This is a genomic window from Frondihabitans sp. 4ASC-45 (assembly GCF_049472575.1).
GTDB lineage: Bacteria > Actinomycetota > Actinomycetes > Actinomycetales > Microbacteriaceae > Frondihabitans.
The window spans coordinates 286,052-516,737 of sequence record NZ_JBCEBN010000002.1 but is presented as its reverse complement, the minus strand read 5'-3'; the positions used below and the strand labels follow the sequence as shown (position 1 = coordinate 516,737).

The window sequence follows — 230,686 nt, the reverse complement described above, 5'->3', positions numbered from 1 at the left end:
GCCCGAAAGGGCCCCTGCTGGTGCTGGCCGAGGTGACGTACACCGTCACCGATCCACCCATCCGGGCCATCCGACGGGTCTTGCCTCCGATCCGACTCGGAGCCGTCGCGCTCGACTTCGGCTGGAGCATCGTGATGCTCGCCGTTGTGATCCTGATGAGTGTCGCGTCCGGCCTGAGCCGCGCAGCGCTGTAATCCGTCCTCTCCTCGGCCCAGCACGACAGCGCGACACGGCGTGACCCTCACCCTGCAGGTCAACCACACGGTTGACGTTGTAGGCTTTTGGCGCACGGTGTCTTCACGGCGCGCGTCGTTGTCTGTTAGGCAACACGCGCAGAATCGGGGGAGGGCATCATCCCAGACCATGTTCCAGAAGATTCACGAGGTGACGGCAATGGCTTTGACGCCTGAAGACGTAGTCAACAAGCGGTTCCAGCCGACGAAGTTCCGTGAGGGCTACGACCAAGACGAGGTAGACGACTTCCTCGACGAGGTCGTCGTCGAACTCCGCCGACTCGGCCAGGAGAACGACGAGCTCCGCCAGCGCCTCGCCTCGAGCGACTCGCAGGTCGAAGAGCTCCAGTCGAAGTCCGCCGCGGCCCCCGTCGCAGCGGCGCCGGCAGAGCCCGCTCCCGAGCCGGAGCCGGAGCCCACCCCCGAGCCGGTCGCCGCCGCTCCCGAGCCCGAGCCGGCCCCCGCGCCCGCCGCGGTGTCGGCAGCGCCCGCCTACGCGGCGCCGACCGACGACGAGACCACGAGCACCAACAACCTCCTCCAGCTCGCTCGTCGTCTGCACGAAGAGCACGTCCGTGAGGGCATCGAGAAGCGCGACTCTCTCATCGCCGAGGGCCACGCAACGGCCGCGCGCATCGTTTCCGAGGCAGAGGCCGCACAGAAGGCCCAGGTCGAGCAGTTCGAGAACGAGCACCGCGCCCGCGTCGCTCAGCTCGACAACGAGCAGAAGGCCAAGGCCGATCAGTTCGACGTCGAGTTCCGTGCCCGCCAGGAGAAGATCGAAAACGAGCAGCGCGCCCAGGTCGAGCGTCTCGACAACGAGCGCATCGGCCTCGAGCACCGCATCGACGAACTCCGCAACTTCGAGCGCGACTACCGCCAGAAGCTGAAGAGCTACATCGAGGGTCAGCTCCGCGAGCTCGACGGCGACAACAACCCCGAGCCCGTCGCGGCGCAGTCGTCTGCACCCGCCAGCTTCCAGGGTTTTGGCTCCAACTAACACGACAGCCACGAAGGCCAGTGCCCGCATCTTGCTGGCACTGGCCTTTGTCGCTGTCATCGTCTACGTGCTCGACCAGGGCACCAAGTTCCTCGTCGTGTCGAACCTGACGCTCGGCCAAGACGTCGACGTTCTGGGCCCGGTCCTCCGCTTCCACTTCGTCAAGAACCCCGGCGCAGCTTTCTCCTTGGCCACCGGCTCCACCTGGATCTTCTCGATCGCCGCGGCCGCCGTCGTGGTCGCGATCGTGGTCTTCTCGCACCGCATCCGCTCGTTGCGCTGGGCACTGATGCTCGGCATGCTTCTCGGCGGAACTCTCGGCAACCTCACCGACCGCCTGTTCCGCGAGCCGGGCTTCGGAGTCGGCCACGTCGTCGACTTCATCTACCTCCCGTGGATCCTGCCCGCCATCTTCAACATCGCCGACACCTTCATCGTGACGAGCATGGGGCTCCTGATTCTGCTGACGCTTCTGGGTGTCGGGCTCGACGGAAAGCGGGCGCCCCGCAAGGGCGAAGAGCCGAACACCATCGACAACGACGGCAGTGACGCCAAGGATCCAGCGGCCGTCTCCTCGACCACCGACCCGTCGGCCACCCCGTCAGCTGCCACCGGACGGGATGCCTCGTGAGTGAAACCCGTTCGCTGCCCGTGCCCGACGGCCTCGCCGGCGAGCGCGTCGATGCGGCCCTTGCGAAGCTGCTCGGCTTCAGCCGCACGTTCGCGGCGGAGGTCGCGTCGTCCGGGGGAGTCACGGTCGATCAGCGCGAGGTCGGCAAGTCCGATCGGCTGGAGGCCGGATCCTGGTTGGAAGTGACCTGGACTCCCAAGGAGGGCCCGACGGTTCAGGCCGTCGAGGTGCCCGGTATGGGAATCGTCTACGACGACGACGATTTCGTCGTCGTCGACAAGCCGGTCGGCGTCGCCGCCCACCCTGCCATGGGCTGGACCGGCCCGACGGTGCTCGGCGGGCTTGCCGCGGCAGGTTTCCGGATCTCGACGAGCGGTGCTGCGGAGCGCGCGGGTATCGTGCATCGGCTCGACGTCGGCACCTCCGGGCTCATGGTCGTCGCCAAATCGGAGCACGCCTACACCGTTCTCAAACAGGCGTTCCGCGAGCGCACCGTCGAGAAGATCTACAACGCGGTCGTCCAGGGTCACCCCGACCCGCTGAAGGGCACGATCGACGCACCTCTCGGCCGGCACCCCTCATCATCGTGGAAGTTTGCGGTCGTTGTCGACGGCAAGCCGTCGGTGACGCACTACGAGACCGTCGAGGCGTTCCCGGCCGCGTCGCTTCTCGAGGTCCACCTCGAGACGGGCCGAACCCACCAGATCCGCGTGCACATGGCGGCGCAGCGGCACCCCTGCGTCGGCGACGCGCTGTACGGCGCTGATCCGACCCTGACGACCAAACTGGGCCTCACCAGGCAGTGGTTGCATGCGGTCCAGCTCGGCTTCGCCCATCCGGCGACGGGCGAGTGGGTGTCGTTCACCTCGGAGTATCCGGCCGACCTTCAACGTGCACTTGAGGTGCTTCGCAACGCCTGACGCCGACACGCCGATCGATGTCGGCGGCCGCGGTTAGGCTTGTTCAACCGCAGCAACCATCAGGAGAAGACTTGCCGTCGAGCGCCGATTCCTTCGTGCATCTGCACGTCCACAGCGAATACTCCATGCTCGACGGCGCAGCTCGTGTCGGGCCTTTGATCGAAGAGGCCGTGAAGCAGGGCATGCCTGCGGTGGCCGTCACCGACCACGGCAACATGTTCGGCGCATTCGACTTCTACAAGACCGCCACGGCGGCCGGTATCAAACCGATCATCGGCACCGAGGCCTACATCACGCCGGGCACGGCGCGCGGCGACAAAACGCGCGTCAAGTGGGGCGACGGCGGGCGAGACGACGTCTCGGGCGCCGGGTCGTACACCCACATGACGCTGCTCTCCGAGTCGACCGAGGGCATGCACAACCTCTTCCGCCTGTCGTCGAGGGCGTCTCTCGAGGGTTACTACTTCAAGCCCCGTATGGATCGCGAGATTCTGTCCGAGCACGCGAAGGGCCTCATCGCGACGACCGGCTGCCCGAGCGGCGAGGTGCAGACTCGCCTTCGCCTCGGCCAGTACGACGAGGCGATCAAGGCGGCCGCCGATTTCCGCGACATCTTCGGCAAAGAGAATTACTTCGCCGAGATCATGGATCACGGTCTGGGTATCGAGCGTCGCATCATGGACGACCTGCTCAAGCTCGCCAAGCAGCTCGACATCCCCCTGGTGGCGACGAACGACCTCCACTACACGCACGCCCACGACTCCACGAGCCACGCGGCCCTGCTCTGCGTGCAGTCCGGCTCGACGCTGACCGACCCGAACCGGTTCAAGTTCGACGCCGACGAGTTCTACCTCAAGACGGCCGCCCAGATGCGGCACCTGTTCCGCGACCACCCCGAGGCCTGCGACAACACGCTGCTCATTGCCGAGCGCTGCGAGGTCAAGTTCGACACCGAGGCGAACTACATGCCGCGGTTCCCGGTGCCCGAGGGTGAGACCGAAGAGACCTGGTTCAAGAAAGAGGTCGAGAAGGGCCTCGAATACCGGTACCCCGACGGCATCTCGCAGGCGGTGCGGGAGCGCGCCGACTACGAGGTCGGCGTCATCGCCCAGATGGGCTTCCCCGGGTACTTCCTCGTCGTCGCCGACTTCATCAACTGGTCGAAAGACAACGGCATCCGAGTCGGGCCGGGCCGCGGCTCGGGGGCCGGTTCGATGGCCGCCTATGCCATGCGCATCACCGACCTCGACCCGATCCGCCACGGCCTCATCTTCGAGCGGTTCCTCAACCCCGACCGCGTCTCGATGCCCGACTTCGACGTCGACTTCGACGACCGCCGGCGCACCGAGGTCATCAACTACGTCACCGACAAATACGGTTCCGAGCGGGTCGCTCAGATCGTGACCTACGGCACGATCAAGGCGAAGCAGGCGCTGAAAGACTCGTCTCGAGTGCTGGGCTTTCCGTTCGGCATGGGCGAGAAGCTCACCAAAGCGATGCCGCCCGCGATCATGGGCAAAGACATCCCGCTCACCGGCATCTTCGACCGCGACCACGGTCGTTACAAAGAGGCGGGTGACATCCGCGCGGTCGTCGAGGGCGACCCGGAGGCCAAGACGGTTTTCGACACCGCCCTCGGCCTCGAGGGCCTGAAGCGCCAGTGGGGTGTGCACGCCGCCGGCGTGATCATGTCGAGCGACCCGCTCATCGACATCATCCCGATCATGAAGCGCGAGCAAGACGGCCAGATCGTCACGCAGTTCGACTACCCGGCGGCCGAATCACTCGGTCTGATCAAGATGGACTTCCTGGGGCTCCGCAACCTCACGATCATCAACGACGCCCTCGACAACATTAAGTCGAACCGCGACATCGACCTCGTGCTCGAAGACCTCGAACTCGACGACCAGGGCGCCTACGAGCTGCTCTCTTCCGGCGACACGCTCGGCGTCTTCCAGCTCGACGGCGGCCCCATGCGTGGTCTTCTGCGGCTGATGAAGCCCGACAACTTCGAAGACATCTCGGCTGTCATCGCCCTGTATCGGCCAGGCCCCATGGGCGCCAACTCGCACACCAACTACGCGCTCCGCAAGAACGGCCTGCAAGAGATCACGGCCATCCATCCCGAGCTCGAAGAGCCCCTGCGGGAGGTACTCGGTGGCACCTACGGCCTGATCATCTATCAGGAGCAGGTCATGAGCGTGGCCCAGAAGCTCGCCGGCTTCTCGCTCGGTCAAGCCGACATCCTCCGTCGCGCGATGGGCAAGAAGAAGAAGTCCGAGCTCGACAAGCAGTTCGCCGGCTTCCAGCAGGGCATGATCGACAACGGCTACTCGGCCGACGCCGTCCAGAAGATCTGGGACATCCTGCTCCCGTTCTCCGACTACGCCTTCAACAAGGCGCACTCGGCGGCCTACGGTGTCGTCTCGTACTGGACCGCCTATTTGAAGGCGCACTATCCGGCCGAGTACATGGCGGCGCTGCTCACGAGCGTCGGCGACTCGCGCGACAAACTCGGTCTCTATCTCAACGAGTGCCGACGCATGGGCATCAAGGTGCTCCCGCCCGACGTCAACGAGTCAATCGGCTTCTTCGCCGCTGTCGGCGAAGACATCCGGTTCGGCATGGGCGCGATCCGCAACGTCGGCTTCAACGTCGTCGACCACATCATCGCTGCCCGCGAGAGCAAAGAGCCGTTCACCTCCTTCCACGACTTCCTGCGCAAGGTGCCGATCCCGGTGGCCAACAAGCGCACGGTCGAGTCGCTGGTCAAGGCCGGGGCATTCGACACGATGGGCGATACCCGCCGGGCTCTGGTCGAGATCCACGAGGGCGCCGTCGAGGCGGCGGTCAGCGAGAAGCGGGCCGAGGCGAATGGCCAGGTCGGTTTCGACTTCGACTCCCTGTGGGACGAACCCGCTCAGGTGCAGCAGGTGCCGCCCCGCCCCGAGTGGCCGAAGCGCGACAAACTCGCTTTCGAGCGCGACATGCTCGGTCTCTACGTCTCCGACCACCCTCTGGCCGGTCTCGAACTCCAGTTGGCCAAGCACGCGTCCACGACGATCACGACCATCTCAGCCGCTGACGACTCCATCGACGGCGAACAGGTCACGGTCGCCGGTCTCGTCACGAGCGTCCAGCACCGGGTCGCCCGCAACTCCGGCAACCCCTACGGAATCATCACCATCGAAGACTTCGGCGGTGAGATCAGCGTCATGTTCCTGGGCAAGACCTACCAGGAGTTCGGTCCGACTCTCGTCGGCGACTCCGTCATCGTGCTCAAGGGCCGGGTCAGCGTCCGCGACGACGGCAAGAACCTCCACGCCGTCAGCATGTTCCTGCCTGATCTCGGCGTCGCGGCCAGCAATGGGCCGCTCGTGCTGAGCATGCCCGAGTTCCGTGCCACGACCGACGTCGTCACCGAGCTGGGCGCCGTTCTCGGTCGTCACTCGGGTGCCACCGAAGTGCGACTGCGCCTCCTCAAGGGCGACAACGCCCGCACATTCGAGATCCCGCTGCCGGTCGACATCACGGCCGACCTCTACGGCGAGCTCAAGAGCCTGCTCGGGCCGAGCTGCCTGCTCTGACCTGCCTGCTCTGACCTTCCGGCTCGGGGCCCATCGCGGCGTCGAGATCGCAGTCGTGGTCGGGTGACCCCGACCAGGAATGCGATCTCGGCGTCGGTCCGAGCGACGAGCCGCAGGATCCTTCGGATCAGCCCTCGAGCTCGGCTCGATGCGCGTCGAGAGACTCCCGCTTGAAGTGCCCGGCGAGGGCTCGGGTCGCGCGGCTGTCGGGGTCGCGGGTCAGCTGGCGGAAGACGGCCCAGAGAACGAGAAGGAGGCTGGCGCTGACCAGGAGCGTATTGAGCGCTCCCTGCCACCAGGGGAGTCCGGTGCGAAGAGGCTGTCCGAGAACATCGAAGAGGATGTTGCTGCCGATGAGCAGCACTGCGAACAGCAGATTGCGCCAGAGGGTTCCCGCACCCCGTGCGAATTCGGTGTCGACGGTCTCGCGATCCGCAAGCGTCAGAGTATCGCCGACCCGGTACTCGTCGATGCCCGCGACGATCAACCTTCCTCGGAGTGCGAGGGCGGGATCGCGGGCCTCGCGCTTGGCAACGAGCTTGGCGGAGGCGAACTCGGCGTCGTCATAGAACTTCACGTCCGGGTCGTCGTCGTCATCGTCGCGGACGACGAACCAGCGGCCGACCAGGTCGGCGGGCTCCGTGATGATGCGCTGCACCGGGCCATCGTCCCATAGCCGGCCTCGCGTTCGCGGTCGTCACACCAGGTCGTTCCGCGAGATGGCCTGATAGCCGGGCATTCCGGCCCGATTGCGGATATCAAGCCACCTCGCGGGCCTCTCCCGGCCCGCGCCGATAGGCTTGACCGGCCATGATGACGACCACCGACCTCCGCGGTCAGACCCTCAGCCCGAGCCAGTTGCTGGCCCTCGTCCCGCGTGCGGTCGGCGACGTGAACGACGCGACCGAGGCCGCTGCAGCCCTCATCGCCGACGTCCGTCAGCACGGCGTCTCAGCCCTGCTCGACCAGGCCGAGCGATTCGATCGGGTCCGGCCTCCGGCGCTTCGCGTGCCCCAGGCCGACATCGACAAGGCTGTCGCCTCACTCGACCCGCTCGTCCGCGAAGCTCTGGTCGAGTCGATCGCTCGGGTGACGGCGTCCAGCGCGGCACAGGTGCCGGCCGAGCAGACGACTCACCCCGCTCCGGGTGCCACGATCGTGCAGCGCTGGCAGCCGATGGCCCGGGCGGGCGTGTACGTGCCGGGCGGCAAGGCCGTCTACCCGTCGAGCGTCATCATGAATGTCGTTCCCGCCCAGGTGGCGGGCGTTCGCTCCATCGCGCTCGCTTCCCCGCCGCAGGCCGAATTCGAAGGATCCGTGCACCCCACGATCCTCGGAGCCGCAGGCCTGCTCGGCATCACCGAGGTCTACGCCATGGGCGGTGCCGGTGCGATCGGCGCTTTGGCGTACGGGGTCGACGACGCAGATCTGCTTCCGGTGCAGGTCATCACCGGGCCCGGCAACAACTTCGTCGCGGCGGCCAAGCGCCTCGTGCGAGGAGTCGTCGGGATCGACTCGGAGGCAGGAGCCACCGAGATCCTCGTCATCGCCGATGCCTCCGCCGACGCGACCCTCGTGGCCGTCGACCTCATCAGCCAGGCCGAGCACGACGAACAGGCATCCGCCGTGCTCGTCACCGACTCGGCCCACCTCGGAGAGCGCGTCGTGGCCGAGGTCGCGCGTCTGGCGCCGCTCACCGCGAGTGCCGAGAGAGTCCGTACCGCGTTGACGGGCCCGCAATCGGCGGTCGTCGTGGTCGACGATCTCACCGTCGCGGCGGCGTTCAGCAACGCCTACGGCCCCGAACACCTCGAGATCCAGACCGCCGACGACGATGCGGTGCTGGCGCTGATCGATGACGCCGGGGCGATCTTCGTCGGCTCGCAGACCCCGGTCAGCCTCGGCGACTATCTCGCCGGGTCGAACCACGTGCTTCCGACCGGCGGGCAGGCGCGCTTCTCGTCCGGGCTCGGGGCATACACGTTCCTCCGGCCGCAGCAGATCGTGCGCTACGAGGCGGAGCCCCTGGCTGCCGTGGCCGAGCGTCTGGTGGCACTTTCGAAGGCAGAGCGGCTGCCGGCGCACGGCGAGGCCGTGTCGGCTCGGCTGCAGCGGCCCTAGCGTCGGGCAGGCGTACCGTGGCGCGACATTTTCGGTCGTTATCGGCCCGTTTCAGCCCTGCTGGCCCGATTCGGTAGGCGGAAGGCCCGGCGCAGTGACTCGCGTCGCACCCATAAGCTCCGGCGCGGCGCGCGTCGCAGTGCGGGGTGGCCGAGCTTGTCGAGGTCCGGCTCCGCGACACGCGTCGCACCCATAAGCTTGAGCATCATGTTCTGCCCCTTCTGCCGTCACCCCGATTCCCGAGTCGTCGACTCCCGCACGAGCGACGACGGCACGTCGATCCGCCGTCGGAGGCAGTGCCCGAACTGCGGTCGTCGCTTCACCACGACCGAGACCGCGAGCCTCTCCGTGATCAAGCGCAACGGAGTGCTCGAGCCGTTCAGCCGCGAGAAGATCATCTCGGGTGTGCGTAAGGCGTGCCAGGGGCGACCCGTGACAGACGGCGACCTTGCTCAGCTGGCTCAGAAGGTCGAAGAGGCGGTCCGCGCGAGTGGTGCCTCGCAGATCGACGCGAACGAGGTCGGCCTGGCCATTCTTCCGCCGTTGCGAGAGCTCGACGAGGTCGCCTACCTGCGTTTCGCCAGCGTGTATCAGGCCTTCGATTCGCTCGACGACTTCGAGGCGTCCATCCGCACCCTTCGCGAAGATCACGCCACCGCGACCACGGCATCGGGCGACGAATGAGCGAGCACGACCGCAAGGGCCTCTACAACCTGATCTTCCGTACGGTCTTTGTGCGAATGGATCCTGAGAACGCCCACCACTTCGCATTCCGCTTCATCAAACTCCTTCCCGTGAGCCCCGTTGTGGCGTCTCTCGTGCGGCGTTCGACCGGGCCCCACCGGTCACTGCGCGTCGAGACGCTGGGGCTCACCTTCTCCTCGCCGTTCGGTGTTGCTGCCGGTTTCGATAAAGACGCCAAGGGCATCGCCGGTCTCGGAGTCCTGGGGTTCGGTCACGTCGAGGTCGGCACCATCACGGCCAAGCCGCAGCCGGGCAACGACCGTCCGCGCCTGTTCCGGCTCGTCGACGACCGGGCGGTCATCAACCGCATGGGCTTTAACAACGGCGGCGCGGTCAAGGCCGCCGGCGAGGTGGGGCGTGCCCGACACCTGCGCAATCGCCCGGTGATCGGTGTCAACATTGGCAAGAGCCGCGTGGTCGAGGTCGATGACGCCGTCGACGACTATCTCGTATCGACGCGCCTCCTCGCACCCCTGGCCGACTACCTGGCCGTCAACGTGTCGTCGCCCAACACCCCCGGGCTCCGCGGCCTGCAAGAGCTCGACAAGCTGTCGCCCCTCCTCACCGCGGTCCGCGATGCGGCGGGCACCACGCCCGTGCTGGTCAAGATCGCTCCCGACCTCGAAGACGGCGCCGTGCGCCGCGTCTCCGAGTTGGTCGTCGAACTGGGCTTGGCCGGAATCATCGCCACGAACACGACGCTGTCCCGCGAGGGGCTGTCGAGTGACCCCTCGGTGATCGCGAAGGCGGGGGCCGGCGGCCTGTCGGGAGCACCTCTCGCGGCCCGCTCCCTCGCCGTGCTGCGAGTTATTCGCGCCAGCGTGCCGAGCGAGCTCTGCGTGATCAGCGTCGGAGGGGTCGAGACGGCCGCCGACGTCCAAGAGCGAATCGACGCCGGAGCGACCCTGGTGCAGGGCTACACGGCATTCCTTTATCGGGGGCCGCTGTGGGCGAGGCAGATCAACCGCGGGCTGCGCGAACTGCGGCGGAACCGCAGCAAGTAGGGCGCGTCGCGCTTACAGGGCCACAAACGAAGGATCCGAGGGCACGTGCCCCCGGATCCTTCGTTTATGGCCCTGTGAAAGCCCGCGCGGCCCTACGCCGTCGGGAACTCGCCCCGCTTGACCTGCGGCTTCGGCAGGCGCATCGGCTTCATCTGCAGCGCGCGCATCGCGGCGTACCAGCGGAGGCCGGCCTCGACATTGTCGGCACCGCCGTGCGCGGCGGCCAGCTTGGAGCGGATGCGCTGCCCGACGAGGAGGCAGTCGATGATCGCGAAGACGAAGAAACCCCAGAGGGCGATCAGCGTGAACGCCGACGCGGCGGGGATCAGGCTGAGGAGGATCACGATCACCATGATCGGGATCATGGCCTCGCCGACGCTCCAGCGAGCGTCGATGTAGTCGCGGACGTACTTGCGCTGTTCGCCCTTGTCGCGGGCGGGCAGGAACTTCTCTTCGCCGTTCGCGAGCCCGATGCGAGCCCGGTTGCGCTGTTCGGCGACGCGTCCGCGCTGCTCTTTGCGGGCCTCTTTGCCCACGGGGACGAGAGGTCGACGGTTGGCGGCCTCGCGCTCTTTGCGGCTGGGAGTCGGTCGACCCTTGCCGACCGGAGAGTCGACCGCGGTGGTGAACTCGGATGTCGTCTTCGACGCCGAGTTGTCGGGGGAGATGATGGGTGCCTTGGCCACGAGTGATCCTTGCAAGTTCGTCGGAGTACCTAAGATTACCTGTCATGACCGAGACCTCCTACCCCATCGAGCCGACCGACGCCGAACTCGCAGGGAAGCTGCGAGAGAGCGTCCACGCGGCTCTTCCGTCTTCCATCGCCGATCTGTCGTCGCTCGTGAAGATCCCGAGCGTCTCGTGGGACAGCTTCGATCCCGAGAACGTCGTGGCGAGTTCGCAGGCCGTCGCCGCGCTCGTCGAGTCGACAGGACTGTTCGACAGCGTGAAGACGAGCCGTGCGCCGATCGAGGGCGACGTGCTCGGTCACCCTGCGGTCCTCGCGACGCGAGCCGCCCGAAACGGCCGGCCCACCGTGCTCCTGTACGCCCACCACGATGTCCAGCCTGAAGGGCGGGCTGAGCTGTGGGAGACCCCGCCGTTCGAACCCACGGTCCGCGGCGATCGGCTGTACGGGCGGGGCGCCTCCGACGACAAGGCGGGCGTGATGACGCACGTGGCAGCCCTCCGAGCCGTCCACGAGGTACTCGGTGACGACCTCAACGTCGGCGTCGTCGTCTTCATCGAGGGCGAAGAGGAGTTCGGCTCCCGCTCGTTCACGAACTTCCTCGCGCAGCACCGCGACGAACTTGCGGCCGACCTGATCATCGTCGCCGACGCCGACAACCCCTCGACGACCGTCCCCGGGCTCACCGTCGGTCTCCGCGGCAACGTCACCTTCAAGCTGACCGTCTCGACGCTGTCGCACGCTTCGCACTCCGGCATGAACGGGGGAGCGGTTCCCGACGGCATGCTCGCCATGATCAAGCTCCTGGCCACGCTGCACGACGACGAAGGATCCGTCGCAGTCGCCGGCCTTACCTCTCGTGAGGGCGACTACCCCGACTATCCCGAATCCCAGCTCCGCGAAGAGACCGGCCTTCTCGAGGGCGTCTCGCCGATCGGCACCGGCCACATCCTCAGCCGTCTCTGGTCGAAGCCCTCGATCACGGTCACCGGCATCGATGCGCCCAGCGTGCTCAACGCCTCCAACACCCTCAGCCCCGAGGTGTCGGTCAAGATCAGCGCCCGGGTCGCCCCCGGGCAGACGGCGGCTGCGGCGTTCGACGCTCTCGAAGCGCACCTGCGCGCGCACGCTCCCTTTGGTGCGCACGTCGAGATCGACGACGTCGACCGCGGCAACGCGTTCCTCGTCGACACGTCCGGCTGGGGAGTGGCCGAGGGCTTGCAGGCTCTCGAGGAGGGCTGGGGTGCGGCACCGCTCCAGGTCGGAGCCGGCGGATCGATTCCGTTCATCGCCGATCTCGCCGAGGTATTCCCCGAAGCGCAGATCCTGGTCACCGGTGTGGAAGACCCCGACACCCGCGCTCACAGCCCGAACGAATCTCAGCACCTGGGCGTGTTCCACCGGTCGATTCTCAGCGAGGCTCTCCTGCTCGCAAGGCTCGACGGTCGAACCATCGAGGATTAGAATCAACTCAGTCGTGCACTCGTGCACATTCCGCTCTCGAAGGAGGCACTCATGACCGACACACTCACCACACCCGTCGACACCAAGGCCCACGGCATCGGCCTCACCGATGCTGCCGCGACCAAGGTCAAGAACCTCCTCACGCAAGAGGGTCGCGACGATCTTCGTCTGCGCGTCGCCGTCCAGCCCGGTGGTTGCTCGGGGCTCATCTACCAGCTCTACTTCGACGAACGTCTGCTTGAAAACGACGCCACGGTCGACTTCGAAGGCGTCGAGGTCGTCGTCGACAAGATGAGCGTGCCCTACCTCGATGGCGCTTCCATCGACTTCGAAGACACCATCGAGAAGCAGGGCTTCACGATCGACAACCCCAACGCACAGGGTTCCTGCGCGTGTGGCGATTCCTTCCACTAGGGGTTACCAGGCGGCCAAGTCGCCCGCGTGAAGTCTTCGCGCACTTCGCTCACAGTGAACGAAAGGGAACCATTCAGACGAATGGTTCCCTTTCGTTTTTTCGTCTCCACATCGAGCGAACCGCGGGAGCGAGCGGCGGAAGCACCCCCAGCCTGCGAGTAGGCTAAACATGTTCCGTTTCTTACTGTGAGCCCTCGGGCCCGGTGGCGAAATGGAGCGCGCCCCACAGTTGAGTCATCCGAGAGGTAACAGTGCGCTCAAAACGTCGTCTCCGACTCGCAGCCATTCCCGTGGCTGCAGTCTCGATCCTTGCCCTGTCGGGCTGCACCGAGCAGCAGATGATGGGATGGCTCCCGACGGAGCGCGGCACGACTAACCACGTCAACGCCACCATCGGTCTCTGGGTCACCTCCTGGATCGTCCTCCTCGGCGTGGGTCTCATCACCTGGGCGCTGATCATCTGGGCAGTCGTCGTGTACCGCCGCCGGAAGGCCGACACAGGCCTCCCCGTCCAGCTGCGCTACAACATGCCGATCGAGATCTTCTACACGATCGTCCCGCTGTTCCTCGTGCTCGGCTTCTTCTTCTTCACGGCCCGTGACCAGGCCGACATCGAGAAGCCGACGGCCAACCCCGACCAGACCATCACGGTCTACGGCAAGCGTTGGGCATGGGACTTCAACTACATGGACACCGCCAACAAGGCGAACAGTGTCTACTACCAGGGCATCCAGGCGCAGGAGCTCGGCGACGGCAACGTCGACGAGTCCAAGTTGCCCACACTGCATCTCCCCGTCGGCGAGACGATCAAGATCGAACTCAAGTCTCGCGACGTCATCCACTCGTTCTGGGTCGTCGACTTTCTCTACAAGAAAGACATGATCCCGGGCAAGACGAACTACGAGTACTTCACCCCTCTCAAAGAGGGCACCTTCACGGGTAAGTGCGCGGAGCTGTGCGGTGAGTACCACTCGCTCATGCTCTTCAACGTGAAGGTCGAGTCGAAGGCCGACTACCAGGCTTATCTCGACACGCTCCGTACCGAGGGCAACGTGGGTGACCTGGGCGACCAGTACAACACCAACACCAACGAACCCGACAACAAGGCCCCGGTCGCCGCAGGCACCGACAGCACCTCGAGCAAGTAAGGCCATTCGATGAGCTCAGCCACTGCAACCCGTCCTGCGACCGGCGGTCAATCGTCACAGCAGAACTTCAACACGACGCGCGTCGGCCGTAAGGGCAACGTCGTCGTCCGGTGGATCACCTCCACCGACCACAAGGTCCTCGGGTACATGTACCTGATCACCTCGTTCGTCTACTTCCTCATCGGGGGAGTGATGGCGCTCGTCATCCGAGCGCAGCTCTTCGCGCCCGGTGTCGACATCCTTCAGACCAAAGAGCAGTACAACCAGCTCTTCACCATGCACGGCACGATCATGTTGCTGCTGTTCGCCACTCCGCTCTTCTCCGGCTTTGCGAACGCGATCATGCCGCTGCAGATCGGTGCACCCGACGTCGCGTTCCCGCGTCTGAACGGCTTCGCGTTCTGGCTGTACTTCTTCGGTGCCATCGTGGTCATCGCCGGGTTCCTCACCCCGGCGGGTGCGGCGTCCTTCGGCTGGTTCGCCTATGCGCCGCTGTCCGACACGACCTTCACTCCCGGGCTCGGCGGAAACCTCTGGGTCTTCGGCCTCGCCCTAACCGGGTTCTCGACGATTCTCGGTGGCGTTAACTTCATCACGACGATCATCACCATGCGCGCCCCGGGCATGACGATGTTCCGCATGCCGATCTTCGTGTGGAACACCCTCGTCACGTCGATCCTCGTGATCATGGCCTTCCCGGTTCTTGCAGCGGCCCTCTTCGGTCTCGGTTTCGACCGAGTCTTCGATGCCAACGTCTTCAACCCCGCCAACGGCGGTGCCATCCTCTGGCAGCACCTCTTCTGGTTCTTCGGCCACCCCGAGGTCTACATCATCGCGCTGCCGTTCTTCGGCATCGTCTCCGAGATCTTCCCCGTCTTCAGCCGCAAGCCGATCTTCGGGTACAAGACCCTCATCTACGCCACCATCGCGATCGCTGCTCTGTCGGTGACCGTGTGGGCGCACCACATGTACGTCACGGGTTCCGTGCTCCTGCCGTTCTTCTCGCTGATGACGATGCTCATCGCGGTACCGACCGGCGTGAAGATCTTCAACTGGGTCGGCACCATGTGGCGCGGCTCGATCACGTTCGAGACCCCCATGCTCTGGGCGATCGGGTTCCTGATCACCTTCACGTTCGGTGGTCTGACCGGTGTGATCTTGGCATCGCCTCCTCTCGACTTCCACGTGTCCGACTCCTACTTCGTGGTGGCGCACTTCCACTACGTGGTGTTCGGTACGGTCGTCTTCGCCATGTTCGCCGGATTCTACTTCTGGTGGCCGAAGTGGACGGGCAAGATGCTCAACGAGCGTCTCGGCAAGATCCACTTCTGGCTCCTGTTCGTCGGGTTCCACACCACGTTCCTGATCCAGCACTGGCTCGGCGTGATGGGTATGCCGCGTCGGTACGCGACCTATCAGCCCGAAGACGGCTTCGAGTGGATGAACCAGCTCTCGACGGTGGGTGCCATGCTCCTCGGCGTCTCGATGCTGCCGTTCATCTACAACGTCTACATCACCGCTCGGGTTGCTCCGAAGGTGGCCGTGAACGACCCCTGGGGTTACTCGCGATCGCTCGAGTGGGCCACGTCGTGCCCGCCGCCTCGTCACAACTTCACGTCGATCCCGCGCATCCGTTCGGAGTCTCCGGCATTCGATCTGAACCACCCCGAAGCGGGTCTCCCCGTCGGTGTGGGGCCGTTGAAAGACGCCCCTGACGCCCCCACGTACGACGCTTCCGACGAGAAAGTAAAGTAGTCCGGCAATGAGAGCCCAATCGAACATCTTCTGGATCCTCGCGGTCTTCTTCTTCGTGGCCGACGCCGGCTACACCGTCTGGAGTCTCCTGTCGACTGAATTCCAGAAGGTGGAGTGGACGGGAACCCTCGGTATCGGCCTGGCCGGCATCATGTCGGTGTTCCTCGGCTACTACATGAACCGGTCGCACTTCGCCCAGTCGGGTGAACTGCCCGAAGACCGCCTCGACGCAAACATCGACGATGGCGACCCCGAAATCGGGTTCTTCAACCCGTTCAGCTGGTGGCCCATCTTCCTGGCCGCCGGTTGCACGATCGTCTTCCTGTCGCTCGCCGTCGGAATCTGGTTGATCTTCTTCGGTGTCGCCCTTACGGCGATTGCTCTCGTCGGCTGGGTCTACGAGAACTACCGCGGCGTTTACAAGCACTAAGTACCACTACCGCGTCTCGCGGCGAGCGGGGCACCACCTTCGGGTGGTGCCCCGCTTTCGTGTACGCCCGGGCTGCTGAGCGCCTCGGAGCCGCTCTCAACCGGCCGAGCCGCCCAGAGGACGTGGACGGCGGTAGAGGGTGACTGCGACGGCTGTGGAGGCTCCTGCGCCACGGCTGCCGAAGCTCCGCGCCGGTGGGCGCCCGCGAGGCAACCGGCCGACGTGGGCCAGTCCGAACGCTTGGTGAGCCGGGCTGCGATCACGGAGTGAGGTAGAGGCAGCGAGTGGGCAGGAGAGACCGTAGGATCCGGCAGGCGTACTCGGCTCGGCTGCGACGGGCCTGGCGACCTCTGCCGGATCCTGCGGTCCCCTGGGGCCGTTCTGCGCTGGCGAGCGAACGCCGAGCATCTCGCCCGCGCCCGCCGAGTCTCCGTTGACGAGGTGTTCGCTGCAGCGGCCTAGGGAGCTCGAGTTCGGGTCCGCTTCCGGCTCAGCGGAGCCCGTCATTGCTGAAGCGGCCCCGTCATCGCCTGCGTGATCACGAGGGGCTCGCGCTTACCGACTTTGACGAGACACATGGGGCTCGCGGTACGTCACGAACCGTTTCACGCACGACTAACTGTTCTCTCGGTTAGCGATGCGTGATTCGGTTAGCAAGGCTTGATTGACCCGGGCCGCAGCTAGACCACGGGATGCGGTGTGGGTGCAATCTGTCCGCTGGCGGCGCCCGCCGCATTCGACGGCCCTCTAGGGCACCCAACGCGGGTCGCCCCGAGCTGGCGGCCTCAGCAGGACCTCACGTTGGCCCCCTGAAACCGACGATGGCGTCGGACCTCATTCGCGCCGGCCCGACGGCACGGCGGCGGGGCTCATAGTCGCGTTTCGCACGTTTAGTCGCGAAAAGGCGCGACTAGACCCGCGAAACGCGACTAGGAGTGCGACCGCCCACGGGCCCTGGATGAGGAGCAGCGCGTCCTGCAGCCGAAACGAACCTGCTCGACCGAACGACCATCGCCCCACAACACGACGAAACCCGCCCGCACCGGAGGGTGCGAGCGGGTTTCGGGGGAGCGGAGCTGCTAGTGCTTGCCGCCGGGGCCACCATCGATCTCGGCGTGCGAGTCGTGGTGAGCGGCCTCGATCTCAGCCTTGGTAACGGGCGAGATGCGATCTTCGAAGAAGAAGCCCGACACCGATGCTCGGATGCGCTCGACAGGAGTCACGACACCACGCGCATTCGGTCGAACCATGAGCGGCTCGTACTCGTTGTAGCTGACGAGGTTCCAGCGCTCGTAGTCGGTCAGTGGCTCGTGGACCTCGATGTATTCGCCGCCGGGGAGGCGGACGATTCGACCCGACTCGTGACCGTGAAGAACGATCTCGCGATCCTTCTTCTGCAGGGCGAGGCAGACCCGCTTCGTGATCCAGAAGGCGATGAACGGACCGATCACCGTCAAGAACTGCATGACGTGGATGACCTGGTTCAACGACAGCTTGAAGTGAGTCGCCATGAGGTCGGACGAGGCTGCGGCCCAGAGCGCTGCGTACAGCGTCATGAGAGCGGCACCGATAGCCGTACGGGTCGGGGCGTTGCGCGGGCGGTCGAGGATGTGGTGCTCCCGCTTGTCGCCGGTGACCCAACCCTCGATGAAGGGATAGAAGGCAACGGTGGCGAGCAGACCCATCAGCACGACGATCGGCACGAGGATGTTGAACGAGACGGTGTATCCGCCCCAGACGACTTCCCAGTGCGGCGGTGCAAGACGGAGAGCACCGTCGGCGAATCCGATGTACCAGTCAGGCTGGGTACCCGCGGAGACGGGCGAGGGGTCGTACGGGCCATAGTTCCAGATCGGGTTGATCGTGAACAGGGATGCGATCAGCACGATGACGCCGAAGACGATGAAGAAGAAACCACCGGCCTTCGCAGCGAAGACGGGCATGACCGGAACGCCGACGACGTTGTTGTTCGTCTTGCCCGGCCCAGCGAACTGCGTGTGCTTGTTGATGATGAGCAGAAGCAGGTGAGCGCCGAGCATGGCGATCAGAAGAGCCGGCAGCAACATGATGTGCAGCGAGTAGAGACGGCTGACGACCGCGGTGCCGGGGAACTCTCCGCCGAAGAGGAGGTAGCTGATCCAGACGCCGATGACGGGGATGCCCTTGACCATTCCGTCGATGATCCGCAGACCGTTACCGGACAGCAGGTCGTCGGGGAGCGAGTAGCCGGTGAAGCCCTCGGCGAGAGCCAGGATGAACAGCACGAAGCCGATGAACCAGTTGATCTCGCGGGGCTTGCGGAACGCACCGGTGAAGTAGATGCGCAGCATGTGCAGGCCGATGGCGGCGATGAAGAGCAACGCCGCCCAGTGGTGGATCTGACGGAACAGGAGACCACCGCGGATGTCGAACGAGATGTTCAGCGCCGACTGCATCGCCGCCGACATGTCGATTCCCTTGAGCGGCACGTACGAGCCGTTGTAGGTGACCTCGGCCATGGACGGCTGGAAGAAGAAGGTCAGGAACGTACCCGAGAGCAAGATGACGACGAAGCTGTAGAGCGCGACCTCGCCGAGCATGAACGACCAGTGGTCGGGGAAGATCTTGCGACCGACCTCTTTGACGAGTCCGGAGATGCTGGTGCGCTCGTCGACGTAGTTGGCGGCGGCACCCATGAACTTCATGCCCTTGGCCGGTCGAACCGGAGCGTTGCCCTGTTCGGCGTAGCTGGTGGGCTGGGATTCGGTGGTTGTGGTGGTGGTGATCATGCGCGGTCACGCTCCCAGAAACTCGGGCCTACGGGCTCGTGGAAATCGCTCTGAGCCACGAGGTAGCCTTCGGCGTCGACCGTGATGGGCAGCTGGGGGAGCGGCCGAGAGGCCGGGCCGAAGATGACCTTGCAGTTGTCGGTGACGTCGAACGTCGACTGGTGGCAGGGGCAGAGCAGGTGGTGGGTCTGCTGTTCGTACAGCGCGACCGGGCATCCGACGTGAGTGCAGATCTTGGAGTAGGCAACGATTCCGTTGTACTGCCAGTTTTCACGGCCCTCGGGCTCATTGAGGTCGTCGGGGTTGAGCCGCATGACGAGGACGGCGGCTTTGGCTTTCTCTTCGAGCAGATCTTCGGATTCGAGCAGGCTTTCCGGGATCACGTGGAATGCCGAACCGAGGGTCACATCGGCAGCCTTGATGCGCGTGCCGGAAGGGTCAAGGGTGAGGTGCATGCCCTTTTTCCAGAGTGTATGCCGCAGGACGACATTGGGGTCGACCTTCGGGCCGAGGTCGCGGAAAATGACCACGCCAGGAAGGATGAAGGCGAAGAGCGCACCGAAGAGGCTGTTGCGGATCAGGCTGCGTCGGCCGAAACCGGACTCTTTGTTGCCGAGTTCGAACACTTCGGCGGCTTTGGCGCGAGTTGCGTCGGAGCCACGGGTGCCGTGGCGCATCTCGGTGATTTCGCGCGCCGGCATGATGGTCTTCGACCAGTGCACGGCACCGATGCCGATGGCCAGGAGGCCGAGTGCGATACCGAGACCGAGGAACAGGTTGTTCAGCCGGATCGAGCCGGTGTCGCCCGGGGTGATCGGGAACGCGATATAGGCGGCCACCGCGAGGCAGCTGAACACGATCGAGGCGAAGAACAGAGTGGAGACCTGGCGGGCCGCCTTCTTCTCTTCGACCGGGTCGATGTCGGTGACGCGGAGGTGGTGCGCGGGCTCACCCGGGTTCTCGAAGGGATCCGTCGGGATGACCGCCGTGCCGGCGGAGACCTTCAGCGGCTCGCTCTTCTCGACAGCCGAGCCCGCCTGGGGGGTCTCGTCGTCGTGATCTGCCATGGTGCTGCCTTTCGGTGAGCTCTTCACTCTATAAATCGTTGACTCTGGGCCTAGGGAGCCCGGGGATGATGCTGCTAGTTCGAGCGGGCCGTCAGCCACACGGTGATGGCCACGATGGCGCCGAGACCGAAGATCCAGATGAACAGACCCTCAGAGACCGGACCGAGGTTGCCCAACTCGAAGCCACCGGGAGAAGGGTTCTTCTCGAGGTACTTCAGGTAGGTGATGATGTCGGCCTTCTCCTGCGGAGTGATGTTCAGGTCGTTGAACACCGGCATGTTCTGCGGGCCCGTGAGCATTGCCTCGTAGATGTGCTTCGAGGTGACGCCCTTGAGTGCCGGTGCGAACTTGCCCTGCGTGAGCGCTCCACCGGCGCCGGCCACGTTGTGGCACATGGCGCAGTTGATGCGGAAGAGCTCGGCACCCTTGGCGGTGTCGCCGTTGGCCTGGAGGTACTTCGTCTCAGGCTCGGACGGACCCGTGCCGAGCGAAGCAACATAAGCGGCCATCGCCTGAATGTCTTCGTTGGTGAACTGCACGGGCTTCTTCAGCGCCTGCGGGCCATTCGCCGCCGCGGGCATGCGACCTGTTCCGACCTGGAAGTCGACCGACGCCTCGCCGACGCCGACGAGGCTCGGGCCGGCCTCGGTGCCGGAACCATTGACGTTGTGGCAGGTGGCGCAGTTCGCAGCGAAGAGCTTCTTACCCTCGTTGACCGTGGCCTGCGAGTTGCTGGAGGTGCCGGTCTCGGCGGTGGCGGTCGACGTGAACAGCGCGTAAGCGCCACCCGTGGTGAGGAGGCCCACGACGATGAGCGAGACGGTCGCGAGGGGAGACCGGCGACCCGTTCGCTTCGACTTGGCGCCGACCGATTTGCGGGCGCCCTTTGTCGCTGACGAAGCGAGCTTTGCTGAGGGAGAGATCTTCATGGGGAGCAGGGGATCCAATGCCTATTTGAGGATGTAGATGACCAGGAACAGGCCGATCCACACGACGTCGACGAAGTGCCAGTAGTACGAGATCACGATGGCGCTCGTGGCCTCTCGGTGACCGAAGTTCTTCACCGCGTAGGCGCGACCGATGATGAAGAGGAAGCAGAGCAGACCGCCGGTGACGTGTGCGGCGTGGAAGCCGGTCGTCAGGTAGAAGGCGGAGCCGTAGGCGCTCGACTGCAGCGTCACGTGCTCGGAAATGAGGTTCGTGTATTCGTACATCTGGAGAGACACGAAGACGGCGCCCATGGCATACGACAGGAAGAACCACTCGACGAGGCCCCACTTGGAGACCTGGAAGAGCTTGCCGGTCCGCTTGCCCTGGAGGCGCTCGGCCGCGAAGACACCGAACTGGCAGGTGACGCTCGACAGCACCAGGGTGATGGTGTTGAAGGCGGCGAACGGGACGTCCAGCTTCTCGGTCTGGGAAGCCCAGAGCTCGGGAGAGGTGCTCCGCAAGGTGAAGTAGATCGCGAAGAGACCGGCGAAGAACATCACCTCGCTTCCGAGCCAGACGATGGTGCCTACGGCAGCGGTGCTGGGCCGGTTGACAACCGGTCCGCCTGAAGGTCTCGAGAGAGAGGTACTTGTCACAGGTTCATTATGGCCGATAAACCGCCGAGAATTTCGCCTCGACAGACTGCCAGTCTCGATGACGAGATATCTGAAAGAAGCCGCTCAGTAAGCTGAGAGCCATGTCGAACGCACTCTCGTGGCCCCGTCTTCTCGATTCCCTCCTGGAGGGGAACGACCTCTCGATCGCCGATGCCACCTGGGCGATGGAGCGCGTGATGGTGGGCGAGGCGACCGACTCGCAGCTCGCCGCGTTCCTCATCGCCCTCCGTGCCAAGGGCGAGACCGTGGACGAGATCGTGGGCTTCCGTGACGCGATTCTGGCGCACGCATTGCCCCTGGCCGTCGACACCATGGGTGTCGACATCGTGGGTACCGGCGGAGATCGCTTCGGCACGGTGAACGTCTCCACCATGGCCTCGATCGTCGTGGCGTCGGCCGGAGTGCCGGTGATCAAGCACGGCAACCGGGCCGCGAGCTCCTCATCGGGGTCGTCCGACGTCTTGAGCGCTCTCGGAATCGATCTCGATCGCGACCCCGCGCGTGTCGCCGCGGTATTGGGCGAGGTCGGCATCACCTTCGCCTACGCCGCGGCGTTCCACCCGGGCTTCAAGCACGCGGCCGCCACTCGTCGCGAGATCGGCGTGCCGACCGTGTTCAACTTTCTCGGTCCGCTGACGAACCCGGCGCGGCCCGAGGCCAGTGCGGTCGGTGTGGCCAATGCCTCCAAGGTCAACCTCGTGGTCGGTGTGTTCCAGACCCGCGGCGCCACGGCCCTGGTGTTCCGCGGCGACGACGGTCTCGACGAGCTCACCACCACCGGCCACAGCCACATCTGGGAGATCTCGGGCGGCTCGGTGACCGAGCACGACCTCGACCCGCTCGAGCTCGGAATCCCGCGCTCCCGGATCGACGACCTCCTCGGCGGAGACCCCGAGCACAACGCCGAGGTGGCCCGTCGAACGCTGGCGGGGGAGCGGGGCGCGGTTCGCGACATCGTGCTTTTGAACGCGGCGGCCGGTCTGGTCTCGTTCCGACTGGCCCAGGATCCAGCCCAGCGCGATCGACCCATCGCCGAACGCTTCCGCGAGCAGCTCGTGGTCGCCGCCGACGCCGTCGACAGTGGGCGTGCGACCGCGAAGCTCGCGGAGTGGGTGGCCGCCACGCGGGCGTGACCGCAAGCAGAAAGCCCCGCCAGGTGGATCCTGACGGGGCTTTCTCTGTGTCTCTCGGGTCAGCGCTAGTTCACGTCTTCGTCGACCCAGTCGAAGGTCTTCGTGACCGCCTTCTTCCAGAGCCGGATCTGACGGTCGCGTTCGGCCTCGTCCATCGACGGGGTCCAGCGGGCGTCTTCCTGCCAGTTGGCGCGGAGGTCGTCGAGGTTAGCCCAGAAGCCGACGGCGAGGCCAGCGGCGTAGGCGGCTCCGAGCGCGGTGGTCTCGGCGACCACCGGGCGGACGACGGGAACGCCGAGGATGTCGGCCTGGAACTGCATGAGAACGCTGTTCGCGGTCATGCCGCCGTCGACCTTGAGTTCGGTCAGGTCGACTCCCGAGTCGGCGTTGACCGCGTCGAGAACCTCGCGGGTCTGGTACGCGGTCGCTTCGAGTGCCGCGCGGGCGATGTGACCCTTGTTCACGTACCGCGTCAGGCCGACGAGGGCTCCGCGAGCATCGGAGCGCCAATACGGCGCGAAGAGCCCGGAGAAGGCTGGTACGAAGTAGGCCCCACCGTTATCGTCGACGGTTGCGGCCAGCGTCTCGATCTCGGGAGCCGACGAGATCAGCCCCAGGTTGTCGCGCAGCCACTGCACGAGCGACCCGGTCACGGCGATCGACCCCTCCAGGGCGTAGTGGGTCGGGCCGTCTCCGAGCTTGTATCCGATGGTCGTGAGCAGGCCGTTCTCGCTCTTGACCTTCTCCTCACCGGTGTTGAAGATCAGGAAGTTGCCGGTGCCGTAGGTGTTCTTCGACTCACCCTTGTCGAACGCGGCCTGGCCGAACGTGGCGGCCTGCTGGTCGCCGAGAATGCCCGCGATAGGCACCTCGCGGAGGAGCGAGGACGAGGAGGCATAGCCGTAGATCTCGGACGACGACTTGACCTCGGGGAGCATGGAGGCCGGTACGCCGAAGACGTCGAGGATATCTTGGCGCCACTCGAGGGTCTCGAGGTCGAGGAACAGGGTGCGGGAGGCGTTCGTCACGTCGGTCACGTGTACGCCGCCGTCGACTCCGCCGGTGAGGTTCCAGAGCACCCAGGTATCGGTCGTGCCGAAGAGGAGATCGCCCGCCTCCGCCTTCTCGCGGGCACCTTCGACGTTCTCAAGGATCCAGACGATCTTCGTTCCGGCGAAGTAGGTGCTGAGGGGGAGACCGACGATGTCTTTGAAACGCTCTACCCCACCGTCTTTCGCAAAGCGATCCACGATCTCTTGCGTGCGGGTGTCTTGCCAGACGATCGCGTTGTACACGGGCTCGCCGGTGTTCTTATCCCAGACAACAGCGGTCTCGCGCTGGTTGGTGATGCCGACGGCCTTGATGTTGTGCCGCGTTATGTTGGCACGGCTGAGTGCCTGGCCGATCACCTCGCGGGTGTTCTCCCAGATCTCTTTGGGGTTGTGCTCGACCCAGCCGGCGCGGGGGAAGATCTGTTCGTGCTCGAGTTGACCCGTCGACACGATCGAGCCCGAGTGATCGAAGACGATCGCGCGGCTCGAGGTGGTGCCCTGGTCAATTGCGAGGATGTAGTCGTCGCTCACTAGTGGTGCTCCTTCGTCGTTGATGGATGCTGCAGAGAAAGCTGATGGAGAGGGGTCGAGGCGAAAAGAACGGGTGACCTCACTCTCGCGAAATCACCCGTCCTTAGTCTGTGAGGCCTGTGTCAGGCCATGGGGAGGAAGGCCATCGACGCGAAGGCGGCGAGAGCACCACCGACGAGCGGGCCGACGACGGGAACCCAGGCGTAGCTCCAGTCGCTGCCACCCTTGCCCTTGATGGGAAGGAAGGCGTGGGCGATGCGCGGGCCGAGGTCACGCGCGGGGTTGATCGCATAGCCGGTCGGGCCACCGAGGGAGGCGCCGATACCAACCACGAGCAGTGCGACGGGGAGAGCGCCGAGTTCGGACGGCGACTTGCCGTTGCCGATGCCGATGATGACGAAGACGAGCACGAAGGTCGCGATGACCTCGGTCACGAAGTTCCAGCCGTAGCTGCGGATCGCCGGGCCGGTCGAGAACACACCGAGCTTGGCAGCCGGTTCGGGCTCCTCATCGAAGTGGTTCTTGTACGCCAGGTAGACCAGAACGGCACCGATGATCGCTCCGACCATCTGCGCGAGCACATAGATCAAGAACTGCGGGAAATCGATGTTCTTGAGGATCAGCTGCGCGATGCTGACGGCCGGGTTGAGGTGGGCCCCCGACTTGTACGACACCAGGATTCCGGCGAAGACCGCGAGGCCCCAGCCGAAGTTGACCATGAGCGTTCCGCCGTTGAAGCCCTTGCTCTTGACGAGAGCGACGTTCGCGACGACGCCACCACCCAGGAGCAGGAGCATTGCGGTTCCCACCGTTTCGGAGAGAAAAATTGTTCCCAGATCCACTTCGACCGTCCTTATGTCGTCTAGGCAGAAACTCCCCTGCTGGGTGCTCTGCGGTGAGCGTGTGTCAACACAGTAGCGCTGTGCCGAGGCATTCGGATACAAACACCCTCGGACTTTGTTTCGTGTCTGGCTGTGTCCGTTAGAAGAAGGCTACGGTGGGGCAACACCCCCTGTCGTGGCGCACGTCACGGCGTGTCGCCCGCAGCCTGGAGGCCTTCAATGAAGAAGCTCATCAACGATCCGAAGAACGTCGTCGACGAATCCGTCGAGGGATTCGGGCTGGCACACGCCGACCTGGTGACGGTCTCGCCGGATCCTTTGTTCGTCGTCCGTGCGGGGGGCGCGACGCAGGGGCACGTCGGCATCGTCTCCGGTGGAGGCTCCGGCCATGAACCGCTTCACGCGGGCTTCGTCGGCCACGGAATGCTCACCGCCGCCGTGCCCGGTCCGGTATTCACCTCGCCCACGCCCGATCCCATCGTGGCCGCCACGATCGCCTCAGACGGCGGCGCGGGCGTGCTCCACATCGTGAAGAACTACACGGGCGACGTCTTGAACTTCGAGACCGCCGCCGATCTCGCCGACGCCGAGGGAATCCGCGTCGTCTCGGTGATCGTCGACGACGACGTCGCCGTCAAAGACAGCCTGTTCACCGCTGGGCGGCGCGGCGTCGCCGGCACCGTCGTCGTGGAGAAATGCGCCGGAGCCGCGGCGGAACGGGGCGACGACCTCGATGCCGTAGCTGCCGTGGCAACGAAGGTGAACTCGGTGACCCGCACGATGGGTGTGGCCCTGGCAGCGGGCATCGTGCCGCACGCGGGGGAGCCGAGCTTCACCCTGAGCGACGACGAGATCGAGATCGGCATCGGGATCCACGGCGAGCCTGGCCGCGAGCGGATCGCGTTGGAGCCCGCCGACGCGATCGTCGATCGGATGCTCGGGCCGATCCTCGACGACCTGCCCTTCGAATCGGGTGACCGAGTGCTGCTCTTCGTCAACGGCATGGGCGGTACTCCGCTGCTCGAGCACTACATCGTCTATCGCCACGCCGCCTCCGTGCTCGCCGAGAGAGGCATCGAGGTCACGCGTAGCCTCGTAGGCAACTACGTGACGAGCCTCGAGATGCAGGGCATCTCCATCACCGTCACGAAACTCGACGACGAGTTGACCGAGCTGTGGGACGCCCCTGTCGAGACCGCCGCCCTCCGGTGGGGTCGCTGAGCAGTCGGATCCTTCGGTCTGTCAGTCGAACGCAACACGAAAGGACGCCATTACATGAGCCTCGGTATCTCCTGGGTCACTGCCTGGATCGACGACACCGTCGAGGTCGTCTCTCACAACCGGACCCGCTTGAGCGAACTCGACCGCGAGATCGGCGATGGCGATCACGGCGAGAACCTCGATCGGGGTTTCTCCGCGGTCAAGATCAAGTTCGACACCCTCCCCGACGACGCGACCCCTGGGGCGGCGCTCAAGCTCGTGGCCACCACGCTGATCTCGACCGTCGGCGGCGCTTCGGGCCCCCTGCTCGGCACGGCGTTCCTCAAGGGAGCGCAGGCACTCGGAGACGCGCCCGAGATCGATGCCGACGGTGTCGTCGCCCTGCTCACCGCGGCCCGCGACGGCGTCGTGTTGCGCGGCAAAGCAGAGCCGGGTGACAAGACAATGATCGATGCGTGGACCCCTGCCGTCGACGCCGCGGGGGAGGCCGCCGCAGCAGGTGCATCACCCGCCGGCGTTCTGCGCGCCGCTGCGGCAGCCGCGTCAGCCGGAGCCGAATCCACCGAGCCGCTCGTTGCTCGCAAGGGTCGCGCGAGCTACCTCGGCGAACGCGCTATCGGTCACCGAGACCCCGGGGCGGAATCCTCCGCTCTCATCATCACGGCTGCTGCCGACGCGGCCGCCGCCACGGAAGGCTAATTCATGGCATCACCGGTTGGAATCCTGATCGTCTCGCACAGCGCGAAAATCGCCGAGGGGGCGCTCGAGCTCGCTAAGCAGATGGCTCCGAGCGTCACCGTGGTCGCCGCCGGCGGCACCGCCGAGGGCGCCTTGGGCACGAGCTTCGAGAAGATCTCGTCCGGAATCACCGCGGCCCAGCAGGGGAGCGGCGTCGTGATCCTGTGCGACCTCGGTTCGGCGATCCTCACGGCCGAAACGGCTCTCGACTTCCTGGACGACGCCGAGCGAGCCCTCGTGGTCATCGCCGACGCGCCGATCGTCGAGGGGGCTGTCGCGGCAGCCGTCGCATCGGAGACGGGCGGATCCCTGCACGACGTCACGGCCGCGGCCCGGACTGCCACGGGCATCGCCGATCCTCACGCCGACGAGCGGAGCCTCAGCCGCGCCGAAGTGCAGGGCGCAGTCGAGCGGTCTGCGACCCTCGTCAACCCTTCGGGGCTGCACGCGCGACCGGCCGCCGAATTCGTCAAGCACGCCGGCGCCTTCGAATCGACCATTCAGATCAACGGTGTCGACGCGAAGAGCCTGCTTCGCATCATGGGTCTCGGGCTGCCCAAGGGCTCGACAGTGTCGATCGTGGCAACCGGACCGGATGCCGCTGAGGCGGTGGACGCGCTGATCGAGCTCGTCGAGGGTGGTTTCGGCGAGCTCTGACGAGCGACCCTCGGGGATGCTCCGTCCGACCCGAGCGAGACAAGCTGACCTCTTCTCAGGTCGTATATTTTAAAGTAGAATTTAAAATATGCGACCCGTCTTGCGAACCCGTCTGCCTCTGACCACGATTGCCCTGATCTTCGGCATCGTGGTCGCAAGTCTCTCCTTGATCTCGTCGGACGTGCCCGACGCGTGGGAAGACGAGGCGGCAACTCTCTCGGCCGCGACCCGAAGCTGGCCCGAGCTCATCCACCTGTTGGGCAACATCGATGCCGTCCACGGCCTGTACTACGCCCTGATGAAGGTCTGGTTCGGGGTCGTCGGCACGTCGGTCTTCACGATGCGCCTCCCGAGCGCCGTGGCGGTGGGTGTGGGGTGTGCCCTCACGATGCTTCTGGCTTCCCGTCTGGGGAGCAAACAGGTCGCCGTCCTCACGGGCGTCGTCTACGCGTGTCTGCCCAGGGTTGCCTGGGCTGCAGTCGAGGGACGGCCCTACGCCATGGTGATGGTCGCCGCCGTGGGGCTGACCCTTCTCTTCGTTCGTGCCCTCGAGCAGGACCACAAGTCACCGAGCCGCGTCGCTTGGTTGTGGTACGGACTCGCAATCGTCATCGCGGTTCTGCTCAATATCTACCTGGCGATGATCGTGGTGATGCACAGCGTCATTCTCGCGGTGGCCTGCCGGAGTGGCCGTTCGAGACTTCTTCCCTGGCTGATTACGGCGGGCTCTGCTGCGGTCCTCCTCGTTCCCTTCGCGCTCCTGGTCGTGGGGGAGGCGGCGCAGGTGCACTGGATTCCCGAGCTCTCGGTGCACACGATCCGACACATCGTCCTTGACACCTGGTTCCGTGCCGTCTGGCCGATTCGAGGTCTCGCAGTAGTGACGCTGATCGCGGTGCCCGTCGGGTGGGTACTTCTCCTCATCGGAGTCGGGTCGGCCTTCAAATCGGGCGACAGGCCGACCTCCGGGTCTGAGACCGACGACTCGGGCACCGTTCGCGTTTACCCGGGAAGGGCGCTCGTTCTTCTCGCCTTCGGGCCGATGGTGCTTCTGCTCACCGCGACGGCCCTCGGAAAACCACTTTTCGCGCCCTACTACCTCACTTTGAGCGCTCCCTTCGTCGCCATCCTCATGGCCATCGGTGTTGCGGGTCTCGCCCGACGACGCCGTGTGGTGGCTGTGGCCCTGGTCGTCGCTGTGGCCATTCCCTCGCTCATCGCTATCCGCCTGCCCCACTCGCACCACGAGATCTACTGGTCCGATGCGGCGGAGCTCGTGCACGAACAACGCGAGTCCTCGACCGGGCCGGACGCAATCGTCTTCGCCACGGTGGCCCAGCTCCCCTCAGCGACAGCCAATCTCGTGGAGATCGCCTACCCGGATGCCTTCGAGGGAATGCGCGATCTGGCCGTGACCGGAAGCCGTCGTGCCGAAGGGCGCCTTTTCGATCGCAATGGAGATCTCGCGACCCTCATTCCGCGTCGCCTCGCGTCGATCGACAACGTCTGGATCGTCGGCGCTTCAGGGGTCGACCCGAGAGCCGACGAAGCCAGGCGGGTGCTCGAGGCGAACGGGTTCGCCGTGGCCAACAGCACCGATCTCGGGCCGGTGCGCGTGCTCGAGCTGCACCGCTCGCACTAGAGGGCGGTGACGTACAACCAGCGGCCGCTCTGCTTGGAGAAGGTGGACCGTTCGTGCAGGGTGTGCGCTCCCTCGTCGTCTCGATAGTGCGCCCGGAATTCGACGATTCCCGTGGTGTCGAGCATGCCGCCGCGTTCGGTGGCGATGATGTCGAGTCGGTACCAGCGCACGCCCTCATCGAGGTCGAGCGAATCGGGCCGAAGCGCAGGATCCCACGTGGCGAGCAAGTAGACCGCGTCGCCGACCGCAAAGGCCGAGTACCGAGACCGCATCAGGCGTTCTGCCGTCGGTGCTACTGCCAGGCCCCGGTGCAGTGGCCCGCAGCAGGCGCCGTACGTCTCGCCACTCAGGCACGGGCAGCGGGCGGCATCGGCGAGCGTCGTCGAGGGGGAGTCGGACGCGGGGGAGGAGGTCACGGTGGCGCGGATCCTTTGCTCGGTCGGGAGCGTAGCGTTGAGCTACACCCAGAAGGAGAATGCCATGCGTGCCTTAGTCCTCGTCGTCGCGGCCGTTGCGACCACCCTGTTTGTCGTCAACTCGCGAAACAACGGTGCCCTGGCGCCGAAATCGACCAAACGAAAGAAGGCGATCGGGCGTGCGGCAAAGCAGAAGCCCGGGCAGGTCGTCGTGCCGAAGACCCCGAAGGTCAAGCGCGGGGTCTGATCCCGCTAGGGTTTTGGGTATGTCCAAAGTCTTGAGCTCTCTTCCCGTCGGCGAACGCGTCGGCATCGCGTTCTCCGGTGGTCTCGACACATCGTGCGCCGTCGCCTGGATGCGAGAGAAGGGTGCCGTTCCCTGCACGTACACGGCCGACATCGGACAGTATGACGAGCCCGACATCGACTCCGTCGCGGTGCGGGCGAAAGAGTACGGTGCCGAGGTCGCACGGCTTGTCGACGCCAAGAGCGCATTGGTCGAAGAGGGCCTCGTCGCTCTTCAGTGCGGTGCGTTCCACATTCGCTCCGGCGGCAAGACGTACTTCAACACCACGCCGCTCGGCCGCGCCGTGACCGGCACGATGCTAGTGCGTGCGATGAAAGACGACGAGGTCGACATCTGGGGCGATGGCTCGACCTACAAAGGCAACGACATCGAACGGTTCTACCGTTACGGCCTCATGGCGAACCCGCGCCTGCGCATCTATAAGCCGTGGCTTGACGCCGACTTCGTGAACGAGCTCGGTGGCCGCACCGAGATGAGCGAATGGCTCGTGGCGCGAGGCTTCCCCTATCGCGACTCCACCGAGAAGGCCTACTCGACCGACGCCAACATCTGGGGTGCGACTCACGAGGCGAAGAGCCTCGAAGAGCTCAGCGCCGGCATCGACCTGGTCGAGCCGATCATGGGTGTCGCCGCCTGGCGCGACGACGTCGAGGTCTCCACCGAGGTCGTCTCGGTCCGCTTCGAGGCGGGGCGCCCGGTCGCCATCAACGGTGTCGAGTTCTCCGACCCCGTCGCACTCGTCTACGAGGCCAATGCCATCGGTGGTCGTCACGGCCTCGGGGCCTCCGACCAGATCGAAAACCGCATCATCGAGGCGAAGAGCCGCGGCATCTACGAGGCGCCCGGAATGGCCCTGCTCCACCTCGCCTACGAGCGCCTGCTCAACGCGATCCATAACGAAGACACGGTCGCCGCCTACCACAATGAGGGTCGCCGTCTTGGCCGACTCATGTACGAGGGGCGCTGGCTCGACCCGCAGTCGCTCATGCTCCGCGAGTCCCTGCAGCGGTGGGTCGCCTCCGCCGTCACCGGCGAGGTCACCGTCCGCCTTCGCCGCGGTGACGACTACACGATCCTCGACACGACGGGGCCGCAGCTCAGCTACCACCCCGAGAAGCTGTCGATGGAGCGCGTCGGTGACTCAGCGTTCGGCCCCGACGACCGCATCGGTCAGCTGACCATGCGGAACCTCGACATCGCCGACTCACGGTCTCGACTCGAGCAGTACGCGGCAGCGGGGCTCATCGGGGGAGCGACAGCCGAGTTGGTCGGAGAGCTCGAGGCGGGCGAGGCCGACCAGATTCTCGGTGGCGCCGGCGTGTCCGACTCCGCCACCGACGCACTCGGGCGGGCGACCGACGCCGCCTCCGAGTCGGCTGCGTTCGACTCCGGCACCGACTGACCCTGTCTCACGGCGTTACTCGAGACTCCACGAATGGCCCGTGTCTGCTGAAGACACGGGCCATTCGTGGAGTCTCACCGTGTCTGGTGGGGGAGCAGGATCCAGGGCGCCCTCGATCGACTCCGGCGTCGTCGTCAGTGCAGGGCTAGCTCGCGTCGCCAGGCGTCTGAGACCTCCGCGGTCGCCGTGGCAGCCCGCAGACGAAGCGCGTCGCGACATTCGGTCGCGGCCTGCTCGACGGCTCTCACCCAGGCCGACGTGTCGGCGGGGGAGCCGACGAGCAGGGGGGAGTCGGGGCCGTAGAGCTGAGCCAGGGCATCGCACCGGGGCCCGACGAACGGTGTGCCCAGTTCGAAGCATCGAATCGCGATGCCGCTCTGGTAGAAGCGTCGATAGGGAATGAGGACGGCTGCCGACGTCGCGAGCAGGTGATCGAGGCGGTCTTCGTCCACGAACTCGTCGCTGACCGCCCAGCCGTCGATGCGGGGCCAGCCGCGGCCGTGGATCTCCAGCGAATAGCGCGGCGCTAGTTCGACGGCGAGGTCAGCGAGGAGCTGGATGTCTCGATCCGGCTTAAACTGGCCGAGAACTCGAATGACGGGGCGCTCTGTCGGCACGTTGCTTTCGGTGGACTCGCAGGAGTGGGTGGTCGCCTGAAGGGGGTGAGCCACGATCGGGCTGTCGACGCCGAACGTGGTCTCGGTGATCGCCTCCTGTGCCGTCGTCGAGTGGACGATGACGGTGCGCCTGCGTGACAGGGCGCACCCGATACGCCGAGCGGGTGCCGAATAGCCCACGGCACGCACAAGGGGGACCGGGTCGTGCATGACGAGCCGAGTCGTGCGGCGGCGACCGAGGATGAGGCGGGCGAGAACGAGATCCCAATAGCCGAGCACGGGCCACGCGAGGATGACCGCCCCCGTGGGCTTGGCACGACTGACACGGAACAAAGCTGAGACATAGCGTCGAACCCAGGTAAATCGAGATTCGTCGGCCAGGGATGGCTCGACAAGATCGACCGCAGTCACGTCATGGCCCGAGTCGGTCAGATTCAATTTCAGCGTGCGGGCGTAGTGCCCGAGCGCCCCGGCCAGCGGGTTGATGATCGTCACGTGCGGAGTCGGGCTCATCGGGTCGGCCTCTCGTCGGCTGGTCAGAAGTGGGGTGCTTCTTATTCAGTACACCACATATCAACTTCGGAGAACAGGGTCAAATTGACGTACTTGACATAATGTGCATTATCGGCGAACGGAGCGACACAAGAAGAGGGGTCTCGGAGCGTGCCCGCGGCTACCGGGACCACAGCACCGCCGCACGCTAGCGTTACTCCTGTGTGGACCACCCTCGAACGTCGGCCGATGGTCTTCGACGCCATCATCGCCATCGTGGCGTTTGCCTTCTTCGGTGTGCTCGACGTCAGCCGCACCGGGTGGACGACTCTTCCCATCGACGCAGTGTTCGCCGTCGCTTTAGTCTTTCGTCGCCGTTCTCCAGGCGCGGCGCTCGGTATCGCCTGGGCCGGCGCCATCGCGCAACTGTTCGTCTTGCCGACGTTCATCAACGGCAACGTGCTCATCGCCGTGGTCATCTACGGCACCAGCGTCGCCGACAGCCGTCTCGTGAGTCGCTTAGGGCTCATCTCCAGCGTTGTCGGTGGAATCCTGGCAAGCGTCAAGCTCGTGTTGATCACAGGGCTGTTCCTGCCGGCGCATCAGCAGGATGGCGAGGCCGCCCTGTCGAAGGTCCTCTATTTCGTGGGTGTGGCGGGCGTCATCGCGGCGACCCTCTCGCTGTTCTGGCTGCTGGGAATGATCACTAGGATCCGCCGCGCCCTAATGAGCGAACGCGTCGACCGGCTCGAGAGCTCGCAAGAACTCCTCCGTGCCGAGCTGCGAGTGGCGCAAGAGACCGAACGCACGCGGATCTCGCGTGAGATGCACGACGTCATCGGTCACTCCCTCGCGGTCATCATCGCGCAGTCCGACGGTGCTCGATACGCCGTAGCGAAAAACCCTCAAGTGGCGATCGAAGCTTTAGGCGTGATCAATAGTTCGGCACGCTCAGCCCTCGATGACGTCAGTGAGCTGCTGAGCGTCCTCACCGGGTCGGACGCACACGAGGGCTCGCTCGGTGTCGCCGACCTCGAGGGGCTTGCGAAAAACACCCGGGCGGCCGGCCTCGTGGTCGACATCCACGAGACGGGAGACCGGGCCCAGTTAGCGATCAGCCCTGATCTCGCGCTGTACCGCGTCGTCCAGGAAGCCCTCACCAACGCTCTCAAGCACGGCGGGCCCGGCACGACTGTCAAGGTCGATCTCGACTGGTCGGACGACGCGGTCTCGGTCCGCACCGAGACAACCGAAGGCGCCGGTCCCGGTCTCCTCGGAGACGACCTGCAACCCAGCACCGGCGGTTACGGCATTCCCGGCATGATGGAGCGGGTCAGGCTCGTCGGCGGCACGGTCGACGCCCGCCCTCGAGACGACGGCACACCCGGCTTCCGAGTCGCCGCGCGAATCCCCCACTCCCCCGGAGGCACCGAGTGAACCCCATCCGAATCGGCCTGGCCGACGACCAACCGCTCTTCCGGGCGGGCATCCGCATGATCCTCGACTCGCAAGACGATTTGGACGTCGTTTGGGAGGCCTCCGACGGCGCCGAAGCCGTGCGACTCGCCGTCGAGCAACCCGTCGATCTGGTGCTGATGGATCTCGAGATGCCGGTGACCGACGGGGTCGAGGCGACCACCAGGATCCTCGACTCCTCCGAGACAGGAGACGTCGCGACCCGCACCAGGGTCGTCGTTCTCACCACGTTCGAGTTGAACGACAAGACGTTCCACGCCATTCAGGCCGGGGCGAGCGGCTTCCTGCTGAAGAACGCCGACCCGGAGTTCTTGCTCGCGTCGTTGCGGACGATCCACTCGGGATCAGCGGTCGTAGCGCCCTCGGTGATGAGTGGGCTCGTCGAGCGGTTCGCCCGAAAGACGCCCCGGGTCGAGACCGAGGCGCTCGAGCCGCTGACGACAAGGGAGCGTGACATCTTCGCGGCGCTGGCCTCCGGGCTCAGCAATAACGAGATCGCCGAGAAGCTGCATCTGAGTGACGCGACGGTGAAGTCGCACGTGAGTCGGATCCTTGCCAAGCTGGCGCTTCGCGACCGCGTGCAGCTCGTGATCTACGCGTACGAGAACGGGCTCGTCTGAGCCTGGTCGAACGCGACGATCAGACGGGCTCGGTGGCTTTCACGGGGATAGCGGGCTCGTCGGCGCGAGCCTCTTCGGCCTCGATGATGTCGTCGAGGGTCGGCTCGGGCGACATCTTCTTGTAGACGATGCGCGACTGGTAGAGGTAGCGCAGCGAGAAGCCGACGGCGATGAGCGCGGCCTGCACGAACACGCTGTGGAGCGATGTGTTCTCGACGATCACCCAGAGCACGAAGGTGCGGACGATCGACTCGGTGCCGTTGAAGGCGAAGGTGTGCCACCAGCGCTTCCACACCCCGCGGGCGCCGTTCTTCAAATCGTTGAAGATGAAGCGTTCCTGCAGCAGGAAGTTGCCGATGATGGTGACGAAGGCGGCGATGCAGGCGGCGGCGAGGTAGCCGACGCCGAACGTCTGCAAGCCGGCCAGGATCGCGAGGTTTGCCACGGCGCCGAGCGCCCCGATGGCCGCGAAGCCCGAGATGCGCCCGAATTTGAGGTCGAAGAGCTGCCGGCCGAGCGCGATGCCCTGCTTCATGTCGGCCTTCGACGTGCCGGCGAGGCGCGCCTCGAACACGAGAGGCACTTCGGCGACCTGCAGCGGCTGGCGGGCGAGGATCTCGAGGAGGATCTTGAAGCCGCGAGCGTGCAGCCCGTCGAGCTGGATGGCCCCGGTGCGGATGCCGAAGAAACCGCTCATCGGGTCGGTGGTGCCGTGCAGGCGGGTCGGGAACAGCGCCTTGGTGACCTTGATCGAGGCCTGCGACACAAGGCGTCGCACTCCCCCGGACAGCCCGTCGCTCGAGCCGCCGTCGACGTGACGGGAGGCTACGACGACATCGGCGCCCGAGGCGTCGCCCTTGGCGATGATCGAAGGGAGCGTCTCGGGGCGGTGCTGCAGGTCGCCGTCCATCACGATCGACCAGCGGCTGGTCGTCGACCGGAGGCCCTCGATGACTGCACCGGAGAGGCCGCCGACGGGAGTGTCGCGGTGGATGAGTCGCACAGGGAGATCGTGCTGGGCCGCGACCTCGCGGATCACGTCGGGCGTGTTGTCTCGGGAGTCGTCGACGAAGAGCACCTCGGCGTCGATACCGACGACCGCAGCCTCGACACGGCGCACGAGCTCAGCCACATTGGGCGCCTCGTTGAACGTGGGGACGATGACTGTGAGCTCCATAGCTTCAAGCGTACGGATCGGCCTTCGCGGGGGCACCGGCCGATCGGCCGCTTTTCGGCCTCATCACAAAGTATGAGGCTCAGGCCAAAAGCCGCTCGATCAGCTCTGGCAGGTCTTTGGGCTCGAACTTCTGGTCGGACGTGCGGAGCTCGTCGCGGCTCCACCAGCGCGACTCGACGATGTCGACGCGCTCCTCGTCTGTCCAGTCGTCGTCGACGATCTCGAAGTGCGGCAAGCGCACGACATAGAACTCGGCGTGACCGTGGGTGTGGTCGGCGGCGTCCCACTCCACTTCGAAGTCGGACGTGTAGACGACCTCGCCCGGATCGTCGATCACCTGCCCGGTTTCTTCGTGCAGCTCGCGGATGGCGGCGTCGCGGTGCGACTCCCCCGGGTCGACGCCGCCGCCCGGCGTGATCCAGCGCGAGACGCCGGAGGTGTCGGGCGATTTGGTGTCCATCAGGAGAATACGGTCGTCTTCGTCGACCACGATCAGTCGCGAGGTGAGCCGCAGGATCCTTCTGGTCCCGTTCTCGGCGTCGGGCTCGGTATCAGACATGGTCGCGCGGCCGCTCGGCTCAGACGGCCTGGAAGTCGGCGGTATCGCCGACCAGCCGCGTGTGATCGGCGGGGATGCCCTCGACGGCCGCCAGAGCGACCTCGGCGGCGAACTCGGCGACGTTGTAAAGCTTGCCGGCGGCCTCGCGTCGAGCCGAGATGGCACCGGGGTTGGTGCGCTCAAGGAGCGTCGCCGTGATGGTGCCCTCGATCATGTCGCCGGAGACGACCACGAAGTCGATGCCCTTCTCGGTGAGGCTGGGGATGAGATCGCGCAGAGCGTCTTCGCCGGCCCGCTTGGAGAGCGCTACGGGGAGGTACTCGGGCATCGTCTCGGTCGTCTTGATGAAGTGCGCCTGGTGGCTCGTGACGAACACCACGCGAGAACCGGCGGCCATGAGCGGCAGGGCCCGCGTCAGCACGTCGACCTGCGCATCGCGGTTCAGCAGGAGGGCGTAGTTCTCGGCCATGCCCGACTCCATGCCGCCGGAGGCGTTGAGCACCAGGATGTCGAGGCCGCCGAACTCCGTCTCGACCTGATCGATCATGGCCTGGACCGACTCGCCGTCTGTCAGGTCGGCGCCGATGGAGATTGCCTCGCCGCCTGTCTCTTCAATCTTCGAGACCAGCTGCAGGGCACGCTTCTCTTTGTTGCGGAAGTTGATGACGACCCGGGCGCCCGCGGCGGCGAGGTACTGGGCCGTGTCCGCTCCGACGCCGCGCGACGAACCGGTGACGAGGGCGCGCTTGCCCGAGAGGGAACCGGCCGCGAGGGGGGCGGAAGCGAGGTCGAGTGGCACGGGGAGACTCCTGTCGGTGCTGGCATTGAGGCAGTCCCCAGGCTACCAAGTGCCTCTGACGGGGAGGACCATCCGACTGCTAGCGTGGAAGCGCAAACAAAAATGCAGAACACCACCGAAGGAGATGGGTAGCTCAGATGGACAACCTGGTCGACTTCTTACAGCAGTATTCGTGGGTCGTCTGGCTGGCGCTCATCCTGATCTTCATCATCATCGAGGTGACGACGGTCGAGTTCACCTTCCTCATGCTCGCGATCGGCAGCGTCGGCGGTCTCCTCACCGGTTTCTTCGGCGGGCCCTTCTGGCTGCAGGTGATCGTCGCGGCGGTGGTGTCCGTCCTCCTCCTCTTCTCGGTCAAGCCACCCCTTCTCCGAGCCCTGAAACGCGGGGGCGACCCGACGCCGAGCAACGTCGAGGCTCTTCTGGGCCTCGGCGGCTCCGTGGTCGTTCCCATTCCCGGCGGTGAGGTGCACCCGGGTCTCGGTCAGGTCAAGCTGGCCAACGGCGAGACATGGACCGCCCGGCTTCTTGCACCCGCCGGGGTCAGTCTCCTCGACACGGGGTCAGCCGTCGTCGTCACGGCCATCGAGGGGTCGACAGCAGTGGTCGTCCCGTCCGATATCAAGTCTCTCTAGCCACCCCTACGCGAAAGGCATCACCAATGACCGACGGAGCAGCAATCGGCGGAGTCGTCCTCGCCATCTTCCTTATCATCGTCGTCATCTTCGTTCTGGTGATCCTGTTCCGGTCGGTGCGGATCATCCCTCAGGCGACGGCAGGTGTCGTCGAGCGACTAGGCAAGTACCACAAGACCCTGACACCGGGTCTGAACATCCTGGTTCCGTTCATCGACCGTGTGCGTCCCCTCCTCGACATGCGCGAGCAGGTCGTCTCCTTCCCGCCTCAGCCTGTCATCACCGAAGACAACCTCGTTGTCTCGATCGACACGGTCGTCTACTTCCAGGTGACCGACGCGCGAGCGGCGACCTACGAGATCGCCAACTACCTGGGCGCGGTCGAACAGCTGACCACCACGACCCTTCGTAACGTCGTCGGTGGGCTGAACCTCGAAGAGGCGCTGACGAGTCGTGACAACATCAACGGCCAACTGCGCATCGTGCTCGACGAGGCGACGGGCAAATGGGGAATCCGCGTCGGGCGAGTCGAGCTCAAGGCGATCGAGCCGCCCCTGTCGATCCAAGACTCCATGGAGCAGCAGATGCGCGCCGAGCGCGACCGCCGTGCGCAGATCCTCCGCGCCGAGGGCACGAAGCAGGCGGCGATCCTCCAGGCGGAGGGTTCCCGGCAGGCCTCGATCCTCGAGGCCGAAGGCGCGGCGAAGTCGCAGGTCCTCCGGGCTCAGGGTGAGGCCGAGGCCATCCAGACAGTCTTCAAGGCCATCCACGACGGCGACCCCGACCCCAAGCTGCTCGCTTACCAGTACCTCCAGACTCTGCCGAAGATCGCCGACGGCGCCGCGAGCAAGGTCTGGATGATCCCGTCCGAATTCACCGAGGCGCTCAAGGGTGTCGGTGCCGGATTCATGGGAGCCAAAGAGGCCATGTCGGGAGAGACTCCTTCGACGAAGAGCGCCCCGGCCACGGGCTTCCCCACCGCGACGACGGCACCCTCCGCCGAGTGACGGCGAGCTGGTTCACACCGGCCCCGCCGCGGGTGATCGCGCACCGGGGGCTGGCAACGGAGGCGCCGGAGAACACTCTTCCGGCATTCCTCGCTGCCCTGGCCCTCGGTGTAACACACCTCGAGACCGATGTGCATGCGACGAGCGACGGCGTCGCGGTTCTCAGCCACGATGCCGACCTGGGCCGGATCGGTGGGCCGGCCACCGGGATCCTCGGGTTGACCTCCCGCGAAGTCGCGAGGCTGCGTTTGCCCGACGGCACGGAGGTTCCGAGCCTGGACGACGCCCTCTCCGCTTTTCCCGATGCGCGTTTCAATATCGACATCAAGGTCGACGAGGCCGTCGAGCCGACGGTTGCGGCGATCAAGCGGCACCGTGCCGCCCCTCGCGTGCTCGTCACATCGTTCGACGATGCCCGTCGCAAGGCGGCCGTGGCAGCCCTGCCCGGTGTAGCGACTTCGCCCTCGACGAGAGGCGTCGTGCGCGCAGCAGTGGCGGCGCGAACCCCGCTCCCCTGGTTCCGCAGACGTGCACTTCAAGGCATCGACGCCCTGCAGATCCCCGAAAAGCACCGCGGGGTCCAGGTCCTCTCGGCAGCCCTCCTCGAAGCCGCTCACTCTGCCGGCGTCGAGGTTCACGTCTGGACCGTGAACGATCCGGTCGACATGGCCCGACTGCTCGACCGGGGAGTCGACGGCCTCATCACCGATCGATCCGATCTGGCACTCGCTCTGCTCCGAACTAGGAGTAGCAAGTAGCGGCGAGGCCTGGGAGGGCACTGTGAAATCTCACCTCGCGAAACAAACCTTCATCTTAAGTGGTTATAACGGGAGATTGCAACGCGAGAGGAGACCACGCAATGGCAGATCGCAGTTTGCGCGGAATGAGGCTTGGTAGCCAGAGCCTCCAAAGCGAAGAGGGCGTGGAATTTTCACCCCGCAAAAAGGCCGTCTACCAGACGACCGACGGAGCCACGTTCGATGTCGTCTTCGCCGCAGAGGCGGAGATTCCCGACTCCTGGCAGTCGCCGAAGAGCGGCCAAGAAGGACTTCTGCTCTCGGCCGACGGCAAGCCCGTCGACATCGACCGCGGTGACGTGAAAGTGCCCCGAACCCACTGGGACATGCTGCTCGAGCGTCGCACGCGACCCGAGCTCGAAGAGTTGCTGCAAGAGCGACTCGACTACCTGCGGGCCCGCAAGGGGCAGCAGAAGATCGGCGCGTAGCCTCACCGCGCCTCACACGTCCATCTACCTCGACCGGCCTCTCGGCCTCGGGGTGGGTGGACTTTTTTACGCCTACTAGGCGGCGCGACCGAGACGACGAGACCGGCGGGCCAGACGATCAGACTGTTTCGCCTGACGCGCAGCATCGCCATACCCGGATCCCCTCAGGAGAACACGAGATAGCACGAGGGCCGCAGCCGCGAAGAACATCGCGAGCTGCTCGAGAGCGGCCCCGCCCCACACCGCGGGAGTAGTGCCCGTGCCAAGGGGGACCTTGGTGACCATCGCACCGGGCTGGAATGCCGGAATGCTGTCGATGGTCTTGCCGTCGGCGGAGATGACGGCGCTCGATCCGACGGTCGAAATGTTCACGAGCGGCCTGGACGTCTCGATGGCCCGCAGGCGGGCGATCGCGAGCTGCTGGGTGTTCTCGTCGGTCTGGCCGAAGTCGGCGTTGTTCGTCTGAGCGAGGATGACCTGCGCTCCCCCGTCGACCATCTCGCGAGTGAGGGCGTCGTCGACGATGTCGAAGCAGATCGAGATGCCGGCCTTGATCGATCCGACGTCGAGCACGTTCGCATTCGTGCCCGGGGTCAGGTCACGCGTGAGCAAGCCGACGAGCGAAGGGGCGAGGGCGTTGAAGAAGGGGCGATCGGGCACGTACTCCCCGAACGGAACGAGATGCCTCTTGTCGTATTGCGCCTGGACCGTGCCGTCGTCCCAGACGATCGACGAGTTGTAGTCTTTCGACCCGCGCTCCGTGATGACGCCGGAGACGATCGGAGCCCCGTACGCCTTCGACAGCACATCGAAGATGTAGGCACCGAAACGATCCCGAGTGGGATCGCGGTCGGATGCGCCCTCGGGCCACACGAGCATGTCGATGTCGTCGGACGGCAGAACGCCCTTGTACGTCGCGTCGACCTGCGCGTTGCTCAGGTCGCCGTATGTGCGCTGCTGGAAGAAGCCGGCTTTGCTGTTGCCCTGAACAGCCGCGATAGTCGAGGATCCGGCAGACGCGCTCGGCCAGGCGGGAACGGCGAGGACAGCCACAATCGCCGTCGCCGCTACGAGGGCGCGAGTCGTGAGGTGAATCGGCTGCTCGACGAGCAGCTGCATGACCGCGGCCACGAGCGCGACCATGACGAAGCTCAGCCCGGAGATGCCCAACCAGGCGGTCAGCGAGGCGAACGGGCTCTGTGACTGGCTCTCAGCGACGCGTCCCCACGAGAAGCCCCCGTAGGGGTAGTGCCCCGCAACGAATTCGCGACCGACCCAAAGGCCGGCGACAACGACCGGCAGGAGAAGCGTGCGGCCCAGCGTGCCCTGCCAGACGCGAGGAACCCACCGGTACGCCAGGGTGATCGGAATGGCGCCGAGGGCGAAGATCAGCGCCTCAAGCCCCGCTAGGGCGATCCACGGCACCGGGCCCAGGTAGGTGGCCACCCAGTCGATGAGCACAAAGAAGAAGGTCATGCCCGACGCCAGGCCCACCAGGAGGGATCCGCCGACGCTTCTCCCCTTCAGCGCCAGAAGGATCAGGCCGATGCCGACAAAGGTCAGGGGCCAGATGCCGCGGTCGGGAAACCCGAACTCCATCACTGCCCCGCCCCCGACACCCGTGACAAGGGCGATCCACAGGGGAAGACGGAAGTCAGAGGTGCGCGGGTCGCCCGAAGGGCTCGGCACGCCGGAGAAACGGGGCACGCGTGAATTGTAGGGTGCCGACACTGTGGAGTGACTCTGTCGAATCACACCGCGGTGTAGGCGACGATGCCGCGCCGGACGGCGTCGAGCGCCTTCCGCGCCACCGGACCGACCGGCGGATCGGCGACGACCGACAACTGGTCGAGCAGGTCGATCGTCTGCTTGGTCCAGCGCACGAAGTCGCCGGCCGCGAGCTCGGCGTCGTCGAGGACCGTGTCGAGCGACGCTCCTCGGGCCCAGTGGTACATGGCCAGCGCGATACCCGGCGACGGCTGCAGGGTTCCCGGGAGCCGATGCGCCTGCTCGAGGTCGTTGAGCTCAGCCCAGATCGTCCGGGTTCGATCGAGTGCTGTGCGGAACTCTCCGGGCGGCAGGTAGCGGTCGCCGAGCATCCCCTCGTCGCGGCGGGGCTCATAGACGAGCGTCGCCGCCATGGCCGCCAACTGCGGTGCGTCGAGCGAGTTCCAGGATCCTCGTCGGAGGCACTCGGCCACGAGAAGGTCTCGGTCACCGTAGATGCGCCGCAGGGTTTTGCCGGGGGCGGCGACGTCGACCTCGGCCACGCGGGAGAGCCGCGACGAATCGGCGATTCTGTCGGCCGACCCTGCACTCGGCTCCGCACCGCGAGGAACCAGGTAGCCGAGGTCGACCAGCACGTCGGTGACCCGGTCGAAGACCTTCGCGACCGCACCCGTTCGGCTGCGGATCTGTGCCGACAACTGATCGGTCTGCTTCTTCAGCTTGTACCAGCGCTCGGCCCAGCGCGCATGCTGCTCGCGCTCCGGGCAGTTGTGGCAGACATGCTGCCGTAGCTGACGACGGAGGGCGGTGATCTTCTCCTGGCGGGAGTCGCGCTCCTTTCGACTCTGCACCTCAGAGCGGGATGCGCCCTGCTTCTCGAGTTCGGCGATGTCTTGACGCAGGGTCATGTACTCGCCGAAGTCGCCGAGATGGCACTCCATCGACTTGGCGTACCCGTCGAGCGACTGCTGCTGCGACCGGACCTTGCGTGCCAGATCGACCACGGCCCGGTCGGCCTGGAACTGGGCGAACGACGTCTCGAGGACTTCTCGCGTGCGGGATCGGCCGAACCGCTCGATCAGGTTGACCGCCATGTTGTAGGTCGGCCGAAAGCTGGAATTGAGCGGGTACGTGCGGCGCGAGGCGAGCGCTGCGACCGCCTGCGGGTCGAAACCCTGCGCCCACTGGATGACGGAGTGACCCTCGATGTCGATGCCACGGCGACCCGCGCGGCCGGTGAGCTGGGTGTACTCCCCCGGCGTGATCGGGACGCGCGACTCGCCGTTGTATTTCTCGAGCTTCTCGAGCACGACGCTTCGAGCAGGCATGTTGATGCCCAGCGCCAGGGTCTCGGTGGCGAAGACAACCTTGACGAGCTTCTTCTGGAAGAGCTCCTCGACGACCTCTTTGAAGGCGGGGAGCAGGCCCGCATGGTGTGCGGCGACACCGCGCTCGAGACCCTCCACCCACTCGTAGTAGCCGAGGACGGCGAGGTCTTCGTCGCGAAGGGTGCGGCAGTGCTCGTCAACGATCTCGCGGATCTCATCGCGATCCGCGGCGGTCGTGAGCCGGATGCCGGAGCGGAGCACCTGCCGGACAGCCTGATCGCAGCCGACGCGGCTGAAGACGAAGAAGATGGCCGGCAGCAGGTTCTTTCCGTCGAGCAGCTCGACGATCTTCCAGCGGTCCATCCGGCCGAAGTTCTGGGGCCCGGACGACTGGGGGCGCGAGTCTCGCTTGGGCTTGTAGCCGTGGGAGCCGGATCCTGGTCGGCCGTTTCTCGAGCCCGGCCTCGAACTGAGCGATGCCGCCCGCACCAGCTCGGGGTTGACCCGATTGGTCGCGGCCTTGCCGGTCGAGTCGAACAGGTCGAGGTATTTGGAGCCCACCAGGACGTGCTGCTGAAGAGGAACGGGGCGCTCCTCGGAGACGATCACGTCGGTGTCGCCGCGGACCGTCTGGAGCCAGTCGCCGAACTCCTCGGCATTCGAGACGGTCGCGCTGAGCGAAACCATGCGGACGTCGAGCGGGAGGTGGATGATGACCTCCTCCCAGACGGCACCCCGGAACCGATCGCCGAGGAAGTGGACCTCGTCGAGCACGACCCAGCGCAGGTCGGTCAGCAGGTCGGAGCCGGCGTAGAGCATGTTGCGGAGCACCTCGGTCGTCATGACGACGATCCGCGCGCGGGAATTGACGTTGGTGTCGCCGGTGAGCAGCCCCACCTCGGACGCGCCGTATTCGGCGACGAGCTCCTGGTATTTCTGGTTGCTCAGCGCCTTCATCGGAGCCGTGTAGAAGACCTTGTCACGGGGGTGCTGCATCGCGAGGTGAATGGCGAACTCGGCGACGAGCGTCTTGCCGGCCCCCGTCGGAGCCGCGACGAGCACGCTGCGACCGGCCTCGACGACCTCGCAGGCAGCGATTTGGAACCCGTCGAGCGCGAAGCCCAGACGCTCGCGGAAACCCTGGAGCTGCGGGGTGCGAGTTCGGGCCCGGGAGGCCGCGAATCGCTCGGACGGAGACAGTTCGCTGCTGGTCACGTGGTCGATTCTGTCACGCGCGGCCTGCGAGCCCGTGCACGGGAGACCGCTGCCGAGAGAGGCCTGTGCCGGGAACTGCTAGGCCCCGGCGAGCTCGGCGTCGAGGGCCGCCACCCGTTTGGCGAGACGACGATCGTGGAGGGTGGTGACGAGGCAGGCGATCAGGTAGAGCCCGACCATGGGGATGGCGAGCAGGATCATCGAGATGACGTCGGCGGAGGGGGTGACGATGGCGGTGAAAAGGGTGATGAGGATGATCGCCACGCGCCAGCTCTTGCGGATCGACGCCGCTGTCAGCACACCGATGAAGTTCAGCAGAACGAGGAAGACGGGAAGCACGAAGGCGACGCCGATGGCGAGCACCAGCTTGAGCACGAAGTCGTAGTACGTCTTGGCGTCGATGATGCTGGAGTCTTCGGAGGCGATAAATGAGGTCATGACCTGCACAATGTGCGGGAGTACAAAGAACCCGGCGCAACATCCGGCGAGAAAAAGTGGGATCGCGGCGCCGAGGAAGCCGATCGCGTAGAGCTTCTCTTTGCGGACCAGAGCCGGCACGATGAACGCCCAGATCTGGTAAAGCCACACCGGGCTCGAAATGATGACGCCGACGGTGATCGTGATGGTGAGTTTGAGGTCGAACGCGCCGGTGACATTGGCGAAGTTCAGTGACGCGAGACGACGACCGTTGCCCGAGATCTGCTCGACGGGTGAGCGGAGCACGTCGAGCACGTACGGCGAGAGGAACCAGCCGGCCACCGAGCACACGGCAATGGCCACCGCGGCGAAGAAGAGACGTTTGCGCAGCTCGAGGAAGTGCTGCCCGAGCGACATGCGCCCCTCTGACGGGCTCCGCTTCGCACCGCGAGAACGAGCCGTGCCACCGCCCTGAGCACCGCCCGGCGCCGAGGTCGTGGCCACCGACTAGAGCTTCGGTTTGTCGGTGTTGAGCGGAGCCGCGTTGCCGGACGGTGCCGGCGTGGTGACGGTGGTGGTGGTGCTGCCGTCGGGGTTCACCGTGGTGTGTTGCACGGGTGCAGCCGGAGTCGGCGCCACCGTTGTGGCTGCGGCGTTGGTCGGCGCCGTGGTGGCGGCGTCGGACGAACCGTCGTGGTTCGGCCCGATCTCGGTCTTGAAGATCTTCATCGACTGAGCGACGCTCTTCGCGAGGGCGGGGAGCTTCGGCGCTCCGAAGAGGAGGAGCAGGATCACCAGAATGATCAGAAGGTGGGGTAGGCCAAGAGCACCTGAGAACATCAGTCGCCTCCTAAGAAGTGTGCGGAAAGGCGATTCTAACGCGGACGCCCCGGAAAAGCGTCAGGGCTGGTCGTACCTGTGAGTGGCTCGGGCGGCCCAGTCGGCCACAGCCGCCCGTGCCGCGGCCGGTGCGACGACGACGGGCCCTCCGGGGAGCCCGGCGACAAGGCGAGCCAAGGATCCGAAATGGTTGACCCGCAGCGCAAGTCGCGTGCGCCCCTCGGGCCCGTCCTCGATCGTCTCGGGGGCGTAATCGTCGAGCAGCGTCGAGGCCGCGGCGTCGATCTCGATCTCGACCACGATGTCGTCGGGCGAGCCTTCGAAAAGCGTGTCGGGAAGCGACACGTCGGCGGCGCGGAACGAGATGGGCTGGTCGCTGACAGCGGCATCGCTCACCCGGTCGAGGCGGAAAGTGCGGACGGCTTCGCGTAGGTGGTCGTAGCCCCGGAGGTACCAGTCGGCGTCGAGGGATTCGACTCGGAGCGGATCGACGCGTCGCCGCTCGATCTGCCCGCGGACTCCGGAGTAGTCGAATTCGAGCTGGACACCCTCGTCGACCGCGCGGCGGACGAGGGCGAGGAGTTGGTTCGTTTCGGAATTCTCGACGGCGACCTGGCTGGGGGCCCCGGAGGCTCCGCGCGCCAACTTCGACATCAGGGTGGCGATGGCCTGCCTGTCGGCGTTCTCGGGCAGGGACGAGAGATATTGCAGACCGGCGATGAGGGCGGCGGCCTCTCGCGCCGAGAAGCGAGGCGAGTCGTCGATAGCGACGAGGTTCGTGAGGACGATCACGTCGTTCTGCTCGAAGTCGTCCCAGGCGATGTCGAAGAGGTCGCCGTGCTGGTACTGGGTTGTCTCGCCCGGTATACCCGAGACGGCAATGAGCTCGACCGCGCGCCGGATCTGCGTGACGGGAACTCCGAAGTGGGTAGCAGCCTCGGCGACGCTGACGCTTCCGCGATCCATCAGGTAGGGAACGAGGGAGAGCAGGAAAGCGAGTTTGTCTTGCGCCTGGAGGGCGGGTGCGCGCTCAGCCACGGGATGCCTTTCGTGAATCGGCGTGCTGAGTCGCGAGTGCGCTGAGACGCTTGACGACGAGCTCGAGCACCCCCTCTGGTTCGACGACGCGCACCTCGGGCCCGAACGAGGCCAGCTCGTCGGCGAGCAGGAAGCGATCCGACCAGTGGATGGTCAGGGTGCCGTCGTCACCTCGGGTCGTGCCGCGGCGCTTCAGCAGTCGGGTCTCTGCATCCGAGGCAGGTTCGACCTCGACGACGGCCGTCTGCGCCGACCACAGGTCTTCGAGGTCGGCGAGCGAGCGCTCGGCTGTCGCCTCCGGCGGGACCGTGACGTTCTCGTTCGTCACCGTGACTTCGCCGGTGATCCGGGAGAGGAGGAACGTTCGCCAGCCGCCCGTCTCGGTCTCGATCGCCGAGCACATCCAGCGCCCCTGGAACTGGACGAGGGCATAGGGAACCACTCGCCGGGCCCGAGGAGCACTCTCGCCGGGCTTGAGGTAGTCGAACAGAACCACGGCCGACCGATCGAGGGCGGTGCGCAGCGGCTCGAACGCGGAGTCGCGCGAGCGAATTCTGGGGGCGTAGTCGAGTTCGGGGACCGGGGCCGCCCCACCGAGGCTGCGGAGCTTGAGGAGGGCACGACGGGACTCCCCCGAGAGCGTCCCCTCGCGCCAGACCATGGCGGCGAGGGTCAGCAGGGCCGTCTCTTCGGACGAGAAGGCGATGTCGGTGGGGAGCTCGTAGTCACCGCGGAGAATTCGGTAGCGGAGGTTCTGGTTGTTGCCGCTCGAACCGAGTTCTTCGATGGTCTCGAGGGGAACGCCGAGCTCGCGGATGTCGTCTTTGTCTCGCTCGAACTGTCGCTCGAGGGCGAGGTTGTCACCCCGGCTCCATCGTTGCCGGTAGCCCTGGACGGTCGAGAGGATCTCGGTCTTGGTCAGACCCGTGTCGGTGGCGAGCAACGCCAGAACGAGACTGAACAGCCGCTCTTCAACCGGGACGCGTGGGGCGCGCCCAACGGGTCCGGCACTGGAGGAAGGAGTGGCTTTCTTCGGCACGAAAGGGATCTTAGGTCAGCCGAGGCGGATCGTCAGAGCGATCCCAGAAGGTCGAATACGTAGACGAGGGTCGAGGTGGAGCCGCTCTCGGCCGTCGGCGGGATGACAATCATGACCTGCGAGCCGACCCGCTGGCCGATCAGGGCTTTTCTCACGGTGCTGGGGATTTTGTCGGACGAGAGGTCGATCGTCGTCGCGGCGTCGCCGTTGACCCAGGTGGAGCCCTGAACGGTCGGCTCGGCCGCCCAGTCGACCGCGGTGAACTGCGCGACGGCGGTGGACTTCGCGGTGAGCTTCGCCCCGTTGCCCTTACGGACCAGCTGTACCTTCTCGGTCTTGGGAGCGGCGACGTCGGGGATGCTGATGCCGGGTGCGCCGTTGGCGGCGGTCACGACGGCCGGCATGTTGTTGACGCCGAACTGGAGGGCGCCGTCGGCCTTGGGAAGGAAGGCACGGACGACGTCGATGACGGCGATGTAGGCCGGGCCCGACTTGTCGTCTTTCTTCGCCGTGGTCGAGCTGAGATCGCTGACCTTGACGGCGACGGCGAGACGCGACCCGACCTGGGCGCACTCGAGAGCGTCGACGAGGGGGCCACCGGCGGTGGCACCGACGGTGACGGGGGCTGCGGCGGCGGCGTAGGGCTGGACCGCCTTGCCGGTCTCCCCCGAGTACACGGCGAACTTGATCAGCGCGGGAGTGCCGTCGGTGAGGGTCTGGCCGTCGCCCTGCACGAGTGTGGAGACCTGGGTGTGCCGCGTGTTGATCGGCGTGGGGATCGTGACTTTGGTCGGCGCTTCGCCGAAAGACCCGCTCGCCGAGACTACGGACGAGGCGTCGCCCGAGGCGGGGGTCGTGCAGCCGGCCGAACCCGGGGCGGAGCTCGTGGAGCAAGCGGTCAGCGTCGCCAGAAGCCCGGCAACAACGATCAGCGCGGGGATCTTGCGCACGAATCCTCATTTCTTTACTGCACTTGAGAGAGCCGGCCCCTGAGGGCACGGCCCGTTCAGCCTATCGGGTGTTCGTGGGGGTCGAAGCCGCTGGTCACAGGCCCTCGAGGGGCTGCGGCCGCGGCTCCGACCGCTCAGTCGCGACGGGTCACGACACCTTGCCGAGTAGGTCGACGACGAACACGAGCGTCGAGTTGGCGGGAATGGAATCGCCCTGCGCGGTGGCTCCGTAGCCGTCGGCCGGAGGCACGACCAGCAGCACCTGGCTGCCGATCTTCTTGCCGGCGAGACCCTTGACCCAGCCGTCGATGAGCTGACCCGAGGTCAGGCTCCCGACGAAGGGCTGACCCTTGGCCCACGACGAATCGAATACCTTGCCGTTCTTGTAGAGCACGCCGGTGTACTGCATCATCACCGAGTCGCCCTCCTTGACGGTGGCGCCCGATCCCTCGATGAGCGTGGTCGAGACGAGCTTGCTGGGAGCCTTCGTCTTCGGAACGGTGATCGTGGGGGCCCCGTCTTTGGCGAGGGTGACGGTGGGCTCGCCGGACACGGCCTTCTGCTTCTCGCCGGTCGCCCTCGAGGGGAACGCCTTCAGGATGTCGGCGACGAATACGACGCTGTCTTTCGCGCCGATCTTGTAGTCGCTGATGCCCTGACCGTTCGTGGAGTCTTCGGGGCTGCCGGCGATCGCGACGCGGTCGCCGACGTGCGAGCACACGAAGCCCTCGCTGAGTGCGGCGAGGCTGGTGCCCGAGGCCGGCTTACCCGCGACCAGGTACGTACCGCCCTGCGTCGACGTGTAGGTCGAGGTGGCCTGCTTGCCCGTCGATCCGTTGTAGAGCGAGACCTGGAAGATGACCGGCTGGCCGCTCTTCACGAGGGCCCCGTCGCCCTTGACCAGCGTCGTCTTCTCGGTGGTCTTCGTCGATAGACCCTTGTCGAAGGTGACCTTGGGGGCCTTGCCCACGTCGCCGGTCGCCTTGATCGACTCGGAGACGCTGCCCGACGACGTGCCGCCCGAGCAGCTGGCGCTCGGCTCGGCGGAGGAGCAACCGGCGAGCGACAGGGAGACGAGAGCCCCCACGGCGGCAGCGGCGGCGAGTGTCTTGGTGATCTTCATCTGCACGGTCAGTCCTGTTCGGTTGTGGTGGACGGAGTCGGGAGGTCGGTGCCGGGCGCGGGAGCCTCGGATCCTTCGCTTGCGGGCCGGATCGCGTCGGCGCCAGCGACGGCCTTGGCCGCGGCGTCCTGAGCCTGCCTCGCAGTCTTGCGAAGCTTCTTCGCGGTGGCCGAACGCTCGCCGAGAGCGCCGGGAGTCCAGAGCTCAACGTCTTCTTCGGAGTAGTCGGACTTCGACGCGCGACGCTTCAGCTGCGGGAGGACGGCCCCCGGGGCGAGACGACGGGCCGTCAACAGGAAGCCGGTGTGCGCGATCATGCGGTGGTCGGGCCGAACGGCCAGGCCCTCGACGTGCCAGGACCGCACGAGCGTCTCGGAGGAGTCGGGTTCGGTGAAGCCGCCGAAGTGACGGAACGCCTCGGCCGTCCGGGAGAGCTGGGTGACGGTGGCCACGTAGCAGACCACCAGACCGCCGGGCTTGAGGGCCGTCGCGACCGCCTCGACGTTCTCCCACGGGGCGAGCATGTCGAGCACGACGCGGTCGGCTGTTCCGGCCTCGACCACGCGGGGCAGTTCTTCTAGCAGATCGCCGACCGTGACCGACCAGTTGCTGGGCGTGGCGCCGACGAAGCTCGTGACGTTGCCCCGCGCGACGTCGGCGAACTCTTCGCGGCGCTCGAACGACGCGAGGCGACCCTCGGGGCCGATGGCGCGCAGCAGGGAGAGCGACAGGGCACCCGAGCCCACCCCCGCCTCGACGACGGTGGCTCCGGGGAAGATGTCGGCGAACGTGACGATCATCGCCGCGTCTTTCGGGTAGACGATCGCGGCGCCCCGGGGCATCGACATGACGAAGTCGGCGAGGAGCGGCCGAAGCGCGAGGTATTCGTCGCCCGTCGTGCTGATGAGCACCGAGCCGTCGGGCAGGTCGACGACGTCGTCGTGGCGGATGATGCCGCGGTGCGTGTGGAATTCGCCGCCGGGGGTCAGCGTGATGGTGTGCATGCGGCCTTTGGGCCCGGTCAGCTGCACCTTGTCGCCCCAGAGGAACGGCCCGCTCTGCCGACGGAACTGGGCGTCCGCCTGCGGAATGTCGGTCTGGTGGTCGGTCATGAGTCGCCTTCCGGGAGTGCGTCGAGCCCGCGGGCAGAGTGAAGGATCCGCGAGAGCTCGCTCAGCGAGACGTCACTCAGCGAGTGCCGGTGCGTGAACCCGCCGTCCTGCGGCAACGGCGCATGATGCTCGACTCCGATCGTCGCAGCGCCCGAGGCCATGGCCGCAGCCAGGCCGGTGGGGCTGTCTTCGATCGCGACGCAGTGCCGCGGGTCGACGCCGAGCTTCGCGGCCGCGGTGAGGTACGCCTCGGGGTGCGGCTTGCCGTGCTCGACCTCGTCACCGGCGACGACGAGGTCGAAGGCGGGGAAATCGATGATCTCGACGATCTCGACGGCCATCCGCCGGAACGACATGGTCACGAGAGCCGTCGGGATGCCGGCGTCGCGCAGCTCGCGGAGGAGCTCGCGCGCACCCGGACGCCACGGCACGTGGACGCGGACCCGCTCGAGCACGTCGTCCGTCATCCGGTCGATGATCTCTTGGGCCGTGAGGTCGACACCGTGATCTTGGAGCACCTTGGCCGAGTGCCAGAGGCTCGAGCCGATCAGCGAGTCGCCGTCTTCCTGGCTCCAGACACCGTCGTGCTCGGCCACGAGAGCGACCTGTGACTCCTGCCAGTACGGCTCGGTGTCGACGAGCGTGCCGTCCATGTCCCACAGGACGGCGGCCGGGATGATCTCGGCGCGGAGGCGCTCGGCAGTCGAATCGGTCACGACAGGCGAGTCTAGAGCAGGGCGGTGACGCCGACGGGAGGTCCGGGACCGGGCCGCTGCTGCTAGCGGCTATCGTGGAGAGCTGACGCGGAGGGCCGAACGAGGGTCTCCGCAGTAAAGGAGTCCGGTGTCGCCATCGTCACGATTCGCTGAGGGTCGACTGCTCGTCGTCGCCTTCGAAGGCTGGAACGACGCCGGCGAAGCCGCCAGCAACGTCGCCAGGTCGCTCGTCGACACCCTCGAGATGACGACGCTCGCAGAGCTCGACGGTGAGGCGTACATCGACTACCAGTTCAATCGTCCGCAGGCCTCGCATGACGACGACGGCAGCGCCAGCCTCATCTGGCCGCGAATCCAGCTGCACGGCACGCCCCAGGTCGCCTCCCCCGTGATCGACATCTCCGGCGTCCTCGACACCGCCGACGGTCCTGCCGACGGAGGTCTCTTCGTGCTGCTCGGCGCCGAGCCCTCGCGCAGCTGGCGCAGCTTCGCCGCCGAGATCGTCGACCTGGTCGATGTGCACGACATCACGGGTGTGGTCTTTCTCGGCGCGATGCTCGCCGATGTGCCCCACACCCGGCCGATCTCGATCTTCGTCGGCAGCGAGAACGCCGACGTCCGTCAAGAGTTCGACGTCGAGCGCTCCACCTACGAGGGGCCCGTCGGCATCCTCTCCGTACTCGGGCACGCCCTCGAGGCAGCGTCGATCCCGACCCTGTCCATCTGGGCGTCCGTGCCGCACTACGTGCACAACGCCCCCTCCCCCAAGGCCTCCCTCGCGATCCTCGACAAGGTCGCCGAGATCACCGGTGTGGTCATCCCCCGAGACGAGCTCGTCGACGAGGCATCGGCCTGGGAGTCAGGCATCGACGCGCTGGCGGCCGACGACGAAGACATGGCCGGCTACATCGAGCAGCTCGAACAGGCTCGCGACACGGTCGACTCCCCCGAGGCCAGCGGCGAGGCGATCGCGCAGGAGTTCGAGCAGTACCTCCGAAAGCGCGATGGCAAAAGCGGCGACGAGCCCTGGCGACCGCCCGCGGTGTAATTCCGCGGATTGCTGACGCCGTAGCTCGCGACCCGTTGCGCGGGCAGGCCGGACCTACGAGTCGAGCTGGTCGGCCCGGTGGGTGCCGGCCGCGAAGACGAACTGCTCCACCTCATGCCGCGAGCGGAGGCGTATCACCTGCAGGTGCGGGTGCGACCGCGCGAGCCGGGCACCGAGATCGCGGTATTTGCGGCGGGTGCGAACGGACCAGCGGATGATGTGCTCCGGGTCGGTGAGGATCGCGCTGAGGGGGCCCTCGATGTTGCCGTTCCAGAGCGGCTGCCGCCGGATCCTGCGCGTCAGAGTGCGACGAACCACCCGGGCGAAGACCAGCCGATAGGGCAGGTCGAGCCACACCAGCGTGTCGGCGCGCTCGGCCAGCAGCGCGCGGGCGGATTCGTACTGCCACTCGGTGATCCACCGGTCGCCGCTGGTGAACGCCTCGACGTCGGCGACGAATTCCTCGCGCGGTGTCCAGTTCGGGCCATGGAAGAGGCCGTCGAGTTCGACGTAGTCGAGGCCGAGGATCCGGGCGAGGCGCCTCGCGAGAGTCGATTTGCCGGCCCCCGACACGCCTGCCACCAGCACTCGGCGTGGGCTCGTGGGGAGAGCGTCGAGGGGCCTGAGCGTCATGCCGAGAACCAGCTGTCAGGCCGAGACGCGGATGCCGAGAAGAGCATCGACAGCCTCCACGTCGATCGATGACGGCGCCTCACCCGACGCCACCGCGCGTTCGACCGCCGCGATGGCGCCGGGCGTGTCGAGGTCATCGGAGAGGTGGCGGCGCAGTTCGGTGAGAAGCTGTGTGACCTCGGTGCCATCGACGGCTCGCGCGGCCCACCGCTGCCACTCGGCGAGGCGCGCGACGGCCGTGAGGAGCGAGTCGTCGAACCACTCCCAGTCACTCCGGTAGTGGTGGTCGAGCAGCGCGAGCCGGATGGCACGGGCGTCGACTCCCGAGGCCACGAGTTGGGAGACCTTCACGAGGTTGCCGAGCGACTTCGACATCTTCTCGCCCTGATACGCGACCATGCCCGAGTGGGCGTAGTGCGAGGCGAACGTCTCACCGGTCAGTGCCGTGCCGTGGGCCGCGCTCATCTCGTGGTGCGGAAAAATGAGGTCGGAGCCGCCGCCGTTCACCGACACCGGCAGAGCCAGGTGGTCGAGGGCGATCACCGAGCACTCGATGTGCCAGCCGGGGCGTCCGTCGCCGACGGCGCTCGGCCACGAGGGCTCGCCGTCGCGGGCGGAACGCCACAGCAGCGGGTCGAGGATTGCGTGCTTGCCGGGTCGCTCGGGGTCTCCCCCGCGCTCGGAGAAGAACCGCAGCATGTCGCCCGCGCCGAGACGGCTTTCGAGACCGAGATGCCACGCCGTCTCGGATCCTGCCCTGTCGACGTCGAAGTAGACGTCGTCACCCGCGGTCGAGTCGGGTGTGTCGACCCGGTAGGCGAAGCCGTCGGCGAGGAGCTTCGCGACGGCCTCGCCGATCGGCTCGATGACGTCGGTGACTGCCACGAAGTGGTCGGGCGGGCTCACACGGAGGTGCTCCATGTCGGAGCGGAACAGGTCGGTCTGCGAGGCGGCGAGCTCACGCCAGTCGACGCCGGTGGCCGTCGCGCGTTCGAGCAGCGGGTCGTCGACGTCGGTCGTGTTCTGCGCGTAGACGACCTCGACGCCCGCATCGCGCCAGACCCGCCCGAGCGTGTCGAAAGCGAGGTACGTGTTGGCATGACCGAGGTGGGTGGCGTCGTACGGGGTGATCCCGCAGACGTAGAGGCGACCACCGTCGGTGACGTGCCGCCCACCGGTGGCGGTGTCGAAGAGGTCGGGCGCGGATCCTTCGCCCGGAAGAACCGGGATGACCGGGGCGTTCCAGGAGCGCATCAGCCGATGACCCCGACGCCGAGGAGGATGAACAGGACGATGCCGAGCAGGATCCGATAGATCACGAAGGGCAGGAAGCTCCGCTTCGAGATGTAGTTCATGAAGAAGGCAATGACGACGAAGCCGACCACGAACGAGACCACGGTCGCCGCGATGGTGGCGGGCCAGGTGAACTCGTTGGTGGCCCCGCCCGAGAGGGCCTGGTAGACCTCGAAGAGCCCGGAGCCGAAGACGGCGGGGATCGCGAGGAGGAACGAGAAGCGGGCGGCCGCCGGACGGGTGTAGCCGAGTGCGAGACCAGCCGATGTCGTGGCGCCCGAGCGCGAGACACCCGGCACCAGCGCGAGCACCTGCGCGATGCCGATCGCGATGCCGTGGCCCCACTTCATGTCTTCGAAGCGCGCGAGCTTCTTGCCGAAGATGTCGGCGGCGGCCAAGACCAGGCCGAAGACGATGAGCACGGTCGCGAGCAACCAGAGCGACCGGAACTCGTTCGCGATGAACTTCTGGGTGAGCACGCCCACGATGACGATGGGGAACGTGCCGATGATCACCAGCCAGCCCATCCGGACATCCTGGTCGCGCTTGTCGACCCGACCGAAGAGCGACCCGAACCACTTCGAGACGATGCGAGAGACGTCTTTCCAGAAGTAGATCAGCACCGCCAGCTCGGTGCCGAGCTGGATGATCGCGGTGAAAGCCGCGCCGGGATCGAACTCCTCGGCGCCGTGCGGGAAGAACAGTGCGACGAGGCGGATGTGACCGCTCGACGAAATGGGGAGGAACTCCGTGAGGCCCTGGACGAGGCCGAGAAGGAGTGCCTGAAGAAGGTGTTCCACGTGAGGAAGGAGCCTCTCAGTAGCTGGCGAGAAGGTCGCGGAGCACGCGACTGCCAAAGGTTAGCGCCTCGAGCGGTACCCGCTCGTCGACGCCGTGGAACATGGCCGGGAAGTCCATCTCTTCGGGCAGGCGGAGCGGCGCGAAGCCGTAGCCCTTGATGCCGAGAAGGCTGAGGGCCTTGTTGTCGGTGCCGCCGCTGAGCAGGTAGGGCAAGACGGGAGCTCCCGGATCGTGCCGCTCGAGCGTGGCCTTGATCGACTCGACGAGCGGGCCGGAGAACGGCGTCTCGAGGCCGATGTCGGTGTGCATGGTCACGATCTCGATGTCGTCGCCGATGAGTGCGCGCACCTGGGCCAGGACGTCTTCCTCTTCGCCGGGCATGCAGCGGATGTCGACGAGCGCCTCGGCCGTGTCGGGCACGACGTTGTGCTTGTAGCCCGCCGTCAGCATGGTCGGGTTCGTCGTGACTCGAAGGCTGCCCTTGATGAAGCCCGATGCCGTGCCCGTCTTCAGCACCAGCTCGTCGGGGCTCACCCGCTCGGGATCGACACCGAGGATCCGAGACACCTCGCGCAGCAGCCCGGACGTCGTCTCGGTCAGTGCGACGGGCCACTCCTGACGCCCCAGGATCGCCACGGCCTCGGCGAGTCGGGTGACCGCATTGTTCGCGATCATCTGCGACCCGTGGCCCGCGGTGCCCCGAGCGATGAGCTTGATCCAGATCAGCGCCTTCTCGCCGGTCTGCAGCAGGTACGAGCGCTTGCCATCGATGTACGTCGAATAGCCGCCGACCTCGCTGATCGCCTCGCCCATGCCGTCGAAGAGCTCGGGGTGGCTCTTGACCAGGAAGTGCGACCCGAGCACTCCCCCGGCCTCCTCGTCAGCAAGGAATCCCAGCACGAGGTCGCGCGCCGGACGCTCGCCGGCACGCAGCAGGTCGCCGACAGCCGTCAGCATCATGGCGTCCATGTTCTTCATGTCGACCGCGCCGCGGCCCCAGAGCATGCCGTCTTTGACGACGCCGCCGAACGGATCGACCGTCCAGTTCGCAGGATCCGCGGGAACGACATCGAGGTGACCGTGCACGACGAGCCCCGGCTTTGCCCGGTCGCGGCCCTCGACCCGCGCGATCACGCTGTGACGGCCGGGCTCGGATTCGAACGTCTCCGGCTTCAGGCCGAGGGCTTCGAGCTTCGCCGACACGTATTCGGCGGCATCGGCCTCGCCATTGGACTTGCCTCCTCCGTAGTTGGAGGTGTCGAAACGGATGAGGTCGCGCGCGATCTCAGCCGTCTCGTCGAGCTGGGTGGTGTCGACGTGTTCGGTCATGCCGCAACGCTACCCGGAGGCGCGTGTCAAAACCGCCGCCCAGATCGTGCTAATGTCTTCGAGGCGGTTACGCCGCAACACACCGGTCCGGGTGGCGGAAATGGCAGACGCGCTAGCTTGAGGTGCTAGTGCCCTTACGGGCGTGGGGGTTCAAGTCCCCCTTCGGACACCGAACAAGACGAAAAGACCTTGCCCTTACAGGGCAGGGTCTTTTTTCGTTCGGGCGTAGGGTCGGGCCATGGATTATGTGCGTCTCGGCAACAGTGGCCTCGAAGTCTCCGCGATCACCCTCGGAATGATGAGCTACGGCGATCCGGCCCGTGGCGGGCACTCCTGGAGTCTCCCCGAAGAGCAGAGCCGCCCCTTCATCAAGCAGGCACTCGAGGCGGGCATCACCACCTTCGACACCGCCAACGTCTACAGCGACGGCTCGAGCGAAGAGATCACCGGACGAGCGCTCGCCGACTTCGCCACGCGCGAGGAGGTCGTGATCGCGACCAAGGTGCATGGTCGGATGCGTCCCGGCCCCGGAGGGCAGGGCTTGTCGCGCGGATCGATCATGACCGAGGTCGACGCGTCGCTGAAGCGCCTCGGGACTGACTACATCGACCTCTACCAGATCCACCGCTACGACCCGAACACGCCCGTCGAAGAGACGATGGAGGCACTGCACGACGTCGTGAAGGCCGGTAAGGCCCGCTACATCGGCGCGTCGAGCATGTGGGCGTGGCAGTTCGCCACCATGCAGCACGCGGCCGACCTCGGCGGCTGGACGCGATTCGTCTCGATGCAGGATCAGTACAACCTGATCCAGCGCGAGGAGGAGCGAGAGATGCTGCCCTACTGCCTGGACCAGGGGGTCGGCGTGCTGCCGTGGAGCCCTCTCGCCCGAGGCAGACTCACCCGCGACTTCGACGACACCACGACGCGCAGCGAGACGGACGCCTTCGGCAAGACTCTCTATCGCCAGCAGGAGGAGGCGGACCGCCGGGTCGCCGACGCCGTGAAGACGATCGCCGACGCCCGTGCTGTCTCCCGCGCGCAGGTGGCACTCGCCTGGGTCCGGCAGCAGGAGGCGGTGACGTCGCCGATCGTGGGGGCCACGAAGCCTCAGCACCTCGACGACGCGATCGCGTCCGTCGAGCTCCACCTCGACGACGACGAGCTCGTCGCGCTTCAGGGGCCCTACGTCCCTCGTGCGCCCGAGGGTTTCTGACCTCTCGCCCCCGGAGGGTGCATACTCGACCCACCAGGGCGGTGACGGAGCCGCCCGGCACGACGAACGGAGCCGCCCGTGAGCGACGACAAGCACGACCACAACGAGGCCCAGGCCGCGCAGACCGGGGCTAAGCAGACCGACGCCGGAACAGATGCTCCCCTCAATGGCGGCGAGCACGTGACGGCAGGCTCGTACACGGGAACCCAGGAGGACGGCGTCGAGTACGACGGCGCTTTCACCGACAGCGAGATCCCCGAGGAAGCCACCACGCCGGGTGAGACCGAGGCCGACCGTGCAGGTGTCGAAGGCAGCTACACCGAAAGCGACGGCGTCGAATAGCAACCACTGGTGACTCAGGAGTAGCGTCGTCGTCATGACAACACGAATCGTTATTCTGGGTGGTGGTTCGGCGGGTCTTCAGACCGCTCTGGCTCTTCAAAAGAAGCGACCTCCCCAGAGCGCGAGCATCACGGTGATCGACCCGAGCCCCTACATGACCTATCAACCGTTCCTGCCCGAAGTGGCGGGTGGGCACATTGATCCCAAAGATGTGACGGTTCCGCTGCGTAAAACGCTCAAGCGCTCGAAATTCATCCAGGGGGCGATGTCGGGTATCGACACTGACTCCAAGAAGGTGACGGTCGACCTCGTCGACGGCCGCACGAGCGAGGTCGCCTACGACCACCTGGTCGTCGCCATCGGTGCGGTCACGCGGACGTTCCCGACGCCCGGGCTGGCTGAGAACGCCGTCGGTTTCAAGAGCGTCGAGGAAGCGTCGTACGTGCGGGCCCGGATCCTCGGAAACATCGAGAAGGCGGCCGCGACCACTGACCCGGCCGAACGGGCCAAGCTCCTGACAGTCGTCTTCGTCGGTGGCGGCTACACCGGCGTCGAGGCGATGGGCGAATTGCTCGACACCGCGAATTCCGCGGTCGACCAGTACCCGGTTCTCTCCCGGCACGAGGTGCGCTTCGTGCTCGTCGAGGCCCTTGACCGTGTCGCTCCCGAGGTCGGCCCCGAGCTGTCCAAGTGGACCCTCGGTGCGCTCCGCGCCCGTGGCATCGACATCCGACTCAAGACCACGATGCCGTCGTGCGAGAACGGCGACTGCGTGCTGAGCGACGGCGAGACGGTCCCCGCCGGCACGATTGTGTGGACGGCAGGCGTCAAGCCGAACCCGGCGCTCGACAGCACCGACCTGCCCCGCGGGCCCAAGGGCCACGTCAACGCCAACGCCAAGCTCGAGGTCGTCACCGACGAGGGCAAGCGCATCGATGGTGTCTGGGCACTCGGCGACAACGCCCAGGTACCCGACCTGACTGCCGCGAAGCAGCCGGCCTACTACCCGCCGAACGCTCAGAACGCCGTCCGTCAGGCGGTGACGGTCGCCGAGAACATCCTCGCGTCGATGGCCGGAGAGCCTCTCGCCGAATACCGCCACGAGTCGGTCGGAACCGTTGCGAGCTACGGCATCGGAAAGGGTGCGGCTCTCATTCAGGGCGTGCACCTCAAGAACCTGTTCGCGTGGCTGGCCCACCGCGGGTACCACCTGCTCGCCATGCCGACCTTCACGCGCAAGTGGCGCATCCTGACCGGATGGGTCACCAACCTCGTCGGTGGTCGCGACGAGACCACCCTGGAGAACATGAACGACCCGCGAGCGAACTTCGTCGCTCTCGCGGGTGGGGTGAAGAAGTAGCGTTTCATCTCGCCGAATATCGGGCCCCCGTCGCATTCGTGCGGCGGGGGCCCTTTCGTGTCCGAGGGGTGGCGCACGAGCGACCAGTGCGCTTCGAGCAGGTGAACGGGCTGTGAGCGCCGGAAGCCGAGACTTCACCCCCTCTCGCCCGTTTGGGTGAGAACGGGGTACAGCACGTGCGGTCATTCGGGAGGACGCGCACAACCCGCGTCGAAGAGATAATCGACGCCCGTCGTCTAATTCACTCCTGTCGAACGGTACGAGGTGCCCGCATCCGCGTGCTGGTGGGCATCAGGTGTGCCTCATGCCGAACCAAACTGTTTCGTGCCTTGGCGTTACGGCAACGCCCCCCGGAGGGGGGTCCGGTCCCCCGAAGGCATCACCCGTTGGCGAGGCGGCATCACCCGTTGGCGCGTACCTCATGCGGGGGGCATGCGGTCCCCCGAAATGGGGGCATGTGGAGCGAGCGGTCGATGGCCTACCGTCGGGATATACCCGCTGAGGCCATCGGCTGACAACTGGAACCCATCCGCTTGTCATTTCCGTCCACGGTCCGCGCAGCTCCACCCGCATGAAACCCGAATAGCACCACACCCGATCACCGCTTCACCCGAACCCTTCCCGATCGTCGACGCGCACCGAACCTCGAGATCTCCCGTACCCGACGGGAGCTCGACGGATCGAAATCGCCGTCGTCACTCCGGTACTCCGACAGGAACCCGATCTTTTGTCGAAATACCGGATTCATGCTGTGGCCCGTACCCGAAATACGAGTCAGAGCTATTGCACCGCCTACCCGAACCCTGGATCCATGCTTACCCAGCCTCTTCTGCGTACGTTTTCGCGTACCCGCTTCCGTCCCGAATCGGAAGCGGCATCATGACCGGCATCAGCCGCGACGTCGGTGAACAACGCCGCCTTCCGTGGACCCCACCGGTCCGAAACCCGAGCGCAGGATGGACGGAATCCAGAGATCGAGTAGGCGGTGCCACAACCGGCATCGGCTGGGCGCTGCGCTACCGCCGTCGACTCCTCGCCAGCGACGCGCTCGTGATCCTCGCCAGCGTCGTCACCGCCGCCGTCGTCGAGACCATCCGAGACGGGGTCGACCAGACCTTTGCCGGCCTCGCTGCTGCCGACGCGAAACCCCTCGTCGAGTTCATCGGCTACCCCGTCGGCATCGGCCTCCTCTGGGCCCTCTGCCTGGCGTTCCAGCGCACCCGCGACCTCTCGGTCGTCGGAACCGGGGCAGCCGAGTACAAGCGCGTGCTCAACGCCACGATCCTCACCTTCGTGCTCATCGCCCTCGTCATCTCGATCACCGGCCATGAGTCGATGCGCGCGTACTTCTTCGTCGCCCTCCCCGGAGGCTCGGTCGGCCTCATCGCCTCGCGGTTCCTCCTGCGCAAGTGGCTGATCCGCCAGCGCCAGCTCGGCAACTACCTCTCTCGAGCCATCGTCGTCGGCGGCCGTAGCGACGTCCGCTACGTGATCGATCGAATTGACGAGAAGCCGGGTGCCCTCTACGACGTCGTCGGAGCCGTCGTCGAAGACGAGGACGGCAGCGCCGTAGCCGCCGGGTCGCGGGTCGTTCCGATCGTCGCATCGCTCGACGACGTCTCGCGCGCTGTCTGGAAGATGAACGTCGAGAGCGTCATCGTCGCCGGCGACCCGCGTGCCGGCACCGACTACATCCGTGACCTCGGGTGGAGCCTCGAAGGCCGCGCCACCGAACTGGTGATCGCCTCCCGCCTGGCCAACATCGCCGGGCCCCGCATCCACTTCCGTCCCGTCGAGGGGCTCCCGCTGATGCACGTCGAGCTGCCCCAGTTCGACGGCCCGAAGCACGTCATGAAGCGCGCCACCGACGTCGTTCTCGCCGGATTCGCGTCGCTTCTCCTGCTCCCCCTCATGCTGGTGATCGCCCTCGTGATCAAGAGCGAAGGATCCGGCCCGGTGCTCTTCCGGCAGGAGCGAGTGGGGCGCGACGGACGCCGCTTCACCATGCTCAAGTTCCGCACGATGGTCGTCGACGCCGAAGCTCGTCTCGCGGCTCTCGCCGAGCAATCGGAGGGGAACGGCGTGCTCTTCAAGATGCGAGACGACCCCCGCGTCACGAGGGTGGGCCGGATCCTTCGGAAGTACTCCCTCGACGAGATCCCGCAGCTCTTCAACATCATCGGCGGCAGCATGAGCATCGTCGGGCCGCGGCCCCCGCTTCCCCGCGAGGTCGACGGCTACACCGACCACGTGCACCGCCGTCTCTACATCAAGCCCGGCCTCACCGGCATGTGGCAGGTGAACGGACGCAGCGACCTCAGCTGGGAGGAGAGCGTTCGGCTCGATCTGTACTACGTCGAGAACTGGTCGATGACCGTCGACTTCGTGCTGATGTGGCGCACCGTGAAAGTGATTCTGCGGCCGAACGGGGCGTACTGATGACTCCCGACGAAACCGTGAACGAGACGGCCTCCGCCCTGCCCGGCGATGCGGGCGCGGCACGCCGCAGCGGGCGTCGCGGGCGGGTCCTCGTCGTGCACTCGTCTGACGAGCTGTACGGATCGGACCGCATCGTGCTCGAAGTGGTCGCGGAACTCGTGGCCGCCGACGAGCTCGACGTCACCGTGTGGCTACCGAGCGACGTCGCGCCGGGCCCCCTCGGCCCGATGCTCCGCGAGCTCGGAGCCCGGGTCGAGCGGCACCCGCTGCCCATCCTGCGGCGGATGAAGCTGAGCCCCGGCGGATTCCTCCGCCTCGGGCGCGACGCGGTGCGCACTCTGGCGAGGCTCCGTGGCCGTCACTTCGATCTCGTCTACTGCGCTACCAGCGCATGTTTGCCCGTCGCACCCCTCGCACGCCTCACGGGCGTCCGTCGAGTGGTCGGGCATCTCCAAGAACCATGGAGTGCGAAGGACCGGGTAGGTCTTCGTCCCCTGGCGAGTGCGTGCACGGCCCTCGTGGCTGTGTCGCACTCGGTCCTCGGCGCGTCGGGTCTCGCCGAGGACCCGCGGGCGGTGGTGGTTCACAACGGTGTTCCCCATCGCTCGCGTGAGCTTCCGACGGCTCCCCCGGAGCACCGTCGACCGCACTACGTCATCGCGAGCCGCTGGAACCCGCACAAGGGCCACGGCACGCTCCTGCGAGCGTGGGATGCCGCTGGCTGCCCCGGCGAGCTGGTGATTCTCGGTGCTGTCCCCGCGGTGGGGCTCGGCATCGACGTCGCGGCCCTGGTCAAGAAGCACGTCTCCCGACCCGAGACGGTTCTCGTTGTGGGCGAGGTCGACGACGCGACCCCGTATCTGCAGGCGGCCGACGCCGTCGTGCTTCCGACCGACACCCTCGAGGGGTTCGGGCTCGTGACCGTGGAAGCCTTCAGCGAAGGGCGCCCCGTGATCGCCAGCCGTTCCGGAGGTCCCGAGGAGGTCATCGACGACGGCGTCACCGGTTGGCTGTTCGACCGCGAGGACGTCGACGGCCTGGCATCGCTCTTCCGCGACCTCGACGTCGCCACCCTCGGCGCAGCCGGCCGCCGAGCCGAGGCGGCCTACCACCGCGACTTCACGCCCGCCCGCATGCGTTCCCGCATCGCAGCGGTCGTCGACGGCGAGCTGGGCCGCCCCACCCGCATCACCACCGAATTGGCGGAGGCCTCATGACCACGACCGCTGTCCGCGAGACGTACGCCGACTCCCTCGCCCGCCTCGCCGGGGCCCAGAAGGGGTCGAGCGGCGCCCCCGCCTACTCGCGCTTCATCAACCGCCGTCTCGGTCGCTACCTCGCGGCCGCGGCCTATCAGTTGGGCATGACGCCGAACCAGGTGACCGCCGTGAGCGCCCTGTTCACGTTCGCCGGTATCGCGGTGATCGCCTTCGTCCCCACCTCGATCGTCGTGGGCATCGTCGTGATGCTGCTTCTCGTGATCGGTTACGCACTCGACTCCGCCGACGGGCAGCTGGCCCGCCTTCGCGGTGGTGGCAGCCCGGCCGGTGAATGGCTCGACCACGTGATCGACGCCACCAAGATCGGCGTTCTCCACCTGGCCGTCTTCGGAAACTGGCTGCGCGAGCCCGAGGGGCGCCACGCGGTGCTCGGCGTGCCGCTCGTCTACGCCGCCATCGCGGCGGTCGCGTTCTTCGCGATCGTCCTGACCGACCAGCTGCGCCGCGCCGAGCACATCCGCACCGGGATCCCGACGCGCGGTAGTCGCTCGACGAGCACGCTCTACTCTCTGGCCGTCGTGCCGACCGACTATGGCCTCATGTGCCTGTCGTTCGTCCTCCTGGCGTGGCCTCTCGGATTCACCGTCGTGTACATCGCCTTCTTCGCCGCGAACACCCTGTACCTCGCGCTCGCCCTGCCCAAGTGGTTCCGCGAGCTCAGGGGCCTCGGCGAGCTTCCCGACCGGTCGGTCGCCCCATGACGCGCCGCGTCGCCCTTGCCGACGCCGTCGCTCAGCTCGGCCGACGGTGGATCCTCGTCGCCGCGTCGGCGTTGCTCGCTCTCGTCGCGGGCGTGGCCCTCGTTGAGGCGCTCGACGGACGCGACGACCGGGGACTGACGCCCATCGGCGCCCTCGTCATCCTCTTCGCGTTCCTCCTCGCCGGTGGAGCGCTCGGCCTCGCGGCAGGCATCGTCCTGACGCGACTTGAACCCCGTGTCACGACGGCCGACGATGTTCGTCGTGTCACGGGCCTTCCCGTTGTGGCGCAACTCCCGCGGGGTGCTGTCGACGCTGATGACCTCGCGATCCGTCCGACGTCGAGTCGCATGCGATCGGCGCTTCGCGAAGCCGTCATGAACGTCCGGTCGCTCGCTGGCGGCGAGTTGCCGTCGCGACTCGTGCTGGCCCGCGCCGACGATGTCGGCGAAGTCTCTGGGGTGGACGGCGGCTACGCCCGTGCCCTGCTGGAGAGCGGATTCCGCCCAGCCCTGGTTCAGGCCGACATCGAGTCACAGCTTCTCGCTCGACCCTCCACCGTCCGCGACACGGCCCTCGATGCGGCCGCCTACCCCGACGCCGCGGGCTACCAGCGCGTACCGGTGCCGGATCTCGTCGCCTCGGCCCGCCCCGAGCGCCTCCTCGGCCAGGTCGAGAGCCTCTTCGGATCTCTCGGCGAGCGATACGACGCGGTCGTCACGCTCGTCGCCAGCAATTCGCACCCGCTGCCGCTCCGAGCGGTTGCACCGCTCGCGGACGCCGTCGTGATCGTCGTCCGGTCGAACCGGACCACCGTCGAGGATCTCCTGGCGATGCACGGCGAACTCGTTGGGATGGGGGTCGAACCCCTCGCTGTGTTCATGACGAGCGTCGCGGGCCGCCACCGGATCGCCGTCCGGCGCGACTGGGCGGCGACGGACATCCGCGAGGCACGTGCGGGCAGGGGTCCGGTACTGCAGGCGGGCTCCGCGGATCCTGATCTCGATCTGGTCAGCGCTCCCCCGCGTTCGCGACTCTCGATTGCCGACCTTGCACGTCTCGCCGAAGAGCGAGACGCATTCTCCGCTGTTTCTGACCCCTCGCGCGTCAAGCGCGACTCCCTTCGAAAGGACCGCTCGTGACCCTGAAACGACGCGTCGGCTACGCGGCCGGTGCCTACGACCTGTTCCACATCGGCCACCTCAATCTGCTTCGTCATGCGAAGACCCAGTGCGACTACCTGATCGCCGGTGTCGTCGCCGACGAGATGCTCGAACTCACCAAAGGCATCTCGCCCATGGTGCCGCTCGCCGAGCGCCTCGAGATCGTGAGCCACATCGACTTCGTCGACCTCGCCCACGCCGAGGTCGTCCCCGACAAGATGGACGTCTGGCGCGAGCTGCAGTTCGATGTCTTCTTCAAGGGCGACGACTGGCGCGGCACCGAGAAGGGGCTGAAGCTCGAGCGCGAGTTCGCCGAGGTCGGAGTCGAGGTCGTGTACTTCCCGTACACGATGTCGACGTCGTCGACCATTCTTCGTCGGGCCGTGTCGGCACTGGACGAGGGCTCGATCGCGCGATAGCGGTTTCGGTTTCTCTTGGGCTTGGGCTTGGGCTTGGGCTTGGGCTTGGGCTTGGGCTTGGTCTTCTCAGCTCGGTCTGGGCCGAGGATCCGACGGGGCTGTGGATAACGCCGGCGAGCGTCGGGGCATCTGCACGATGCTCTTCGCATGACAACGACCACTTCAACCGACGCCCCGTTCGCCACCTGCCCCTGCCCGCCCTCGACCGAAGTGCTCGACTCGCATCGCGAGCTCCGCACTCGGGCCGACCTCGATGAGCGCATCCGGCAACTCATCCCCTGCGCGACGCAGCGTCAGCTCTGGCTCCTGCTCCTCGACGGCGACGACGTCCAGATGCCGGTCATGGTGCCGATCGGCGATCTCCCCCTGTGGGGCGGGCCCGACGCCACGGGCGGTGCGGACGGTGAGGGTCTCGTCGAGCTCCTCCGCTCGATCCGCGACGAGTTTCACGCGGTGTCGTACGTCTTCGTACTCGAACGGCCTGGCGCAGCCGTGCTCGACCGCGACGATGTCTCGTGGCTCGAACACCTGCTCACCTGCGGCGATCGCACCGGCTTCACAGTGCGGGCCGCCTACGTCTGCCACGAATCCGGCCACGCGGGCTTCGAGGCGGCCGACATCGACACGCTCGTTCCCGGCGCCGAGCTTCCGCGTTACGAGACACGCTGCGTGACCTGCCCGGTGCTGGCGACGGCCGAGGAGGCGAGGGCCGAGATCGCGCGGGAGGAGAAGAGTCGCGGCGAGCCGGTGCCGGGCGGTGTGCCGGTGGGTGCGTCGGCTAGTGCGTCGATGGGTGCGTCGGCTCGTGCGTCGGCGTGAGCCGTGGAGTCCGACACGTTGGGTGCGGGTGAGGTGTTCTCACACGGCTAAGTCGTTTCGCCTCTTGCATTGAGGGGCTGAGCGGCTGCCGCTACGAGTCGGAACCGTCGAGGTGGCGCCACCACGCCGTCTCGGCGTGGGCAGCCGAGGTGTAGACGCCGAGGTTTTCTTGCTCGCTTTCGGTGAGCGACCAACTCGTCAGCCGGTAGCCGGAGGCGAACCTCTCGACGAGGGCTTCGGGTGGCGCATCGTCGTGGGCGCGGACGAGCCAGCTTCCGGGGCCGCTTTCGTCGAGCACGCGTTGATTTTAGCTGGTGGCGGGTGGCGGCCTGGGCGGTGGGTGGTGGGTCATGGCCGTTGTTGGCTACTCGTCGCCTCAGTGCCGGCTGCTGGCTGCTCGTGGCCTCAGTGCCGGCTGCTTGTTTCATCGCTAACCGAATCACGCATCACGAACCGATCTTCCGGTAAGCGATGCAGATTTCGGTTAGTGGTGCGTACCGCGAGGCGGGCTGCGGCTGGCAAGCGCCGCCGACGCTGCTACCTGGCGCAACTAGTCGCAAATCGCAGGTTTAGTCGCGATATAGCGCGACTAAACCCGCGAAACGCGACTAGAAGGCCGCCAGCCGCCAGCCGCAAGCCGCGATCCGCGGGCCGCGAGCCACCGCAGCGGCGCGCTATTTGCGGTTGCCGATGCGGCCGCGAAGCACGTCGATCCGCTTCTGGATCTGCTCGGTGCTGGCCTGGGCCACCGATGGGCCACCCGACACGCGGCGGAGTTCGGCGTGGATGACACCGTGCGGCTCGTTGGAGTGGCGCGACCAGATCGACACAAGGCGGCTGAGCTCTTGACGCTGCTCTTTGATGGTCATGTAGAGGGGGCGCGACGGCTCCTCGACCACAGTGGGCAGGCCGGTCTTGGGCTGACGCTTCGAGCGACCGGCCTGAGTCGCCTGGCGCTGCCGGAGGAGCTCGCGCACCTGGTCGGGCTCGAGTAGCCCGGGAATGCCGAGGAAGTCGAGCTCTTCGAGACTGCCCACCTCGCTGGCCGTGCCGAACTCACCGCCGTCGTAGAGGACCCGGTCGAAGTTGGCCTGCGCGTCGAGAGCTTCGAAAGGCTGCTGCTCGAGGAGGCTCGACGCCTTTTCTTCGCGGTTGGCCTCGGCGACCATCGCGTCTTCCTCGGAAGTGAAGATGCCGTCATCGGCGTTGGTCGGCCGGTCGAGAGCGTGGTCGCGTTCGAGTTCGAGCTGCCCAGCTAACGCCATCAACCCGGGCACGCTCGGGAGGAAGATCGACGCCGTTTCGCCGCGACGACGAGCTCGGACGAAACGCCCGACGGCCTGGGCGAAGAAGAGGGGTGTGGAAGCGGACGTGGCGTAGACGCCGACCGCGAGGCGTGGCACGTCGACGCCCTCGGACACCATGCGGACGGCGACCATCCAACGCGAGTCGGAGGAGGAGAAGGCGCCGATGCGGTCGCTCGACGCTTTCTCGTCGGAGAGGACGACGGTGGGCCGCTCACCCGTGATCTTGGTGAGGATGGATGCATAGGCGCGGGCGGCGGTGGTGTCGGTCGCGATGACGAGCCCACCCGCGTCGGCGACACCGCGGCGCACCTCGGTGAGACGCTTGTCGGCGGCCGAGAGAACAGACGCGATCCAGTCACCCTGCGGTGAAAGTGCGGTGCGCCACGCTTGGGCAGTGATGTCTTTGGTGACGTGCTCGCCGAGGGTTGCGCTCATCTCGTCGCCCATGCGGGTGCGCCAACGCATGGCTCCGGCATAGGCCATGAAGAGCACGGGCCGGACGACGCCGTCAGCGAGAGCACGGCCGTAACCGTACGAGTAGTCGGACTGAGAGGTGCGGATGCCGTGCTCGTCGGGGGCGTACTGCACGAACGGGATCGGCGCGGTGTCGGAGCGGAACGGGGTTCCGGTCAGCGAGAGTCGGCGGGTCGCCTTGCCGAAGGCCTCACGGATTCCGTCTCCCCAGGTAAGGGCGTCGCCGCCGTGATGCACCTCGTCGAGAATCACGAGAGTGCGGCCTGCCTCGGTGATCCTTTTCAGCACCTCGGGCTTCATGCCCACCTGCGCATAGGTGATGGCGACCCCGTGGTAGTGCCGACCGAAGGTGACATCGGCGTTCTTGAACATCGGATCGAGGCGGAGGTTGACGCGATCCGCCGCATCGGCCCACTGGCGTTTAAGGTGCTCGGTGGGGGCGACGACGACGATGCGATCGACGTCGCCGCGCGAGAGAAGCTCGGTGGCGAGGCGCAGAGCGAATGTCGTCTTACCGGCCCCGGGGGTCGCGGCGGCGAGGAAGTCTCTGGGCTCAGCGGCGAAGTACTTCTCGAGGGCCTCGGCCTGCCAGGCTCGGAGTTTGCCCGCGGTGCCCCACGCAGCTCGCTCGGGGAAGGCCGGCGACAGGTGTTCCGCAGCCGCCCGCCCGATTTCAGTGGGCTCCGGCCCGGAAGAGATAGAGCCACTGGGCTCCGGCCCGGAAGGGGTAGAGCCAGTGGGCTCCGGCCCGGAATGGGCAGAGCCGGTGGGCTCGGTCCCAGAAAGCGTAGAGCCAGTGGGCTCGGGCCCGGCAAGCGCGGAGCCGGTCGGCGCAGCGGGCTGCGGGCCGGATGCGCCGGGTTCGTCGAAGGTCGAGCCGCGGGGCTCGTCGGGGTCTGGTGCGGTGGCGATACTCACTTCTCTCCGATTTTAGTCGTCACCGGGAGCCGCCTACGACGCATCGGTAGCCGAGGCCCCTCGCTGGGCGGCGCCGTTCGTGTCGCGGTCACCGCGCGAGATGCGCTTGGTCGAGCCCCCGAGCAGGCTCGCGCTTGTGACGCTGCCGGGCCCGAAGCGAGCTCGGAGCGCGTCCATCGTGGTCTCGGCCTCGCGCCAGTCGGCATCGTCGTCCCAGAGGCCGACGGCGCCGCCGGACGACCCCTCGAAGGCGAGCTGCTCCATGCGCACCCCCACGAGCCGGAGCGGCGTGGGATGCCGCGAGAACGAGCCGGCATGCCCGCTCGTCTCGTACACTCCCCGGACCTCCTCGTAAATACGCCGCCCCAGGTCGGTCGGCTCGGCGAGCGTCTTAGAGCGGGTGATCGTCTCGAAGTCGCCGAAGCGCAGCTTGAGCACGACGGTTCGACCCGTCGCTCCGGCCGCTCGCAGCCGTCGGCCGACCTGGTCGCTCAACCGGAGGAGTTCGCTGCGAATGCGGTCGGCGTCGCCGACGTTCGACTCGAACGTGACCTCGTGGCCGACGCTCTTCTCTTCGCTCTCGGTCGTCACGTGCCGAGGATCGCGGCCCCAGGCGAGTTCGTGGATCTTCTGACCGCCGGCCGCTCCGATGGCTCTCACCAGCATGTCGAGAGGAGCCGCCGCGACGTCGCCGATCGTGGCCAGCCCGTAGCCCCGGAGCACTTCTTCGGTGCGCCCGCCGACGCCCCACAGCGCGCTGATCGGCCGCGGATGCAGAAACGCCAGGGTCTCGCGATGCGGCACCAGCAGCAGCCCGTCGGGCTTGGCGACGCTCGAGGCGAGTTTGGCGACGAATTTGGTCGAGGCGATGCCGATGCTGCAGTGCAGACCCGTCTCGGCGTGCACCCGCTGGCGGAGTCGAGTCGCGATCTCGTACGGCGTGCCGAGCAGGCGCAGCGAACCGCGCACGTCGAGGAACGCCTCGTCTATTCCGAGTCGCACGACCAGGGGCGTGACGTCGTCGAACATCGACATGACCTGCTGCGAGTAGTGCTTGTAGCGCTCGAAATGCGGCTCCAGAACGATCGCCTGGGGGCACTTGCGGAGTGCGATCGCCATTGGCATGGCCGAGTTGACACCGTATTTACGGGCCTCGTACGTCGCGGCCGTGACGACTGAACGCTGGGATCGATGGCCGACGACGACCGGCAGGCCGCGAAGCTCCGGCCGCTCGAGAAGCTCGACCGACGCGAAGAAGGCGTCCATATCGACGTGGAAGATCGTCGCGGTCGCATCGTCAGTGGGCTCTGCCGTGACCTGACGCCCGCTGCCGTCTTGCTTGCTCATCGATCACCTCCGGGGGCAATCCTCACACGGGCCACCGACATCCGATCGTCGAACGGGGCCGCCTCGGATCCTGCGCCCGAATTTGAAGGAGAAACGCCTGTACGCCGACGACGACATGCCGATCGGGAGCCCCGGCACTCCGGTTTCTCCTTCAAATTCGGCAAGGGGACGACAGGCACGAGCTCAGCCGACGGGCCCCAACCAGCGCACCGCCACCGTCTCGTGCGCCGAGTCGCTCGACGACGGGTGGAATCGCCCTGCCAGCACGTCGCGGTAGAGCCGCCCGAGTTCCGAAGTCGACCGGAACGAGGATCCGCCGGCCACCGTCACGGCGCGGTCGACCACCCGGGTCGCCGTCTCGGTCGCCCGGACTTTCAGCCCGACGAGCTTCGGGAACCAGTCGGCGCCGTGGTCCACGAGCCCGTCGAGGTCGGCGGCGATCCGATCGATCTGGGGCTCGAGTCCGTCGAGGTCGATGGCGGCGTCGGCGATCCGCCACCGCACGACGGGGTCGCTCGACGTCGGCAGCCCGGTGCGGCGCGAGTCGCGGGCGAGGGCGGAGCCCACCGCGAGGTCGAGAGCGCGCCGAGCGATCCCCCGATAGACGGCGGCGATCAGGGTCTCGAACGCCGCGAAGATGCCGAAGACGAACGGATCGGCGGAGGGGCCGACCGGAAGGATCCGCACCACCCGCGATGCGGCCACTGGGGCCTCGACCAGCCGCGTCGTGTGGCTCTGCGTCGCCCTCATGCCGACGGTGTCCCAGTCGTCGAGCGATTCGTGGCCGCCGTCGGCGCGGCGGAGGAAGCCGTGGACGATCGAGGGCGCCGCCGGATCCTCGTCGTTTCGACCGAAGACGCCGAGCCTCGTCCAGACCGGGGAGAGCGAGGTGAAGATCTTGGTGCCGGTGAACGTGTATCCGCCGTCGCCGGTCGGGGTGGCCGTCGTCACCGAGTCGAAGAGCACGAGGTCGTTGCCGGGCTCGCTGACTCCGAACGCGAAGATCTCTCCGGCGGCCGCGTCGTCGAGCACGAGTCGCAGGGAGTCGTCGCCGCGGGCCGCGAGCAGTGCCGCGGTGACGGTCCAGACGAGGTGCATGTTGACCGCCAGTGCGGTCGCGGGCGCCGCGGTGGCGAGTCGGCTCTGGAGGGCGGCGATCGCTTCCACGCCGAGCCCGAGGCCGCCGAGTTCGCGCGGGACGGCCGCCTTGAGGTACCCCAGCGCGGCGAGCTCGTCGAAGTCGTCGTGCGGAAACGCGTTGGCTTCGTCGTAGCCGGCCGCTCGCGCGCGGAATCGCTCGAGCAGGTCGTCGTCGAGAAGGGCAGAAGGATCCGCGATGGTCGCCATACGACAACGCTACGGTGGTTGCATGACACAAGCCCACCCGTGGTCCCGCTACGTCGCGATCGGCGACTCCTTCACCGAGGGAATCGGCGACCCGGATCCGGGGTCGACCGGCGGGCATCGAGGCTGGGCCGACCGCGTCGCAGAGGTGCTCGGGTCGACGGTCGACGACTTCGCGTACGCCAACCTCGCCATCCGCGGGCGGCTGCTGCAGCAGATCATCGACGAGCAGGCCCAGGCCGCTCTCGACCTCCGGCCCGACCTCATCACGGTCTCGGCCGGCGGCAACGACATCATCCGCCCCGGCACCGACCCCGATGAGGTCGCCTCCCGACTCGAGGGTCTCGTCGCGACGCTGTCATCTCAGGGGGCGACGGTCGTGCTCTTCAACGGGCCCGACATCGGGGCTACTCCCGTGCTCGGGCGCATTCGCGGCAAGGTCGCGATCTACAACGAGAACGTGCAGGCCATCGCTCTCCGGCACGACGCCGTCGTCGCGAACATGTGGGCTCTCCGCGAGCTCGCCGACAGCCGCATGTGGGCTCCCGATCGGTTGCACTTCTCTCCTCTCGGGCACCACCGGATCGCCCGGATGGTCCTGGCGTCGTTGGCTGTCGAGAACGATCTGCAGGAGTACGTGCTGCCGGATCCTGATCGTCGCCTGTGGCGCGTGGCGCGCCGCGAAGACATGGGCTGGGCGCGCGAGTACCTGGTGCCGTGGGTGCTGCGCCGGGTGCGCCACCAGTCGTCGGGCGACGGGCTCGGGCCGAAGCGGCCGGAGGCTGTCGCGGTGCTGTACCGCGAGAGCACGAACCGGGAGCAGTAGGCGCGAGCAGCCGCCACCGGCTGCGACCAGCGACCAGCGACCAGCGACCAGCCTTGCGACCTGACGAGTTTCGGCCGACCTCGTGCGCCGCGGCGCTGTGACATCGGCCGATCCGCGCGAGGTCACCGCCCGGCCGCAGCCGCGACGCCTGCAGCGCGGCTAGAAGACCAGCGACGGGTTCGTCAGCCGCCACCACGCGTCGGGCGCCGGAATCGGGTGGTCGAGCTCGAGCGGCACGGTCGTCGTCGTCTCGCCGATGGTGACCTCGAGGATTCCGGCCCGGTCTCCGGTCGACGCCTCCGTGACGGGGTCGAGCGACGGGACGGCTCTCACCGTTGCCTTGCCGTAGACGAGCTTCGACACCGTCTTCGAGGCCACGGCGTGCGCATTCGCGCCCCACTCGGTCGCGTAGGTGCCGAACGCGGTGCCCTCGGTGACGGCCGTCACGGTCTGGAACCCCGACTTCACGCTCGCCAGGAGCTTCTGGATGTCGGCGTCGAGTGAGTCGTGGTCGACTCCACCGAGCATCACGCCAATGACGGTGACCTCTTTGCCCTCGATGGTCTCGCGCGAGGCGAAGAGCAGGCAGGCGCCGGCCTCGTCGAGGGTGCCGGTCTTGATTCCGACGACCGAGTCGATGCCGAGCAGCTTGTTGGAGTTCTCGACCGTGCCGACCGTCGGTATCTCGACCGACTTCGTCGACACGATCTTCGCCACGTCGGGGTTGGCGAGAGCGAGCTTTCCGATCTTGACGAGATCGGTCGCCGTCGACTGGTTCGCGGCGCTCAGGCCGGTCGGCTCGACGAGTCGGGTGTGGTCGAGGCCGTTCTTCTCCAGCCAGGCAGAGACGGCGTCGACGAAGGCGTCGTTGGAGCCGTAGGCCCAGTAGGCGAGGGCGCTCGCGTAGTTGTTGGCCGACTTGATCAGGGCGACCTGCAGAGTCTGACGTTCGGTCAGCGTCAGACCCGTCGGCATGTCGGCCACCTCGCCGTTCTGGGTCAGGTAGCGCGCATACAGCGCGTGGTCGGAGGCCGTAAACGTGATCTTGGGGCCCTGAGAGCCGTCGAGGGGCTTCTTGTCGAGCACCACGAGTGCGGTGACGATCTTCGAGATGGAGGCGATCGAGCGCGGCTTGGCGTCGCCCGAGGTCTTCAGGCTGTCGGTGAATCCGACGGCCTCGACGGCGGTCGCGCCGTACGACGGGAACGACAGCGACAGCGATTTCTCGGCCGGTGCGGTGAATTTCGTGACGGTCGCCGAGGCCGGAGCAATCGGGGCGAGCAGCGTGGCCGGAACGTAGACGCCGACGGCCACGACGACCGCCAGGGCGAGAATCGTCAGGATCCGGCGCCTCACGTAGTGCGGACGACGCGCCGACCCGCGGCCCCGCGCTCCCCGGCTCACGCCTGCGCCCCGGGCCGCGCCGCGCCTGGGCGCAGTGCCCACAACACGACCGCCGAGGCCGCGGCGACGTTAAGGCTGTCAACGCCGTGGAGCATGGGGATCGTGACGACCGTGGTCGCGGCCTCGAGCGCCCGGTGCGACAGTCCGTCGCCCTCGGTGCCGAACAGCATCGCGATCTTCTCGGGAGCCCGAGCGGCGTACTCGTCGAGGGTGACCGCGTCGTCGCTGAGCGCCAGGGCGGCGATGTCGAAGCCGGCCTTGCGCAGCACGTCCGCCCCCTCCGGCCAGTCGGGCAACCTGGTCCACGGCACCTGCAGCACCGTGCCCATCGAGACGCGGACGCTGCGGCGGTACAGCGGGTCGGCCGAACGGGGTGTGACGAGGACGGCGTCGGCCCCGAGCCCCGCCACCGCGCGGAAGATGGCCCCGACATTCGTGTGGTCGACGATGTCTTCGAGCACGACGACGCGCCGGGCGCCCTGGAGTACCGACTCGACGCTGGGGAGCTCGGGGCGGTGCATTGCGGCGAGCGCCCCGCGGTGCAGGTGGAAGCCGGTCAGTCGTTCGAGCACGTCGGACTCACCGACGAAGATCGGCCCGTCGTAGTCGGCCACGAGCGGCTCGATGTCGCCTAGCCACTTCTCGCTCAGGAGGACCGACCGGGGCACGTGGCCGGCGGCGAGAGCGCGCGCGATGACCTTCGACGACTCGGCGATGTACAGGCCGCCCTCGGGCTCGGTCTTGCGGCGCAGGGCCACGTCGGTGAGGCGGGAGTAGTCGGCGAGCTCGGCGGAGTCGAGGTCGGTGATGCGGGTGACGCGCAAGGAGGGCTCCCGGAAACAAAACGGCAAGAGAACGCGTTTAGGCTAACGTCACCCGCCTTTGAGGAGCCCCACCTATGGCGCAAGCCGCCACGCCCGACAGCTCGACCGACGGAGCAGCCACGCTCGATGAGGCCGTGCGCGTCCTCCGGGGGCGTCGCCTCGCAGTGCTCACGGGCGCGGGGGTGTCGACCGATTCGGGGATCCCGGATTACCGCGGCGAGGGTGCGCCGGTGCGTCGCCCGATGACCTTCCAGCAGTTCAAGGGCGATACCGATTTCCAGAAGCGCTACTGGGCCGGCAGCCACCTCGGTTACCGCCACTTCGCCGCCTCCCGCCCGAACGACGGCCACCGCGCGCTCGCCGCACTGGAGCAGGCCGGTGTCACCAACGGTGTCGTCACGCAGAACGTCGACGGCCTGCACCTGCGGGCGGGATCCTCGCGTGTCGTCGATCTGCACGGCACCGTCGACCGGGTCGTCTGCCTCACCTGCGGTCAGGCGTTCGCGCGCGAGACGGTCGCGCAGCGCATGGCCGAGGCGAATCCCTGGCTCGAGCGTCCCGACGAGATCCGCCTGAACCCCGACGGCGATGTCGACGTCGACGACATCGACGCCTTCGTGTTGCCGGTCTGCACCGTGTGCTCGGGTGTGCTGAAGCCCGACGTGGTTTTTTTCGGCGAGTTCGTGCCGGTCGAGAGGTTCGCCGAGGCCCGGGCGATGGTGCAGTCGGCTGACGCTCTCGTCATCGCGGGGTCGAGCCTCGTGGTCAACTCCGGCATTCGGCTGCTCGAGACGGCCCTCCGCAAGAAGGCCCCGGTCGTCATCGTCAACCGGGGCGTCACGAAGGGCGACGCGCGCGCCGCGGTTAAGCTGAGTGCCGGCGCGTCAGAGACGCTGGCAGCCCTGGCCGAGCGGCTCATCGACGCGTAGTCCCGTCGAGGGGTGGTTGCACGGCCCCGCCGACACGAAGGACTCCCCCATGACACGGCTCTACCTCGTCCGCCACGGTGAGACCGACTGGAACAGGGCGAGAAGGATCCAGGGCTCGACCGACATCCCCCTGAACGACACGGGCCGGGCCCAAGCCCTCGACACCGCCCGCCTACTCTCCCGCCGCTCGTTCGACCGCGTCGTCGCGAGCCCGCTCTCCCGTGCGCTCGAGACGGGTTCGATCATTGCGAGCCACCTCGGGCTCGCCGAGCCCGAGATCGACCCCGGAATGATCGAACGGAACTACGGCGAGGCCGAAGGGTTCACGTTCGAAGACATCGCGCTGAATTTTCCCGATGATGCGCCGGTGCCCGGTCGGGAGCGTCGCAGTGTGCTTCGCACCCGGGTCGAGGCCGCCCTGCTGGGGATCGCCGAGCGTCACCCCGGAGAGACCGTCGTGGTTGCGACGCACGGCGCCGTGATCCGCGCCATCGTCAACCACATCTCACCCGAGACGTCGGCCGATCGTTCGGTGCCGATCCGCAACGGGTCGATCCACTCGTTCGACGTGATCGACGGCGCCTTGTCACTGATCGCGTTCGACGATCCGATCGAGGTCGAGTCGGAGGCCGCGGGCCGCTACTCGTTTGAGTACCAGAACGCGCTCGAGGGTCGCGCCGACGCGTAGCGGGGGCCGCGATCCGACGCGGATCAGCCAGAGCGACGTGGCGCGCCGCGTCGGTTCGGCCGATCCGCGTCAGCTCGCTGCCGGGCTAGCGTCGACCGACCCGCTCCAGCACCTCGAGCAGCGTCGTCGCCGACGACTCCCAGCTGAACAGGGCGGCCTGCGCGACCGACGCTTCGGAGCGACGCGCCCACTCCCCCGGCTCGGCCAGCTTCAGCACGGCGTCCGCGATCGACGCCGGCGAGTCGGGGTCGAAGTAGAGCGCCGCCTCCCCGCCGACCTCACGGAAGATCGGGATGTCGCTGATGACGGCGGGAGTTCCGAGTGCCATGCCCTCAATGACCGGAATGCCGAAGCCCTCGGCCTTCGAGGCTGTGACGACCGCCGTGGCGCCCAGCAGCACGTCGCGGTACTCCTCGTCGCTCGCCCCGTCGTGGAACACCAGCGATGTGGGTGGGGCGAGGCGTTCGAGTTCTTCGCGCTCGCGGTCGGAGACCCGGCTCATGAGGTGCAGGCGGTACCCGTCGAGGCGGAGCAGGGCTCGGGCGAGCGACCGGACGTTCTTGTAAGGCATGAAGCTGCCCATGTAGACCAGGTTGCGGGCGGTGGGCTGGATCCTCGGTTCCGCCGTCTGCGGGTCGGCCGCGTTGTACACCACCGTCACCGGCTTCGACGTGAGCTGGTGTGCCGCGATCTCGGCCGCGGTGGTCTCGCTGACGGTCGCAATCTCGTCGGCCCGGTTCAGTAAGAGTCGCTGCGGCCACCAGGCGAGGTGGTAGAGCCGCCAGAGCAAACGGATCGGCAGCGCGAACTCGGGCGGGGGTGTGCGGTTGGTGTAGTAGATGAGGTCGTGCAGGGTCAGCACGAGCCGGTATCGACGTCCGAACGAGCCCATCGTCTGCATGGGCGACCATACGACTTCGGGCTTCACCCGGTTGACCTGGCGGGCCACCAGGGGTTCTCTCGGGCTCGTGGGGGCGCTGACGAGCTGGTGGGGCGCCTCGGGCAGCTTGTCGAGCTGACGGACGTCGTTGACCAGCAGCGTCACGTCGTGCCCTGCGGCACGCGCCAGCGGAACGAGAGCCGATGCCACCCCGGCGGTGAATCGGCTGATGCCGTCGTGTCGACCCACCCGCACGTAGCGGCAGTCGACGACGAGGTGGAGCGCAGCGGTGGAGGTGCGGGTCATCGGAGGAAGTCCTGGATCGCGACCGCCGCCTCGCGGGGCTTCTCGTAGTGGATCAGGTGCCCGACCCCGCGGATCACGTCGAGCTGGGCATCGGCGAACAGGGTCTGCAGCTCGTACTGCGCGGGCAGCGCCGTGATGTCGTCGCGATCGGCGGCCACCAGCAGAACCGGCACACGGATGTCGCGCGCGTACGTAGACACGTCACTCGACACCGACGCCCGGAACGCCTCAAGCACCACCTGCCTCGAGGCGAATCGCGAGAAGTAGACGTCGTGCTGGTCGTGCACCCAGGCCCGCAACGCGCTCTGCTTGGTCTTGACCATGGCGAGACTGGCGATCCGGGTGACGAGACGGGAGCCGAGGATCCGATACCCCGCCCGCTCGGGCAGCCGCGCGCCCGCCCAGTAGTAGAAGACGGCGAGCCTCGTCAGCACGCCGCGGGGCCCCGAGAGCGCGGGCGCGGCGATCGGGTTGACCAGGATCAGCTTCGCGACGTCGAGCCCCGAGGCACACGCGGCGCTCGACACGATCGACCCGAAGGAGTGACCGAGCAGGACCGTCTCGGGGCCGAGGTCGAGAGCCCGGAGGAAACCGCGGAGCCATTCGGCGTAGGTAGCGACACTGTGCTCGCGACCCGTCAGCGCCTGGGACTCGCCGAAGCCCGGCAGATCGGGCGAGATCACCCGGACGCGCTCGCCGGGAGCATCGGGCCCCGCGAGGAAGGCGACTACGGGTTCGAGGCCGTGATGGTCGCCACGGAAGCCGTGGACCGCCACGATCGTGGTCGGTGCGGCGGCATCGCCATACACCCAGTAGTGCGCGGCTCGACCCCCGACCTCGACGAGGCCTCGCTCGGTGGGAATGGCTCCGAGCCGGTCGGCATAGGGCGAGGGGACTCTCGGTTCAGGCACGCGTTCAGTCTAGGCAGGCGAGTTTCGGCGAGTGGGCGAGTTTGGGCGGGTGGGCGACCGCCCGCCCTAGAGTAGAAGGACCGCTGCAAACGCGTTCGCGTGCCGATACCCGGTCAGCCCAACCCGCACAGTCGCAAGGAGAACGGTGAGCTTTACTGCCCCCATCCAAACGCCCGGACTCACCCTCGATCCGCAGTGGTATCGACGAAGCGTCTTCTACGAGGTGATGGTCCGCTCGTTCGTCGACAGCAACGGTGACGGCGCGGGCGACATCGCCGGTCTATCGTCGCGGCTCGACTACCTCCAGTGGCTCGGCATCGACGCGCTCTGGATGCCGCCCTTCTTCCAATCGCCCCTCCGCGACGGTGGCTACGACATCTCCGACTACAAGGCGATCCTGCCCGAGTTCGGCACGCTCGACGAGTTCCGCGACCTGGTCACCAAGGCGCACGAGCGCAACATGCGAATCGTGATCGACATGGTGATCAACCACACCTCCGACGCGCACGACTGGTTCCAGCAGTCGCGAGAAGACCCCGACGGTCCCTACGGCGACTTCTACACCTGGAGCGACACCGACGAGAAGTACGAGAACATCCGCATCATCTTCGTCGACACCGAAGAGAGCAACTGGACGTTCGACCCCGTCCGCCGTCAGTTCTTCTTCCACCGCTTCTTCTCGCACCAGCCCGACCTCAACTACGAGAACCCGAAGGTGCACGAGGCGATCTACGACGTCATCCGGCACTGGCTCGACCTCGGAGTCGACGGGATCCGACTGGATGCGATCCCCTACCTGTATCAGTCCGAAGAGGGCAACGGCGAGGGCGAGCCAGCCACGCACGAGTTCGTCAAGAAGCTCCGCGCCATGATCGACGAGGAGTACCCCGGTCGCATCATGATCGCCGAGGCCAACCAGTGGCCCCGCGAGGTCGCCGCCTTCTTCGGCACCGAAGACGAGCCCGAATGCCACATGGCCTTCGACTTCCCGGTCATGCCGCGCATCTTCTACTCGCTGCGCTCGCAGGATGCCGGCGAGCTGACCCGGATCCTCTCCGAGACGACCGACGTGCCCGAGAGCGCCGGCTGGGGGGTGTTCCTTCGCAACCACGACGAGCTCACCCTCGAGATGGTCAGCGAGGAGTACCGCCAGGCCATGTACGGCTGGTACGCCTACGACCCGAGAATGCGTTCGAACATCGGGATCCGGCGGCGCCTCGCTCCGCTGCTCGACAACTCGCGCGCCGAGCTCGAGCTCGCCCACGCCCTCCTCTTCGCCCTCAAGGGCTCGCCGTTCCTCTACTACGGCGACGAGATCGGCATGGGCGACAACATCTGGCTCAACGACCGCGATGCCTCGCGCACACCGATGCAGTGGACGCCCGACCGCAACGCCGGGTTCTCGACCGCCGACCCGGGAAAGCTCTACCTGCCGACGATCCAGTCGCTCGTGTATAACTACACGCTCGTGAACGTCGAGAGCCAGCTCGCGCAGTCGCGGTCTCTCCTGCACTGGATCCGCAACGTGATCCACGTGCGGAAGGCGCACCCGACCTTCGGGCTCGGCACCCTGGACGTGCTTCCGACCAACCACGAGTCGACCCTCGCCTTCGTACGCTCGTACGCCGGATCGGGAACGCAGTTCGGCGACTCGGCGGAAGACATCCTCTGCGTGTTCTCGTTCGCGCACAACCCGACCTCGGTCACGGTTTCGGCGCCGCAGTTCGCAGGCCGGACGTTGTTCGACCTGTTCGGCGGGGGGCAGTTCCCGTCGTTCGACGAGAAGGGCGAAGTGACACTCACTCTCGGCACCCAGGCGTTCTTCTGGCTGCACGTCGGTGGGCCGGATACCGCGACCACGGATGACCAGGCGGCGGTGTCTGCCCAGGGCTGACGGTGGCTGGCTCTAGGCTTCTCGCGTGAGTGATGCAGCGATCGACGGTTCCGGTTCGAGCGACGAAGCCGGTGCCGCCGTCGGTGCGGTCGCCGGAGACGTGGAGATCGGGCCGGTCCCCGTCCGCTGGTGGGACGGCCTCGGGGTGTTCGACCTCGAGACCACGGGTATCGATGTCGAGACGGCGCGCATCGTCACGGCGCACGTCGGCGTGATCGACTCGACCGGGGCGTCGATCGCCGCTGGCGAATGGCTCGCCGACCCCGGCGTCGAGATCCCGTCGCAGGCTTCCGCCGTGCACGGCATCACGACCGAGCGCGCGCAGGCCGAGGGGCGGCCCGCAGTCGAGGTCGTCGCCGAGATCATCGCGGCTATTCGCGCCGTCTTCCTGCGAGGCATCCCCCTCGTCATCTACAACGCGCCCTACGACCTCACCGTGCTCGACCGTGAGGCTCGTCGCCACGGTCTCGAGCCACTGGCCGACGCCCTGGTCGATGGGTGCGTCGTCGATCCGCTCGTGATCGACAAGGCCGTCGACAAGTACCGCAAGGGCAAGCGGACGCTCGAGGCGGCCGCCCAGTTTTACGAGGTCTCGCTGACCGACGCCCACGACGCCGGTGCCGACGCGGTCGCTGCCGGCCGCGTCGCACAGGCCATGGCCCGCAAACACCAGGCCACGCTCGACGTGCCGGCACCCGACCTCCATACCCTGCAGGTGGGCTGGTGTCGCGACCAGGCGGCCAGTTTCCAAGAGTTCAAGCGGCGCACCGACCCCACCTTCACGGCGTCCGGTTCCTGGCCGTCCCGCTAGACGGCTCGCGTCTCTCAGACGCGGTTCAGTAATATCGATGTAGGAGCGAAATACGTTCCGACAGCAGCGCGATCCCTTGGGGGCCACAAGCCTTGTTCCTGAAGACCTTCGGTTGGTCGCTCGTGATCACCGTCCTCGCCCTAGCCATCGCATTCCTCTACGGCGGGCCATCGGCCCTCGCCCTGGCGGCGATTCTCGGTGTTCTCGAGATCAGTCTCAGTTTCGACAACGCGGTCGTCAACGCTCGCATCCTCGAGCGCATGAGCCCGTTCTGGCAGCGCATCTTCTTGACTGTCGGCATCCTCATCGCCGTCCTCGGCATGCGGATCCTGTTCCCCCTCGTCATCGTGTCCGTCACCTCGGGCCTCAACCCGGTCGAGGCCGTGAAGCTGGCGCTCGAAAAGGGGTCGATCGAGACACCCGGCACGTACGCGTACATCCTCCACGACGCCCACCCGCAGATCGCCGCGTTCGGTGGCATCTTCCTGCTGATGATCTTTCTCGACTTCATGTTCGAGAAGCGTGAGATCCGTTGGATCGGCTTCCTCGAGAAGCCGCTGGCCAAAATCGGTCAGATCAACGCCGCCTCCGTGATCGTCGGGCTCGCTGGTCTGGTCGCCGCGTCGTTGGCCGCAGGCGACAAGCAGACGATCGTGCTCATCGCCGGTATCGCCGGAATGATCCTCTACTTCCTGGTCAACGGGCTCGGCGATCTCTTCGACGTCGGTGACGACGAGGTCGAAGAAGAGAACGGTGAGAGCGAACTCGACGCCGATTCCATCGACAAGCGGGCCGCCAAGGTCGGCGGAGGCAATCGCGAACTCGGCAAGGTCGTCGGCAAGGCCGCGTTCCTCCTGTTCCTCTACCTCGAGGTGATCGACGCGTCGTTCTCCTTCGACGGTGTCATCGGGGCGTTCGCCATCACGTCCGATCCGATCATCATCGCCCTGGGTCTCGGCCTCATCGGCGCCATCTTCGTCCGGTCGCTTACGGTGTTCCTCGTCCGTCAGGGCACACTCGACGAATTCGTCTACCTCGACCACGGCGCCCACTGGGCGATCGGTGCCCTCTCGGTGATCCTGCTCGTCACGATCACCACCGAGGTCAGCGAAGTGGTCACCGGCCTCATCGGAGTCCTCTTCATCCTCGCCGCGTTCATCACTTCGGTGATGCGCAACAGACGCCTCGCCGAGGCGGCCGACCATTCGGTCGAGTCCGTCTCCGTCTAGTCGAACATCCGGTCGGCCGACCGCCGACTCCCCCGCACCACCAATCGAAGGAGATCACGTCATGGGTTTGAGCCTCTCCAAGGGTCAGTCGTTGTCACTCACGAAGTCCGACGGCGGTGCACTCAGCAAAGTCCGCATGGGCCTCGGCTGGGACAGCGCGGCACCCGTCAAGCGTGGAATCTTCGGCCGTGGCAAGGCCGCCGAAGTCGACCTCGACGCGTCGGCCATCTACTTCGACCAGGCCGGGCAGCCGCTCGACAAGATCTGGTTCAAGCAGCTCAAGAGCACCGACGGCTCCGCTCAGCACACCGGCGACAACCTCACGGGTGCCGGCGACGGAGACGACGAGACGATCCTCGTCGACCTCACGAAGGTGTCGCCCGCCGTCGCCCAGATCGTCTTCGTCATCTCCAGCTACAGCGGCCAGACGTTCGATCTCGTGCAGAACGCGTTCTGCCGCCTGGTCGACGACTCGACGGCCGGCTCACCGGAGGTCGTCCGGTTCGAGCTCACCGACGCGGGAACACACACGGCGATGGTGATGGCGAAGGTGTCTCGCGAGGGCGCGGGCTGGAAGTTCACGGCCGTCGGCAATCGTGCCGCCGGGCGCTCCGTCCTCGACCTCATCGCCCCGGCCGCCCAGGCGCTCTAGCGCGGGCATCCGCGTCACACCAGTCGAACCCCTTCCGCCGAAAGGATCACCATGGCCAGCCTGTCGCTCTCCAAGGGCAACAACCTCTCTCTGACGAAAGCGGATCCGGGGCTCAAGCGCGCCATGATCGGCCTCGGGTGGGACCCCCGGACGACCAGCGGGGCGGAGTTTGACCTCGACGCATCGGCCCTCCTCATCGGAGCCAACGGCAAGGTGCGGTCGAATGACGACTTCATCTTCTACAACCAGCTGCAGACTCCCAATGGGTCGGTGATCCACCAGGGTGACAACCGCACGGGCCTCGGCGACGGAGACGACGAGCAGATCCTCATCGACCTGTCGCTCGTCGAGGCCGACGTCCAGCGAATCGTCATCACGGTCACCATCGATCAGGGAGACGTGCGCGGGCAGAACTTCGGCCAGGTGCGCGACGCCTTCTGCCGGGTCGTGAACGAAGACAGCCAGCAAGAGATCGTCCGGTACGACCTCAGCGAAGACGCCGCCGCTGAGACCGCGATGATCTTCGCCGAGATCTACCGGAACGGCGCTGAGTGGAAATTCAGGGCCGTGGGCCAGGGTTATGTGACGGGCCTGCGCGGAATCGCGACCGATTTCGGCATAGTCCTCGACTAGCTCTGGCAAGCACCACCAGCCAGGCAAGCCCCGCTAGCTGGGCCAGCTCCACTAGCCAGCACAGCCCCACGACCCAGCACAGCGCAACTAGCCACTCAGGCCGACGAGCGATCCGACGCTCGTCGAGACACAGACCATCAGCACCTCGAAGGAGCACTCGAAATGGCCGGACTCACGCTCGAAAAGGGCAACAACCTCTCGCTCACCAAGACGAGCCCCGGGCTCACCGTCGCCACCGTCGGCCTCGGCTGGGATCCCCGCACTACCTCGGGCGAAGAATTCGATCTCGACGCCTCTGCCCTGCTCGTCGGCGCCGACGGCAAGGTCCGCTCGTCCGCCGACTTCATCTTCTACAACCAGAAGAAGTCGGCCAACAGCTCGGTCGAGCACCTCGGCGACAACCGCACGGGTGAGGGCGACGGCGACGACGAGCAGATCATGATCGACCTCAAGAACGTGGAGCCCGACGTGACGCGCGTCGTCATCGCGGTCTCGATCGACAAGGCCGACGAGCGTCGCCAGAACTTCGGTCAGGTGCGAGCCGCGTACTGCCGCGTGGTCGACCAAGACAACACCGAGATCGTTCGCTTCGATCTGAGCGAAGATGCAGCGCCCGAGACCGCGATGGTTTTCGCCGAGGTTTACCGCAACGGTTCGGAGTGGAAGTTCAAGGCCGTCGGCCAGGGCTACACGACCGGCCTCGCCGGCATCGCAGCCGACTTCGGCGTCAACCTGGGCTAATACGCCCGCCCATTCCCGATCCCTTCCATTCGACGAGGATTCCCCCGTGGCCACTCCCCTCACTCCCCCTGAAGACACCGGCGGCGAAGCCGGTCTGGTGCTGCGCGCTCCCGACGCACCCGAGATCGTCACAGCAGACGACGCGCCGGGCATGGTTCCCGTGCCGGCTGAGCGTCAGACCGAGATTCAGCGGCAGGCGCGAGAGTTCGTCGCCGAGGTGGCTTCCATGGATCCTCGGTCCCCGCAGTTCACCGAGAAGGTGGCGGGCATCTCCGCGATCGCCAGCACCGAGATGACGACCTCGGGGTCGTTCTCGTCGCGCATGCTGGAACGCTCCTCGACCTCCGTGGCGGGGTCGAAGCGGAGCGGGTCGAGCTCGCAGGTGAAGGTCGCCGCAACACTCGGTGATCTCCGGTCGACAGTCGAAGACCTCACGCCGAATCAGGCTGACCTGGGCGTGGGTCGCAAGATCCTCGGCTTCATCCCCGGTGGCAACAAGCTGGCGAAGTACTTCCAGAAGTACGAGTCGGCTCAGACCCAGCTCGACGCGATCATCAAGTCGCTCATGTCGGGTCAAGACGAGCTCCTCAAAGACAACGCGTCGCTCGCGGGCGAGAAGGTTCAGCTGTGGGAGACGATGCAGCAGCTGAGCGAGTACGCCGTATTCGCCAAGGCCCTCGACGCGGCCACCGTTGAGAAGATCGACGCGATGCGCTCGTCGGGCAAGATCGACGAGGCCTCGAAGCTCGAATCCGACGTGCTGTTCACCGTGCGCCAGAGGCACCAAGACATCCTGACGCAGCTCGCCGTCTCGGTGCAGGGCTATCTCGCGATGGACCTCATTCGCAAGAACAACGTCGAGCTCATCAAGGGCGTCGACCGGGCACGCACCACGACCATCGCGGCCCTGCGCACGGCCGTCGTCGTCGCTCAGGCGCTGGCCAACCAGAAGATGGTGCTCGATCAGATCGACGCCATCAACACGACGACCAACAACATGATCCTGCAGACGAGCGAGATGCTGCGCGATCAGACGACCCGGATTCACGAGCAGGCGTCGAGCTCGGGCGTGAGCGTCGAGACGCTGCAGAAGGCATTCGACAACGTCTTCGCGACGATGGACTCGATCGACACTTTCCGCGCCCAGGCGGCCACGAACATGGCCGGAACAGTCGCAGCCCTCGAGACGGGTATCCAGCGTGCTCGGCCCTATCTCGAGCGCAGCCGTCAGAGCGAGGGCACGGAGCCCGGCGCCATCGGCACCGGTCGCTCCTGAAGCCCGGCCCGGCGCCGAGAGTCCGCTCAGCGTCGGGGGCTTGGCGCAGAAGAGAGAACAGCACGAGAAATGACGGCAGAGAGGTGAGGCGCTGATGCGGCGATTCGTCGAGGCGATCTTCGGCCGGCCAGCCGTGCCGGTCGACGACTCCCGACCCGCCGAGGCCGTCGAGACCGAGGCGCAGCGCACCGCCCGGGCACTGGCTGACTTCCAGGCTCTGGTACGCCGGTCGGGCCGAGACCTGCCGACCCTGGTCTCGTCGCAGCTCGGCCAGATCGCCGATCTGCTCGGAGTGGTCGTCGATGCGGCGGCCTCCGAAGACGCGTCGACGGAGCAGCGATACCTGCTCGACGCGATGGTCGGTGACTATCTGCCGACGCCGGTGCACACCTACCTCGCGCTTCCCAGCGACGATCGTCGGGAGTCGAGCAGGGCCACCGGGATCCTCGTCGACCAGCTGACTCTGCTCGAAGAGACCATCCGCGATCTGCTCAACCAGATCCGCACCGGAGCGATCGCCGAGCTGTCCACGCACGGCCGGTTTCTCGCCGCCAAGTTCGACGGACCCGAGCTCACGCTCGCGCCCTCCTCCGAGAACGCCTGATGGCGAGCATCGTCGCCGGCGGCAATGCCGCGCTCACCGCCGAAAACCCCGGCCTCGACGAGGTCGTGGTCGGCCTCGGCTGGGACGTCATCCCCAGCCGCGGCCCACAGTCCGAACTGACGGCCATGGCGCTGCTCCTCGGCGCCGACGGCAAAGCTCTCTCGAACGAGCACCTCGTCTACTTCAACCAGATCGAATCGGCCGACGCCTCTGTGGCGTTCCTCAGCGACGACGACGACGACGAGATCGACGTCGACCTCGCGCACGTGCCGCCGGCCGTCGACACGATCATGTTCATCGTGTACGTCGACCCCGACGTGCGTGGCCCCGGCAGCTTCGCCTCCGTACGGTCGGCGCACATCCGGGTCGCTCGACGCGACGGGTCCGAGCTGGTTCGCTTCGACCTCTCGACCATCGACGACAAGGCCATCAACGCGCTGCTGTTCGGCGAGCTGTACCGCCACCGCGACGAGTGGAAATTCCGGGCGCTGGGCCAGGGGTACCGTACCGGCCTCACCGGGGTCGCCAAAGACTTCGACGTCTCGATCTGACCGTGACCTCGCCCGTTCGTCACGACCTCCCGTTTCTGAAGCGCAGGATCCGGCCCGCCGTCACTCCCCCGACCCCGCCCGCGCCCCCTGCCGCTCGCCCCGCCTCTCCCGCGATGTCGCACCCCGTGGTCCGTTCGGCCCCGTCCCGCACGGCCCCTGTAACCCGCGTCGCTCCGCCCGCGGCCCCGCCGAGGCCCCCGCTCCGCACTCCGAGCCGCTCCACCCGCTCCCGCCTCTTTCCCGCTCCCGCCGTGTCGGGTCGCGCTGAACTCGACGCGGAGAGCCCGGTCGCCCGTCTCGACCTGCTGCGGTCGTCGATCGGCACGCTCCTCGTGGAGGGGGCGACGGAGGTCGTCTGGGAGTCGACCGCCCTCGTCTCGGGCACGGCCGCGGTCTCGGGTGAGACAACCGGCACCGTCGTCATGACCGCCGGCAATCGCCCTCTCGTGGGCTTCCACGGCGATCTGGCCGCGGTGACTCTCCGGCACGTCCGCGAGTTGCGTCGCGCGCTGTTCGTCGGTGGTTCGGGCCGCAGCATGGGCATCCGGCTGGTCGACGGTTCGGTCGTGACGGCGTCGAGCGACGGCGCCGGGCCGACGGTGGTGCTGCTCCTCGTCATCGACGGCGTCATCGAACTCCGGGTCGCGAGCGCCTCGAGGGGAAATTCGTCGTCTGCCGTTCACGCGGAGTTCGGCTTCGAGGTCGCGGAGCGGTTCGACTTTCTCAGCCGAGATACCTGAGAATCAAGGATGCGCCACTTCTCGTTCCTGAGCGACGACTACCGATCTCGGCTCTTCCACCGGCAGCCCGTCGAATTGACGACCGCATCGCCCGCCCGTCTGCTCAGCACGGCGCTCGGTGCGACGCTGTACACCCCGGGTGATCGACCAGACCTCGCAGGGTCGGTGATCCGGCAGACGGCGCGCGGCGCGATCAGCATGGTGCTCTGCCTCGAAGACAGCATCGCCGACGATGTCGTGCCGGTGGCCGAAGACAACGTGGTGCAGGCCCTGCGCGACCTCGAAGGTCGCAACGGCCTCCCGCTTCTCTTCGTGCGGGTGCGGACCGCCGCGCAGATCACGATGCTGGCCGAGCGCGCGGGTGACGCTATCGGAAGCCTCGCCGGCTTCGTCGTGCCCAAATTCCACAACGACGACGGCTACGGGCAGGCCTTCCTCGATGCCCTGCACGAGGTTCAGTCCGCTCGGCCGGCCCGAGCCGGGTCGCTTCGGATCATGCCGATCCTCGAGTCGCCGGCCATGATCCATGCGGAGTCGCGCACGCGCGTGCTCTCGGACATCGCGAGCCTGCTGCAGGCGAACCGCGACGACGTGTTGGCCGTTCGCATCGGCACGACCGACCTCTCGAGCGTGTTCGGCCTGCGGCGCTCGCGCGACCTCACCATCTACGACGTCAACGTCGTGGCCTCCGTGATCGGTGACATCGTCAACATCCTCGGCCGCGGCAGCGACGGATTCACCATCACGGGCCCGGTCTGGGAGCATTACGCCGACACGGAGCGCCTCCTGCGCCCGCAGCTTCGCCTCACGCCGTTCGCCGAGGCCCACGAAGAGAACCTCCGCCGCCAGCTGCTGGTCAAGAACTACGACGGCCTGCTCCGTGAGATCACGCTCGACCACGCCAACGGCCTGCTCGGCAAGACCGTCATCCACCCCTCGCACGTTCCGCTCGTGCACGCGCTCTCGGTGATCAGCCACGAGGAGTATCTCGACGCCGTCGCGATCACTGCCCCCGGGTCGGCCGGAGTAGCCGCCTCCCCCTACAGAAACAAGATGAACGAGATGAAACCGCACCAGATGTGGGCCGAGAAGACTCTGCTGCGCGCCGATGCCTTCGGCGTGGCCTCCCCGGAGGCGACGTTCGTCGACTTCCTCGAAGCGAGCATGCTGTGATCCGCACCTGGACGGGCTCCTACGTCAGAGACGAGTTAGGGCTCGATATCGACCAGGATCCGGCGAACAGCGTCGTTCCCGTCGATGCCCTGGTCGGTGTCGCGCTCCGTCGAAATCCCCGCCGCGCTCACCTGCTGGTCTCCACCGTTCTCGCCAAGCACGTGCCGACTCCCCCGCTTCTCGTCGAGAGCGCGGGCGCTCTCCTCGGCACCCTCGTCGCCGAGCAGCTCGGGCAGCCTGCCGAGCCGGGCCTCGTCGCCGATGCATCACGGCAGCTCGCAGAGGCCTTAGCGACGCCGAGGCCGGCTCGCGACGAGCTGCTTGCACTCCGCCGTCTGCTCCGGGGCGCCGAGGTGGTCGTGCCCGACGCGGTCGCGCTCGGCTACGCCGAGACGGCGACCGGTCTCGGGCGCCTGGTAGCCGATCAGGTCGGGAGCTATTACATCCACTCCACCCGGAGATCGTCCCCCGGCGACCGCCCGGTGGGCGGTTTCGACGAAGCGCACTCGCATGCCACCCGCCATCAGATCGTGCCGACCGACGAGGGCTGGCTTCGGCCCGGGAGCACCCTCGTGCTCGTCGACGACGAACTCAGTACGGGGTCGACGATCATCAACACGATCCGCGAAATCCACGCCCTGGCCGCTCCCCGGCGCGTCGTCGTCGCCGCTCTGGTCGACCTCCGCTCCGAGACCGATCGTGCGCGATTCACCGAGCTCGAGCACGAACTCGACACCGTAATCGACGTCGTGTCGCTCGGGAGCGGCGCCGTCCGGATTCCCGACGGGTTTGCTGCAGCCGCGGCGGAGCGGGTGGCCGAGACTGTCGAGACCGCCCCGGTGCCCGCCGGTGAGCGGGGGTTGGCGCGGATCCTCGAGGCTCCTGTCGTCGGGGTGCTGGCTCCCGACCGCTCGGGCGCCTCTTACCGGGATCGCTCTGACGGAGCCGTCGCTCGGGTGGTGGCCGATGCGGTGGAGGCGAGCTCGCGAGAGTCGACCCCAGCGTCGACCCTGGTGCTCGGGACCGAGGAGTTCATGGCGTTCCCGCTCGAGGTCGCAGCCCTGCTCGACACTCGTCGAACCGGAGTGCTGTTCTCGTCGACGACCCGCTCGCCGATCGCGGCGATCGACCGTGACGACTACGCGATCCGCTCGGTGCACTCGTTCCCCTCGCATGACGAGACGATCGACGGCCCCGGCCCACGGTTCGCCTACAACCTGACGCCCGGCGGTCGACGCTTCGAGCAGATCGTGCTCGTGCCGGAGCCCGGTGTCACGCTCCACGACCTCGCCGCCGTGCTCGACGTGCTCGCCACCGCCTGCGACGAGGTCGTCGTCGTGACCGTCAGCGCACCCGTCGACGAGGAGGGCGCGAGACCCCTCCGCGGCCCCTCGTTCGGGTCGTACCGTGCCGACGAGGTCGGCTGGTTGCTGCAAGACCTCGGCGGTATCGCTCTCGAGGCGCCCTCGGCCGACCGCGAGGCGGCCATCCAGTCAGGGCGAGCACACTACGCCGAGTCGCTCCCGCAGGAGTACGTCCCCTCGCCCGAATACCGCGCGCTCTACGCCGACGCTCTGGAGCGGTCGGCCCGCCGCGTGGCTCTCGCTGTCGGAGTGGCGGCCGAGATGGTGCTCGACGGCCGCGAGCGGCCACCGGTGCTGGTCTCGTTGGCTCGCGCGGGGACGCCGATCGGCATCCTCATGAAGCGCTGGATCGAACGGTCGAGATCGATCGGTGTCGATCATTACACGATGAGCATCGTCCGTGGTGTCGGTATCGACACGACAGCGCTCGACTGGCTGGCAGACCACCACGACCCCGCCGACGTCGTCTTCGTCGACGGCTGGACCGGCAAAGGCGCGATCGCGCGCGAGCTGACCGCAGCTCTCGACGACTATGCGGCGGCGGGCGGCCCGCGCTTCTCCGACGACCTCGTCGTGCTCGCCGACCCCGGCCACTGTGTACCTGTCTTCGGCACCCGCGACGACTTCCTCATTCCCTCCGCGTGCCTCAATTCGACGGTCTCGGGGCTCGTGTCACGGACCGTGTTCAGCGAGCGGCTCATCGGCCCGGGCGAGTTCCACGGTGCGAAGTTCTACTCCGAGCTTGCGGCCGACGACGTCTCGGGCGAGTTTCTCGACACGGTGTCGGAGCACTTCGCCGCGGTCCACGCCGAGGCCGCTGCCGCAGCGATCGATCTCCTGGCCACCGACCGGACCCCCACCTGGGAGGGCTGGGCCACGGTCGAGCGCCTCCAGCAGGAGTACGGCCTCGACGATGTCAACCTGGTGAAGCCGGGTGTCGGCGAGACCACTCGCGTGCTGCTGCGGCGGGTGCCGTGGAAGATCCTGGTGAGGCCCGACGCCCTCGACGAGGTCGCGCACGTGCTGCTTCTGGCTGAGCAACGGGGTGTCGAAGTCGTTCACGTCGAGGGGCTCCCCTATAGCTGCGTCGGTCTCATCCGTCCGCTGGCCAGCGACTCGCTCGACCCCGCCCAGGGTGCGCTGTGAGTGGTGATCTCGTCGCGTCCGACCTCGACCGCACTCTCATCTACTCGGCACGAGCACTGCACCTCGACGAGACGAGTGCGGGAGTCGGCAGTTCGGCGTCCGACGGCAGCGCGTCCGACCGCAGCGCGCTCGACCTCGATGCTCCCTTGCTCACCGTCAGCGAGATCTACCAGGGCGAGCCCCTCTCCTTCATGACGCGGGCGGCAGAAGAGCAGCTCGCCGCCCTCGCCGCCGAGGTCGTCTTCGTACCTGTCACCACCCGCACCGTGGCTCAGTTTCGACGCGTTCGCCTGCCGACCGTCCGATTCGAGTACGCGGTGACGACAAACGGCGGGGTTCTCCTCCATCACGGTGAGCCCGACGGCGACTGGGCCGACACCGTGAAGCGGCGCCTCGAGGGGCGGTGTGCTCCGCTCGGCGAGGTCGAAGCGCTGCTGCCCGATCCTCACGACGATGGCTGGATCCTTCGGTTCTCTCGTGCGGAAGACCACTTCGTGTACGCCATCGTGCAGCGCGACCAGCTGATCGAGGGCACCGCTGCAGCCGAGAGTCTTGCGACCCTCACGACAGAGGTCGAACGACGGGGCTGGACGGTCTCGCTTCAGGGGCGGAAGCTGTATCTGGTGCCGGCACCGCTGACCAAGAGCGCCGCCATCGCCGAGGTCGCGTCGCGGGTGGGGGCGAGCCGAGTTCTCGCGGCCGGAGACTCGCTACTCGATCTCGACCTGCTCGACTTCGCCGATGTCGCCTATCGGCCCGCGCACGGCGAGCTGCACGATCTCGGGGTTGCTCGGCCGCACCTCGGCGTGACCGAGGCGAGGGGTGTTCGTGCGGGAGAGGAGATCGTCTCCCGCCTCCGCGCCGACGTCGCAGCGGGAGTGCCCTCGGTCGCCCGGTGACACCGCGGCTTCACCGCGTCGCGCGGCCGGCTCTGTTCGGCGTCGTGGCGTTTCTCGTCTCGTTCGCGTTTTCGTGGGTGCCGTCGCCCTGGGGCGACGAGGCGGCGACCGTGCTGTCGGCGGATCGGCCCTGGCTCTCTCTCGCGCGAATGCTGCCGACGGTGGATGCCGTCCACGGTGTCTACTACGCCCTCATGCACGTCTGGATCGATGCGTTCGGGCAGTCGATGATCGCCCTCCGGCTGCCGAGCGCGGTGGCGGTCGGGTTCGCGGCGGCGGGGGTCGTCGTTCTCGGCGATCGGCTCGGTAGCCGTCGAATAGGAACCATCGCCGGCGCGGTGTTCCTCGTGCTGCCCCGAGTCACCTTCATGGGCGGCGAGGCCCGCTCGTATGCCTTGAGCGCCGCCGCGGCGGTCTGGCTCGTGGTGCTGATCGTCCACCTGCTCCGCAGACCGGGGCTTCGGCCACGTGTTTGGTTCGCGTATTCGCTTGCCCTTGCCACCAGCATCGGCATCTTCCTCTATCTGGGACTGCTTCTTCCGGCGCTGGCAGTCGCGGTGGTCGTGCCGTGGCTGTGGCGGGGGCGGCAGAGGGGGCGAAGCGCGGTGGTCGAGCCGGCACGCTGGATCCGCTTCACGCTCCTCGGGATCCTGCTCGCCGGCCCCGTCATCGGCTTCGCCATCGGGCAACGCAACCAGATCAGCTTCCTCGGCGACGAGCAGGCGGTCACCCTGCACACGCTCGTCGTGACGCAGTGGTTCGGCAGTTCTCCGGTAGCGGTCTTCGGCTGGTCGGCGATCGCCGTGGCCCTCGTCGTCGGGGTCGTGGAGAGTCGGCGACATGCTCGTGCGCACGACGCCGCACCGTCTTTGCTCGCGCTTTCCACGGCTACGGTGTTCGTGCCGATGCTGATTCTCACGGTCGTCAACGCGCTCGTCGCGCCGATCTATACGACGCGTTACCTCTCGTTCGCGACGCCGTTCGTGGCGCTGCTGATGGCTCTGGGCATCTCGACGATCACCCGCCAATTCGCGGTTCACACGGTCGTCGTCGTCGGGCTCGCGGTGCTGGTGCTTCCCGTGTACGTCGCACAGCGACAACCGTTCGCTCAAGACGGTGGCAGCGACTGGGCCGAGGTCGCCCGGGCAGTGGGCGAGCGGGTTCGCCCCGGCGACGCGATCGTGTTCGACGACGACGTCGGCAACTCCCGCAAGCCCCGTGCGGTGAAGTACCTCTACCGGAGCGATTTCGCCGGGCTCGTCGACGTCGCCCTGAAGACGCCGTACGCCCAGACCTCGGGAATGCGTGATGTGACGCGATCGATCGAAGCGTCGGCCGCAGCGCTCCGGGCTACTGACGGCCGGGTCTGGTTCGTCGACTACCGGGGGCTCTCGGGCGACCGCCCGAACCAGCTCGCCGAGTTGGAACGCCTCGGGTACCGCGTCACGCTGACCGTGGGGCTGCATCGCGACACCCTGTACCGGCTCGACCGCCGAGCGTGAGGACGAGCATTGGGCGATCCCCGCAGACGCAGAAACGCCCCGTGACTGCCGAAGCAGAAACGGGGCGCTGTGCGAAGCGTGAGGCGCTCGGGCCTACTTGCTGCCGAAGTTCTTGAAGCGCTGGTTGAACTTCTCGACGCGGCCGGCGCTGTCCATGATGCGCTGCTTGCCCGTGTAGAACGGGTGCGAGGCCGACGAGATCTCGACGTCGATGACGGGGTACTCGACGCCGTCGAGCTCGATGGTCTTGCTGCTGGTGACGGTCGAGCGCGTGAGGAAGGTCTCACCCGAGGCGAGGTCGCGGAACACGATCGGGTTGTAAGACGGGTGGGTGTCGTTCTTCATGGGGTTCCTCAAAGGCTAGGGGTGAACTGGTTTTTGCCAGCTCGTGGGAGTGCAGGCACAGTGAGGCCCGCAAACAGCCTCTAACGATACCAGACGAAGAGCGGCGAGCCGAGCTGCGGCTAATGCGCGGGGTCCGCTGACCGCCGGGGGTTCCCGACGCAGTTCGGCCGAAGTGACGCGGCTCGCCAGGTCGCTCTGGCCGATTCCCGTCACTTTTTGGCGAGAACGCCTAGACGGCGCGAGCGGTGTAGCGCCCAGCGTCTTCGACGACGGTGAGCTCGAGGCCGAACGTGTCGCCCAGCGTGGACGCGGTGAGCACCTCGGCGAGCGGACCCATCGCCCGCACTTCGCCCCCGGCCAGCAGCAGCGCGTGCGTGAAGCCGCGCGGAATTTCTTCGACGTGGTGGGTGACCATGACGATGGCGGGCGACCCCTCGCTCGAGGCGTAGCCGCCGAGCATGCGGAGGAGCTCTTCGCGGGCACCGAGGTCGAGCGAGGCGGCGGGCTCGTCGAGCAGGAGGAGCTCGGGGTCGGTCATCACGGCACGGGCGATCTGCACTCGCTTCTGCTCGCCGTCGCTGAGGTCGCCGAACGACCGGTCGGCGAGGTGACCGAGCTTCCACTCGTCGAGCACACGGTGGGCCCGACGCACGTCGACGCCCTCGTACTCTTCGTTCCAGCGGCCGGTCACGGAGTACGCCGCGGTGAGAACGACGTCGAGGACCTTCTCTTTCGGCGGGATCCTTCGCGCGATCGTGGTCGACGCGAAGCCGATGCGGGGTCGGAGGTCGAAGAGGTCGACGCTGCCGAGGTCTTCACCGAGGATCTCGGCCTCACCGGACGACGGATGCGTCTGCGCGGCCGCCACCTGGAGGATCGTGGTCTTGCCGGCACCGTTAGGCCCGAGCACGACCCAGCGCTCGTCGGAATCGACGGTCCACGACACTGAATCGACCACCGGCGAGCCATCTCGAACAACGGACACATCGGTGAGCTGCAAAACGGTGGCCATGACAGAACTCTATTCCACGGGGGTGCTCGAAGCCGTCACTATTCCACAGGTAATGGATCGATCGGCGTCAGAGCAGCGAACGGTAGATCTCGAGGGTTCGATCGGCGATGCCGCCCCACGAGAAGTCGGCCTCGGCGCGGAGACGACCGGCTCGGCCCATCAGAGCCGCCAGCCCAGGATCCGACACGGCATGGGTCAGGGTCGCGGCCAGATCGTTCACGAAGCGCTCCGGGTCGAGCGGGGTTCCGGTGCCGTCGGTCGCCTGGTCGATGGGCACGAGCCAGCCGGTGAGCTGGTTGGCGACGACCTCGGGGATTCCGCCGGTGGCCGTACCCACGACGGGGAGACCGCAGGCCATGGCCTCGAGGTTGACGATGCCGAGGGGCTCGTAGATCGACGGGCAGACGAAGACCGTCGCGGCCGACAGGACGGCACACAGCTCGTCGCGCGGCAGGATGCGCTCGATCCACACGACGCCGGAGCGCTCCGCCTGGAGCTCCTCGACAAGGCCGGTCACCTCCTGCATGATCTCGGGGGTGTCGGGCGCTCCGGCGCAGAGGATGAGCTGCACGTCGTCCGGGAGCAGCTTGGCCGCGCGCAGCAGGTACGGCAGGCCCTTCTGGCGCGTGATGCGACCGACGAAGACCACGGCGGGGCGGTCGGGGTCTATGCCGAGCGAGCGGACCAGCTCGGGCTCGTCGAGGCGCCGCCATGACGTGAGGTCGATGCCGTTGTAGACGACGTCGACCTTTGTCTCGTCGATCGACGGGTACGAGCGGAGGATGTCGCGCTTCATGCCCTCGCTGACCGCGATGACCTTGTCGGCGGTTTCGTAGGCCTGCTTTTCGATCCAGCTCGAGACGCGGTAGCCGCCGCCGAGCTGCTCGGCCTTCCATGGGCGAAGCGGCTCGAGGGAGTGCGCGGTGAGAACGTGGGGAACCCCGTGCAGCATCTGGGCGAGCTGCCCAGCCGCGTTGGCGTACCAGGTGTGCGAGTGCACCACGTCGGCACCCGCGACATCCTGGGCGATCGCGATATCGACGCCGAGGGTCTTGAGCGCGCCGTTGGCGTCGGCCAGCTCGGCAAGATCGGGGTAGCCGGTCGTGCCACTCTCGGTGACCGCCGCGCCGAAGGCTCGAACCTCGACGTCGATGGAAGAACGGAGGGCCTTGACCAGCTCCGTCACGTGGACGCCCGCTCCCCCGTAGACGTTGGGTGGGTATTCCTTGGTAATCACATCGACTCGCACGGCCCTTACCGTAGTCGTCCGGGGGCGAAACGTGCCATTCTGGGCCCATGGCATCAAAGAAGATCTTCGGCATCGTGTTGGCAGGCGGAGAAGGCAAGCGGCTCATGCCGTTGACCGCTGACCGGGCGAAGCCCGCCGTGCCCTTCGGCGGAAACTACCGTCTCGTCGACTTCGCCCTGTCGAACCTGATCAACTCCGGGTTGCGGCAGATCGTCGTCCTGACCCAGTACAAGTCGCACAGCCTCGACCGGCACGTGTCGCAGACCTGGAGCATCGAGGGCCTCCTCGGCGCCTACGTCGCGTCCGTGCCTGCCCAGCAGCGCCTCGGCAAGCGGTGGTTCGCCGGGAGCGCCGATGCGATCCTGCAGAGCCTCAACCTGCTCCGCGATGAGAAGCCCGACATCGTCGTCGTGGTGGGTGCCGACCACGTCTACCGCATGGACTTCGAGCAGATGGTCGAGGCGCACATCGCCTCGGGCAAGAGTGCGACCGTCGCGGCGATCCGTCAGCCCATCTCGCTGGCCGACCAGTTCGGCGTCATCCAGACGAACGCCGACGACGCGACGCTGATCGACGCCTTCCTCGAGAAGCCGAAAGACCCGGTGGGTCTCGCCGACTCGCCCGACGAGGTGCTCGCCTCGATGGGCAACTACGTCTTCAACGCCGACGCGCTGATCGACGCGGTGCTCCGAGACGGAGAGAACCCCGAGTCCGACCACGACATGGGTGGCGACATCATCCCCGATTTCGTGTCGCGCGGCGACGCGGCGGTCTACGACCTCAATCGCAACGAGGTACCAGGCGCGACCGAGCGCGACCGCTACTACTGGCGTGACGTCGGCACCATCGACTCGTTCTACGACGCCCACCGCGACCTCATCGCCGCGCTGCCGGTCTTCAACCTCTACAACACCGACTGGCCCATCTTCAGCCAGCAACTGAACTCGCCCCCGGCGAAGTTCGGTCGCGACGAGCACGGCAACCCGGGGTCCGTGATCGAATCGATCGTGTCGCTCGGCACCCTGGCAGTGGGCTCGCACATCGAGCGGAGCGTCGTCGGGCCGTGGAACACCCTCGACTCAGGATCACGCGTGGTCGACTCGGTGCTCTTCGACCGCATCTACGTCGGCAAGAACTCGATCGTCAACCGCGCGATCCTCGACAAAGACGTGGTGATCGCCGACGGAGCGCATGTCGGGCTCGACGCCGAGGCCGATCGAGCTCGCGGCTTCACGGTCACGCCCTCAGGAATCACCGTGGTGGGCAAGGGCGTTCGCGTCGAGTCCTGACGCCGCCCACTACCCTGAGAGCGTGCCGCGCTTCCTCATCGTCCTCGACGTCGACTCCACCCTCATCGAGAACGAGGTGATCGAAATGCTCGCCGACGCCGCCGGTTCTCACGACGAGGTGCGCGACATCACCGAGCGGGCGATGGCGGGCGAGCTCGACTTCGCCGAGAGCCTGCACGCCCGAGTCGCAACGCTCGAGGGGCTCCCTGAAAGCTGCTTCGCCGACGCCTCGGCGAGAGTGCAGGTCACTGCGGGGGTTCCCGAGATGATCGCAGGTGTGCATCGGGCAGACGGACTCATCGCCGTGGTCTCGGGCGGGTTCCACGAGATCCTCGATCCACTGGCTCGTGAGCTCGGTCTCGACCACTGGCGGGCCAACCGGCTCCAGGTCGAAGACGGCCACCTCACCGGTCGCGTCGAAGGGCCGATCGTCGACGCCGACGCCAAAGCCGCTGCCCTGGTCGACTGGGCTGCGAACGCCGGCATCCCCCGGTCTCAGACGATCGCGGTCGGCGACGGCGCCAACGACCTGCAAATGATGCGGGCCGCGGGTCTCAGCGTCGCCTTCGACGCCAAACCGCGGGTCCGCACGGCGGCGGACGTCTCGCTCAGCACCCGAGACCTAGCATCGGTGCTGGCACTCGCGGGCCTGCGCGGATGACGAGGAGCCCAGGATCCGGCCCGCCGGATCCTGGGCTCCTCGCCCCACGCGCTCTCGAGCCCTAGTGGCCCATGCCGAGGCCGCCGTCGACCGGGATCACGGCGCCCGATATGTAGCCGGCGTTGTCTGACGAGACCCAGACCACGGCGTCGGCGATGTCGTCGACGGTGCCGAACCGGCCGGCGGGGATGCTCTTCTTGTATTCGGCCTGCTGCGCCTCGGGCAGCACGGCGGTCATGTCAGTCTCGACGAAGCCCGGTGCGATCACGTTCGCCGTGATGCCGCGCGCGCCCAACTCGCGTGTGACCGAGCGAGCGAAGCCGACGAGGCCGGCCTTCGACGCCGAGTAGTTGACCTGGCCCGCTCCGCCGTAGAGTCCGACGACGCTCGAGATCAGCACGATGCGCCCGAATCGCGCCTTGAGCATGCCCTTCGAGGCGCGCTTGACGACGCGGAAGGTGCCGCCGAGGTTGGTGTCGACGACCGACGTGAAGTCGTCTTCCGACATGCGCATCAGCAGCGTGTCTTTGGTGATGCCGGCGTTGGCGACCAGGATCTCGATCGGCCCGAGTTCTTTCTCGACGGTGGTGAACGCGGCGTCGATCGAGGCCGAGTCGGTCATCTCGGCGTGGACGGTGAGGGTGCCTTCGGGGCCGGCGCCAGAGCGGGCCGTCACGGCGACGCGGTGGCCGGCGGCTACGTAGCGAGCGGCGATGGCGTAGCCGATGCCGCGGTTTCCGCCGGTGACGAGGACGGTGCGAGGGGTTTCCATGTGGGTCTCCATGTCTTCTCGCCGGGGCGCACGGGCCCCGACTTGCTCGGGATCGAGAGATCACACCCGGGAGATGTCACGGCCTCGACCGGAGCGACCGCGATAAGCCTAGTCTCGCCATAAAGGGCGGATACCCAAGACGCCTTACGATTATGTGGTGCCCTCCCGTTCGGCCGGGCATCGACGATGCCTGAGCCCGTGAGTGAATGAGAACGACGAAGAAGACGACTAACGCGATCACCTCGCTGCCGCCGTCGCCCGACGAAGAGCGACACGGCCGGATGATCCGCTACAGCCTGGCGATGTTCATCCGTCTGGTGTGCGTGATCGTGGCATTCCTGATCCCGTTCGGTTGGTGGACGGCCCTTCCCGCCGTCGGTGCCATCGTCCTCCCCTACGTCGCGGTTGTGCTCGCCACGGTCGGCTCCGAGGGGCCGCAGGGTCAGGTCGTGCGCCCCGGCGGAGTCGAGATCTACCGACCCGAGCAGGGTGTTCCGGGATACGAGGGTCAGGATCCTCGAGACCGTCCCTTCACCGGCGCCTCGGGCGAACCGACGTCTCCCGGCCCACACCGCCCGTGATCATCGGTTCGGCCGGCCCCGACATCGTCCAGTGCTCCCGTGCGGGATGCCGCGCCGACGCGACCCGTCAGGTGAACTGGCGCAACCCGAAGATCCACGGCATCGACCGCGTGAAGGTCTGGGCCGCTTGCGCCGAGCACGTAGACTTTCTCGCAGAATTCCTGCGCTCCCGCGACTTTCCCGTGGAGGTGACAGAACTGGGCGTGACCGTGTCGGCGGTCGGAACGGAGGCCACCTCGTGAAGGAGTGGCGTTTCGCGCTCTCGAAGAAGTGGGTCGGCTACCTGTCGGTCGCCGTCGTCTTCGCGATCATCTGTGCGGGGCTCTCGCACTGGCAGTGGGAGCGACGCGGCGAGAACCTCGCTCTGCAAGAGAAACTCGACGCCAACTACAACGCCCGGCCCGTCGACCTGTCGACGGTGTTACCGAACCTCGACTCGTATTCGACGTCCGACGAGTTCACGCCGGTGCGGGTGACCGGCACCTATTTGGCCGACGACTACTTTCTGGCTCGCGACCGCAGCTACAACGGGTTCCCCGGCTTTGAGGTGCTGGTCCCGCTCGAGACCGAGAGCGGCGAGATCTTCGTGATCGATCGAGGCTGGGTTCCGACCGGTAACACCCACGACTATCCCGACTCGGTGCCCGCTCCCCCGAGCGGCACGGTCACCGTCGTGGCCCGACTCGCTCAGACCGAGCCGGACGTACCGGGTCGCACCGACATCCCCAACACCAACGAGCTCGCGGTCATCAAGCCGGCCACAATCGGCAAGAGGCTCGATCTGCCGACGTACACCGCGGCTTTCGGGCAGCTCAAGAGCGAGACGCCGTCGGCGGCGACACTGCCCAAGCTGGCTCAGAAGCCCCAGGTCGACTACGGCCTCAACGTGTCGTACGCCGTGCAGTGGGTGCTGTTCGCCCTCGCCGGCTTCGGTTTCTTCGCCTACGTGATCCGCCAGGAGTACGACCTCCACAACAGCGACGAAGAAGACCAGCGCTGGCTCGAGGAGGAGCGCGAGCGCAAGCGGCTCAAGCGCGGCCCGAGCGACGCCGAAATCGAAGACGGCGATCTCGACGAGTCGGGTTACGAGAGTTCGGCGCCGGGTACGCGCATCAGTCGCTGAGCGCCGTAAGACGTATCGCGGACTCCCCCACCTGCCGCGGCAGGTCTGAGAGTCCGCGATACGTGTTGGGGCGGTGGCTACGCCAGCGTCCTGTGCTCGATGGTCACGCTGGCTCCGCTTCGCTACGCCAGCGTGATCAAATCGGAGTAGTCGGGCGTCCAGTGGTCTTCGGTGCCCTCGGGCATGATCAGCACGCGCTCGGGGTTCAGCGCCTCGACAGCACCCTCGTCGTGACTGACGAGCACGACAGCACCCTCGTAGTTGTTGAGCGCGTCGAGGATCTCGAGCCGCGAGGCCGGGTCGAGGTTGTTCGTGGGCTCGTCAAGAAGCAGCACGTTGGCGCCCGAGACGACGATCATCGCCAGGGCCAGACGGGTCTTCTCGCCACCGGAGAGCACACCGGCCGGCTTGGCCGAATCGTCACCCGTGAAGAGGAACGACCCGAGCACCCGACGCGCCTCCATCTCGGTGATGTTCGGTGACGACGACACCATGTTCTCGAGCACGCTGCGCTTGACGTCGATCGTCTCGTGCTCCTGTGCGTAATAACCGATGCGGAGCCCGTGCCCCGGCTCAAGCTGACCGGTGTCGGGCGCGTCGACACCCGCGAGGATGCGCAGGAGGGTCGTCTTGCCGGCACCGTTCAGGCCGAGGATGACGACCTTCGATCCGCGGTCGATGGCGAGGTCGACGGCCGTAAAGATCTCGAGGGAGCCGTAGCTCTTCGAGAGGTTCGTCGCCATGAGCGGCGTCCGCCCGCAGGCGGCGGGGGTCGGGAACCGGAGCTTCGCGACCCGGTCGACAGCACGCACCTCGTCGAGCCCCGCGAGGAGCTTCTCGGCGCGAGCGACCATCTGGTGCGCCGCGGCAGCCTTCGACGCTTTCGCACCGAAGCGGGCGGCCTGCTTCTGCAGCTGCCCGGCCTGCTTCTCAGCGGTGGCGCGCTCTTTTTTGCGACGCTCCTCGTCGGAGGCGCGCTGGCGCTGGTAGTGCTTCCAGCCCATGTTGTAGATGTCGATCTGCTGGCGGTTCGCGTCGAGGTAGAAGACACGGTTCACGACCTCGTCGACGAGCTCGATGTCGTGGCTGATCACGATTACGCCGCCCTGGTACGTCTTGAGGTACTCCCGCAGCCAGACGACGCTGTCGGCATCGAGGTGGTTCGTGGGCTCATCGAGGATCATCGTGTCGGCGGCCGAGAACAGGATGCGCGCGAGCTCGATGCGGCGACGCTGACCACCCGACAGGGTCGACAGGGGTTGGTCGAGGATGCGGTCGGGCAGGCTGAGGTTGCTGGCGATCGACGCGGCCTCCGCTTCGGCGGCGTACCCGCCGAGGGCGTTGAAGCGGTCGTCGAGGTCGCCGTAGCGCTTCATGGCCTTCTCGGCCACGGCCGGGTCGTCGCTGCCCATGTCGAGCGACGCCTCCTGGATGCCGAGGAGGATCTGCCCAAGACCACGGGCATCGAGGATCCGGGTGCGAGCCAGGTCTTCGGGGTTCCCGCTGCGGGGATCCTGTGGCAGGTATCCGATCTCACCGGTCTTGTCGATCGAGCCACCGGTGGGCATCGTCTCGCCCGCCAGGGTCTTGGTCATGGTCGTCTTGCCCGCGCCGTTTCGGCCGACCAGGCCGATCTTGTCGCCCTTTTCGACGCGGAAGGTCACGCCCTCCATGAGGAGGCGGGCGCCTACGCGAATCTCGAGGTCGTGCACGGAGAGCACAGCGAAAGTCCAATCATCTGGTGAGGTGTCCACAACGCCGCCCGCCGTTGGGTCGCCCCTAGGATGAAGAGGAATCAGCGTGGAACCGAGTCGTCGGAGCAGACTGCGCCGATCGACCTACCTATTCTAGGAGATTGCATGACCAACCCCGCAGCATTGTCCGCTGGCGCCCTTCTTCCGGCCCGCAAGTCGGTGCTCGCCGATCGCTTCGTCACGCGGAGCATCGCGACCGATGCCGCGCTCATCGCGGGCGGAGTCGCCGTCATGGGCGTTCTCGCACAGGTCGTCGTGCCGCTGTGGCCCGTCCCGGTCACCGGCCAGACTCTCGGTGTTCTGCTCGTCGGCGCGACTCTCGGCGCCCGCCGTGGTGCGCTGTCGCTGCTCGCCTACGCCCTCGTCGGCCTCGTCGGTCTGCCGATCTTCGCCGAGCACAACGGCGGCTTCGCCAGCGTCATGCTGCCGAGCTTCGGATTCATCGTCGGATTCATCCCGGCCGCCTTCGCCATCGGCTGGCTGTCGGAGCGCCAGTGGGATCGCCACGTCGTCCGCTCGCTCGTCGGCTTCTTCCTGGCATCGCTGATCCCCTTCGCCGTCGGTCTCCCCTTCCTCGGGTTCGCCTTGGCTCGACTGGGCTACCCGCACGACGTCTCCGCGGTACTCGCGGCCGGCTTCACGCCGTTCATCGTGGGTGGCATCGTCAAGTGGGTCATCGCGGCCGGCATGCTGCCGCTGCTATGGCGCGGTGTGCGCGCCCTCGACTCGAAGAAGAACGACTAGCCGCCGGATCCTTCGCTTTCGGGCCCCCGTCGTATGCGGCGGGGGCCCTTTTCTGCGCGGGCAGCTTCTTCGCCGGGGAACGCGAAACCCGCACGACCGGCGAGTCATCTGCCCAGAGGCACATGCTTTCGCCGACCGTGCGGGTCGGAACAGCTCAGTTAGATCGAGAAGCCGATGGCGCGCATCATGTCGCGCCCGTCGTCGGTGATGCGGTCGGGGCCCCACGGCGGCATCCACACCCAGTTGATGCGGAAGGCGTCGACGACCCCGTCGAGCGCGTTGGCCGTCTCGGACTCGATCACGTCGGTCAGGGGGCAACCGGCGCTCGTCAGAGTCATGCTGATGATCAGCGCGTCTTCGACCTCATCGTCGAGGGCCAGGTCGTAGATCAGGCCGAGGTCGACGACGTTGACGCCGAGCTCGGGGTCCATGACCTCTTTCAGGGCCTCTTCGATCTGGTCGAATTTCTCGGGCGCGAGTGCGATCGGCATGTCTAGGCTCCGGCCGGTGCAGCGGCCTCGGCCGAGGCAGCGACGTAGCGGTCGTAGCCCTCGTTCTCGAGCTGGTCGGCCAGCTCGGGTCCGCCCTCGTCGGCCACGTGGCCGTCGACGAAGACGTGCACGAAGTCGGGCTTGATATAGCGAAGGATCCGCGTGTAGTGCGTGATCATCAGAATGCCGAGGTCGGTCGACTGGTGAGCGCGGTTGACGCCCTCCGAGACGATCTTGAGAGCGTCGACGTCGAGCCCGGAGTCGGTCTCGTCGAGGATCGCGAACTTCGGCTTGAGGAGCTCGAGCTGCATGATCTCGTGGCGCTTCTTCTCGCCGCCCGAGAAGCCCTCGTTGACGTTGCGCTCGGCGAACGAGGAGTCCATCTTGAGGTCGCTCATGTGCTGGCGGAGGTCTTTGACCCAGGTGCGGAGCGCGGGCGCCTCGCCGTCCAGGGCGGTCTTCGCGGTACGGAGGAAGTTTGCGACGGTGACGCCGGGAATCTCGACCGGGTACTGCATGGCCAGGAAGAGGCCCGCCTTGGCGCGCTCGTCGACGGTCATGTCGAGCACCTCGACGCCGTCGAGAGTGATCGATCCGCCGTCGACCTTGTACCGGGGGTGGCCGGCGATCGTGTAGGCGAGGGTGGACTTGCCGGAGCCGTTGGGCCCCATGACGGCGTGGATCTCACCCTGCTTGATGGTGAGGTCGACGCCCTTCAAGATGGGCTTGTTGCCCTGCTCGGTGTCGATCGAGACCTGGAGGTCGCGGATTTCGAGGGTAGCCATGATGTTCCTTTAGTTGAATCTGGAGCTGAAGATCGGGAGGCCGCTACGCGACCGGAGGTGCCGTGACCGGTGTGGTGTCGATCCAGACGTCACCGTCGACGACCGTGACCGGGAAGACCGGCACGGGTTCGTAGGCGGGAAGGGTGAGCGGCTTGCCGGTGGTCAGCTCGAACTTCGAGCCGTGGGCCCAGCACTCAAGGGTGTCGTCTTCGACGAACCCCTCGGAGAGTGAGATGTCGCCATGGGTGCAGGTGTCGCCGAGGGCGTGCAACTGCCCCGCCGAGTCGCGAACCACGGCGACGGGGATTCCGTCGACCACGACTCGCAGGGCCTCGGACACGCTGACGTCGGCCTCGGCGCAGACCCGCTGCCCCACAGGTGTCGTAGCCATCAGTGCGTGCCTCCGGGTGCCGTGCCCTCACCGGTGACTCCGGCTGCGACATCGGGCTCGCTCGACACGTGGTCGGTGCCCGTCGCGACGGCGGCACCGGGCTGCGAGTCGACGTACGGCGAACGTCGCGCTGCCGTCGAGCTACCCGCCGCGTTCGCAGCCGAACGCGCGTCGGCGCCGTCTGCGAGCTCGGCCTCGAGAGCCGCGATCAGGCGCTCCTGCAGGGCGGGCTCACCGATGTGCTGCACGATCTCGCTGAGGAAGCCGAGCACGACGATGCGGCGCGCTTCTTCTTCGGGAATGCCGCGCGACTCGAGGTAGAACAGGTGCTCGTCGTCGAAGCGGCCGGTGGCCGACGCGTGGCCGGCGCCCATGATGTCGCCGGTCTCGATCTCGAGGTTCGGGATCGAATCGGCACGGGTGCCCTCGGAAAGAACGAGGTTGCGGTTCTGCTCGTAGCTGTCGGTGCCGGGGGCCGTGCGCCCGATGAGGACGTCGCCGATCCAGACCGTCCGTGCACCCTCGCCCTGAAGGGCGCCCTTGTAGTTCACGCGGCTCTTGGTGTTGGGGGCGTCGTGGTTGACGTAGACCTGCTGCTCGAGGTGCTGACCCGCATCGGCGAAGTACACGCCGTTGAGGTCGGCGTCGGCACCCTGCGCCGCGAGGTGCGCGGACGGGTTGACCCGCACGATGGAGCCGCCGAGGCTCACAACGAAGTGCTTGAGCTGTGCGTCGCGGCCGATCTTGGCGAAGTGGCTCGAGAGGTGGACGCCGGAGTCGTTCCACTCCTGCACGCTGACCACCGTGAGGTGAGCACCCTCGTCGACCACGATCTCGACGTTCTCGACGAGCTGCGCATCTCCGGAGTTCTGGAGGATGACGAGACCGGTCGAGTTCGGCTTCGCGTGGACGACCGTGTGGCCGGCGCGCGGCGCGGTGTCGAGGCCCGAGCGACCGATCGTGATCGACGTCGGCTCGTCGCCGGAGACGGTCACGAGCAGGACGTTCTCGGTGCTCGCCCAGGCGTTGGCCGAGGCCTTGTCTTCGGGCGTGCCGGCAGTGCCGACGAGCTCGTGCTCCGGTGTCACCCAGTCGACGGACGCGCCGGGCGTCTCGCGAGCCAGATAGGCGTACGGAGAGCCGTCGAGCGGACCGTCGATGAGGGGACGGAGCGCCTGGACCGGGCTCAGCTTCCAGTCGACCTCGCGGCCGGTGACGGCCGGGAAGGCCGCCGGGTCGGTCGAGGCGAATCGACCGGAGCGGGTCTGGACGGGGATGGGCCGGTCGGCCCAGGCCCCGTCGGTGTGCGCCGCAGAGCCGGGCACGACGGCACCGTTCGGCACCGCCGCTTCGACGATCGGCGTGGATGTGTCGGTCGTTGCGGGAGTGGCGGACATCTAGCCGACGGATCCTTCCATGCTCATCTCGATGAGCTTGTTCAATTCGAGTGCGTACTCCATCGGGAGCTCGCGGGCGATGGGCTCGATGAAGCCTCGGACGATCATGGCCATGGCCTCGTCTTCGGCCATTCCGCGCGACATCAGGTAGAAGAGCTGCTCTTCGCTCACCCGGGAGACGGTCGCCTCGTGGCCGAGCTGGACGTCGTCGATGCGGATATCGATCGCCGGATAGGTGTCGGAGCGCGAGATGGTGTCGACCAGGAGTGCGTCGCAGCGAACCGTGTTGGCGGAGTGGTGCGCACCCTCGTCGACGCGGACCTCGCCGCGGTAACCGGCTCGGCCACCGCCACGGGCGATCGACTTGGAGACGATCGACGACGTCGTGTACGGCGCCATGTGGATCATCTTCGCGCCGGCATCCTGGTGCTGGCCGGGGCCCGCGAACGCGACAGAGAGGGTCTCGCCCTTGGCGTGCTCACCAGCGAGGTAGATCGACGGGTACTTCATCGTCACCTTGGAGCCGATGTTGCCGTCGATCCACTCCATGGTGGCGCCCTCGTGGGCGATGGCGCGCTTCGTGACGAGGTTGTAGACGTTGTTCGACCAGTTCTGGATCGTCGTGTAGCGAACGCGGGCGTTCTTCTTCACGATGATCTCGACGACGGCCGAGTGCAGCGAGTCGCTCTTGTAGATCGGAGCCGTGCAGCCTTCGATGTAATGCACGTAGCTGCCCTCGTCGGCGATGATCAGCGTGCGCTCGAACTGGCCCATGTTCTCCGTGTTGATACGGAAGTAGGCCTGAAGGGGAATCTCGACCCGGACGTTCTTCGGAACGTAGACGAAGGATCCGCCGGACCAGACAGCCGTGTTGAGCGCGGCGAACTTGTTGTCGCCGGCCGGGATCACCGTGCCGAAGTACTCCTGGAAGAACTCGGGGTGCTCGCGAAGAGCGGTGTCGGTGTCCATGAAGATGACACCCTGCTCTTCGAGGTCTTCGCGGATCTGGTGGTAGACGACCTCGGACTCGTACTGGGCGGCGACGCCGGCGACGAGGCGGTTGCGCTCGGCCTCGGGGATGCCGAGCTTCTCGTAGGTCGCCTTGATGTCGTCGGGCAGTTCTTCCCAGCTACCGGCCTGCTTCTCGGTCGACCGCACGAAGTACTTGATGTTGTCGAAGTCGATGCCGGAAAGGTCGGCGCCCCAGGTGGGCATGGGCTTGCGCTCGAACAGGGCGAGACCCTTGAGGCGGTTCTTGAGCATCCACTCGGGTTCGCTCTTGAGGTTCGAGATGTCGGTCACGACCTCGGGGTTCACGCCACGGCGCGCGGATGCGCCAGCGGCATCGGAGTCGGCCCAGCCGAACTCGTACTGGCCCAGTCCTGCGAGCTCCGGGCGGTCGATCAACACGTCAGACATACCTACCTCTTTCTTCGTCGTCTCGAACCGATACGTTCGTTGCGACATTCCCTGGCGGGCGGGACTCGGTCTCGCAGCTGCGAGAGGAGTCGGTATTCAGGGGCGACCACCCAGATCGATGTCTCTACACTCGAGACCTAGAGATCTGTGGTCTGCGTCGACGCACCGAAACCGGGTGTGTTCCTGAACCCCACAATGCTACAGGCCAGGCATCCAAAAGTAACGAAGGACAGCAATCCGTGAGCAATGCACAGGCAACGTCGATGGGCGTCATCGCCCGAGTCTGGTCGTGGCTCCCGGCTCGGATCGACCGGCGTGTCCGGTTCATCGCCTGGGCGTCTCTCGCCTGCCAACTCTTGCTCGTCGGCACCGGCGGCCTCGTCCGCCTCACCGGCTCCGGCCTCGGCTGTCCGACCTGGCCCGAGTGCACCGCCGGGTCGATCGTCACGACACCCGAGATGGGCTTCCACGGCATCATCGAGTTCGGCAACCGGCTTCTGACGTTCGTCCTCGTCATCATCGTGATCCTCGCCTTCTTCGCCGTGTTCCGCATGCGGAAGGTGCGACGCGACCTGTTCTGGCTCACGCTCATCCAGGCACTCAGCATCCCGTTCCAGGCGGTGCTCGGTGGCATCAGCGTCCTGGCCAAACTCAACCCCTACGTCGTGGGGTCGCACTTCATCGTCTCGATGGTCCTGGTCCGCATCACGGCGACTCTCGTCTACCGCGTCTATCACGGGCCGCGCGGCACCTCGGCCGCGACTCCCCCGTGGTACGCGCTCACTACGCGAGTCGCCGCGGTCTTCGTCGCCATCACGGTCGTGCTCGGCATCCTGACCACGGGTGCCGGCCCCCACGCCGGCGATGAGAACACCCATCGCAACGGGTTCGACCCCAAGCTCATCGAGACGCTGCATGCCGTGCCGGCGTTCGCGGTCTTCGTGCTGACGCTCGCCCTCGTGGTGGGCGCGATTCGACTCGGTCTCCCCCGGCTGTTCCCCCTTCTGCTCCTCGCCGTCGAGGTCCTCCAGATCACCGTGGGGCTTATCCAGGCCAATACCGGTCTGCCGCCGTTCCTCGTCGGCGTGCACCTCGTGCTCGCCGGGCTCCTCGTCGCAGCGATGACGGCGGTCACGCACACGCTCGAGAGCGACGCCGACCTCGCGAAGCCGGCTCCGGAGGCAGCGACTATCGCTGCGTAGCGCTGCGGGGCTCGTGTCGAGCGGCGGGCCGCAGGATCCTGCGCCTCTGCCGCTCTTGACGGCCTGTTGTGCGCCGGGTTCCCCTGTGCCGCACCCGCCTGCCTTCCGAATTTGAAGGAGAAACGCGAGGCTCACCCCCGCCGATCCGCATGAACTGGTTTGCGCTCGGCGGTTTTTCCTTCGAATTCGGGTGCGCCCGCCGCTCGACGACCGGTGGTGGCGAACTGCTGCACCGCCGAACGGCTGGGGGTGGCGAGCTGCCGCACCGCCGGACGACCGGAGCTTGTCGGAGGTCCGGCGCTGTGGCGGCGCGCCGCGCTACAAACTCAGAAGGGAAGCAGCGGGTCGATGCCGACGGCCAGGAACAGAAGCGTCAGGTACGTGATGGAGGCGTGGAAGACCTTCATCGGCTTGACCTCGGCCACTTGGGTGATCGCCCGGCTGTAGAGGCGGTGCGACTCGACGACGAACCAGGCACCGCTCGCCAGCGCGACGACGGTGTAGAGCACACCCATGTGGGCGACCGGGATGAGGAGGAGCGAGCAGACGACGGTGGCCCACGCGTAGAGGATGACCTGCAGACCGACGTGGGCTCGACCGCGAACTACGGCGAGCATGGGCACGTCGACGGAGGCGTAGTCATCGCGGTACCGCATGGACAGAGGCCAGTAGTGCGGCGGGGTCCAGAGGAAGATGACGGCGAACAGGATGACGGGCGCCCAGGTCAGCGAGCCGGTGACTGCGGCCCAGCCGATCAGGACGGGCATGCAGCCGGCGATTCCGCCCCAGACGATGTTCTGCGGCGTGCGGCGCTTGAGCCAAAGCGTGTAGACGAACACGTAGAAAAGGATCGCGAAAAGCGAGAGTGCCGCGGAGATCAGGTTGACGGTGTACGCGAGCCAGGCGATGGACGCGACGCCCATGACGTACGAGAAGATGAGCGCTTCGCGGTCGGAGACATCACCCGTGACGAGGGCCCGGTCTTTCGTCCGCTTCATGATGCGGTCGATGTCGCGGTCGATGTAGCAGTTGAACGACGACGCCGAGCCGGCGCTCAGGGCCCCGCCGATCAGGGTGGCCACGACGAGCCAGAGCCTCGGAATACCCCCCTCGGCAAGGAACATCGTGGGAATGGTGGTGACGAGCAGCAGCTCCATCACGCGCGGCTTCGTCAGCGAGACGTAGGCGCGGAACTTGCGTTTGACGCCGATTCGCTTGGCGGAAGATACCGCGGGCTGCGAGTCGGTGGGAGTGGTCAAAGCGCTATGGGTTGTCATACATCCTCTGATTGCTGGGCCGTTTCAGGCACGGGCCGCGAAGAATCGCCGGAGGCAGAGCAGTGCCTGGCGAAACCGAAGCCATAGCAAGTGTAGGCGATGAATGTGGCGATCAGGGGCTGTTCCTGGCCGTTCGACGGGCGCTGTGACAGTGCACGTCGCTATGCTGGGAGTTGCTTGCCAGTTGCAGGGCCCAGGGCGCCGATCCCACGTTCGTGTCGATGTCGCCCTAGAAGTATGCCCGGCAGCAGGCCCAGGGAACACACCCGGACTGAGTCGAAGGCGCCTCGGTAGGCATGTCAGTGCGGGAACGACACCCGCGCAATCTCGCATCAAGAAGGGTCATCTTCAAGTGGCAGATCTGCAATGGGAATCCATTGACAACAAGGCAGTGAACACTGTCCGCGTTCTCGCGGCCGATGCGGTTGAGAAGGTGGGAAACGGTCACCCGGGTACGGCGATGAGCCTTGCTCCCGCTGCTTATCTGCTCTTCCAGAAGGTCATGGCGCGCGACCCCAGCGATAGCACCTGGATCGGGCGCGACCGCTTCATCCTGTCTGTCGGCCACTCGTCGCTGACGCAGTACATCCAGTTCTACCTCGGTGGCTACGGCCTCGAGCTCGAAGACCTCGAGGCGCTCCGCACCTGGGGCTCCAAGACTCCCGGTCACCCCGAGTACGGCCACACCGACGGTATCGAGATCACCACCGGCCCCCTGGGTCAGGGTCTCGCGAGCTCGGTTGGTTTCGCCTACGCGGCCCGCTTCGAGCGCGGTCTGTTCGACCCCGAGGCTGCCGCCGGTACGAGCCCGTTCGACCACTTCGTCTACGTGATCGCCGGCGACGGCGACATGCAGGAGGGCGTCACCAGCGAGGCCGCCTCGCTCGCAGGCCACCAGCAGCTCGGCAACCTCATCGCGATCTACGACTCGAACCAGATCTCGATCGAGGACGACACCAACATCGCCTTCACCGAAGACGTGCACAAGCGCTTCGAGGCCTACGACTGGGATGTCCAGGTCGTCGACTGGAAGAAGACCGGCGAGTACGTCGAAGACGTCGCCGAACTGCACGACGCCATCGAGCGCGCCAAGGGAATCACCGACAAGCCGTCGCTGATCATCCTCAAGACGATCATCGCCTGGCCGTCCCCGACCAAGCAGGGTTCGGGCAAGTCGCACGGCTCCGCTCTCGGGAAAGACGAGATCGCCGGCCTCAAGCGCTTCCTCGAGTTCGACCCCGAGAAGTCGTTCGACGTCGACCCCGAGGTTCTGTCTCACACCCGCAAGGCCGTCGAGCGCGGCCAGGCTCTGCACGCCGAGTGGAACACCAAGCTCGACGCGTGGGCCGCTGCGAACCCCGAGAAAAAGGTCCTTCTCGACCGCATCCTCGCCGGCGACCTCCCCGAGGGCCTCGAAGAAGCCCTCCCGGTCTTCGAATCCGGCAAAGAGGTCTCGACGCGTGCCGCTTCCGGCCAGGTCATCAACGGCATCGCCGGTGTCCTCCCTGAGTTCTGGGGCGGCTCCGCCGACCTCGCCGAGTCGAACCTCACGTCGATCAAGGGTGCGAAGTCGTTCGTGCCGACCGAGTGGTCGACCCATGAGTGGAGCGGCGACCCCTACGGCCGCGTTCTCCACTTCGGCATCCGCGAGCACGCCATGGGATCGATCCTCAACGGAATCGTCCTGCACGGCAACACGCGCCCCTTCGGCGGTACGTTCCTGATCTTCTCCGACTACATGCGTCCGGCCGTTCGTCTCGCCGCGCTCATGAAGGCGCCGGTCACCTACGTGTGGACTCACGACTCCGTCGCCCTCGGTGAAGACGGCCCGACGCACCAGCCGGTGGAGCAGCTCGCCGCCCTTCGTGCGATCCCCGACTTCTCGATGGTCCGCCCTGCCGACGCCAACGAGACGGCCTACGCGTGGCTCACGATCCTGCAGCGCTTCAACGGCCCGGCCGGTCTCGCGCTCAGCCGTCAGAACCTCCCGGTCTTCGAGCGCGGTGACGGTGACGCCACCGGCGAGACCTTCGCCTCGGCGAAGAATGTCGCCAAGGGTGCTTACGTGCTGGCCGAGGCCCCGGGCGGAACCCCCGACGTGCTCCTCATCGCCACGGGTTCCGAGGTTCAGATCGCTGTCGAGGCCCGCGAGGTGCTTCGTGGCGAGGGAATCAACGCCCGCGTCATCTCTGCTCCGAGCCTCGAATGGTTCGACGAGCAGAGCGACGACTACAAGGAGTCGGTCCTCCCGACCGCCGTCAAGGCGCGCGTCTCCATCGAGGCCGGCGTGGCGATGCCCTGGAAGGGCATCGTCGGTGACGCCGGTCGCAGCGTCTCGATCGAGCACTTCGGTGCCTCGGCCGACTACAAGACTCTCTATCAGAAGTTCGGCATCACGACCGAGGCTGCGGTCGCCGCAGCCAAAGACAGCCTGAACTCGCTGGCCGCTCACTGAGCGCCCGCAGAAAGAAGAACAGCAATGACTGACACCACAGCAACCACCCCCACCGCCCAGCTCTCCGCCGCTGGCGTGAGCATCTGGCTCGACGACCTGTCGCGCGAGCGCATCAAGTCGGAGGGTCTGCAGAAGATCATCGCCGAGCGCAACGTCGTCGGCGTCACGACCAACCCGACGATCTTCGCGTCGGCTCTCGCCAAGGGCGAGGCCTACGACGAGCAGGTCGCCGAACTGGCCAAGGCCGGCACCGGTGTGACCGACGCCGTCTTCGAGATCACCACCGACGACGTCGCCGACGCGTGCAACGTCTTCAAGCCGATCTACGACGCCACGAACGGCTTCGACGGCCGCGTCTCGATCGAGGTCGAGCCCGGTCTGGCGCACGACGCCGCCGGCACGATCAGCCAGGCCAAGCAGCTGTTCGACAAGGTCAACAAAGAGAACGTCCTCATCAAGATCCCGGCGACTATCGAGGGCCTCGAGGCCATCACCGCCGTCATCGCCGAGGGCATCAGCGTCAACGTCACGTTGATCTTCTCGCTCGAGCGCTACCGTGCCGTCATCAACGCCTACCTGACCGGTCTCGAGCAGGCGAAGGCCGCTGGCAAAGACCTCTCGAAGATCCACTCGGTCGCCTCGTTCTTCGTGTCGCGTGTCGACACCGAGATCGACAAGCGTCTCGACGCCGTCGGAACGGACGAGGCGAAGGCACTCAAGGGCAAGGCGGGCGTCGCGAACGCTCAGCTGGCCTACGAGGTCTTCGGTCAGGCATTCGCAACCGAGCGCGCTGCCGGCCTTCTCGCCGAGGGTGCGAACAAGCAGCGTCCGCTGTGGGCATCGACCGGCGTGAAAGACCCCAACGTCCTCGACACCACCTACGTGGTCGAGCTCGTCGCGGCCGACGTCGTCAACACCATGCCGGAGAAGACCCTCGAGGCCACCTTCGACCACGGCGTCATCGCGGGCGACACCATCACGGGCTCCTACGCCGCCGCCAACGAGGTCATGGACGCCATCGCGGCCCAGGGCGTCTCGTATGACGACGTCGTCGGTGTGCTCGAGTCGGAGGGCGTCGACAAGTTCATCGTCTCCTGGAACGAGCTCCTCGACACCGTGACGGCGGCGCTGGAATCCGCTAAGTGACCATTGCTGTAACCGCGTCGGGCCCGGCTGCTGCTGCAGTCGGGTCCGTCGTCCCCTCGCTCGTGCGCGACCTGGTCGCGTCGGGCATCACGGTTCAGGATCCCAGCCTCTGGGGTCCTGACGCCGAGCACGAGGCTTCCACGCGACTCGGCTGGACCGAGTCCGTGGCGTCCTCGGCTGAAGTAGTCCCCCGGATCCTTGCGCTTCGCGAGAAGCTCACGGCGAAGGGGCTTACGCACTTCGTGTTGGCAGGGATGGGCGGATCCTCGCTCGCCCCAGAGGTCATCACTCGCACCTACGGCGTCGATCTCACCGTGCTCGACGCCACGGTGCCGGGGCAGGTTCTCTCGGCCCTGAACGACGACCTCGAGCACACGGTGCTGATCGTTTCATCGAAGTCCGGATCGACCGTCGAGACGGCCAGCGCGCGCTCCGTGTTCGAGAAGGCATTGTCCGACGCCGGCTTCACCGACCTCGCCGATCGCATCGTCGTGGTCACCGACGCCGGCTCGCCGCTCGACGAGTCGGCTCGCGCGGCCGGCTACGAGGTCTTTGCGGCGGATCCGAACATCGGTGGGCGCTATTCGGCCCTTTCGGCTTTCGGGCTCGTTCCTGCTGGTCTCGCGGGAGCAGACATCGAGGAGCTCCTTGCCGAGGCGGACGCCGTCACGGTCGAGCTCGCTCAGGATCGACCCGACAACCCCGGTCTCGTGCTCGGGGCTGTTCTCGCGGGTACCACTCCCCTGCGCGACAAGATCGTGCTCGTCGCCGACGGCACGCACCTGCAAGGCTTCCCCGACTGGGCAGAGCAGTTGATCGCCGAGTCGACGGGTAAGAACGGTCGCGGGCTCCTGCCCGTGGTGGTCGGCGTCGACGCCCCCGAAATCACGGCCGGTCTCAACGACGTCCAGGTGATTCGGCTCGTCGGCTCGACCGAAGAGACCCGCGAGGTCTCCCCCGGAGAGGTCGAGATCTCAGGATCCCTCGGGGCACAGTTTCTGGTGTGGGAGTACGCGGTTGCAGTGGCCGGACGCCTCCTCGGCGTCAACCCGTTCGACCAGCCTGACGTCGAGTCGGCCAAAGCGGCGACGCGTGCGCTGCTCGACGGCTCTCCCGCTCCTGTATCCGCGGCGCTTTCGCAGTCTGCGATGGTCACGGACGGCATCGCGGTTCGCACGAGCCCCGGCCTCGAGCCCGGTGAGTCAATTTCATCCGCAGTGACTGCCCTTCTCGAACACCTGACTGGCGACGGATACGTCGCCCTTCACGCCTACATCGACCGGTTCGAGAATCCCGAGATCGTCGGCCTCCGCCACGTGCTCGCGGAGAGAACCGGGCGCCCGGTCACCTTCGGGTGGGGGCCTCGGTTCTTGCACTCGACCGGCCAGTACCACAAGGGTGGCCCGGCCAACGGGGTCTTCCTTCAAATCACGCAGACCCCCGGGGTCGACCTCGAGATTCCGAACAGCAGCTTCACGTTCGGCGCTCTCGTGGCCGCTCAAGCCGCGGGCGACGCAGCAGTGCTCGCTGAGCACGGCCGTCCCGTCCTGACCCTCACGGTGACGGATGTGGCGGAAGCACTTCCCGTAATTCTCAGCGCACTCCGCTGATCCGAAGGCGGGCGCGGGTCGACCTCGTGCTCGCCTTCGTGTGAGAGGGCCCGACCCCATTCCGGTCGCAGCCGACCACGACGACGCAAGGACGATGAATACTCACATGGCACCGGTGGAAATCACTCCGGAGTTCAACCCGCTGCGGTTGCCCTCCGATCGCCGACTCAACCGCATCGCCGGTCCGAGCGGCCTCATCATCTTCGGCGTGACAGGCGACCTGTCCCGCAAGAAGCTCATGCCGGCCGTCTACGACCTGGCTAACCGCGGCCTCCTCCCCCCGGGCTTCGCACTCGTCGGCTTCGCCCGACGTGAATGGGAAGACCAGGACTTCGAGCAGGTCGTGTACGAGGCGGTCAAGGAGCACGCTCGTACGCCCTTCGACGAAGACGTCTGGCGCCAGCTCAAAGAGGGGATCCGGTTCGTCCAGGGTTCGTTCGACGACGCCGATGCATTCGCCGAGCTCAAGCAGACGATCGACACGCTCGACGTCGAGCGGGGCACGATGGGCAACCACGCGTTCTACCTGTCGATCCCGCCGAAGTTCTTCCCGCTCGTCACCGAGCAGCTTCGCAACTCGGGGCTCACCGACGACAGCGTCGACGCGAATGGCGAGAAGCCCTGGCGACGTGTGGTCATCGAGAAGCCGTTCGGCAGTGACTTGAAGACGGCGCGTGAGTTGAACGCCGTCGTCGAGACCGTCTTCGAGCCCGATTCGGTGTTCCGCATTGATCACTACCTCGGCAAGGAGACGGTCCAGAACCTCCTGACGCTCCGGTTCGCGAACCAGATGTACGAACCGCTGTGGAACAGCAAGTACGTCGACCACGTGCAGATCACGATGGCCGAAGACATCGGCGTCGCTGGTCGAGCGGGCTATTACGACGGCATCGGCGCCGCGCGCGATGTGATCCAGAACCACCTGCTCCAGCTTCTCGCCCTTACCGCGATGGAGGAGCCGGTCAGCTTCAACGCCCGTGATCTGCGAGCGGAGAAAGAGAAAGTGCTGTCTGCTGTCCGTATCCCCGCCGATCTCGCTGCCGGGACGGCCCGCGGCCAGTACGCGGGTGGCTGGCAGGGTGGCGAGAAGGTCCTCGGGTTCCTCGACGAGGCCGGAATGAACCCCGAGTCGGTCACCGAGACCTTTGCGGCCATCAAGCTCGAGATAGCCACCCGTCGCTGGTCGGGCGTGCCCTTCTACCTCCGAGCCGGCAAGCGCCTGGGTCGCCGCGTGACCGAGATCGCCGTGGTCTTCAAGCGCGTTCCCGAGAATGTCTTCGGTCTCGGCGACGGAGCCGAGCTCGGCCAGAACGCCCTGGTCATCAGAGTGCAGCCCGATGAGGGTGTGACCCTCCGGTTCGGCTCGAAGGTGCCCGGAATCGGAACCCAGGTGCGCGACGTCACGATGGACTTCGGCTACGGCCACGCGTTCACCGAGGCGAGCCCCGAAGCCTACGAGCGCCTGATCCTCGACGTCCTGCTGGGTGACCCGCCGCTCTTCCCGCGCCACGAAGAGGTCGAGCTCTCCTGGAAGATCCTCGATCCCATCGAGGAGTTCTGGGGCAAGCAAGGCCAGCCCGATCAATACCGACCCGGCACCTGGGGCGCGAGCTCCGCCGACGAACTCATGGCCCGCGACGGCCGTACCTGGAGGCGACCATGATCGTCGATCTGCCCGACAGCACCATCAGCCACGTCTCGAAAGCGCTGGTAAAAATCCGCGAGGAGGGCGGCGTCGTCGCTCTGGGCCGTGTGCTCACCCTCGTGATCTCGACCAACCTCGGTCACGAAGAAGAGGCCATCGAGGCCGCCAACGAAGCGTCGCGCGAGCACCCCATGCGCGTGATCGTCATCTCGACGGCCGACGAGCCGACGGGGCACGACGAACCTCGACTCGACGCCCAGATCCGCGTCGGCGGTGACGCCGGGGCGAGCGAGGTCATCCTCCTCCGCGCCTACGGAGAGATGTCGTCCGACGAGGAGGGCCTCGTCACGGGTCTTCTGCTGCCCGACGCCCCCGTCGTCGCGTGGTGGCCGGGCAAGGCGCCGGCCATCGTCTCCGAATCGCCCCTCGGCCGAATCGCGCAGCGGCGCATCACCGACGCCGCCGCTCAAGACAACCCCCGCCAGTCGATCATCGATCTCGCCGACACGTATGCGCCCGGCGACACTGACTTCGCGTGGACGCGGCTCACCCTCTGGCGCACCCAGCTCGCGGCGGCTCTCGACCAGCCACCGTACGAGCCCGTCAACGAGGTGGAAGTTGCCGGCGCGATGGACTCCCCCTCGACGCTGCTTCTCGCCGCGTGGCTCCGACTGCAGCTGCAGGTTCCCGTGCGCCACGAAATGACGACACGGGCCACGGGCTCGAGCGGCATCCACGGCGTACGTCTGCACCGTGCCTCCGGCGTCATCGAGCTCGATCGATCGGTCGTCAACGTGGCGACTCTCTCGCAGCCCGGACAACCCGTCCACGACCTGTCGTTGCCACGCCGTAGCCTGCGCGATTGCCTGGCCGAGGAACTCCGTAGACTCGACCCCGACTCCCTCTTCGGGAATGTCGTGATGACGGGCGTGAAGCAATTGCGCGACGACCAAGAAAGCAACTGAGTGTGACGAACGATCGACGGGTGCTAGTTCACCCCGACAAACAGAACCTGGGCGCATCCGTTGCCGCTCGATTCATCACCAAGATCATCGACGTGATCGAAGAACAGGACTACGCGTCCGTCGTCTTGAGCGGAGGGTCGGTCAGCACGCTCGTGTTGGCAGCCATCAACCGCTCCGAGGCGCGCGACAGCGTCGACTGGTCGAAGGTCTCGTTCTGGTGGTCTGACGAGCGTTGGGTCGAAGCGGGTTCTGACGACCGCAACGATCGCGCGAACGGGGCCGACCTCCTCGACCACATCGGCGTACCTGCCGAGAACGTGCACCGCTTCGGTGCGGTCGGCGACTACCCCACCGTCGACGAGGCTGCCGCCGCCTACGTGGCCGAGCTCAAAGAGCACGCGCAGGGTGACGACGAGTCTCCCCGGTTCGACATCACGCTCCTCGGAGTCGGACCCGACGGGCACATCGCGTCGCTGTTCCCCGACAAGCCGCAGATCAGCATGACGACGCCGATCGTGCTCACGATCGACGACAGCCCGAAGCCGCCGCCGGTGCGCCTCACGCTGAGCCTCCCGGCGATCAACAACTCGCAGCGGGTATGGATGATCCTCGCGGGCGCCGAGAAGGCCTCGTCGCTCGGGCTGGCCCTCGCCGGTGCCGGCGCCGACCAGGTTCCGGTCGCGGGCGTCAAGGGTCGCAAGCGCACGGTGTTCTTCGTCGACAAAGACGCGGCCGCCGAGGTGCCGGAGCAGCTCATCGCGTCGACCTACTGAGCCAGACCCCCGAAACGAAGGATCCGAGACCGCCCTGGTCTCGGATCCTTCGGTTTTCGCGTTCCGCCCGGTGGTCCCCCGCCGCCCCCTTGCCGAATTGGAAGGAGAAACGTCACCGGGCCGACGAATTCATGCGGATCGGGGGCCGTCGGCAAGGATTTCTCCTTCGAATTCGGGAAAAGGGGCCCGCGCACGCAAAAACCCCCGGCCGAAGCCGGGGGTCTCGACGAACAAACTACTTCTTTGCGGGGACCTTGCCGCGGCGAACGCGCAACGCCTGCAGCGCCTCGTCGAGAAGCTGAGCAGCCTCTTCTTCGGTGCGACGCTCTTTGACGTAGGCCAGGTGCGTCTTGTACGGCTCGAGCTTCGCTACGACCGGAGGGTTCTCTTTGTCGCGGCCAGCAGGAAGACCGCTGGAGGGCGAGTCGACCGTCTCGGGAATCTCTTCGTCGGGCACGTTGGCCGCGAAGTGACGGACGACCTCGTTGCCGAGGGCATCCCAGTACGAGATCGTGATGCGCTCTGCCTGGAACCCGCGATCCTGTTCGCCCATGGGCCCTGCGCCGACGCGTGACCCCCGAATTGCGCTACCGCCTGATGCCATTACGAACCTGCCGAAAACTTGGTGATGAGGCCCAGAACCACGATCGACGCGATCCAGATGAGGCCGAGGATGACCGTGATGCGATTGAGGTTGCGCTCTGCGACGCCGGAGGCGCCGAGGTTGCTGGTGACGCCACCACCGAACATGTCGGAGAGGCCACCGCCACGACCACGGTGAAGAAGGATGAGCAGGGTCAGCAGGAGACTCGTGATACCGAGTACCACCTGCAGGACGACCTGGAGAATTTGCACGGAGAACCTTTCGAGGGGCGGGCCGTCAGCAATTATAGCCCGCGACCGGGGAGTTTCAGACTCCGACGTGGTTCTGGAAGCGGACGATGCTCGCGAACTCGGTGATGTCGAGACTCGCGCCACCGACAAGTGCGCCGTCGACGTCGGGTTCGCGCATGAAGGTGGCGATGTTCGCCGCCTTGACGCTGCCACCGTAGAGAACCCTCGTCGAGGCGGCAGCATCGGCCCCCAACTCGTCGACCAGCGTTGCTCGAAGGGCTGCGCAGACTTGCTGAGCTTGGTCAGGAGTCGCGGCCTGACCGGAGCCGATTGCCCAGACAGGCTCGTAGGCCACAACGATCTCGGCGGTCTTCGGAACGGACGCCAGTGCCGCCTTCAGCTGCGCGACGGGCACAGCGCTCGGCCCGTGCTTTTCGAGGTCTTCTGCGGTCTCGCCGACGCACAGCACCGGTACGAGGCCGTGACGGTGTGCCGCGGCGACCTTGGCGGCCACGACCTCGTCGGTCTCGCCATGGATCGTGCGGCGCTCGGAGTGCCCAACGATCACGTACTTCACGTCGAGTCGAGCGAGGAAGGCTCCTGAGATGTCGCCGGTGAAGGCACCCGAGTCGTTGTCGGAGAGATCTTGGGCACCGAGCTCGAGTTCGAGCTTGTCAGCGTCGATCAGCGTCTGGACGCTACGGAGGTCGGTGAACGGCGGGAAAATGGCCGACTCGACCTTCGCGAAGTCGTGCTTGGCGTCTTTGAGGCTCCACGCGAGCTTCTGGACGAACGCGATCGACTGCAGGTGGTCGAGGTTCATCTTCCAGTTGCCGGCGATGAACGGGGTGCGTGCGGTTACCATCCGAGGACCTCCAGGCCAGGCAGTTTCTTTCCCTCGAGGAATTCGAGGCTTGCGCCACCACCGGTGGAGATGTGGCCGAACTGATCGTCGGTGAAGCCGAGAGCCCGCACGGCTGAAGCCGAGTCGCCGCCCCCGACGACGCCCAGGCCATCGACCTCGGTCAGCGCCTGAGCAACCGTCTTCGTACCGGCGGCGAAAGCGTCGAACTCGAACACGCCCATGGGACCGTTCCAGAAAACGGTCTTCGACGCGGCGATGACGTCAGCAAAAGCCGACGCCGTGTCGGGGCCGATGTCGAGCCCGAGGCCGTCCGCGCCAAAGCGGGTCGACTCGATCGCGTCCGATGCGACCGTCTCGTGGTCGGCGTCGGCAGCGAATCCGGATGCGACGACGACGTCGGTCGGCAACACGAGATTGACGCCGCGAGCCTCGGCGTCGCGGATGTAGCCGCGAACGCGATCGAGCTGGTCGGTCTCAAGCAGACTCTTGCCCACGGAGTGGCCCTGAGCCGCCAGGAACGTGAACAGCATGCCGCCTCCGATGAGGAGGTTGTCGACACGTGGCAGGAGGTGCTCGATCACTCCGAGCTTGTCGGAGACCTTCGAGCCGCCGAGCACGACCGAGTAGGGGCGCTCGGGCTTCTCGGTGAGGCGCTCGAGCACGTCGAGCTCTGTCTCGATGAGGGTTCCGGCCGCGCTCGGCAGGAGCTGCGGCAGATCGTAGACGCTTGCCTGCTTGCGGTGGACGACACCGAAGCCGTCCGAGACGAAGGCCTCGCCGAGAGCTGCAAGCTGCTCGGCGAAGGCCTTCCTCTCGTCGTCGCTCTTCGAGGTCTCTGCTGCCTGGAACCGGAGGTTCTCGAGCACGATGATCTGCCCGTCGGCGAGTGAGCCGACAGCGGCGGTCGTCGCCGGGCCGGTCGTCTCCGGCGCGAAGCCGACCGACTTGCCGAGCAGTTCGCTGAGCCGCTGGGCGACCGGAGCGAGACTGTATTCGGGCTTGACCTCGCCGTCGGGTCGACCGAGGTGCGAGATGACGACGACGCGAGCGCCGGCATTGATCAGGGTGTTCAGAGTGCCAAGCGAGGCGCGCACGCGCCCGTCGTCGGTAATCGTTCCGTCTTTCAACGGGACGTTCAAGTCGCAACGGACGATGACGCGCTTGCCGGACAGGGTTCCGAGGGAATCGAGGGTTCGAAGAGCCATATGCCTAGATCTTGTCGAGGTGCAGCGGGTGAACGGGACTAGAGCTTCGCGGCCACGTACTCGGCGAGGTCGACGAGACGGTTGGAGTAGCCCCACTCGTTGTCGTACCACGACGTGATCTTGACCATGTTGCCGATGACCTTGGTCAGGCCCGAGTCGTAGATCGACGAGTGCGGGTCGGTGCGGATGTCGCTCGACACCAGCGGGTCTTCGGAGTAGAGCAGGATGCCCTTGAGGTCGCCCTCGGAAGCTTCTTTGTACGCAGCGTTGATCTGGTCGACAGTGACGGGCGTCGAGGTCTCGAGCGTCACGTCGGTGATCGAGCCTGTGGGCACGGGTACGCGAAGCGCGTAGCCATCCAGCTTGCCGGCGAGCTCCGGGATGACGAGGCCGATGGCCTTGGCCGCACCGGTCGAGGTCGGGACGATGTTCAGAGCGGCGGCACGGGCGCGACGAGGGTCGCTGTGCGGGCCGTCCTGGAGGTTCTGGTCGGCCGTGTAGGCGTGAACCGTCGTCATCAGACCGCGCTCGACGCCGAACTTGTCGAGGAACACCTTCATCAGCGGCGCGAGGCTGTTCGTGGTGCACGACGCGTTCGAGATGATGTTGTGCGAGGCGGGGTCGTACAGACCCTCGTTGACGCCGAGGACGATCGTGATGTCGTCGCCGGTGGCGGGAGCGGAGATGATGACCTTCTTGGCACCCGCGTCAATGTGCTTCTGCGCGTCGGCGGCCTTGGTGAAGAAACCGGTCGACTCGATGACGATGTCGACGCCCAGCTCGCCCCAGGGCAGGTTGGCGGGGTCGCGCTCGGCGAGGACCTTGATGGGCTTGCCATTGACGACGATGCTGTCGCCGTCGAGCTCGACGGTCGCGTCGAGGCGGCCCGTGATCGAGTCGAACTTGAGCAGGTTGGCGAGGGCTGCGTTGTCGGTCAGGTCGTTGACCGCGACGATCTCGAGGTCGCTGCCCTTGGCGAGGGCGGCGCGGAAGTAGTTACGGCCGATGCGGCCGAAGCCGTTGATGCCGATCTTGACGCTCAATGGAACTCCAGGTTGTCAGGCGTCAAAAGACGCACGTGGGTGGGGCTAGATGCTGAAAATGACGGCTTTTGGCCTCTACGACAGTAGCGCAGGGGCCCGACAGCGGGTCTTAGAAGACGAGGAGGCCGTCGGTTTTGGTGGTCGCGGCGGTGTAGCGGGCCTGGACGTTCTCCCACGAGACGATGTTCCAGAACGCTTTGACGTAGTCAGCGCGGACGTTCTGGTAGTCGAGGTAGTACGCGTGCTCCCACACGTCGAGCATCAGCAGCGGCACGAGGCCGAAGGGCACGTTGCCCTGCTGGTCGAACAGCGTTGAACGCGAGGTCTTTCTCGAGCTTGTTGACGTTCGCGAGGTTGCCGGTCTCGCGTGCTTCGGCGAGGGCGGCGTTCGCGGTGTTCGCGCCGGTGACGTAGGTCTGGTGGTGCTTGGAGTGGTGCAGCTCCATGATGCGGCCCGAGATGCTCGGCGCGAGGGCCGAGTAGTCGTAGGCAAGGTCGGGAAGAGTGTATTCAGCCATCGTGGTCTCCTAGCTATCGCGGTCATTTCAGTCTAGTGACGGCTCAGATAACGATGATCGGGCCTGACGCGAACGTTCAGGAAACGTCGTGCTGATCCGGTCGGTATTGGCCAGGGCGGCTGGTCTCCGACACGCTCGGGGCGGCCGACGGGCCAGGAGCGCAGGATCCGCCACACGTGTGCTGGATCCCCGTCTGCCCGGCACCCGAGGTACCTCGACAGTGCCCATATGGTCGTCTGCAGCTTCGGCAGGGGCCGATTTGCGCACTCTCGCGGCGGCGCCACCCGACCACCGCCGGCCAAATAAGTTCAGTCGAGATCGAGGTCGGCCGGCAGATTCGCTTCGGTACCGGGGATACCCTCGTCGGCGGCCTTCTTGTCGGCCATGGCGAGGAGGCGTCGGATGCGACCGGCGACCGCGTCTTTGGTCATGGGCGGGTCGGCGTGGTGGCCGAGCTCGTCGAGGCTGGCGTCGCGGTGAGCGAGGCGGAGCTCTCCGGCGTATTTGAGGTGGTCGGGGATGTCGGGCCCGAGGATCTCCATCGCACGGTCGACACGAGCGCAGGCGGCGACTGCGGCCTGGGCCGAGCGTCGGAGGTTGGCGTCGTCGAAGTTGACGAGGCGGTTGGCCGTGGCGCGCACCTCGCGTCGCTGACGGAGGGCCTCCCAGTCGCTCACGCTCTTGGCAGCACCCATCTGCTTGAGCATGGCGCCGATGGCTTCGCCGTCGCGGATCACGACGCGATGCACTCCCCTGACCTCGCGGGCTTTCGCGGCGATGCCGAGGCGACCGGCCGCGCCGACGAGAGCCATAGCCGCCTCGTTGCCGGGGCAGATCACCTCAAGGGCGGCGGAGCGACCGGGATCGGTCAGGCTGCCCTGGGCGAGGAAGGCACCGCGCCAGATCGCCGCCAGGTCTTCGCGGGAGCCGGTGGTGAGACGGTTCGGGAGGCCGCGGACAGGACGTCGGCGGGCGTCCATGAGGCCGGTCTGTCGTGCGAGGGTCTCGCCGGCCTCGTGCACGCGGACGAGGTAGTGGCTGGTGCGGCGCAGGCCGGTGGCGGCGACGACAGAGACGTCGCTCCGGGCACCGTAGAGCTCGGCGAGATCTTTGCGGACTCGCCGGGCAAGCAGCGCGCTGTCGAGTTCCGCTTCGACGGCGATGCGCCCCGAGATCACGTGGAGACCACCGGCGAAGCGAAGAACCGTGGCCACTTCGGCGGCCCGCACCGTGGTCTTCGAGACCTCCACGCGGGCGAGTTCTTCTTTGACGTCGGCGGTCTGAGCCAAGGGTGGTTCCTTACGTGGTCGGAGTGGGCGGCCGGGGTGGTGGCCGCCATGGCGGTCTGCTCGATCGAACAGGTGGATGGCCGAGGGTTCTGGCCATGGGCATCATGCCCGGGTGGTGGCCCTGAGCCGGGTTGTCGCGGTCAGGAGGAGATCACCGTCTCACTCTCGACCGAGGTCGCGGTGTTTGACGCTGACGGCTACTCCGGGGAGCTCGCGCAGGTGCGCGGCCAGCTCTCCGACGAGGGTCACCGATCGGTGTTTTCCGCCCGTGCAGCCAATGGCGATCGTAGCGTGTCTCTTATTTTCGCGCTGATAGCCGGCCATGACCGGCTCGAGCGCAGCACCGAAAGCAGTGACGAACTCGCGGGCTCCCGGTTGGCCCAGCACATACTCGTTGACTGCCTTGTCGAGGCCGTTCTGCGGCCGGAGCTCAGGCACCCAGAAAGGATTGGGCAGGAATCGTGCGTCGCCGACCATGTCGGCGTCGGTCGGCAGGCCGTACTTGAATCCGAAGCTGAGCACCGTCACCTGCACGCCCGGAGTCTCGGGTGCGGCGAAGCGCTCGGTGATGACGGTGGCGAGCTGGTGGATGTTGAGTTCGGAGGTGTCGACGACGATGTCGCTCGACTCCCGCAGCTCTTCCATTCGGCTTCGTTCGGCCAGGATGCCATCGAGAAGGGTGCCGTCGCCCTGAAGCGGGTGCGGTCGGCGGACCTGCTCGAACCGGCGCACGAGCGCCGCATCGGTCGCATCCAGGAACAGCACCCGGACCTTCGTGGGCATGGACTCCTGTAATGCCCGGACGGCCTCCTGCGCCTCGGAGAAGAGCCGCCCGCCACGCACATCGACGACGGCCGCGATCTTCGGCAAGGAGTCGCCGGCCCGCTCAGCCAGGTCGATCAGCGGTCGCAGCATCTGCGCAGGAAGATTGTCGACGACGTACCAGCCGAGGTCTTCGAGCGCGTTTCCGACCGTCGACCGCCCCGCTCCCGACATGCCGGTGACGATCAGGACGTCCTGCTGTTCGGTGGTTTCACTCACGGCCGGGCCTCTCGCTGGCTTCTCGACGACGGGGCGAGCTTACCCGGGCCGCGCATCACACAGTCTCTCGTGTTGAAGGCGACAGCGCAGGATCCTGAAGCTCGTCGTGGTCTTCCGGTTCGGTCTCTGAGGTGGCCGGCTGCGACGCCGTGCCCAGCGTCTCGACAATGCTCGCCGCGAGCCTCGGACCGATGCCCTTTACCTCGGAGATGTCGGAGGCCGTGGCCTTCTTGAGGCGCGCCACCGACCCGAAGTGCTTGAGGAGGACACTGACGCGGGTGGCGCCCAATCCGGGGATCTCGGCGAGCTGACTCGAGATGTCGCGCTTGCGCTTCTGTCGCTGGAACGTGATCGCGAACCGGTGCGCCTCGTCGCGGATCCGCTGGATGAGGAACAGCGCGTCGGAGTTGCGAGGCAGGATGACCGGGAAGTCGTCGTCGGGGAGCCAGATCTCTTCGAGTCGTTTCGCGATGCCGCAGAGCTGAATCCCGGTCACGCCGAGGTCGTCCATCGCGCGCTGCGCGGCTGCGACCTGGGGCTGGCCACCGTCAACGATGAGGAGATTGGGGCGGTACGCGAAGCGCTTGCGCTGCTCCCCCACTTCTTCGACCGGTGCCGTCTCGTCGTCGAGTCGCGCCAGGCGCCGTGTGAGCGTCTGGTAGATCGACTCGGTGTCGTCGGTCGAAGAGGGGATGCTGAAGCGGCGGTACTGGTCTTTGCGAGGCAGGCCGTCTTCAAAGACCACCATGGACGCGACGATGTTGGTGCCCTGCAGGTGCGACACGTCGTAGCACTCCATCCGCAACGGTGCGTCGCCCATGCCGAGAGCCTCTTGAATGTCGGCCAGAGCCGTCGAACGGGTGGCGAAGTCGGCACTGCGCCTGGTCTTGTAGAGCATCAGGGCCTGGCCGGCGTTGTTGGACGCCGTCTGCATGAGATTGGCCTTGTCGCCTCGCTGAGGTGTGTGCAGAGCCACACGCCCTCGGACTCGACCGTCTGTGCTGCCGGTCGTCCGGAGGTTCGAGAGCCAGACCTCGAGAGCCTCGGAGTCGTCGGGCAGGGTCGGCACGACGATCTCACGCGGGAGCTCGGCACCGGCGGCGTAGACGTCTTGCAGAGCCTGCTCGACGATGTCTCCGGTCGAGATCTCGATCTCTTTGTCGATCACCCACGCTCGTGCACCGCGGATGCGACCGCCCCGGACCGTGAAGAGCTGAACCGCCGCGGCGAGCTCGTCTTCCGCCACCGCGAAGAGGTCGAGGTCGACCGAGTCGCGAAGCACCACGGCCGATTTCTCGAGGACCGCTTCGAGGGCGCCGACCTGATCGCGATACTTCGCGGCGTCTTCGTAACGAAACTCCTCGGCCGCGAGCTTCATCTGCTTCTGTCGGTCGGCGATCACTCGACGGTCGTAACTGCCCATGAAGCGGACGAATTCGTCGACGATCACGCGGTGCTCGTCAATCGTCACCCGCCCGGAGCACGGGCCGCCGCACCGCCCGATCTGACCCGGGAAGCAGGGCTTGCCGGTCTCCATGGCCTTCTTGTAGCTCGAGTCGGAGCAGGTGCGGATCGGGAAGACCTTGATCATCAGGTCGATGGTGTCATGCACCGCCCAGATCTTCGGGAACGGGCCGAAGTACTTGGCGCCCTTGATGCGGGTGTTGCGGGTCACCATCACGCGGGGCGCCTCATCGGCCAGCGTGATCGCCATGAACGGATACGACTTGTCGTCACGGAACTTGACGTTGAAGGGCGGGTCGAACTCCTTGATCCAGGTGTACTCGAGCTGGAGTGCCTCGATGTCGGTGCCGACGGTGGTCCACTCGACACTCCTGGCAGTGAGCACCATTCGTCGAGTCCGCTCGTGCAGAGACGGCAGCGGAGCAAAGTAGTTGCTCAGTCGGGCTCGGAGATTTTTCGCCTTGCCGACGTAGAGCACTCGACCGCGCTCGTCGCGCCATCGATACACACCGGGCTCGGTGGGAATATCGCTCGCCTTGGGGCGCCAGGAGACAGTGTTCGACATCGCCGCCTACTTCGCCAGGGCCTTGGTGCGCGGGCGTCCCTTCGCCTTGGGGCCCGCCGCGGCGTCGATCGACCCCTTCTTCGCCGGTGCGGGAATCTCGCCCCTCGGCATCGACAGGATCTCGGCGAGGAATCGACCCGTGTGGCTCTCGGGGACCGTCGCGAGGTGCTCGGGGGTGCCCGTCGCCAGCACACGACCACCGCCGGCACCGCCCTCGGGGCCCATGTCGATCAGCCAGTCAGCCGACTTGATCACGTCGAGGTTGTGCTCGATGGTGATGACCGTGTTGCCTTTCTCGACGAGGCCGTTCAGCACGAGCAGGAGCTTGCGGACGTCTTCGAAGTGAAGGCCCGTCGTGGGCTCGTCGAGCACGTAGATGCTTCGACCGTTAGAGCGCTTCTGCAGCTCCGTCGCGAGCTTGACGCGCTGCGCCTCGCCACCCGAGAGAGTCGTGGCGCTCTGACCGAGTCGGACGTAGCCGAGACCGACGTCGACCAGGGTCGACATGAACCGCGAGATCGAGCTGATCGGGGCGAAGAACTCGGCGGCCTCGCTGATCGGCATGTCGAGCACCTCGGAGATGTTCTTGCCCTTGTAGTGCACCTGGAGGGTGTCGCGGTTGTAGCGATCTCCGCCGCAGACCTCGCAGGCGACGTAGACGTCGGGCAAGAAGTTCATCTCGATCTTGATGGTGCCGTCACCCGCGCAGTTCTCGCAGCGCCCGCCCTTGACGTTGAAGCTGAACCGGCCCGGCAGATACCCGCGGGCCTTCGCCTCGACCGTCTCCGCGAAGAGGTTGCGGATCTTGTCGAAGACACCGGTGTAGGTGGCCGGGTTCGACCGCGGGGTGCGGCCGATCGGGGCCTGGTCGACATGCACGACTTTGTCGAGGTTGTCGAGGCCGGTGACCCGAGTGTGCTTGCCGGGGATCTGACGAGCGCCGTTCAAGTTGTTGGCGAGGACCTTGTAGAGGATGTCGTTGACCAGCGACGACTTTCCGGAACCGCTCACCCCGGTGACCGCGACAAAGGTTCCGAGGGGGAAGTCGACCGTCACATCAACGAGGTTGTTGGCCCGCGCGCCGACCACGGTGATCATGCGCTTCTTGTCGATCGGGCGGCGCTTCGTCGGCGTCGCGATGGAGCGTCGCCCCGCGAGATAGTCGCCGGTGTACGACGACGTGTTGGCGAGGAGCGCCTCGTAGCTCCCCGAGTGCACGACCGTGCCGCCGTTGACGCCCGCTCCGGGGCCGATGTCGACGATCCAGTCGGCGGTGCGGATGGTGTCTTCGTCGTGCTCGACCACGATCAACGTATTGCCGAGGTTCTTCAGCTTCACGAGAGTGTCGATCAACCGACGGTTGTCGCGCTGGTGCAGACCGATCGACGGCTCGTCGAGCACGTAGAGCACGCCGGTCAGGCCGGAGCCGATCTGGGTCGCCAGACGGATGCGCTGGGCCTCGCCACCGGAGAGGGAACCGGCCGACCGCGAAAGCGAGAGGTACGTCAGGCCGACCTCGAGCAGGAACTCCAGTCGCACGCGGATCTCTCGGAGCACCTGAGCTGCGATGCGCGCCTCTCGGGTGGTGAGCTCGATGTCGTTCATGAAGGCGAACGAGTTGGTGAGGCTGAGCTCGGAGACGTCGGCGATGCTGTGGCCGTTCACCAGCACAGCCAGGACCTCGGGCTTCAAGCGCTTGCCCTTGCAGACGACGCAGGGGATCTCGCGCAGGTAGCTGGCGTAGCGCTGGCGCTGCGAGTCGCTCTCGGCCTCGGCGTACTTGCGCTCGATGTAGGGCATGACACCCTCGAAGCCGGTCGAGTACTTCATCTCGCGGCCGAAGCGGTTGCGGTAGCGAACGGTCACTTCGAAGTCGTTGCCCTCGAGCACGGCTTTCTGCACCTCGGGAGACAGATCGCGCCAGGGGGTTTTCAGCTTGAAGCCGAGGTCGCCCGCCAAGCCCTCGAGGAGCTTCTGGAAGTAGTTGTAGAGGCCCTTGCCCGACTGGGTCCAGGGCAGGATCACGCCCTCGGCCAGGCTGAGCTCTTCGTCGCCAAGGAGGAGGTCGGAGTCGACCGACATCTTCGTACCGAGGCCGGAGCACTCGGGGCACGCGCCGAACGGGGCGTTGAACGAGAAAGTACGCGGTTCGATCTCGGTGAGCTGAAGCGGGTGGTTGTTCGGGCAGGAGAGCTTCTCGGAGAACGTCCGGTAGGCGGCCGTGCCGACCTCGTCGACGAAGTTGATCGTCACGAGGCCGTCGGTCAAGCGAAGTGCGGTCTCGAGCGAGTCGGTGAGACGCTGCAGCATGTCGTCGGAAGAGACGAGGCGGTCGACGACGACGGAGATGTCGTGCTTGATCTGCTTTTTGAGCTTGGGCGGCGAGCTCAGCTGGATCTGCTCGCCGTCGACGATCGCACGGGAGTAGCCCGACGACGCGAGCTCTTTGAACAGGTCGACGAACTCGCCCTTCTTCTGCGAGATGATCGGACTGAGCACCTGGAAGCGGCGCCCGCTCTCAAGGGTCATCAGCTGGTCGGCGATCTGCTGCACGCTCTGCTTGGCGATCGGCTCACCACAGACGGGGCAGTGGGGCACGCCGATGCGCGCCCAGAGAAGGCGCATGTAGTCGTAGATCTCGGTGATCGTGCCGACGGTCGAGCGCGGGTTGCGGTTCGTCGACTTCTGGTCGATCGACACGGCAGGGCTCAGGCCCTCGATGAAGTCGACGTCGGGTCGGTCGACCTGGCCGAGAAACTGACGAGCGTAGGCCGAGAGCGACTCGACGTAGCGTCGCTGCCCCTCGGCGAAGATCGTGTCGAACGCGAGGGACGACTTGCCCGATCCGCTCAGGCCCGTGAAGACAACCAGCGAGTCTCGAGGGATGGCGAGATCGACGTTCTGGAGGTTGTGGACGCGGGCGCCTTGAACGCTCAGAGTCGAAACGTCACCGGGATCGGCGATGCTCGCGTGAACGGTGCTGAAGTCGACGGCGGTGATGTCGCTGCCCTCGATGCCGGTGGGAGCGCCATCGCGCTTCTCGGAACCCTGTTTCTGGGAACCCTGGTTCGTGGAGTCACGCTTCTGAGACACGCTGGCGGCCTTGTTGGCGGGTGAAATCGACACTCTGTCCATTCTAGGGAGGGGGCCTTCGTGAGGCGGGGGTGAGAAAAAGTGGAGGCTCAGCCGATCGCGGGCTGCAGGCGGGTGAGACGGGCGGAGAGGTTCCAGAGCCGCGCTGCCACCCTCCGGTTGCGGGCGTGTTTCTTGGCCCGAACGACCGCGGGAGCGCCGGTGAGCTGGAACCACCCATCTGGCCCCCAGTATTCCCCGCCGGCGACGTCGGCGCCCGTCGCCGCCAGCGTCAGCGGGCGAGCGCCCTGGTCTTTGCCCTGCGAAACCGTGCGCATGGGCCCCACGACGGGTGCGGGCAGCCATCGCCGCCGGACGATGCCGGGGCGCTGCTCGGTGAGGTTTTCGAGGGCGAAGCCGGGGTGGGCGACGATGCTTCGAACCGATGAACCCGCCTCGCGGAGACGGCGGTCGAGCTCGAACCCGAACGTCATGACAGCAAGCTTCGATCGGGCGTAGGCCGCATAGTTGCGGTAGCGGCTCACCATCATGGGATCGTCGAGGTCGAGCCGGACCCACCGGTGGCTGATGCTGCCGAGGTGGATGATCCGCCCCGCGTCCGCGGCCGCCAGGTCGGGGAGCAGGTGAGCGATCAGAGCAAAGTGCCCGAGGTGGTTCGTACCGAACTGCAGCTCGAAACCGTCGGCCGTAGTGGCGCGCTTCCGTGAACCAACGACTCCGGCATTGGCCACGAGGGTGTCGACCGCTCCCCCGGACCGGATCTCGAGAGCGGCCCGGCGGACCGAGTCGAGGTCGGCGAGGTCGGCGACGACGATCTCGAGATCGGCTCCGGGAACGCGCTCGCGTACGAGGGAGGCGGCAGTCTCGGCCCGGCCCCGATCACGGCACGCCATCACGACGGTCACTCCCGTGGCGGCAAGCTGCTCGGTCACGAAATACCCGAGACCGGCGTTTGCCCCCGTGACGACGACGCGTCGCCTCGGCGACCCGTCGTCGGACTCAGCGGACATGCCCGGCCGCCTCCATGCCGCGAAGGTCTTTCTTCAACTCGGCGACCTCGTCGCGGAGACGCCCGGCCAATTCAAATTTCAGCTCAGCTGCGGCTTGGAGCATCTGGTCGTTGAGGTCGGCGATGATCGATTCGATACCGCCAGCGGCGGCAGCGGCCTTCCCCTCACGGCGCAGGTTCGGCGTCGGGGCCCGCTTGGAGCCCTGCCGGCCAGCGAGGAGCTCGGCCGTGTCGGCGCCCTCCCGGGCCAGGATCTCGGTGATGTCGGCGATCTTCTTGCGGAGCGGCTGCGGGTCGATGCCACGCTCCAGGTTGTAGGCGATCTGCTTGTCGCGGCGCCGCTCGGTCTCGTCGAGAGCCTGAGCCATCGAATCGGTCATCTTGTCGGCGTACATGTGCACCTCACCCGACACGTTGCGGGCTGCGCGGCCGATCGTCTGGATGAGCGACGTCGACGATCGCAGGAAGCCCTCTTTGTCGGCGTCGAGGATCGCGACGAGAGACACCTCGGGAAGGTCGAGGCCCTCTCGAAGAAGGTTGATGCCGACCAGGACGTCGTAGACGCCCTGGCGGAGCTCGGTCAGGAGCTCGACGCGACGAAGCGTGTCGACGTCGGAGTGGAGGTACCGCACCCGGACACCGGCTTCGGTAAGGAAGTCGGTGAGCTCTTCGGACATCTTCTTCGTCAGGGTTGTGACGAGCACCCGCTCGTTTTTGTCGACCCGGATCTTGATTTCTTCAAGGAGGTCGTCAATCTGGCCTTCGGACGGCTTGACGATGATCTTGGGGTCGATGAGACCGGTCGGGCGGATGATCTGCTCAACGACGCTGTCGGTGATGCCGAGCTCGTAGCGCCCCGGGGTCGCCGACAGGTAGACCTTCTGGCCGACGCGGTTGAGGAACTCCTCGAACTTGAGAGGGCGGTTGTCGAGCGCGCTCGGAAGGCGGAAGCCATGGTCGACGAGGGTGCGCTTGCGTGAGGCATCGCCCTCGTACATGGCACCGATCTGGGGCACGGTGACGTGCGACTCGTCGATGACCACGAGGAAGTCGTCGGCGAAGTAGTCGAGCAGACAGTGCGGAGCCTCGCCCGGTTGACGGCCGTCGATGTGCGCTGAGTAGTTTTCAATGCCGTTGCAGAAGCCGATCTGCTCCATCATCTCGAGGTCGAACGTGGTGCGCATGCGCAGCCGCTGCGACTCGAGCAGCTTGCCCTGCTTGTCGAGCTCGGCGAGCCGCTCGGCGAGCTCCTCTTTGATCGTGCCGATGGCACGATGCATGACGTCGGTGCCCGCCACGTAGTGCGACCCGGGGAACACGGAGACCGCGTCGATCGTGCGGACGACATCACCCGTGAGGGGATGCAGGTAGTACAGCGCCTCGATCTCGTCGCCGAACATCTCGATGCGAATCGCGAGCTCTTCGTACATCGGGATGATCTCGATCGTGTCGCCTCGCACGCGGAAGTTGCCACGGGAGAAGTCGATGTCGTTGCGCTGGTATTGCATCGCCACGAATCGCCGAACGAGCTGGTCGCGCGGGATCGACATACCGACCTGGAGGGCGATCATCGCCTCCATGTACCCCTCGGGGGTGCCGAGACCGTAGATGCAGGAGACGGTCGAGACCACGATCACGTCGCGTCGGCTCAGGAGCGAGTTGGTCGTCGAGTGACGCAGCCGTTCGACCTCGGCGTTGATCGAGGAGTCTTTCTCGATGAAGGTGTCGGTCTGAGGCACGTACGCCTCAGGCTGGTAGTAGTCGTAGTACGACACGAAGTACTCGACTGCATTGTGCGGGAAGAGCTCACGGAACTCGTTGGCGAGCTGGGCCGCCAGGGTCTTGTTGTGGGCGAGGACGAGCGTGGGGCGCTGCACCTGCTCGACGAGCCACGCGGTGGTCGCCGACTTGCCCGTGCCGGTCGCGCCGAGAAGGACGACATCGGTTTCTCCGGCGTTGATACGGCCGGCGAGCTCAGCGATAGCGGCAGGCTGATCGCCGCTCGGCTGGTACTCGCTGACCACTTCGAAGGGGCGCACACTGCGAGTCGGTTCCATAGAACAAGTCTACGAGCGACCGCCGACACTCGTCCGACTCGAGCAGCCGGCCCCGGGGTGCTGGGAGCGAACAGGCGTCGGATCCTCGGGTATTTTCGGGCCGTCCCGCCTACTGTCGAGACACCTTCGCGCGGGCAAGAGCCTGCAATCTCTCGGCAAGTCGATCGGTCTGTTCGAGAGTCGACTCGATGCTCGTCGAGGAGTCGACGACGTCGTCGGCCACAGCGAGCCGGGCCTCGTCGGTCGCCTGCGCATCCACGCGGCGTTCGGCATCGGCCCGGGTCATTCCGCGCAGGTCGACGAGGCGCGAGATGCGCTCGTCACGCGGCGTATGCACGACCACGACGTGGTCGAACTCCCCCGCGCCGCGAGACTCGACGAGCAACGGAACGTCGTACACCACGACCCGGGAGGCGTCGTCTGCAACTGCCTCGCGCATGCGCTGCTGGCTCAGTTGACGGACGGCGGGGTGAGTGATCGCCTCGAGAGCGAGTCGGGCATCAGGATCCGCGAAGACGATCGACCCCAACGCGGCCCGGTCGAGCGAACCGTCGTCGCTCAGCACGGTCGGCCCGAATCGCTCGGCGATTGCCCGGAGCCCGGCGCTGCCCGGCTCGACGACCTCGCGCGCGAGCTTGTCGGCGTCGATGTGCGCCGCGCCGTGGCTGGCGAGCCGCGTCGAGACAAGTGTCTTGCCTGCTGCGATCCCGCCGGTCAGCCCTACTACGAACACAGCAACACCCTAGTGCCCGCCCGAGGAGCTCGGCTGGTCGGTGTCGCCGCCACCGTGATGGCGAGATGGCCGAGACCACGGGTATCGGCGCGCGAGCCGGGAGATCCGGCCATCTCGCGCGGCCAAGGGTGGCACCGCCGCACCGCCGCACTGCCGCACTGCCGCACTGCCGCACCGCTCAACGCCGAACGGCGACCCACCCGAGGGTGAGCCGCCGTTGCGGATGCCTAGCCCCGAGGGGCTGGCGGTGTGACTAGTTGTTGCTCGAGAGACGCTCACGCAGAGCGGCGAGCGACTCGTCGTCGGCGAGCGTGCCGGCACCCGAAGCGGACTCGGCCGAGAAGGACGAACCGGTCGGAGCCTCGAACGCGGTGGCCTCTTCGACGAGCGAAGCGGCAACCTGCTTCTTGTGTGCTTCCCAGCGAGCCTGGGCAGCAGCGTAATCCTGCTCCCACTTCTCGCGCTGGGACTCGAAGCCCTCGCGCCACTCGTTGGTCTCGGGGTCGAAGCCCTCGGGGTACTTGTAGTTGCCCTGGTCGTCGTACTCCGTGAGCATGCCGTAGAGAGCCGGGTCGAACTCGGTGCCCTCGGGGTCGACACCCTCGTTGGCCTGCTTGAGGCTCAGCGAGATGCGGCGACGCTCGAGGTCGATGTCGATGACCTTGACGAACACCTCGTCGCCGACCGACACGACCTGCTCGGCGAGCTCGACGTGCTTGGCGGAGAGCTCGGAGATGTGGACGAGACCCTCGATGCCGTCGGCGACGCGAACGAACGCACCGAACGGAACGAGCTTCGTGACCTTGCCGGGAGCAACCTGACCGATGGCGTGCGTACGAGCGAAGACCTGCCACGGGTCTTCCTGGGTGGCCTTGAGCGACAGCGACACGCGCTCGCGCTCGAGGTCGACCTCGAGGATCTCGACGGTGACCTCTTGGCCCACCTCGACGACCTCGGAGGCGTGCTCGATGTGCTTCCAGGAGAGCTCGGAGACGTGGACGAGACCGTCGACGCCGCCCAGGTCGACGAACGCACCGAAGTTGACGATCGACGACACGATGCCCTTGCGGACCTGGCCCTTGTGGAGGTTGTTGAGGAACGAGGTGCGGCTCTCGGACTGCGTCTGCTCGAGCAGAGCGCGACGCGACAGGACCACGTTGTTGCGGTTCTTGTCGAGCTCGAGGATCTTGGCCTCGATCTCCTGGCCGAGGTACGGCGTGAGGTCGCGCACGCGGCGAAGCTCGATGAGCGACGCGGGCAGGAAGCCTCGAAGACCGATGTCGACGATGAGACCGCCCTTGACGACCTCGATGACCGTTCCGGTGACGACGCCGTCGGCGTCTTTGATCTTCTCGACGTCTCCCCAGGCACGCTCGTACTGAGCACGCTTCTTGGAGAGGATCAGGCGGCCTTCTTTGTCTTCCTTCTGGAGGACGAGGGCTTCGACCGTGTCGCCGACGTTGACGACCTCGGTGGGGTCGACGTCGTGCTTGATCGAGAGTTCGCGAGAGGGGATGACACCCTCGGTCTTGTACCCGACGTCGAGGAGAACCTCGTCGCGGTCGATCTTGACGACGGTGCCCTCAATGAGGTCTCCGTCGTTGAAGAACTTGAGAGTCTTTTCGACCGCGGCAAGGAAGTCTTCAGCAGATCCGATGTCGTTGATGGCGACCTGCTTGGGTGCCTTGGTCGTTACGATTGTCATGTAGTGGTTGCTCCGTTTTGGGCATTTCTCGGGCCGCATCTCGCTGACATGGATCGACCGGAGTCGGCGTGCCAGGGGTGTGTGAGAGTGCAGCGTGCGGATGATTCGACGCAGTTTGCGCCCAGCGAGTCTAACGGCTAGCCGGCCCCGCGATCAACCTGCGGCGCGCGGCATGTCAGTGAGCGCCGTGAGAAGTCGCCGAGCGCGCGCCCGACGTCAGCCGAGGAGCGCTCGGCGCAGCGTGTCCAGGCCTACTCCCCCGAGTGCGAGAGCCTCGGAGTGGAATCGACGAACGTCGAACGAGTCACCCTCGCGCCGCGCCCGCTCGGCCCGCAGATCTTCCCAGACCCGCTGGCCGACCTTGTACGAGGGAGCCTGCCCCGGCCAGCCGAGATAGCGGTCGATCTCGAATCGCAGGGTCGCTTCGGCCTCGTGCGCGTTGTCCATCAGAAATGCGAGTGCCTTGGCGTGGTCCCACACGCCGCCGGCCTCCCGAGATGGTGTGCCCGGGAACTCCTTGCCGAGGTGCACACCGAGGTCGATGACGACTCGTGCGGCCCGCATGCGCTGGCCGTCGAGCATACCCAGCCGGTCGGCGGGGTCGGCGAGGTAGCCGAGTTCGTCCATGAGGCGCTCGGCGTAGAGCGCCCAGCCCTCGGCATGGCCCGAGGTGCCGGCGATCGATCGACGGTAGGTGTTGAGCGACGCTCTGTTGTAGACGGCTTGGCCGAGCTGCAGGTGATGTCCCGGCACGCCCTCGTGGTAGACCGTCGTCTTCTCCCGCCAGGTCGTGAATCGCGTCGTGCCGACGGGAACCGACCACCACATGCGGCCGGGCCTCGAGAAATCGTCACTCGGGCTGGTGTAGTAGACGCCGCCGTCTTTGGTCGGGGCGATGCGGCACTCGAGCGTGCGAATGGCCTCGGGAATGTCGAAGTGGGTCCGGCCCAGTTCGTCGACCGCCCTGTCGCTCGTCTCTTGCATCCAGCTCTGCAGAGCAGCGGTGCCGTGCAGGCTGCGGGAGTCGTCAGCGTCGAGCACTTCGATGGCGCGCTCGACCGTGGCCCCCGGCTCGATCATCTGGGCGATCGCCTCCTGCTCGGCGGTCATGCGCGCCAGCTCGACTCGACCCCACTCGTAGGTTTCGTCGAGGTCGACGGTGGCACCGAGGAAGCGTCGCGAGTGGAGCTCGTAGGCCTCGCGACCGACTCCGTCGTGCTCGGTGGCAGCCGGAAGCAACTGCTCGACGAGGAATGCCCGGAAGCGGAGGTAGGCAGCCGCCGCACTGGCGGCGTTCGCCGAGAGCTCGTCGCGCAGGGCCTCCGACACCGGCTCTCCCGATTCGAGACGAGGATCCGCGGCGAACGTCGAGAAGAAGCCGTCCTGGGCCGTGTTGCGCACGCACTGCTCTGCCACCGCCTCGACCTGGCGCTTGGCAGGGACGACGCCCTCGTCGATGCCGTGCACGAGCGTGATCGTATAGCCGTGGAGGGCAGTCTCGACCTCGGCCAGGCGACCGGCGACGGCCTTCCAGTGGGCCTCGGTCGCCGTGGGCATCAGGTCGAAGACGTCGCGGATGCCCTGCGCCGGGGAGGCGATGACATTGAGGTCGCGAAGCTGCAGGCGCCGCTCGTCGTACTCGAGGTCGAGTTGGAGCGAGGCGGTGAGATCATCTTTGGTCACTCGGTCGACATCGTCGGCGGGCTCGGTCGCCTCGAGTTCGGCGAGAGTTTCACGGACGGCCGCTACATACCGAGCCTGGCCTTCTGGTGAGTAGTCGGCGTAGCGGTTGGGCCCGCCCTCGCGCCCGAGCCAGATGGCCCAGTCGGGACTGAGATCGACCAGGGTGTCGACCCATCGCTCGGCGATGGCATCGATGGCGGTGCTCGAACGGACGGGGGCGGTGGCGTCGGTGCTCATGTACCGAGCCTAGCCAGAGCCTCCCCCATCGGCTCTCTACAGCTCGATCGACGAGCCCGACTGAATGGCCTCGACCAGGCGGCTGACGGCCGGGTCGCCCATGAACAGCTGGAACGGGACGACGGGAGTGCCCTCGGGAGCAGCCTGTCGGGCGCGTGCGGCGAGGTTGTTCTGCGTGACGACGACGTCGGTGTCAGCGGGGATCTCGTGAACGGCAGAGTGCGAGACCTCGACCCCGCTCTTCTTCAACTGCTTCTTGAGCGTGGTCGCGAGCATGATGCTCGAGCCCATGCCGGCGTCGCAGGCGACCACCAATTTCTTGACGTGTGCTCCATCGAGGGTGGCCACGGTAGCTCCTAGGTCGGCGGCGGGGATTACCCAATGATGCTCCGCGCGAGGGTGTGGTGCCCACGAGGCCGGAGGCACGTCGGTGGAGGCGCACGCACCGCTGCCCGAGCCCCCGGCCTCGGGCGGCGGTTAGTCAGTGCGCGGCGGCATCCCAGCTCTCGCCGAGGCCGACCGAGACGTCGAGAGGAACACGGAGCTCGGCCGCCGAGCCCATCCGGCGCCGAACGACGTCTTCGACTATTTCGGCCTCCCCCTCGGCGACCTCGACGATGAGTTCGTCGTGCACTTGCAACAGCACCCGCGACTGCAGCTCGCGCTGGTCGATCTCAGAGCGGACGCCGAGCATGGCGCGCTTCATGATGTCGGCGGCGGAGCCCTGGATCGGGGCGTTCAAAGCGGCGCGCTCGGCGTTTTCGCGGAGCACGCGGTTCGACGACTTCAGGTCGGCGAACGGGCGCCGACGCCCGAAGATCGTCTCGGTGTAGCCGTCGTCGCGGGCCTGCTCGACGACGTTGCGGAGGTACTCGCGCACAGCCCCGAATCGCGAGAAGTAGTCGGTCATCAACTGCTTCGCCTCTGCGGTCTCGATACGCAGCTGCTTCGACAGCCCGAAGGCGCTCAGCCCATAGGCGAGACCGTACGACATGGCCTTGACCTTGGTGCGCATCGCGGGGCTGACCTCGGAGGGCTCGACGCCGAAGATGCGGGCCCCGACGAAGCGGTGCAGGTCTTCACCCTCGGTGAACGCGGTGATGAGGCCTTCGTCGCCCGAGAGGTGCGCCATGATGCGCATCTCGATCTGCGAGTAGTCGGCCGTCAGGAGCGTCTGATAGTCGGGACCATGCTGGAAAGTGGCCCGGATCTCGTGGCCGACCGCGGTCTTGACCGGGATGTTCTGCAGGTTCGGGTCGATCGACGAGATACGGCCGGTGGTCGTTCCCGTCTGGTCGTAGGTCGTGTGGATGCGGCCGTTGTCGTCGATCGCCTTGTCGAGAGTGTCGATGATCTGGCGCAGCTTCGTGGCGTCGCGATGCTTGAGCAGCAGCCCCAAGAAGGGATGGGGGTGCTTCTCTTGCAGGTCGGCGAGGGACGCGGCATCGGTCGAGTAGCCGGTCTTCATCGAGCGGGTCTTCGGCATGTCGAGCTGCTCGAACAGCACCTCTTGCAGCTGCTTGGGCGAGCCGAGGTTGACCTCACGGCCGATGACCTCGAATGCCTCAGCCGCGAGCGTCGCCGCCGTGTCGGCGAGGCGTGCAGAGAGGGCTCGAAGAGCGGGGCGGTCGGTCGCCACGCCCGTGAGCTCCATATCGCCGAGCACCGGAACGAGGGGAAGCTCGAGGTCGCGCAACACGCCCCGGGAGCCCTCGTCGAGCAGCTCGTCGAGCTCCGCGGAGACACGGAGGGCAAACCACGCCTCGGCAGCGGCACCGCCGGCGTCGTCGGCGGGCACGAGTTGGTCGGGGTCGGCGACCGGCATGCGTTCGGCCAGGTGCTCGTAGACCAGGTCGGCCAGTGCGAACGAAGTACGCCCCGGTCGCAGGAGCCACGCGGCGATTCGCGGGTCGCCGACGAGGCCGGTCAGGGTGAGACCGACTCGCTTGAGCGCCTTGTACGCGCGCTTGGCGTCGTGCACGACTTTCGGTGAGTCAGCGTCGAGCCACGCTTCGAGAGCCACGTAGTCGCCTCGGCCCGCCGCCCAGGGGATGTAGACCGAATCGTCGCTGGCCGCGATGCCGAGGCCGGTGACTGTGCCGTCGCTGCCGTACTCGACCGACACGCCGACCGGCGGTTTGTCGGCGGCGGCGTGGGTGCGCAGCCAGTGCGCTAGCTCTTCGTCGACGAGCGTGCGAACGACCGGGACGACGGGGCCGGAGGGTGCCTCGGGCTCGGCGGCGACGCCTGCGGCGGGAGCCGAGGATCCGGCGGCGCCGCCCTCGGCCAACGCGACCACGCGCTCGAGCAGCGTGCGAAACTGCAGTCGATCGAACACCTCGCGCACGGCGGGCACGTCGATCGGGCGTCGCTCGAGATCGTCGGGACCGACCGGCAGATCGATGTCGGTGACGAGACGGTTGAGTTTGCGGTTGCGGACGGCGCGGTCGTACTGCTCGCGGAACTTGTCGCCGACGACGCCCTTGATCTCGTCGCGGTGCGCCACGACCTCGTCGAGAGAGCCGAACTGGTTGATCCACTTCACGGCTGTCTTCTCGCCGACCTTGTCGACGCCGATCAGGTTGTCACTCGTCTCGCCGACGAGGGCCGCGACCTCGGGGTACTGGTGGGGCTCGATGCCGTAGCGCTCGAACACCTTGTCGCGGTCGTAGCGCGTGAGGTCGGTGACGCCGCGGGCCGAGGGGTAGAGCAGTGTGACGTCGTCGTTGACCATCTGGATGGCGTCGCGGTCACCCGAGACCACGAACACCTTGTAGCCGCCGGACGACCCCCGGGCAGCGAGGGTGGCGAGGATGTCGTCGGCCTCGAAGTCTTCTTTGGTGATGGTGGTGATGCCCATCGCGTGCAGCGCCTCTTCGAGCAGAGGGATCTGACCGACGAACTCGACCGGAGTCTCGTTTCGGGTGCCCTTGTACTCGGGGTATTCACGCGTGCGGAACGAATACCGGGAGATATCGAAGGCGACCGCCAGGTGAGTCGGCTTCTCGTTCTTCAGCAGGTTGAGCAGCATCGAGATGAAGCCGTGGATGGCGTTCGTGTGCTGGCCGTCGCGATTGACGAAACTGTCGATGGGCAGGGCGTAGAAGGCCCTGAAGGCCAGGGAATGACCGTCGATTACGAGAAGGGTAGGCTTTTCTGAACTCGGCACCCCGTCAGCCTAGCCGCCCCCTCCGACACTCGTCTTGGCCTCGGATCCTGGGCTCTTTTCCCTCTCGCCGTCCTGGAGAAATCGTGACCGACCAGCCGTTCAGCCCCGCCGCCCTCGCCTTCCTCGACGGCCGCGGCGCCGGGGAGCTCGCCGAGAAGATGGGCATCGAGATCGTCGCGCTGAGCGCCGAGCACGCGGTCGCGACCATGCCGGTCGACGGCAATCGGCAACCGGTCGGCATCTTGCACGGCGGGGCTCACGTCGTGCTCGCCGAGTCGCTCGGGTCGATGGCCGCGAGCGTCCACGCCGGGCCGGGCCGCATCGCCATGGGCATCGAGCTCAACGCCTCGCACAGCCGGGCCGCCTCGTCGGGCGTCGTCACGGGCACGTGCACCGCGATCCACCTGGGCCGCACGCTGACGACGCACGAGATCGTCATGACCGACGAGGAGGGGCGGCGACTCTCGACGGTTCGGATCACCAACATCCTTCGCGATGCGCCTACCTCCTAGGCGGCAGCCGCCGGGAGCCTTGGCCGCGCCTCCGTTGCAAATGTGAAGGAGAAACGTCGGTGAGCTGACGAATTCATAGGGATCTGCGGGCGCGAGGGCGAGAATCTTCTTCAAATTCGAAGGAGAGGGGCGGGCACGCACAAGCGGCCGGCTCCCAGAGGGAACCGGCCGCCGCGGTGAGTACAGCTACTTCTTGACGCTTACTTCTTGACGCTGAGCTGCTCGATGATGGCCTGGGCGACATCGTGCATGGTGAGACGGCGATCCATCGACGCCTTCTGGATCCAGCGGAAGGCCTCGGGCTCGGTGAGACCCATCTTCTCGTTCAGCAGGCCCTTGGCGCGATCGACGAGCTTGCGCGTCTCGAAGCGCTCGACCAGGTCGGCGACCTCGGCCTCGAGGGTGATGATCTGCGTGTAGCGCGAAAGAGCGATTTCGATCGCGGGCAGGAGGTCGTTGGGGGTGAACGGCTTGACGACGTAGGCGAGGGCGCCCGCCTCGCTGGCGCGCTCGACGAGCTCCTTCTGGCTGAAGGCGGTGAGGAGAACCACGGGAGCGATGTGATTCTTCGACAGCGTTTCGGCCGCGGAGATGCCGTCGAGCTTGGGCATCTTGACGTCCATGATGACCAGGTCGGGACGAAGTTCGGTGGCCAGTGCGACCGCAGTCTCGCCGTCGCCCGCCTCGCCGACGACCTCGAAGCCGTTGTCGCGAAGGATCTCGACGATGTCGAGACGGATGAGTGACTCGTCTTCGGCGACGACTACTCGGCGGGGAGCTGTTGGTGTTGCTTCTAGGTCACTCACGATTGGAATCCTACCGGTCTGTTCTGAGGAGGGGGCTCGCATCGTCGCGATCCGGACCGGAGCCTCGGTGGAGACGCGGCCAGGGTGCGAATGGCGGGACTCGAACCCGCAAGCCGTGAGGCAGAGCATTTTGAGTGCCCCGTGTATGCCAATTCCACCACATTCGCGCAGTCGTCGATCCTAGCGGACAGGTCGCCGTCGCTGGTGTTCTCGCCTTCGCCTCAAGGCCGGACGGCCCAAAAGAATCACTTTCTTCGCGACTTTGTGGCTGGAATCCCCCCGCGAGTCATCGTCCTGGGCTACGGTTGTCAGTACTGGTTGTTGTGTTACGCATTTGTACTTCGCGATGGGGCACGTGGCATCGGTTCGTCATTCAGGCGAAAAGGTCGTCCGAGTCTCATCGTTCTTAGAGGGAGCGGACCAAAAAAGCACCGCGACGAGAGATCCCACAGGTAAGGGATCGAACACCTCTGATTGAAGGAATAGAAAAATGGCAACAGGCACCGTGAAGTGGTTCAACTCCGAAAAGGGCTTCGGCTTCATCACCCCCGACGACGGATCCACTGACGTGTTCGCGCACTTCTCTGCGATTTCCGGCGACGGCTACCGCAACCTCGAAGAGAACCAGAAGGTCGAATTCGAGACCGCTCAGGGCAACAAGGGCCTCCAGGCCGAGAACATCCGCGTTCTCTAAGACCCCCGCACTTCGAAAGACCCCGTCTGCTTCGGCAGGCGGGGTCTTTTCGCGTGCGCCAGCTTGGTACGCGTGCGCCAGCCTGTTCGAGTGACGCGGAGACGCGTTCAGCGCGGAGTGGCCAACCCGAGCAACTCGGCAACCGGCTCGAAATCGTGTCGCGCCGTGATGTACGCCAACTCGGCCAGCGCACCCGCTTCGGCCGCGGTCGCCGTCGTCGCCCCCGTCGACGACGGTGTCGAGACCCGAGGATCCGGCACGAACGGCGCATCATCCCGCGCAACGAGGGCGGCTCGATACCGCTTGGTCACGACGCTCCACAGCACGAGCTCGTCGGCCGTGGCATCGTCGGGTGCCCCGCGAGCGACGTCTCCCGGGATCTCGACGGCGGGAAGCCGGACCTGCTCGGGCTCGGGCTTCCGGCCGAGACACGCCTCGCGGATCCCGTAGGCGCTGGCGAAACCGACCAGGCCGCCGAGGATGAACATCATCAGCAGCGCAACGGGGTCGGCCAGATCGGACGACCTGATTGCCGAGGCATCGATCAGGATGCCACCGGCCACTCCCCCGACGACGACGCTCCAGTGGATGCGAGGGCGGCGGTGGTGCGGTGAACCCGGACGGGCCCAGCTGGCCTGAGTCTCGGCGACGTCGTGCCCGGTGTCGGAGGGGACGGCGTAGAGCCGTGCGCCGACCGCGAAGCATCCGGGATGCGAGCCGTTGATCGCCATGGTGACGATCCTAGGATCGGGTGAGCGGTGGGATCCTCGATTCTCAGCAGGAACACGGCCCCGAAACAGACGGACCGACAGAGAAGGCCGGCACCTCCGAAGAGGTGCCGGCCTCCTGGGTCGAGACGACTAGTCGCGCGCGTACGCCGGTGCGGCGCCGGCGTGCGCGTCACCCACCCGGTGGACGCGGAGGTCGTTCGTCGACCCCGAGATTCCGGGAGGGGAACCAGAGATGACGATGACCTTGTCGCCGGTCTCGGCGAGAGTGTTGCCCAGGAGGACGTCGTCGACCTGGCCGAACATCGCGTCGGTGTGCGTGACCGGGTCGACGAGGTACGACTGGACGCCCCAGCTCATCGCCATGCGACGGCGGATCGCCTCGTCGGTTGTGAAGGCGACGATCGGGATCGCGTGGCGCAGACGCGCCATGCGGCGAACGGTGTCGCCCCCCTCGGTGAAGACGCACACGTAGCTGGCCTGCACGAATTCGGCGACTTCGGCCGCAGCCAGCGTGATAGCGCCACCGAGGGTGCGCGGCTTGGTGCCGAGCGCGGGAATGCGCTCGAGACCGTGCTCTTCGGTCGAAGCGACGATGCGAGCCATGGTCTGCACCGTGATGACCGGGAACTCGCCCACACTGGTCTCACCCGACAGCATGACTGCGTCGGCTCCGTCGAGAACGGCGTTCGCGACGTCGGAGGTCTCGGCGCGGGTCGGGATGGGCGAGGAGATCATGGACTCGAGCATCTGAGTCGCGACGATGACCGGCTTCGCCATGCGGCGGGACAGCTCGACTGCGTGCTTCTGCACGATCGGGACCGCTTCGAGCGGGAGTTCGACGCCGAGGTCGCCACGGGCGACCATGATGCCGTCGAACGCGTCGATGATGGCCTCGAGGTTGTCGACGGCCTGGGGCTTCTCGATCTTGGCGTAGACGGGAACCTTGCGGCCCTCCTCCGCCATGATCTCGGCCACTCGATCGATGTCGTCGGCATTTCGCACGAACGACAGGGCGATGAAGTCGGCGCCGAGCTTGAGGCCCCAGCGCAGGTCGGCCTCGTCTTTGTCGGAGAGGGCGGGCACGTTGACCGCGACTCCGGGCAGGTTGATGCCCTTGTTGTTCGAGACCGTACCGGCGACGACGACCTCGGTCGTGACGACGGTGCCGTCGGTGTCGAGTACCCGGAGCTTCACCCGGCCGTCGTCGACGAGGAGCGGGTCGCCCGCGGAGACGTCTTGAGGGAGACCCTTGAAGGTCGTGCCGCAGATCTCTTTGGTGCCGAGGATGTCTTCGGTCGTGATCTTGAAGATGTCACCGACGGCCAGCTCGTGCGGCCCATCGGAGAACTTGCCCAGGCGGATCTTCGGACCCTGGAGGTCGACCAGGACGGCGACGGCGCGGCCCGAATCGGCGGCCGCCTGGCGGACGTTGTCGTAGACACCCTGATGGACGTCGTATGTGCCGTGGCTCAGGTTCATCCGCGCGACGTCGACTCCGGCATCGATGATGGCCCGGATGTCTTCATAGCTCGAAGTCGCCGGCCCGAGGGTGGCGACGATCTTTGCACGTCTCATTTGTTCCTTCGTTGGAGGTGGCTGCGTCGGTGGACCTGATGCACGCAGGTGACGGTCGAGGCCGTGTCGCCAGTTTATTCCCGCAAAGCGGCTGGAATCTAACCGGCGGATGGCTGGAGGGCGAGCAATCGGTTAGAGAGACAGAGCCCGGTCGGTCGGCTTGACCGGCGAGGGCAGAGAAGTCGCACCCTCGAGGTACTTGTCGACGGCGGCCGCCGTGGCGCGGCCCTCGGCGATGGCCCACACGATGAGCGACTGACCGCGTCCGGCGTCACCCGTGACGAACACGCCCGGCTGGCCGGTCTCGTACGACACGTCGCGCTCGATCATGCCGCGGTCGGTGAAGGGCATCTCGAGCTGGCCTTCGAGGGCCTCGCGCTCCGGACCGGTGAAACCGAGTGCGAGCAGGACCAGGTCGGCCGGGATCTCGCGCTCGGTGCCGGACTTCGGCACGCGGCGGCCGTCGACGAACTCGGTCTCGGCCACGCGGATGGCCCGGACCTCGCCGACATCGTTCGAGAGGAACTCGACCGTGGAAGCGAGGTACTCCCGCTCGCCACCCTCTTCGTGAGCACTCGCGACCTCGAAGAGCGTCGGCTGCATCGGCCAGGGCTGGCTGTCGGGGCGCTCCGACGGAGGCTGCTGGCCGATAGCGAGGTTGGTGACGCTGAGCGCGCCCTGACGGTGCGCGGTGCCGATGCAGTCGGCACCGGTGTCGCCGCCGCCGAGCACGACGACGTGCTTGCCCTCGGCCGAGATCTGGTCGCCGAGCGAATCGCCGGCCCCGATCCTGTTCTGGGCCACGAGGTACTCCATGGCGAAGTGGACGCCCGGCAGGTCGCGGCCCGGGATCGGCAGGTCTCGGGGAACGGTCGCCCCGGTGGCTACGATCACGGCGTCGTAGCGAGCGCGGAGGTCATCCCAGGCGATGTCACGGCCGATCTCGACGCCCGCGCGGAAGCGGGTGCCCTCTGCTCGCATCTGAGCGAGACGGAGCTCGATCTGCTTCTTCTCCATCTTGAAGTCGGGGATGCCATAGCGGAGGAGGCCGCCGATGCGGTCGTCGCGCTCGTAGACGGCGACGGTGTGGCCTGCGCGGGTCAGCTGCTGAGCAGCAGCCAAGCCGGCCGGGCCGGAACCGACGACGGCGACGGTCTTGCCGGTGAGGCGCTCGGGCGGGTGCGGGGTGACCCAGCCGTTCGAGAAGGCCTGATCGATGATCGACACCTCGACCTGCTTGATCGTGACCGGCGGCTGGTTGATACCCAGCACGCACGACGATTCGCAGGGCGCGGGGCAGAGCCGACCCGTCCACTCCGGGAAGTTGTTCGTCGCGTGCAGACGCTCGATGGCCTGGCGGCCCTCACCGCGCCACATGAGATCGTTCCACTCCGGGATCAGATTGCCGAGGGGGCAGCCCTGGTGGCAGAACGGCACGCCACAGTCCATGCAGCGACCCGCCTGACGTCGCAGTTCACCGCTCTCCTGCTGCTCGTAGACCTCTTTCCAGTCCATGAGCCGGACAGAGACGGGACGACGCGGGGGAAGCTCGCGCTTCTGGACCTTCAGAAAACCTTTGGGGTCAGCCACCGGTCACCTCCATGATTCGATTCCAGACCTCGTCACCGTCGAGGTCGAGGCCCTCGGCAGCAGCGGTCTTACGGGTTTCCATTACAGCGGCGTAGTCGCGAGGCAGTACCTTCACGAACTCCTCCGCGGACTTCTCGAGGTCGACGAGCAGCTTCTCCGCCACCGGTGATCCGGTCTCGGCGAGGTGCTGACGGAGGAGATCCTCGAGGATCTCGATGTCGGCACTTCCGAGCGGCTGGAGCAGCAGCTCGCCGGCCGTCAGCGAGTCGTCGTTGACGTTCTCGCGGCGGAGACCGTGCACGTAGGCGGTACCGCCCGACATGCCGGCGCCGAGGTTGCGGCCGGTCTCCCCGAGGATGACGGCGAGACCGCCCGTCATGTATTCGAGCGCGTGGTCGCCCACGCCCTCCACGACGGCGCTGGCGCCCGAGTTGCGGACCAGGAAGCGCTCCCCCACGATGCCGCGGATGAACATGCTGCCCTGGGTCGCGCCGTAACCGATGACGTTGCCGGCGATGACGTTGTCTTCGGCCGGGAAGCTCGCCTCCTCGGGCGGACGCACGATGACCGTGCCGCCGGAGAGGCCCTTGCCGACGTAGTCGTTGCTGTCGCCGACGAGTCGCAACGTGATGCCCGCCGGAAGGAAGGCACCGAGCGACTGCCCGGCGGATCCTCGGAGGGTGATGTCGATGCTGCCCGCGGGGAGACCGTGCTCGCCGCGCTGAACGGTCACTTCGTGGCCGAGCATTGTTCCGACGGCACGCTCCGTGTTGCGGATCGGAAGGTCGAGCGCGATCGAGCCGCCGGTGGCGATGACATCGGCGGATGCGGCGATGAGCTGGTTGTCGAAGTGCTTCTCGAGCTCGTGATCCTGCTGGACGAAGTTGCGGCGCGGCTCGTCGTCGGCGAACACCGGGCCGACGAGCACGGGAGAGAGGTCGAGCCCCGACGCCTTCCAGTGGTCGACGGCGCGGTCGACGCCGAGCAACTCGTGGTGGCCGATCGCCTCGTCGAGCGAGCGGAAGCCGAGCTCGGAGAGGTACTCCCGCACCTCCTGTGCGAGGAACTCGAAGAAGTTGACGACGTGCTCGGCCTTGCCGGTAAACCGGGCGCGGAGCTCGGGGTTCTGCGTGGCGACACCGACGGGGCAGGTGTCGAGGTGACAGACCCGCATCAGGATGCAACCCGACACGACGAGGGGTGCGGTCGCGAAACCGAACTCCTCACCACCGAGCAGGGCGGCGACGATCACGTCGCGACCCGTCTTCATCTGACCGTCGACCTGAACGACGACCCGGTCGCGCATGCCGTTCATCATGAGCGTCTGCTGCGTCTCGGCCAGGCCGATCTCCCACGGGGTTCCCGCGTGCTTGAGCGAGTTGAGCGGGCTGGCACCGGTGCCACCGTCGTGGCCGGAGACCAGGACGACGTCGGCGAGAGCCTTGGTCACGCCCGCAGCGACGGCGCCGATACCCGACTGCGACACGAGCTTCACGTGCACCCGAGCGGTCGGGTTGGCGCGCTTGACGTCGAAGATCAGCTGCTTGAGGTCTTCGATCGAGTAGATGTCGTGGTGCGGCGGCGGCGAGATGAGTCCGACACCGGGCGTCGCGTGACGAGTGCGGGCCACCCAGGGGTACACCTTCGACGGTGGCAACTGACCGCCCTCGCCGGGCTTGGCGCCCTGAGCCATCTTGAGCTGGATGTCGGTCGCGTGTGTCAGGTACATGCTCGTCACACCGAACCGCCCGGAGGCGACCTGTTTGACGGCGCTGCGACGCTCCGGGTCGAGGAGACGGTCGACGTCTTCGCCGCCCTCGCCGGTGTTCGATTTGCCGCCAAGGCGGTTCATCGCGATCGCCAGCGTCTCGTGAGCCTCTTTCGAGATGGAGCCGTAGCTCATCGCACCCGTGGAGAAGCGCTTGACGATCGACTCCACCGACTCGACCTCGTCGAGGGGGACAGTCGGGCGGGCGTGTGTGCGGAGAGTGAAGAGACCGCGGAGCGTCATCAGCTGCTCGGCCTGGTCGTCGACCATCTTCGTGTACTCGCGGAAGATGTCGTAGCGCCTCGTGCGAGTGGCGTGCTGCAGGCGGAACACCGTCTCGGGGTTGAAGAGGTGCGGCGGACCCTCGCGGCGCCACTGGTACTCGCCACCGGTTTGGAGGCGCTCGTGAGCTGGGCTCGCACCGTCGGCCGGGTAGGCGCTGAGGTGACGCTCGGCGTTCTCGGCCGCGATCACGTCGACGCCGACACCGCCGAGGCGGGTCGAGGTGCCGGTGAAGTAGGTGTCGATGAATTCCTGGCTGAGGCCCACGGCCTCGAACGCCTGGGCGGCCGCATACGACGACACGGTCGAGATGCCCATCTTCGACATGATCTTGAGCACGCCCTTGCCGAGCGCCTTGATCACGTTCTTCACGGCCTGCTCCGGCGACATGCCGGTGATCATGCCGCTGCGGACGAGGTTCTCGCAGGTCTCCATCGCCAGGTACGGGTTGATCGCCGACGCACCGTAGCCGATGAGGGTCGCCACATGGTGGACCTCGCGCACGTCGCCGGCCTCGACGATCAAGCCGACCTTCATGCGGTTCTCAGTCCGGATGAGGTGGTGGTGGACCGCCGCGAGCATGAGCAACGACGGGATCGGCGCGAACTCCGCGGTGGAGTCGCGGTCGGACAGCACGATGAACTCCGAGCCCTCGGCGATCGCCTCGTCGACCTCGGCGCAGAGAGCCGCGATGCGGTCCTCCATCGCGCGCGGACCCTGGTCGACGCGGTAGAGACCACGAAGAGTTGCGGTGAGACGCGAGCCGGGTGCGGGATCGATGTGCTGGATCTTGGCGAGCTCGTCGTTGTCGATCACCGGGAAGTCGAGGATCACCTGGCGGGCGTGCTCGGGCGTGGCGTCGAGCAGGTTGCGCTCCGGGCCGAGCCCGAGCTTCAGCGACGTCACGACCGATTCGCGGATCGAGTCGAGCGGCGGGTTCGTCACCTGGGCGAACTGCTGCGTGAAGTAGTCGAACAGGAGGCGCGGACGGTCGCTGAGCACCGCGATGGGGGTGTCGCTGCCCATCGCGCCCAACGGCTCTGCACCGGCCTTGGCCATCGGGGTCAGCAGGATCCTGACCTCTTCTTCGGTGTAGCCGAACGTGCGCTGGCGGCGCGTGACCGACGCCGGCGTGTGCACGATGTGCTCGCGCTCGGGGAGGTCTTTGAGGTGGATGCGACCCATCTCGAGCCACTCGCCGTACTCCTCGGACGAGGCGAGCTGCTGCTTGATCTCGTCGTCTTCGATGATGCGGCCGGCCTCGGTGTCGACCAGGAACATCTTGCCGGGGCGCAGACGGCCCTTGCGGACGATCTTCGACTGGTCGATGTCGGGCAGCACGCCGATCTCGCTGGCGAGCACCACGAGTCCGTCGTCGGTGACGAGGTAGCGACCCGGGCGGAGGCCGTTGCGGTCGAGGGTGGCGCCGGCGAGCGAGCCGTCGGTGAAGGTGATGGCTGCCGGGCCGTCCCATGCCTCCATGAGCATCGAGTGGTACTCGTAGAAGTCGCGGAGCACCGGGTCGATGCCGACCTGGTTCTCCCATGCCTCCGGAACCATCATCATGATCGCGTGCGGCAGCGAGCGACCGGTCAGGCTGAGGAGCTCGACCACCTCGTCGAACGAGGCGGAGTCGCTGTTGCCGGGCGTGACGATGGGCAGCAGCGGGGTCACGTCGCCGATGAGCTCGGACTCGAGCTGCGACTGCCGGGCCCGCATCCAGTTGCGGTTGCCGCGGACCGTGTTGATCTCGCCGTTGTGCGCGATCATGCGGAACGGCTGCGCAAGGGGCCACGACGGGAACGTGTTCGTCGAGTAGCGCGAATGCACGATTGCCAACTTCGAGGCCACCCGCTCGTCGGAGAGGTCGGGGTAGAACGGCTCCAGCTGGAGGGTCGTGACCATGCCCTTGTAGACCATGGTGCGGCTCGAGAGAGACGTGAAGTAGGCGCCGAGCTCGCGTTCGGCACGCTTGCGCATGCGGAAGGCGAGGCGGTCGAGGGCGACGCCTTCGACGTGGTCGGAGCCGTGCGCGGCCGCGACGAAAAGCTGCTCGAAGGCCGGCATGGCGTTGCGGGCCAGGGTGCCGAGCTCGCCGGAGCGCACGGGGACGTCGCGCCAGCCGACGACCCGGAGGCTCTCTTCGACGACGATCTTCTCGATCGCCGCCTGAAGGGTCTTCCGCTCGTCGAAGTCCGTGGGGAGGAAGGCGATGCCGACCGCGTAGTGGCCCGCCTCGGGCAGGTCGAACTCGACGACCTCGCGGAAGAAGGCGTCCGGAACCTGCATCAGGATCCCGGCACCGTCGCCCGTGCCGGCGTCCGAGCCGACCGCCCCGCGGTGCTCGAGGTTGCGCAGGGCCCCGAGCGCGGCATCGATGATGTCGTGGCCCGGGGTGCCGCGGAGCGTGGCGACCATGGCCAGGCCGCAGGCGTCTTTCTCCTGGGCAGGGTCGTACAGACCCTGGGCGGCGGGAATGGTGCTGAAGGTCTGGTGCGCTGGCGTGAGAGCCATGTCGATCCGTCCTCACGATGTGGGACTAGTCGTGACTGACTAGTAGAGGAAAACTTACGCAGGGCGGGGCGTCGCTGGCCCGATTCGCTGGCACTCGGCAGAAAACCGAGTGGGTGTGGCAGGCGCCGGGGGCTCGGGGTCGTGGCCTTCGGGGCGTCTCGTCGCGGTGGTTCTAAAGAGACCCACGTGGACGTCTCGGCGATCTGTGTGCGGATCGGAGAGGTGGAGCGGATGCTGGTGCCGCTGCTGTGATGCGGCTGCCAGTGGTGCGGGGTGGTGTTGGTGCGGTGCTGCAGGGTTGCTCGGTGCAGGGATCCTGTCGTGCGGAGTGCTGTCGTGCGGAGTGCTTGTGGTGCAGGGTGCTTTGGTACAGGGTGCGGCCGGCAGGAGCCTGGTCAGGCTTTGACGGTATCGCTGTCGCTGGTGGCGGCGGTCGCGTCGGCGTCGTCGGCGGCGGTCTCGTCTACGGAGTCTAGCTCAGCGTCGTCGCTGTCAGCGGTGTGGGCGTCGGCGCGAGTGTCGACGTCGTTCGGCCCGCGGCCTGGGACGTAGGCGCTCGGCACCATTCCGGTGTGGTTTCTGCTCTGCACGATGAAGATGATGATGCCGAGGACGACCGCGGCGAGGGCTGCCCAGACGTTGGTGCGGATTCCGAAGAAGAGCTGGCTGTAGTCGGTGCGAATCGACTCGAACCAGGCCCGGCCGACGCCGTACCAGATGAAGTAGAGGGCGAGCGTCTTGCCCCACTCGAGCTTCACGTTGCGGTTGATCAGCAGGATCACGGCGAGGCCGAAGAGGTTCCAGATGATCTCGTAGGCGAACGTCGGGTGGAACAGCGTGCCGGCGGGCAGGCCCACGGGGTACGCGGCGTTGGTCGTCTCGATCTCGAGGCCCCAGGGCAGCGTGGTCGGGGTGCCGAAGAGCTCGTGGTTGAAGTAGTTGCCGAGGCGGCCGAACGCCTGCGCGAGCATCAGGCCGGGCACGAGTGCGTCGGCGAAGACGGTGAAGCGGAGGCCGGTCTGGCGGCATCCGAGCCAGGCGCCTAGGGCACCGAAGATCAGCGCGCCGAAGATGGCGAGCCCGCCCTCCCAGATCGCGAAGACGTGCCAGAGCGGCTGGCCGTTGAAGTAGTCGTCGGGGTGCGTGACCACGTGGAAGACGCGCCCGCCGACGATGCCGAACGGCACGCACCAGATGGCGAGGTCGATGATGATCCAGCGCTCGGCACCGCGACGGTTCAGCCGGTAGTTGGTGACGAGGACCGCCGCGACGATGCCGAGCAGAATGCAGATGGCGTACGCGTGGATCCGGAGGCTAAAGGGAATCGACGCACCGAACGTGTCGTTGATCCACCCCGTGAGGTCGAAGTACTGCCACGAGGCAGAAGGGCTCGGAATGCTCAGGGGCAGCAACGTTCAGGTGCCTTTCGTGGGGAAACAGGGGCCGGACCGAAGGATCCGTCACGGCCGAAACCGGGGTGTTCGTACGGTGTCGTGCGACGAACCCCGCCGCTACGAGACTCTACTGCCCGAAGCGAGGTCGCTCGACACGGCCGCGAGTCGCTCGAGGCCACCCTCGGCGAGTGCCCGGACGAAGGCGGAGCCAATGATGGCGCCGTCGGCGTAAGCGAGGACTTCTCGCACCTGCTGGGCGGTGGAGATGCCGAGGCCCACGCAGGCATTGTCGACCCCGACGGCCCGGAGGCGTGCGACGAGAGTGGCCGCGGCCGAATCGACGTCGGAGCGGGCACCCGTGATGCCCATGGTCGAAACGGTGTAGACGAAGCCCCGGCTCGCCTCGACGGCCTGCTTCAGGCGTGTCTCGGAGGACGAGGGGGCGGCGAGAAAGACACGATCGAGGTCGGCGGCGGTGGCCGCAGCCATCCACTCGGATCCTTCGTCAGGAATGAGGTCGGGGGTGATGAGCCCGGCTCCCCCGGCGGCGGACAGCTCGTCGGCGAACCTCTGAGCGCCGAACTGCGCTACGGGGTTCCAGTACGTCATGACCAGCACGGGCGTCTTCACCTGCGACACGATCTCGCGGACGGCGGGGAACGTGTCGCGAACGCGATACCCCTCAGCGAGAGCACGCTGGGTGGCCGCCTGGATGACCGGGCCGTCCATCACCGGGTCGGAGTAAGGCAGACCGAGCTCGAGCACGTCGACCCCGTTGTTCGCCAGGGTGACAGCGGCGTCGATGCTCGTCTGGATGTCGGGGAAGCCGAGGGGCAGATAGCCGATGACGGCACCCGACCCGGCGTCTTTCCGGGCGTGGATCGCCGCGCCGACCTTGCTGGTGGTGGAGTCGATCACAGTTGCACCGCCCCGTCGTCGACGATCTCGCCCTCGAGCAGACCGAAGTAGCGGCTCGCGGATGCCACGTCTTTGTCGCCTCGCCCGCTCAGCGATACCAGGATCGTCGCATCGGGCCCGTGCTTGAGCCCGAGTTTGATCGCTCCGGCCAGCGCGTGAGCCGACTCGATCGCGGGGATGATGCCCTCGGTGCGGGTGAGGAGGCGGAAGGCCTCCATCGCCTCGGCATCGGTGATCGGCTCGTAGTGCACGCGGCCGATCTTGGCGAGCCAGGCGTGCTCGGGGCCGACCGCCGGGTAATCGAGCCCGGCCGAGATCGAGTGGCTCTCGACGGTCTGACCGTCGTCGTCTTGCATGAGGTACGACTTCGCGCCCTGGAGCACGCCGGTCTTGCCGAGCGTGATCGAGGCGGCGTGGCGCCCACTCTCGATGCCGTCGCCGCCCGCCTCGAAGCCGTAGAGCTCGACCGAAGGGTCGTCGAGGAACGCGTTGAAGATGCCGATGGCGTTGGAACCGCCGCCGATGCACGCGGTGATGTAGTCGGGGAGCTTGCCGGTGAGTGCCAGCACCTGCTCGCGGGCTTCTTCGCCGATGATTTTGTGGAAGTCGCGGACCATCGTCGGGAAGGGGTGCGGGCCGGCGACGGTGCCGAGCACATAGTGGGTCGTCTCGACGCTGGCGACCCAGTCGCGGAGAGCGTCGTTGATCGCGTCTTTCAGCGTGCGCGAGCCGGTGGCCACCGACACGACTTCGGCGCCGAGGAGGCGCATGCGGGCGACGTTGAGTGCCTGGCGCTCGGTGTCGACCTGGCCCATGTAGACCACGCATTCCATGCCGAAGAGCGCGGCGGCGGTGGCCGTCGCGACCCCGTGCTGGCCGGCACCGGTCTCGGCGATGAGGCGGGTCTTGCCGAGCCGTTTGGCGAGGAGCGCCTGCCCGAGCACGTTGTTGATCTTGTGCGAGCCGGTGTGGTTCAGGTCTTCGCGCTTCAGGATGACCCGTGCGCCGCCGGCGTGCTCCGCGAAGCGGGGCACCTCCGTGATGATCGACGGACGACCCGTGTAGGTCTTGTGCAACTCGGCGAGCTCGGCCTGGAAGGACGGATCGACGGCGGCCGCCTTGTAGGCCTCGTCGAGCTCATCGAGGGCTGCGACGAGCGATTCAGGCACATAGCGCCCGCCGAACTCGCCAAAATACGGGCCAACTACATCGTGCAGGGTGGTCATCAGACCTCCAGGAAAGTGGTGAGGGCGTCGACCGGGTCGCCGTGGACTACGAGAGCCTCGCCGACCAGGACGACGTCGGCCCCGGAACGGCGGTAGTGAGCCACGTCGGCCGGCGACTTGACGGCGGACTCGGCGACCCGCACGACACCCGAGGGGATGCTGCCGGCAAGCGAGCCGAAGAGGTCTTGGTCGAGCTCGAACGTGGTCAGGTCGCGAGCATTGACGCCCAGGACGGTGGCCCCGGCATCGAGACCGCGAACGACCTCGTCGGCGGAGTGCGTCTCGATGAGGGCCGTCATGCCCAGCTCGAGAGTGAGCTGGTGGAGTTCGACGAGCTTCTGCTGCGGCAGGCCCGCGACGATGAGGAGCACGAGATCGGCCCCGGCGGCGCGTGCCTCGAACACCTGGTACGGCTCGGCGATGAAGTCTTTGCGGAGCACCGGCACCGAGACGGCCGCCCGAACAGCGACCAGGTCGGCGAGGGTGCCCTTGAACTTGCGGCCCTCGGTGAGGACGCTGATGGCGCTCGCGCCACCGGTCTCGTACGAGTGCGCGAGGGAGGCAGGGTCGGCGATCTCGGAGAGGGCACCGCGAGACGGACTCGCGCGCTTCACCTCGGCGATGATCTTCACCCGGTCGGCTGGCTGAAGCGCAGCCCGGGCGTCGAGGGCAGGAGTCTGGGCGAGCGCAGCGCGTTCTACGTCAGCGAGGGAGACGAGAGAACGGCGCGCTTCGGCGTCGGCGAGAGCGCCGGCGTAGAGGTCGTCGAGCACTTACTGGTGAGCCTTCGGAACGTAGCGGGCACCGCCGACGCCGTAACCCATCTTTTTGAGGACGAGGCCGACGAGGGCCCCGATCACGATGAACCCGGCCGCGATCCAGACCACGATCGGCACATCGGCGCAGAAGGCGATGGTGCCGACGGCGAATGCCACGAGCATGATGACGACGGCCGTCCAGGCCGCCGGCGAGTTGCCGTGCCCGTCGGAGTCGCTGTCGTGGCTCGCCTCGGCGGCCTTGCCGGCCGACGCCTTCGTCACATGGTTCGTGCTCTCGATACTCACGGTGCTCCTTGAAATGCTGGGGGTACGAGCCCCGAGTCTATCGGTTGTCGCTCGGGTCATCCTCGCGGCGAGCCGTCGGATCTGCTCCCGTCGAGAGAGTGTCCCAGGCCACGACCGGATCGGTGGTGCCGTTCTCGTCGACGAGGCGGACGGCCTGGTAGCGACGAGTGGAGGCGGGCCAGCGCTTCGAGGTGAGGATGACCGCGACGCCGAGCGCCGCCATGGCAACGCCCGCGAGGAGTGCGACCCAGGGCCAGGCGGTCATCGAGTGGCTCTGGACGATGTCACGGACGGATGAGTCGCCGTCGACGCCGGTCACCTTCGTGATCGCGTGGGCCGCAGCGCCGATGGGGTCGGAGACCGCGAGGATCGCGGACAGGGCGACGGACCCACCCAGGAGGATTTCGAGGACCCCCAGGATGACGCGGAACACCGGGCCCGCAATCGTGATCGCCCCGAAGAGGGCGAGCCCCGCCAACGCCAGCGCCGACAGGGCGGGCGCCGCTGCGCTGCCGTCGGCCACCACCCGCACGGTGCCGCCGCTCGGGCTCGTAACGGTCGAGTTGACCCAGGTCTGCGTGTACGTGAGCAGGGTGAGACCGGCCAGAGCCAGTCCGGCGAGGATCGACGGGAGCTTGGTCGAGCGGGTCCGCTGCGGAGTGATTGTCATGACGCTGCCTGTCTGGCGTCGGCCTGGTCGACCGGCACGGATCAGTGAAGGGTCGTCATGGCGTTGGCCACGGCGACCGCTCGAAGGGGTGCGGCGGCCTTGTTGCGGGCCTCCTGGTTCTCGGACGCGGGATCGGAGTCGGCCACGAGGCCGGCGCCGGCCTGGACGCGGGCGATGCCGGGCTGGAGAAGAACGGTTCGGATGGCGATCGCGACGTCGGCGGATCCTGCGAAATCGAAGTAGCCGACCACGCCGCCGTAGACACCGCGCTGGGCGGGCTCCAGGGCGTCGATGATCTCGAGGGCTCGGGGCTTGGGCGCCCCGGAGAGCGTGCCGGCCGGGAAGGTCGCGCGGAAGGCGTCGATGGCGTTGCGCCCCGGGGCGAGGTCGCCCTCGACGCTCGAGACCAGGTGCATGATGTGGCTGAAGCGCTCGACGTGCATGAACTCGGTGACCTCGACGCTGCCCGGCACGCAGACCTTGAGGAGGTCGTTCCGGGCGAGATCGACGAGCATCAGGTGCTCGGCGCGCTCCTTGTCGTCGCTCTCGAGCGCGGTCGCGAACGCGAGGTCTTCTTCGGGGGTCGCGCCGCGTGGCTTCGAGCCCGCGATCGGGTGGGAGTAGGCGCGAGAGCCCTGGACCTTGACAAGGGCCTCGGGGCTGGAACCCACGATCTGATACGGAACGCCGGCGCTGTCTTCGAGACTGACCAGGTACATGTACGGGCTCGGATTGAGGGTTCGCAACACCCGGTACACATCGATGGCCGGCGCCGTCAGCTCGTGGTCGAAGCGCTGCGAGATCACGACCTGGAACACGTCGCCGTCGTGGATGAACTGCTTCGAGCGAGCGATGGCCTCGGCGTACTCGGCATCGGTCGACCGGCGCACCGGTTCCGGCTCGAGAGACATGTCGACCTGGGCGAGATGCGCGGGGCTCGGCCCGGCGAGCTTCGTCTGCAGGGCATCGAGCTGCTTCTGCGCGGCCGTCCACAGCGTCTCGCCGTCGTCGGTGCCGTCGTTGAGGGCGGTGGCGATGAGCAGCGCCGTGCCCGTGCGGTGATCGAGCACGATGAGCTCGGAAACGAAGCTGAGCGCCTGAGCCGGCACGTCGAACTCGGCGGGTGGCGCATCGGGCAAGTTCTCGAGCTGCCGCACGGCCTCCCAGCCGATGAATCCGACGAGACCACCGGTGAGCGGCGGGTGGCCGGGGATCACGGGGGTCTTCCAGCGGTCGTGGAGGTGAGACAGGACGTCGAGCGGAGCGCCCGAAGCGTCACCCAGCGCCCGTTCGCGCGACACGCCGTAGTCGATCCACTCGGTCTGGATCGAGGATCCTTCTCGCGTCGTGACTCCGCTCGTGGTCAGAACACCGAACGACGAGACGCCGATGAACGAATAGCGCGACCAGATGCCGCCCTGTTCGGCGGACTCGAGCAGGAACGTACCGGGACGGCCGTCGGCCAGCTTGCGGTAGATGCCGACCGGTGTCTCTTCGGCGGCGAAGAGACTGCGAACGACCGGGATGACCCGGTGGCCGTCGAGGAGCGCGTCGAATTCGGCGCGGGTGGTGCTGTCAGACATGCGGAGAGCCGATCGAGGAGGAGCCGGTCACGGGAACGAGGGGGTCGACGTCGAAGCAGGCGTGCTCGCCGGTGTGGCAGGCGGCGCCGATCTGCTCGACGGTGACGAGCAGGGTGTCGCCATCGCAATCGAGAGCGGCGCTGCGCACGAACTGGGCGTGACCCGAGGTGTCGCCCTTGCGCCAGTACTCCTGGCGCGAGCGCGACCAGAACGTGACCCGACCCTCGGTCAGCGTGCGACGGAGCGCCTCGGCGTCCATCCAGCCCATCATCAAGACGTCGCGGGTGCTCTCTTCTTGAATGATCGCCGGCAGCAGCCCCTTCGCATCGAAGGCGGCCCGCTCGACGACGGGCTCGACGGTCTCGCGGGTGAGCTGCTCGGTCATGGTGATCCTTCGATTGGTGAGGCGCACGGTGCCCCGGCCGCTCGGTCAGCGGACGATGGCACCGGATTCTGCGAGGGCCGACTTGACGTCGCCGATCGTCAGCTCTCCATTGTGGAACACACTGGCCGCGAGCACCGCATCGGCACCGGCCTGGATCGCCGGGGCGAAGTGGTCGAGCCGCCCGGCGCCACCCGACGCGATGACCGGCACGGCGGCGTTCTCGCGCATCAGGGTGATGAGCTCGAGGTCGAAGCCGCGCTTCGTGCCATCGGCGTCGATCGAGTTGACCAGCAGCTCTCCGGCCCCGCGCTCGACGGCCTCGCGGGCCCAGGCGACCGCGTCGAGAGTGGTCTCGCGCCGACCGCCGTGGGTGGTCACGACGAAGCCGGACGGCGTCGTGGGCGATCGCTTGACGTCGAGCGAGAGGACGAGTGCCTGGGCACCGAACCGGTCGGCGATCTCGCCCAGGAGCTCCGGGCGAGTGATCGCGGCGCTGTTGACGCCCACCTTGTCGGCTCCGGCGCCCTGGAGGCGCGCGACGTCGTCGGTGGAGCGCACTCCCCCGCCCACCGTAAGCGGGATGAAGATCTGCTCGGCGGTCTGGCGGACCATGTCGTAGGTGGTGCCCCGACCCTCGACCGACGCGGTCACGTCGAGAAAGGTGATCTCGTCGGCACCCTGCTCGTAGTAGGTGCGCGCGAGCTCCACCGGATCGCCCGCGTCGCGCAGGTCGAGGAAGTTCACGCCCTTCACGACACGGCCCTCGGCCACGTCGAGGCAGGGGATCACCCGGATGGCGAGGGTCGAGTCACCCGAGGCATGCGTTCGGTGAGTCACGGTCGCTCGCCCGTCACAGTCTCGCGGCGTGGATGGGGCTGACCAGGATCGCTCGAGCCCCGAGGTCGTAGAGGGCATCCATGATCTGGTTCGTGTCGGTGCGCGGCACCATGACGCGGACAGCAGCCCACTCCGGGTCGTGGAGAGACGAGACCGTCGGCGATTCGATGCCCGGAGCGACCTTGGTCGCCTGGTCGAGCAAGCGCACGGGCAGGTCGTAGTCCATGAGGACGTACTGGCGCGCGACCAGCACACCCTGAAGGCGACGCTGCAGGACGTCGAGGCCGGCGATGGACTCGTCGGAGGCGATCAGCACGGCCGTCGACTTGAGGATCACCGGGCCGAAGGTCTCGAGACCGGCCGCCCGAAGGGTCGTACCCGTTTCGACGACGTCGGCAATGGCATCTGCCACGCCCAGCTGCACGGCGCTCTCGACGGCGCCATCGAGGCTGACGAGCTCGGCGGTGACGCCGTTCTCGCGCAGGAACTCGCGGACGAGACCCGCGTAGCTCGTGGCCACGCGGACGCCCTCGAGGTCGGACGGCGCGTGGTATTTGCCCGCGGGGCCGGCGAAGCGGAAGGTCGACGAGCCGAAGTCGAGGCTGGTGACCTCGCGCGCCGGCGAGCCCGAGTCGAGCAGCAGGTCGCGGCCGGTGATGCCGACGTCGAGGGCACCCGAGCCGACGTAGGTCGCGATGTCGCGGGGACGCAGGTAGAAGAACTCGACGCCGTTGCGCTCGTCGGCGAGGTAGAGCGACTTCGGATCGCGACGACCGGTGTAGCCGGCCTCGGTGAGCATCTGGCTGGCGGTCTCGGAGAGCGAGCCCTTGTTGGGTACAGCTACGCGGAGCATGAGTCCGATTTCTCTAGAAGTGACGGGGCCGGTGGGGCTCGGAACGTCGAGCCTGGCTCAGAGATGTCGGTAGATGTCGGCCGGGGTGAGGCCCTTGGCCAGCATGAGCACCTGCAGGTGGTACAGCAGCTGCGAGATCTCTTCGGCGGTGGCGACGTCGCCCTCGTACTCGGCGGCCATCCACACCTCGGCGGCCTCCTCGACGATCTTCTTGCCGATCTGATGCACTCCTGCGTCGAATTCTTTGACGGTGCCGGAGCCCTCGGGGCGCTCGGTGATCTTGGCGCTGAGCTCTGCAAACAGGTCGTCGAACGATTTCACGACGCCTACGCTACCTGGCTCGCGCTCGCGCGGAGCGCGGCGATGCGGTCGACGGGCTCCGGGGTGCCGGCCGGACCGTAGACGGAGGATCCTGCGACGATCGTGTCGGCACCGTTCTCGACGGCGGTCACGATGGTCTCGGCGGTGATACCCCCGTCGACCTCGAGCCAGATCTCACGACCGGACGCATCGATGGCTTCTCGAGCGGCTCGGAGCTTCGGCATCGTCTCGCCCATGAACGACTGCCCGCCGAACCCCGGCTCCACGGTCATGACCAGGATCATGTCGATGTCGTCGAGGAGGTCGAGAACGGGCTCGATCGGGGTGCCCGGTTTGATGGCGACGGCCGCCCGGGATCCTGCGTTTTTGATCGCCTTGGCGACGGCACGGGGATCGGGTGCCGCCTCGATCGAGAACGTCACGGAGAAGGCGCCGGTCTCGGCGTACTTCGGGGCCCACCGCAACGGGTCGTCGATCATCAGGTGCACATCGAGGGGCAGCGGGCTCACCTGCTGGATGCGCTCGACGATGGGCAGGCCCAGCGTGAGGTTCGGCACGAAATGGCCGTCCATCACGTCGACGTGCACGAGGTCGGCCGTCGAGATGCGTCCGAGGTCGCGCTCGAGGTTGACGAAATCGGCCGAGAGGATGCTGGGGCTGATACGGATGGGGTGATTGCTGGGCACCCGTCAAGCCTATCGGGCGGTCCGCGGCACGACTTTTCGGGCAGGACGCCGCTTTTCGGTGGTGTTTCGCCCGCAAAGCGGTGTCTGCCCGCGCGAGGTTGCGAGACGCGAGCTAGGCGCGCTTGCGCAGCAACGCCACGAACATCGCGTCGGTGCCGTGTCGGTGCGGCCAGAGCTGCACGAACGGCCCGGCACCGAGGTCGAGCTCGGCGACCGCCACGCTCTGCAGCACCTCGGTGGCGTCGATCGTGTCGATCGGCGTACCGCCGTCGCGAGCCCAGCGCTTCAGACCGGACTCGACGACTCCGCGGGTCTCGGCCGTGTGCGGCGAGCAGGTCACGTAGGCGAGCGTGCCACCGGGCGCGAGCGCCGCGAGGGCCGACGAGAAGAGCTCGGACTGCAGCCCGGTCAGCTCGGCCACGTCGCGCGGCTGCTTGCGCCATCGGGCTTCGGGGCGGCGGCGGAGTGCGCCGAGGCCGGTGCAGGGGGCATCGAGCAGGATCCGCGCGTACGTCTCGGGCTCGGACGCCCCGATCTCGGTGGCGTCGCCCTGCCTGACCTCGACGAGCTCGGGTACGGAGGCCGTCGCGGCCGGCGACGACGAACCCGCCGCGCGGGCCGCGGCGGTGACGGCGGCGAGGGCCTGCTTGACCAGACCGACACGACCCGGGACGAGCTCGTTGGCAGTCAGTCTCGCACCGCCGACGGCGGCTTCGGCCGCGAGCAGGGCCGCCTTGCCGCCGGGCCCCGCGCACATGTCGAGCCAGCGCTCCCCCGGCTCGATCGGCTTCAGGCGCGAGAGGGCGAGGGCGGCGAGTTGCGAACCTTCATCTTGCACTCGGACCGTGCCGGATCGGACGTCGGCGAGGCTCGCGGGGTCGCCGTGCGGTGCTGTGAGAGCGACGGGCGAGAATCGGCCCTCCTCGACACCCTCGACGGCGCCAGGGTCGGCGAGGCCGGGCAGGGCTACGAGGCTGACGCGGGCCGGCTCGTTGTCGGCCTCGAGGAGGGTCTCGAGTTCGTCGGCCCGACCCTCGGCCGCGAGGGCCCCGCGAAGGGCACGAACTACCCATTCGGGATGCGAGTAGCGAGCTGCCAGGGCATCGTCGGGGCTCGTCGTCTCGGCCAGCACACGGGCGAGCCACTCGTCGGGGGTCGAGCGCGAGACGGTTCGCAGCACGCCGTTGACGAATCCCGTGCCCGAGCGACTGCCGACCTGACGCGCCAGTGAGACCGACTCATCGACGGCGGCGTGCGGAGCGACCCGGGTCGCGAGCAGCTGGTGCGCCCCGAGACGGAGCACGTCGAGAAGGGCCGGATCGATTTGATCGGTCGGCCGGCGAGCGGCGATCGAGAGGACGCGGTCGTAGTAGCCGGACATGCGCAGGGTGCCGTAGGTGAGCTCGGTGGCGAGCCCGGCGTCTTGGGGCGACAACCCTGCTCGCACGATGCGCTGCGGCAGCAGGAGGTTGGCGTAGGCGTCGTCGTGCTCGACCGCGCGGATCACGTCGAGCGCCACCTGTCGGGCCGGCTGGACGCGCGGCTCGACGCGCGGGGTGCGCTCAGAGCCGCCGCGCGGGCCGGTGCGGTTCGGTCGACGGCGGCCCGCCCCGTCGTGGTTTGCCCTGGGATGGTTCGCCCCGGAGCGGTTCTCGCCAGAATCGCGCTGCTCGCTCACGAGGCTGCTCCTGCCCGGTCGAAGGCCAGCGAGTCTCTGTCGGGCACCCCGCGCAGCCAATCCGCGGCCGCCATCGGCTTCTTGCCGGACGGCTGCACGGTGATCAGCTCGAGCGGCTCCGTCGAGGTTCCGACCAGAACCCGTCGACCGTCGAGAAGGATCCGCCCCGGCGCCACTTCGCTCGGCGCTCCCTCGGCGCTCGGCCCCGCTTCGGGCACCCGCAGCTCGAGCACCTTGAATCGGGCGCCATCGAGCAGAGCGTGCGCTCCCGGCTCGGGCGTGACGCCGCGCCAGCGATTGTGGAGGGCGGCTCGGCTGTCGGCGAAGTCGAGCAGCCCGTCGTCGAGAGCGAGTTTGGACGCGAGCGTGACGGGACCCGTCTGCTCGGTGCGGGTCGGGGATCCTGATGCGATCTCATCGACGACCTGCGTCAGTAGCAGAGCGCCCGAGATGGCCAGTTCGCCGAGAAGCTCGCCCGCCGTCTCGTCGCCGCGGAGCGGCTTGTGGATCGTGCCGAGGAGCTCGCCGGCGTCGAGTTCGGGCACGAGCTGGAAGACGGTTGCCCCGGTCTCGGCATCGCCCGCCATGAGGGCGCGCTGCACCGGTGCGGCACCCCGCCAGCTCGGCAGGAGGGAGAAGTGCAGGTTGATCCAGCCGTGGCTCGGGGTCGAGAGCAGCGGCTCGCGAAGGAGGGCGCCGTACGCGACGATGACTCCGAGGTCGGCCCCGGTGGCTCGGACCGCCGCCGTGATCTCGTCGGTGATGCGGCGGGCCTTGAGCACGGGGATGCCGAGTTCGACGGCGGCGTCGGCGACAGGAGTCGGGGTGAGGACGCGCTTTCGGCCCTGGGGCGTGTCGTCGCGGGTGAGGACGGCGATGATGTCGTGCTGACCGGCGGCGAGAGCTCGGAGGGAGGGAACAGCGGCGGCGGGGCTACCGGCGAAGACGAGGCGCAATTCGAGGCTTTCGAGTGGTGATCGGGGTGGGACGGGCGACTGAAATCAATCGGAGAAGGGCTCGACGTCGTCGAACCGCACTCTGAGTGTAGGAGCGGGCGTGCGGCGGTTCGTGTTGCGGGCATCGCCGGGGCGCAGATCGCGCGGTGGTTTGCGGCGGTCGGTCGCGGCACGGATCACCCGACCGCGGAGGATCGATGCGACGTCGTGCCCGTGCGCGTAGTCGAACCGGACGATGGCGCGAACGGTGCCGCCCTCGACGTCGACGGGGCCGAGGGACTCTTTGCGGATCGATTCGGGGAGGGCGTCGAGAGCGGTCTCGACGGTGTCGGTGCGACCGGTGACCGTGGCGACGCGCACCGACGGCGGAAATCGGAGCTGCCGTCGATCGGCCAGCTCGGACGAGGCGAATCGGGCGAGGTTCCAGGTCGCCATGGCGGAGGCGATCGTGCCGCCGACCCCGACGAGGAAGATCGGGGCGCGATGGCGGGCGAGGGCGATCGCGTCGGCCCACCAGCGCACGCAGTCTTCGGCCACGCGCAGACTCTCGCGGGCCAGCATCCGCTCGCCGTCGAGCAGGAGCACGGCCCGGTAGCCTCCCGGCGCGATCGGTTCGGCGCCACGCGTCGCGACGACGATGGCCGACTCGTCGTCGACCTCGAGCACCGGCCGCGACCCGTCGGAGACGATGACGCGCACGCCCGGGAACGCCCGACCGAGCTCGTCGGCGGTGCGACCCGCGCCGGTGCCGACCGACCGCATCATCGTGTTCTCGCACGTGACGCAGTGCCAGCCGACCGCGAGGGCACCGCACCAGGCGCACGCCGGCGTCGCGTCGGCGCTCTTCTTTTGCAGCGGCCCACTACAGCGCAGACACCGCGCCGTGTCGCCGCACTCGGTGCACGCCAGCCGAGGCGCATACCCGGGGTGCGCCACCTGCACGAGCACTGGGCCGTGCTCGACGGCGTTCCGGGCCTCGAGGTAGGCCGTCGACGGAATGCGCGCGTTGGCCGCGAAACCGTCGCGGGAACCCTGCTGGGTGGTGGGGATCACGTGCGGTTGATACCGAGGATCCGGTAGCACCTCGCTCAGCCACCCGATCTCGACCAGTCGCTGTACGTCGGTGGAGCGCGCGTGGCCCGCGAAGACCAGGGCCGGGTGCTGCTGCTCGTAGCGGAGCAGGGCGGTGTCGCGGGCATGGGCGTAGGGGGTCAGCGGCTCCGAGAAGAGCGGGTCGCCGTCGTCCCACAGGGCGATCAGCCCGAGTGTGGTCGACGGGGCGAGGAGCACGGAACGGTTGCCGACAATGACCAGGGCCTCGTCACCCCGCGCCCGGAGGAGGGCGCGGTAGCGGTCGGGGTTCGACTGCTTGGAGTCGAGCCGCACGATCGTCTCGGGCGGAAGCACGGCCTCGAGGGCCGAGACGAGTTGCTCTTGATCGCGGTAGTCGGGAACGGCGAGGATGGCCGATTCGCCACCCGCCACCGCGACGGCGGCCAGCTCGGCGAGCGTGACGGCCCAGCGGCCGACCCAGCGCGGCGGCAGGCCCGGCACCGCGGGCAGCTCGACCACGAGCGGCACCGCGTCGAGGGCGAGACGGGCGCGGCCGCGCACGGCGGCGACGAGATCGACCGAGCGGTAGCCCGTGATGCCGCGGGTGGCCACATCGTCGGGCTCGGGGGCCGACGCGTTGTCGGTGCTGCTTGTCTCGGTCTCCGCCTTTGCCGTTGCCGGTGTCGTGGCGTCTTCGGTCTCTGCCTCCGCCTTTGCGTCGGCGGCTGCCGCACGCGCGGCGAGCCACGCCTTTTCGACCCGCACCTGTCGCGTGGGCACGGCGAGCCGAAGCACGTCGCTCGCCGACCCGCCGGCGCGATCGGCGAGCGCGCGCGCCAGACGCCAGACCTCGGGTGCCAGCACCGGCACCTCCGAGATGAGCTCTTCGATCTCGCTGAGGCTGCCCTCGTGCTCGGATCCGTCGGCCATTTCGATCACGAACGCGTCGGCCATCCGCCCGGCCGAGCGCAACGGCACCTTGACGCGCATGCCGGGGCCGACCGTGCCGACCAGCCGTTCGGGCACGGCGTAGTCGAACAGGCGGTCGAGCTGCGGCAGCGGGGTGTCGACCAGCACCCGCGCGACGGCCCGTGACATGCGTGACTCGCCTTCGACGATGGTCTCTAGAGGCCCGCCGCGGCTCGGAGGGCGTCGACGCGGTCGAGTGCCTCCCAGGTGAAGTCGGGGAGGTCGCGACCGAAGTGCCCGTAGGTCGACGTCGCCCCGTAGATCGGTCGGAGAAGGTCGAGATCGCGGATGATTGCGGCGGGCCGAAGGTCGAACACCTGGCCGATGGCGTCGATGATCGTCTCGTCGGGCACGTGACCCGTGCCGAAGGTCTCGACGTAGAGACCCACCGGTGCGGCGCGGCCGATCGCGTAGGCGATCTGGATCTCGAGACGCTCGGCGAAGCCTGCGGCAACGGCGTTCTTCGCCACCCAGCGCATCGCGTAGGCGGCCGACCGGTCGACCTTCGACGGGTCTTTTCCCGAGAACGCACCGCCGCCGTGACGCGAGGCCCCGCCGTAGGTGTCGACGATGATCTTGCGGCCGGTCAGACCCGCATCGCCTTGGGGGCCGCCGATCTCGAAGCGCCCGGTCGGGTTGATGATGAACTTCGTGGCAGAGGTGTCGAGACCGGGCGCCTCGGCGGCGAGGACCGGGCGGATGACGTGCTCGATCACGTCGCGCTCGAGCTGCTCCATTGAGACGCTCGGCGAGTGCTGCGTCGAGAGCACGACAGTGTCGACCGTCTTCGGTGTGTAGCCGTCATAGCCGATCGTGACCTGCGTCTTGCCGTCAGGACGCAGGTAGTCGAGCACGGCGTCTTTGCGGACTGCCGTGAGGCGCTCGGCGAGACGGTGCGCGAGCCACACCGGAATCGGCATGAGCTGCGGGGTCTCGGTCGTGGCGAACCCGAACATGATGCCCTGGTCGCCGGCACCCTGCGAGTTGAGGGCGTCGTCGGCCGAGCCCGCACCCGTGCGGGTCTCGAGGGCATTGTCGACGCCCTGAGCGATGTCGGGCGACTGTGCCCCGATCGACACCTCGACGCCGCAGGTGCGGCCGTCGAAACTCACCGACGAGTCGTTGTAGCCGATGCCCGTGATGAGGTCGCGCACGATCGTCGGGATATCGACGTAGCCCGTCGTCGTGACCTCGCCCGCGACGTGCACCAGACCGGTCGTGACGAGCGTCTCGACGGCGACCCGGCTGTTTGGGTCGACCTCGAGGAGAGCATCGAGGATGCGGTCGGAAATCTGATCGCAGATCTTGTCGGGGTGCCCCTCCGTCACGGACTCGGACGTGAAGAGGCGGAGGCTACCGGTGGTGCTGGGGCTGCTGGAGGACACGGATTCCCTAAGACGAAAGCGGTGGAGATGCCGTTCGATTCGGCATTTGCAACTCTAGCCGGGGGTGGCGACACTCCCCCGGTCGCGTGACGACGTGTGAACGAGATCGCGGTTGTGGAGACGCGGTGGACGGGCCGGGGCAGAGCGGCTCACACAGCGGAAGAGACGGAAGCCGAGGATCCGGCCCGCGGATCCTCGGCTTCTGTCTCGTGGCGGTTCGCCCCGAACTGGCTCAGCGGCCGATCGGCGACATGTCGGGGTAGCGGTCGCCCGACGCTGCCGGCAACGCCGAAAGGCGTGCGACCTGATCGGCGCTCAGCGTGAGGTCGGCGGCACCGAGATTCTCTTCGAGTCTCGTCACGCGCTTCGTGCCCGGGATCGGCACCAGGTCGTCACCCTGCGCGAGCAGCCAGGCGAGGGCCACCTGGGCGGGAGTGCCGTCGACCTCGCCCGCCACCTGACGGACCTCGTCGACGAGACGCATGTTCGTCGCGAACGCCTCCTCCTGGAACCGGGGGTTCGCGAGACGGAAGTCGTCGGAGTCGAGGTCGGACGGCTTCGTGATCGCCCCCGTCAAGAAGCCGCGGCCGAGCGGGGAGTACGACACGAGGCCGATCCGGAGCTCGCGGAGGGTGTCGAGGACGTCGCCCTCGGGGTCGCGGGTCCAGAGGGAGTATTCGCTCTGCAGGGCAGTGATCGGGTGGACGGCGTGCGCTCGCCGGATCGTCGCGGCGCTCGCCTCGGATAGCCCGATGTGCCGAATCTTGCCCTCCTCGACGAAGCCGGCCAGCTGACCGATGACGTCTTCGATGGGCACGTCGGGGTCGACGCGGTGCTGGTAGTAGAGATCGATGTGATCGGTGCCGAGGCGTCGGAGGGACCCCTCGAGGGCCACTCGGATCGAGCCGGGATCGGAGGTGATATGACGCTCGGTGCTCGGGGTCGACTCCCCCGGCGTATGGCGCAGCAGGCCGAACTTCGTGGCGATGACGACGTCGTCGCGGCGATCACCGAGAGCCTTGGCGAGCAACTCCTCGTTCGAGTACGGGCCGTACGCCTCCGCAGTGTCGAACAGGGTGACACCGAGGTCGATGGCGCGGTGGATGGTGCGGACCGATTCGTCGTCGTCGGTGCCGGCGCCCGTGTAGAAGGCGCTCATTCCCATGGTGCCGAGGCCGAGTGCTCCGACCTCGAGGTCGCCCAGTGTGCGGGTCTGCATATGTCTCCTCTTTGTCTGGCGGCGTCGGGGGTAGCTGCCGCCCCATCGAGCTTGCTCCCGATGCGGCGGATCGGCCCTCAGCCTCGCCCGAGCGCGACGCCGGCGTGCGTCGAGTGACGGGAAATGCCCGCGGCTAGGCGGGCAGCCCCGCAATTGGCGGCACTCAGGGGGCAGGATCTGACACGCTGCGGGCGCTACTGCGCTTTGAGTAGCTCGATGAACTCGTCCGCCATGCTGATCTGCTCCTCGAGCTTCGCTCGCCGAGCGGTCGCCTGCTCGATGAAACCGTCGAGCGCTGCGCGGGCCTCGCCGGCTCCATCTGATGCTGCTGCTGTCTCTTCGCCAGCTCCTGCTCCTGCTCCTGCTCCGGCGCCAGCGCCGGCCTCGCCGAGGCGATCGACGACCCGGAGGAGCTCGGCCATCTCGTCGAGACTGAACCCCAGGGGCTTCATGCGGCGGATGACCATGAGCCTCGAGAAGTCGCGCTCAGTGTAGAGGCGGAATCCGCCCTCGGTGCGCCCCGACGGCGTGAGGAGCCCGACCTCGTCGTAGTGGCGAATCGTGCGGAGCGACATCTGTGACCGGTCGGCCATCTCTCCGATGTGCATCGTCGCCACGACCTCTTCGGCCGTCATCTCAGTAGCCACCGTCACCATCCTCGTCGCTCAACCCTTACGTTACGGTAGGGTTGAAGAAAGGGCCGCGAATACACCGGCCCTCTCGATCTTCCCACTCCTCGCAGATCACGACGGCGTGGGCTCACGCGCAACGGGGCGCGCCTCCGTCTTATCAATCGCTCTCCCGAGAGAGCCGACCACTCAGGAGCCGCCCCATGGCCTCAGCTTTGCCCTCAGTCCGCCCGGCTACCAAGCCGATCACCGTGCTCAGCGCCCTGCGCTCGCCGCAGCAGCTCTCTCGCGAAGTCCTCGCGGGCATGGTGACGACCCTCGCCCTCGTGCCCGAGGTCATCTCGTTCTCGATCGTCGCCGGGGTCGACCCGATGGTCAGCCTCGTCGCGTCGATCGTGCTGGCCCTCACGATGTCGATTCTCGGAGGTCGGCCGGGTGTGATCACGGCCGCCGCCGGATCCGTCGCCCTCGTCATTGCCCCGCTGGTGCACGACCATGGCGTGCAGTACGTCTTGCCGACCGTCATCCTCGCGGGCATCGTGCAGATCGTCTTCGGGTTCGCGGGGCTCGCACGACTGATGCGGTTCATCCCCCGCTCGGTCATGGTCGGGTTCGTCAACGCGCTCGGTGTGCTGATCTTCACCGCGCAGGTGCCGCACGTGCTGAACGTGCCGTGGCTGGCCTACGTGCTGTTCGCTCTGACCTTCGCCATCATCTTCATCGTGCCGCGGTTCACCAAGGTCGTCCCGTCGCCGCTCATCGCGATCGTGGTCGTGACGGCGATCGTCATCATCGCGAAGCTCGTCGTGCCGGATGTCGCCGACGAGGGCCCGCTCACCGGCCAGCTTCCCGGTATCACGCCGTTCCTCGTGCCGCTCAACCTCGCGACCCTCCAGTTGATCTGGCCGACAGCTCTGAGCGTGGCATTCGTCGGACTCATGGAGACCCTCCTCACCGCCAAGCTGGTCGACGAGATGACCGACACTCCGTCGCACAAGGGGCGTGAGTCGTGGGCACTCGGCGTCTCGAACATCCTCGCCGGTTTCTACGGCGGCATCGCAGGCTGCGCCATGATCGGCCAGACGGTCTTGAACGTCAAGACCGGTCGCGCTCGCACCCGCATCTCGACCGTCATCGCCGGGGTCTTCCTCCTGGCCCTCGTGACGGGATTGAGCTCGATCATGGGCCAGATCCCGATGGTCGCCCTCGCCGCCGTCATGATGGTGGTCGCCGTCACAACGGTCGACTGGCACAGCCTCAAACCCTCCACGCTCCGTCGCATGCCACTTCCCGAGACGCTCGTCATGGGAATCACGGTGGCGGTCGTCGTCGCGACGAACAACCTCGCCTATGGCGTGCTCGTCGGAGTCGTGCTCGCGATGGTCCTCTTCGCCCGCCGGGTCGCGCACGTCATCAGCGTCGAGCGGACGGAATCGGCCGATGGCTCAGCCGTTCACTACGACGTCACCGGGCCCCTCTTCTTCGGCAGCAGCAACGATCTCGTCGACCGGTTCTCGTACAGCGAGGATCCCGCAACCGTCACGATCGACCTGAGTCGTGCGCAAATCTGGGACGCCTCAACCGTCGCCTCCCTCGACGCGATCGAGACGAAGTACCGTGACCACGGGATCGAGGTCGGTTTCGACGGCCTGGATCAGCGGAGCACGCTGTTCCACTCGCGGCTGACGGGGCGGTTCGGCGCTTAGGGGTCGGTGGCGGGCTGGTCGAGTACTTGACGAATTGCCCCGAACAGCAGTCGCACGTGGGGTGCCATCCACGGTGGGGTACTCGGCTTGCGGAAGCCCCAGGCCCCAAGTACATGGCTGCGCCCCGTGACGCGCGAGACCGTGGCCGAGCTCGAGAACTCGAGCTGCACGCCCCCGTGGTGGTAAGCGAGTAAGCCCTTCGGCACCAGAAAGGCTTGCTCGTCGTCGAGGCTCGTCGTGGTCAGGGCTGACGCGCCAGGGGTTGCCAGAGCCTGTCGAATCACCTGTGGCCAGCTCTCGATGCACCCCTCCACGGCAAGCCCGGCAACGACGGTGCGGTCGTCCACACGAGTGACACCGAACTCGGTGACGCGGTATCCGCCAGTGTCGCTCACGCTGTGACCATACGCCGCCTCGCGGCTTCGCCATGAGGTGATCGTCCACGATCTGCTGGTGTTCGGGGCCGAACATCAGCACATCGTGGACACTCGCTGCCCGCGCGACGCTACGGTGGACGGCAGACGGAGGGAGACGAGATGACCGAGTTCAGCTGGACGCTGCTCGAACTCGTCCTGCCCCTCGACATCTGGCTTCGGACCGATCTGAACGCCCTGCCGCATCTCGCTCTCGGGCTCCTGCTCCTAGCCGTCGTCGGAGCGATCGCGATCGCGATCGTCGTGCACGGGGCCACGAAGTACCCGTCGATCGACGTGCCCGTGGCGGGCGCCCCCGAGCCACGCCGACCCCGTGAGCGGCTTCGGCGGCAGCAGGCACGCCGGGAGGCCCCGTGCGGTGGGGCTGGGGCGCGTGCGCCCGGATCCTGGGCTCTTCGTACCCGCTGAAGCCTGCCGGTACGGAGACTCCCGTTCGAGTCCGCATCGCACCAGTAAGGCAACCGCATGCCCATTTCGCGCCCGATTCGCCCGGTGAAACGACTTCGCCGGCTGCTCCACACCGTGACCGAGAGGCTCTGGCTGTTCTCGGGCTGGACTTGGGTCGCCGCCGGGTCTCTCGTCGGCTTCGAGGTGTTCGAGATCATCTTCACGAGCTTCGCCCTCGCGCCCGAGCTGCTACCCGTTGTGCTCGTCGCGATGGCCCTCGCTTATGTCTGGCGCGAACGTCTCGCGTCGTTTCGACAGCACCTCAGGATCCGCCGCCGCGCCGCTAGGGTCGCCCGGCACGCGGCACCGTGAGACCTCAAAATCAGCCCGGCGGCGCCGCTGAAACCCGTCGATTGTGAGGTCTCATCGCCCCACGCAAAAGCGGGCCGCCCCGAAGGGACGACCCGCTTGAGAAGGGAAGGTGTTACTCGGCGACGACCGCGAGGGGCTTCGACGTGAGCTTGTCTTCGTTGATCTCTTTCATCGCGACGGAGAGAGGTTTGTCGTCGATGGTCGAGTCGACGAGCGGCCCCACGTTGTCGAACAGCGAACCCTCGTGGAGGTCGGCGTAGTAGTCGTTGATCTGACGCGCGCGCTTCGACGCGAAGATGACGAGTGCGTACTTCGACTCGACCTTCGAGAGCAGGTCGTCGATGGGCGGGTCGATGATGCCCTTGTTCCTGTCGGCCATGGTGCCTCCTAAGCTTTCGGATGCCTCGTGGCACGAGCGGCCGCGGGCATTGCCATCAAGTCTACGACCTCTCGGGCCGCTTCGCTGACGTCGTTGTTGATCACTTTGTGGTCGAACTCGTCTTGCGCGGCCAGCTCGACCTTGGCGGTCTCGAGGCGACGCTGCTGTTCGGCGGTGTCTTCGGTGCCGCGGCCGATCAGTCGGCGAACGAGTTCGTCCCACGTGGGGGGCAGCAGGAACACCAGCACGGCCTCGGGCATGACCGCGCGCACCTGACGGGCACCCTGGATGTCGATCTCGAGTAGCACGCTCTGACCCTTGTCGAGAGCGGCGTCGATCGGGGGCCGCGGCGTGCCGTAGCGGTGCGAGTTGTGCACGGTGGCGTACTCGAGAAGTTCGCGGTCGCGGATCATCCGGTCGAACTCGTCGTCGGTGACGAAGTAGTAGTGCACTCCGTCGATCTCGCCCGGGCGCGGTTTTCGCGTCGTGGCCGACACCGACAGGTGCACGTCGTAGTTCTCGCGGATGTAGCTCGAGACGGTGCCCTTGCCGACGGCGGTCGGCCCGGCGAGCACGACGAGCTTCGATTTGAGGCGCCCACGGGCCTCCCGCTGCGAGAGCCAGTCCCCCAGGATCACGCGTTGGCGCACACCCAGACCGCCGACTCGCTTGGAGTCGGCGATGCCGAGCTGCTCCATGATGCGAGCGACACGGGTCGGCCCGATGCCGGGGATGCTCGTGAGGAGCTCGCGCACTCGGAGGGTCGCCTCGGGTGCGGTGACTTCACCGGCCCAGGCGGCGTCGGCGACGTCGAGCGCGGTGCGACGGCGCTCCGAGACGTCGTGCTTGACCTCGGCGCGGGCGCGGCGCGCGGCGACGGCGGCTTTCGCGGCGGCGGCACGGTCGACGGGCGGCGGCGTCATGCGAGGCATGCGGTCACCTCGTCGGAAGCTCGTCGAGCGGCGTCGCGAACACCCGAAGGGCCGGACCCGAGGATCGACCGCGACGCCGAGACCAGCACGCTGGCGGCGGCGGGGCCGAAGAGGCTCTTCACATCGCCGTACCGGGCCCCCTGCGCACCGAAGCCGGGAGCGAGGATGGGAGTCGACGCTAGCTGATCGAGGGCGATGCCGTAATCGGCGAGGTCAAGAGTCGCGCCCAGCACGAGACCGACGTCGCCGAGGTCGGCAGCTATCGGCGCGACGCGGGAATCGCCCTGATCAGAGGCGGAATTGTCGTTCAGCACATCGTCGACGATACCGGCTGCGACCGTCTTGCCGCTCGCCAGGCGCGCCGTCTGGGTGAGGCGGGCCTCCGGGTTCGACGTCGCGGCCAGAACGAAGACGCCGCGACCGGCCTCCCGCGCCCGCCGCAGGAAGCCGGCGTTGGCGCCGAGCCCCTGATAGGCCGCGCAGGTAAGGGCGTCGACGCGCAACGGTGAGTCGTCGGCGAACCAGGCATCGCCGTACGAATCCATCGTCGTGCCGATGTCGCCGCGCTTGGCGTCGCCGAGCACGAGGAGGTCGGTGTCGCGAGCCGCCTGCAAGACGTCTTCGAGAGCGGCGAAACCCTGGGAGCCGTACCGTTCGTAGAAGGCGACCTGCGGCTTGACGATGCCGACGGATCCTGCGGTCTGTTCGATCACGGTCAGCCCGAACGACCGAACGCCCTCCGCCGACACCGGGAGCCCCCACTCCTCGAGGAGGAACGGGTGCGGGTCAATGCCAACGCAGAGGTGGCCGTAGCGGTCGAACGACGCCGCCAGGCGGCTGCCGAACGACGCACCGCCGGCGGCGTCGCTCACAGCGCGGCAGCCCGGTCGAGGCCCGCCTGACGCTCCACTGCATAGTCTTGAAGGCTCGTCACGTCGTAGCCCGTGTGGATCGACTCGATGGAGGCGACAGCTGCCTGCAGCTGCGCCATCGTGGTGAAGAGGGCCTTGTCGGCCGCCACCGTCGCCGCGCGGATCTCGTAGCCGTCAGCCCGGCCGCTGGAGCCCGACGGCGTGTTGATGACGATGTCGACCTCGTCGCGGTTGATCAGGTCGACCACGCTCTCGCCGCCCTCGGAGTACTTGCCGACGATGCGCGTGGTGATGCCGTTGCGGATCAGGACGGTCGCCGTGCCCTCGGTTGCCGTGATCTCGAAGCCGAGCTGCTGCAGGCGGAGAACCGGGAGAACGATCGCGCGCTTGTCGCGGTCGGCAACGCTGACGAAGACCACGCCGGAGGTTGGGAGCCCGCCGTAGGCCGCCGTCTGGCTCTTCGCGAACGCGAGCGGGAAGTTGCGGTCGATGCCCATCACCTCACCGGTGGAGCGCATCTCGGGGCTGAGCACGCTGTCGACGACCTGGCCCTCCTTGGTGCGGAACCGCTTGAAGGGGAGCACGGCCTCCTTGACGGAGATCGGCGAATCGAGCGGCACATCGGAGCCGTCCTGGACCGGAAGGAGGCCCTCCTCGACCAGAGAGCGGATGGACGCGCCGACCATGATGCGCGAAGCAGCCTTGGCCAGCGGGATGCCGAGCGCCTTCGAGACGAAAGGCACCGTGCGGCTGGCGCGCGGGTTGGCCTCAAGCACGTAGAGCACTCCGGCGGCGATGGCGAACTGCACGTTGAGCAGGCCGGAGACTCCGATGCCCTCGGCGATCTTGAGGGTTGCCTCGCGGACCCGATCGATCTCGCCCCGACCGAGCGTCACCGGCGGAAGTGTGCAGCTCGAGTCGCCGGAGTGGATGCCGGCCTCCTCGATGTGCTCCATGATGCCGCCGACGTAGAGCTCGGTGCCGTCGTAGAGCGCGTCGACGTCGATCTCGACCGCGTCGTCCAGGAAGCGGTCGACCAGCAGCGGCTGGCCGTGGCCGATGACGACCTCGTCACGGGTGCGCTCGAAGTAGTCGGCGAGAAGCTCGGACGAGTAGACAATCTCCATGCCGCGTCCGCCGAGCACGTATGACGGGCGGACGAGGACGGGGTAGCCGATCTCGTCGGCGACAGCCACGGCGCTCTCGAAGTCGGTTCCGGTGCCGTTCTTCGGGGCGAGGAGACCGGCCTCGTCGAGGATCTTCGAGAACAGACCGCGCTCTTCGGCGGAGTCGATCGCGTCGGGGCTGGTGCCGAGGATCGGCACGCCGGCCGCCGCGAGGCCCTGGGCCAGGCCGAGAGCGGTCTGGCCGCCGAGCTGCACGACGACACCCACGAGCTCGCCCGCCTGGCTCTCGGCGTGCACGATCTCGAGGACGTCCTCCAGCGTGAGGGGCTCGAAGTAGAGCCGGTCGCTGGTGTCGTAGTCGGTGGAGACCGTCTCGGGATTGCAGTTGATCATGATCGTCTCGAAGCCCGCGTCGGACAGGGCGAACGAGGCATGCACGCAGGAGTAGTCGAACTCGACGCCCTGCCCGATGCGGTTCGGGCCGGAGCCCAGGATGATCACCTTGCGGCGGTGGGAGGGCACGACCTCGGTCTCGAAGTCGTACGACGAGTAGTGGTACGGCGTCGTGGCGGGGAACTCCCCCGCGCAGGTGTCGACGGTCTTGTAGACCGGACGGAGGCCGAGGTAGTGGCGGTGGTCGCGGATGTCGTGTTCGAGACGACCGCGGAGCTCGGCGATCTGTGCGTCGCTGAAGCCGTGGTCTTTCGCCTCTTCCATGACCTCGTACGAGAGCTCGTCGGCTGCGGCCACCCGCTCGGCCACCTCGTTGATCAGCACGATCTGGTCGATGAACCAGGGGTCGATCTTGGTCGATTCGAAGACCTGCTCAGCGGTGGCGCCGGCGCGGAGGGCCTGCTGCACCGTGACGATGCGGCCGTCGGTCGGGACGCTCGCGAGTTCGAGCAAGGCGGTGACGTCTCCGGGCTCGCCTTTCCAGTGGAAGCTCGAGCCGCGCTTCTCGAGCGACCGGAGCGACTTCTGGAGGGCCTGCGTGAAGTTGCGGCCGATGGCCATGGCCTCGCCGACGCTCTTCATGGTGGTGGTGAGGGTGGTGTCGGCGGCCGGGAACTTCTCGAACGCGAACCGCGGCACCTTGACGACGACGTAGTCGAGCGTGGGCTCGAACGAGGCCGGGGTGACCTTGGTGATGTCGTTCTGGATCTCGTCGAGGCGGTAGCCGATGGCGAGCTTCGCGGCGATCTTGGCGATCGGGAAGCCGGTGGCCTTCGACGCCAGGGCGCTGGAGCGCGAGACGCGGGGGTTCATCTCGATCACGATGATGCGGCCGTCGGCCGGGTCGATCGCGAACTGGATGTTGCAGCCACCGGTGTCGACGCCCACGCGACGGATGATGTCGATGCCGATGTCGCGGAGCTTCTGGTACTCGCGGTCGGTGAGGGTCAGCGCCGGGGCGACCGTGATCGAGTCGCCGGTGTGCACGCCTACCGGGTCGAAGTTCTCGATGGAGCAGATCACGACGGTGTTGTCGGCCGTGTCGCGCATGAGCTCGAGCTCGTACTCCTTCCAGCCGGTGATGCTCTCTTCGAGCAGGACCTCGGTGGTCGGGCTGGAGTGCAGGCCGTCCGAGACCATGCGGGTCAGCTCTCCGGGCGTGTGGGCAAAGCCCGACCCGAGGCCGCCCATGGTGAACGAGGGGCGGACGACCAGCGGGTAGCCGAGATCGTCGGCAGCGGCGAGGGCTTCGTCGACCCGGTGCACGATGTGCGAGCGCGCGACATCGGCACCCGACTCGAGCACGAGTTCTTTGAAGATCTGGCGGTCTTCGCCCTTCTGGATCGCTTCAACCTTCGCGCCGATGAGCTCGACGCCGTGCTTGGCCAGGATGCCGGCCTCGTCGAGCGCGATCGCCGCGTTGAGGGCGGTCTGGCCGCCGAGGGTCGGGAGCACCGCGTCGGGGCGCTCCTTGATGATGATCGACTCGAGCACCTCGGAGGTGATCGGCTCGATGTAGGTCGCGTCGGCGAAGTCGGGGTCGGTCATGATCGTCGCCGGGTTCGGGTTGACCAGGATGACGCGCACGCCCTCTTCGCGAAGGACGCGGCAGGCCTGCGTGCCCGAGTAGTCGAACTCGGCCGCCTGGCCGATGACGATCGGGCCGGAGCCGATGACGAGGACGGAGTTGATGTCGGAACGCTTGGGCATCAGTTGCTTTCCTTGGGGTCGGCCTGGACGGCGTCGGCCGTCGATGAGCGCTCGATCACGAGAGCGCGGAACCGGTCGAAGAGATGGTTGCTGTCGTGGGGGCCGGCAGCGGCCTCGGGGTGGTACTGCACCGAGAAGGCGGGGATGTCGAGGGCGCGCAGGCCCTCGACGACGTTGTCGTTCAGAGAGAAGTGGCTGACCTCGACGCGGCCGAAGCCGGCGGGCGAGTCGAGCACGCCGTCGATGGGGGCGTCGACGGCGAAGCCGTGGTTCTGGCTGGTGATCTCGACGGTGCCCGTGGTCTTGTCCCACACCGGCTGGTTGATGCCGCGGTGGCCGAACGGAAGCTTGTACGTGCCGAAGCCGAGGGCGCGACCGAGCAGCTGGTTGCCGAAGCAGATGCCGAAGAACGGTGTTCCGTCGCGGAGGGCGCTCTGCAGCAGCTCGACCTGAGAGTCGGAGGCCGACGGGTCGCCGGGGCCGTTGGAGTAGAAGAGCGCATCGGGCGCGAGGGCCTTGAGCTCGTCGACCGTTGTCGACTGCGGCAGCACCATCACGTCGAAGCCGCGCTCCGAGAGGTAGCGGATCGTCGAGGTCTTCACGCCGAGGTCGAGCACGGCCAAGGATCCGACACGGTCGCCGACCGCGGGAACGTCGTACCGCTCCCGCGTGGAAACCTGGCCGCTGAGGCTGAGTCCGCGCATGTCGCGGCCGTTCTTTACGATGGCGAGCTGCTCGTCGTCCGGGAGCCCGGCCTCGTCGCCCGAGAAGATGCCAGCCTTCATCGACCCGACGTCACGGAGACGGCGGGTGATGGCGCGGGTGTCGACCGAGCGGATGCCGACGATGCCGTCGCCGGTGAGTTGCTCGTCGAGACTGCCCTGGGCACGGTAGTTCGACACGACGCGGCTGGCGTCGCGGACGACGAAGCCGGAGACCCAGATTCGGCTCGACTCGGGGTCTTCGTCGTTGACACCGGTGTTGCCGATGTGCGGCGCCGTCATAACGACGATCTGCCCGGCGTACGACGGGTCGGTGAGGGTCTCCTGGTAGCCGGTCATGCCGGTGGCGAAGACCGCCTCGCCGAGGGTGCGCCCGGTGGCGCCGTAGGGGCGACCGACGAAGCGGGTGCCGTCTTCGAGAACGAGGACGGCCGTGTTCGCGGTGGACGAATCTGTCACGAGGTTTTCTCTCCAGTGCTGATGAGGGTGCTGACCGCGGCGACGAGTTCTCGGGGATCGTCGGAGTCGCGGAGATAGGTGTCGACGTCGAGGTCGCCGAGGCGCCAGCCGAGCTTGATCAGCCCGTCGGTCTCGACGACTCGATCGATGGTCCAGGTCGAGCGGCCGACATCGCGCAGGTCGGCTCGGGCGATGAGGATCGGCGGCTCCCCCGCGATGTCGAGCACGACACCGTCGGGGTGGACGCTGACGACGGCGCGGCCACGGAAGCCGAGGCCACCGACCACGATCCGATCGAGCCGGTCGGAGGCTTTTGTCGTGGCGACGTAGAACAGGTCGCGCTCGGCGAGGAGCTCGCCGAGTTCGGCGGAGGCCGGTGCCGGGGTCGGACGGGTCACGTCGGCCTGTCGTCGTCGTCGCGCGAGCCAGCCCGCGCGCATCCAGAAGTAGATGCCGACGGCCGCGACGAGAAACCCGGCGCCGATCAGCCAGCGGATCACGGAGCGCCGACCAACGCGGCGGCCTGCGCGGAGACCGTCTCGGTGTCGACGACGGCGGCGTCGAGCACGGTCGCGTAGCCGCCATGGAACGTGGCCACGACTCGCCCCGGCAGCTCGCGCTCGAGGTAGGGCGAGTTGGTGCTCTTGCCGGCGAGGTCGTCGATCGAGAAACTCCTGCTCACACTTCGATCGTAGAGCGTGATCTCGGCCGGCGAGCCCACTCCGATCGGCTGACCCTGTCCGCTGACCTGCCCGATACGGGCGGGAGCGGCCGAGAGCACTCGCTCGACGCCCGCCCAGTCGAGGAGGCCGGTGTCGACCATGGTCTTCTGGACGACGCTCAGCGCCGATTCGAGGCCGACCATGCCGTTGGCCGCGCCCGCCCACTCGCACGACTTCGCCTCGGCGGTGTGCGGAGCGTGGTCGGTCGCGACGATGTCGATGGTGCCGTCGGCGAGGGCGCCACGGAGAGCTTCGACGTCTTCGCTGCGGCGGAGCGGCGGGTTGACCTTGTAGCGGGCGTCGTAGGTCGAGACCAGGTCTTCGGTGAGCAGCAGGTGGTGCGGAGTCACCTCGGCGGTGACCTCGAAGCCCCGCGACTTCGCCCAGCGGACGACCTCGACGCTGCCCGCGGTCGAGACGTGGCAGATGTGAAGGCGAGCGCCGACGTGGTGCGCGAGCAGCACGTCGCGGGCGATGATCGCCTCTTCGGCGACGGCCGGCCAGCCGCCGAGCCCGAGCGTCGCGCTGAGTTCGCCCTCGTTCATCTGCGCACCCTCGGTGAGGCGCGGCTCCTGGGCGTGCTGGGCGAGCACTCCCCCGAAGCCCTTGATGTATTCGAGGGCTCGGCGCATCAGCAGTGGATCGGCGACGCAGAGCCCGTCGTCCGAGAAGACGCGGACGGCCGCGCGCGAGTTCGCCATCGCGCCGATCTCGGAGAGGTGGGTGCCCTTCAGCCCCTGCGAGACAGCACCGATCGGCCGCACGGTGACGTAGCCTGCGCGATCTCCGAGGGCCTGCACCTGCTCGACGACCCCGGCGGTGTCGGCGACCGGCGACGAGTTCGCCATCGCGTTGACGGCCGTGAAGCCACCCTTCGCGGCGGCGCGCGAGCCGGTCAGAACCGTCTCACTGCCCTCGAATCCGGGTTCGCGCAGGTGGGTGTGGAGGTCGACGAGGCCCGGCAGCGCGAGGAGGCCGTTGGCGTCGATGACCGTGGCGCCGGCCTCGGACAGGTTCGTTCCGAGCGCCTTGACGGCTGCGCGGGAGGCGGTGCCGCTGGATCCTGGTCCGAGAATGATGTCGGTGGTGCGACCGTCGCTGAGGGTCGCGCCCTTGAGGAGGTAGTCGTTCATCGTTGGTCTCTTCTCAGTTCGTGACGCCGGCGGCGAGGGTCAGATAGAGCACGGCCATGCGGACGGAGACGCCGTTCGTGACCTGCTCGAGCACGGTCGATCGGGGCGAGTCGGCCGCCTCGTCGCTGATCTCGAGCCCGCGGTTCATCGGCCCGGGGTGCATGACGAGGGTGTGCTCGGGCAGCCCGTGGAGGCGTGCGGCGCTCAGGCCCCAGGAGCGGGCGTATTCGCGGCCGTTGGGGAAGAACGCGTCGTTCATGCGTTCCTGCTGGATGCGCAGCATCATCACGACGTCGGGCTTCACTCGTGCCAGCGCCTCGTCGAAGTCGTAGAAGACGTCGGCGTCGAAGGCGGCGACGCCGTTCGGCAAGAGAGTCGGCGGGGCCACGAAGGTGACATGGGCGCCGAGGGTCTTCAGCAGCCAGGCGTTCGAGCGGGCGACGCGGGAGTGCAGCACGTCACCGACGATCATGACCTTGACGCCGTCGAGGTCGCGTCCGCGAGCGGAATCGCCGAGGATCCGGCGGCGCATCGTGAACGCATCGAGCAGGGCCTGTGTCGGGTGCTCGTGGGTGCCGTCGCCAGCATTCACCACGCCGGCATCGACCCAGCCGCTGGTGGCCAGCACGCGGGGTGCGCCCGATGCCGGGTGCCGGATCACGATGCCGTCGGCACCCATCGCGGCAAGCGTCTGCGCGGTGTCTTTGAGCGACTCGCCCTTCGAGACGCTCGACCCCTTGGCCGAGAAGTTGATCACGTCGGCGCTGAGGCGCTTGGCCGCGGCCTCGAACGAGATGCGCGTGCGGGTGCTGTCTTCGAAGAACAGGTTGACGACCGTGATGCCGCGCAGCGTCGGCAGCTTGCGCACCTCACGGGTCGAGACGGCCGCCATGTCTTCGGAGATGTCGAGGATCTGGATGGCCTCGTCGCGCGACAGGTCGGCAGTGCTCAGGAGGTGCTTCACGACGCTCCCCCTTCGCTGCGGGCGTCGGTTCGCTCGTCGGCGATCGCCACCTCGTCGAGGGCGTCGACCGGTTCGAGCCGGACGAAGATGCGCTCGGCTGTCGAGGTCGGGAGGTTTTTGCCCACGTAGTCGGCTCGGATCGGCAGCTCACGGTGGCCCCGGTCGACCAGGACCGCGAGCCGGACGGCTTTGGGACGGCCGATGGCGCTCAGCGCGTCGAGGGCTGCCCGGATCGTGCGGCCGGAATAGAGCACGTCGTCAACGAGCACGACGGTCTTGCCGTCGATCCCGCCGCTCGGCACGGTCGTCGGCCTGGGCGCACGGGTCGGCTGTCGGCGGAGGTCGTCGCGGTAGAGCGTCGCGTCGATGGCGCCGACGGGAACGGCCTGGCCGCTGATCGACTGGAGGGCCTCGCCGATGCGATCGGCGAGAACGACGCCGCGAGTGGGAATGCCCATCACGACGAGATCGTCAGCGCCACGGTTGCCTTCGAGGATCTCGTGGGCGATGCGCGTGAGCGCGCGGGTGATGTCAGCCTGACTCAGCACGGTGCGTGTGCTCAATCGGACCTCCCTTCTCCGTCTCTCTGGACGGCTCTTAAAGGTGGGTCGTAAGAACGTGTCCAAGCCTAGCGGTCTCGGCGGGCCGGGGACGTCGGGCGGTAGGGTCCCCTCGTGACGTCCGCGAGCGAAAAGGGCACCTGGTTCGAATTCGACAGGTCGGCGTTTAAGGCGCTGCTCGCTCGGCAGGGTCGTCTCTTCGTAGGGTTGATGGTGGTGGCGAGTCCCCTTCTCGTCTTCAACCCCCGAGAGCGATTCGACACCTCCCCGTGGGACTTCGTTCCTCTGGGTGTGGCCTTGGTGATCTCCGCGGCGATCATGGCGGGTTCCGCGCTTCTCCTCATCGCAATCATCGGGGCGACCGACCGTCGGGTCGCGATCGATCTAGCCGGCCGCCGGTTGCGCGTGGGATCCCGTGTTCTCGGCTTCGACGTCATCGACACGGCGTCGGTGGTCACTCCGACGAGCGACCCTCGGCAGGCCCTATCGATCCGCTTCGGCCAGGGCCGATCCCCTCGTCGTCGAGCCACGATCCTGCTTCTCCGCGACGACCACGAAGTGCTCTCGGACGAGACGAAGAGGGTGCTGCTGGCGGCTCTGGCCCAGTGTCCGCTTGTTCGGCCCACGAGTCCGTATGATCCGAACGGCCGGTTCGCTTCGGCCAACTTCCCGGGGACTCTGGATCAGAAGGATGCCCTTGACTTCGTCACGCATCCTCGGCGCGTCCGCGACTCGCTCGGCTGAGGCGTGCCGGGCAGACGGATTGTGCGGGGGTCGGTCACGAGCGCGCGGGAAGCTCCACGTCTTCGTGCGTCGCGCTGTCGACGAACTTGCGCGAGCCGTCGGCCCCCTGCACGAACATGAAGTCGCTGCCGACGGGGAAGTCGTAGATGGCGAGCACGAGCGGCTCGATCTCGGCGACGCGGTTGAAGTCGGCGAGCTGCATGTTTCCAGGCGTGTTGACGAAGTCCGCGTCGTCGTCCTGAGACATGAAGCGCCAACCGTTGTCTTCGGGCGCCACCGACGGTTCGCGGAACGCCCACCCGAGTGCACTCGAGCCGTTGAGGAACTTCGACGAGGCGATCGAACCGCCCGCGTTCGGGATGAATTTAGTGGTCACTGCCGTCACCGCGCTTTCGAGCCGGACCGATCAAAGCGCCGACGCGCGGCCCAGGTCGTAGAGGTCGATATCGTTCGCCTCGAAGACGTCGATCAGGGCGTCCGCGTCGTTCGCTTCGAAGAACGTGAATTCGGCGTCGGTGATCGGTATCGCCATCAGCCACTCGATGTGGGTCTCGTCGTCGACGAGGGGTTCGAAGTCGCCCGCCCATCCGAACTGATACCAGATGAGCGCGTGCGGCGTCGTGACGTCTTGCCCGTAGCCTTCGAATACGCGCGGGAAGACGCGCTTCGGCTGGATCTGGAAGCGGTCGTGGGCCAGATTGAACGCACACGAAGACAGGCCGCCCGAGAACGCGGTCGTCGAGTCGGCAGCGATGCCGACGACTTCGACTCGAAGCTGCCGCGGGCCGATCGTCGTGTCGTTGTCGAACGCGCTCATGCCGATCGTGGAGTATGAGGTAAGTCCGGGTTCGGGCGAGGGCGTGCAGCTCAGGATCTCCACGGAGTGCTCTTCGGACTCGTCGTAGAACTTCACGACCCGGGGTGTACCGCCGAAGATTCCGGCGGCCGTTCTCGCGATCGTGCGGAGGTCGGTCACGGGAGGTACGGCAGCGCGACCTCTTCGCGCGTCGTGCTGTCGACGAACTTCCGGGCCCCGCTGGGCTCGATGACGAAGGTGAGATCGGTGCCGACCGGAAACCCGTAGATGGCGATGACGGCGGGCTCGATTTCCGCGACTGCATTGAAGTCGGCGACCCTGATGTTGCCGGGCGTGTTGATGAAGGTCTCGTTGTCGTCTTGCGACAGGAATCTCCAGCCGTTGTCTTCGGGCGCGACCGGTGCCTCGCGGAAGGCCCAGCCGAGCGGGCTCGAGCCATCGAGGATGCGAGTCGATGCGAGCGAATCGCCCGCATGCCTGATGAATTCAGTGGTCACGGAGGTACCTCTCCATTCTGGCGACAACTGCGGCGCGGTACGGCACCTTCCCCTACCTCCAACCTAAGCGCGAGTCGCCGAATCCGAAAGCGGCGGTTCGGCGCTGCTCACAGCAAAGCGGCGGCGACAGTGGTCCGAAGACCACCGTCGCCGCCGCAAACGAGCGTGCGCGCGGGGCGCCGCTGCTAGTTCTCGAGCTGGGCGTCGAGCGTGATCTCGACTCCGGTCAGCGCCTTCGAGACGGGGCAGGTCGCCTTCGCTTCGGCGGCGGCCTTGGCGAAACCGTCGGCGTCGACGCCCGAGACCTCGCCGCGAACGGTGAGGTGGATGCCGGTCAGCTTGAAGCCACCGTCAGCCTTGTCCGGGCCGAGGGTGACGTCGGCCTTGACGTCGAGAGCCTCGACGGTGCCGCCGGCGGCACCGAGGATCGCCGAGAACTGCATGGCGTAGCACGACGAGTGAGCGGCGGCGATGAGCTCTTCGGGGCTGGTGGCTCCGTTGGCGTCGTCAGCCGCACGCTTCGGGAACGACACGTCGTAGGTGCCGATTTTCGACGAGCTGAGTTCGACCTGGCCGGATCCTTCTTCGAGGCTTCCGTTCCAGGCGGTGCGAGAGGTGCGAGTGGGCATGATGTCTCTTTTCTTGAGGGGTGGGAATGCGGAGTCGGAAAAGTCAGGCGGCCTGGCGGACGTGCGCCGCGACCGTGGCGATCTGCTGTTGCAGGGAGCGAAGGGCCTCAGGATCCAACCCGGTCGCCTGGCAGATACCGTCTTGGATCGAGGCGGTCGCGCCCCGCAGCTCGGTGCCACTCGCGGTGAGTGACACCTCGACGACGCGCTCGTCGCCCGGCGTGCGAGTTCGAATGACGTGGCCGGAGGTCTCGAGGCGACGGAGCAGGGGCGACAGCGTGCCGGAGTCGAGGTTGAGGCGGTCGCCGAGGTAGCCGACGGTGACGGGCCCCTCTTCCCATAGCACGAGCAACACGAGGTACTGGGGGTAGGTGACGCCGAGAGGCTCGAGCAGATCGCGGTACCGCGCCGTCAGCGCCCGCGACGCGCTGTAGAGCGCGAAGCAGATCTGCTCGTCGAGCAGGGGCGTCGGTGCGGTGGGCATGACGATCACGCTAGCACATTGCGCGCAATAGTGTTGTGCGCAACTAGTCGTCGGGCAAAACGCCGAGTGCCGCCAGATGCTCTCGCCCGGGCTGGGCGGAGAGCATTCGGCGGCACTCGGCGTGAGAGGCCTCGCTAGGACGCGGTCGTGGTCGCGATCCGGCCCAGAAGGCCGTTGACGAAGCTGCCCGAATCGTCGGTCGACAGGCTCTGCGCGAGCTCGACGGCCTCCGAGATCGCCACGGCGTCAGGGATGTCGTCGTTGTGCGTGAGCTCCCAGATGCCGATGCGCAGGATGGCCCGATCGATCGTGGGCATCCGGGCCAGAGTCCAGCCCTGGGAATACGTTTCGATCAGCTCGTCGATCTCGGGGCGATTCTCGATGACGCCCTGAACGATGTCGCGCGCGTAGCCCCAGCTCGAGTTGCGCTCGGGGGTGTCGAGCGCACGCTGCGTCTCGGCGACGAGCGCATCGTCGATCGAGATCTGGCGGATGTCGGCGACGTAGAGCACGTCGAGGGCGCGCTTACGCGCTTTGGTGCGAGCACTCATTGTGGAGACGCGACCTAGTCGTTGACGCGGCCGAGGTAGCTGCCGTCGCGCGTGTCGACCTTGACCTTGGTGCCGGTCTCGAGGAAGAGCGGCACCTGGATCTCGTAGCCGGTCTCGACGGTGGCGGGCTTGGTGCCGCCGGTCGAGCGGTCGCCCTGGAGACCGGGCTCGGTGTAGGTGACCTCGAGTACGACCGACGCGGGAAGCTCGATGTACAGCGGGTCGCCGTCGTGCAACGCCATCTGCACGTTCTGGTTTTCGAGCATGAAGTTCTTCGAGTCGCCGACGATCGTGGCGGGCACGTTGATCTGGTCGTAGTCGGTGGTGTCCATGAACACGTAGCCATCGGCCTCGGCGTACAGATAGGTGTATTCGCGGCGGTCGACGTTCGCGAAGTCGATCTTGGTGCCGGCATTGAACGTCTTGTCGACGACCTTGCCGCTCATCACGTTCTTCATCTTGGTGCGGACGAACGCTCCGCCCTTGCCGGGCTTGACGTGCTGGAACTCGATGACGTTCCAGAGCTGGCCGTCGAGGTTGAGAACGGCGCCGTTCTTGATGTCGTTGGTAGTCGCCATGCGAGGAATCCTTTGAAGATGAGAGAAAAGTGGCTGGTGCACGGCACCCCGAGGGATGCGGCACGTCGGCCGGATTCGGCCATCGACAAGTGTAGCCGACGCTCGGATCACGGGCACGGGAGCGAGCGCTCGGCGAGAAATCAAGAGGTGAGCCGCTCCCGGAGGAACGCCACCACGCGCTCGCGCGCCGCCAGCGCCGGATGGCCCGGTGCCTCACGCACCTCGCTCGTGATCACCGAGTGCGCGTTTTTCGAGAAGCCGCCCTCGTTGCCGGGCGAGGAGTCGAGTTCGATCATCTCGAACGCGTCGCCCAAACGGTTCTTCAGGGTCGCGAAGCGCGCGGCCTGAGCGGCGCGGTCACCCGAGAATCGCAGGCCGAGCGCGCAGACCTCGCCGGCAGAGGCCCGGGCGGCCACGCGGTCGAATTCGGCAGGCGAGAGGCCTGGATCCTTGGCCCGCGCCTTTCCGAGAGGAAACGGAACGGAGGGCTGGCTCAGCACGGACGCCGAAACGGAGTCGTCGACAGCCGCCGCGAGAGCGAAGCCGCCGGTGAAGCACATGCCGATCACGCCCACGCCGGTGCCGGGCGTGCGCGCCGCGAGGTCGGCGGCCACTGCTCGCAGGTAGTCGGTGATGGGCCGGTGCGCACCGACTGCGAAAGCCCTAAATTCTGCCGCGACGCAGAGACGAGCGACCACGCCCAGGACGTAGCCCGTCGTCGGCGCACGGCCCGGCTCTCCGAAGGGCGAGGGCACGACGACGGTGAAGCCCTCGTCGACGAGGTGGTCGGCGAGCCCCAGCACCTCGGGCGTGATGCCCGGCACCTCGGGGATCAGCACGACGCCCGGGCCGGAGCCCTTCTCGTAGCAGTCGTAGGTCAGCCCGCCCCCGGTGTAGGGCACCACGGCCCAGCCGTCGAGCGTGGACACGGGAGCGGAAGGCGTCATGCGGCTCATCGTAAGCCGGATGGGTACGGTGTCGTCATGGGAGTCCACAGGTCGTGAGCGACGACGAGCCCTACGTCCCGTTGAACCGTCGCCCGAACCCCGACCTCGTCTCGTACGGGCCGACCAACGACGACTCCCCCGGGTTCACCATCGGCCTTTGGGCCACGGAGGCCCTCCTGTTCGCCGTGGTCCTCGGCGGATTCACCGTGCTGAGGCCCCTCGGCGATCTCGTCAACGTCGTCACGGCGCTCGCCTCGATGCTGCTGTTCGTGGCTCTCTACGCGATCATCCTTCGGGGTCGGTTGCGAAAGCCGTCGAGGTCGGGTTCGAGATACGTTGTGCGGATCCTCGCCGTCGTCCTTGGGCTCGCAGCAGTGGTGGCGACGACGCTGCTCGGAGTCCGTACCGCCGCGGGAACACCGACGGGTGAACTCGTGCTCCCGGCCGTTGGCACCTGGGTGCTCGGCCAGGCCGCACTCGTGGCGGCTTACTTCTCGCGCATGTTCCGAAGTCTCGCTGACGGCGCCGACCCTCGCGGTCGCACTTCGGGGCCGTCCTAGCCTCACCTGGGAAGCTTTGTCCAAGGTTCTAACGCTGCGCCTGCTCCAGGACGACCCGCTGCTGCTCGGCGACGTGCTGCTGATTGGCGTCGTCCTCGTGCTTGGCGGCGTCTTGCCGACTGGCGACGTCCCTCCGGTCGGCGACGCGCGCCCCCGCGGCGGCGACCGCGAACCGGTACGAGTCGAGGCCGAACCCGGCGATGATGCCGGTCGATACGGCGGAGATGACGCTCGACTGCCGCGACTCCCCCTGCGATACCGGGTTCGTGAGATGCGCCTCGATCACCGGCAATCCGGCCTCGACGACCAGCGCGGCCGCGTCGCGCAACCCGTACGAGTAGCTCGTGAACGCGGCGGGATCGATCACGACACCCCAGCCCCGGTCGGCAGCCTCGTGAAGCCACGAGATCAGTTCGGCCTCGTCGTCGGTCTGCCGAGCCACCACGATGATCGACGGATCGACGGATTCCAACGCGACCAGGAGGCCCGCCGCAGTTCCCGACGACGCCGAATGCGCCGAGGGATACCGCGAATCCGGCCCGCCGACGTCGGGTGAGGTAACGACCAGCACTGTTGCGTGGGTGGCGGTCGTCACGCCCCGATCTCCTGGTAGGCCGCGAACAGCAGACCGGAGTCGGGTGCCTCGAGCACCGTCGGCCGGGCCGTGTCGTCGAGCACGATGAAGCGCAGCATTCCGGCCCGGGTCTTCTTGTCGCGCTGCATCGTAGCGAGCAGCGTGTTCCAGCGGCCGGTCGGGTAGCTGATCGGCAGACCGAGAGACACGAGGATCCGGCGGTGCCGATCCACGACCTCATCCGACAGGCGCCCCGCCAGCCGCGACAGCTCGGCGGCGAACACCATGCCGACCGAGACAGCGGCTCCGTGCCGCCACTGGTAACGCTCGGCGTGCTCGATGGCATGGCCGAGCGTGTGCCCGTAGTTGAGGATCTCGCGGAGCCCTGCCTCGGTGAAGTCTTCGCCGACGACGCGCGCCTTGAGACCGATCGCGAGCTCGATGACGCGCCGGAACTCCGGGGTCGTCGGGTCGACGACGCGATCGACGTCGGCCTCGACGATGTCGAGGATCTCGGGCTCGGCGATGAACCCTGCCTTGACGATCTCGGCGAAACCGGCGAGGACGTCGTTGCGCGCAAGGCCGTCGAGCAGATCGAGGTCGACGAGCACGCCGGCCGGGGCGTAGAACGAGCCGACGAGGTTCTTGCCCTCGGCGGTGTTGATCCCGGTCTTGCCGCCGATCGACGCGTCGACCATGCCGAGCACCGTGGTCGGGATCTGTACGAGCTGAACACCGCGCAGCCAGGTGGCCGCGACGAATCCGGCGAGGTCGGTCGTCGCTCCGCCGCCGAGGCCGATGACGGCATCGGTCCGGGCGAAGTCGGCCTGGCCGAGGATCTGCCAGCAGAAGGATGCCACCTCGACGCGCTTGCCGGCCTCGGCGTCCGGGATCTCGGCGATGAGCGCCTCGTAGCCGCGGGCCAGCAGCGACTCGCGGAGGGCCGAGGCCCGGGCGCCGAGCGGCGGGGCGTGCACGATGAGGATCTTCTTGGTCTGCGGGCCGAGGAGGTCGGGCACCTCCGCGACGACGCCGCGACCGATTCGCACGTCGTAGGGCGAGGCGCCGGAGACGGAGATGATGGTCGTCGGCGTACCCGCCGTCAACGTCTCGGCGGTCGGATCGGTCTCTGGTGCGTCGGTCATGTGGGCTCCGTTTCGACCCACGCCACGATGTCGTCGACGACGTGCGAGAGGGGTCTGTTCGAGGTATCGAGGGTGAGGTCGGCGAGCGAGGCGTAGATGGGGGCGCGCTCGGCAGCGATGCGCTTCCACGCCGCAATGCCGCCGTGATGAAGGAGGGGTCGGTCGGATCCTCGGATTCGGGATTCGACTGCCTCGGGAGTGACCGTCAAGAGAACGACCCGTTCGTCACGAAGTCGGGCGCGGGTGCCCTCGTCGAGCACTGCCCCACCACCCAGCGACACGACGACGGTGCCCGCAAGGGCAGAGATCACCGCATCGCGCTCCAGTTCGCGGAACCCGGGTTCGCCGAGCGACTCGAACAGGGCGGGAATGGGGCCGTGCTCCTTGACGATCTCTTTGTCGGTGTCGACGAAAGCACGACCGAGGCGTTTGGCGACCCGGCGGCCGACGCTGGTCTTGCCGGCCCCCATCGGGCCGATCAGCACGACGGGGCGGTGACGCTCTTCCGACATCAGAACTGGGTCGCGGGGGCGCCGCTCTCGGTCGTCGTCGTGAGGAGCTCGGGAATCGCCGCCAGGTAGTTGGTCATGTTGCGGCTCGTCTCGTCGATCGAGTCGCCACCGAACTTCTCGAGCACGGAGTTGGCGAGGACGAGAGCGACCATCGCCTCGGCGACGACGCCGGAGGCCGGAACCGCGCAGACGTCGGAGCGCTGGTGGTGGGCGCTGGCCGTCTCGCCGGTGGCGACGTCGACGGTCGCGAGAGCGTGCGGCACGGTCGCGATCGGCTTCATGCCGGCACGGACGCGAAGCACGGTGCCGGTCGACATACCGCCCTCCGTGCCTCCGGCGCGATCGGTGTCGCGAGAGATGCCACGACTCGTCTGCCGCAGTTCGTCGTGCGCCTCGGATCCGCGGCGGGTGGTGGTCAAGAAGCCGTCACCCACCTCGACGCCCTTGATCGCCTGGATGCCCATGAGGGCCGCGGCGAGCTGTGAGTCGAGACGGCGATCCCACTGCACGTGCGAACCGAGGCCGGGCGGGAGGTTGTAGGCGAGTACCTCGACGACACCGCCGAGAGTGTCGCCGGCCTTCTTCGCGTCGTCGACCTCTGCGACCATCAGGGCCGACGTCTTGGGATCGAAGCAGCGCAGCGGGTCGCCGTCGAGCGCCTCGAGGTCGTCGAGCGTGGGCAGGGGCCGACCCTCGGGCACGCGGACGGGTCCGATCGAGAGAGTGTGGCTGACGAGCTCGATGCCGAGCTCGGCCAGGAACGACTTCGCGACAGCACCGAGGGCGACCCGAGCCGCGGTCTCGCGGGCACTGGCGCGCTCCAGGATGGGGCGAGCGGAGTCGAAGCCGTACTTCTGCATGCCGACCAGGTCGGCGTGACCGGGTCGGGGCCTGGTCAGCGGAGCGCTGCGACCACGGGATGCCTCGCTCACCTCCACCGGCTGGGGGTTCATGACCTCTTCCCATTTCGGCCATTCGGTGTTGCCGACGCGCAGCGCGATGGGACTGCCGATCGTGCGCCCGTGGATGACACCACCCGAGATGTGCAGCTCGTCTTGCTCGAACTTCATGCGCGAGCCGCGGCCGTAGCCGAGCTTGCGGCGCGCAAGGTCGCTCTGGATGTCTTCGAGGAACACCGGCACACCGGCCGGGATTCCTTCGAGAACGGCAATCAGTTCGGGGCCATGAGACTCACCCGCGGTCAACCATCGAAGCATGTGTCGATTGTTCCACACGCGACGGTTGCCCCGTCGCGAGGCTCCCCCGGCCTACTGGTACTCGGGGTGGGCCCGCAGCCACGACTGGAACTGCGTCACGGCCTTCTGGTGCTCGGCATAGGTGGTCGAGAACACGGTCTCGCCGCTGTCGAGGTTGACGGTCACGAAGTAGACCCACGTGCCGGTCGCCGGCTTGACGGCGGCCTCGATGGCGATCTCACCGGGGTTCGAGATCGGCCCGACGGGCAGACCCTTGTGCACGTAGGTGTTGTATTTGTTGCTCGCGTCCGTACGCTCGGCGTCGGTCGTCGTGACCCGGTCGGTCGTGCCTGCGCCATACGCCACGGTCGCGTCGGACTGCAGCAGCATTCCGTCGTCGATCCGGTTCTGGAACACCCGCGCGACCTTCGGGTAGTCGGCCGCGAGACCGGCCTCCTTCTGAATGAGCGACGCGAAGATGACCGTGCGCTCCCACTTCGATTCGGGCACCCCCGCGGCGGTGAGGCGCTTCTTCATCTCGTCGACCATGTCTTGCAGGTAGGCGTGAGCGGTCTTGTTCGGTTCGAGCTCGTACGTCGCGGGGAACAGGTAGCCCTCGAGACTCGTCGCGTTCGACGGCAGATCGAACGACTTGTAGTCGGCCGCGGCCTTCTTCACCTTGGCGATCGGGATCTTCGTCGCGCTGGCCGTCAGACTGATGATGCCCTTGAGGGTCGTGCCCTCGGGGATCACGATCTTGGTGGTGATCCGGGCCGACGTCGACTGGAGGCGGTCGATGGCCGACTGCGCGCTCATGTGCTCGAACATCGAGTAGGTACCGGGCTGGAACGAGATCTCTTTGTTCGCCAGCAGCAGGCTGTAGGTCGCGGCCGACGTCTTGGTCACACCGGCCTTCGCGAGCTTCGACGCGATGGTCTCGCCGATATCACCCGAGACGATCGTGAACTCGACCTTGGTGCCATTGCCTGACCCGGCGTAGTCGTCGTCGGGCTCGCCGCCGAACAGCGACTGGATGCCGGGGGCGTACTGCTTGTAAAGGGTCGAGATGACGGCTCCACCACCGCCGACGACGATCAGGAGAACGGCGATCAGGATCCAGGTGCCCGGCTTTCGCCAGCGAGATCGTCGACGCTCGACCGGCGCCGTCGGTGGGGGTGCCGCAGCCTCCGCTGACGCCTGCGGTGCTCGCTTCGGGCGCTCGGTCTTGCGGGGAGCCGCGCGTCCGCGTCGACGCTCCTCTTCTTCGCGCCGAGCTCGGAGGTCGCGCCGCGACGGGCCGGGATCGGCCACCGTGGGCGTCACAGGAGGGGTCTGTCCGCTCGGCGGAACCTGTCCGCTTTGCGCAAGGCCGCCCTGCAGGGGCTGGCCGCTCTGCTCCGGCTCGTCGGCCGTCTCTCCCGATCGCCGCGACGTCGTCGTCGTGCGCTTCTCGGAGGGGGTGCCGGCAAAGATGTCGTCCCAGGAGGGTTCGTCTGCCACGTTCTACCGTTTCTCGTCGGAATTCGTCGTCACGGGAACAAGGGAGCCCGGTGGACGTCCGCTCGATCGTTCCAGGTCGATGGCGTGCTGGACGATTATAACGGCGGCCACCTGATCGATCACGGACCGCTGCTTTTTCGACGACCGACCGGAGGCGCGGAGGGCCGACGATGCGGTCACCGTCGAGAGACGTTCATCGACGAGACGGACTGGCCGAGGATCCGCGCCCCGCGCCAGACGCTCCGCGAATTCGCGCGCGTCCGACGTCGACGGGGTGTCGCCGCCCGACAGTGACAGGGGCAGGCCCACCACGATCTCGATCGCGTCGAGCTCGGTGGCGTGCGCCAGAATCGTCTTCACGTCGTCGCCGGCGGCACCGGTGTCTTTCGGGCTGCCCGAGCGCGTGACCGTCTCGATCGGCGTGGCGATCAGACCGTGGGGATCGGTGCGCGCGACGCCGATGCGGGCTTTGCCCACATCGACGCCGATCCGCGCCCCGCGGCGAAACCCCGTATCGATGATCAGGACCTGAGCGCTTCGACGATGGCGGTGAGTGCGGCGGGGATCGCCGACACATCGGAGCCTCCGCCCTGAGCGAGGTCGTCTTTACCGCCTCCGCCACCACCGAGGATGCCGGCCGCGGTGCGGGCCAGAAGGCCGGCCTTGGCGCCGGCGTCGCGCGCCGGGGCGTTGGTCGCCACGATGACCGCTGGCTTGCCCGAAACGTCGGCCGCGAGGGCCACGACGGCGGGAACCGAGGATCCGAGACGCTCGCGAACGTTCGTCGCCAGACTCCGCAGTTCGTCGGCCGACTTCACCTGACCGACGTGTTCTGAGACGACACGCAGATCGCCCACGGCCGAAGCCTTCTCGACGAGTGCGGGAACGCGCGTCTGCAGGGCCGCCGCTTCGAACTCGGCAATCCGCTTTTCGGCCGCCTTCAGCTGACCGGCGAGGTCGGCGATGCGATCGGGAAGCTGCTCGCGCGGCGTCTTGAGCGAGGAGGTCAGTTGGTTGATCAGCGAACGCTCGGTGGCGAAGTCGCGGAAGGCGTCCACGCCGACGAGCGATTCGACGCGGCGGTTGGTCGATCCGATCGATGACTCACCGACGAGGTTGATCAGACCGATCTGCGACGAATGCGACACGTGGGTGCCGGCGCAGAGCTCGCGCGACCAGGGGCCGCCGATGTCGACCATGCGCACCTCCTCGCCGTACTTCTCGCCGAACAGGGCCATGGCTCCGGCCGCGCGCGCTTCGTCGAGCGGGAGGATGCGAGTCGTGACCTCGAGGTCGTCGCGGATCTTGGAGTTGGCGATGTCTTCGATCTCGCTGCGGGTGCCCGCCGACAGGGGGTTCGACCAATTGAAGTCGAGGCGCATGTAGCCCGACTTGTTGTACGAGCCGGCCTGGTGCGCCTCGGGGCCGAGCACCTGCCGCAGGGCGGCGTGGATGAGGTGCGTCGCCGAGTGTGCCTGCGTTGCTCCGCGACGGTACGTGGGGTCGACCACGCTGGTGGCGGCGTCGCCGACACCGACCTCGCCGGATCGCACCTGCACGCGGTGGCTGATGAGGCCCTTGACGGGCTTCTGCACGTCGAGCACCTCGAGGTCGAACCCGTTGCCGACAATGCTGCCCGCATCGGCCTCCTGGCCACCCGACTCGGCGTAGAGCGAGGTCTCGGCGAGGATGACCTCGGCGATGTCGCCGGCCACGGCTCGATCGACCGACTCGCCCCCGACGATCAGACCCAGGATGCGCGACTCGGTGTTGAGGAAGTCGTAGCCGGTGAAGACCGTCTCGCCCCGGCCTCGGAACGCCGAGTAAACGCTGAGGTCGGCGAGGGCCGTCTTGCGCGACTTCGCGTCGGCCTTGGCGCGAGAGCGCTGCTCCTGCATCAGGGTGTCGAACGCAGTGCGGTCGACGGTGAGGCCGGCCTCTTCGGCGATTTCGAGGGTGAGGTCGATCGGGAACCCGAACGTGTCGTGGAGAAGGAAGGCGGTGTCGCCCTTGAGCTCCTTCTTGCTGGCGGCGACGGTCTGGTCGACCGCCTCGTCGAGAATCGCGGTGCCGGAGGCCAGGGTGCGGAGGAAGGTCTCCTCCTCGGCGAAGGCGAGGCGCGAAATGCGGCTGTAGTCGGTCTCGACCTCGGGGTAGGCGGCCTTCATCGCGTCGCGCGAGGCGGCGAAGAGCTCGGGGAAGGTCGCGCCTTCGACACCGAGCAGGCGCATCGAGCGCACGCTCCGTCGGAGGAGGCGGCGCAGGATGTAGCCGCGGCCCTCGTTCGACGGGGTCACGCCGTCGCTCATGAGCATCAGCGCGGAGCGGACGTGGTCGGCGATGACGCGCATGCGCACGTCGTCGTCGTGGTCGGCGCCGTAGGCCCGACCGGAGAGCTCGGCGGCACGGTCGAGCACGGGGCGCACCTGGTCGATCTCGTACATGTTGTCGACCCCCTGCTTGAGGAAGGCGACTCGTTCGAGACCCATGCCGGTGTCGATGTTTTTGTTGGGTAGCTCTCGCACGATGTCGAAGTCGACCTTCGAGCGCACGTTGTCGATCTGGTACTGCATGAACACGAGGTTCCAGATCTCGACGTAGCGGTCGTCGTCGGTGGCGGGTCCGCCGTCGATGCCGTAGGCGGGGCCACGGTCGAAGAAGATCTCGGAGCAGGGGCCGGCAGGGCCCGGCTGGCCGGTGTGCCAGTAGTTGGTGTCTTTGTCGAGACGCTGGATCTTCTCGTCGGGAAGGCCCGCGATCGACTTCCAGAGGGCGATGGCCTCGTCGTCGTCTTTGTAGACGGTGACCCACAGGTCTTTCTGGTCGAACCCGAGCCCGCCATCGGCCTCCGGGGTTGTCAGCAGCTCCCACGCGTAGGTGATCGCCTGCTCTTTGAAGTAATCGCCGAACGAGAAATTGCCGTTCATCTGGAAGAAGGTGCCGTGGCGCGGCGTCTTGCCGACCTCTTCGATGTCGTTGGTGCGGATGACCTTCTGCACGCTCGTCGCCCGCGGGTACGGCGCCGGCACCAGGCCGGAGAGATACGGGATGAACGGCACCATGCCGGCCACGACGAAGAGCAGGCTGGGGTCGTCGCTCACGAGCGAGGCGGACGGCACGACGGTGTGCCCACGGTCGCCGAAGTACTTCAGCCAGCGGTTGCGAATTTCAGCGGTCTGCATGGTGGTCTCTCAGATCTGGTGTGTCGGAGTCGCTGGTGCGTCGGATTCGAGGCGCGACGGATCAGTCGCGATCGCGCAGTTCGGCTTCGCGGCTGCGATAGCCATCGGCCACGGCCGTGGAGAAACGCGACAGGCGGCTGTCGAGACCCGTGAAGAACTCCCGACCGGCCGGTGTCTGGTTGACCTTGTGGGCCACGACGAAGCCCAGGGCGGTGCCGACGAGCAGGAAGAACAGGGATTTCACGGTTGGAGCTCCTTCGAATGGACTGCCGTCAATCCTACCGAGATGCAGAAAGGGAGCAGACCGCGCGAGGCGGGCTGCTCCCTGTCTGTGGAGAGGCTCTCCCTGTGGAGGAGGAGAAGCCGGGTGAAGAAAGGGTCTAGCGGGCGGCGTAGTACTCGACGACCAGCTGGACTTCACAGGTCACGGGGACCTCGACGCGCTTCGGGCGACGAACGAGCTTCGCCTGCAGCTTGTCGATCTCGACCTCGAGGTACGCGGGAAGCTTGGGGAGGACGTCCACGTGACCACCGGCGGCGGCGACCTGGAAGGGCTCCATCGACTCCGACTTCGGCTTGACGTGCATCATCTGGCCCGGCTTGACGCGGAACGAGGGACGGTCGACGAGCTTGCCGTCGACGAGGATGTGACGGTGAACGATCATCTGGCGAGCCTGAGCCGTGGTGCGGGCGAAGCCGGCACGCAGGATCAGTGCGTCGAGACGCGTCTCGAGGAGCTCGACGAGGTTCTCACCGGTCAGGCCCTTGGCCTTGCGGGCCTCTTCGAAGACGATCTTGAGCTGAGCTTCGCGGATACCGTACTGGGCACGCAGACGCTGCTTCTCGCGGAGACGGACGGCGTAGTCGCTGTCGGTCTTGCGCTTGGTGCGGCCGTGCTCACCGGGAGCGTAAGGACGCTTCTCGAGGTAGCGGGCGGCCTTCGGGGTCAGCGCGATGCCGAGGGCACGCGACAGACGGGTCTTGCTGCGGGTACGTGACTTAGTGGACACGGTTCCCTTCCTTGTCGAAAATGGAAATGAAATGAGCGTCAAGCGCGCGAGCGCCGGCGTTCGTAACAAGAGGGGTGATCGCCGCGGTGGCCGACCGGCTACAGGTCGTCTCACCTTGATCAGAACGTCTTCCGCAGCCGCGCTTCGACGCCCTGAATACAGGCAACCGTTCAAGCTTACATGGAGAGAAGGATGTGCGGGAGCATTAGTGCCCCCGGGTGATTCTCCGCAGCTTCTCGAGCCTGGCCGTAACGTCGCGCTCATTGCCGTTGCTCGTGGGGTCGTAGTAGCTGCGCCCCACCAGCTCGTCGGGGAGGTACTGCTGCTCGACGACGCCGAACTCGGAGTCGTGGGCGTACTTGTAGCCCTTGCCGTGGCCGAGCCGTTTGGCGCCCGGGTAGTGCGCGTCGCGCAGGTGCTTCGGCACGCGGCCGGCTTTGCCGGCTCGCACGTCGGCGATGGCCTGATCGATGCCGAGGTAGGAGCGGTTGGATTTGGGAGCGGTCGCGAGGTAGACAACGGCCTCAGCCAACGGGATGCGGCCCTCGGGCATGCCGATCATCTGCACCGCATCGGCCGCGGCCATCGCGATGAGGAGGGCCTGCGGGTCGGCCATCCCGATGTCTTCTGCGGCCGAGACGATGATGCGCCGGGCGATAAACCGAGGATCCTCCCCGGCCTCGATCATCCTGGCCAGATAGTGGAGTGCGGCGTCGACGTCGCTCCCCCGCACCGACTTGATGAACGCCGAGATGACGTCGTAGTGCTCGTCGCCGTTGCGGTCGTACCGGAGCAGCGCCCGATCGACGGACTGGGCGACGAGCTCGGAGGTGATGAGCGGGGCGGGCCCGGACTGCGGGTCGGTGTCGTCGCGGGGCCGGGCTGGATCCTTGTCGTTGTCTTCGTCGTCTTCGTCGTCTTCGTCGGCCTCATCGTCGTCTTCGTCGAGGTCGTCGACCGAGCCCGCATCGGCCTCGACGTCGGCCATGGCCCACGCGGACTGCGCCGACGCCTCGAGGGCCGTCAGCGCACGGCGGGCATCGCCCGAGGCGAGACGCACGATCATCGCGAGGGCGTCGTCGTCGAGAGTGACACTGTCGTCGAGGCCTCGGGGGTCGCGGACGGCGCGTCGCACCAGCTCGGCGAGGTCGTCGTCGCTCAGTTGCTCGAGGGTGAGGAGAAGCGACCGGGAGAGGAGCGGAGTGATGACGGAGAACGAGGGATTCTCGGTCGTCGCGGCGATGAGGATGATCCAGCCGTTCTCGACCCCGGGAAGCAGAGCGTCTTGCTGCGCTTTGGTGAAGCGGTGGATCTCGTCGAGGAACAGCACGGTCGTCGTGCCGTAGAGATCGCGGTTGGTGAGCGCCTTCTCCATCACCTGGCGGACGTCTTTGACACCCGCGGTGACGGCCGAGAGCTCGACGAACTGTCGGCCCGAGCTGTGGGCGACCGCCTGCGCAAGAGTCGTCTTACCCGTGCCGGGCGGACCCCACAGGATCACCGAGACGGCACCCGACTCGCCGGAGGTGTCGGACGCGAGCTGCACCAGCGGCGAACCCGGTCGCAGCAGGTGCTTCTGGCCGGCGACCTCGTCGAGGCTGGTGGGGCGCATGCGGACGGCCAGAGGGGTGGAACTCTGCCGCACGCGCGAAAGCGGGCTCATGAGAACTCATGCTAGACCGGACCCCCGACACCGCCTGCCGTGGTCGGAGCCGCTCCTCCGTTACAGTTCAGGCTGAACCTGCTTCACGCTCCTCCGGGGGCGCCAGCTCATTCTGGAGGATCCGTGGCACCGAGCAAGAACGACCGTGAAGCCCGTGAGCGGCTGAGGCGCTACACCGCCCGTCAGCAGGTGTACGGGGTGCAGACCAAGCGTCGGTTCCGTGACAACGTTGCCGCGATCATCGCCGTCGTGCTCGTGGGCGCTCTCGGAACGGGCGCGCAGATCGTCTACGCCCGGGGTGGGTTCTCCCCCGCATCGACGGCAGCTTCGTCGCCGTCCGCTTCGGCGTCTGCCGCCTCCGCCGTGCCGTCGAAAAGCATCGCCGAAGACCGCACCTGGACGGGCTCGCTGAAGCTCAACTCGAACGTGACGCTGGGCATCGAACTCGACGGCGCAAAGGCGCCTCAGGCGACCAGCGTGCTCGTGACCCTGATCAAGAAGAACTTCTACGAGGGCACGCACTGCTGGCGGATGAGCAACGGCAACGGCGCCAAGTTCCTCCAGTGCGGTGCGACCAAGGCCGATGGCACGGGCGACGACGGGTACCAGTTCGGCCCTCTCGAGAACGTGCCCGCCGACTCCGAGTACAAGACCGGCGTCATCGCCATGGCGCGGGCCTCGACGGCCGACTCCCAGGCCACGCAGTTCTTCATCGTCTATGGCCCCACGACCCTCGACGGGACGACCGGCGGTTACACAGTGGTCGGCAAGGTGACCTCCGGCCTGTCGTCGATGGAGAAGAACATCACCGATAAGGGCCTGACCCCCGCAGATTCGGCGAAGAGCCCGACGGACGGCGCGCCCAAGGTCGCGACGACGATCACCGCCGCCACCATCAAGTAGCTTCATTCCAAGGCTCCGCCCAGGCTTCGCGTCTGTGCAATAGGCTGAACATCCATCGCGAGAGGCTGATGGACCTCACCGACGAGACACGCAGCAAGGTGGAATTGTGGCTACGAACGATCAGGCGCCCTGGGGCCGAGTCGATGACGACGGGACGGTCTACGTCCGACAGGCCGATGGCGAACGCGCCGTCGGCCAGTACCCCGACGCGACCCCCGAAGAGGCACTCGCCTACTACGAACGCAAGTTCACCGAGCTCGCCGGTCAGGTGACGCTCCTCGAGCAGCGCGTCAAGCGGGGTGCCAGCGCCTCCGACGTCTCGAAGGCGGTCGGCCACCTCAAAGAGGCCTTGGCCGAGCCCAGCGCCGTCGGCGACATCGATGCCCTGCGCACTCGAGTCGCCGCTCTCGACACGACAGTCGTCGAACTGACCCAGCAGCAGAGCGCTGAAGCGCAGGCCGCTCAGGCGGAGGCCGTCGCGTACCGCACGGCTCTCGTCGTCGAAGCCGAGGCATTGGCGGCTCAGGATCCCGCGCGGGTCCAGTGGAAACAGGTCACCGCGTCCGTCGACGACATCTTCTCGCGCTGGCAGAAGCACCAGCAAGACGGCCCGCGCATTCCCAAGGGCGAGGGCAACGACCTGTGGAAGCGCTTCCGCGCGGCCCGCTCGACGATCGACACGCACCGTAAAGCCTTCTACGCCGAGCTCGACTCGGTGCACCGTGACGCCCGAAGCCGCAAGCAGGCTCTGGTGGAGCGTGCCGAAGAGCTGGCGCCGAAGGGTGCCGACGGCATCCCCACCTACCGCCAGCTGCTCGACGACTGGAAGCGCGCCGGCCGCGCCGGCAAGAAGTACGACGACGCTCTCTGGGCCCGATTCAAGGCTGCCGGCGACGTGCTCTACGGGGCGAAGACCGCCCTCGTCGCGCAAGACGAAGAAGAGTACAGCGCCAACCTCGAGGCGAAGAACGCTCTGCTCGACGAGGGCCAGGCGATCCTTGCGCTCACCGACCGGGTTGCGGCTCGCGACGCTCTGATCTCTCTGCAGCAGCGCTTCGACGACATCGGTCGGGTTCCGCGCGAGCAGGTCCGACCCGTCGAAGACCGCCTCCGCAAGATCGAGACGCACGTTCGCACCCTCGACGAAGAGTTCTGGCAGAAGAACAACCCGGAGCGCAAAGCCCGGTCGGAGGGCCTCGCCGGCCAGCTGCAGAGTGCCATCGCGAAGCTCGAGACCGAGCTCGAGGCGGCACAGGCCTCGGGCGACAAGCGCGCGATCAAAGACGCTCAGGAGGCGCTCGACGCCCGTCGCGTCTGGCTGGACGCGCTCGGCTAGACATCGCGTTCGTCTCGGGCTCTGCAAATCGGCTCAGACCCTCGCTATCGGCTCGGACCCTCGTTATCGGCTCAGACCCGTGTCCTAGGACGCGGGTCTGTGCCGGTTAAGCGGGTCTGCGCCGTCTTCAGGGGGCTATGCCGTCTTGAAGGGTCGGTGCCGCTCGGGCACTCGTGGGCGCCTCGGCGGGCGCGCGGGGCGGGCCTCCACCGCGCCGGGGCGGCCAGCGGCTGTCCACAGATCGGGGTGGCCGCGGATCCTCGTCGTCTCGTTCGTCGAGGCTGGAGTCATGACCACCTCGCTTCCGTCCGTTCTCACCACCGCTGAGCTCCCCTCCGTCGAGTTACAGGCCGCCGCCCTCGACGGAGACGTGTTTCCCCTCGACCGGGCGTTCTGCTCGATCGCCGAATTCGATGTTCCGTGGCGGCGGGCGCTGGCCCTCGCGCCGCGTGTGACTCCGGCAGCGGTCGCGGTGCGCCTGACGGCGGCCTGGGTCTGGGGCGCAATTGCCGAAGCGCCGTGGGAGGCGGAGGTCTTGACGCACGGGCATCGGGTGCGCGACTTCGCTGACGAGATCGTTGACTTCGGGCCGATCCGGGTGACTACGCCGGCTCGCACGCTCGTTGACCTCGCGCGCGCCGACGTGTGGGACGCCCGGGTGGCGCTGGCGGCCCGTCGGCTTGCCGAAGAGCACCACTTGACCGCTGACGACATCCGCGCCGTGCTCTCGCGATCGACGCATCTGCCGTACCGGCGGGCGGAGGATCGGCTCGGCGGGCTGGGCCTGACGGCGGGCCGCGACTGTGCCTGAATTCAGGAACGGTCGGGCGCGGATCCTGAACAAAGGAGTGCCGAGGCCCAAGGCTCCTGACTGACGTGCGGTGGAGATTCGCTGCTCCTTCGTCGAGGAGCGCGACTCCTTAGTTCAGGAGCCCAAGACCCTACGAGCCCAAGAGCCCGCGAGCCCAAGACCCAACGAGCCCAAGACCCAACGAGCCCAAGGATCCGCGACACCGCGCTCGCTCAACCCCCGCTGACGCGGTAGACGTCGTAGACCGCATCGATGCGGCGAACCGCATTCAGCACCCGGTCGAGGTGGGTGGTGTCGCCCATCTCGAACACGAACCGGCTGAGGGCCAGACGCTCGGACGAGGTCGAGACCGTCGCCGACAGGATGTTCACGTGATGCTCCGAGAGCACCCGCGTGACGTCGGAGAGGAGGCCCGACCGATCGAGCGCCTCGATCTGGATCTGCACGAGGAACACGCTCTTGGAGGAGGGCGCCCACGAGACTTCGATCATTCGCTCGGGCTCGTTCATCAGGCTCTGCACGTTGTGGCAAGAGGCCTGGTGGACGCTGACCCCCTGACCCCGGGTGATGAAGCCCACGATCTGGTCGCCGGGCACCGGGGTGCAGCACTTAGCGAGCTTGACGAGAATGTCGGGTGCGCCTCGCACGAGCACGCCCGAGTCGCTGTTGCGCAGGGGCCGCTGACGACCCTTCGACGGGAACTCGAGGTCGAGATCGGTGTCGTCGTCGGTCTGCGTCTGCACGGCGGACAGGATCTTCTCGATCACCGACTGCGTCGAGATGTGCCCTTCGCCGACAGCGGCGTACAGAGCCGTAATGTCGTCGTAGCGCATCGTCGCCGCGACCTCGGCGATCGAGTCTTGGCTCATGAGCTTCTGGAGCGGGAGGTTCTGCTTGCGCATGGCTCGCGCGATGGCGTCTTTGCCCTGCTCGACCGCCTCGTCGCGGCGCTCTTTCGTGAACCACTGCTTGATCTTGTTGCGGGCGCGCGGGCTCTTGACGAAGGCGAGCCAGTCTTGGGAGGGGCCCGAGTCGGGGTTCTTCGAAGTGAAGACCTCGACCACGTCGCCCGACGTGAGGGTCGACTCGAGAGGCACCAGGCGGCCGTTGACCTTGGCCCCCATCGTGCGGTGCCCGACCTCGGTGTGCACGGCGTAGGCGAAGTCGACGGGCGTCGCCCCCGAGGGCAGGCCGATGACCTTGCCCTGCGGCGTGAAGACGTAGACCTCTTTCGCCCCGATCTCGAAGCGGAGGCTGTCAAGGAACTCCCCCGGGTCGGCGGTCTCGGCCTGCCAGTCGGAGATGTGGGCAAGCCACGCCATGTCGGTCTCGGTCTTGGGGTCGCTCAGGTTGTCGCGGCCGCCGTTCATCCGCTGCTTGTACTTCCAGTGCGCGGCCACACCGAACTCGGCACGCTGGTGCATCTCGTGGGTGCGGATCTGGATCTCGACCGGACGGCCCTTGGGCCCGATCACGGTCGTGTGCAGCGACTGGTACAGGTTGAACTTCGGGGTCGCGATGTAGTCCTTGAAGCGACCGGGGATCGGGTTCCAGCGCGCGTGGATCGAGCCGAGTACCGCGTAACAGTCGCGGAGCGAGTTCACCAGCACGCGGATGCCGACGAGGTCGTAGATCTCGTCGAACTCGCGACCGCGCACGATCATCTTCTGGTAGATCGAGTAGTACTGCTTCGGTCGGCCGACGACGTCGCCGCGGATCTTCGACGACTTGAGGTCGCTCTTGACCGCGTTGATGACGTTCTGCACGAACTGCTCGCGCTGCGGGGTCCGCTGCTTGACCAGACTGTCGATCTCGACGTAGAGCTTCGGGTGGAGCACCGCGAAGCTGAGGTCTTCGAGCTCCCACTTGATCGTCTGGATTCCGAGGCGGTGGGCCAACGGAGCGTAGATCTCGAGCGTCTCGGTCGCCTTGCGGCTGGCCGACGAGGATTCGACGAAACCCCAGGTGCGCGCGTTGTGCAGGCGGTCGGCGAGTTTGATGACGAGCACGCGGATGTCTTTCGACATCGCGACCACCATCTTGCGGACGGTCTCGGCCTGAGCGCTGTCGCCGTACTTGAGCTTGTCGAGCTTGGTGACGCCATCGACGAGCATGGTGATCTCGTCACCGAAGTCGCGACGCAGCATGTCGAGCGTGTAATCGGTGTCTTCGACGGTGTCGTGCAGCAGGGCCGCCGCGATCGTCTTCGCACCGATGCCGAGGTCGGCCAGAATCTGAGCGACTGCCACCGGGTGGGTGATGTACGGCTCACCGCTCTTGCGGAACTGACCGGTGTGGGCGCGCTCGGCAACCGTGTAGGCGTGTTCGATGATCGAGAGGTCGGCCTTGGGGTGATGCATGCGGACCGTCTTGATGAGCCGGTCGACGGCACCCGCCGGCTGACTCCGCGAGAAGAGGCGGGGCAGCAGAGTGCGCAGTGAGGCCGTGGAGGCTCCCCCACCCTGCGGCGCTGAACCCGGGCGACCCGGATCACCGGGCGCGGGAGACTCGGTCGTAGAGATCTCTGTCGTCATCAGCGCCCACTCTCGTCAGTGCATGTGTTCAGCAGTGCATCTGTTCAGCTAGCGGACTCGGTCACGAAAGCTCTCGCCCGACTACCGCATCTGTTCAGGATAGTCGGTCGAGGTCAGCCGACTGACGGCTCGGCACCGTTCTCGCTCGTCAGTTCGCCCTCGGCGTGCTGCCAGGCCACCATGCCGCCGAGCACGTTGACCGCGTTGTAGCCGTTCTGACGGAGGGCGTTGGTCACCTGGGCGGAACGACCGCCGAGATGGCAGACGACGAGGATCTCGCGGTCGTCGGGGACCTCCGACACGCGGACGCCGATCTCGGACATCGGCAGCAGGTGCGCGCCGGGAGCATGGCCGGCATCCCACTCGTGCTGCTCGCGCACGTCGAGGAGGTAGGCGCCGTTCTCGACGGCGCTGACAGCCTCCGCGGCATCGATCTCAGTGCGCTGGGCGGATCCTTCGGTTGTCATGCGGTGACCTCGGCTTTCGCCTTCTTCTCATCGGACTTCTTGATCAGCGTCTCGTGACCGCGGATCTGTGCGTAGACCGGCGCCGCGATGAAGATCGTGGAGTAGGTGCCGACCAGGATCCCGATGAACAGCGACAGGGAGATGTCGCGCAGGGTGCCCGCACCGAGCAGAACCGATCCGATGAAGAGGATCGCTGCCACGGGCAGCAGGGCGACGACCGAGGTGTTGATCGAGCGGACGAGCGTCTGGTTGACCGCGAGGTTGACCGATTCGCCGAAGGTGCGAGACGAGCCGTTCTTGTCTTCGGAGTTGTTCTCGCGGATCTTGTCGAAGACGACGACCGTGTCGTAGAGCGAGTAGCCGAGGATCGTCAGGAACCCGATCACCGCCGCCGGCGAGACCTGGAAGCCGAGGATGCCGTAGACGCCCGCCGTGATCACCAGGTCGTGGATGAGCGAGATCATCGCGGCCGCCGCCATCTTCCAGGTGCGGAAGTAGATGGTCATGAAGATCGCGGCCAGGATGAGGAAGATCACGAGCCCGCGGATGGCCTGTGTCGTGATGTCGCCACCCCAGGTGGCGCCGATGAAGCTTGTTGCGACGTTCTTCTCGGGCACGTCGTACGCCTTGGCGAGGTCGAGGCCGAGGGTGTCGGTCTGACGCGTAGTCAACTCGTTCACCTGCACGCGGACGATGTCACCGCCGACGATCGAGACGAGGGGCGTGGCGTCGGATTTAAATGCCGTCACGGTATCGATGGCGGTCTCTTGCTTGGGGTCGGTGACCCCCGAGATCTGGTACTCGGAGCCGCCGGTGAAGTCGATGCTGAACTGGAAGCCGCCGCGGGCGAGCGGGATGAGCACGGACGCGAGCACCAGGATGATCGCGATGCCGTACCAGATCTTGCGTCGGCCGACGATATTGACCGAACGGGCCCCCGTGTAGAGGTCGTTACCGAACTGGGAGAAGCTGGCCATCAGGAATCCTTCTCGGACGTGGTGCCGGACTGGTCGTTCGTGGGTGCGGTGCCGTTGGTCGGCCCGGTGCCGCTGGTGGGGCCGGTGCCGTTCGTCGGCGCCGTGCCGTCCGCCTCGGCCCTGCGGCGCTCGGCGATCGTCTGGCGCTTCTCGGCCTCCTTGCCGCCGGCGCGCTTGCGGCCCGCCGCGAGGGGCTCGCGGAAGTGCGCACGACCGCGGTAGACGGCACCGAGGGCATTGGGATCGAGCCCGCTGAACTTGTGGCCGCCGCCGAAGTAGCGGGTGCCGGCGAGCAAGCGCAGCATCGGGTGGGTGAACAGCACCACGACGATGACGTCGATGAGGGTGGTCAGCAGCAGGGTGAGAGCGAAACCCTTCACGTTGCCGACCGCGAGGATGTAGAGGGTGACGGCGGCGAGGAAGTTGACCGTGTCGGAGGCGAGGATCGTGCGGATCGCGCGCTTCCAGCCGTGTTCGACGGCCGACTCGAGGGGGCGGCCGTCTCGGAGCTCGTCTCGGATGCGCTCGAAGTAGACGATGAACGAGTCGGCGGTGATACCGATGGCGACGATGAGACCTGCCACACCGGCCAGCGAGAGGCGGTAGCCGTCGTGCCACGAGAGGAAGTCGATCGTGAGATAGGTGATCACGCCGGAGATCGCGAGCGAGAGGACGGTCACGAAGGCCAGTGCCCGGTATTGGATCACCGAGTAGATGATCACCAGGATGAGGCCGATCAGACCGGCGATCAGGCCGGAGAGGAGCTGGGTCGTGCCGAGAGTGGCCGAGATGACCTCGTTGCTCTGGACCTCGAAGTTGATCGGCAGGGCACCGAACTTCAGCTGGTCGGCCAGGGTCTTCGCGGAGTCGGAGGTGAAGTTACCGGTGATCTGGGCCGAGCCGTCGGTGATCGCCGAGTTGGTCGACGGGGCGGTGATGACGGATCCGTCGAGCACGATCGCGAACTGGTTGCGCGGTGCGGTCAGCGAGACAAGACGGCTGGTGACGTTCTTGAACTCCGTCGTGCCCTTGCCGTTGAAGTCGATGTTGACTGCCCACTGGCCGGTGCTGTTGCCCTGCGAGTTAGTGGCGAGGCCCGACGTCGCGTCGCTGATCGTCGAGCCTTCGACCTCGACGGGGCCGAGGATGAACTTCGAGACCTGACCGCTGTCGTCGGTGGAGCAAGTGACCAGCGGCTCGTCGTCGGGGGCGTTCGTCACGTCGTCGGGAGCGGCGCAGTTGTAGTTCGTGTAGAGGTCGGCGAGACGCTCCGAGATCCAGCTGACGTCAGAGGCATCGGTCGGCTTCGCGGTCGGGTTCGCATCCAGTGTCTTGCTCGGCGTGTACGGCGTGGCCGACGCCGAGGCCCCGACCGAGCTGGCGGTCGCGGCCTCGGTGTAGAGGACGGGACGGAACGTGAGGCGAGCAGCGGACTCGATGCGGTTCAGCTGCTCTTCGCTCGGCTTGCCGGGCAGCGACACGACGATGTTGTTGCGCCCCTGCGTGTTGATCTCGGCCTCGGTGACACCGTTCGCGTTGATGCGCTGACGGATGATCGACACGGCCTGGTTCAGCTGGTCGGACGAAACCGTGGCACCGCTCTGGAGCTGTGCCTGCAGGGTGATCTGCGTGCCGCCCTGGAGGTCGAGTGCGAGCTCGGGGACGAAGCTGGCGTTGCCCCACCACCCCGTGTCGTCGCCCGTCGTCTTGTGCAAGATCGTCGCCGCCCCGTTGAGGGCTGTGATGGCGGCGATGATCACCAGCAGCCAGGTCAGGGAGCGAAGGGCCTTCTTCGCGGGCGTCGATCGTGCCACGGAGGAACTCTGCTTTCTCATGCGAAGAGGGCGTGCCGAGGCGAGCCCTCATCGGGTGGGGATCCGGCCAGACGGCCGGGATCGAGACGGATCAGGACTTGTCGGTGCCGGTCGACGGCGTTCCGTCGGTGTTCGGGTCGACGCGCTCTCCGAACGAGGGCTCGTTCGAGGTGATTGCGGTGTCTTTGTTGAGGCTGTAGCGGGGCTGGTCGGACGAGGATCCGACGATGCCGGTCTCGGTCGCAGGAACCTCGGCCACCACGGGCTCGACGATGCGGCCGAGGGTCTGGCGGTGCACCTTGATGATGGTGCCGGGCGCGATCTCGACCTCGGCGACGTTCTCGGCGTCGTCGATCGACACGAGCGTGCCGTAGATGCCGAACGTCAGCATGAGCTCAACACCGGGGACCATCTTGGTCTGGAGTTCGGCCTGCTCGTTCTGACGCTTGCGACGGTTGCGGAAGATGAAGAAGATCAACACCACCAGGAGGACGAGCATGATCGCGGTAGGTGCATCCATGAAATTTCTTCTTTCGCGTGGTGAGATGAGGTGGTTGTCGTCGCGTGAGATCAGACACGACCGCTGAGAAGCCTCCGGCGATTATAGGCCATCACCAAAAAGCCCCTCTGACTGTCGGGCGAGGCCGAAGTGCCGCCAGGCCTCGGGCGTGGCGATCCTTCCCCGCGGCGACCGGGTGAGCAGCCCCACTCGCACCAGGAAGGGTTCGACGACGGATTCGATCGTGTCAGCTTCTTCGCCGACCGACACGGCGAGCGTGTTCAACCCGACAGGGCCCCCGTCGAAGCGAGTGAGGATCGTCTCGAGGACGGCCCGGTCGAGCCGGTCGAGGCCGAGGGCGTCGACGTCGTACAGGTCGAGGGCGCCTCGGACGGTACAGAGATCGGCGCGCTGGCCGTGCACCAGGGCGAAGTCGCGGACGCGACGGAGCAGGCGGTTCGCGATGCGCGGGGTGCCTCGGCTGCGACCCGCGATCTCGCGGAGAGCCACGCCGTCGATGTCGATCTCGAGCAGCGACGCGGCCCGGCGGATGACCTCTTCGAGCTCGGATTCGTCATAGAACTCGAGGTGCGCCGTGAACCCGAAGCGGTCGCGCAGCGGGTTCGGCAGCAGCCCGGATCGCGTCGTCGCGCCGACAAGCGTGAAAGGCGAGAGTTCGAGCGGAATGCTCGTCGCGCCGGCACCTTTACCGACCATGATGTCGATGCGGTAATCCTCCATGGCGAGGTACAGCATCTCTTCCGCTGCCCTTGTCATTCGATGGATCTCGTCGATGAACAGCACTTCGCCGGGCACGAGCGACGACAGCACGGCTGCCAGATCGCCGGCGTGCTGGATGGCGGGGCCGCTCGACATGCGCAGCGGGCGGTTGCTCTCGTGCGCGACGATCATCGCCAGCGTCGTCTTGCCGAGACCGGGCGGGCCGGCCAGCAGGATGTGATCGGGGGTGCGCCCCTGCATGGCCGCCGCGCGGAGCAGCAGCTCGAGCTGGCCGCGCACCTTCGACTGCCCGACGAATTCGGTCAGCGACTTCGGCCGGAGGGCGCCCTCGAAGGCGAGCTCGGCATCGTTCTCGAGATCGGGGCGAGTGAGGTCGTCGCTCATGGGGGCGCTCAGCGACCGGCGCCGGAGCGCTGCGGCCCGAGGCGGGTGAGGGCGGCGCGGAGCAGCGCGGGCACGGCGGTCGTCACCGAGGCGTCGGCGGTGTCGACCACGTCGTCGATCGCGGCTTGCGCGTCGCGCTCCGACCAGCCGAGGCCGATGAGGGCGATCAGCACGTCGGAGGCGGTGGTCGATTTCGCCGTGACGGTCGGCGCCTGCATGCGCACGTCGAGTTTGCCGGTGAGTTGCACGACGATGAGCTTCGCCGTCTTGGGGCCGATTCCCGAAACCCGACGGAACGCCGCGTCGTCTTCGGTGGCGACGGCGGAGGCGATCTGGGTGGGCGTGAGGTGGCCCAGCACGCCGAGGGCCGACTTCGGGCCGACGCCGGTGACGCCGCGAAGCAGGTCGAAGATCTCGAGCTCGTCGGGAGTCGTGAAGCCGAAGAGCGCGAGGTCGTCTTCGCGTACGATCAGCGTCGTGAAGAGGTGAGCAGTCGAGCCGATGGGCAGCGAGAGCGCAAGCTGCGGCGTGACCGAGACCTTGAGCCCCACTCCCCCGACCTCGATCACCACGGTCGAACCGGATGCGGCGGCGACGGAACCGCGGAGGCTGGAGATCATCCCTTCAGCCTAGGAGCGCGCATCGACTTCTCGGCGTCACGCCACGCACGCTGAGCCGGAGTGAGAGCGCCCGGGGTGGGCGTTGTCGCAGAAAAACGGGAAAGCGACGAGGATCCGGCGGGCGTGCTCGCTCCCGGGGCGTTTCGGCGCCACGCATGGCAGATCGCCAGCGCCAGCGCGTCAGCCGCGTCGGCGGGCTTCGGCACCTCGTCGAGGCCGAGCAGCCGTGCCACCATGGCGCCGACCTGCTTCTTGTCGGCCGAGCCGTAGCCGGTCACAGCCGCCTTCACCTCGGACGGTGTGTGTAGGGCGACCGGGATGCCGCGCTCGGCGGCGGCGCGCAGGGCGAGCCCGCTCACCTGCGCGGTGCCCATCACCGTGCGCACGTTGTTCTGCGCGAAGACGCGTTCGATCGCCATCGCGTCGGGGCGGAACTCATCGACGAGCGCCTCGATGCCACGGCCGATGATCATCAGCCTCTGCTCGAGTGGAGCGTCGGCGGCCGACCGGATCGTGTGGACGGAAACGAGCTTCGGGACGCGGTTCGCGGCGACCTCGACGATGCCGACACCGCAGCGGGTGAGGCCGGGGTCGACCCCCAGCACACGAAGGGTCATTGGAGCCCGGTCGTTCGCACGCCCGGGCTCACCACGATCGTCGCCCGCTTACTCGTCGTCGTCGAGCTCGGCCTGCACGTCGGCCGTCACGTCGATGTTGCTGTAGACGTTCTGCACGTCGTCATCGTCGTCGAGGGCGTCGATGAGACGGAACACCTTGCGAGCGGTCTCGGCGTCAGCCTCGACCTTGAGGCCGGGCACGAACTCGATGTCGGCGGCGTCGTAATCGATGCCCGCCTCTTGGAGAGCGGTGCGCGTGGGAACAAGGTCGCTGGGGTCGGTCTGGATCTCGAAGCCCGCACCCTGGTCGATGACGTCTTCGGCACCGGCGTCGAGTACGGCGCCCATCACGTCGTCTTCGGTCAGATCGCCCGACTTCATCACCGTGATGACGCCCTTGCGGGCGAAGTTGTAGGCCACGCTGCCCGGGTCGGCCATCGTGCCGCCGTTGCGCGACATGACCGTGCGGACGTTGGCGGCCGCGCGGTTCTTGTTGTCGGTGAGGCACTCGATCATGAGAGCGATGCCATTGGCGGCATAGCCCTCGTAGATGATCGTCTGGTAGTCGACGGCGTCACCAGTGAGGCCGGCACCGCGCTTGACGGCGCGGTCGATGTTGTCTTTGGGGACGGAGGTCTTCTTGGCCTTCTGGACGGCGTCGACGAGGGTCGGGTTGCCCTCGAAGTCGGCCCCGCCCATCTTGGCCGCGACCTCGATGTTCTTGATCAGCTTCGCGAACGACTTCGCGCGGCGACCGTCGACAACGGCCTTCTGGTGCTTGGTGGTTGCCCATTTAGAGTGGCCGGACACGGTGGCTCCTTCGCTTACTTTTGCTGCCGTGTCTTCTCGACACGAAGATCTCGATAAGTGTACCGGCCGCCCTCGTCAGGCGCGGCGAGCACGCACCTTCTCGACGAAGTACTCGTGAAAGCGGTAGTCGTGAGTCATCTCCGGGTGGAACGACGTTCCGAGCAGGTTGCCCTGCTCGACGGCGACGACGCGGCCGTCCGCCAGAGTGCCGAGCGGGCTCGCAAGGGGGCCGACCTCGTCGACCACCGGAGCGCGGATGAAGACCGCGTGTACCGGCTCTCCGTCGAGCACCGGCACGTCGAGGTCTTCTTCGAACGAGTCGCGCTGCGAGCCGAAAGCGTTGCGGCGCACCGACACGTCGAGGCCCCCGAGGGTCTGCTGCCCGGCCATCCCGTCGAGGATCCGGTCGGCCAGCATGATCAGACCGGCGCACGTCCCGTAGACGGGCAGCCCCGAAGCGATCGCCGCCTTCAACGGCTCGGCGAGCTCGAACGTGCGCGAGAGCTTATCCATGACGCTGGATTCGCCGCCGGGGATGATCAGACCGTCGATCTCGTCGAGTTCGGCGGCACGCCGGACGGTCACCGCCTTCTCGCCGAGGGACGAGACGACGTGCAGATGCTCGCGGAAGTCACCCTGGAGGGCCAGGACGCCGATCGTGAGCGGGGATCCTTCGTGTGTCACCGTCGTGTGGACGCCCGCGCTACCAGCCGCGCTCGGCGAGGCGGTGCGGTGCGGGGATGTCGGCGACGTTGATGCCGACCATGGCCTCGCCCAGACCGCGAGAGGCCTCGGCCACGACCCTGGCGTCGTCGAAGAACGTGGTCGCCTTGACGATGGCGGCGGCCCGCGTTGCAGGGTCACCCGACTTGAAGATGCCGGATCCGACGAAGACGCCGTCGGCACCGAGCTGCATCATCAGCGCCGCGTCGGCGGGGGTGGCCACGCCACCGGCGGTGAAGAGGACGACGGGGAGCTTGCCGGTCGCCGCGACCTCGCGCACGGTCTCGATCGGAGCCTGCAGCTCTTTCGCGGCGACGTAGAGCTCGTCTTCGCGAAGGTGGCGGAGGGCCGCGATCTCTTTCGTGATGGTGCGGATGTGCTTGGTCGCCTCGGAGACGTCGCCGGTGCCGGCCTCGCCCTTGGAGCGGATCATCGCGGCACCCTCGGTGATGCGACGGAGCGCCTCGCCGAGGTTGGTGGCGCCGCAGACGAAGGGAACGGTGAACTTCCACTTGTCGATGTGGTTGACGTAATCGGCGGGGCTCAGTACCTCGGACTCGTCGATGTAGTCGACGCCGAGCGTCTCGAGGATCTGCGCCTCGACGAAGTGGCCGATGCGGGCCTTCGCCATGACCGGGATGTTCACGGCCTTGATGATCTCGTCGATCATGTCGGGGTCGGACATGCGAGCGACGCCGCCCTGAGCACGGATGTCGGCGGGAACACGCTCGAGAGCCATGACCGCGGTGGCACCGGCGTCTTCAGCGATGCGGGCCTGCTCGACATTGATGACGTCCATGATGACGCCGCCCTTGAGCATGTCGGCCAAGCCGCGCTTGACGAGAGAGGATCCGGTAGTCGAGGTGGGGGTGCTGTCGCTCATAATCGCCTAGCTTACGGGGTTGACGCCGGTGCGTCCGGGCCCATAGGCCAAGCCCGAGAGACCGCGTCGCGCACGTCGCCGAGCAGGTGGGTGACCGCTTTGGTCTCGGCGACAATCGGGAAGAAGTTCGAGTCGCCCGCGTAGCGGGGCACGACGTGCTGGTGCAGGTGCGCCGCGATTCCGGCGCCACCCACGCTGCCCTGGTTCATGCCCAGGTTGAAGCCCTGCGCGTGCGAGACCTCGGTCAGCACCCGCATGGCGATCTGAGTCAGCGAACCGATCTCGGCGACCTCGTCGGGGGTCGCCTCGTCGTAGGTCGCGATGTGCCGGTAGGGGCAGACGAGCAGGTGACCCGGGTTGTACGGGAACAGGTTCAGCAGGACGAACGCGTGCTGGCCGCGCGCGACGATCAGGGCTTTCTCGTCGGACTCCCCCGGTGCCTCGCAGAACGGGCACCCGCCCTTGCCGCCCGGGCCGTTCTCGACGTAGACCGCCCGGTGCGGCGTCCAGAGACGTTGGAAGGCATCGGGCGCCGCCGCGAACGAGCGGGACGACTCGGCGTTCTCGTGCTCGTTCGCGGCGTCGGTCACCGTCAGACCTGCGCCTTCGTCTCGATGGCCTCGACGATCTTGGCGATCGCGTCGGCGACCGGGATGCCGTTCTCCTGCGACCCGTCGCGGTAGCGGAAGCTCACCGAGCCCGCGGCACGATCTTCTTCGCCGGCGATGAGCTGGAAGGGCACCTTGGCCTTCGTGTGCGTGCGGATCTTCTTGGGCATGCGGTCGTTGCCGTGGTCGATCTGCACCCGAACGCCCGCGGCCCGGAGCTGGGCGCCGATGCTGTCGAGGTAGTCGCCGTACTCGTCGGCCACGGGGATGCCGACGACCTGGACGGGAGCGAGCCACACGGGGAACGCCCCGGCGTAGTGCTCGGTGAGCACGCCGAAGAAGCGCTCGATGGAACCGAACAGGGCACGGTGGATCATCACGGGTCGCTGGTGCGAGCCGTCGGTAGCGGTGTAGTCGAGGTCGAAGCGTTCGGGCAGGTTGAAGTCGAGCTGCACCGTCGACATCTGCCAGGTGCGGCCGATCGCGTCGCGGGCCTGCACCGAGATCTTCGGGCCGTAGAACGCGGCGCCGGCAGGGTCGGGCACGAGCTCGAGCCCCGTCTCGCGGGCGACCTGGGCCAGGGTCTCGGTCGCTTCCTCCCAGGTGGCGTCGTCGCCGACGTACTTCTCAGGATCTTTCGTCGAGAGCTCGAGGTAGAAGTCGTTGAGACCGTAATCCTTGAGCAGCGACAGCACGAACCCGAGCGTGTTCTTCAGCTCGTTCGCCATCTCCTCGCGGGTGGTGAAGATGTGCGCGTCGTCCTGCGTCATGCCGCGGACGCGCGTGAGGCCGTGGATGACGCCCGACTTCTCATTGCGGTACACGGTGCCGAACTCGAAAAGACGGAGAGGCAGGTCGCGGTAAGACCGGCCCTGCGAGCGGTACACGAGGATGTGCATCGGGCAGTTCATCGGCTTGAGGTAGTAGTCGGCGCCCTGGCGGACGATCTCGCCCTCCTCGTTGCGTGCCTCGTCGAGGTGCATCGCCGGGAACATGCCGTCTTTGTACCAGTCGAGGTGACCGGAGGTCTCGTACAGGTTCGACTTGGTGATGTGGGGCGTATAGACGAACTCGTAGCCCTCCTGCTCGTGGCGCTTGCGCGAATAATCTTCCATCTCGCGGCGGATGATGCCGCCCTTGGGGTGGAAGACGGCGAGCCCGGAACCGAGCTCGTCGGGGAACGAGAAGAGGTCGAGTTCGGCGCCGAGCTTGCGGTGGTCGCGCTTGGCGGCCTCCTCGAGGCGGGCGAGGTGCTCGCGCAGCTCGTCTTTCGTGGCCCAGGCGGTGCCGTAGATGCGCTGCAGCTGCTTGTTCTTCTCGGAGCCGCGCCAGTAGGCGGCCGCGTTCCGCATGAGCTTCCAGCCGTTCTGGATGAGCCTCGTCGACGGCAAGTGCGGGCCACGGCAGAGGTCGCGCCAGACGACGTCGCCGGTCTTCGCGTCGACGTTGTCGTACACGGTGAGCTCGGCGCCGCCGATCTCGACCGCCTCTCCGGCATCGCCCGCGGCCTGGTCGAGGTCGGAACCGCCCTTGAGGCCGATCAGTTCGAGCTTGTACGGCTCGTTGGCCATCAGCTCGCGAGCCTCGTCTTCGGTGACCACGCGGCGCACGAAGCGCTGGTTCGCCTTGACGATGCGCTCCATGACCTTCTCGATGGCCTTGAGGTCGTCAGGAGTGAACGGCTCGGCGACGTCGAAGTCGAAGTAGAACCCGTCGGTGACGGGAGGGCCGATGCCGAGCTTCGCCTCCGGGTTGATGGACTGGACGGCCTGCGCCATCACGTGCGCCGTCGAGTGACGCAGGATCTCGAGACCCTGTGGCGAGTTGATCGAGACCGGCTCGGCAACGATGCCGGGCTCGAAGGTCGTGGCCATGTCGAACAGCGCGCCGTCGACGCGGACCGCCACGATGCTGCGGTCGGGGAACAGGTCGAAACCCGTGGCCGTCTCGGTGACCTCTCGCGGTTCGAGGGGATTACTCACGGGTGCGACGGCATCTGACACGGGTGTTCCTTTGCTTTCAGGGGTTTCGACCAGTTTACCGACCGGGAAGCGGCACCGAGACGAGACGGTCGTCGGAGTCTGCAGGCGCGCCACGGCCATCGGTGTTGCTGGTGAGGATCCAGAGGGAACCGTCGGATCCTTCGCTCACGTCTCGAAGACGGCCGAGTTCGCCCTCCAGGCTGGATGTGACGGAGAAGTCGTCGCCGGGCGTGATGGTCCAGAGTCGTTCGCCGCCGAGGCCGGCCAGGTAGAGGTGGTCGCCGATCGCGGCGAGTCCACTCGGGCTGGCCTCGTCGGTGGTCCAGGTCACCTTCGGGTCGGTGTAGCCGTCTCCGCCGCCCGTGCCCTCGACCTCGGGCCAGCCGTAGTTGTTGCCGGCCTCGATGAGGTTGAGCTCGTCGAACTCGTTCTGCCCGAACTCGCTGGCCCACATCCGCCCGTCATCGCTCCAGGCGATGCCCTGCGGGTTACGGTGGCCCATCGACCACACCAGCGAGTCGTCGAACGGATTGCCTGGGGGGACATCGCCGTCAGGGGTCATGCGCAGGATCTTGCCATTGAGCGAGTCGCGGTCCTGGGCCGCCGTCGGGTCGCCCGCGTCGCCGACCGTGACGTAGAGCAGACCGTCGGGACCGAAGGCGATGCGGCCGCCGTCGTGATTGGACGCCTTAGCGAGACCGTCGAGGATCGTCACCTGTGACGACAGACCGTAGGATCCCGCGGCACCGGTGAGCGCGACCCGCACGATGCGGTTATCGGTGGCGGTGGTCTCGTAGGCGTAGAGCCGATCGGGGTCGGCCGGGTCGAGCGCCAGGCCGAGCAGGCCGCCCTCCCCCTCGTGTACGACGCCTTCGATAACACCCACGTCGCGCTTCGAGCCGTCGGCTTCGACTTCGACGACGGTGCCATCGTCACGCTGGCTGATGAGGATCGAGCCGTCCGTCGTGCGGACCATCGACCAGGGGGCTTCGAGTCCGGTGGCGATGTCGGTGATGGGTGTCGTGGTGCCCTTGCTGTCGCCGGTGCTGTCGCGTTCGCCGCGCGATGCATCGGAACCGCCGCTGCATCCGGAGAGCAACAGCGCGGTGAGAGCAGCGGGCAGAATCGCGAGTCGTCGTCGGTTCATGCGGCCATCGTGCCCCGCCCGGCTGAGCGTCGCGCGCGTCGCCGCGTCGGCGAGACTCCAGTAGTTGCGGGTGCGCAGGTGTGCCACCCGCAACTACTGGAGTCTCGCTCTGAGCCACGGCGAAACTCCACAAATGGCCCATCACGCCGGCGCGGACGGACCACTTGGGGAGTCTCGCGACACGGGGTGCGTGAGCGTGCGGAGAGAAAGAGAGAGCTAGCGCGAAGCCAAGTACGCCATCGGGTCGGTGGCCACACCATTGAGTCGGATCTCGAAGTGAAGGTGGCATCCCGTCGACACACCCGTGTTGCCGACACCGGCGATGTTCTGCCCGGCGCTGACCGTCTGCCCGGCCTGCACGTAGATGCCGGTCGTGTAGAGATGGCCGTAGGCGCTCGAGACGCCGTTGCCGTGATCGATGATGATCATGTTGCCGTAGCCGCCCGAGGGGCCGGCGTAGCTGACCGTGCCCGCGTGCGTCGCGTAGATCGGAGTGCCGCAGGAGGCGGAGAAGTCGGCGCCGGAGTGCAGGCGGTAGTCGTGGTAGACGGGGTGGTACCGGTAGCCGTACGCCTGATAGAAGCTGTACGCGGTGATCGGTTTCGTCCAGCCGGATCCTGCGCCCGGGTTGGGGGCGCTGCTGCCGCCACCGGTCGAGGGAGCCGGCGTGGAGGGGGTGGACGGAGTCGAGGGGGCCGCCGGTTGAGCCGCTGCCGCAGCAGCCTGGGCGGCCGCTGCATCGGCTGCCGCCTTCGCTGCCGCTGCCTCACGGGCCCGCGCTGCCGCAGCTGCCCGCGCTGCTGCTGCCGCGCGCGCTTTGACGCCGTCCTGGTAGCCGTCTTCGATCGACAGCCGGTCGTTGCGCAGGGTCGCGAGCTGCGCCTTCATCACGCCGAGGTTGTCTTGCTGCTCCGCCTCGGCCGAGGAGGCCGCTGCCGTCGCCGCGGCGGCCCGCTCGAGGGCTTTCTGCGAGGCGTCGGCGAGGCGGGTCCGCTCCGTCTTGGCCAGCTTCGCCTGCGCGGCGAGGGCTTCGGCGGTGTTCGTCGCCTTCTGGGCCTCGTCGTAGAGCTTGTCGACCTGGTCGCCGATCTTCGCCGACATGCTGAGGCCCTTGAGGAATTCACCCGGCTTGCTCTCGCCGAAGAGCAGGTGGGTGGTCATGTTGCTGCTGCCCGGCCGGGCAAGCGTCGCTGCTATCTGCCCTACTGCAACTCCGAGTTCATCTGCCTGCTTCTGGGCCTTCTTCTGCTCGGCGACGATTTTGTCGTACTTGCCGGCGGCGAGGTCGAGCTCGTCTCGGGCGTTTTGAAACTCCTCGCCGGCTTTGTCGGCGGCGGCCTGAGCCGTGGCCGTCGCCTGCTCGAGCTCAGCGATGAGCGAGGTGAGCGAGCCGATCTGCTTGTTCTTCGCCCCTTCACTGCCGCGGGCCTGCTCGACGTCGTCCCAGCTCGGATACGCGTCGGCCTCGGCGGGCGCGGCGACGAATAGCGGGAGTGCGAAAGCGAGCGCGAGGGCCCCCACGCTGATGCGACGGCGGGTGTGCGAGAGGGGGGCGCGCTGCGGCGGCGCGGAGAAAGACCGAGTCATGACAGATGTGAGCGTTGCAGATGTGACTGGTGTGACGCAAGGGGCAGACGCGAAGTGGGGCCGTCACTGAGACCGGTCGAGGAGTCTAGGTTGGTCTCTCAGATGTTCACGCTCACCCTTCCTCCCCTCGTCCACGACGCCGCAGCCGGTCGTGATCTCGCATCTGCCGTGCCAGACGAAGCGGCCGCCCACGTCGAGATCGACGCCAGTCTCGTGGCTCTGGCGGATCACGCTTTCGTCGGCGAGCTCCTCGACGGGCTCCTCGAACGCGGGCTCGAAGTGCTCGTGGTCGGGGGCGCGGCCGATGACCTCCAGGAGGCGTTCGTCGCCTCGGCTCGGGGGCGCGAATTCGGTGAGCTCTGGTTCGCCACCGACACGGCGGCCTGACCCTCGACGGTACGCCGGGGTTCTCTCTTGCCAATTTGAGAGCGATCCTGGCCAGTAGGAGCGCACGCCGGGCTTTTCGGCTCAAATCGCTCGCATAGTGGCGGCCGCGGAGGCGCTCACCCACTCAGCCGCGTAAAGATACATCGCCGATGTATCGCAGAAACAAGCGGGGTCACTAGACTCAGCGAGTGCCCATGCCCGATGTTCCCGTCGTCTCCGTCGGTGTGCTCGGGCCTCTTCGGGTGGCCGGTGCCACGACCGCAGCCGAGACTGTCTCGCCTGCCGGGCCCCGCGCGAAGACACTCGTCGTCGCGCTGACACTCGCAGGATCCGACGGGGTCACCTCCGCCCGCCTCATCGACGATCTCTGGGGTGACGAGCCGCCCGTCTCGGCGAAGGCCGCGCTCCAGACCCTGATCTCTCGCCTTCGCCAGTCAGTCGCTCCGGGCGTCATCGTCTCGACCCCGACCGGCTACCGTCTCGGCGACCCTCGGGCGAGCGACCTCCAGGTGGCTCGTTCGCTTCTTACAACCGCGAGGATCCGGCCCGGCGCCGATCCGGCCACCGTGACCTCTCTCACCGGCGAAGCCCTCCGCCTCTGGCGGGGAGCGCCCGGCTCCGACCTCGAGCCCGGACCGGTGACCGACGAGCTGACCCGCGTGGCCGCCGCCCTCCGAGCGGATCTCCTCCGGGTCGCGGCGACCGCCCGATGTGATCTCGGAGACACGGTCGGAGCCCTGGAGGCCCTCGACGAGTTGACTGCCGACGCGGTGGGTCTGGAGCACGAAGACCTGGTCGTGCTCCGGATGCGGATCTTGAGCGGAAGCGATCGCCGCACCGAGGCGCTCCAGGTCTTTGCGTCGTACCGGGAGCGTCTCGCCGATGAGCTCGGCACGGGGCCCTCGAGCGCCCTCGTCGCGCTGAACGCCGAATTGCTTGCCGCCGAGGACGATCCGCTCGACGACGGTCGCGCTCAGCAGGGGCCTGTCGAACCAGCCCCGAGCGCCGCCGCACCGGCTCGCCGGGGTGCGCACATCGCACTCGGCCTCCGCTCGGCCCCGAACGAACTGCTCGGACGGTCGTCCGACGTCGACCGGATCGAGGCCCTGCTCGAGCACGCCCGACTGGTCACGATCCTCGGCCCGGGCGGGCTCGGCAAGACGCGGCTGGCTCAGGAGGTGGCGCATCGTGCTGCCGGGCAGTGGCCCCGCGTCGCCGTCGTCGAGCTGGCCGGCGTGCGGGACGGGGAGGACGTCTTGCTCGCCGTAGCGAGTGCCCTCGGGGTACGCGAGGTGAGTGCGCCGCGGATACGGCTCTCGGATCCTGGTGTCGGACCGGTCAGAGACCGACTTGTCGCCGTTCTCGCCGAGATGTCGACCCTGCTCGTCCTCGACAACTGCGAGCACGTCGTCGACGCCGCGGCCGGCCTGGTGTCGGAGCTGCTCGCCGAGACGTCCGAGCTGAGAGTCGTCGCCACGAGCCGCTCCCCGCTCGCGATCGGCGCCGAGACGGTGCACCCGCTCGGATCGCTGCGGAGCGACGGCGCGGCCGTGTCGCTGTTCGAGCAGCGGGCGAGGGCGGCTCGGCCCGGCGTGCTGCTCCCCCGCGACGTCGTCGTCAGGCTCTGCGATCGGCTCGACGGCCTGCCACTCGCGATCGAGCTCGCTGCGGCCCGGGTGCGGTCGCTGTCGGTCGACGAGATCGAACGGCGTCTGGGCAATCGCTTCGCCCTGCTCACCTCGGGTGACCGGTCGGCGCCCGAACGGCACCGGACTATCACGGCCGTGATCGACTGGTCGTGGAACCTCCTCGGCGACGATGAGCGAGTGCTGCTGCGACGACTGTCGCGGTTTCCGGACGGCTTCTCGGCCGACGCCGCCGAGCTGCTCGGTGCGGCACCGGGTGTATCAGCCGGTCGGCCGAACGACCGGGTCGTCCTGAGCCCGGGCGATATCGGGCTCGAACCCGTGGCAGTCGCCGACGCTCTCGACGGCCTCGTCCGCCAGTCGCTGCTCGGCGCCGCCGACGAGCCCGGCACCGGGCGGCTCCGCTACCGGATGCTCGAGACGGTGCGTGAATTCGGTGACCTCCGACTCGCCGAAGCAGCCGAGGAGGAGCTCGTCAGCGACGGCATGTTCGCCTGGGCCGAGGCCTTCTCCCGGTCGATCCGGTCGAGCCTCGACGGCGCCGACCAGGTGCGGAGTTTCGCCCTCATGGCCGCCGAGCAAGACGACCTCGTCTTCGTGCTGCGGCAGGCCCTGGCCGAGAGCCGACGGGGTGTGGTCGCCGCGACCTTCGCCGCGCTCGGCTACTACTGGTCGCTGGCGGGCAACCACGCCGAGGTGCAGGCCTTCGCGCCCGAGGTGATCCGGGTGCTCCGCTCTGCGCCGGTGGAGGCCCGCTACCGCGACCCCGAGATCCTCTGCGCCTCGATCGCCGGCAGCCTCCTCGCCTTGGGGGACCGCCGGTCGGGGCTGCTCGCGGTGGCGCACCTCCGGAGCCTTCGGGCGAGCGGTCCTGCGCAGGATCCTCGCCTCGACGCTCTCTCTGGCCTTTTCTTGGCGACCGTCGTTGATCCGCCCGCATTCCGTCGGCGCCTGAAGGAGGCCCTCGCATCGGGCGACGATGTGATCGTCGAACTCGCCTCCGCGATCGACGGCCAGACCGCTGAGAACGAGGGGCGAGTCGGTGACGCGTTCCGGCTGGCGCTCCGAGCGCACGAGAGCGCCGTCGCGAACGGCCACGTCTGGACGATCGGGACCACCGCCTCGTCGCTCGCCGAACTGGCAAGCCAGTCGGCCGACCCGGAGGCGGCCCTCGGCTGGTCAAATGTCGCACGAGAAGCGCTCGAGAGCCTCGGAGCCGCCGGCGACCTGCAGGAGGTCGCCTTCCGGCGGGCCATGGCGGAGCTCTCGCTCGGACGGTACGACGCGGCGCGGCGGTACTTCGAGGGGGTGCTCGTCGACGAAGAGAACCAGGGCGAGGATCCGGGTGGCTCACGCCTCATGAGCAGGGTCGGCCTCGCCGAGGTAGCTCTGGCCGAGGGGCAGGCCGACGAGGGCGTCCGCCTCTACGACGAAGCGCTGGCGATCTTCCGAGGGGAGCAGTCGCGGTCGCGGTCGCCTCTCGCACTCCTAGTGGCTGCTGCTGCGCTGGCCGCGCACGTGCGCGGGGGCGCGGCGTTCGGTGGTGGGCTGTCGACCAGCGCGTCGGCTCCGTCGCGGGCTCCATCCTTGGCGAATCGGCTTCGCACCCGGCTTCTGGCGACGCACCGTCTCTCGGGGGCATTCGAGGACGTCCCTATCGCGGGGGCTGCCGTTTTTGCGCTGGGCGTGTGGATCCTCGGCTCGTCGTCCGGGTCTTCGTCTGGGCCTGCCTCCGGTTCGTCGTCGGAGCCGGCCGCCGGGCACTGGCCCACGTCGCTCGGACTGCGGCTGCTCTCGCTCGCCGAGACGATGCAGGGGCGACAGGAGGTGCCGTCTCTCGTGCGCGCGGATGCCGTTGCCGGAGTGACGGGTCGGTTCGGCGCCGAGATGATGGAGGCCGCGCGGGCGTCCGCGGCGCTTCTGACGCCGTCGGAGGCCTACGCCGAGGCGCTGGAGCTGCTCGTGGATCGTCGGTTGCGCGCCTAGCGCGGTGAGGTCGCCGGTGCCTCGCCGATCGCGGTGGTGCCCGTGGTGTCTTTCGCGTCGGGCTCGTCGATCGCGTCCGACTCGTCTTCCGTCTCGAGCTCGAGGTCGTCGAGGTCGTACGAGTGAGTCGTGGGGGCGGGGAACTCGGGTGCCTGGGCGGCTCGCCACGTGATGGACATGGATGTCAACGCCAAGAGGGCCCCGATGACGCCGGCCGCGATCAAGAGGCCGCCGACCGTGCTGCCCGACTGGGCGGCGAAGAGCTTGGGGTAGTCGGCCGTGCCCGAGGCGTAGACCGCGGCTTCCTTCGCGTTCGACTGGGTCATGAGGAGGTAGCCCCCCGCCACGACGACGAGCGACACCAGCCACAGGACCATGCGCGGAATGTTGATGCGGGCAAAACGGCGGGAGGAGCTGAGCGACATGACGACTTTCGATGGAGGGGTGCGATCCGGTCCGGATCACAGCGAACCTACGGAGGCCGCCTTGGCATCGCTTATGAGTGGGCTCGGGGTCGTCGATGAATGCGTGCCGGGCGCAGTAGCTACCCCCGACCTGGAGGAATCCGACAAACGCACGCCCGGCGAGACTGACAACGTGTGTAGCGGCCCACGGATGATTTCGACACCGTCGCGGAGGGTTCTACCGTGAGCCAGAACCCCACCGGAACGGAATCAACGCTGATGACACGTCTCGAAGAAATCACTGCGCGCGCAACCACACCTGCAGCGGCGCCCACCACGCCTCTGACCACCGCGGCCGACACCCTCGACACCGCCTGGCTCGGCGAGTACCTGCTCGGACGGTGGTCCGAGGCGCGCAAGCACTCCCGCGAGCTGCTGCGCGACGACGCCTTCCACCGGCACGCCGACCTCACCCTCGCCGAACAGCGCGAGCGCTGCTTCGGCCAACTGCATCAGCTGCTCGAACGCGGGGCAGTCCTGCGCGCGTTCCCGACGCACCTGGGTGGAAGCGACGACCACGGCGGCAATATCGCCGCGTTCGAAGAGATCGTCTCCGCGGATCCCTCGCTTCAGATCAAGGCGGGTGTGCAGTGGGGCCTCTTCGGCTCTGCCGTGATGCACCTCGGAACCGAGTACCACCACGAGACCTTCCTGCCCGGCATCATGAACCTCGAGGTGCCGGGGGCCTTCGCCATGACCGAGACCGGCCACGGCTCCGACGTCGCATCCATCGGCACCACCGCGACGTACGACGCCGACGCCGAAGAGTTCGTGATCCAGACGCCGTTCCGCGCCGCCTGTAAGGACTACCTCGGCAACGCCGCCGTCCACGGCCGGGCGGCCGTCGTGTTCGCGCAGCTCGTGACGCAGGGCGTCGAGCAGGGAGTCCACGCCTTCTACGTGCCGATCCGTGACGACAACGGGTTCTTGCCAGGAGTCGGCGGCGAAGACGACGGCCTCAAAGGCGGCTTGAACGGCATCGACAACGGCCGACTGCACTTCGACGGGGTGCGAGTGCCGCGCACGAACCTCCTGAACCGCTACGGCGACGTCGCCCCTGACGGCAGCTACAGTTCGCCCATCGCCAGCAAGGGTCGACGGTTCTTCACCATGATCGGCACGCTCGTGCAGGGGCGGGTCTCGCTCGACGGCGCGTCGGTGGTCGCGTCCAAGCTGGCGCTCCATATCGCGATCACCTACGGCACCCAGCGTCGGCAGTTCACCGCCGCCGACCCGACGAGCGAGGTGGTGATCCTCGACTACCAGCGGCACCAGCGTCGCCTGCTCCCCCGCCTCGCCACGACCTACGCGATGTCGTTCGCGCACGAGAAGCTCCTCGCCGCGTTCGACGGCGTCTTCTCGGGCGAGCACGCCACCGACGCCGACCGGCAAGACCTCGAGACCCTGGCCGCCGCCCTCAAGTCGCTCAGCACCTGGTCGGCCCTCGACATCCTCCAGGAGGCTCGCGAGGCCTGCGGCGGTGTCGGATTCCTCGCCGAGAACCGCCTCACCCGGCTCCGAGCCGACCTCGACGTCTACGCGACCTTCGAGGGCGACAACACGGTTCTGCTGCAGCTCGTCGCCAAGCGCCTGCTGACCGACTACTCGAAGAAGTTCACCGGCGCCGATCCGCGCCGGGTGGCGACGCTCGTCGCTGGCCAGGTCGGACAGGCATCGGTGGACCGCTCCGGCTTACGACGCCTCGCCCAGACCGTGACAGATCGAGGATCCGTCGGCCGCGCCGTGGGGCACGTCCGCGATGCCGAATCGCAACGCCAGCTCCTCACCGGCCGCGTCGAGACGATGATCGCCGGTGTCGCGGCGAAGCTGCGCCCCGCCGCCAAGTCGGCGTCGGGAAAGCCCTCGCCCGTCGAAGCAGCCCGCCTATTCGACCAGAACCAGGACGAGCTGATCGAGGCGGCCATCGCCCACGCGGAGCTGCTCCAGTGGGAGGCCTTCACCGAGGCGCTGGCGAGTGTTCCCGATGAGGCGACCCGTCGGATCCTGACCTGGCTTCGCGATCTATTCGGCCTCGGGCTGATCGAGAAGCATCTTGCCTGGTACCTGATCCACGGGCGGCTGTCGGCGGCCCGCGCCACGGCCGTCACCGACTACATCGACGATCGCCTGCTGCCACGGCTGCGCCCGCACGCGCTCGGCCTGGTCGAGGCCTTCGGGTTTGCGCCCGAGCACGTGCGGGCGCCGATCGCGTCCGGGGCGGAGCAGCAGCGCCAAGACGAGGCCGCCGCCTACTACGCCTCCCGTCGCTGACGGGGCGGCGCGGGAGCGGTCGCGTCAGGCCTTGCGCATGTAGGCGCGCACGGTCAGTGGGGCGAAGATCGCCACCACGACCCCGGCACCGAGCAGCGCCAGCCAGAGGTTGCCCGTGATCGCACCGGTGTTGGCGAGGTCGCGGACCCCCGACACGAGGTGCGAGACCGGGTTGCCCTCGGCGAACCACTTGAGCCACGACGGCAGCGTGCCGGTCGGCACGAAGGCGTTCGAGAGGAACGTCAGCGGAAAGAGCACCAGGAACGAGATGCCCTGCACGCTCGACGCGCTGCGAGCGACAACACCGAAGAACGCGAAGATCCAGCTGAGGGCCCAGGCACAGACGATCACAAGAAGCCCGGCCAGAACGACGAAGCCGAAGCCGCCGCCCGGACGCCAGCCCAGGATGAATCCCATGGTCAGGGTGAGCGTCGTCGCGATCGCGTAGCGGACAGTGTCGGCGAGGAGCGCACCGGCGAGCGGGGCGATCCGAGCGATCGGCAGCGACTTGAATCGATCGAACACGCCCTTGTCCATGTCTTCGCGCAACTGGGTGCCGGTGACGACGGAACCGGTGATGACCGTCTGGACGAGGATGCCGGGGATGATCAGCGGCAGGTAGTCCGCGATGCTTCCGGCGATCGCACCGCCGAACAGGTACGTGAACATCAGCGTGAAGATGATGGGCTGGATCGTGACGTCGATGAGCTGCTCGGGAGTGCGGCGGATCTTGAGCAGCCCGCGATAGGCCATCGTGAACGAGTGGCGGATGGTCTGCGAGACGCTGACGTGGTTCTTGAGTGGGCGACCGGCCGGGCCGGTGAGACGCGGAGTCGTGCTGGTGGGGCTGAGGGTGGTCATGCGTTCACCGCTTCTTTCGGGGAGGTGTTGGCGGCGGCAGCGCCGTCGGCTGGTGCGGCATCGGCGTCGACGCCGTGCCCGGTGAGAGTGAGGAACACCTCGTCGAGCGTCGGCTTCTGCACGCTCATCTCGGTGAGGTGGATGCCGCGCTCGCGGAAGGCGACGAACAGGTCGGTGATCCGGTCGGGGTCGGTCATCGGCGCGGTGATGCGACCGGCTTCGGGCGAGACGGCCGCCGAGACCCCGAGCACGCTTCGAATGAGGTCGCGGGCGGGTGCGACGTCGGCGGGTGAGGCGAGCCGGAGCTGCAGCGACGATTCGCCGACCGACGATTTGAGCTCCTCCGAGGTGCCCTCGGCGACGACCCGACCCGTGTCGATCACCGCGATGCGATCGGCGAGCTGGTCGGCCTCCTCGAGGTACTGCGTCGTGAGCAGCACCGTTGAGCCCTCAGTGACGAGGCGCCGGATGGTGTCCCACATCTGCGAGCGGGTGCGCGGGTCGAGCCCGGTGGTCGGCTCGTCCAAGAAGATCAGCGGCGGCTGGGCGATGAGGCTTGCGGCGAGGTCGAGACGACGACGCATTCCGCCCGAAAATTTCGCGAGCGGCCGGCTGGCGGCTTCGGTGAGGCCGAACTCCTCGAGCAGCTCGGTGGTCTTGGTGCGGGCATCGCGACGCGACAGCCCGAGCAGTCGGGAGAAGATGATGAGGTTCTCGGTCGCCGACAGCTTCTCGTCGACCGACGCGAACTGCGCGGTGACTCCGATGAGTTGCCGCACGACCTGCGCCTCTTTGACGACGTCGTGGCCGAAGATCGTGGCCGATCCGCCGTCGGGCCGCAGAAGCGTGGCGAGCATGCTGATGGTGGTCGATTTGCCGGCGCCGTTCGGGCCGAGCACTCCGTAGACGGTGCCGGCGCGGACGCTGAGGTCGACGCCGTCGACCGCGCGGTTCTCGCCGAAGACCTTGACGAGCCCGTGGGCTTCGACGGCCCAGTCGCTTGAGGTGGTCATGTCTGACCTTTCGTGAAAGAGGGGATGAGGATCCGAGGTGACCGGCTTTCGTTGCCGGCCACAGGGATCCTGCGCTCCCCCGCTTTCACGGGGCTTTCACACCCTTGCGCGCCTCTGTCAGGAGGCGCTCGCCTCTGTCAGGAGGCGCCTGTCTTTCTTACGACGCGCACTCGATGCACACGGGGCCGAGCTTGGTCTCGTGATCGAGCTGGGCGCGCGGGCGCACGAGGAAGCACTCGACGCAGGTGAACTCGTAATCCTGCATCGGCAGCACGACGACGTCGAGCGCTTCGTCGACGTCGGCGGCGTCGAGTTGGAACCCGCCCGAGGCATCGCCGTCGTCGAGGTCGGCGACGAGGCCGACCTTCTGGGGAGCTCGCTCCTTGAACGCCTGCATCGAGTCGTTACCGTCGTCGTCGGGGGCGTTGCGGGGTGCGTCGTAGTCGGCAGCCATGGTGTTCTCCTGCAAATGTGTCGCGGCTTGCAACCCGCGCGGATCTGGTGGTCGCCGTAACTATAGGCGGCATCTCGCCCTCAGCCGAACCATGTTCGCCAACGGCTGTAGTGCGTGTCGGAATCGAGGGCCGTCTCGGGGCCGCAGCGCTAGCGTGAGCGTGTGACCACTGACGCTCTCCCCCGCACCCGCCCGTCCGCCGTCGGCATCGATGCGGCGAGAATCGCCGCTCTCGTCGATGCCCTCGAATCGACGGCCGGCGTCGAACCGCACAGCCTCATGGTGCTGCGCCACGGGCAGGTGGCAGCGGAAGGGTGGTGGGCGCCGTACAGCGCCGATCGCCAGCATCTGCTCTATTCGATCAGTAAGAGCTTCACCTCGACCGCCGTCGGATTCGCCATCGCCGAGGGTCTCTTCTCGCTCGACGACACCGTCGTCAGCCACTTTCCTGAGCTCGATGCCGAGATCACGGATGAGAAGAGCCGCAGGATCCGGGTGCGTCACCTTCTTGCCATGGCCAGCGGTCACCGCGAAGAGACGGTGGCGCGGGCGTATTCCATCGACCCGGTCGATCTCGTGCGCGGCTTTCTGCTCATGCCGCCCGACGAAGAGCCGGGCACGCTGTTCTGCTACAACCAGCCGTGCACCTTCACTCTCGGGGCGATCGTGCAGCGCCTCAGCGGCCAATCGCTGACCGACTACCTGCGCCCGAGGCTGTTCGATCCGCTCGGCATCGGCGAGGTCGGCTGGCAGACCGACGCATCGGGGCGTCAGCTCGGCTACAGCGGCTTCTACGCACCGACCGTGGCGCTCGCCAAGCTCGCGCAGCTGTATCTGCAGCGCGGCGTGTGGGAGGGCGAGCAGATCCTGCCCGCTTCGTGGGTCGACGACGCGACGGTGTCGCACATCGACAACTCGAACCACGGCGACAAAGACTGGGGTCAGGGCTATGGCTTCCAGTTCTGGATGGCGCGACACGGCTACCGCGGCGACGGAGCCTACGGGCAGTTCGCCGTGGTGCTGCCGGAGCACGACGTGGTCATCGCGATCACCGGCCAGACCCCCGACATGCAAGCCGTGCTCGACGCGGTCTGGCAAAACCTTCTGCCCGCTTTTGATGGTTCTATGCCCTCTGCGGAGGCCGACGATGCTCTGGCCGAGCGGCTCGCCGGGCTCGCGCTGCCCGTGGCCTCCGTCCCAACGACGCGCGTCTCGGGCACCTTCACGCCCGGGGCGGGCAATCGTCTCGCGACGCTCACCTCGGTCGCCTACCTGCCGGGTGGGCTCGGTCTGCCGGGCGGGCACGGTCTGCCGGGCGCGCACGGTCTGCCGGGTGGGCACGGCTCGCCCGGTGACACGGGCAAAGGATCCGACACGGTCGAGCTGGTCGACCGCGGCGAGACCCTGCGCGCCACCGTCGGCGTGGGATCCTGGGCTCTCTCGGAGGCGGTGGCCGTCGCTGCCTCCGACGGGCCGAACGGCACTGTGCGCCTCGATGTGATCTTCGTCGAAACTCCCCACCGGCTGATCGTGACGCTCGACCCGGTCTCGGCGACCTTCGCGGCGGAGTGGCAGACCGAGCCGCTCGACGAGGCACCTCTCGTTCGCCGCCGTATGCCGCGCGCCTAGCTGCGCGTTCGACTGTATATCGCGTGTAGGATACCGGGGTGCAAAGTCGAGCCAGCGTAATCAGAGTTGTGCCGGAGCTCCGTGCCGTGCACCTCGAACGGCAGCGGGTCGGGGTGCCGGCCGAGGTGCTCTACTTCGGGACGAAGTACGATCTCGGCGACTCGCTGCCGGGTGCCGTGGGCAATGCCTTGGCTGGGAGTCGATTCACCCGGGTGACCCGGTTCGGAGCCCTTCGGCGAATGATTACGACGTCGGCCACTCGGCTCGAGGTCTTCGAGCCGCTCTGGATCCGCCTCTGGCCGACCCACTTCGCTCTGGTCACTGCCTTTCGGCTCGCGGGACTCCTTCGACGTAGACACCGCGAGATCGGCACCTACGCGATGGAGAACAGCTCGCTCGCGACGCTCGTCGGGGGTGATCGGACGCCGCCGCGGATCCTCGTCTCGGGTATCGGTCTGCTGATCGGCCTCGCGGCTCGCCTGACGCTGACCCGGATCGCCTTCGCGAGCGAGGCGTCCGCCGACGTCTATCGACGTCTGCCGTTCGTCGAGGGCATACCCCGTCGGGTCGGGCTCGAACTGCCCTCCGCCGGCCCGGGGCAGCCTGGATCGCCGCTCAGCGCGGTGTTTCTGGGCGTGCTCGACGAGCGGAAGGGCGTCCGGCTGCTGCTCGAGGCCTGGGAGCTCGTCGAGGTACGGGTTGCCGGAGCGAGACTCACCCTGATCGGCGGCGGCCCACTCGGTGACGTCGTCGACGTGTGGGTGCGTGCGTCTCCGCAGACTCGGAGTGCACGCGGCTCGCTCCCCCGCGACGAAGCCACCGAGATCGTCGGTCGCTCTTCTGTGCTGGTGGCTCCCTCAGTTCCCGACGGCCGCTGGCGAGAGCAGATCGGCCTGCCGATCAAGGAAGGCCTGGCGGCAGGGCTGACCATCGTCACGACCGACCAGACCGGCCTTGCCGGGTGGCTGAGCGACCACGGGCACGGCGTCGTGTCGGTCGACGCCGGGGCGTCGTTGCCAGGGCATCTGGCGGAGGCCCTGGCTGAGCGTCTCGTGGCCGCCCTTCGTTCGCCTCGCGACCGTGAGCTCGTGCGGGCGTCGCTCCCCGAGCGCGACGGCCGGCTCGACGCCGACGCCTGGCTGAACGCCTAGGGCGCTCGGCGCTCGGCGCTCGTAGTCGCGTTTCGCGCGTTTAGTCGCGAAATGCCGCGACTAAACCTGCGAAACGCGACTAGATGCGGCGCCTACCGTCACGATGGGCGACGAGGGG

At 67.1% G+C, this 230,686-nt stretch carries 213 protein-coding genes, 2 tRNA genes and 1 pseudogene (1 of these 216 only partly in view); 82 read left to right on the top strand and 134 right to left on the bottom strand.

Annotated features, from left to right (window positions below; all coding sequences use genetic code 11):
• The 5 genes from VH571_RS05990 to dnaE all read left to right on the top strand — a co-directional run.
• Positions 1-194, top strand: the 3' portion of a protein-coding gene (locus VH571_RS05990) for a YggT family protein (protein WP_235480896.1). 127 nt of this gene lie to the left of the window's left edge; 194 of the gene's 321 nt are visible here — the last part of the coding sequence; its start codon lies off the left edge, out of view; its stop codon occupies positions 192-194.
• Between the two features lie 199 nt (positions 195-393).
• The gene (locus tag VH571_RS05985; RefSeq protein WP_055961764.1) at positions 394-1,233 is read left to right on the top strand and encodes a DivIVA domain-containing protein; all 840 of its coding nucleotides are present in this window, start codon (positions 394-396) and stop codon (positions 1,231-1,233) included.
• On the top strand, positions 1,220-1,864 hold the full coding sequence (lspA, locus tag VH571_RS05980; protein WP_423263726.1) for a signal peptidase II: 645 nt from the start codon (positions 1,220-1,222) through the stop codon (positions 1,862-1,864). Before VH571_RS05985 ends, lspA begins: the two co-directional genes overlap by 14 nt.
• Positions 1,861-2,784 carry an RluA family pseudouridine synthase gene (locus VH571_RS05975; RefSeq protein ID WP_423263725.1) on the top strand — a complete coding sequence of 308 codons (924 nt, stop codon included), beginning with the start codon at positions 1,861-1,863 and terminating at the stop codon, positions 2,782-2,784. The genes lspA and VH571_RS05975 overlap by 4 nt, the downstream gene beginning before the upstream one ends.
• Before the next feature lie 17 nt (positions 2,785-2,801).
• Positions 2,802-6,371 carry a DNA polymerase III subunit alpha gene (gene dnaE / locus VH571_RS05970; protein WP_084815847.1) on the top strand — a complete coding sequence of 1,190 codons (3,570 nt, stop codon included), beginning with the start codon at positions 2,802-2,804 and terminating at the stop codon, positions 6,369-6,371.
• Positions 6,372-6,498: 127 nt separating this feature from the next.
• Here the strand turns inward: dnaE and VH571_RS05965 are convergent, their stop codons facing one another.
• Positions 6,499-7,029, bottom strand: coding sequence for a hypothetical protein (locus tag VH571_RS05965; RefSeq protein WP_423263724.1), 531 nt, complete (start codon positions 7,027-7,029; stop codon positions 6,499-6,501).
• A 152-nt stretch (positions 7,030-7,181) separates the two neighbouring features.
• Here VH571_RS05965 and hisD point away from each other — a divergent pair, with 152 nt between their 5' ends.
• From hisD to VH571_RS05950, 3 genes are all read left to right on the top strand, one after another.
• Entirely contained in the window at positions 7,182-8,492 is a 1,311-nt protein-coding gene (gene hisD / locus VH571_RS05960; RefSeq protein WP_423263723.1) for a histidinol dehydrogenase, read from the top strand.
• Positions 8,493-8,699: 207 nt separating this feature from the next.
• Positions 8,700-9,176, top strand: a complete 477-nt coding sequence (gene nrdR / locus VH571_RS05955; RefSeq protein ID WP_055957553.1) for a transcriptional regulator NrdR — start codon at positions 8,700-8,702, stop codon at positions 9,174-9,176.
• Positions 9,173-10,240: a quinone-dependent dihydroorotate dehydrogenase gene (locus VH571_RS05950; RefSeq protein ID WP_423263722.1), complete on the top strand. Its 1,068-nt coding sequence runs from the start codon at positions 9,173-9,175 to the stop codon at positions 10,238-10,240. Before nrdR ends, VH571_RS05950 begins: the two co-directional genes overlap by 4 nt.
• 92 nt (positions 10,241-10,332) lie before the next feature.
• On the opposite strand, the gene VH571_RS05945 is transcribed toward VH571_RS05950, so the two are convergent.
• Positions 10,333-10,926, bottom strand: a complete 594-nt coding sequence (locus VH571_RS05945; protein WP_423263721.1) for a DUF3043 domain-containing protein — start codon at positions 10,924-10,926, stop codon at positions 10,333-10,335.
• A gap of 44 nt (positions 10,927-10,970) precedes the next feature.
• On the opposite strand from VH571_RS05945, the gene VH571_RS05940 reads away from it, so the two are divergent.
• The 5 genes from VH571_RS05940 (at position 10,971) to VH571_RS05920 (ending at position 16,139) form a co-directional block, all read left to right on the top strand.
• Positions 10,971-12,392, top strand: a complete 1,422-nt coding sequence (locus VH571_RS05940; protein ID WP_055957559.1) for a dipeptidase — start codon at positions 10,971-10,973, stop codon at positions 12,390-12,392.
• A gap of 51 nt (positions 12,393-12,443) precedes the next feature.
• The gene (gene erpA / locus VH571_RS05935) at positions 12,444-12,806 is read left to right on the top strand and encodes an iron-sulfur cluster insertion protein ErpA (protein WP_194606305.1); all 363 of its coding nucleotides are present in this window, start codon (positions 12,444-12,446) and stop codon (positions 12,804-12,806) included.
• Between the two features lie 251 nt (positions 12,807-13,057).
• A complete protein-coding gene (gene coxB / locus VH571_RS05930) occupies positions 13,058-13,954 on the top strand; it encodes a cytochrome c oxidase subunit II (protein ID WP_055957565.1) in 897 nt (298 codons plus the stop codon).
• Positions 13,955-13,963: 9 nt separating this feature from the next.
• The gene (gene ctaD / locus VH571_RS05925; RefSeq protein ID WP_055957568.1) at positions 13,964-15,709 is read left to right on the top strand and encodes a cytochrome c oxidase subunit I; all 1,746 of its coding nucleotides are present in this window, start codon (positions 13,964-13,966) and stop codon (positions 15,707-15,709) included.
• A gap of 7 nt (positions 15,710-15,716) precedes the next feature.
• A complete protein-coding gene (locus tag VH571_RS05920; RefSeq protein WP_055957571.1) occupies positions 15,717-16,139 on the top strand; it encodes a cytochrome c oxidase subunit 4 in 423 nt (140 codons plus the stop codon).
• 1,079 nt (positions 16,140-17,218) lie between these two features.
• Here the strand turns inward: VH571_RS05920 and VH571_RS05915 are convergent.
• The 4 genes from VH571_RS05915 to VH571_RS05900 all read right to left on the bottom strand — a co-directional run bounded on the left by VH571_RS05915 (position 17,219) and on the right by VH571_RS05900 (position 21,560).
• A complete protein-coding gene (locus VH571_RS05915; protein WP_423263720.1) occupies positions 17,219-18,907 on the bottom strand; it encodes a cytochrome b in 1,689 nt (562 codons plus the stop codon).
• Positions 18,904-19,974 carry a ubiquinol-cytochrome c reductase iron-sulfur subunit gene (locus VH571_RS05910; protein ID WP_055961778.1) on the bottom strand — a complete coding sequence of 357 codons (1,071 nt, stop codon included), beginning with the start codon at positions 19,972-19,974 and terminating at the stop codon, positions 18,904-18,906. The genes VH571_RS05915 and VH571_RS05910 overlap by 4 nt, the downstream gene beginning before the upstream one ends.
• Before the next feature lie 74 nt (positions 19,975-20,048).
• Positions 20,049-20,903, bottom strand: a complete 855-nt coding sequence (locus VH571_RS05905; protein WP_423263719.1) for a c-type cytochrome — start codon at positions 20,901-20,903, stop codon at positions 20,049-20,051.
• 21 nt (positions 20,904-20,924) lie between these two features.
• Positions 20,925-21,560 carry a cytochrome c oxidase subunit 3 gene (locus tag VH571_RS05900; RefSeq protein ID WP_084815852.1) on the bottom strand — a complete coding sequence of 212 codons (636 nt, stop codon included), beginning with the start codon at positions 21,558-21,560 and terminating at the stop codon, positions 20,925-20,927.
• Positions 21,561-21,661: 101 nt separating this feature from the next.
• Here VH571_RS05900 and trpD point away from each other — a divergent pair, with 101 nt between their 5' ends.
• A complete protein-coding gene (trpD, locus tag VH571_RS05895; RefSeq protein WP_194606307.1) occupies positions 21,662-22,714 on the top strand; it encodes an anthranilate phosphoribosyltransferase in 1,053 nt (350 codons plus the stop codon).
• A gap of 65 nt (positions 22,715-22,779) precedes the next feature.
• On the opposite strand, the gene glpK is transcribed toward trpD, so the two are convergent.
• Positions 22,780-24,297 carry a glycerol kinase GlpK gene (gene glpK, locus VH571_RS05890; RefSeq protein ID WP_055957577.1) on the bottom strand — a complete coding sequence of 506 codons (1,518 nt, stop codon included), beginning with the start codon at positions 24,295-24,297 and terminating at the stop codon, positions 22,780-22,782.
• 122 nt (positions 24,298-24,419) lie between these two features.
• Entirely contained in the window at positions 24,420-25,094 is a 675-nt protein-coding gene (locus tag VH571_RS05885) for an MIP/aquaporin family protein (RefSeq protein WP_423263718.1), read from the bottom strand.
• 264 nt (positions 25,095-25,358) lie between these two features.
• Here VH571_RS05885 and dhaK point away from each other — a divergent pair, with 264 nt between their 5' ends.
• The 4 genes from dhaK (at position 25,359) to VH571_RS05865 (ending at position 29,397) form a co-directional block, all read left to right on the top strand.
• Entirely contained in the window at positions 25,359-26,360 is a 1,002-nt protein-coding gene (gene dhaK, locus VH571_RS05880; RefSeq protein ID WP_055957583.1) for a dihydroxyacetone kinase subunit DhaK, read from the top strand.
• A 54-nt stretch (positions 26,361-26,414) separates the two neighbouring features.
• A complete protein-coding gene (dhaL, locus tag VH571_RS05875; RefSeq protein ID WP_423263717.1) occupies positions 26,415-27,059 on the top strand; it encodes a dihydroxyacetone kinase subunit DhaL in 645 nt (214 codons plus the stop codon).
• 3 nt (positions 27,060-27,062) lie between these two features.
• Positions 27,063-27,755 (top strand): dihydroxyacetone kinase phosphoryl donor subunit DhaM, encoded by a 693-nt coding sequence (dhaM, locus tag VH571_RS05870; RefSeq protein ID WP_423263716.1) that lies wholly within the window; start codon positions 27,063-27,065, stop codon positions 27,753-27,755.
• Between the two features lie 88 nt (positions 27,756-27,843).
• On the top strand, positions 27,844-29,397 hold the full coding sequence (locus VH571_RS05865; RefSeq protein ID WP_423263715.1) for a glycosyltransferase family 39 protein: 1,554 nt from the start codon (positions 27,844-27,846) through the stop codon (positions 29,395-29,397).
• Here VH571_RS05865 and VH571_RS05860 read toward each other — a convergent pair.
• A complete protein-coding gene (locus VH571_RS05860; RefSeq protein ID WP_423263714.1) occupies positions 29,394-29,813 on the bottom strand; it encodes a YchJ family protein in 420 nt (139 codons plus the stop codon). The genes VH571_RS05865 and VH571_RS05860 overlap by 4 nt on opposite strands.
• Before the next feature lie 64 nt (positions 29,814-29,877).
• On the opposite strand from VH571_RS05860, the gene VH571_RS05855 reads away from it, so the two are divergent.
• Together VH571_RS05855 and argG are read left to right on the top strand one after the other, a co-directional pair.
• Positions 29,878-30,060: a hypothetical protein gene (locus VH571_RS05855; RefSeq protein WP_123943724.1), complete on the top strand. Its 183-nt coding sequence runs from the start codon at positions 29,878-29,880 to the stop codon at positions 30,058-30,060.
• Between the two features lie 19 nt (positions 30,061-30,079).
• Complete coding sequence (gene argG, locus VH571_RS05850) at positions 30,080-31,522, top strand: argininosuccinate synthase (RefSeq protein ID WP_423263713.1); 1,443 nt, start codon at positions 30,080-30,082, stop codon at positions 31,520-31,522.
• A gap of 134 nt (positions 31,523-31,656) precedes the next feature.
• Here argG and VH571_RS05845 read toward each other — a convergent pair whose 3' ends face one another.
• The gene (locus VH571_RS05845; RefSeq protein WP_423263711.1) at positions 31,657-32,652 is read right to left on the bottom strand and encodes a hypothetical protein; all 996 of its coding nucleotides are present in this window, start codon (positions 32,650-32,652) and stop codon (positions 31,657-31,659) included.
• A 201-nt stretch (positions 32,653-32,853) separates the two neighbouring features.
• Between VH571_RS05845 and VH571_RS05840 the strand changes: the two genes are divergently transcribed.
• Both VH571_RS05840 and VH571_RS05835 read left to right on the top strand, forming a co-directional pair.
• Positions 32,854-34,068, top strand: a complete 1,215-nt coding sequence (locus tag VH571_RS05840) for a sensor histidine kinase (protein ID WP_423263710.1) — start codon at positions 32,854-32,856, stop codon at positions 34,066-34,068.
• Positions 34,065-34,727: a response regulator gene (locus VH571_RS05835; protein WP_423263709.1), complete on the top strand. Its 663-nt coding sequence runs from the start codon at positions 34,065-34,067 to the stop codon at positions 34,725-34,727. Before VH571_RS05840 ends, VH571_RS05835 begins: the two co-directional genes overlap by 4 nt.
• Before the next feature lie 19 nt (positions 34,728-34,746).
• Here the strand turns inward: VH571_RS05835 and VH571_RS05830 are convergent, their stop codons facing one another.
• The 3 genes from VH571_RS05830 to VH571_RS05820 form a co-directional block, all read right to left on the bottom strand.
• Positions 34,747-35,904, bottom strand: a complete 1,158-nt coding sequence (locus tag VH571_RS05830) for a glycosyltransferase (RefSeq protein WP_423263708.1) — start codon at positions 35,902-35,904, stop codon at positions 34,747-34,749.
• 79 nt (positions 35,905-35,983) lie between these two features.
• Complete coding sequence (locus VH571_RS05825) at positions 35,984-36,463, bottom strand: NUDIX hydrolase (RefSeq protein ID WP_423263707.1); 480 nt, start codon at positions 36,461-36,463, stop codon at positions 35,984-35,986.
• Between the two features lie 19 nt (positions 36,464-36,482).
• Positions 36,483-37,262: an SDR family oxidoreductase gene (locus tag VH571_RS05820; protein ID WP_423263705.1), complete on the bottom strand. Its 780-nt coding sequence runs from the start codon at positions 37,260-37,262 to the stop codon at positions 36,483-36,485.
• Between the two features lie 137 nt (positions 37,263-37,399).
• Here VH571_RS05820 and VH571_RS05815 point away from each other — a divergent pair, with 137 nt between their 5' ends.
• The 4 genes from VH571_RS05815 (at position 37,400) to VH571_RS05800 (ending at position 40,129) form a co-directional block, all read left to right on the top strand.
• Positions 37,400-37,897 (top strand): NfeD family protein, encoded by a 498-nt coding sequence (locus VH571_RS05815; RefSeq protein ID WP_423263704.1) that lies wholly within the window; start codon positions 37,400-37,402, stop codon positions 37,895-37,897.
• 26 nt (positions 37,898-37,923) lie between these two features.
• Entirely contained in the window at positions 37,924-38,904 is a 981-nt protein-coding gene (locus tag VH571_RS05810) for an SPFH domain-containing protein (RefSeq protein ID WP_084815855.1), read from the top strand.
• A complete protein-coding gene (locus tag VH571_RS05805; protein WP_423263703.1) occupies positions 38,901-39,662 on the top strand; it encodes a glycerophosphodiester phosphodiesterase family protein in 762 nt (253 codons plus the stop codon). The genes VH571_RS05810 and VH571_RS05805 overlap by 4 nt, the downstream gene beginning before the upstream one ends.
• Positions 39,663-39,763: 101 nt before the next feature.
• Positions 39,764-40,129 (top strand): RNA polymerase-binding protein RbpA, encoded by a 366-nt coding sequence (locus VH571_RS05800; RefSeq protein WP_055957617.1) that lies wholly within the window; start codon positions 39,764-39,766, stop codon positions 40,127-40,129.
• Between the two features lie 75 nt (positions 40,130-40,204).
• Here the strand turns inward: VH571_RS05800 and lnt are convergent, their stop codons facing one another.
• The 10 genes from lnt to VH571_RS05750 form a co-directional block, all read right to left on the bottom strand.
• Complete coding sequence (gene lnt / locus VH571_RS05795; protein ID WP_423263702.1) at positions 40,205-41,836, bottom strand: apolipoprotein N-acyltransferase; 1,632 nt, start codon at positions 41,834-41,836, stop codon at positions 40,205-40,207.
• A gap of 44 nt (positions 41,837-41,880) precedes the next feature.
• Positions 41,881-44,400 (bottom strand): DEAD/DEAH box helicase, encoded by a 2,520-nt coding sequence (locus tag VH571_RS05790; RefSeq protein ID WP_423263701.1) that lies wholly within the window; start codon positions 44,398-44,400, stop codon positions 41,881-41,883.
• A gap of 78 nt (positions 44,401-44,478) precedes the next feature.
• Entirely contained in the window at positions 44,479-45,234 is a 756-nt protein-coding gene (gene tatC, locus VH571_RS05785; protein WP_055961789.1) for a twin-arginine translocase subunit TatC, read from the bottom strand.
• 90 nt (positions 45,235-45,324) lie between these two features.
• Complete coding sequence (locus VH571_RS05780) at positions 45,325-45,657, bottom strand: twin-arginine translocase TatA/TatE family subunit (protein WP_423263700.1); 333 nt, start codon at positions 45,655-45,657, stop codon at positions 45,325-45,327.
• A 60-nt stretch (positions 45,658-45,717) separates the two neighbouring features.
• Complete coding sequence (locus VH571_RS05775; protein WP_423263698.1) at positions 45,718-46,695, bottom strand: helix-turn-helix transcriptional regulator; 978 nt, start codon at positions 46,693-46,695, stop codon at positions 45,718-45,720.
• The gene (locus VH571_RS05770) at positions 46,688-47,734 is read right to left on the bottom strand and encodes a helix-turn-helix transcriptional regulator (RefSeq protein ID WP_423263697.1); all 1,047 of its coding nucleotides are present in this window, start codon (positions 47,732-47,734) and stop codon (positions 46,688-46,690) included. The genes VH571_RS05775 and VH571_RS05770 overlap by 8 nt, the downstream gene beginning before the upstream one ends.
• A gap of 32 nt (positions 47,735-47,766) precedes the next feature.
• Entirely contained in the window at positions 47,767-48,684 is a 918-nt protein-coding gene (locus tag VH571_RS05765; RefSeq protein ID WP_423263696.1) for an FKBP-type peptidyl-prolyl cis-trans isomerase, read from the bottom strand.
• A 148-nt stretch (positions 48,685-48,832) separates the two neighbouring features.
• Entirely contained in the window at positions 48,833-49,807 is a 975-nt protein-coding gene (locus VH571_RS05760) for an FKBP-type peptidyl-prolyl cis-trans isomerase (RefSeq protein WP_055961792.1), read from the bottom strand.
• A gap of 8 nt (positions 49,808-49,815) precedes the next feature.
• Complete coding sequence (locus tag VH571_RS05755) at positions 49,816-50,919, bottom strand: tRNA (adenine-N1)-methyltransferase (protein WP_423263695.1); 1,104 nt, start codon at positions 50,917-50,919, stop codon at positions 49,816-49,818.
• Positions 50,916-51,635 (bottom strand): HAD family hydrolase, encoded by a 720-nt coding sequence (locus tag VH571_RS05750; protein ID WP_255410128.1) that lies wholly within the window; start codon positions 51,633-51,635, stop codon positions 50,916-50,918. Before VH571_RS05750 ends, VH571_RS05755 begins: the two co-directional genes overlap by 4 nt.
• Positions 51,636-51,762: 127 nt before the next feature.
• Between VH571_RS05750 and VH571_RS05745 the strand changes: the two genes are divergently transcribed.
• Positions 51,763-52,683: a proteasome assembly chaperone family protein gene (locus VH571_RS05745; protein ID WP_055957636.1), complete on the top strand. Its 921-nt coding sequence runs from the start codon at positions 51,763-51,765 to the stop codon at positions 52,681-52,683.
• A 54-nt stretch (positions 52,684-52,737) separates the two neighbouring features.
• Here VH571_RS05745 and VH571_RS05740 read toward each other — a convergent pair whose 3' ends face one another.
• The 4 genes from VH571_RS05740 to VH571_RS05725 are packed head-to-tail and all read right to left on the bottom strand — an operon-like array spanning position 52,738 to position 56,739.
• Complete coding sequence (locus tag VH571_RS05740) at positions 52,738-53,316, bottom strand: AAA family ATPase (protein ID WP_423263694.1); 579 nt, start codon at positions 53,314-53,316, stop codon at positions 52,738-52,740.
• 15 nt (positions 53,317-53,331) lie between these two features.
• Entirely contained in the window at positions 53,332-54,570 is a 1,239-nt protein-coding gene (gene mshC, locus VH571_RS05735; protein ID WP_423263693.1) for a cysteine--1-D-myo-inosityl 2-amino-2-deoxy-alpha-D-glucopyranoside ligase, read from the bottom strand.
• Positions 54,570-55,409, bottom strand: coding sequence for an undecaprenyl-diphosphate phosphatase (locus VH571_RS05730; protein WP_055957644.1), 840 nt, complete (start codon positions 55,407-55,409; stop codon positions 54,570-54,572). The genes mshC and VH571_RS05730 overlap by 1 nt, the downstream gene beginning before the upstream one ends.
• Positions 55,410-55,425: 16 nt before the next feature.
• Complete coding sequence (locus VH571_RS05725; RefSeq protein WP_423263692.1) at positions 55,426-56,739, bottom strand: M20/M25/M40 family metallo-hydrolase; 1,314 nt, start codon at positions 56,737-56,739, stop codon at positions 55,426-55,428.
• Between the two features lie 85 nt (positions 56,740-56,824).
• Between VH571_RS05725 and VH571_RS05720 the strand changes: the two genes are divergently transcribed.
• The 10 genes from VH571_RS05720 (at position 56,825) to VH571_RS05675 (ending at position 66,475) form a co-directional block, all read left to right on the top strand.
• Positions 56,825-56,908 (top strand) — tRNA-Leu (locus VH571_RS05720).
• Positions 56,909-56,977: 69 nt separating this feature from the next.
• Positions 56,978-57,955: an aldo/keto reductase gene (locus tag VH571_RS05715; protein ID WP_423263690.1), complete on the top strand. Its 978-nt coding sequence runs from the start codon at positions 56,978-56,980 to the stop codon at positions 57,953-57,955.
• Between the two features lie 78 nt (positions 57,956-58,033).
• Positions 58,034-58,297: a hypothetical protein gene (locus tag VH571_RS05710; RefSeq protein ID WP_423263688.1), complete on the top strand. Its 264-nt coding sequence runs from the start codon at positions 58,034-58,036 to the stop codon at positions 58,295-58,297.
• Positions 58,298-58,331: 34 nt separating this feature from the next.
• Positions 58,332-59,657 carry an NAD(P)/FAD-dependent oxidoreductase gene (locus tag VH571_RS05705; RefSeq protein ID WP_055957655.1) on the top strand — a complete coding sequence of 442 codons (1,326 nt, stop codon included), beginning with the start codon at positions 58,332-58,334 and terminating at the stop codon, positions 59,655-59,657.
• A gap of 879 nt (positions 59,658-60,536) precedes the next feature.
• On the top strand, positions 60,537-62,096 hold the full coding sequence (locus VH571_RS05700; protein ID WP_423263687.1) for a sugar transferase: 1,560 nt from the start codon (positions 60,537-60,539) through the stop codon (positions 62,094-62,096).
• A complete protein-coding gene (locus VH571_RS05695; protein ID WP_055957658.1) occupies positions 62,096-63,313 on the top strand; it encodes a glycosyltransferase in 1,218 nt (405 codons plus the stop codon). Before VH571_RS05700 ends, VH571_RS05695 begins: the two co-directional genes overlap by 1 nt.
• Entirely contained in the window at positions 63,310-64,077 is a 768-nt protein-coding gene (locus VH571_RS05690; RefSeq protein WP_423263686.1) for a CDP-alcohol phosphatidyltransferase family protein, read from the top strand. The genes VH571_RS05695 and VH571_RS05690 overlap by 4 nt, the downstream gene beginning before the upstream one ends.
• Entirely contained in the window at positions 64,074-65,216 is a 1,143-nt protein-coding gene (locus VH571_RS05685) for a hypothetical protein (protein WP_423263685.1), read from the top strand. The genes VH571_RS05690 and VH571_RS05685 overlap by 4 nt, the downstream gene beginning before the upstream one ends.
• A gap of 2 nt (positions 65,217-65,218) precedes the next feature.
• Positions 65,219-65,656 (top strand): adenylyltransferase/cytidyltransferase family protein, encoded by a 438-nt coding sequence (locus VH571_RS05680; protein ID WP_055961801.1) that lies wholly within the window; start codon positions 65,219-65,221, stop codon positions 65,654-65,656.
• A gap of 147 nt (positions 65,657-65,803) precedes the next feature.
• A complete protein-coding gene (locus VH571_RS05675) occupies positions 65,804-66,475 on the top strand; it encodes a hypothetical protein (RefSeq protein ID WP_423263684.1) in 672 nt (223 codons plus the stop codon).
• A 91-nt stretch (positions 66,476-66,566) separates the two neighbouring features.
• Here the strand turns inward: VH571_RS05675 and VH571_RS05670 are convergent, their stop codons facing one another.
• The 4 genes from VH571_RS05670 to VH571_RS05655 all read right to left on the bottom strand — a co-directional run bounded on the left by VH571_RS05670 (position 66,567) and on the right by VH571_RS05655 (position 71,868).
• Complete coding sequence (locus tag VH571_RS05670) at positions 66,567-66,773, bottom strand: hypothetical protein (RefSeq protein WP_055957671.1); 207 nt, start codon at positions 66,771-66,773, stop codon at positions 66,567-66,569.
• 376 nt (positions 66,774-67,149) lie between these two features.
• Positions 67,150-68,955 (bottom strand): DEAD/DEAH box helicase, encoded by a 1,806-nt coding sequence (locus VH571_RS05665; RefSeq protein ID WP_423263774.1) that lies wholly within the window; start codon positions 68,953-68,955, stop codon positions 67,150-67,152.
• A gap of 252 nt (positions 68,956-69,207) precedes the next feature.
• Positions 69,208-70,521 (bottom strand): DNA polymerase IV, encoded by a 1,314-nt coding sequence (gene dinB, locus VH571_RS05660; RefSeq protein WP_423263683.1) that lies wholly within the window; start codon positions 70,519-70,521, stop codon positions 69,208-69,210.
• 183 nt (positions 70,522-70,704) lie between these two features.
• Positions 70,705-71,868, bottom strand: coding sequence for an acyl-CoA dehydrogenase family protein (locus VH571_RS05655; protein WP_423263682.1), 1,164 nt, complete (start codon positions 71,866-71,868; stop codon positions 70,705-70,707).
• Positions 71,869-71,890: 22 nt separating this feature from the next.
• On the opposite strand from VH571_RS05655, the gene VH571_RS05650 reads away from it, so the two are divergent.
• On the top strand, positions 71,891-72,691 hold the full coding sequence (locus VH571_RS05650) for an SGNH/GDSL hydrolase family protein (protein WP_423263681.1): 801 nt from the start codon (positions 71,891-71,893) through the stop codon (positions 72,689-72,691).
• A 159-nt stretch (positions 72,692-72,850) separates the two neighbouring features.
• Here VH571_RS05650 and VH571_RS05645 read toward each other — a convergent pair whose 3' ends face one another.
• The gene (locus tag VH571_RS05645; protein WP_423263679.1) at positions 72,851-74,095 is read right to left on the bottom strand and encodes a D-alanyl-D-alanine carboxypeptidase family protein; all 1,245 of its coding nucleotides are present in this window, start codon (positions 74,093-74,095) and stop codon (positions 72,851-72,853) included.
• Entirely contained in the window at positions 74,092-74,919 is an 828-nt protein-coding gene (locus tag VH571_RS05640; RefSeq protein WP_423263678.1) for a TrmH family RNA methyltransferase, read from the bottom strand. The genes VH571_RS05645 and VH571_RS05640 overlap by 4 nt, the downstream gene beginning before the upstream one ends.
• Positions 74,920-74,993: 74 nt before the next feature.
• Here VH571_RS05640 and VH571_RS05635 point away from each other — a divergent pair, with 74 nt between their 5' ends.
• Positions 74,994-75,848 (top strand): Sir2 family NAD-dependent protein deacetylase, encoded by an 855-nt coding sequence (locus VH571_RS05635; protein ID WP_423263677.1) that lies wholly within the window; start codon positions 74,994-74,996, stop codon positions 75,846-75,848.
• A 49-nt stretch (positions 75,849-75,897) separates the two neighbouring features.
• Entirely contained in the window at positions 75,898-76,536 is a 639-nt protein-coding gene (locus tag VH571_RS05630) for a histidine phosphatase family protein (protein WP_423263676.1), read from the top strand.
• 85 nt (positions 76,537-76,621) lie between these two features.
• Here the strand turns inward: VH571_RS05630 and VH571_RS05625 are convergent, their stop codons facing one another.
• Both VH571_RS05625 and VH571_RS05620 read right to left on the bottom strand, forming a co-directional pair.
• Entirely contained in the window at positions 76,622-77,722 is a 1,101-nt protein-coding gene (locus tag VH571_RS05625; protein WP_423263675.1) for a glycosyltransferase family 4 protein, read from the bottom strand.
• Positions 77,719-78,633, bottom strand: a complete 915-nt coding sequence (locus VH571_RS05620; RefSeq protein WP_423263674.1) for an alpha/beta fold hydrolase — start codon at positions 78,631-78,633, stop codon at positions 77,719-77,721. The genes VH571_RS05625 and VH571_RS05620 overlap by 4 nt, the downstream gene beginning before the upstream one ends.
• 145 nt (positions 78,634-78,778) lie before the next feature.
• Between VH571_RS05620 and treS the strand changes: the two genes are divergently transcribed.
• The 14 genes from treS to VH571_RS05550 all read left to right on the top strand — a co-directional run bounded on the left by treS (position 78,779) and on the right by VH571_RS05550 (position 93,848).
• Positions 78,779-80,527, top strand: a complete 1,749-nt coding sequence (treS, locus tag VH571_RS05615) for a maltose alpha-D-glucosyltransferase (RefSeq protein WP_055957706.1) — start codon at positions 78,779-78,781, stop codon at positions 80,525-80,527.
• A gap of 100 nt (positions 80,528-80,627) precedes the next feature.
• Positions 80,628-81,338 carry an exonuclease domain-containing protein gene (locus VH571_RS05610; protein ID WP_423263773.1) on the top strand — a complete coding sequence of 237 codons (711 nt, stop codon included), beginning with the start codon at positions 80,628-80,630 and terminating at the stop codon, positions 81,336-81,338.
• Positions 81,339-81,430: 92 nt separating this feature from the next.
• Positions 81,431-82,567 (top strand): DUF475 domain-containing protein, encoded by a 1,137-nt coding sequence (locus VH571_RS05605; protein ID WP_423263672.1) that lies wholly within the window; start codon positions 81,431-81,433, stop codon positions 82,565-82,567.
• Positions 82,568-82,628: 61 nt separating this feature from the next.
• Positions 82,629-83,219 carry a TerD family protein gene (locus VH571_RS05600; protein ID WP_423263671.1) on the top strand — a complete coding sequence of 197 codons (591 nt, stop codon included), beginning with the start codon at positions 82,629-82,631 and terminating at the stop codon, positions 83,217-83,219.
• Positions 83,220-83,270: 51 nt separating this feature from the next.
• Positions 83,271-83,852: a TerD family protein gene (locus VH571_RS05595; RefSeq protein WP_055957713.1), complete on the top strand. Its 582-nt coding sequence runs from the start codon at positions 83,271-83,273 to the stop codon at positions 83,850-83,852.
• A gap of 162 nt (positions 83,853-84,014) precedes the next feature.
• The gene (locus VH571_RS05590) at positions 84,015-84,593 is read left to right on the top strand and encodes a TerD family protein (protein ID WP_423263670.1); all 579 of its coding nucleotides are present in this window, start codon (positions 84,015-84,017) and stop codon (positions 84,591-84,593) included.
• 46 nt (positions 84,594-84,639) lie between these two features.
• Entirely contained in the window at positions 84,640-85,869 is a 1,230-nt protein-coding gene (locus VH571_RS05585; RefSeq protein ID WP_423263669.1) for a toxic anion resistance protein, read from the top strand.
• A gap of 94 nt (positions 85,870-85,963) precedes the next feature.
• Positions 85,964-86,473 carry a hypothetical protein gene (locus VH571_RS05580; protein ID WP_055957722.1) on the top strand — a complete coding sequence of 170 codons (510 nt, stop codon included), beginning with the start codon at positions 85,964-85,966 and terminating at the stop codon, positions 86,471-86,473.
• Positions 86,473-87,024 (top strand): TerD family protein, encoded by a 552-nt coding sequence (locus VH571_RS05575; protein ID WP_055957723.1) that lies wholly within the window; start codon positions 86,473-86,475, stop codon positions 87,022-87,024. Before VH571_RS05580 ends, VH571_RS05575 begins: the two co-directional genes overlap by 1 nt.
• 2 nt (positions 87,025-87,026) lie before the next feature.
• Complete coding sequence (locus tag VH571_RS05570; RefSeq protein WP_423263668.1) at positions 87,027-87,764, top strand: hypothetical protein; 738 nt, start codon at positions 87,027-87,029, stop codon at positions 87,762-87,764.
• Between the two features lie 9 nt (positions 87,765-87,773).
• Positions 87,774-88,937 carry an HpcH/HpaI aldolase/citrate lyase family protein gene (locus VH571_RS05565; RefSeq protein WP_423263667.1) on the top strand — a complete coding sequence of 388 codons (1,164 nt, stop codon included), beginning with the start codon at positions 87,774-87,776 and terminating at the stop codon, positions 88,935-88,937.
• The gene (locus tag VH571_RS05560) at positions 88,934-91,447 is read left to right on the top strand and encodes a phosphoribosyltransferase domain-containing protein (protein ID WP_423263666.1); all 2,514 of its coding nucleotides are present in this window, start codon (positions 88,934-88,936) and stop codon (positions 91,445-91,447) included. The genes VH571_RS05565 and VH571_RS05560 overlap by 4 nt, the downstream gene beginning before the upstream one ends.
• Positions 91,444-92,346, top strand: coding sequence for an HAD family hydrolase (locus tag VH571_RS05555; protein ID WP_423263665.1), 903 nt, complete (start codon positions 91,444-91,446; stop codon positions 92,344-92,346). The genes VH571_RS05560 and VH571_RS05555 overlap by 4 nt, the downstream gene beginning before the upstream one ends.
• A complete protein-coding gene (locus tag VH571_RS05550; RefSeq protein ID WP_423263664.1) occupies positions 92,343-93,848 on the top strand; it encodes a glycosyltransferase family 39 protein in 1,506 nt (501 codons plus the stop codon). The genes VH571_RS05555 and VH571_RS05550 overlap by 4 nt, the downstream gene beginning before the upstream one ends.
• Positions 93,849-93,941: 93 nt before the next feature.
• On the opposite strand, the gene VH571_RS05545 is transcribed toward VH571_RS05550, so the two are convergent.
• From VH571_RS05545 to glgA, 3 genes are all read right to left on the bottom strand, one after another.
• Positions 93,942-94,193 (bottom strand): type B 50S ribosomal protein L31, encoded by a 252-nt coding sequence (locus VH571_RS05545; protein WP_055957737.1) that lies wholly within the window; start codon positions 94,191-94,193, stop codon positions 93,942-93,944.
• 229 nt (positions 94,194-94,422) lie between these two features.
• The gene (locus tag VH571_RS05540; RefSeq protein WP_055957739.1) at positions 94,423-95,205 is read right to left on the bottom strand and encodes an ABC transporter ATP-binding protein; all 783 of its coding nucleotides are present in this window, start codon (positions 95,203-95,205) and stop codon (positions 94,423-94,425) included.
• A gap of 67 nt (positions 95,206-95,272) precedes the next feature.
• Entirely contained in the window at positions 95,273-96,454 is a 1,182-nt protein-coding gene (gene glgA, locus VH571_RS05535; RefSeq protein ID WP_423263662.1) for a glycogen synthase, read from the bottom strand.
• Positions 96,455-96,501: 47 nt separating this feature from the next.
• On the opposite strand from glgA, the gene VH571_RS05530 reads away from it, so the two are divergent.
• Positions 96,502-97,743, top strand: a complete 1,242-nt coding sequence (locus VH571_RS05530) for a glucose-1-phosphate adenylyltransferase (RefSeq protein ID WP_055957745.1) — start codon at positions 96,502-96,504, stop codon at positions 97,741-97,743.
• Positions 97,744-97,765: 22 nt separating this feature from the next.
• Entirely contained in the window at positions 97,766-98,404 is a 639-nt protein-coding gene (gene serB / locus VH571_RS05525) for a phosphoserine phosphatase SerB (RefSeq protein WP_423263661.1), read from the top strand.
• A 61-nt stretch (positions 98,405-98,465) separates the two neighbouring features.
• On the opposite strand, the gene fabG is transcribed toward serB, so the two are convergent.
• A complete protein-coding gene (gene fabG, locus VH571_RS05520) occupies positions 98,466-99,176 on the bottom strand; it encodes a 3-oxoacyl-ACP reductase FabG (RefSeq protein ID WP_423263660.1) in 711 nt (236 codons plus the stop codon).
• 206 nt (positions 99,177-99,382) lie between these two features.
• On the opposite strand from fabG, the gene VH571_RS05515 reads away from it, so the two are divergent.
• The 3 genes from VH571_RS05515 to VH571_RS05505 are packed head-to-tail and all read left to right on the top strand — an operon-like array spanning position 99,383 to position 100,880.
• Positions 99,383-99,757, top strand: a complete 375-nt coding sequence (locus VH571_RS05515; RefSeq protein ID WP_084815859.1) for a DUF3099 domain-containing protein — start codon at positions 99,383-99,385, stop codon at positions 99,755-99,757.
• The gene (locus tag VH571_RS05510; protein WP_423263772.1) at positions 99,757-99,999 is read left to right on the top strand and encodes a hypothetical protein; all 243 of its coding nucleotides are present in this window, start codon (positions 99,757-99,759) and stop codon (positions 99,997-99,999) included. The genes VH571_RS05515 and VH571_RS05510 overlap by 1 nt, the downstream gene beginning before the upstream one ends.
• On the top strand, positions 99,996-100,880 hold the full coding sequence (locus VH571_RS05505; RefSeq protein WP_423263659.1) for an SURF1 family protein: 885 nt from the start codon (positions 99,996-99,998) through the stop codon (positions 100,878-100,880). Before VH571_RS05510 ends, VH571_RS05505 begins: the two co-directional genes overlap by 4 nt.
• A gap of 122 nt (positions 100,881-101,002) precedes the next feature.
• Here VH571_RS05505 and VH571_RS05500 read toward each other — a convergent pair whose 3' ends face one another.
• Positions 101,003-102,601 carry an ABC-F family ATP-binding cassette domain-containing protein gene (locus VH571_RS05500; protein WP_423263658.1) on the bottom strand — a complete coding sequence of 533 codons (1,599 nt, stop codon included), beginning with the start codon at positions 102,599-102,601 and terminating at the stop codon, positions 101,003-101,005.
• Positions 102,602-102,739: 138 nt separating this feature from the next.
• Here VH571_RS05500 and VH571_RS05495 point away from each other — a divergent pair, with 138 nt between their 5' ends.
• The gene (locus VH571_RS05495; protein WP_055957757.1) at positions 102,740-103,378 is read left to right on the top strand and encodes a biotin transporter BioY; all 639 of its coding nucleotides are present in this window, start codon (positions 102,740-102,742) and stop codon (positions 103,376-103,378) included.
• Positions 103,379-103,536: 158 nt separating this feature from the next.
• Here VH571_RS05495 and VH571_RS05490 read toward each other — a convergent pair whose 3' ends face one another.
• Genes VH571_RS05490 through sufB form a run of 5 tightly spaced genes read right to left on the bottom strand, consistent with a single transcriptional unit; the run spans position 103,537 to position 107,861 of the window.
• Positions 103,537-103,869: a metal-sulfur cluster assembly factor gene (locus VH571_RS05490; protein WP_055957760.1), complete on the bottom strand. Its 333-nt coding sequence runs from the start codon at positions 103,867-103,869 to the stop codon at positions 103,537-103,539.
• Positions 103,870-103,871: 2 nt separating this feature from the next.
• A complete protein-coding gene (gene sufC / locus VH571_RS05485; protein ID WP_123943814.1) occupies positions 103,872-104,654 on the bottom strand; it encodes a Fe-S cluster assembly ATPase SufC in 783 nt (260 codons plus the stop codon).
• Positions 104,655-104,697: 43 nt separating this feature from the next.
• Positions 104,698-105,045, bottom strand: a complete 348-nt coding sequence (locus tag VH571_RS05480; RefSeq protein ID WP_123943816.1) for a non-heme iron oxygenase ferredoxin subunit — start codon at positions 105,043-105,045, stop codon at positions 104,698-104,700.
• Positions 105,045-106,442: a Fe-S cluster assembly protein SufD gene (sufD, locus tag VH571_RS05475; RefSeq protein ID WP_423263657.1), complete on the bottom strand. Its 1,398-nt coding sequence runs from the start codon at positions 106,440-106,442 to the stop codon at positions 105,045-105,047. Before sufD ends, VH571_RS05480 begins: the two co-directional genes overlap by 1 nt.
• Complete coding sequence (gene sufB, locus VH571_RS05470) at positions 106,443-107,861, bottom strand: Fe-S cluster assembly protein SufB (protein WP_055961818.1); 1,419 nt, start codon at positions 107,859-107,861, stop codon at positions 106,443-106,445.
• 239 nt (positions 107,862-108,100) lie between these two features.
• Here sufB and VH571_RS05465 point away from each other — a divergent pair, with 239 nt between their 5' ends.
• Positions 108,101-109,063 (top strand): COX15/CtaA family protein, encoded by a 963-nt coding sequence (locus VH571_RS05465; protein ID WP_423263656.1) that lies wholly within the window; start codon positions 108,101-108,103, stop codon positions 109,061-109,063.
• Positions 109,064-109,389: 326 nt separating this feature from the next.
• Here the strand turns inward: VH571_RS05465 and VH571_RS05460 are convergent, their stop codons facing one another.
• On the bottom strand, positions 109,390-110,340 hold the full coding sequence (locus VH571_RS05460) for a heme o synthase (RefSeq protein ID WP_423263655.1): 951 nt from the start codon (positions 110,338-110,340) through the stop codon (positions 109,390-109,392).
• A gap of 352 nt (positions 110,341-110,692) precedes the next feature.
• On the opposite strand from VH571_RS05460, the gene tkt reads away from it, so the two are divergent.
• The 6 genes from tkt to pgl all read left to right on the top strand — a co-directional run bounded on the left by tkt (position 110,693) and on the right by pgl (position 118,934).
• The gene (tkt, locus tag VH571_RS05455) at positions 110,693-112,795 is read left to right on the top strand and encodes a transketolase (RefSeq protein WP_423263654.1); all 2,103 of its coding nucleotides are present in this window, start codon (positions 110,693-110,695) and stop codon (positions 112,793-112,795) included.
• Between the two features lie 24 nt (positions 112,796-112,819).
• On the top strand, positions 112,820-113,941 hold the full coding sequence (gene tal, locus VH571_RS05450) for a transaldolase (protein WP_423263653.1): 1,122 nt from the start codon (positions 112,820-112,822) through the stop codon (positions 113,939-113,941).
• Entirely contained in the window at positions 113,938-115,551 is a 1,614-nt protein-coding gene (locus VH571_RS05445) for a glucose-6-phosphate isomerase (RefSeq protein WP_423263652.1), read from the top strand. The genes tal and VH571_RS05445 overlap by 4 nt, the downstream gene beginning before the upstream one ends.
• Positions 115,552-115,657: 106 nt before the next feature.
• Positions 115,658-117,214, top strand: a complete 1,557-nt coding sequence (gene zwf / locus VH571_RS05440) for a glucose-6-phosphate dehydrogenase (RefSeq protein ID WP_423263651.1) — start codon at positions 115,658-115,660, stop codon at positions 117,212-117,214.
• Positions 117,211-118,161 (top strand): glucose-6-phosphate dehydrogenase assembly protein OpcA, encoded by a 951-nt coding sequence (locus VH571_RS05435; protein WP_055957789.1) that lies wholly within the window; start codon positions 117,211-117,213, stop codon positions 118,159-118,161. The genes zwf and VH571_RS05435 overlap by 4 nt, the downstream gene beginning before the upstream one ends.
• 2 nt (positions 118,162-118,163) lie before the next feature.
• Positions 118,164-118,934, top strand: a complete 771-nt coding sequence (gene pgl / locus VH571_RS05430) for a 6-phosphogluconolactonase (protein WP_423263649.1) — start codon at positions 118,164-118,166, stop codon at positions 118,932-118,934.
• Between the two features lie 235 nt (positions 118,935-119,169).
• On the opposite strand, the gene VH571_RS05425 is transcribed toward pgl, so the two are convergent.
• From VH571_RS05425 to polA, 17 genes and pseudogenes are all read right to left on the bottom strand, one after another.
• A complete protein-coding gene (locus VH571_RS05425) occupies positions 119,170-119,538 on the bottom strand; it encodes an RNA polymerase-binding protein RbpA (protein WP_055957795.1) in 369 nt (122 codons plus the stop codon).
• Positions 119,538-119,789 (bottom strand): preprotein translocase subunit SecG, encoded by a 252-nt coding sequence (secG, locus tag VH571_RS05420; protein WP_055957799.1) that lies wholly within the window; start codon positions 119,787-119,789, stop codon positions 119,538-119,540. Before secG ends, VH571_RS05425 begins: the two co-directional genes overlap by 1 nt.
• A 55-nt stretch (positions 119,790-119,844) precedes the next feature.
• Positions 119,845-120,633, bottom strand: coding sequence for a triose-phosphate isomerase (tpiA, locus tag VH571_RS05415; RefSeq protein WP_055957802.1), 789 nt, complete (start codon positions 120,631-120,633; stop codon positions 119,845-119,847).
• Complete coding sequence (locus VH571_RS05410) at positions 120,627-121,838, bottom strand: phosphoglycerate kinase (protein WP_423263647.1); 1,212 nt, start codon at positions 121,836-121,838, stop codon at positions 120,627-120,629. The genes tpiA and VH571_RS05410 overlap by 7 nt, the downstream gene beginning before the upstream one ends.
• Positions 121,839-121,876: 38 nt before the next feature.
• On the bottom strand, positions 121,877-122,881 hold the full coding sequence (gene gap, locus VH571_RS05405) for a type I glyceraldehyde-3-phosphate dehydrogenase (protein WP_055957807.1): 1,005 nt from the start codon (positions 122,879-122,881) through the stop codon (positions 121,877-121,879).
• 109 nt (positions 122,882-122,990) lie between these two features.
• Positions 122,991-123,399: pseudogene (locus VH571_RS05400) on the bottom strand (superoxide dismutase).
• A gap of 308 nt (positions 123,400-123,707) precedes the next feature.
• Positions 123,708-124,688 carry a DNA-binding protein WhiA gene (gene whiA / locus VH571_RS05395; RefSeq protein ID WP_055957811.1) on the bottom strand — a complete coding sequence of 327 codons (981 nt, stop codon included), beginning with the start codon at positions 124,686-124,688 and terminating at the stop codon, positions 123,708-123,710.
• 159 nt (positions 124,689-124,847) lie between these two features.
• Complete coding sequence (gene rapZ, locus VH571_RS05390; RefSeq protein ID WP_055957812.1) at positions 124,848-125,729, bottom strand: RNase adapter RapZ; 882 nt, start codon at positions 125,727-125,729, stop codon at positions 124,848-124,850.
• Positions 125,730-125,784: 55 nt separating this feature from the next.
• Positions 125,785-127,758, bottom strand: coding sequence for an excinuclease ABC subunit UvrC (gene uvrC, locus VH571_RS05385; RefSeq protein ID WP_423263646.1), 1,974 nt, complete (start codon positions 127,756-127,758; stop codon positions 125,785-125,787).
• 6 nt (positions 127,759-127,764) lie between these two features.
• Entirely contained in the window at positions 127,765-130,884 is a 3,120-nt protein-coding gene (uvrA, locus tag VH571_RS05380; RefSeq protein ID WP_423263645.1) for an excinuclease ABC subunit UvrA, read from the bottom strand.
• Between the two features lie 56 nt (positions 130,885-130,940).
• Positions 130,941-131,861: an SDR family NAD(P)-dependent oxidoreductase gene (locus tag VH571_RS05375; protein WP_423263644.1), complete on the bottom strand. Its 921-nt coding sequence runs from the start codon at positions 131,859-131,861 to the stop codon at positions 130,941-130,943.
• Positions 131,851-133,917 carry an excinuclease ABC subunit UvrB gene (uvrB, locus tag VH571_RS05370; RefSeq protein WP_055957819.1) on the bottom strand — a complete coding sequence of 689 codons (2,067 nt, stop codon included), beginning with the start codon at positions 133,915-133,917 and terminating at the stop codon, positions 131,851-131,853. The genes VH571_RS05375 and uvrB overlap by 11 nt, the downstream gene beginning before the upstream one ends.
• Before the next feature lie 109 nt (positions 133,918-134,026).
• Complete coding sequence (coaE, locus tag VH571_RS05365; protein WP_423263643.1) at positions 134,027-134,650, bottom strand: dephospho-CoA kinase; 624 nt, start codon at positions 134,648-134,650, stop codon at positions 134,027-134,029.
• 253 nt (positions 134,651-134,903) lie between these two features.
• The gene (gene rpsA / locus VH571_RS05360; RefSeq protein WP_055957825.1) at positions 134,904-136,355 is read right to left on the bottom strand and encodes a 30S ribosomal protein S1; all 1,452 of its coding nucleotides are present in this window, start codon (positions 136,353-136,355) and stop codon (positions 134,904-134,906) included.
• Positions 136,356-136,571: 216 nt separating this feature from the next.
• Positions 136,572-138,275, bottom strand: a complete 1,704-nt coding sequence (locus VH571_RS05355) for a DUF885 domain-containing protein (RefSeq protein ID WP_423263642.1) — start codon at positions 138,273-138,275, stop codon at positions 136,572-136,574.
• Positions 138,276-138,311: 36 nt separating this feature from the next.
• Positions 138,312-138,623 carry a PTS lactose transporter subunit IIB gene (locus VH571_RS05350; protein ID WP_423263640.1) on the bottom strand — a complete coding sequence of 104 codons (312 nt, stop codon included), beginning with the start codon at positions 138,621-138,623 and terminating at the stop codon, positions 138,312-138,314.
• A 133-nt stretch (positions 138,624-138,756) separates the two neighbouring features.
• The gene (gene polA / locus VH571_RS05345) at positions 138,757-141,444 is read right to left on the bottom strand and encodes a DNA polymerase I (protein ID WP_423263639.1); all 2,688 of its coding nucleotides are present in this window, start codon (positions 141,442-141,444) and stop codon (positions 138,757-138,759) included.
• Between the two features lie 158 nt (positions 141,445-141,602).
• On the opposite strand from polA, the gene VH571_RS05340 reads away from it, so the two are divergent.
• Complete coding sequence (locus tag VH571_RS05340) at positions 141,603-141,956, top strand: hotdog fold thioesterase (RefSeq protein WP_423263771.1); 354 nt, start codon at positions 141,603-141,605, stop codon at positions 141,954-141,956.
• A gap of 200 nt (positions 141,957-142,156) precedes the next feature.
• Here VH571_RS05340 and VH571_RS05335 read toward each other — a convergent pair whose 3' ends face one another.
• Positions 142,157-142,762, bottom strand: a complete 606-nt coding sequence (locus VH571_RS05335) for an ANTAR domain-containing response regulator (protein WP_423263637.1) — start codon at positions 142,760-142,762, stop codon at positions 142,157-142,159.
• 85 nt (positions 142,763-142,847) lie between these two features.
• Positions 142,848-142,929, bottom strand: a tRNA-Leu gene (locus tag VH571_RS05330).
• Between the two features lie 323 nt (positions 142,930-143,252).
• On the opposite strand from VH571_RS05330, the gene VH571_RS05325 reads away from it, so the two are divergent.
• Positions 143,253-143,456 (top strand): cold-shock protein, encoded by a 204-nt coding sequence (locus tag VH571_RS05325; protein ID WP_055957839.1) that lies wholly within the window; start codon positions 143,253-143,255, stop codon positions 143,454-143,456.
• Between the two features lie 107 nt (positions 143,457-143,563).
• Here the strand turns inward: VH571_RS05325 and VH571_RS05320 are convergent, their stop codons facing one another.
• The 22 genes from VH571_RS05320 to VH571_RS05215 all read right to left on the bottom strand — a co-directional run bounded on the left by VH571_RS05320 (position 143,564) and on the right by VH571_RS05215 (position 169,769).
• Positions 143,564-144,187, bottom strand: coding sequence for a hypothetical protein (locus tag VH571_RS05320; RefSeq protein WP_423263636.1), 624 nt, complete (start codon positions 144,185-144,187; stop codon positions 143,564-143,566).
• A 129-nt stretch (positions 144,188-144,316) separates the two neighbouring features.
• Positions 144,317-145,762, bottom strand: a complete 1,446-nt coding sequence (gene pyk / locus VH571_RS05315) for a pyruvate kinase (protein WP_055957844.1) — start codon at positions 145,760-145,762, stop codon at positions 144,317-144,319.
• 132 nt (positions 145,763-145,894) lie between these two features.
• Entirely contained in the window at positions 145,895-147,352 is a 1,458-nt protein-coding gene (locus tag VH571_RS05310) for a glutamate synthase subunit beta (protein WP_423263635.1), read from the bottom strand.
• The gene (gltB, locus tag VH571_RS05305; protein ID WP_423263634.1) at positions 147,345-151,916 is read right to left on the bottom strand and encodes a glutamate synthase large subunit; all 4,572 of its coding nucleotides are present in this window, start codon (positions 151,914-151,916) and stop codon (positions 147,345-147,347) included. The genes VH571_RS05310 and gltB overlap by 8 nt, the downstream gene beginning before the upstream one ends.
• A gap of 395 nt (positions 151,917-152,311) precedes the next feature.
• Entirely contained in the window at positions 152,312-153,319 is a 1,008-nt protein-coding gene (gene lgt / locus VH571_RS05300; RefSeq protein ID WP_423263770.1) for a prolipoprotein diacylglyceryl transferase, read from the bottom strand.
• 108 nt (positions 153,320-153,427) lie between these two features.
• Complete coding sequence (gene trpA, locus VH571_RS05295) at positions 153,428-154,228, bottom strand: tryptophan synthase subunit alpha (RefSeq protein WP_055957852.1); 801 nt, start codon at positions 154,226-154,228, stop codon at positions 153,428-153,430.
• Positions 154,225-155,454, bottom strand: a complete 1,230-nt coding sequence (gene trpB, locus VH571_RS05290; protein ID WP_055957856.1) for a tryptophan synthase subunit beta — start codon at positions 155,452-155,454, stop codon at positions 154,225-154,227. Before trpB ends, trpA begins: the two co-directional genes overlap by 4 nt.
• The gene (gene trpC, locus VH571_RS05285; protein ID WP_123943854.1) at positions 155,454-156,227 is read right to left on the bottom strand and encodes an indole-3-glycerol phosphate synthase TrpC; all 774 of its coding nucleotides are present in this window, start codon (positions 156,225-156,227) and stop codon (positions 155,454-155,456) included. Before trpC ends, trpB begins: the two co-directional genes overlap by 1 nt.
• Positions 156,228-156,494 (bottom strand): DUF6704 family protein, encoded by a 267-nt coding sequence (locus VH571_RS05280; RefSeq protein WP_055961830.1) that lies wholly within the window; start codon positions 156,492-156,494, stop codon positions 156,228-156,230.
• A 61-nt stretch (positions 156,495-156,555) separates the two neighbouring features.
• Positions 156,556-157,188 (bottom strand): Trp biosynthesis-associated membrane protein, encoded by a 633-nt coding sequence (locus VH571_RS05275; protein ID WP_423263633.1) that lies wholly within the window; start codon positions 157,186-157,188, stop codon positions 156,556-156,558.
• A 41-nt stretch (positions 157,189-157,229) separates the two neighbouring features.
• The gene (locus VH571_RS05270; RefSeq protein WP_423263631.1) at positions 157,230-158,771 is read right to left on the bottom strand and encodes an anthranilate synthase component I; all 1,542 of its coding nucleotides are present in this window, start codon (positions 158,769-158,771) and stop codon (positions 157,230-157,232) included.
• Positions 158,764-159,156 (bottom strand): phosphoribosyl-AMP cyclohydrolase, encoded by a 393-nt coding sequence (gene hisI, locus VH571_RS05265; protein WP_423263630.1) that lies wholly within the window; start codon positions 159,154-159,156, stop codon positions 158,764-158,766. Before hisI ends, VH571_RS05270 begins: the two co-directional genes overlap by 8 nt.
• A 45-nt stretch (positions 159,157-159,201) precedes the next feature.
• Positions 159,202-159,993: an imidazole glycerol phosphate synthase subunit HisF gene (gene hisF / locus VH571_RS05260; protein ID WP_423263629.1), complete on the bottom strand. Its 792-nt coding sequence runs from the start codon at positions 159,991-159,993 to the stop codon at positions 159,202-159,204.
• 13 nt (positions 159,994-160,006) lie between these two features.
• On the bottom strand, positions 160,007-160,846 hold the full coding sequence (gene hisG, locus VH571_RS05255; RefSeq protein ID WP_423263627.1) for an ATP phosphoribosyltransferase: 840 nt from the start codon (positions 160,844-160,846) through the stop codon (positions 160,007-160,009).
• A 57-nt stretch (positions 160,847-160,903) separates the two neighbouring features.
• Positions 160,904-161,167, bottom strand: coding sequence for a phosphoribosyl-ATP diphosphatase (locus tag VH571_RS05250; protein WP_055957877.1), 264 nt, complete (start codon positions 161,165-161,167; stop codon positions 160,904-160,906).
• A gap of 5 nt (positions 161,168-161,172) precedes the next feature.
• Complete coding sequence (gene rpe, locus VH571_RS05245) at positions 161,173-161,853, bottom strand: ribulose-phosphate 3-epimerase (protein WP_423263625.1); 681 nt, start codon at positions 161,851-161,853, stop codon at positions 161,173-161,175.
• A 112-nt stretch (positions 161,854-161,965) separates the two neighbouring features.
• On the bottom strand, positions 161,966-163,531 hold the full coding sequence (locus VH571_RS05240; protein ID WP_423263624.1) for an RsmB/NOP family class I SAM-dependent RNA methyltransferase: 1,566 nt from the start codon (positions 163,529-163,531) through the stop codon (positions 161,966-161,968).
• Positions 163,528-164,487, bottom strand: a complete 960-nt coding sequence (fmt, locus tag VH571_RS05235; RefSeq protein WP_423263622.1) for a methionyl-tRNA formyltransferase — start codon at positions 164,485-164,487, stop codon at positions 163,528-163,530. The genes VH571_RS05240 and fmt overlap by 4 nt, the downstream gene beginning before the upstream one ends.
• 45 nt (positions 164,488-164,532) lie before the next feature.
• Positions 164,533-166,638 carry a primosomal protein N' gene (locus tag VH571_RS05230; protein WP_423263620.1) on the bottom strand — a complete coding sequence of 702 codons (2,106 nt, stop codon included), beginning with the start codon at positions 166,636-166,638 and terminating at the stop codon, positions 164,533-164,535.
• Between the two features lie 26 nt (positions 166,639-166,664).
• Positions 166,665-167,894 carry a methionine adenosyltransferase gene (metK, locus tag VH571_RS05225; RefSeq protein ID WP_423263619.1) on the bottom strand — a complete coding sequence of 410 codons (1,230 nt, stop codon included), beginning with the start codon at positions 167,892-167,894 and terminating at the stop codon, positions 166,665-166,667.
• A gap of 232 nt (positions 167,895-168,126) precedes the next feature.
• A complete protein-coding gene (locus VH571_RS05220; protein ID WP_423263618.1) occupies positions 168,127-169,113 on the bottom strand; it encodes an aldo/keto reductase in 987 nt (328 codons plus the stop codon).
• 194 nt (positions 169,114-169,307) lie between these two features.
• Complete coding sequence (locus VH571_RS05215; RefSeq protein ID WP_423263616.1) at positions 169,308-169,769, bottom strand: MerR family transcriptional regulator; 462 nt, start codon at positions 169,767-169,769, stop codon at positions 169,308-169,310.
• A 176-nt stretch (positions 169,770-169,945) separates the two neighbouring features.
• Here VH571_RS05215 and VH571_RS05210 point away from each other — a divergent pair, with 176 nt between their 5' ends.
• Complete coding sequence (locus tag VH571_RS05210; protein ID WP_423263615.1) at positions 169,946-171,448, top strand: SulP family inorganic anion transporter; 1,503 nt, start codon at positions 169,946-169,948, stop codon at positions 171,446-171,448.
• Here the strand turns inward: VH571_RS05210 and VH571_RS05205 are convergent.
• Complete coding sequence (locus VH571_RS05205) at positions 171,445-171,843, bottom strand: hypothetical protein (protein WP_423263614.1); 399 nt, start codon at positions 171,841-171,843, stop codon at positions 171,445-171,447. The two genes, VH571_RS05210 and VH571_RS05205, sit on opposite strands and share 4 nt — an antisense overlap.
• A gap of 141 nt (positions 171,844-171,984) precedes the next feature.
• On the opposite strand from VH571_RS05205, the gene VH571_RS05200 reads away from it, so the two are divergent.
• Both VH571_RS05200 and VH571_RS05195 read left to right on the top strand, forming a co-directional pair.
• On the top strand, positions 171,985-172,290 hold the full coding sequence (locus VH571_RS05200; protein WP_423263613.1) for a hypothetical protein: 306 nt from the start codon (positions 171,985-171,987) through the stop codon (positions 172,288-172,290).
• A gap of 57 nt (positions 172,291-172,347) precedes the next feature.
• Positions 172,348-172,641, top strand: coding sequence for a hypothetical protein (locus tag VH571_RS05195; protein ID WP_423263612.1), 294 nt, complete (start codon positions 172,348-172,350; stop codon positions 172,639-172,641).
• Positions 172,642-172,753: 112 nt separating this feature from the next.
• On the opposite strand, the gene rpoZ is transcribed toward VH571_RS05195, so the two are convergent.
• Genes rpoZ through pyrR form a run of 9 tightly spaced genes read right to left on the bottom strand, consistent with a single transcriptional unit; the run spans position 172,754 to position 182,677 of the window.
• On the bottom strand, positions 172,754-173,020 hold the full coding sequence (gene rpoZ / locus VH571_RS05190) for a DNA-directed RNA polymerase subunit omega (RefSeq protein WP_055957913.1): 267 nt from the start codon (positions 173,018-173,020) through the stop codon (positions 172,754-172,756).
• Between the two features lie 8 nt (positions 173,021-173,028).
• Complete coding sequence (gmk, locus tag VH571_RS05185) at positions 173,029-173,952, bottom strand: guanylate kinase (RefSeq protein ID WP_055957916.1); 924 nt, start codon at positions 173,950-173,952, stop codon at positions 173,029-173,031.
• Positions 173,940-174,824, bottom strand: coding sequence for an orotidine-5'-phosphate decarboxylase (gene pyrF, locus VH571_RS05180; protein ID WP_423263611.1), 885 nt, complete (start codon positions 174,822-174,824; stop codon positions 173,940-173,942). Before pyrF ends, gmk begins: the two co-directional genes overlap by 13 nt.
• Positions 174,821-178,114: a carbamoyl-phosphate synthase large subunit gene (carB, locus tag VH571_RS05175; RefSeq protein WP_423263610.1), complete on the bottom strand. Its 3,294-nt coding sequence runs from the start codon at positions 178,112-178,114 to the stop codon at positions 174,821-174,823. The genes pyrF and carB overlap by 4 nt, the downstream gene beginning before the upstream one ends.
• A complete protein-coding gene (gene carA / locus VH571_RS05170; RefSeq protein ID WP_423263609.1) occupies positions 178,114-179,295 on the bottom strand; it encodes a glutamine-hydrolyzing carbamoyl-phosphate synthase small subunit in 1,182 nt (393 codons plus the stop codon). The genes carB and carA overlap by 1 nt, the downstream gene beginning before the upstream one ends.
• Positions 179,292-179,795, bottom strand: a complete 504-nt coding sequence (locus VH571_RS05165; protein ID WP_423263608.1) for a hypothetical protein — start codon at positions 179,793-179,795, stop codon at positions 179,292-179,294. The genes carA and VH571_RS05165 overlap by 4 nt, the downstream gene beginning before the upstream one ends.
• Positions 179,792-181,150, bottom strand: a complete 1,359-nt coding sequence (locus VH571_RS05160) for a dihydroorotase (RefSeq protein ID WP_423263607.1) — start codon at positions 181,148-181,150, stop codon at positions 179,792-179,794. The genes VH571_RS05165 and VH571_RS05160 overlap by 4 nt, the downstream gene beginning before the upstream one ends.
• 13 nt (positions 181,151-181,163) lie before the next feature.
• A complete protein-coding gene (locus VH571_RS05155; RefSeq protein WP_194604734.1) occupies positions 181,164-182,114 on the bottom strand; it encodes an aspartate carbamoyltransferase catalytic subunit in 951 nt (316 codons plus the stop codon).
• Complete coding sequence (pyrR, locus tag VH571_RS05150; RefSeq protein ID WP_194604731.1) at positions 182,111-182,677, bottom strand: bifunctional pyr operon transcriptional regulator/uracil phosphoribosyltransferase PyrR; 567 nt, start codon at positions 182,675-182,677, stop codon at positions 182,111-182,113. The genes VH571_RS05155 and pyrR overlap by 4 nt, the downstream gene beginning before the upstream one ends.
• A 111-nt stretch (positions 182,678-182,788) precedes the next feature.
• Between pyrR and VH571_RS05145 the strand changes: the two genes are divergently transcribed.
• A complete protein-coding gene (locus tag VH571_RS05145; protein WP_423263606.1) occupies positions 182,789-183,418 on the top strand; it encodes a hypothetical protein in 630 nt (209 codons plus the stop codon).
• Positions 183,419-183,452: 34 nt separating this feature from the next.
• On the opposite strand, the gene VH571_RS05140 is transcribed toward VH571_RS05145, so the two are convergent.
• From VH571_RS05140 to VH571_RS05105, 8 genes are all read right to left on the bottom strand, one after another.
• A complete protein-coding gene (locus tag VH571_RS05140) occupies positions 183,453-183,794 on the bottom strand; it encodes an immunity protein Imm33 domain-containing protein (RefSeq protein ID WP_423263605.1) in 342 nt (113 codons plus the stop codon).
• 30 nt (positions 183,795-183,824) lie between these two features.
• Positions 183,825-184,394, bottom strand: coding sequence for a suppressor of fused domain protein (locus tag VH571_RS05135; protein WP_423263604.1), 570 nt, complete (start codon positions 184,392-184,394; stop codon positions 183,825-183,827).
• A complete protein-coding gene (locus VH571_RS05130) occupies positions 184,391-184,732 on the bottom strand; it encodes an immunity protein Imm33 domain-containing protein (protein WP_423263603.1) in 342 nt (113 codons plus the stop codon). The genes VH571_RS05135 and VH571_RS05130 overlap by 4 nt, the downstream gene beginning before the upstream one ends.
• 185 nt (positions 184,733-184,917) lie before the next feature.
• Positions 184,918-185,361: an OsmC family peroxiredoxin gene (locus tag VH571_RS05125; RefSeq protein WP_055957942.1), complete on the bottom strand. Its 444-nt coding sequence runs from the start codon at positions 185,359-185,361 to the stop codon at positions 184,918-184,920.
• 43 nt (positions 185,362-185,404) lie between these two features.
• The gene (locus VH571_RS05120; RefSeq protein WP_423263602.1) at positions 185,405-185,845 is read right to left on the bottom strand and encodes a MarR family winged helix-turn-helix transcriptional regulator; all 441 of its coding nucleotides are present in this window, start codon (positions 185,843-185,845) and stop codon (positions 185,405-185,407) included.
• 134 nt (positions 185,846-185,979) lie between these two features.
• Positions 185,980-186,396 carry a transcription antitermination factor NusB gene (gene nusB, locus VH571_RS05115; protein ID WP_055957945.1) on the bottom strand — a complete coding sequence of 139 codons (417 nt, stop codon included), beginning with the start codon at positions 186,394-186,396 and terminating at the stop codon, positions 185,980-185,982.
• Positions 186,397-186,410: 14 nt separating this feature from the next.
• Positions 186,411-186,974 (bottom strand): elongation factor P, encoded by a 564-nt coding sequence (gene efp / locus VH571_RS05110; protein ID WP_055957947.1) that lies wholly within the window; start codon positions 186,972-186,974, stop codon positions 186,411-186,413.
• A gap of 140 nt (positions 186,975-187,114) precedes the next feature.
• Positions 187,115-187,921 carry a dienelactone hydrolase family protein gene (locus VH571_RS05105; RefSeq protein ID WP_423263601.1) on the bottom strand — a complete coding sequence of 269 codons (807 nt, stop codon included), beginning with the start codon at positions 187,919-187,921 and terminating at the stop codon, positions 187,115-187,117.
• Positions 187,922-187,974: 53 nt separating this feature from the next.
• Here VH571_RS05105 and VH571_RS05100 point away from each other — a divergent pair, with 53 nt between their 5' ends.
• A complete protein-coding gene (locus VH571_RS05100) occupies positions 187,975-188,481 on the top strand; it encodes a hypothetical protein (RefSeq protein ID WP_423263600.1) in 507 nt (168 codons plus the stop codon).
• A 28-nt stretch (positions 188,482-188,509) separates the two neighbouring features.
• Here the strand turns inward: VH571_RS05100 and VH571_RS05095 are convergent, their stop codons facing one another.
• From VH571_RS05095 to VH571_RS05050, 10 genes are all read right to left on the bottom strand, one after another.
• The gene (locus VH571_RS05095) at positions 188,510-189,076 is read right to left on the bottom strand and encodes a type II 3-dehydroquinate dehydratase (protein ID WP_423263599.1); all 567 of its coding nucleotides are present in this window, start codon (positions 189,074-189,076) and stop codon (positions 188,510-188,512) included.
• A complete protein-coding gene (aroB, locus tag VH571_RS05090; protein ID WP_423263598.1) occupies positions 189,073-190,200 on the bottom strand; it encodes a 3-dehydroquinate synthase in 1,128 nt (375 codons plus the stop codon). Before aroB ends, VH571_RS05095 begins: the two co-directional genes overlap by 4 nt.
• Complete coding sequence (locus VH571_RS05085) at positions 190,197-190,712, bottom strand: shikimate kinase (RefSeq protein ID WP_423263596.1); 516 nt, start codon at positions 190,710-190,712, stop codon at positions 190,197-190,199. Before VH571_RS05085 ends, aroB begins: the two co-directional genes overlap by 4 nt.
• Positions 190,712-191,929 carry a chorismate synthase gene (aroC, locus tag VH571_RS05080; protein WP_423263595.1) on the bottom strand — a complete coding sequence of 406 codons (1,218 nt, stop codon included), beginning with the start codon at positions 191,927-191,929 and terminating at the stop codon, positions 190,712-190,714. The genes VH571_RS05085 and aroC overlap by 1 nt, the downstream gene beginning before the upstream one ends.
• A 51-nt stretch (positions 191,930-191,980) precedes the next feature.
• Entirely contained in the window at positions 191,981-193,408 is a 1,428-nt protein-coding gene (mltG, locus tag VH571_RS05075) for an endolytic transglycosylase MltG (RefSeq protein WP_423263594.1), read from the bottom strand.
• A gap of 3 nt (positions 193,409-193,411) precedes the next feature.
• Positions 193,412-193,927, bottom strand: coding sequence for a Holliday junction resolvase RuvX (gene ruvX / locus VH571_RS05070; RefSeq protein ID WP_423263769.1), 516 nt, complete (start codon positions 193,925-193,927; stop codon positions 193,412-193,414).
• A gap of 2 nt (positions 193,928-193,929) precedes the next feature.
• Positions 193,930-196,590, bottom strand: coding sequence for an alanine--tRNA ligase (alaS, locus tag VH571_RS05065; RefSeq protein WP_423263593.1), 2,661 nt, complete (start codon positions 196,588-196,590; stop codon positions 193,930-193,932).
• Between the two features lie 61 nt (positions 196,591-196,651).
• Entirely contained in the window at positions 196,652-196,834 is a 183-nt protein-coding gene (locus VH571_RS05060; RefSeq protein ID WP_055957979.1) for a hypothetical protein, read from the bottom strand.
• 136 nt (positions 196,835-196,970) lie between these two features.
• Positions 196,971-197,600 (bottom strand): 30S ribosomal protein S4, encoded by a 630-nt coding sequence (gene rpsD, locus VH571_RS05055; protein WP_055957982.1) that lies wholly within the window; start codon positions 197,598-197,600, stop codon positions 196,971-196,973.
• Positions 197,601-197,805: 205 nt separating this feature from the next.
• Positions 197,806-199,263 (bottom strand): replication-associated recombination protein A, encoded by a 1,458-nt coding sequence (locus VH571_RS05050; protein ID WP_423263591.1) that lies wholly within the window; start codon positions 199,261-199,263, stop codon positions 197,806-197,808.
• A 123-nt stretch (positions 199,264-199,386) separates the two neighbouring features.
• On the opposite strand from VH571_RS05050, the gene VH571_RS05045 reads away from it, so the two are divergent.
• The 3 genes from VH571_RS05045 to VH571_RS05035 all read left to right on the top strand — a co-directional run bounded on the left by VH571_RS05045 (position 199,387) and on the right by VH571_RS05035 (position 202,313).
• Positions 199,387-200,166, top strand: a complete 780-nt coding sequence (locus tag VH571_RS05045; protein ID WP_423263590.1) for a peptidylprolyl isomerase — start codon at positions 199,387-199,389, stop codon at positions 200,164-200,166.
• Positions 200,167-200,272: 106 nt separating this feature from the next.
• Positions 200,273-201,502 (top strand): DUF349 domain-containing protein, encoded by a 1,230-nt coding sequence (locus VH571_RS05040; protein ID WP_055957990.1) that lies wholly within the window; start codon positions 200,273-200,275, stop codon positions 201,500-201,502.
• 289 nt (positions 201,503-201,791) lie between these two features.
• A complete protein-coding gene (locus tag VH571_RS05035; RefSeq protein ID WP_423263589.1) occupies positions 201,792-202,313 on the top strand; it encodes a hypothetical protein in 522 nt (173 codons plus the stop codon).
• 212 nt (positions 202,314-202,525) lie between these two features.
• Here VH571_RS05035 and VH571_RS05030 read toward each other — a convergent pair whose 3' ends face one another.
• From VH571_RS05030 to VH571_RS04960, 15 genes are all read right to left on the bottom strand, one after another.
• Entirely contained in the window at positions 202,526-204,847 is a 2,322-nt protein-coding gene (locus tag VH571_RS05030) for a RelA/SpoT family protein (RefSeq protein ID WP_084815866.1), read from the bottom strand.
• Positions 204,848-204,960: 113 nt separating this feature from the next.
• Positions 204,961-205,314: a rhodanese-like domain-containing protein gene (locus tag VH571_RS05025; protein WP_423263588.1), complete on the bottom strand. Its 354-nt coding sequence runs from the start codon at positions 205,312-205,314 to the stop codon at positions 204,961-204,963.
• Positions 205,311-206,291, bottom strand: a complete 981-nt coding sequence (secF, locus tag VH571_RS05020) for a protein translocase subunit SecF (RefSeq protein ID WP_423263587.1) — start codon at positions 206,289-206,291, stop codon at positions 205,311-205,313. Before secF ends, VH571_RS05025 begins: the two co-directional genes overlap by 4 nt.
• Positions 206,291-208,105 (bottom strand): protein translocase subunit SecD, encoded by a 1,815-nt coding sequence (gene secD, locus VH571_RS05015; RefSeq protein WP_084815867.1) that lies wholly within the window; start codon positions 208,103-208,105, stop codon positions 206,291-206,293. The genes secF and secD overlap by 1 nt, the downstream gene beginning before the upstream one ends.
• 91 nt (positions 208,106-208,196) lie before the next feature.
• Entirely contained in the window at positions 208,197-208,625 is a 429-nt protein-coding gene (locus VH571_RS05010) for a preprotein translocase subunit YajC (RefSeq protein WP_055958002.1), read from the bottom strand.
• A gap of 81 nt (positions 208,626-208,706) precedes the next feature.
• Positions 208,707-209,729, bottom strand: a complete 1,023-nt coding sequence (gene ruvB / locus VH571_RS05005; RefSeq protein WP_423263586.1) for a Holliday junction branch migration DNA helicase RuvB — start codon at positions 209,727-209,729, stop codon at positions 208,707-208,709.
• Between the two features lie 8 nt (positions 209,730-209,737).
• Positions 209,738-210,349, bottom strand: coding sequence for a Holliday junction branch migration protein RuvA (gene ruvA / locus VH571_RS05000; RefSeq protein WP_423263585.1), 612 nt, complete (start codon positions 210,347-210,349; stop codon positions 209,738-209,740).
• The gene (gene ruvC / locus VH571_RS04995; RefSeq protein ID WP_423263584.1) at positions 210,346-210,966 is read right to left on the bottom strand and encodes a crossover junction endodeoxyribonuclease RuvC; all 621 of its coding nucleotides are present in this window, start codon (positions 210,964-210,966) and stop codon (positions 210,346-210,348) included. Before ruvC ends, ruvA begins: the two co-directional genes overlap by 4 nt.
• A gap of 48 nt (positions 210,967-211,014) precedes the next feature.
• Positions 211,015-211,776, bottom strand: a complete 762-nt coding sequence (locus tag VH571_RS04990) for a YebC/PmpR family DNA-binding transcriptional regulator (protein ID WP_055958016.1) — start codon at positions 211,774-211,776, stop codon at positions 211,015-211,017.
• Positions 211,777-211,851: 75 nt separating this feature from the next.
• Positions 211,852-212,460 (bottom strand): pyridoxal 5'-phosphate synthase glutaminase subunit PdxT, encoded by a 609-nt coding sequence (pdxT, locus tag VH571_RS04985; protein ID WP_123944245.1) that lies wholly within the window; start codon positions 212,458-212,460, stop codon positions 211,852-211,854.
• Positions 212,461-212,479: 19 nt separating this feature from the next.
• A complete protein-coding gene (pdxS, locus tag VH571_RS04980; RefSeq protein WP_423263583.1) occupies positions 212,480-213,382 on the bottom strand; it encodes a pyridoxal 5'-phosphate synthase lyase subunit PdxS in 903 nt (300 codons plus the stop codon).
• An 11-nt stretch (positions 213,383-213,393) separates the two neighbouring features.
• A complete protein-coding gene (locus VH571_RS04975) occupies positions 213,394-213,972 on the bottom strand; it encodes an HIT family protein (protein WP_370544451.1) in 579 nt (192 codons plus the stop codon).
• A 2-nt stretch (positions 213,973-213,974) separates the two neighbouring features.
• Complete coding sequence (thrS, locus tag VH571_RS04970; protein ID WP_423263582.1) at positions 213,975-215,993, bottom strand: threonine--tRNA ligase; 2,019 nt, start codon at positions 215,991-215,993, stop codon at positions 213,975-213,977.
• A gap of 34 nt (positions 215,994-216,027) precedes the next feature.
• Positions 216,028-217,206, bottom strand: coding sequence for a PQQ-dependent sugar dehydrogenase (locus tag VH571_RS04965; RefSeq protein WP_423263581.1), 1,179 nt, complete (start codon positions 217,204-217,206; stop codon positions 216,028-216,030).
• A gap of 129 nt (positions 217,207-217,335) precedes the next feature.
• Positions 217,336-218,706, bottom strand: a complete 1,371-nt coding sequence (locus VH571_RS04960) for a M23 family metallopeptidase (protein ID WP_423263580.1) — start codon at positions 218,704-218,706, stop codon at positions 217,336-217,338.
• A gap of 102 nt (positions 218,707-218,808) precedes the next feature.
• On the opposite strand from VH571_RS04960, the gene VH571_RS04955 reads away from it, so the two are divergent.
• Both VH571_RS04955 and VH571_RS04950 read left to right on the top strand, forming a co-directional pair.
• Positions 218,809-219,093 carry a hypothetical protein gene (locus tag VH571_RS04955; protein WP_055958032.1) on the top strand — a complete coding sequence of 95 codons (285 nt, stop codon included), beginning with the start codon at positions 218,809-218,811 and terminating at the stop codon, positions 219,091-219,093.
• 194 nt (positions 219,094-219,287) lie between these two features.
• Positions 219,288-222,725 carry an AfsR/SARP family transcriptional regulator gene (locus tag VH571_RS04950; RefSeq protein WP_423263768.1) on the top strand — a complete coding sequence of 1,146 codons (3,438 nt, stop codon included), beginning with the start codon at positions 219,288-219,290 and terminating at the stop codon, positions 222,723-222,725.
• On the opposite strand, the gene VH571_RS04945 is transcribed toward VH571_RS04950, so the two are convergent.
• Positions 222,722-223,150, bottom strand: coding sequence for a hypothetical protein (locus VH571_RS04945; protein ID WP_423263579.1), 429 nt, complete (start codon positions 223,148-223,150; stop codon positions 222,722-222,724). The two genes, VH571_RS04950 and VH571_RS04945, sit on opposite strands and share 4 nt — an antisense overlap.
• A gap of 258 nt (positions 223,151-223,408) precedes the next feature.
• Between VH571_RS04945 and VH571_RS04940 the strand changes: the two genes are divergently transcribed.
• The gene (locus tag VH571_RS04940) at positions 223,409-225,460 is read left to right on the top strand and encodes an acyl-CoA dehydrogenase (RefSeq protein ID WP_423263767.1); all 2,052 of its coding nucleotides are present in this window, start codon (positions 223,409-223,411) and stop codon (positions 225,458-225,460) included.
• A 24-nt stretch (positions 225,461-225,484) separates the two neighbouring features.
• Here VH571_RS04940 and VH571_RS04935 read toward each other — a convergent pair whose 3' ends face one another.
• From VH571_RS04935 to VH571_RS04925, 3 genes are all read right to left on the bottom strand, one after another.
• Positions 225,485-226,321 (bottom strand): ABC transporter permease, encoded by an 837-nt coding sequence (locus VH571_RS04935; protein ID WP_423263578.1) that lies wholly within the window; start codon positions 226,319-226,321, stop codon positions 225,485-225,487.
• Positions 226,318-227,334, bottom strand: a complete 1,017-nt coding sequence (locus VH571_RS04930; RefSeq protein ID WP_423263577.1) for an ATP-binding cassette domain-containing protein — start codon at positions 227,332-227,334, stop codon at positions 226,318-226,320. The genes VH571_RS04935 and VH571_RS04930 overlap by 4 nt, the downstream gene beginning before the upstream one ends.
• A 157-nt stretch (positions 227,335-227,491) precedes the next feature.
• Positions 227,492-227,788 (bottom strand): DUF4193 family protein, encoded by a 297-nt coding sequence (locus tag VH571_RS04925; RefSeq protein WP_055958050.1) that lies wholly within the window; start codon positions 227,786-227,788, stop codon positions 227,492-227,494.
• 162 nt (positions 227,789-227,950) lie between these two features.
• Here VH571_RS04925 and VH571_RS04920 point away from each other — a divergent pair, with 162 nt between their 5' ends.
• Both VH571_RS04920 and VH571_RS04915 read left to right on the top strand, forming a co-directional pair.
• Positions 227,951-229,417 (top strand): serine hydrolase domain-containing protein, encoded by a 1,467-nt coding sequence (locus VH571_RS04920; protein ID WP_423263576.1) that lies wholly within the window; start codon positions 227,951-227,953, stop codon positions 229,415-229,417.
• 68 nt (positions 229,418-229,485) lie between these two features.
• Positions 229,486-230,568: a glycosyltransferase gene (locus VH571_RS04915; RefSeq protein ID WP_423263575.1), complete on the top strand. Its 1,083-nt coding sequence runs from the start codon at positions 229,486-229,488 to the stop codon at positions 230,566-230,568.
• Positions 230,569-230,686 lie beyond the last annotated feature (118 nt).

Bases quoted from the DNA above. Each gene is read 5' to 3' on its own strand.
- dhaM (WP_423263716.1), top strand. From the start codon at position 27,063: ATGGCATCACCGGTTGGAATCCTGATCGTCTCGCACAGCGCGAAAATC.
- VH571_RS05085 (WP_423263596.1), bottom strand. From the start codon at position 190,712: ATGTCGGAAGAGCGTCACCGCCCCGTCGTGCTGATCGGCCCGATGGGG.
- VH571_RS05460 (WP_423263655.1), bottom strand. From the start codon at position 110,340: ATGACAACCCATAGCGCTTTGACCACTCCCACCGACTCGCAGCCCGCG.
- VH571_RS05030 (WP_084815866.1), bottom strand. From the start codon at position 204,847: ATGACGACAGAGATCTCTACGACCGAGTCTCCCGCGCCCGGTGATCCG.
- tatC (WP_055961789.1), bottom strand. From the start codon at position 45,234: ATGTCGCTCGGGCAGCACTTCCTCGAGCTGCGCAAACGTCTCTTCTTC.
- VH571_RS05915 (WP_423263720.1), bottom strand. From the start codon at position 18,907: ATGATCACCACCACCACAACCACCGAATCCCAGCCCACCAGCTACGCC.
- VH571_RS05215 (WP_423263616.1), bottom strand. From the start codon at position 169,769: ATGGTGACGGTGGCTACTGAGATGACGGCCGAAGAGGTCGTGGCGACG.
- VH571_RS05700 (WP_423263687.1), top strand. From the start codon at position 60,537: ATGACCGGCATCAGCCGCGACGTCGGTGAACAACGCCGCCTTCCGTGG.
- VH571_RS05275 (WP_423263633.1), bottom strand. From the start codon at position 157,188: ATGACAATCACTCCGCAGCGGACCCGCTCGACCAAGCTCCCGTCGATC.
- carB (WP_423263610.1), bottom strand. From the start codon at position 178,114: ATGCCCAAGCGTTCCGACATCAACTCCGTCCTCGTCATCGGCTCCGGC.
- VH571_RS05050 (WP_423263591.1), bottom strand. From the start codon at position 199,263: ATGAGCCCGCTTTCGCGCGTGCGGCAGAGTTCCACCCCTCTGGCCGTC.
- nusB (WP_055957945.1), bottom strand. From the start codon at position 186,396: ATGAGTGCTCGCACCAAAGCGCGTAAGCGCGCCCTCGACGTGCTCTAC.
- pdxS (WP_423263583.1), bottom strand. From the start codon at position 213,382: ATGAGCGACAGCACCCCCACCTCGACTACCGGATCCTCTCTCGTCAAG.
- gmk (WP_055957916.1), bottom strand. From the start codon at position 173,952: ATGCCTCGCATGACGCCGCCGCCCGTCGACCGTGCCGCCGCCGCGAAA.
- aroB (WP_423263598.1), bottom strand. From the start codon at position 190,200: ATGACCGACGCACCAGAGACCGATCCGACCGCCGAGACGTTGACGGCG.
- tpiA (WP_055957802.1), bottom strand. From the start codon at position 120,633: ATGGTAACCGCACGCACCCCGTTCATCGCCGGCAACTGGAAGATGAAC.
- VH571_RS05755 (WP_423263695.1), bottom strand. From the start codon at position 50,919: ATGACCGACCACCAGACCGACATTCCGCAGGCGGACGCCCAGTTCCGT.
- VH571_RS05760 (WP_055961792.1), bottom strand. From the start codon at position 49,807: ATGAAGATCACCAAGACACTCGCCGCCGCTGCCGCCGTGGGGGCTCTC.
- VH571_RS05230 (WP_423263620.1), bottom strand. From the start codon at position 166,638: ATGTCACGGGCCGTCGCGCGGGTGCTGGTCGACACCCCGCTGCCGCAG.
- VH571_RS05035 (WP_423263589.1), top strand. From the start codon at position 201,792: ATGACCACCTCGCTTCCGTCCGTTCTCACCACCGCTGAGCTCCCCTCC.
- VH571_RS05160 (WP_423263607.1), bottom strand. From the start codon at position 181,150: ATGAACGACTACCTCCTCAAGGGCGCGACCCTCAGCGACGGTCGCACC.
- efp (WP_055957947.1), bottom strand. From the start codon at position 186,974: ATGGCGACTACCAACGACATCAAGAACGGCGCCGTTCTCAACCTCGAC.
- VH571_RS05010 (WP_055958002.1), bottom strand. From the start codon at position 208,625: ATGGATGCACCTACCGCGATCATGCTCGTCCTCCTGGTGGTGTTGATC.
- zwf (WP_423263651.1), top strand. From the start codon at position 115,658: ATGGCACCGGTGGAAATCACTCCGGAGTTCAACCCGCTGCGGTTGCCC.
- VH571_RS05575 (WP_055957723.1), top strand. From the start codon at position 86,473: ATGGCGAGCATCGTCGCCGGCGGCAATGCCGCGCTCACCGCCGAAAAC.
- VH571_RS05920 (WP_055957571.1), top strand. From the start codon at position 15,717: ATGAGAGCCCAATCGAACATCTTCTGGATCCTCGCGGTCTTCTTCTTC.
- ruvA (WP_423263585.1), bottom strand. From the start codon at position 210,349: ATGATCTCCAGCCTCCGCGGTTCCGTCGCCGCCGCATCCGGTTCGACC.
- VH571_RS05590 (WP_423263670.1), top strand. From the start codon at position 84,015: ATGGCCGGACTCACGCTCGAAAAGGGCAACAACCTCTCGCTCACCAAG.
- VH571_RS04940 (WP_423263767.1), top strand. From the start codon at position 223,409: ATGACACGTCTCGAAGAAATCACTGCGCGCGCAACCACACCTGCAGCG.
- VH571_RS05985 (WP_055961764.1), top strand. From the start codon at position 394: ATGGCTTTGACGCCTGAAGACGTAGTCAACAAGCGGTTCCAGCCGACG.
- VH571_RS04945 (WP_423263579.1), bottom strand. From the start codon at position 223,150: ATGTCGCTCAGCTCCTCCCGCCGTTTTGCCCGCATCAACATTCCGCGC.
- VH571_RS05715 (WP_423263690.1), top strand. From the start codon at position 56,978: ATGGATTATGTGCGTCTCGGCAACAGTGGCCTCGAAGTCTCCGCGATC.
- VH571_RS05270 (WP_423263631.1), bottom strand. From the start codon at position 158,771: ATGTCTGACAGCACCACCCGCGCCGAATTCGACGCGCTCCTCGACGGC.
- VH571_RS05210 (WP_423263615.1), top strand. From the start codon at position 169,946: ATGGCCTCAGCTTTGCCCTCAGTCCGCCCGGCTACCAAGCCGATCACC.
- VH571_RS05800 (WP_055957617.1), top strand. From the start codon at position 39,764: ATGGCAGATCGCAGTTTGCGCGGAATGAGGCTTGGTAGCCAGAGCCTC.
- VH571_RS05855 (WP_123943724.1), top strand. From the start codon at position 29,878: ATGCGTGCCTTAGTCCTCGTCGTCGCGGCCGTTGCGACCACCCTGTTT.
- rpsA (WP_055957825.1), bottom strand. From the start codon at position 136,355: ATGACAATCGTAACGACCAAGGCACCCAAGCAGGTCGCCATCAACGAC.
- VH571_RS05885 (WP_423263718.1), bottom strand. From the start codon at position 25,094: ATGCTCCTGCTCCTGGGTGGTGGCGTCGTCGCGAACGTCGCTCTCGTC.
- VH571_RS05355 (WP_423263642.1), bottom strand. From the start codon at position 138,275: ATGAGCACCGACGCCACCGCCCCCGTCCGTTCGAGCACCGCCATCGAT.
- VH571_RS05695 (WP_055957658.1), top strand. From the start codon at position 62,096: ATGACTCCCGACGAAACCGTGAACGAGACGGCCTCCGCCCTGCCCGGC.
- rpoZ (WP_055957913.1), bottom strand. From the start codon at position 173,020: ATGGCCGACAGGAACAAGGGCATCATCGACCCGCCCATCGACGACCTG.
- VH571_RS05425 (WP_055957795.1), bottom strand. From the start codon at position 119,538: ATGGCATCAGGCGGTAGCGCAATTCGGGGGTCACGCGTCGGCGCAGGG.
- VH571_RS05540 (WP_055957739.1), bottom strand. From the start codon at position 95,205: ATGGCCACCGTTTTGCAGCTCACCGATGTGTCCGTTGTTCGAGATGGC.
- hisD (WP_423263723.1), top strand. From the start codon at position 7,182: ATGATGACGACCACCGACCTCCGCGGTCAGACCCTCAGCCCGAGCCAG.
- trpD (WP_194606307.1), top strand. From the start codon at position 21,662: ATGTCGAACGCACTCTCGTGGCCCCGTCTTCTCGATTCCCTCCTGGAG.
- VH571_RS05600 (WP_423263671.1), top strand. From the start codon at position 82,629: ATGGGTTTGAGCCTCTCCAAGGGTCAGTCGTTGTCACTCACGAAGTCC.
- sufC (WP_123943814.1), bottom strand. From the start codon at position 104,654: ATGGCTACCCTCGAAATCCGCGACCTCCAGGTCTCGATCGACACCGAG.
- VH571_RS05950 (WP_423263722.1), top strand. From the start codon at position 9,173: ATGAGCGAGCACGACCGCAAGGGCCTCTACAACCTGATCTTCCGTACG.
- VH571_RS05105 (WP_423263601.1), bottom strand. From the start codon at position 187,921: ATGACGCCTTCCGCTCCCGTGTCCACGCTCGACGGCTGGGCCGTGGTG.
- VH571_RS05780 (WP_423263700.1), bottom strand. From the start codon at position 45,657: ATGTTCTCAGGTGCTCTTGGCCTACCCCACCTTCTGATCATTCTGGTG.
- VH571_RS05810 (WP_084815855.1), top strand. From the start codon at position 37,924: ATGACCGACGGAGCAGCAATCGGCGGAGTCGTCCTCGCCATCTTCCTT.
- VH571_RS05635 (WP_423263677.1), top strand. From the start codon at position 74,994: ATGGCGCAAGCCGCCACGCCCGACAGCTCGACCGACGGAGCAGCCACG.
- VH571_RS05630 (WP_423263676.1), top strand. From the start codon at position 75,898: ATGACACGGCTCTACCTCGTCCGCCACGGTGAGACCGACTGGAACAGG.
- VH571_RS05530 (WP_055957745.1), top strand. From the start codon at position 96,502: ATGGCATCAAAGAAGATCTTCGGCATCGTGTTGGCAGGCGGAGAAGGC.
- VH571_RS04955 (WP_055958032.1), top strand. From the start codon at position 218,809: ATGTTCACGCTCACCCTTCCTCCCCTCGTCCACGACGCCGCAGCCGGT.
- ctaD (WP_055957568.1), top strand. From the start codon at position 13,964: ATGAGCTCAGCCACTGCAACCCGTCCTGCGACCGGCGGTCAATCGTCA.
- VH571_RS05650 (WP_423263681.1), top strand. From the start codon at position 71,891: ATGACACAAGCCCACCCGTGGTCCCGCTACGTCGCGATCGGCGACTCC.
- dinB (WP_423263683.1), bottom strand. From the start codon at position 70,521: ATGAGCAAGCAAGACGGCAGCGGGCGTCAGGTCACGGCAGAGCCCACT.
- hisG (WP_423263627.1), bottom strand. From the start codon at position 160,846: ATGCTCCGCGTAGCTGTACCCAACAAGGGCTCGCTCTCCGAGACCGCC.
- aroC (WP_423263595.1), bottom strand. From the start codon at position 191,929: ATGCTTCGATGGTTGACCGCGGGTGAGTCTCATGGCCCCGAACTGATT.
- ruvB (WP_423263586.1), bottom strand. From the start codon at position 209,729: ATGAGCGACGACCTCACTCGCCCCGATCTCGAGAACGATGCCGAGCTC.
- VH571_RS05325 (WP_055957839.1), top strand. From the start codon at position 143,253: ATGGCAACAGGCACCGTGAAGTGGTTCAACTCCGAAAAGGGCTTCGGC.
- VH571_RS05690 (WP_423263686.1), top strand. From the start codon at position 63,310: ATGACCACGACCGCTGTCCGCGAGACGTACGCCGACTCCCTCGCCCGC.
- uvrB (WP_055957819.1), bottom strand. From the start codon at position 133,917: ATGGAACCGACTCGCAGTGTGCGCCCCTTCGAAGTGGTCAGCGAGTAC.
- VH571_RS05685 (WP_423263685.1), top strand. From the start codon at position 64,074: ATGACGCGCCGCGTCGCCCTTGCCGACGCCGTCGCTCAGCTCGGCCGA.
- uvrC (WP_423263646.1), bottom strand. From the start codon at position 127,758: ATGTCGAACACTGTCTCCTGGCGCCCCAAGGCGAGCGATATTCCCACC.
- erpA (WP_194606305.1), top strand. From the start codon at position 12,444: ATGACCGACACACTCACCACACCCGTCGACACCAAGGCCCACGGCATC.
- sufB (WP_055961818.1), bottom strand. From the start codon at position 107,861: ATGTCTGACGTGTTGATCGACCGCCCGGAGCTCGCAGGACTGGGCCAG.
- VH571_RS05865 (WP_423263715.1), top strand. From the start codon at position 27,844: ATGCGACCCGTCTTGCGAACCCGTCTGCCTCTGACCACGATTGCCCTG.
- nrdR (WP_055957553.1), top strand. From the start codon at position 8,700: ATGTTCTGCCCCTTCTGCCGTCACCCCGATTCCCGAGTCGTCGACTCC.
- alaS (WP_423263593.1), bottom strand. From the start codon at position 196,590: ATGCAGACCGCTGAAATTCGCAACCGCTGGCTGAAGTACTTCGGCGAC.
- ruvC (WP_423263584.1), bottom strand. From the start codon at position 210,966: ATGACCCTTCGTGTGCTGGGGGTCGACCCCGGCCTCACCCGCTGCGGT.
- VH571_RS05565 (WP_423263667.1), top strand. From the start codon at position 87,774: ATGCGCCACTTCTCGTTCCTGAGCGACGACTACCGATCTCGGCTCTTC.
- VH571_RS04925 (WP_055958050.1), bottom strand. From the start codon at position 227,788: ATGGCTGCCGACTACGACGCACCCCGCAACGCCCCCGACGACGACGGT.
- VH571_RS05375 (WP_423263644.1), bottom strand. From the start codon at position 131,861: ATGTCCGCTGAGTCCGACGACGGGTCGCCGAGGCGACGCGTCGTCGTC.
- gltB (WP_423263634.1), bottom strand. From the start codon at position 151,916: ATGGCTCTCACGCCAGCGCACCAGACCTTCAGCACCATTCCCGCCGCC.
- VH571_RS05435 (WP_055957789.1), top strand. From the start codon at position 117,211: ATGATCGTCGATCTGCCCGACAGCACCATCAGCCACGTCTCGAAAGCG.
- VH571_RS05220 (WP_423263618.1), bottom strand. From the start codon at position 169,113: ATGCAGACCCGCACACTGGGCGACCTCGAGGTCGGAGCACTCGGCCTC.
- VH571_RS05725 (WP_423263692.1), bottom strand. From the start codon at position 56,739: ATGACCGAACACGTCGACACCACCCAGCTCGACGAGACGGCTGAGATC.
- VH571_RS05320 (WP_423263636.1), bottom strand. From the start codon at position 144,187: ATGGCGATCAACGGCTCGCATCCCGGATGCTTCGCGGTCGGCGCACGG.
- VH571_RS05490 (WP_055957760.1), bottom strand. From the start codon at position 103,869: ATGCCGATCGCACTCGCGCCCGAGAAATTCGACCAGATCGAAGAGGCC.
- VH571_RS05125 (WP_055957942.1), bottom strand. From the start codon at position 185,361: ATGCCCACTCGCACCTCTCGCACCGCCTGGAACGGAAGCCTCGAAGAA.
- VH571_RS05825 (WP_423263707.1), bottom strand. From the start codon at position 36,463: ATGTCTGATACCGAGCCCGACGCCGAGAACGGGACCAGAAGGATCCTG.
- trpB (WP_055957856.1), bottom strand. From the start codon at position 155,454: ATGACCACCCTGCACGATGTAGTTGGCCCGTATTTTGGCGAGTTCGGC.
- hisI (WP_423263630.1), bottom strand. From the start codon at position 159,156: ATGACCGAGCAGCTCACCCGCGAGACCGTCGAGCCCGTCGTCGAGCGG.
- VH571_RS05025 (WP_423263588.1), bottom strand. From the start codon at position 205,314: ATGACAACCGAAGGATCCGCCCAGCGCACTGAGATCGATGCCGCGGAG.
- VH571_RS05410 (WP_423263647.1), bottom strand. From the start codon at position 121,838: ATGGCTCTTCGAACCCTCGATTCCCTCGGAACCCTGTCCGGCAAGCGC.
- VH571_RS05195 (WP_423263612.1), top strand. From the start codon at position 172,348: ATGCCCATTTCGCGCCCGATTCGCCCGGTGAAACGACTTCGCCGGCTG.
- VH571_RS05655 (WP_423263682.1), bottom strand. From the start codon at position 71,868: ATGGCGACCATCGCGGATCCTTCTGCCCTTCTCGACGACGACCTGCTC.
- VH571_RS04960 (WP_423263580.1), bottom strand. From the start codon at position 218,706: ATGACTCGGTCTTTCTCCGCGCCGCCGCAGCGCGCCCCCCTCTCGCAC.
- VH571_RS05830 (WP_423263708.1), bottom strand. From the start codon at position 35,904: ATGGAGCTCACAGTCATCGTCCCCACGTTCAACGAGGCGCCCAATGTG.
- argG (WP_423263713.1), top strand. From the start codon at position 30,080: ATGTCCAAAGTCTTGAGCTCTCTTCCCGTCGGCGAACGCGTCGGCATC.
- VH571_RS05340 (WP_423263771.1), top strand. From the start codon at position 141,603: ATGGGCATCGAGATCGTCGCGCTGAGCGCCGAGCACGCGGTCGCGACC.
- tal (WP_423263653.1), top strand. From the start codon at position 112,820: ATGACTGACACCACAGCAACCACCCCCACCGCCCAGCTCTCCGCCGCT.
- VH571_RS05120 (WP_423263602.1), bottom strand. From the start codon at position 185,845: ATGCCCACCGCACCGACGCCCCTGCTCGACGAGCAGATCTGCTTCGCG.
- VH571_RS05480 (WP_123943816.1), bottom strand. From the start codon at position 105,045: ATGGCTACGACACCTGTGGGGCAGCGGGTCTGCGCCGAGGCCGACGTC.
- sufD (WP_423263657.1), bottom strand. From the start codon at position 106,442: ATGTCCGCCACTCCCGCAACGACCGACACATCCACGCCGATCGTCGAA.
- VH571_RS04935 (WP_423263578.1), bottom strand. From the start codon at position 226,321: ATGACCACCCTCAGCCCCACCAGCACGACTCCGCGTCTCACCGGCCCG.
- VH571_RS04930 (WP_423263577.1), bottom strand. From the start codon at position 227,334: ATGACCACCTCAAGCGACTGGGCCGTCGAAGCCCACGGGCTCGTCAAG.
- VH571_RS05815 (WP_423263704.1), top strand. From the start codon at position 37,400: ATGGACAACCTGGTCGACTTCTTACAGCAGTATTCGTGGGTCGTCTGG.
- VH571_RS05905 (WP_423263719.1), bottom strand. From the start codon at position 20,903: ATGAAGATCTCTCCCTCAGCAAAGCTCGCTTCGTCAGCGACAAAGGGC.
- VH571_RS05940 (WP_055957559.1), top strand. From the start codon at position 10,971: ATGACCGAGACCTCCTACCCCATCGAGCCGACCGACGCCGAACTCGCA.
- VH571_RS05580 (WP_055957722.1), top strand. From the start codon at position 85,964: ATGCGGCGATTCGTCGAGGCGATCTTCGGCCGGCCAGCCGTGCCGGTC.
- VH571_RS05845 (WP_423263711.1), bottom strand. From the start codon at position 32,652: ATGAGCCCGACTCCGCACGTGACGATCATCAACCCGCTGGCCGGGGCG.
- VH571_RS05740 (WP_423263694.1), bottom strand. From the start codon at position 53,316: ATGACGCTCAGGCCCCTCGACGCTCTCCCCACGAGCCCACGCCGAGTG.
- VH571_RS05515 (WP_084815859.1), top strand. From the start codon at position 99,383: ATGAGAACGACGAAGAAGACGACTAACGCGATCACCTCGCTGCCGCCG.
- secF (WP_423263587.1), bottom strand. From the start codon at position 206,291: ATGGCCAGCTTCTCCCAGTTCGGTAACGACCTCTACACGGGGGCCCGT.
- VH571_RS05200 (WP_423263613.1), top strand. From the start codon at position 171,985: ATGACCGAGTTCAGCTGGACGCTGCTCGAACTCGTCCTGCCCCTCGAC.
- dnaE (WP_084815847.1), top strand. From the start codon at position 2,802: ATGTCGGCGGCCGCGGTTAGGCTTGTTCAACCGCAGCAACCATCAGGA.
- VH571_RS04950 (WP_423263768.1), top strand. From the start codon at position 219,288: ATGCCCGATGTTCCCGTCGTCTCCGTCGGTGTGCTCGGGCCTCTTCGG.
- dhaL (WP_423263717.1), top strand. From the start codon at position 26,415: ATGAGCCTCGGTATCTCCTGGGTCACTGCCTGGATCGACGACACCGTC.
- dhaK (WP_055957583.1), top strand. From the start codon at position 25,359: ATGAAGAAGCTCATCAACGATCCGAAGAACGTCGTCGACGAATCCGTC.
- VH571_RS05910 (WP_055961778.1), bottom strand. From the start codon at position 19,974: ATGGCAGATCACGACGACGAGACCCCCCAGGCGGGCTCGGCTGTCGAG.
- VH571_RS05675 (WP_423263684.1), top strand. From the start codon at position 65,804: ATGACAACGACCACTTCAACCGACGCCCCGTTCGCCACCTGCCCCTGC.
- fabG (WP_423263660.1), bottom strand. From the start codon at position 99,176: ATGGAAACCCCTCGCACCGTCCTCGTCACCGGCGGAAACCGCGGCATC.
- mshC (WP_423263693.1), bottom strand. From the start codon at position 54,570: ATGCGCTCCTGGAACGCCCCGGTCATCCCGGTTCTTCCGGGCGAAGGA.
- VH571_RS05545 (WP_055957737.1), bottom strand. From the start codon at position 94,193: ATGAAGAACGACACCCACCCGTCTTACAACCCGATCGTGTTCCGCGAC.
- VH571_RS05495 (WP_055957757.1), top strand. From the start codon at position 102,740: ATGACCAACCCCGCAGCATTGTCCGCTGGCGCCCTTCTTCCGGCCCGC.
- pyk (WP_055957844.1), bottom strand. From the start codon at position 145,762: ATGAGACGTGCAAAGATCGTCGCCACCCTCGGGCCGGCGACTTCGAGC.
- VH571_RS05625 (WP_423263675.1), bottom strand. From the start codon at position 77,722: ATGACCCGCACCTCCACCGCTGCGCTCCACCTCGTCGTCGACTGCCGC.
- VH571_RS05595 (WP_055957713.1), top strand. From the start codon at position 83,271: ATGGCCAGCCTGTCGCTCTCCAAGGGCAACAACCTCTCTCTGACGAAA.
- VH571_RS05705 (WP_055957655.1), top strand. From the start codon at position 58,332: ATGACAACACGAATCGTTATTCTGGGTGGTGGTTCGGCGGGTCTTCAG.